Origin of the sequence: Cellulomonas aerilata, assembly GCF_007991755.1 — a bacterium.
GTDB lineage: Bacteria > Actinomycetota > Actinomycetes > Actinomycetales > Cellulomonadaceae > Pengzhenrongella > Pengzhenrongella aerilata.
Map to the genome: position 1 here is coordinate 1 of NZ_BJYY01000015.1, position 189,053 is coordinate 189,053.

A 189,053-nucleotide genomic window follows, 5' to 3' on the forward strand; every position below is an offset into this window, starting at 1 on the left:
CCCGCCGCTGCTGGCCGCCCTCGCCGGAGCGCGCCCGACCGACGGTCCGACCGACGCCGGCCGGCCGCAGGCGCCGGGCGCGGGACGACGGGCCGGGCGTCCGCTGGTCGTGGTCACCGCGACCGGCCGCGACGCCGACGACCTGGCGGGCTCGCTGCGCTGCTACCTGCCCGACGACGACGTCGCCGTCCTGCCGGCATGGGAGACGCTGCCGCACGAGCGGCTGTCCCCGCGCAGCGACACGGTCGCCCGCCGGCTGGCCGTGTTCCGCCGCCTGGCGCACCCGGCAGACGCCGCCGGGCAGTCCGGCCCGATCCGGGTGCTCGTCATGCCGGTGCGCGCCCTGCTGCAGCCGGTCGTCGCCGGCCTGGGTGACCTGGAGCCCGTCGAGCTCAACGTGGGGGACCAGGCGGACCTGGAGGACGTCGCCGACCGGCTGTCCGGCGCCGCCTACGCGCGCGTCGACATGGTCGAGCGCCGCGGGGAGTTCGCCGTCCGCGGCGGCATCCTCGACGTGTTCCCGCCCACCGAGGACCACCCGCTGCGCGTGGAGTTCTGGGGCGACCAGGTGGAGGAGGTCCGCTGGTTCGCCGTCGCGGACCAGCGGTCGCTGGAGGTCGCCACCCACGGCGTCTGGGCACCGCCGTGCCGGGAGATCCTGCTGACCGAGGACGTGCGCGCCCGCGCGGCGGCGCTCGCGCAGGAGCTGCCCGGCGCCGCGGAGATGCTCGAGCGGCTCGCGCAGGGCATCGCCGTGGAGGGCATGGAGTCCCTCGCGCCGGCGCTGGTGGAGTCGATGGTCCCGGTGCTGGACCTCGTGCCGGACGACGCGCTGCTCGTCGTCGCCGACCCCGAGCGGGTCCGCCGGCGCGCGCACGACCTGGTGGCCACCACCGAGGAGTTCCTGGCCGCGGCCTGGACGTCCGCCGCGGCCGGCGGCCGGACCCCGATCGACCTGCGCGCCGCGTCGTTCGCCACGTTCTCCGACCTCCGGCACATCGCGGCCCGCCGGGCGCTGGGCTGGTGGACGCTCAGCGCGTTCGGCATGGCGCCCGCCGACGGCGCGGGCACGGGCGGGGACGACGCCGACGACGCGCTCGCCGTCGTCGGGGACGCCGGTCACGGCGACGACGAGCCCACGACGCTGACGATCGCGGCCCGCGACGTCGAGGGGTACCGCGGGGACGTCGAGCGTGCGGTCACCGACGTCCGGGCGCTGCAGCGCGACGGCTGGCGCCTCGTGCTGACCACCGAGGGGCACGGTCCGGCCCGGCGCATGGCGGAGCAGCTCGTCGCGGCCGACGTGCCGGCGCGGCTGGTGGGGGAGATCCTCACCGAGCCCGAGGGCGGCGTCGTGCTCGTCACCCCGGCCCCGGCCGGCCCCGGCTTCGTGTCCAGCGACCTGCGGATCGCGGTGTTCTCCGAGTCCGACGTCACCGGCCGGGCCGGGTCCTCCACCCGGGACATGCGCAAGATGCCGTCGCGGCGGCGCAACGTCGTCGACCCGCTGCAGCTGCGCACCGGGGACTACGTGGTGCACGAGCAGCACGGCGTCGGCAAGTTCGTCGAGCTCGTGCAGCGCACGCTCGGCTCCGGCGCGAGCGCGGCCACCCGGGAGTACATGGTCATCGAGTACGCCGCGTCCAAGCGGGGCCACCCCGGGGACCGCCTGTTCGTGCCGACCGACCAGCTCGACCAGGTCACCAAGTACTCCGGTGGGGAGTCGCCCGCGCTCAACAAGATGGGCGGCAGCGACTGGGCCAAGACCAAGGGGCGCGCCCGCAAGGCGATCAAGGAGATCGCCGGCGAGCTCATCCGCCTCTACTCGGCCCGCATGGCGACCGCGGGCCACGCGTTCGGCCCGGACACGCCCTGGCAGCGCGAGCTGGAGGACGCGTTCGCCTACGTCGAGACGCCGGACCAGCTGGTCACGATCGACGAGGTCAAGGCCGACATGGAGAAGTCCGTCCCGATGGACCGCCTGGTCTGCGGCGACGTCGGCTACGGCAAGACCGAGATCGCGATCCGGGCGGCGTTCAAGGCGGTGCAGGACGGCAAGCAGGTCGCCGTCCTGGTCCCCACCACGCTGCTGGTCCAGCAGCACCTGGACACCTTCACCGAGCGGTACGCGTCCTTCCCGGTGACGGTGCGCTCGCTGTCGCGCTTCCAGACCGACGCCGAGGCCAAGGAGGTCGTCGCCGGCCTGGCCGACGGCACGGTCGACGTCGTGATCGGCACGCACCGCCTCATCACCGGCGAGGTGCGGTTCAAGGACCTCGGGCTGGTGATCGTGGACGAGGAGCAGCGGTTCGGGGTCGAGCACAAGGAGACGCTCAAGCAGCTGCGCACCAACGTCGACGTGCTCGCGATGAGCGCGACGCCGATCCCGCGCACGCTGGAGATGGCGGTCACCGGGATCCGGGAGATGTCCACGCTGGCGACCCCGCCGGAGGAGCGGCACCCCGTGCTCACCTTCGTCGGCGCGTACGACGAGAAGCAGATCACCGCCGCCGTGCGCCGCGAGCTGCTGCGCGAGGGCCAGGTGTTCTACGTCCACAACAAGGTCGAGTCGATCGAGCGGACCGCCGGCCGGCTCGCCGAGCTGGTGCCCGAGGCCCGCATCGCCGTGGCCCACGGGAAGATGAACGAGCACACGCTGGAGCGGGTCATCCAGGACTTCTGGGAGAAGAAGTTCGACGTGCTGGTCTGCACGACGATCATCGAGACCGGGCTGGACATCTCCAACGCCAACACCCTGATCCTCGAGCGGGCGGACGTGCTGGGCCTGTCCCAGCTGCACCAGCTGCGCGGACGGGTCGGCCGCGGCCGCGAGCGGGCGTACGCCTACTTCCTGTACCCGCCGGAGCGGCCGCTCACCGAGACCGCGCACGACCGGCTGGCGACCATGGCCGCGCACACCGACCTCGGCTCGGGCATCCAGATCGCCATGAAGGACCTGGAGATCCGCGGTGCGGGCAACCTCCTCGGCGGCGAGCAGTCCGGCCACATCGCCGGCGTCGGGTTCGACCTGTACATCCGGATGGTCGGGGAGGCCGTCGCCTCGTTCCGCGGCGACGCCGAGCCGGAGGCGCCCGAGGTCACCATCGAGCTGCCGGTCGACGCCCACATCCCGCACGACTACATCGCCCACGAGCGGCTGCGCCTGGAGGCGTACCGCAAGATCGCGGCGGCCGAGACGCCGGAGGCGATCGCGGCGATCCGCGACGAGCTGGTCGACCGCTACGGCGCGGTGCCCGAGGTGGTGGAGAACCTGTTCGCGGTTGCGGAGTTCCGCAACGCGGTGCGCCGGGCGGGCCTGTCCGACGTGACCGCGCAGGGCAAGTTCGTGCGGTTCGCCCCGGTGGACCTGGCCGAGTCCGCGCAGCTGCGGCTCAAGCGGCTCTACCCGGGCACCGTCCACAAGCCGGCGCTGCGCACGATCCTCGTCCCGTTCCCGACGACGGCGCGGATCGGCGGCAAGCCGCTGCACGGCGGGGAGGTCCTGGCCTGGGCCCGGCAGCTGGTGGACGCCGTCGTCATGGGGGACGTGGCGACGGCGGCCGCGGTGGGGACCGCGGCGGTGGCGTCGCGCTAGGACCGACGCGCGCGTCGGCGTCGCGCCGAGACGGCCGGCGACGTCGTGCTCGGCCGGCCGGGCGCGGCGGCGTCGTGCCGAGACGGCCGGGCGCGGCGGCGCCGTCCGGCCGGGCCGGGGCTCGACCGGGCCCTAGCATGAGCCCCGGTCGACGACGACCGCTGGCACGACGACGTGGAGGTCTGCGGTGACGGTGCGATCCTCGCTGGTCCGGCGCAGGGCGATGGGGCTCACGGTGCTGCTGCTCGGTGCGGCGGCCACGACGGCCTGCTCCCCGGGTGGCGGCGCGGCGGCCGTGGTCGACGGCCGCGCGGTCCCGGTCGCGGACCTGCAGGCCGCGGCGGGCGAGCTCGGCCCGTACCTGGACGGCGCGACACCGTCCAGCCTCCTGCTGGTCCTGGTGGCCGAGCCGACCGTGACGGAGGTCGCCGCGGAGAACGGCGTCGCCGTCTCCGAGCAGGAGGCGGAGCAGCAGCTGGCCGCCGTGGTCGCCGACGACCCCGAGGCGCCGGACTTCGGCCCCGCCGCGGTGACCGTCGCGCGGTTCTCCCTGCTGCAGCAGGAGCTCGGCCAGCTGCCCGACGCCGAGGAGGTGCAGGCCGACATCCTGTCCCGGCTGCGGGACCTCGACATCGACGTGAACCCGCGGTACGGCGAGCTGGACTTCGACCGCGGCGGGATCGCGCCGGTCGAGCACCCGTGGCTGGTCCCCGAGGCGCCGTGACCACCGAGCCGCCGGGCGGGCGCGGCATGACGCGCCTGGTCGCCGTCATGGACACGCTCCGGTCGCCCGGGGGCTGCCCGTGGGACGCGCAGCAGACCCACGAGACCCTCGTGCCGTTCGCGCTGGAGGAGGCGCACGAGCTCGCCGAGGCGATCGAGTCCGGTGACCGGACCGGGATGCGGGAGGAGCTCGGCGACGTGCTGCTCCAGGTCGTGTTCCACGCCCGCCTCGCCCAGGAGCACGAGAGCGACGCGTTCGACCTGGACGACGTCGCCGACGCGATCAGCGCGAAGCTCGTGCGCCGCCACCCGCACGTGTTCACCCCGCCCGCGCCGGCGGGCGGGACGCCCGACGACGCACCGCTCGCGGACGGCACCGTGTCGACCGAGCCGACCGACGTGCACGTGCGCTGGGAGCAGATCAAGAAGGCGGAGAAGGCGCGCACGTCCGTACTCGAGGGCATCGCCCTGGGCCAGGGGTCGCTCGCCCGCGGGGAGAAGATCCTCGCGCGGGCCCGGCGCGGCGGCGTGGACGTCGACGTCGCCCAGGTCGCCGGCCGCCACCGCGACGCGGCGGCGCCCGAGCGGTCCGCGTCCGCGGAGCTCGGCGGGCGGCTGCTCGGCCTGCTCGGTGAGGCCGACGCGGCCGGGCTGGACGCCGAGGCGGCCCTCCGGGCGGCGCTGCGGACGCTGGAGGCGACCGTCCGGGAGGCCGAGGCTGCCGCGTCCGCGTCCGCGTCCGCGTCCGCCTCCCGGCCCGGCACCGGTCCCGAGCCGAGGGCCGAGCCCGGTCCTGGGCCCGAGCCCGAGCCGACGCCGGAGGTCCCGCGCGGCTGACCGCTCGCCCCTCAACCGGCCGCCCCCGCGGCCGATGGGCCCGGGGTAGCCGCGCGCCGCGCGGCCGGTCGAGTCGTGGTGAGGGGTGCGCGTGTTCCGGACGGACCCGGCGGGCGTCGCCTACTCGGTCGCCGGCGTGGTGTTCGTCCTGGTCGCCGCGGTGACCTGGCGCCGGCGCACGCTCAACCCGCCGGTGGCCCGGGCGCTCGTCGCCGTCATGCTGGGCGCGTGCTGGTGGTCCGTGGCCGACGCCGTCGCGGTCGCCGCGGTCGAGCCGCGCGTGGCCGGGGTGGCGTCGCTGGCGATCTTCCCCGGCCTGGGCGTGACGGTGGCGACCTTCGTCTGGCTCGCCGCCACCCTCGCGCGCACCCACGGCTCGCCGCGCCGCCGCCTCCTGGCCGGGCTGCTGGTGGAGCCGGTGCTCATCACGGCGGCGGCCGCGACGAACCCCTGGCACGCCCTGGTCTACACCGGCGCGGGCACGCCGGACCTGACCGGGTCGGCCCTGTGGGGCTTCGGGCCGCTGTTCTGGGTCCACTCCCTGTACTGCTACGCCGTCCTGGCGGTCGGCATCGCCATGGTCGGCCACGCCTGGTGGACGGCGCCCGCCGCCTTCCGCGCGCAGCGGCTGGGTCTGCTGGTCGCCGTGCTGGTGCCGGCGGTCGGCAACGCCCTCAACCTCCTCGGCGCGCTGCCGGTCGACCTCGACCCCACACCGCTCGGCCTCGCGGGCACCGGCGTGGTCATGGCCTACGCGCTGTTCCGCGAGCACCTGTTCACCTTCACGCCCGTCGCCCGCGCGCTCATCATCGAGGGGATCAGCGACGCGATCGTCGCCGTCAGCCCCATGGGCCGCGTCATCGACGTCAACGCCGCCGCCGTCGACCTCGTCCACCGCATCGATCCCGGCGCCACGCAGATCATCGGCGCCCGTGCCGCCGACCTCCTCCCGGCGTCCATGGCCGGCACGGACGAGGCCACCGAGGTGCACGTCGATCTCGACGGGCGACCGGCCGAGCTGCACGTGCGCAGCTCCCGCCTCGTCGGCCGCCGCGGCCGGTCGCTCGGCAGCGTCCTGGTGGCCCGCGACGTCACGGAGGTCGCCGCCCAGCGCCGCCACCTCGCCGAGGCGAACGCCCGGCTCACCGAGCAGGTCGCAACGATCGAGCGGCTACGGTCCGACCTGGCCGAGCTCGCCGGCCGGGACGCGCTCACCGGGCTGCACAACCGCCGTCATCTCGTCACCGAGTTCGCGGCACTGCTCGCCGCCGCGGGCTCCTCCGGGGAGCCGCTGAGCGTCGTCCTGCTGGACGTCGACCGCTTCAAGTCGATCAACGACCGCCACGGCCACCTCACGGGTGACGCGGTGCTCGTGGCCGTGGCCCACCTGCTGGCCGGTGCCGCGCCGGACGGAGCGCTGGTCGCGCGCTGGGGCGGGGAGGAGTTCTTCGTCGCGCTGCCCCGCACGTCCGGCCCCGAGGCCGCGAGCTTCGCCGACGGGGTGCGCGCCCGGCTGGAGCGCGACGGCGTGGCGGTCGCCGGCCGGACGATCCCCTGCACGGTCAGCGGCGGGGTGGCGACGTCGACCGCGGACGGCGCGACCACCGACGCGCTCTTCCACGCGGCCGACGTCCGGCTGCACGCGGCCAAGCGGTCCGGCCGCAACCGGGTCCTGGCCTGCGGCCCGGGCGTCCCACCGCCCGCCGGCCACGCGCCGGCAGCCCTCGTCACGCCCGAGCCGGTGGCGGCCGGGGGCGGCGACGGTCCCCGCCCCCGGCGCGAGAGGGGATCGGCACTAGGCTGAGGTGGCATTTCCCCCCAGCCCAAGGAGCATTCATGGCCAGCATCGAGGCCGTCGGCGCACGCGAGATCCTCGACTCTCGCGGCAACCCCACCGTCGAGGTCGAGGTCGCGCTCGACGACGGCACCATCGCCCGGGCCGCCGTGCCCTCGGGCGCCTCGACCGGTGCCTTCGAGGCCGTCGAGCGCCGCGACGGCGACAAGGCCCGTTACGGGGGCAAGGGCGTCGAGGACGCGGTCAACGCCGTCATCGACGACATCGCGCCCGAGCTCATCGGCTTCGAGGCGACCGAGCAGCGCCTCGTCGACGCCGCCCTGATCGACCTGGACGGCACGCCCAACAAGGGCAAGCTCGGCGCGAACGCCATCCTCGGCGTCTCGCTCGCCGTCGCCAAGGCCGCCGCGGACTCCGCCGACCTGCCGCTGTTCCGCTACGTCGGCGGCCCGAACGCGCACGTGCTGCCGGTCCCGATGATGAACATCCTCAACGGCGGGTCGCACGCCGACTCCAACGTCGACGTCCAGGAGTTCATGGTCTGCCCGATCGGCGCCACGACGTTCCGTGAGGCGCTGCGCACCGGCGCGGAGATCTACCACTCGCTGAAGTCGGTGCTGAAGTCCGAGGGCCTCGCCACGGGTCTCGGCGACGAGGGCGGCTTCGCCCCGAACCTGTCGAGCAACCGTGCGGCCCTCGACCTCATCCTGGTCGCGATCGAGAAGGCCGGCTTCGTGGCCGGTCAGGACGTCGGCCTGGCGCTCGACGTCGCGGCGACGGAGTTCTTCCGCGAGGGTGCCTACCAGTTCGAGGGCCGCCCGCACTCGCCCGAGGAGATGCTCGCGTACTACGAGCAGCTCGTCACCGACTACCCGCTGATCTCCATCGAGGACCCGCTGTCGGAGGACGAGTGGGACAGCTGGGCGCAGCTCGTCTCCACCGTCGGCAACCGGGTGCAGGTCGTCGGCGACGACCTGTTCGTCACCAACCCGACCCGCCTGGCGAAGGGCATCGAGATGCGCGCGGCGAACTCGCTGCTCGTCAAGCTCAACCAGATCGGCACGCTGACCGAGACCCTCGACGCCGTGACCCTCGCCCAGCGCAACGGGTACACCGCGATGATCTCCCACCGGTCCGGCGAGACCGAGGACGTCACGATCGCCGACCTGTCGGTCGCGACCAACGCCGGCCAGATCAAGACCGGTGCGCCGGCCCGCGGCGAGCGGATCAACAAGTACAACCAGCTGCTGCGGATCGAGGAGGAGCTCGACGACGCCGGCCGCTACGCCGGCCGCAGCGCCTTCCCGCGCCACCAGGGCTGAGCCCGTCCGACGGAGCCCGGCGACCCTCGGGGTCGCCGGGCTCCGTCGCGCCCGGCGCCGGGACACGTCGAAGGACGGGGGCTGCGGCTCCCGCCGGGCACGACGGGGCACAATCGGTGCCATGTCCCCGCGTCGCCCGAGCTCCCCGCACCGCGGTGCCCGGGGGACGGGGACCGGGTCGAGCACCCCGGCGCGCGGGGTGCCGAGCGCGCGCGGGTCCGTCCGGCACGGCTCGAGCCGCAGCACCGCCGGGGTCACCCGGACCGGGCGCGGCGCGGCTGCGCGGACGGGTGCCCGGGGCGCGTCGACGCGGCCGGCCTCGCGCACGGTGGCCGGCTCGGGCGGCCGACCCCCGGCCGGGACCGCGGTGGAGCAGCCGCTGCGCGTACCGCGCATGTTCACCGTCCGCGCGATGGTGCTGTTCGTCGTCCTCCTGCTGGCGTTCGTGCTGCTGTTCCCCACCGTGCGTGCCCACCTGGCGCAGCAGGCCGAGAACCGGGCGCTCGCCCAGGAGGTCGCCGACGCCCGGGAGCGCACCGAGGACCTGACCGCGGAGCTCGAGCGCTGGGGGGACGAGGCATACGTGGTGGCCCAGGCGCGTGAGCGGCTCGCGTTCGTCCGCCCGGGCGAGACCGCCTACCGCGTCGTGGACCCCGAGATCGTGCCGGACCCGACGGAGCCGGTCGTCCCGCCGGCCGGCGCCGGGCCGGCGCTCGCGCCCTCGGGCACCACGGACCCGTGGTACAGCACCATCTGGGAGTCGGCCCGCGTGGCGGGGGAGGCGGACGTGCAGGACCCGACGCCGGCCGACGGCGCCGAGTCACCTGCCGTGCCACCCCTCGTGCCGGACCCGGCGACCGACCCCGCGGCGCCGGACCCCGCCGTGCCCGCGGGCGACGGCTCCTCCCTGCCGGACTGACCGGCACCATCTCCGCCCGGCCCCACGGGGCCGACGTCGAACGGACCGCAGTGAACTCAGCCCCGCCCCCGTACGCGACCGGCGAGACGGTCGTCCCGCGCGATCTCGAGACCCTCGCCGAGCAGCTCGGACGGGTCCCGCGCGGTGTGGTCGGCATCGCCGCCCGGTGCGTGTGCGGTCGCCCGCTCGTCGTGCGCACCGCTCCCCGCCTGGACGACGGGACGCCGTTCCCGACGACGTACTACCTCACCTCGCCCGGTGCCGTGGCGGCCGTCAGCACGCTCGAGGCCGGCGGGCTGATGAAGGAGTGGACCGCCCGGCTCGCCGACGACCCCGAGCTCGCCGCGGCCTACGCCCGCGCGCACGAGCACTACCTGACGCAGCGGGAGGAGCTCGGGCACGTCGAGGAGATCGCCGGGATCTCGGCGGGCGGCATGCCGACCCGCGTCAAGTGCCTGCACGTGCTGGTCGGCCACGCGCTCGCGGCCGGCCCCGGCGTCAACCCGCTGGGCGACGAGGCGCTGGAGCTCATCCGCCCGACGTGGCGGCCGGACCGCTGCAGCTGCTGACGCCGGCGCCTGGGAGCCGGGGGCGTGCCGTGGCGGGCGGAGGGTGCGCGGGGGAGATGGCAGGCTGCAGCCCATGACACGCGTGGCCGCCATCGACTGCGGGACCAACTCCATCCGGCTGCTCGTCGCCGACGTCGACCCGGCCGGCGGCGCGCTCACCGACCTGGACCGCCGCATGGAGGTCGTGCGGCTCGGGCAGGGCGTCGACCGCACCGGGCGGCTCGCCCCCGAGGCGCTCGAGCGGACGTTCGCCGCCACGCGCCGCTACGCCGACATCTGCGCCGAGCTCGGCGTCGAGCGCACGCGCTTCGTCGCCACGTCCGCGTCCCGCGACGCCGAGAACCGTCAGGACTTCGTCGACGGCGTCCGCGCGGTGCTCGGGGTCGAGCCCGAGGTCGTCGGCGGGGACGAGGAGGCGACCCTCTCCTTCCGGGGCGCCACGAGCGTGCTCGCCGACCGCCACCCGGCACCCTTCCTGGTCGTCGACATCGGCGGCGGGTCCACCGAGCTCGTCCTGGGGACGACCACCCCGAGCGCGATGCTGTCCATGGACGTCGGCTGCGTCCGGCTGACCGAGCGTCACCTGCACGACGACCCCCCGACCGCCGCCCAGGCGAGCGCCGCCGCGACCGACGTGGGTGCCGCGCTGGACATCGCGACCGGGGTCGTGCCGGTGGGGCGGACCGCGACGCTCGTCGGCGTCGCGGGCTCGGTGACCACCGTGACCGCCCACGTCCTGGGGCTGCCGCGCTACGACCCGGAACGGATCCACGGGGCCACGCTGGGCGTCGACGAGGTGCTGGCCGCGTGCGACGACCTGCTCCGGCGCACCCGCGCCGACCGGGCGGCCCTGCCCTTCATGCACCCGGGGCGCGTCGACGTGATCGGCGCCGGAGCCCTCGTGTGGGCCGAGGTGATCCGCCGGGTCCGCGACGAGGTCGCGACCGCGGGGGGCGAGCTGACGCACGTGGTCACCTCCGAGCACGACATCCTCGACGGCATCGCGCTGAGCGCCGCAGCCCGGACCTGAGGCGCCCCGCGGCCCGGGTGGCTGCTCGCACGCCCCGTGGCCGTGCGGTGTGGCCGCCGTCACGGCCGGTGCGACAGGACCGACGCGCGGGCGGAGATGAAGGACGCCCCCCGGCGAGATACGGTTTCCGACATGTCTACGACTGCCCCCGTCCAGGGCGACGCCACGAAGAGCGCGTCGGCCCCGCGTCCCCGCAAGATCCCCCGGGTCGTCGTGCTCGGCGGTGGCACGGTCGGCCTGTACTCGGCCCGCCGGCTGCACAAGCGCCTGGGCAAGCGCGAGGCGGCGATCGTCGTCGTCGACCCGCGCCCGTACATGACGTACGCGCCGTTCCTGCCCGAGACCGCCGCCGGGTCGATCGACCCGCGCAACGTCGTGGCGCCGCACCGGCGCGCGCTCAAGGGCATCGACGTCCTGCAGGGGCACGTGACGGAGATCCGCCACGCGGACCGCACGGTCCAGGTCCAGCCGGAGGAGGGTGACCCGTACTGGATCACCTACGACCACCTCATCGTGGGACTGGGCTCCGTCGCCCGCACGCTGCCGATCCCCGGCCTGGCGGAGGAGGCGATCGGCTTCAAGAACGTGGAGGAGGCCGTCGCCGTCCGCAACCACGTGCTCAACCGGATCGACGTCGCGGCGTCCACCTGGGACCCCGAGCTGCGCCGCCGGATGCTGACCTTCACCTTCGTGGGCGGCGGGTTCGCCGGGATCGAGGCGATGGCCGAGCTCGAGGACATGGCTCGTGCGGCGGTGAAGTACTACACCTCGATCGAGCAGTCGGACATGCGCTGGGTGCTCGTGGAGGGGTCCACCCGGATCCTGCCCGAGGTCAGCGAAGAGCTCGGCGGCTACACCCTGGAGCAGCTGCGCAAGCGCAACATCGAGGTCCACCTGTCGACGTTCCTCAGCTCGTGCGAGGGCGGGCACGTGGTGCTGTCGAACAAGACGGAGTTCGACTCGGACACCATCGTGTGGACGGCCGGGGTCAAGGCCAACCCCGTGCTGAAGAACTCCGACCTGCCGCTGGACAAGATGGGCCGGGTCGTCTGCCTGCCGACCCTGCAGGTCGCGCAGGAGGACGGGACCGTCGTCGCGGACGCCTGGGCCGCCGGTGACTGCGCCGCCGTGCCGGACCTGATCAACCCGGGCAAGTTCTGCCCGCCCAACGCCCAGCACGCGCTCCGTGAGGGCAACCACATCGGCGACAACCTCGCGCGCGTCCTGCGCAGCGCCGAGCCCACCGAGTACAAGCACAAGAACCTCGGCGCGGTCGCGTCGCTCGGCATGTACAAGGGCGTGGCCCAGCTGTTCGGCCGCGTCAAGCTGCGTGGCTTCCCCGCGTGGGTGATGCACCGCGGCTACCACGTCATGGCGATGCCGACCTTCAACCGCAAGGTGCGCATCGCGTCGGGCTGGATCGGCGCGGCGCTGTTCCGCCGCGAGGTCGTGGCGCTCGGCTCGCTGCACGACCCCCGTGCGGAGTTCCGGGCCGCCTCCGTGCCGCCCAAGGTGAAGCCCGAGCAGGCCGCCGTGGCGCCGGAGTCCGCGACGGACGTCGCCACGTCTCCCGACGCCACGACGAAGCCGGGCCAGCCGGTCCAGAAGGACGCCAGCTCCTGGGACAGGTGAGCCCGGGACGCGCCGGCTGACGCCGGCACGTCGGTCGGACGACCGCCGCACGACCCCGAAGGGCCCCGCCGCACGGCGGGGCCCTTCGCCGTCCGGACCGCCGCACGGCGGGGCTCTTCACCGCCCCCACCCCGGGCGCGAGGACGCCCCGAACGGCTCGCTGACGACCGTCCGGCGGTGGCTGGCAGGATGGGCGCCGCGCGGCATCGCCCCCGTAGCCCAATCGGCAGAGGCAGCCGGCTTAAACCCGGCCCAGTGCAGGTTCGAACCCTGTCGGGGGCACCCTCGTCGCCCCGCCGTGCCTGCCCGACGCCCGCCCGACGCCTCGCCGGGCGCGGGTGAAAACCCGTCCCACCCGGGTGAACGGGGCAGGAACGGCGGGTGACGGCTTCCATACTGGCGGCGAGCTCCGGCGCGGTCGGGGGACCACGGGCGGAGGACTCGCATGGCCATCGATCACGTCACCAGGGCGCGGCGCGTCCGCACCTCCGCGCCAATCCCCGGCGGTGAGCCCGCCTCCCCGCGCGTCCCGCTGGAGCGCCGCGCCGTCTGGGCGCTCGGGCTCCCGACGGTCGCCGTCTTCCTGGCCGCAGCCCTGATGCAGGTCGCGATCACGGTGTCCGGACCGCACCCCTGGCTCCTCGCGACGTTCGGGCTCGACGGCGAGCACAACGTCCCCGCGTTCTGGAACTCCGTCCTGCTGCTGGCGATCGCCGCGGCAGCCCTGCTCCTGTCCGTCCTCACGCCCACCGGACGGACGCCGTCCGCCGGCCTCTGGCGCCTGGCCGCGGTCGCGGCGACCTACCTGTCGATGGACGAGGCGCTGTCCCTGCACGAGAAGCTCGGCAGGCCGGTGAACTGGCTCTCGGAGCGCTGGGGCGTGGACGTGCCCACCTACACGTGGGTGATCCCCGGGGCGGTCATCGTCATGGCGGCGGGGGTCCTGGGCGTGCGCGTCGTCGCGTCCCTGCCGCGGGACGTCCGCCTCGGCCTGGTCGCCGGCGTCGCCACCTACGTCTCGGGTGCGCTGGTGGTGGAGACGGTCAACGGCGCGCTCTTCGCCGCCGGGCGCCACTCCCTGTACGCGCTGTCCACGGGTGTGGAGGAGCTGCTCGAGATGACCGGCTGCCTCGTGGTCGCGTGCGTCCTGCTGCGGCTCGTCGACCTCCACCCCGTGACGCGCGTCATGACGCTGCGCGCTGCCGCGTCGCCGCGGGTGGAGAGCGACGACTCCGCGGACCTCACCACGTCGGACTAGGGCTCCGCCCTCCCCCCCGGCGGACGGCGGGGGCGGGCGTCCGTGGCGACCTCGCGACCTGCCGCCTGCGACCACGTGGTCGCGATGCGCTGCGGCGTCGGCGAGCCCCCTCCCGCGGGCACCAGGTCGGCCGCGGTGAGGCGGGACGTGGACGACGTCGACGCGGGCGTGCACCGGATCGACGGCCGTCCGACCGCCTTCTACTACACCTGGGCCCGCGCCGCGCGACGAGCGCGCGCGGTCCGGCCCTCGGCGCCCCGATGAGGCCGGCACCGGCACCCTGTCGACCCCTCCGTGCCCGCGACCTGCGGTTTTCTCCGGTTGCGGGACCTGGGGGCCTCCATATGCTGGTTCGAGGTCAAGCCACGGCCAGCCGATCCGGTCGCCCGGGTTCCGTCGACGACCGGACCGCACGACGCACCGACGGTGCGGCGGGTGTTCCGGACGGGCGGGGCTCGGCTCCGCCGGCGCCACCGCGGCAGCGCCCCTCCCGCAGCTCACGGCGGGTTGGATCACACGAAGAGGAAGGTGTCTCGCGATGGCAACCGGTGAAACCGGGTTCGACGACGTCAGCTTCGACTTGATCTCCCTGCAGTACCACTCGCTCAAGGCGGGTCACGACTACGGCCAGTACGTGCGGGACGCCCGCAACGCCGGCCGCGAGGACATCGCGACCTTCTTCGAGCAGGTGATGGCCGAGGACTCCAGCCGCGCCCAGCGCTGCCACGAGTTCCTCCGTGAGCTGTCCGGGTCCGGGGAGTCGGGGCCGGCTCTGACCTAGAGCCGGTGCGGGTGTCCCACCCGCATCCTCGGCACCTCGGTGCACAGCGCCCCCACCGGCGGGCGTGGCCGCTGCCAGCAGACCAGCACTCCAGCGAAGGGCAAGATGATGACCGAGAGCTACGACAACACCCGTCCCCCCGGAACCCTGCCGACCTCCGACGAGCTCGGCGACAGCACGCTCCCGCCCTCGTACCCGGCGGGATCGGGCTCCTACGAGACCGGGACCTACGGGACGACGACGTACACCGGCGCCCACGTGGCCGACGACTCGGGCGACACCTCGAAGGTCGACCAGGCCAAGGAGAAGGCCGGCGAGGTCAAGGACCAGGTCAAGGGCGAGGCTCAGAACGTGGCCCAGACGGCCGCCGCAGCGGGGAGCCGCGTGGCCGACACCGCCAAGGAGCAGGCCGCCCAGGTCACCGGCGAGGCCCGCCGGCAGGCCAAGGACATGCTGCAGCAGACCAAGAGCCAGCTGACCTCCCAGGTCGGCGGCGGCCAGCAGAAGCTGGCGACCGCCATCCGCACGGTCGGCACCGAGCTGAGCACGATGGCCGGCGCCTCCGACCAGCCCGGCGTCGCGTCGGACCTGGTCCACCAGGCGTCCGGGGTCGTCGACTCCGTCGCCTCGTGGTTCGAGAACAAGGAGCCGGCCGACGTGCTCGGCGAGGTCACGACCTTCGCCCGTCGTCGGCCCGGAGCCTTCCTCCTCGTGGCCGCGACCGCTGGTCTCGTCGCCGGCCGCCTCGCGCGGAGCCTGAAGGACCAGGCCACCGCCGACCAGGAGGCCGCGCAGCCGAGCTACGTCGGCGGCGACTACGCCACCACGGGCTACGAGACGGCCGCGACGGGGTACACGACCGACACCGGCTACGCCGGTGACGCGTACACCACGCCGACGACGTCCGCGTACGGCACCACGACGTACGGCACCCCGGACGTCCCGGGCACCACGACCGGTGGCTACGGGGGCACGGCATGAGCGCCCCCGACCTGGGCGGCGCCACCGCCATGAGCCCGCCGGCGACCTCGTCGTCGTCGGGCAGTGACTCCCCGTCGATCGGCCAGCTCTTCGGCGAGGTGAGCAAGGACATCTCCACGCTCATGCGCCAGGAGGTCGCGCTCGCGAAGGCGGAGATCACCCAGTCGGCCAAGCAGGCCAGCAAGGGCGCCGCGATGTTCGCCGGCGCCGGCTACGCGGGGCACCTGACCGTGCTCTTCCTGTCGTTCGCGCTGTGGGCCGGCCTGGCCTACCTGCTCGACAACTGGGCCTGGTCGGCGCTGATCGTCGCGGTGATCTGGGGGATCGTCGCCGCCGTGCTCGCACTGCGCGGCAAGAAGGAGATGAAGGAAGTCCAGGGCATGCCGAAGACGGCGGACACCGTCAAGAAGATCCCTGACGCGGTCAAGGGCAACGAGGAGGCAGCACGATGAGCAGCAACGACCCCGAGCAGATCCGCCTGGAGATCGAGCGCACGCGCGCCGAGCTGAGCAGCGACGTGGACGCCCTGACCGACAAGGTCAGCCCGAGCAACATCGCCCACCGCCAGGTCGACAAGGCCAAGGGCGTCGTCGGCAGCGTGCGGGAGAAGGTCTTCGGCGCCGCGTCGCACGTCAAGGAGTCGACGTCGTCGGCCACCTCGTCCGCCGGAGGCGGCCTGTCGTCGGTCGGCGGTGCGGCGCACTCCGCCGCCGGGTCCGTCGCCGGTGCGGCGCACTCCGCCGCCGGCTCCGTGACCGGTGCGGCGCAGTCCGCCGCCGGCACGGTCACCGGTGCGGCGCACTCCGCCGCCGGCACGGTCAGCGGAGCCGCGCACGCGGTCGGCGACCGGGTGTCCTCGCTCGGTGGCGCCGCGGCCGGCGCACCGTCGGCCGCGATCCGCCAGGCGGAGGGCAACCCCCTCGCCGCGGGCCTCATCGCGTTCGGCGTGGGCCTGCTGACGGCCGCCCTCCTGCCCTCCACGCAGAAGGAGCGCGAGGCCGCGCGCACCGTCAAGGAGAAGGCGCAGCCGATCGGCCAGCAGCTCGGTGACGTCGCCAAGGGCGTCGCCGCCGACCTCAAGGAGCCCGCCCAGGAGGCGGTCGCCGCGGTGAAGTCGACCGCGACCGACGCCGCCCAGGCGGTCAAGGACGAGGGCACCTACGCGACGATGGAGGTCAAGGAGGGCGCCCAGGGCGCCGTCCAGAACGTCCGCTCCGAGCAGCAGGGCTGAGCACAGCACGACAGATCGACCCGCCGCCGCGGGCACGGGCAGCCTCCGTGCCCGCGGCGGCCTCGTGTGGCGGTCAGACGCCGCACGACCCCTCGACGCGACAGGACGACCGATGGCAGACACCAAGAAGGCCCAGGCCCCGCACCCGGACGACCCGCGCAAGCCTGACGACCCGTCGGACCTGACCAAGCCGTCGTGGAAGTACATCCTCCGCAAGACGATGCGCGAGTTCGGCAAGGACCAGTGCACCGACCTGGCCGCCGCGCTGACCTACTACGGCGTGCTGGCGCTGTTCCCCGCGATCCTGGCCGTCGTCTCCCTGCTCGGCCTCGTGGGTGACCCGCAGAAGACGGTGGACGCGATGCTCGGCATCGTCTCCGACCTCGGCCAGCAGGACGCCGTCCGCACCCTCGAGCCGACCATCAGCAAGCTCGCCACCGCCCCTGCGGCGGGCCTGGCGTTCGTCACCGGTCTGCTGGGCGCCCTGTGGTCGGCGTCCGGCTACGTCGGCGCGTTCGGCCGGGCGATGAACCGCATGTACGAGGTGCAGGAGGGGCGTCCCTTCTACAAGCTGCGCCCGCTCATGCTGCTCGTCACGCTCGTCGCCGTCACCCTCATGGCGATCATCGGCCTGTCCCTGGTGGTGAGCGGCCCCGTCGCGGAGGCCATCGGCAACGCGGTCGGGCTCGGCGGCACCGCGCTGACGATCTGGAACATCGCCAAGTGGCCGGTCCTGGCCGCCCTCGTCGTGCTCGTGATCGCGATCCTGTACTACGCCACCCCGAACGTGCAGCAGCCGAAGTTCCGCTGGATGAGCATCGGGGCGGGCATCGCGATCGTCGTCGCCCTCGTCGCGTCGGTGCTGTTCGGCTTCTACGTGTCCAACTTCGGCAGCTACAACGAGACCTACGGCTCCCTGGCGGGCGTCATCGTCTTCCTGCTGTGGATCTGGATCATGAACCTCGCGCTCCTGTTCGGCGCGGAGTTCGACGCCGAGGTGGAGCGCGGGCGCGAGCTGCAGGCCGGCATGCCCGCCGAGGCCACGCTGCAGCTCCCGCCGCGGGACACCACGAAGATCGAGAAGGACGAGAAGAAGGAGGCGGAGGACCTCAAGCGTGGCCGAGCCCTGCGCGAGCAGGCCGGCCGCAGCCAGACCCCCGAGTCGGAGCAGCCCGACCGCAAGGGCTGAGCCCGCCCACCTCGCTCCGTCACGAGGCCGTCGCCGTGCTCACCCGAGCCCGGCGGCGGCCTCGCGCTCCTCCACCTCGCGGTTCCAGTCGCGCTTGGCCGCGCGCCAGCCCTCGTCGTCGGCCCCCAGCCGCCAGTAGCCGGAGACCGACAGGTTCTCGACCGGGACACCCCGCTCGATGCGCAGGTGGGCTCGCAGCTCCTTGACGAAGCCCGCCTCGCCGTGGACGAACGCGTGCGGCACGCCGTCGGCCCACCGCAGGCCGCGCACCTCCGCGACGAGCGCCTCGCCCACCGGGCGCCCCGACCGGTGCACCCACCGGACCTGGGCGCCCGCCGGGACGTCGAGCGGCACCTCGTCGGCGGGGCCGTCCACCTCCAGCAGCGCGACCGCCCGGGCTCCGGCGGGGAGCCGCTCGAGCACCACAGCAGCGGCCGGGATCGCGCTCTCGTCCGCAACCAGCAGGTGCCAGTCGGCGTCGGGGGACGGCGAGTACGCCCCACCGGGGCCGAGCAGCAGCAGCGTGTCGCCCGGGCGCGCGCGGGCCGCCCACGGACCGGCCAGCCCGGCGTCGCCGTGCACGACGAAGTCCAGCGTCAGCTCGCCCGCGGCCCCGTCCCACACGCGCACGGTGTAGCTGCGCAGCCGCACGGGCTGGTCGGCGGGCAGCACGTCGCGCAGCGCGTCGAGGTCGACCCGGTCGTCCTGGTCGCGCGGCAGCACGTCCGGCGCGGCCGGGGGGAGGAAGACGGCCTTGACGTAGGAGTCCGCGCTCGACGACGGCGCGTACCCGGCCAGCCCCGGACCGCCGAGCACGACACGCACCATGGCCGGCGCGATGCGCTCGGTGCGGACGACGGTGGCGGTCAGCGCGGAGCGTGGCCGTCGGGTCGGGGTCTGCGGCCGGGTCGGTGCGTCGGTCACGGGTCTCCTCGGGCAGCGGCGGGCCGTACCGCGACGGGGACGGGTCCGTCACGCCGGCAGGTCGGGCGAGGCTAACCTGCGCCGCGGCGCCTGCGGTGCGGCGCCCGTCCGGCGGTCACCGGGCGGGCGGTCACCGGTCGGGCGTCAGCCCGGCCTGACCAGCCCGGACTCGTAGGCGAGGACGACGGCCTGCACCCGGTCGCGCACGTCCAGCTTGGCCAAGATCCGTCCGACGTGGGTCTTGACCGTCGCCTCGGAGAGCACGAACCGGCCCGCGATCTCGGCGTTGGACAGGCCCTCCGCCATCGCGCGCAGGATCTCCAGCTCCCGGGCCGTCAGCAGCCGGAGCCGGGGGTCCAGGGTCGGGGTGCCGGGCTCGGGGTCCCCGGGAGCCGGCAGCGCGCCGGCGAACATCTCCAGCATGCGGCGCGTGACCCGGGGCGAGACGACGGCGTCCCCGGTGGCCACGGCGCGGATCGCGGCGACGAGCTCGGCGGGGCGGGCGTCCTTGAGCAGGAACCCGCTGGCGCCGGCGCGCAGCGCGGCGAACGCGTACTCGTCCAGGTCGAAGGTGGTCAGGATGAGCACCCGGCACCCCGGCACGGCCTCGACCAGCCGCTGCGTCGCCTCGATGCCGTTGACCCCCGGCATGCGCACGTCCATCAGGACGACGTCGGGGCGCAGCGCCTGCGCCTGGCGCACCCCCGACTCGCCGTCCCCGGCCTCCCCGACGACGACGACGTCGTCCTCGGCCTCCAGCACCAGCCGGAACCCCATCCGCAGCAGCGCCTGGTCGTCGACGAGGAGCACCCGGACGGGTCCGGCGTGCTCGGTGTGCCCGGTGCTCCCCGTGGCGGCCGGTGCCGGCGATCGGTCCTGCGTCACCGCTCCTCCTCGTCCGTGCTCATCGGTGCCGGACCCCGTGCCGACCCCCGTGCCGGCTCGCGCGCCATCTCACTCGTCCCAGGTCAGCACGGCGTGCACCCGCCACCCGCCGTCGTGCGGACCGGCGTCCACGCGGCCACCGTAGACGGCGGCCCGTTCCCGCATGCCGATCAGCCCGCGACCGGACCCGTCGGTGGACCCGGCGGAGCCGCGGCCCAGCGCCGCGCCGCTGTCGGTCACGGTGATCTCCACCCGGCTGTCCGTCGAGGCCAGCACGACGTCGACCCGGCCCGTTCCCGGTGCGTGGCGCAGGACGTTGGTCAGTGCCTCCTGGACGATCCGGTACACCGCGAGCTGCAGGCCGGCGTCGGCCGGCAGCGCGGGCCCCGTCCGCGTCCAGCGCACCGGCACCCCGGCCGTGCGGAAGCGGTCGACGAGGTGGTCGAGGTCCACCGACCCGGGCTGCGGGTCCAGCGGCGCCTCGGCGTCCCGCAGCGCTCCCAGCACCCGCCGCATGTCCGCCAGCGCCGCCCGGCCCGTCCCGGACAGCTCGTCGAGCGCCTCGCGGGCCCGGTCCGGGGACCGCTCCATGGCGGCGCCCGCCCCGTCCGCCAGGGCGATCATGACCGACAGGCTGTGCGCGACGACGTCGTGCATCTCCCGGGCGATGCGGGCGCGCTCGGCCGCAGCGGCCAGCTGCGCGCCCTGGTCGCGCTCCACGGCGAGCGCGTTGGCGCGGTCGACGAGCGCGCCCACGTGCAGGCGTCGGTTGCGGACGCTGGTCCCGGCGGCGATGGCCACCAGCCCGAGCAGGGCCAGGGCCGTCACCGACGACCCCCGCATGTCGGCGCCGCCCGCGGGCTGCGTGCCGTCCTCCACGGGGAACGGGCCGGCTGCCAGGTCCACGGGGCTCTCCCACAGCAGGACGCCGCCGGCGGCGGGCAGCACCAGCGCCGCGAGCGTGATCCACGCCGTGCGCGGTCGGTGGGACGCCGCGACCGCGTAGACGACGAAGGCGATCGCCAGGTCGTAGCCGTTGAGCGTGCCGGTCGTGGCGACCGCGGTCACGGCGAGCACGCCGACGGCCACCGCCGTCGGCAGGGGCGCCACCCGCCGCCACACCAGCGCGAGGGCTCCGAGCGCGGTCATCGTCAGCATCGCGGGGACGTCGCGCGGCAGGGAGTCGTCGAACAGGGCGCTCAAGGTGGCCGGCACCGCGAAGATCGCCACCACGAGGGCGTCCATCACCCGGGGATGGCGCAGGAAGTACCGGCGCACCGGCCCGAGGCGCCGGGCGTTGAGCTCGGTGAAGACGGGCTCCTCGGCCGGCCCGCCGGCGGCCCCCGCCGCCTGGGCGCCCGTCACCACCGCCCCGGGGCCGCCGGCGTCGTCGGCTGCGCGTGCCCCTCGCGCGGACGCGCGTCGTGCCGGGCCGGCGCGGAGCCGACCCGGCACGGGGGGCCGGTGGACGCTCAGGCGTCGCGCCGGCGCATGAGGACCGCGGCGACCGCGATCACGACGGCCACCCAGGCGAGCATGACCCCGTAGCCCTGCCACGCGCCCAGCGCATCGGGGTCGGCGAAGGCGAAGTCCGACGGCATCATGACCTGGCTGCCGGCGGTCGCGGGCAAGTAGGGGCTGATCGCCTCGAAGAACCGCAGCGGGATGAGGGCGACGACGTTCTCGATCACCAGCAGCAGCCCCAGGACCGCGGCCAGCGCGCCGGCGGAGTGGCGCAGCAGGGCGCCGAACCCGAGGGCGAGCAGGGCGATCGCGGCGAGGTAGAGCGGGACGCCGACCAGGGCCCGCACCGTGTCGGCGTCACCCAGGTCGATCTCCAGCGACGTGCCCGACACGAACGGCAGGGTCACCCCGTACGACAGCGCGGTGCTGATCGCGCCGACCACGAGCACGGTGACGCCCAGCACGATCGCCTTGGCGGCCAGCGCCGGGAGCCGGGTGGGCACGGCGGCGAACGTCGAGCGGACCATCCCGGTCGTGTACTCGCCGGTGATGATGAGGACGCCGAGCACGGCGACGGCCAGCTGGGCCATCTGCGTCCCCGCGGTCACGGCGATGATCCCCATCCCGGGGGGCGCCGGCTCGTCGCCCTGGGTCATGCCCCAGGCGACCAGGGCCGCGATGCCCACCATGAGCACGACGGTCACGCCGAGGGTCCACCACGTCGAGCGCAGGGTGCGGAGCTTGACCCACTCGGAGGCGACCACGCGCCCGAAGGTGAGCCGCTCGGTGCCCCGGTCGGGGCGGTGCGCCGGCCCGGTGCGCCGGGTGTCGGCGGTCAGGGTGGTCATGTCAGAGCCTTCCGGTGGTGACGGCGGACCCGGCGGAGGCGCCGGCGCGGTGGGGTTCGGGGTCGAGGTGGGTGCCGGCGCCGGTGGAGTGGTACTCCACCTCGTCGGCGGTGAGGGACATGTAGGCGTCCTCGAGCGAGGCGGCCACCGGGGTGAGCTCGTGCAGGGCGAGTCCGGCGGCCGCGGCGACGTCGCCGATCGTCTCGGCCGTGGAGCCGGTGACCTCGATCTGCCCCGGGCCGGACGTGGTGACCGTGACGCCGGGCCCGGCGAGCAGCTCCACGAGCCGCGCGGCGTGCGGGCTGCGGACCTTGACCGTCGTGCCGGTGGCCCGGCCGATGATGTCCGCGACGGGCGCGTCGGCCACGACCCGGCCCCGCCCGACGACGATCAGGTGGTCGGCGGTGAGCGCCATCTCGCTCATGAGGTGCGAGGACAGGAACACCGTGCGCCCCTCGGCGGCCAGGTAGCGCACGAGGTTGCGCACCCACAGCACGCCCTCCGGGTCCAGGCCGTTGACCGGCTCGTCCAGCAGGAGGGTGTGCGGGTCGCCGAGCAGCGCGGACGCGATCCCCAGACGCTGCCCCATGCCGAGGGAGAAGCCGCCGACCCGCTTGCGGGCGACGGGCTCCAGGCCGGTCATCGCGATGACCTCGTCCACCCGGGACCTGCCGATGCCGTGCGTCGTGGCCATCGCGAGCAGGTGGTTGTACGCCGAGCGGCCGGTGTGGACCGCCTTGGCGTCCAGCAGTGCGCCGACCTCGTGCAGGGGGGAGCGGTGCTGGGCGTAGGAGCGGCCGTTGACGGTGACCGACCCGTGCGTCGGCCGGTCGAGGCCGACGACCATCCGCATGGTGGTCGACTTCCCGGCGCCGTTGGGGCCGAGGAAGCCGGTGACCTTGCCGGGCTGCACCGTGAAGGTGACGTCGTCCACCGCGGTCTTGGGTCCGTAGCGCTTGGTCAGGCCGTGGGCCTCGATCATGTCTCGCCGTCCTCGGGTCGTGTCGGTCGGGGCGATGCCCGCACCTCGACGCTAGGGGGCCCGACCCGCCCCACGGGACCACCGCCAGGCGCATCCGGGACGGCGTCCGGCGTACCTCTCGAGGACGACCCGTCGCCCCCGAGGATGACCCCGGCGTGCGGGAACGTGTGGCGCCCTGGCGGCGTTGCGTAGGGTAGGCGGCGGCCCAGCGACCACGCGCTGCCGGCGTGACCACGCCGACCACCGGCCGCCGTGACCAGGAGGAGAGCATGAGCAATCCCGTCTTCAACAACACCGCGGTGTTCCGCGACCCCCGGTCGCGCGGGCGCGGGCAGGGCTCGCAGCGCGGACCGGTGCTGCAGGGCGGCGTCCCGACGGCCGGGTACGACACCCGCTACGACCCGGCCACGCTCGAGGGCATGTACAACGCCCCCACCGCCACCACGGCGCAGACCGGGCGGCTGACCTACGACGACGTCATCGTCAAGGCCGGCGGCCTGCTCGCGGTCGTCGTCGTGGCTGCCGCGGCCACGTGGGCGCTGGTCCCGCAGACCCTGCTGTTCCCCGTCATGATCGTCGGCGCGCTCGTCGGCTTCGTGCTGGGCCTGGTGAACTCGTTCAAGACGAACCCCAGCCCGGCGCTGATCCTGGCCTACGGCGTCGCCGAGGGTGCGTTCATCGGCGGCATCTCGGAGATCTACAGCGGCCTCTACCAGGGCATCGTCCTGCAGGCCGTCCTGGCCACCATGGCGACGTTCGTCGCGTGCCTCGTGCTGTTCCGCTCGGGCAAGGTCCGGGTCACGCCGAAGTTCACGCGCTGGCTGATGGTCGCGATGGTCGGCTACCTGGTGTTCTCGCTCGTCAACGTCCTGCTCATGGTCTTCAACGTGGGCGGCGAGGGCATGTTCGGCCCGCTGCGCGGCGGGTTCCTCGGCGTCCTCGTGGGCCTGTTCGCGGTCGGCCTGGCCGCCGCGATGCTCATCGTCGACTTCGACTCCATCAAGCGCGGCGTCGAGCAGGGTGCCCCGGCGAAGTTCGCGTGGACGGCGGCCTTCGGCCTCGTCGTCACGCTGATCTGGATGTACCTGGAGTTCCTGCGTCTGCTGGCGATCCTGCGCGGCAGCGACTGACCTCCCGCACCACCCGACGAGGGGGCGGCCGCATCGCGGCCGTCCCCTCGTCGCTCGTCGGGGCGCCGTTACGATCGGGTGCCCTCCCGGACGCGCGACGACGCCCCGTCGTCCCGCCCATCAGGCAGCACGTGTCGAACCCCCGTCGAACCTCCAGGAGCACCGGTCCGCGATGAAGTACGCCCAGCACATCTCCGAGCTCGTCGGGAGCACGCCGCTCGTCCAGCTCACCTCCGTCACCCGCGGGCTGTCGGCGACCGTCCTCGCCAAGGTCGAGTACATGAACCCGGGCGGCTCGGTGAAGGACCGCATCGCGCTGAAGATGATCGAGGCGGCCGAGGCCAGCGGTGAGCTGCGGCCCGGCGGCACGATCGTCGAGCCCACCAGCGGCAACACCGGCGTCGGGCTGGCGCTGGTCGCCCAGCGCAAGGGCTACGACTGCGTGTTCGTGTGCCCGGACAAGGTCTCCCAGGACAAGGTCGACGTCCTGCGAGCGTACGGCGCGCGGGTCGTGGTGACGCCGACCGCGGTGGCCCCGGACAGCCCCGAGTCCTACTACTCGGTGTCCGACCGGCTCGTCCGGGAGATCCCGGGCGCCTGGAAGCCGAACCAGTACGCCAACCCCAACGGGCCGGCCAGCCACTACGAGAGCACCGGCCCGGAGATCTGGGACGACACCGACGGCCGCGTCACCCACTTCGTCACGGGCGTCGGCACCGGCGGGACCATCACCGGGACCGGGCGCTACCTGCACGACGTGTCCGCGGACCGCGAGGGCGGCCCCGTCCACGTGGTCGGCGCGGACCCGGCCGGCTCGGTGTACTCCGGCGGCGACGGGCGCCCGTACCTGGTCGAGGGCGTCGGGGAGGACTTCTGGCCGTCCGCGTTCGACCCGTCCGTGCCGGACGAGATCATCGCGGTCAGCGACGCCGACTCGTTCGCGATGACCCGCCGCCTCGCGCGCGAGGAGGGGATGCTGGTTGGGGGCTCGTGCGGGATGGCGGTCGTCGCGGCGCTGCGCCTGGCCGAGCGTCTGGAGGCCGAGGACCCCGCCGCCGCCGCGCAGGCCGTCATCGTCGTCCTGCTGCCCGACGGCGGCCGCGGCTACATGTCGAAGATCTTCAGCGACGCCTGGATGCGCTCGTACGGCTTCCTCGACGACGACGAGGCGGTCACCGCGTCGGACGTGCTGCGCACCAAGTCCGGCAACCTTCCGGACCTGGTCCACACGCACCCGACCGAGACCGTGCACGACGCCATCGAGATCCTGCACAAGTACGGCGTCTCCCAGATGCCCGTGGTCGGCGCCGAGCCGCCGGTCAAGATCGGCGAGGTCGCCGGGTCCGTCAGCGAGCGCGAGCTGCTCGAGCGGCTGTTCGAGGGCACCGCCCACCTGGCCGACCCGGTGAGCAGGCACATGGCGCCGCCGCTGCCGCTGATCGGGTCGGGCGAGGGCCTGGACGCCATCCGGACCGCGCTGCACGACGGCGACGCCCTGATGGTCGTCGACGACGGCTTCCCGGTCGGCGTCCTCACCCGGCACGACCTGCTGGGGTTCCTCGCGCACTGACGGTCCGCGGTGGACCCGTCGGGTCGCGGCCCCCGGCGCGCACGGGGCCGCGGGGACGGGGCAGGATGGTCGGCGTGCCGCTCGGCACGCCGACCCCGCCCTCCGAGGAGAACCACCCATGACCGCACAGCTGCCCACGGCCACCGGATCGTTCGGCGAGAAGCCGCAGCTGACGTTCCCCGAGACGCCCGCCCCCGAGGAGCTCGAGGTCGTCGTGCTGCAGGCCGGCGACGGGCCGCTCGTGGAGGCCGGGGACGACCTGGTCGTCAACTACCTGGGCCAGACGTGGGGCGGCAAGATCTTCGACAACTCCTACGACCGCGGCTCGTCCATCAACTTCCCGATCGGCGTCGGCGCCGTCATCGGTGGGTGGGACGAAGGGCTGGTCGGTCAGTCGATCGGCTCGCGCGTGATGCTGTCCATCCCGCCGCACCTGGGCTACGGCTCGCGCGGCATGCCCCAGGCCGGGATCAAGGGCACCGACACCCTGGTGTTCGTCGTCGACGTCGTCGGCGTGAACTGACCGGACCGGGCACGCCCGAGGACGACAGAGGGCACCTGCTCCCCGTGGGAGCAGGTGCCCTCTGTGTGCGTGAGCGGTCCCGTCAGGTCCCGGACCGGTCGGACCCGGACCCGTCAGACGCCGGTCAGGCCCACCGGGCAGGCGACGCCGGTGCCGCCCAAACCGCAGTAGCCGCCCGGGTTCTTGTCCAGGTACTGCTGGTGGTAGTCCTCGGCGTAGTAGAACGTGCCGGCCTCGGACGCCGGACGGATCTCGGTGGTGATGTCGCCGTACCCGGCACGCGCGAGCTCGGCGGCGTACGCGGCGCGGGTCGCCTCGGTCGCGGCCTCCTGCTCCGGCGTCGTGAAGTAGACCGCCGACCGGTACTGGGTCCCGCGGTCGTTGCCCTGCCGGAAGCCCTGCGTCGGGTCGTGGGACGTCCAGAACGCGCGCAGCAGCGCCTCGTGGGACAGCACCTCGGGGTCGTAGGCGACCATCACCGCCTCGGTGTGGCCGGTCATCCCCGTGCAGGTCTCCTCGTAGGTCGGGTACGGGGTGTACCCGCCCTGGTAGCCGGCGGCCGTGGTGACGACCCCGGGCAGCTGCCACATGGCGCGCTCGGCGCCCCAGAAGCAGCCCATCGCCAGGTAGAGCTGGGCGGTGCCGACCGGCCACGGGCCCTGCAGCGGCGTGCCCAGGACGGTGTGGGTCGCCGGGACGCGGTAGGGGTAGCCCTCGCGGCCCCGCAGCGCACGCGCCGGGTCGACCATCGAGGGACGCAGCATCGATCCGAACATGGGTGAACCTTTCGTCGGCGGTCGCCGTGTGCAACGCGCGGCGCCCTGCCGGGTGTTCCCGCACGTCGGCGCCTAGCCTTGGCTCTGTGAGCACCGCACCCCAGCGCAACCAGCCCGACATGACCGCCGACCGCGACTGGTCGCAGGCCGGCTTCTCGACCCGGGCGATCCACGCCGGTCAGGACGCCGACGCGGCCACCGGCGCGGTCGTGACCCCGATCTACCAGGTCTCCACGTACAAGCAGGACGGCGTCGGGGGCCTGCGCGGCGGGTACGAGTACTCCCGCTCCGGCAACCCGACGCGCACGGCCCTGGAGGAGGCGCTCGCCGCCGTCGAGGGAGGCGCGCAGGGCTTCGCGTTCTCCTCGGGCCTGGCCGCCGAGGACACCCTGCTGCGCGCGGTCCTGCGCCCCGGCGACCACGTCGTGGTGCCCGACGACGCCTACGGCGGCACGTACCGGCTGATCGCGCGCGTCTTCGGGCCGTGGGGGATCGAGCACACCCCGGTCAACCTGTCCGACGCCGACGAGGTCCTCGCCGCCATCCAGCCCGGCCGCACCAAGGTCGTGTGGCTCGAGACGCCGACCAACCCCCTGCTCGGCATCGCCGACATCCAAGCCATCGCGGGCCACGCCCAGGCCCAGGGCGCGGTGCTGGTGGTCGACAACACCTTCGCCACCCCGTACCTGCAGCGGCCGATCGAGCTCGGCGCGGACGTCGTCGTGCACTCGACCACCAAGTACATCGGTGGGCACAGCGACGTCGTCGGCGGGGCCGTCGTGGTGGCGCACGGGGCCCAGCTGCCGGTCGGTCTGCAGGGGCCGACCGGGACGACGTCGCTGGCCGATGCCGTCGGGTTCCACCAGAACGCGTCCGGTGCCATCGCCGGACCGTTCGACGCGTGGCTGACGCTGCGCGGGCTGAAGACCCTCGGGGTGCGGATGGACCGGCACTGCGCCAACGCCGCCGCGGTCGCGGAGTTCCTCGAGCGTCACGACAAGGTGACCCAGGTGATCTACCCGGGCCTGGCGTCGCACGAGCAGCACGCAATCGCGAGCAAGCAGATGAGCGGCGCCGGCGGGATGATCTCGTTCCGCACGGGCAGCGCCGAGACCGCCCTGGCGGTGTGCTCGCGGACCCGGGTGTTCACGCTGGCCGAGTCCCTCGGCGGCGTCGAGTCGCTGATCGAGCACCCCCACCGCATGACGCACGGCTCCGTGGCGGGCACCGCCCTGGAGGTCCCGGACGACCTGGTGCGGATCTCGGTCGGCATCGAGGACGTCGCCGACCTGATCGCCGACCTGGAAGAGGCACTGCGATGACCGACGAGACCACCACCTCCGGACGCCTCGGCACGCGCCAGGCGTCGGCCTCGCCCGCGGGGACGGCGGTGGCCGAGCCGTTCAGGGCACCGGCCGGCGCGACCGCGGTGCCGACCATCGCCCATCCCGAGACGCCCAGCGACCCCGTGCCGCCGTCCGTGCGCGCGGCCGCCTCCTGGTCGTGGCGGTTCCTCCTCATCGCCGCCGGGCTGGCGGGCCTGGGGTGGCTGCTGGCGTACTTCAAGGTGCTGGTGGTGGCCGTGGCCGTCGCGGTGCTGCTGTCGGTGCTGCTGGCCCCCGTGGTGACCTGGCTGCACCGCAAGGCCCGGTTCCCGCACGGCCTGGCGTCGGCGGTCGCCGTGCTGGGCATGCTCGCCGTCGTCGGCGGGATCGTGACGCTCGCGGGCAACTCCATCGTCAACGGGTTCGGCGAGCTGCGCGACGAGGCGCTGGCCGGGTTCCAGCAGACGATCGACTGGCTGTCCGAGGGCCCGTTCGCCCTCACCGCCTCCCAGCTGGACGACTACGCCCAGCAGGTGACCGACCTGGTCAGCACGAACTCCAGCTCGCTGGTCACCGGGGCGCTGTCGGTCACCACGACGGTCGGCCACGTCGTGGCCGGCTCCCTCATCACGCTGTTCTGCACGCTGTTCTTCCTGCACGACGGGCGGCACATCTGGGCCTGGGTCGTCGGCCTCCTGCCGAAGGGGTCGCGCGAGAAGGTGCACCAGGCCGGCCGCCGCGGACTGGTGACGCTGGGCGGGTACACCCGCACCCAGATCCTCGTGGCGCTGGTCGACGCGGCGGGCATCGGCATCGGTGCGGCGATCCTCGGGGTGCCGCTGGCGCTGCCGCTGGCCGCGCTGGTGTTCATCGGCTCGTTCATCCCGATCATCGGCGCCCTGGCGACCGGGGCGATCGCGATCCTCGTGGCGCTGGTGGCCCAGGGGCCCGTGGACGCGCTGATCATGCTGGGGATCGTCCTGCTCGTGCAGCAGATCGAGGGCCACGTCCTGCAGCCGCTGCTCATGGGCCACGCGGTGTCCCTGCACCCGGTCGCGGTCATCCTCGCGGTCGCGGCGGGCTCCTTCGCCGCCGGCATCGTCGGCGCGCTGTTCGCCGTGCCGATCGTCGCGGTGCTCAACACGGTGATCCTCTACCTGCACGGGCACGACAAGTTCCCGAACCTCGGCGCCGACGACCACCTGGAGATGCGCGCCCCGGCGAAGAAGGGCGTGGACACCGCTCCGGAGCGAGCCACCGTGTGAGCGCACCGCCGGACCGCTCGCTGCTGCGCCGGCCGGGGCCGCCGCCGTCGGTCACCGGCGAGGACGTCCGCGCCGCCGCGGAGCTCCTGCGCGGTGTCGTCACGGTCACGCCCGTGGAGGACAGCCGTGCGCTGACCGCGATCGCCGGCGTCCCGGTGCTGCTCAAGTGCGAGAACCTGCAGCGCGCCGGGTCGTTCAAGATCCGCGGGGCGTACGTGCGCATGGCGCGCCTGCCCGACGAGCAGCGGGCGCGCGGGGTGGTGGCCGCCAGCGCGGGGAACCACGCGCAGGGCGTCGCGCTCGCGGCACGGCTGCTCGGCATCGGCGCGGTGGTCTACATGCCGGTGGACGCCGCCCTGCCCAAGATCGCCGCGACCCGGGAGTACGGCGCCGAGGTCCGGCTGCACGGTGCGTCCGTCGACGAGGCGCTGGCCGCGGCGCTGGCCGAGTCCGAGCGGACCGGGGCCGTGCTCATCCACCCGTTCGACCACGCGGACGTCGTGGCGGGCCAGGGGACCCTCGGGCTGGAGATCCTCGAGCAGGTGCCGGACGTCCGGACCATCCTCGTGCCGGTGGGCGGCGGCGGGCTCGCGGCCGGCGTGGTGGCGGCGGTCCGGTCGGCCCGGTCCGACGTGCGCGTCGTGGGGGTGCAGGCGGCCGGTGCGGCGGCGTACCCCGCGTCCCTGGCGGCGGGGCACCCGGTGACCGCGCACGGCCTGGCGACCATGGCGGACGGGATCGCGGTCGGCACCCCGGGCGCGGTCCCGTTCGGGGTCCTGCACGCCGACCGGACCGAGGTCCGCACCGTCACCGAGAACGAGCTGTCCCGCGCGCTGCTGCTGGTCGCCGAGCGCGCGAAGCTGCTGGTGGAGCCGTCCGGTGCGGCCGCGGTGGCGGCGGTCCTCGCGGACCCCGGCGCGTTCGAGGGCCCGGTGGTGGCGATCCTGTCCGGCGGCAACATCGACCCGCTCGTGCTGCTGCGGGTCGTCCGGCACGGGCTCGCGTCCGCGGGGCGCTACCTGCACCTGCGGGTCCGGGTCGACGACACCCCCGGCTCGCTCGCCCGCCTGATGACCCGGCTGGCCGCGAGCGGGGGGAACGTCATGCACGTCGCGCACACCCGGACCGGCTCCGGCCTGGCGCTGCACCAGGCGGAGGTCGACGTCCAGCTCGAGACCAAGGGGCCGGACCACTGCGCCCAGGTCCTGCGGGACCTGCAGGCCGACGGCTACGGCGTCGAGCCGGGCTGACACCGGCACCCGGACCCGCACCCGCACCCGGCCTCGGCCGGGGAGCGCGACGCCCGCGCCGCCGACGCCGACGGCCCGCTGGAGGGCTCCAGCGGGCCGTCGGGTGGTCCGGGTCGTGCGGTGAGCGGCTCGCCCGCCGTCAGCCCACGAAGGGCTTGGCGGAGACGATCTGCACGGCGATCTCGCGGCCGTTCGGCGCGGCGTAGGTGACCTCGTCCCCCGCGGCGTGGCCGCTGATCGCGGCGCCCAGCGGGGACGTGGGGGAGTACACGTCGATGTCCGTGCCGCCGGCGATCTCGCGCGAGCCGAGCAGGAACGTCATCTCGTCGCCGGCCACCACGGCGGTGACCACCATGCCCGGCTCGACGACGCCGTCGTCGGCGGGCGTGCCGATCTGCACGTTGCGCAGCTTCTCGGTCAGCTCGCGGATGCGCGCCTCGAGCTTGCCCTGCTCCTCGCGGGCCGCGTGGTACCCGCCGTTCTCCTTGAGGTCGCCCTCGTCACGGGCGGCGGCGATGCGGGCCGCGATCTCCGTGCGCCGGGGACCCGACATCTCCTGGAGCTCGGCCTTGAGGCGGTCGTGGGCCTCCTGGGTCAGCCAGGTGACGGACGTCGTCTGGGTCATGGTCGCTCCTCGTCGTGTCGGCGTGGCGGGTGCGGGCGTTCGCCCGGCGGGTGTGCCTCCGCCGTGTGCGGTCGCGTCGCCGGTGACGCCCGGCCGCGGTCGGCGTTCTGCCCTGAACGGTCCAGTCTAGCAACCGGCTGTCGGCACCCGGCCGCGCGGCGGCCTCAGGGCTCGACGATCTCGCACCGGTCGACGATGCCGGTCACGGCGAGCTCCTGCGTGGCGACCGTGACGGTCTGCCGCACGGTGGGGGCGTCCGCCGGCCCGACCGTGGCGGTCACGACCCCGACCTCGGCGTAGGCCGCGCTGAGGGCCTGGACGGTGCACCGTGCGGTGTCCGCGGGGTCCTTGACGACCTCGAAGGTCACGTCCACGCGGTCCGGGCCGTGGACGACGTAGCCGACGTCGTCCCAGCTGATCGACCGCGTCCCGGGACGCAGACCCACCCACACGGCCCACGCGACCGCCACCGCGAGCAGCGCCGCGATCGCGACCCGTCCGGCCAGGCGGCGTCGCGGCCCGGGCTCCGGGCCGTAGCGCCCCGCGGGCGGGCGGGGGGTGGCGGTCTCGCTCATGGGGTCCTCTCGGGCAGGTCGAGCCGGTCGTCGCGGGTCGGGCCGGTCGGGACCGTCGCGCGGGCGAGGCGGGTCCGGCCGACCGGGTGGTCGGTGGTCGAGCCGGTCCACGGCCGGGTCAGGACCGGACGGGTGCGGGCCGGGGCCTTGCGGTGTGGACGGGCCGCGGGATGGGCCACCATTGTCCCTCGACGGGCCGACGCCAGTGTGCGGCCGGGTAGGAGGAGTGGTGAGCGCAGGACGGCGTCGACTCATGGCGGTGCACGCGCACCCCGACGACGAGTCGAGCAAGGGCGCGGCCACGACGGCGCGGTATGCCGCGGAGGGCGCGGACGTGCTGGTGGTGACGTGCACGGGCGGGGAGCGCGGCGACCTGCTCAACCCGCACTACCCGCCGGTCGAGCCGGGCCTGGAGGTCATGCGCGAGATCCGCCGGCAGGAGATGGCGGCGGCCGCGCAGGCGCTCGGCGTGCGCCAGCACTGGCTCGGTTTCGTGGACTCGGGCCTGCCGGAGGGCGACCCGCTGCCCCCGCTGCCCGAGGGCTCCTTCGCGACCCAGCCGCTCGAGGTGGCCTCCGCGCCGCTCGTGGAGCTCGTCCGACGGTTCCGCCCGCACGTCATCACCACGTACGACCCGAGCGGCGGGTACCCGCACCCCGACCACATCATGTGCCACCGGGTCGCGTTCGAGGCCTTCCACGCCGCCGGCGACCCCGAGCGGTACCGGGACCTGGGCGACCCGTGGCAGCCGCTGAAGCTGTACTACAACCACGGGTTCTCGCTGGTCCGCATGCGCGGGATCCACGAGGCGATGCTGGCGCGCGGCGAGGAGTCGCCGTTCGGCGACTGGATCGAGTCCCGCGAGGCGCGGGAGATCCCCGAGCGCCCGACCACGACGTCGATCGAGTGCTCCGCGTACTTCCGCATGCGCGACGACGCCCTGCGCGCGCACGCCACGCAGATCGACCCGCACGGGTTCTTCTTCGCCGTCCCGCGCGACCTGGAGGTCGCGTCCTGGCCGACCGAGGAGTACGAGCTCGCGGTCTCGCACGTGCCCACGCAGCTGCCCGAGACGGACCTGTTCGCCGGCATCGACGTCGCCGAGGACGACGTCGTCGACGTGGCGGTCGGGGTCGGTGCGGCCGGCGCCGTCGCATCGGTGGACGCCGCCCCGGCGGAGGACGGCCGGTGAGCGCGCTCGTGCTCGTGCTGCCCGAGGCGCTGGCCGGGCCGGCCGTCGCCGGGACGACCGCGTCGGTCGCGCAGCCGTCGCCGACCCCCGGCGCGCCGGTCGAGGAGCTCCAGGACTTCCAGGTCTCGCCCGGCCTGCTCGGATTCCTGCCGCCGTTCCTCATCGCGGTCGCGTGCGTCGGGCTGTTCCTGTCCCTCACCCGGCACCTGCGCCGCGTCGCCGTCCGGCAGGCGCAGGTCGACGCCGCCGAGGCCGCGGGGCGCGACCCGTGGGACGGTCCGGCGGGCGGCCCCGGTGGCACGGGCGGTCCCGGTGGCACGAGCGGGTCCGGTGGCACGGGCGGCGCCGGCGGCCCGGATGGTGCCGGCGGGGCTCAGGCCGACCGGACCGACCGGCCGTGACGACCCGGTGACGTCCCGGTGACCGCCACGCCCGCACCGACCACGGTGCGCGTCACGCTCGCCCAGCTCGCCGTCCCCGCGGACCGCGAGCGGGCGCGCGAGGACGCCGTCGACGCCGTCCGCACCGGGGCGCGGGACGGCGCGGCCGTCGTGGTCCTGCCCGAGTACGCCTCGGGGTTCGACCCGCGCGGGGTCGGGACGGACCACGCCGAGCCGCTGGTCGGGCCGTTCGTCAGCGCGGTCCGCGCTGCTGCGCGCGCCGAGGGCGTCGCCGTCCTCACCGGGACGACGCTGCCCGGCACCGAGCCGGATCGTGCCGTCAACGCGGTCGTCGCGGTGACCCCGGGCGGCGAGGTCGCCGGCGTCTACCGCAAGGTGCACCTGTACGACGCGTTCGGCCACCGGGAGTCGGACCGGCTCGAGCCGGGCGACCCCGCCGCCGCACCCCTCGTCCTGGACGTCGGCGGCCTGCGGTTCGGTGTGATGACCTGCTACGACCTGCGGTTCCCCGAGTCCGCACGGCGGCTGGTGGACGCGGGCGCGGACGTCCTGGTCGTCCCGGCCGCGTGGGCCGCGGGTGCGGGCAAGGCCGCCCAGTGGCGCGCGCTCGCGGTGGCACGGGCGATCGAGAACACGGCCGTCGTCCTCGGGGCGGGGCAGGCGGGTCGCGGCGTCGTCGGTGGCTCGCTGGCCGTGGCGGCCGACGGCGCGGTGCTCGCCGCCCTGAACTCGCGGCCCGGCACGCTGACCGTCGACGTGGCGGCGGCGGACATCGCCGCGGTGCGTGAGCGCAACCCGTCCTTGGTCAACCGCCGGTACACGGTCGTCCCGCGCGACGGCGGACGTCCGGCCGTCGCGCCCTGAGAGGTCGGGCTCGGGACGCGCCGGAACGGGCTCGGACCGGCCCGGGCGTGCGGTCCCCGCCGTCGGCTCAGGCCGAGCGCAGCGCCGCCGAGGCCACCGCGGCGAAGTGGCACCCGAAGCCGATGACCGTCAGCACGTGGAACACCTCGTGGAAGCCGAACCAGCGCGGGCTCGGGTTCGGCCGCTTGATCCCGTAGACGACCGCGCCGGCGACGTACGCGATGCCGCCGCCGACCACGAGCCAGACGACGCCGGTCCCGCCGCTGCGGGCGAACTGCGGCAGGAAGCCCAGGGCCACGCACCCCAGCGCCACGTAGATCGGCGTGTACAGCCAGCGCGGCGCCCCGAGCCACAGCACGCGCCCGGTCAGGCCCAGGACGGCGCCGACCCACACCACCCACAGCAGCAGGCGGGCGGTCGGCGGGTCGAGGAGCAGCAGGGCGAGCGGCGTGTAGGTGCCCGCGATGATGAGGAAGATGTTCGAGTGGTCCAGGCGCCGCAGCACGCCGGCCACCCGCGGGGACCAGGTGCCGCGGTGGTACACCGCGCTGGTCCCGAACAGCATGACGGAGGTCACGGCGAAGACCGCGGTCGCCCACCGCGCCGTCGTGGTCGGGGAGATCGCGACGAGGACCACGCCGGCGACCAGGGCCACGGGGAACATGCCCAGGTGGATCCACCCGCGCAGCAGCGGCTTGACCGCCGCGGCCAGCTCGGCGACGCCCTCGCGGACCTCGGCGCCGAGGCCGTCGTCCGGCCGGTCGGGAAGGGGTGAGCTCATGGGGGTGATCCTTCTCCGGTCGCCGTCTGGGGGTCGCCGTCCGAGGCTGCGGCTGTCGTGGGGTGGCGGTCGGGTGCCGACCGACGCACCCGTAGGTTACTCAACCGTAGGTTGGGGTGCGGAGGCCGACGGGCGCTGCGGTCGGCGGCCGGTCGGGTGGCCGGTAGCGTGGGAGACCCGCCGTCCTGCCGCCCGTGCCGCGGCCCGTCCGCCCCGTGGAGGAACTCGCGTGCGCCTGCCCCGCGCTGTGTACGGCCTCTACGAGCGCCGTCTCGCCGCGTCGTTGCCGCGCTCGAGCGTGCCGCGCCACGTCGGGGTCATCCTCGACGGCAACCGCCGCTGGGCGGCGTCGTTCGGCGAGCCGGCGTCGACGGGCCACCAGCGGGGCGCCGACAAGATCTTCGAGCTGCTGACGTGGTCCGAGGACGTCGGGGTCGAGGTCGTCACGCTGTGGATGCTGTCCACCGACAACCTCAAGCGCGAGCACGACGAGCTGACCGAGCTCGTCCGCATCATCACCGACGCCGTGTGCGACCTCGCCGCGACCGGGCGCTGGCGGATCCAGGTCATGGGCGACCTGGACCTGCTGCCGCCCGAGGCCGCCCAGAAGCTGCGCGGCGCCCAGCAGCGCACGGCCGCGGTGCGCGGCCTGCACGTCAACGTGGCGATCGGCTACGGCGGACGGCACGAGATCGTCGACGCCGTCCGGTCCCTGCTGCGCGAGCACGTCGAGCGCGGGACGACGCTGGAGCAGCTCGCCGACTCCTTCGACGTCGACCACATCACCGCCAACCTCTACACGCGCGGGCAGCCGGACCCCGACCTCGTGATCCGCACGTCCGGGGAGCAGCGGCTGGGCGGGTTCCTGCTCTGGCAGAGCGCGCACTCGGAGTTCTACTTCTGCGAGGCGTACTGGCCGGACTTCCGCCGGGTCGACTTCCTGCGCGCGCTGCGGTCGTACGCCGAGCGGGAGCGACGGCTCGGTCGCTGACGGCGCCGGCGCGCCGAGGTGGGCGGTCGGCGGGCGACCGGGGACCACCCCTCGGACGGGCGTCGCCGAGCCGGAGGTGCCGGGCGGGTGAACACCGCGGGTCGCCGCGCGTGTCGCGGAGGACGTGTCGGTGGCCCGGCGTAGCGTCCGCGGGGACGGACGGCACGTGTCGTCCTCCGGGAGGCCAGCCCATGGAGCACTCGCTCCGGGAGGAGGGCCGGTCACCGGCCCTGCGCCGGTCGACCGACCCCCACCCAGTCGCCGCCCGCCGGCCGGTCGCCGGTGGGAGGCAGCGAGAACGGCGCTGACATGCGCCCGAGGGAGCCCGCCGTGGTCACGAAGGCACACCACCCGCAGACCGCACGGGTGGACGGGGCCAGCGGCCCCGCCGCCGGTCCGACCGACGCGCCGGGCGCGCGCGTCACCTACGTGCTCGACACCTCCGTCCTGCTCTCCGACCCGAAGGCGCTGTTCCGCTTCGAGGAGCACGACGTCGTCCTGCCCGTGGTGGTGATCAGCGAGCTGGAGGCCAAGCGCGACCACCCCGAGCTCGGGTACTTCGCCCGCTCCGCCCTGCGGATGCTGGACGACCTGCGCGTGGAGCACGGCGGGCTGGACCGGCCCATTCCCGTCGGGGACGTCGGCGGCACCCTGCGCGTCGAGCTGGGGCACACCGGCACCGGCGTGCTGCCCTCCGGCTTCGCGCTCGGCGACAACGACACCCGGATCCTCGCCGTCGCCGCCAACCTCGCCCGCGAGGGGCGGACCGTCACCGTGGTGTCCAAGGACCTGCCGATGCGGGTCAAGGCGTCCGCCGTCGGGCTGCCGGCCGAGGAGTACCGCGCGCAGATGGCGGTCGACTCCGGCTGGACGGGGATGGACACGCTCGACCTCACCGAGCGGCAGATGGCGGACCTGTGGGAGCACGAGACGATCGACCTGGTCGACGTGGACGGCGCCGCGGAGCGCGGGCTGCGCGTCCACACCGGGCTGGTCGTGCACTCGCCCCGGGGCTCGGCGCTCGGTCGGGTCACGGCCGACAAGCGGGTCCGGCTGGTGCGCGGCGACCGCGACGCGTTCGGGGTGCACGGGCGCAGCGCCGAGCAGCGCGTGGCGATCGACCTGCTGCTCGACCCGGAGATCGGGATCGTGTCGCTCGGCGGACGCGCCGGCACCGGCAAGTCGGCGCTCGCGCTGTGCGCCGGCCTGGAGGCGGTCCTGGAGCGCCGCGAGCACCGCAAGGTCATGGTGTTCCGCCCGCTGTACGCCGTCGGCGGTCAGGACCTGGGCTACCTGCCCGGCGGCGAGGCCGAGAAGATGAACCCCTGGGCGCAGGCGGTCTTCGACACCCTGGGCGCGCTCGTCTCCCGCGAGGTGGTCGAGGAGGTCATGGACCGCGACCTGCTCGAGGTCCTGCCGCTGACGCACATCCGCGGCCGGTCCCTGCACGACGCGTTCGTGATCGTCGACGAGGCGCAGTCCCTGGAGCGCAACGTGCTCCTCACCGTCCTGTCCCGGATCGGGCAGAGCTCCCGGGTGGTGCTCACGCACGACGTCGCCCAGCGCGACAACCTGCGGGTCGGCCGGCACGACGGCGTCGCGGCGGTCATCGAGGCGCTCAAGGGGCACCCGCTGTTCGCGCACGTGACGCTGACCCGGTCCGAGCGCTCACCCGTCGCCGCGCTGGTGACGGAGATGCTGGAGAGCATCGAGGTGTGAGCGACGGCCGCCGGGGTGCCGGGGTCGCCCGGGCCCCGGCGGCCGTCACGGGTGCGCCGGGCGGTGCTGGTCGCCGGGCGGCGCGGGGTGCGCTCCGCGGTGCGCGGTGCGCCGGTCGGTGCGCGGGTACGCGCGGCTGTGGTGGCGGACCGGTGGTGGTGCGAGGTGCGACACACCAGCGACCCCTCGCCCTGACGCGTGCGGTGCCGATGTGACGGCGTCCACCGTGGCCGCCGGCCACCACCGTCCACCTGGAGCACCCCATGTCCCCGCGCGCCCCCCGCGGACTTCGCACCAGCCTTCGCGCCCAGCTCGTCACCATGGGAGCGGGCGCCGTCGTGCTCACCGCGGTCCTGCTGACGGCGCTCAGCGGTGTGCAGACCGGCGCCCTCGCCCGCCAGGCCGGCGCCGACGTCGACCACCTGAACTCCGCCGCCATGGACCAGACGTCCGTCCAGGCGCTGGGTCTCGTCTCCACCCAGGTCGCCACCGTCACCGAGCGCATGGAGGCGTCCATCCGCGTGGCGCAGCAGGTGCTCGCCTCGCACGGTCCGCTGGCCCTCGAGGGCGCGGTCCCGTGGACCGTGACCAACCAGGTGACCAAGGCCCAGACGTCGATGGAGCTGCCCCGGGTGACCGTCGGGGGCCGGTGGCTGGGCCAGAACGCCGACATGGCGACGCCCACCCCCGTCGTCGACGACATCGCCGCCCTGCTCGGCACCCCGACGACCCTCTTCCAGCGCACCGGCCCGGAGGGCGACATGCTCCGGGTCGCGACGAGCGTGCCCACGGACACCGGCGCTCGGGCCATCGGCACCGCCATCCCGGCCAGCCAGCCGGACGGGACGCCGACCCCGGTCGTCCAGGCGCTCCTCGCCGGCGAGAGCTTCTTCGGCACCGCGACGGTCGTCGGCAAGCCGTACGTCAGCGCGTACGCCCCGATCGTGGTGGGGGGCGAGGTCATCGGCGCCCTGTTCGTCGGGCTCGCGCAGACCGAGGTCGACGTCCCGCTGCGCGCGGCGCTGGCGGACGTCCGGGTCGGCGGGACCGGCTACATGACGGTGCTCGACGCCGCCGGTACGCACGTCGTCCCGCCGCCCGGCGCGGTGGAGGGGGAGTCCGCGCTCGAAGACGTGGACGCTGCCGGGGACCCGTACGCGCAGCGCCTCCTCGACGCCGCCGCGCAGCTCGAGCCCGGCGGCACCGCGGTCGTGCGGGTCGACACGGTCGCCGGCGGTCCGGCGACGGTGCACCTCACCCGGTTCGCGCCGTGGGGCTGGACGCTCGCCGCGTGGGGCTTCGACAGCGAGCTCCAGGTCGTCCCGGACCGGCTCCAAGCGGGCTCCACCGCGCTGGTGCGCAACGGGCTGCTCGCCGGGCTCGCCGTCACCCTGGCCGCGGGCGCGCTCGTCGTGCTCGTCTCCGGCCGCATCGTCGGCCGGGTGGGCCGGCTGACCCAGGCCCTGCGCCGCGTGGCTGCCCGGGACCTCTCGGTCCAGGTGCACGCGGAGGGCGCCGACGAGATCGGCGTGATGGGCATCGCGCTCGGCGAGGCGATCGACGGGATGCGGGACGCCGTCGGGCGCATGCAGGCGAGCGCGGACTCCGTGCGCGCGACGGCGAGCCACCTCGACGGCTCCAGCGGGACCCTCGGTGAGGTCGCCGGGGCGGCGACGACACGCGCGGACAGCGCCGCACGGAGCGCGTCGGTGGTGAGCTCGGAGGTCCGGGCGGTGACCGCCGCGATGACACAGATGCGGTCGGCGATCAGCTCCATCGCGGAGGGCGTCGCCGCTGCGAGCACCCAGGCGAGCGCCGCGGTGGACATGACCGCGGACGCCGCGGAGGCCGCGACCCGGCTGGGCGGCTCGTCGTCGGAGATCGCCGCCGTCCTCACCACGGTCACGCAGATCGCCGGCCAGACGAACCTGCTGGCGCTGAACGCGACCATCGAGGCGGCGAGGGCCGGCGAGGCCGGGCGCGGGTTCGCCGTCGTCGCCGGTGAGGTCAAGGACCTCGCGCAGCAGACGGCGCACGCGATCGAGACCATCGGTCCGGTGCTGACCGCGGTGTCCCGCGACGCCGGGGACGTCCGCAGCGCCATCGAGCGGATCACGGCGTCCATCGTCGTCGTCGACCAGCACCAGTCCGCGATGGCGGCTGCCGTCGAGGAGCAGACGACGACCACGGGGGAGATCGAGCGCAACCTGGTCACAGCCGCCACCAGCACGACCGACATCGCCGGGACGGTCACCTTCGTCGCCGAGGCCGCGCAGCAGACGTCCGCCGGTGTCGAGGACGTGCGCCGCGCCGTCGCCGACCTCGGCAGCGTGGCCGCCCGGCTCGGGGCCGGGGTGGAGGAGTTCACGCTGGCCCGCTCCTGACCGCACGACCCCTGCACGACGACGAGGGCCCGCTCCGGACCGGCCCGGAGCGGGCCCCGTCGTCCGTCAGGCCCGTGTCACGCCTGGGGCGGGCGGGTCATCGCCATGACGTCGAGGGCGCTGTCCAGCTGGGCCTCGCTCACCTCGCCGCGCTCGACGAACCCGAGTGCCACGACCGCCTCGCGCACCGTGACGCCGTGCTTGACGGCGTGCTTGGCCACCGTGGCCGCGGCCTCGTAGCCGATGACCCGGTTGAGCGGCGTGACGATCGACGGCGACGACTCCGCCAGCGCCCGCGCCCGCTCCACGTTCGCCTCGATGCCGGCGACCGTCTTGTCGGCCAGCACGGTCGAGGCGTTGGCGAGCAGCCGCACCGACTCCAGCACCCCGAGCGCGATGACGGGGATCTGCACGTTGAGCTCGAACGCGCCGCTGGCTCCGGCCCAGGCGACGGTCGCGTCGTTGCCGATGACCCGGGCGGCGACCATGAGGACCGCCTCCGGGATCACCGGGTTGACCTTGCCCGGCATGATGGACGAGCCCGGCTGCAGGTCGGGGATGGTGATCTCGCCGAGGCCCGTGTTGGGTCCCGAGCCCATCCAGCGCAGGTCGTTGCAGATCTTGGTCAGGCTGACGGCGATGGTCCGCAGGGCCCCGGACAGCTCGACGAGCCCGTCGCGGTTGCTCTGCGCCTCGAAGTGGTCGCGGGCCTCGGTCAGGGGCAGGCCGGTGTCCTCCACCAGCAGGGCGATCACCCGCTGCGGGAAGCCGGCCGGGGTGTTGATGCCGGTGCCGACCGCCGTCCCGCCCAGCGGGACCTCGGCCGCTCGGGGCAGGGCCGCCTGCAGCCGCTCCACGCCGTAGCGGACCGCCGCCGCGTACCCGCCGAACTCCTGACCCAGGGTGACCGGCGTCGCGTCCATGAGGTGCGTCCGACCGGACTTCACGACGTCGGCGAACTGCGTGGCCTTCGCCTCCAGCGCCTGCGCGAGGTGCTCCAGCGCGGGGACGAGCTCGTGCACGACGCCCGAGGTCGCAGCCAGGTGCACCGACGTGGGGAACACGTCGTTGGAGGACTGCGAGGCGTTGACGTGGTCGTTCGGGTGGACGGGGCGGCCCAGCCGCTGGGTCGCGAGGGTCGCGAGCACCTCGTTGGTGTTCATGTTCGACGACGTGCCCGACCCGGTCTGGAAGATGTCGATCGGGAAGTGCTCGTCGTGCGCGCCGGCGGCCACCTCGTCCGCCGCGGCGGCGATGGAGTCCGCGACCTCCCGGTCCAGCACGCCGAGCTCGGCGTTGGCCTGGGCCGCCGCCTTCTTGATCCGCGCGAGCGCCTCGATGTGGCTGCGCTCCAGGCGAGTGCCCGAGATGGGGAAGTTCTCCACCGCCCGCTGGGTCTGCGCGCGGTACAGCGCGTGGGCGGGTACGCGGACCTCGCCCATCGTGTCGTGCTCGACGCGGTACTCGGGCTCGGCGGCGGGGGGCTGGGTGGCGGCGGCATCGCTCATGGCGCTCATGGTGCCGCGCGCCCCGGCGCGGGGAAAATCGGCGGCGTCGCGGGGCGAGCAGGGGCCGGCCCCCGACGGCGGGGCAGATCAGACGGGCAGCCACCAGTCCGGGCGCGGCCGACCGGTCACGCCCGGAGCGCCAGGCCCGACGGAGCCGGTCCGGCCCGGTGCACCAGGCCCGGCGCGGCCGACCGGTCAGGCCGCGGGGGCGTCCTCGCCGATGTCGCCCACGACCTCGACCAGGGACACGCGCCCGTCGGCCAGGGTGTACTCCGCGCCCACGATCGCGCAGCGCCCCGCGGCGACGGCCTCGGAGAGGGCCGCGGAGTAGCTCTGCAGCATCTGCACCGTGTGCCGGGTGTGCACCCGGCCCAGGGTGGCGGCGTCGAGGTCGCCCGCGAGCGCCCCGACCGGGCTGCCCAGGCCCACGATGCTCGGGATGACCCGGTCGATGATCGCGCGCACGAACCCGGTGGGCAGCTCGCCGGTCGTCAGCGCCTTGGTGGCCGCCGCGACGGCGCCGCACCGGTCGTGCGCGAGCACGACCACCAGCGGCGTGTGCAGCAGGTCCACGCCGAACTCGATGGACCCGACCACGGTGGTGTCGAGCACGTGCCCGGCGGTGCGGACCACGAACAGGTCCCCGAGGCCCTGGTCGAAGATCAGCTCGGCGGCCACCCGGGAGTCCGCGCAGCCGAAGATGACGGCGAACGGCCGCTGCTCCTCGGCCAGCTCGGTGCGCCGGTCGATGCTCTGCGACGGGTGCTCCATCTCACCGGAGACGAAGCGGGCGTTGCCCGCCTGGAGCTGGGCCCAGGCGGCGGCGGGGGTCGTGGGTCGAGACATGGCGCCATCGTGGCAGGCGTGCGCCCGCTGTCCAGCCGGCGTCCAGCGGCGTCCGACCCCGCGCGGTGCCGCGTCGCTCACGCGGGCGCGGGGGCGCCGCCGTCCACCTCGGCCGCGCGGGGCGGGTCCGCCCCCGGTCGTGAGACCGTCACCGCCGCGATGCGGGCGCACCGCTCGAGCACGGGGACCAGCACCTCGGCACCGACGCCGCCGAGCGCGATGCGGTGCATCGCGCCGAGCAGCCCCGCCGACCACAGCCCGTCGACCAGGCCGGCCATGAAGGAGTCCCCGGCGCCGACGGTGTCGGCGACGTCCACACGCGGCGCGGGCACGTCGACCTCCACGCCGCCGGCCGTGACGGCGAGCGCGCCCTCCCCGCCGCGGGTGACCACCACGAGCGCCGGCCCGCGGGTCGCCCACCGGACCGCCACGTCGTGCGGCCGGGCGCCCGGCTCGAGCCAGGCCAGGTCCTCGTCGCTCACCTTCACGACGTCCGCCAGCGCCACGAGCCGCTCCACGAGGTCGCGCGCCTCGTCGTGGTCGCCGAGCAGGTCGGGCCGGATGTTCGGGTCGTAGGTGATCGTGGCGTCCAGCCGGGACTCGGCCAGGATCCGCAGGACCGCCGGGCCGCCGGGCGCGCGGGCTGCGCCGATGGTGCTGGTGTGGACCACGACGACGTCGGTCAGGTCGGGGACGGCCTCGGCCGGGACCTGCCAGTCCAGGTCGAACGTGTAGGTGGCGGCACCGCTCGCGTCGAGGGTGGCCGTGGCCACGGACGTGTGGTCGGCGCCGTCGCTGCCGGGGGTCAGCCGAACCGCGGACCGCTCCAGGTGCTCCCGGACCGTGCGGCCCCGCTCGTCCGTCCCGATCCACGTCAGGAGGTCGACCGGGCGGTCCAGGCGACCCAGCCCGAGCGCGACGTTGGCCGGGCTGCCCCCGGGGTGCTCCTGGGTCGAGCCGTCCAGGCGCCGGACGACGTCGACCAGCGCCTCGCCGATCACCAGAGCACGTCCCGCAGGCGCCGGGCCGGAGCGCCCGGGCGGGTCGGTCGCGACGCTGCCCGCGGTGTCGGTCACGGTGCAGTCTCCTCGTCCTCGTCGCCGGCGTGCGCAGCCGCCAGCCGCCGTCGGGCGCCGTCCAGCCACTCCTGGCAGCGGGTCGCCAGCGCCTCCCCGCGCTCCCACAGCGCGAGCGACTCCTCGAGCGTCGCCCCGCCCGCCTCGAGCCGGGCCACGACGGCGACCAGGTCGTCGCGGGCCTGCTCGTAGCTCAGCGTGGACACGTCCGGACCGGCGTCCGGGCCGGGCCGGGGGGTGGAGGTCGTCGACACGCTTGCCAGTATCCACGGCGCCCCGGACATCCCGCCGGGCGGCCGGGTCCTGCGGGAGCCGGCGCTCGCGGCCGGTCAGGCGGAGGTGACCGTCGCAGCCAGCTCGCCGTCCGCGAGCCGGACCCGCAGGCGGTCCCCGCCGGCGACGTCGTCGGGACTGCGCACCACGGCGCCGTCCACCCGCTGCACCACCGCGTAGCCGCGCTCGAGCGTCGCCGCGGGGGACAGTGCGCGGACCTGGGCGGCCAGGCGCAGCGTCTCCGCGGTGCCCCGGGCGAGCGCCTGCTCCATCGCGCGACGGCCGGCGTCGCGCCGGGCGAGCACCTCGGCGGCCCGGCCGGTGACCATCACCTCGGGCATCGCCAGGACAGGTCGGGACCGGACGGAGTCCAGGCCCGTCTGCTCCCGCGCGACGAGTTGCGTCACGGCGCCTCGGATCCGCCGGCGCGCCTGCACCAGCCGCGCGCGCTCCTCGGACACGTCCGGCACGATGCGCCTGGCCGCGTCCGTCGGCGTGGAGGCGCGGTAGTCCGCCACCAGGTCGAGCAGCGGGGTGTCGGTCTCGTGCCCGATCGCGCTCACCAGCGGGGTGCGGCAGTCGGCCGCCGCGCGCACGAGCATCTCGTTGCTGAACGGCAGCAGGTCCTCGACCGCGCCCCCGCCGCGCGCGACGACGATGACCTCGACGCGGGGGTCCGCATCGAGCTCGCTGATCGCGGCACTGACCTGCGGCACTGCGCCGGGGCCCTGCACCGCGACCTCGCGGATCTCGAAGGTGACGTCCGGCCAGCGCTCGCGGGCGTTGACGACGACGTCGTGCTCGGCCTTGGACCCGCGCCCGCAGACCAGGCCGATGACGTGCGGCAGGAACGGCAGGGCCACCTTCCGCGAGGCGTCGAACAGCCCCTCCTGGGCGAGCACGCGCTTGAGGTGCTCGATCCGGGCGAGGAGCTCGCCGACCCCGACCGGGCGGAGCTCCTCGGCCTGCAGCTGGAAGGACCCGCGCTTGGTCCAGTAGGTCGGCCGGGCGCGGACGACGACGTGAGATCCCTCACGCACCGTCGCCCCCGTGGCGTCCAGGACCTGGGCGCGCACGGAGACCGGCAGCGACATGTCGACGTCGGTGTCGCGCAGGACGAGGTACGCCGTCGCGCCGGTCGCACGCCTGTTCAGCTGCACGACCTGGCCCTCGACCCACACCGGCGCCATCTTCGAGACGTAGTCGGCGATCTTCGCCGAGAGCAGGCGCACCGGCCACGGACGGTCTGCGGTGGTCTCGAGGGCACGGGCGGGCAGCGGCTGTGGTGCGGTCCCCTCGGTCACCGGCTCAGGGTGCCACGTACCATGGGCAGGTGAGCGAGCAGCGCAAGAGAGTCCTCCTGGCGGCCCCGCGCGGGTACTGCGCCGGCGTCGACCGGGCCGTCGTCGCGGTCGAGAAGGCGCTGGAGCACTACGGCGCACCCGTGTACGTGCGCAAGGAGATCGTCCACAACAAGTTCGTCGTGGAGACCCTCACCGAGCGCGGCGCCGTCTTCGTCGACGAGACCGACGAGGTGCCCGAGGGCGCCCGTGTCGTGTTCTCCGCGCACGGCGTCTCGCCCGCCGTCCACGCCGCGGCCGCCGTCCGCGGCCTGAAGACGATCGACGCCACCTGCCCGCTGGTCACCAAGGTGCACAAGGAGGCCGTGCGGTTCGCGGCCGACGACTACGACATCCTGCTCATCGGTCACGAGGGTCACGAGGAGGTCGAGGGCACCGCGGGTGAGGCGCCCGCGCACATCCAGGTCGTGAACTCCCCCGAGGAGGTGCACAAGGTCACCGTCCGGGACCCGGACAAGGTCATCTGGATCTCGCAGACCACGCTCTCCGTCGACGAGACGATGGAGACGGTCCGGCGCCTGCGGGAGCGGTTCCCGACCCTGCAGGACCCGCCCAGCGACGACATCTGCTACGCCACCCAGAACCGTCAGGTCGCGGTCAAGAAGCTGGCGCCGCACTGCGACGTCGTCATCACCGTGGGGTCGGCGAACTCCTCCAACTCCGTCCGGCTCGTCGAGGTCGCCCTCGACGCCGGCGCACGCGCCTCGTACCGCGTGGACCGCGCGAGCGAGGTCGACCCGGCCTGGTTCGACGGCGCCACCACCGTGGGCGTGACGTCGGGCGCGTCCGTGCCCGAGATCCTCGTGCGCGACGTCCTCGAGCTGCTGGCCGGGCTGGGCTACGACTCGGTGGAGGAGGTGCGGACGGCGACCGAGGACCTCATGTTCTCGCTGCCGCGCGAGCTGCGCACCGACCTCAAGGCCGCGGGCGAGCCGCCGGCCCGTCCGCGCCGCGGCGCCCGCCGCGAGCTCGCCGTCGAACCGGTCTGACCCGCCGCACCGGCCACGCCGGCCCGGCAGCCGCGCGAGGCGCCCGCGGCGGGACCGGTGCCCTACCCGGTGCCCTCCACCGGGCCCCGGCGGTCGATCGGCACCACGCCGTCCAGGCGGTCGCCGACGCAGGTGAGCAGCTCCGGCGCGCTGACGGCGCTCAGCCGCGGGTTGGCGGCCGGCGGCGTCGGCAGGTCGGCGTCCACGACGTCCAGGTCGGCGAACCGGCGCGCCGTGACGAGCACGCGGGTCTCCAGGCTGGACACCGTCTGGTTGTAGGCGCCGGCCGCGCTGTCCAGCGCCCGCCCCAGCCGGGTCACGTGGCCCCCGAGCGTCGCCAGGCGCCCGTGCAGCTCTTTGCCCAGGGTCAGCACCTGCTGGGCGTTCGCGGCCAGCGAGTCCTGCCGCCAGGCGTACGCGACCGTGCGGAGCAGGGCGAGCAGCGTGGTCGGTGTCGCGATGACGACGTCGCGCTCGACGGCGTACTCGAACAGGGTCGGGTCCTGGTCGAGCGCCGCGTGCAGCAAGGCCTCCACCGGCACGAACATGACCACGAACTCCGGCGACGGCTCGAACTGGTCCCAGTAGCGCTTGGCGGCGAGGTCGTCGACGTGCTTGCGCACGTGCCGGACGTGCGCGCTCATCCGGGCGGCCCGCGTCGCCTCGTCGCGCGCCTGGGCGGCCTCGAGGAAGCCCAGGAAGGCCACCTTGGCGTCCACCACGATGCTCTTGCCGCCCGCGAGCCGGACGACCATGTCGGGCCGCAGCGGACCGTCGTCCGTGCGCACCTGGGCCTGCTCGACGAAGTCGACGTGCGCGAGCATCCCGGCCGACTCCACGACGCGGCGCAGCTGCAGCTCGCCCCAGCGTCCCCGCACGTGCGAGGAGCGCAGCGCCGTGACCAGCTCGGCCGTCTCCGTGCGCAGCCCCTCGGACGCCGCACGCATCGCCTGGACCTGCTCGCGCAGCGCGGCCTGACCGGTCAGCCGGCCCTGCTCCGCGGTGGTGAGCTCGGCGCGGACCTGCTCCAGCGTGCGCCCCAGCGGCTCCACGAGGCGGCGCACCGCCTCCTCGCGCTGCGCGAGCTCGACCGCGTGGCTCTGCTGACCAGCGCGCAGCCGCTGGTCCGCCAGGGCCAGGAACTGCTCGTTGTTCTGCGCCAGCGCGTCCGCGGCCAGGGCGCGGAACCGGTCGGTGAGGCGCTCCTGGTCCGCCTCGAGCGTGCGGATCCGCTCGGCGTGCGCCTGCCGCTCGCCGGCGAGCTCGGCGTGCGCGCGGGCCAGTCCGAGCTGCGCCCGGTGGACGGCCGCGGCGGAGCGACGCCCGGCGAGCAGCGCACCGAGGACCGCTCCGAGCACGAGCGCGGCCAGGGCGAGGACGACGTCCAGTGGGTCCATGCCGCCGACCGTGCCAGGTGCCTCCGACATCGGACGGCATCACGGTGAGCACGCGCCGCGTCGGCGTGGCGTGTCGGGGCCGCTGGATAGCCTGACGCCATGACGCACCCCGCTGCGCCCGTCCCCCCGCCGCCCGCCCCCGACCCCGCCCCGGACCCGGACCCGAGCACCCCGGCCCCGGCGCTCGCGCTGCGCGGCCTGTGGAAGCGGTTCGGGGACAAGGTCGCCGTCGCCGGGATCGACCTCGACGTCCCGGCCGGCTCCTTCTTCGGCCTCGTCGGTCCGAACGGCGCAGGCAAGACCACCACGCTGTCCATGGCCACCGGGCTGCTGCGGCCCGACGCGGGCGAGGTGCTCGTCCAGGGTCGGTCCCTGTGGGCGGACCCGACCGCGGCCAAGCGACTCCTCGGGGTGCTGCCGGACGGCGTGCGCCTGTTCGACCGCCTGACCGGGGCCCAGCTCATCACCTACGCCGGCCTGCTGCGGGGCATGGACCGCGACACGGTCGCCGAGCGCACGCAGGACCTGCTCGCGACCCTCGACCTGGCCGCGGACGCCGACACGCTGGTGGTCGACTACTCGGCCGGCATGACCAAGAAGGTGGCCCTCGCGGCGGCCCTGATCCACGCCCCGCGGCTGCTCGTGCTGGACGAGCCGTTCGAGGCGGTCGACCCGGTGTCGGCCGCGAACATCCGCGAGATCCTGCACGCCTACGTCGCGACCGGCGGCACGGTCATCGTGTCCTCGCACGTCATGGACCTCGTCCAGCGCATGTGCGACCACGTCGCGGTGGTCGCCGGGGGCCGGTTGCTCGCGGCGGGCACGGTCGACGACGTCCGCGCCGGCTCGACCCTGGAGGAGCGCTTCGTCGACCTCGTCGGCGGACGCCGGACCGGGGAGGGGCTCGCGTGGTTGCGCACCTCCTGAGGCTCAAGCTGACGCTGCTGCGCAACGGGCTGCGACGCAGCGCCTGGCAGCTCGTGGGCCTGGCGTTCGGGGCCCTGTACGCGGTCGGCGTGCTGCTGATCGCCGTCGGCGGGCTGGTCGCGCTGCGGTTCGTGCCGTCGCCCGACGCCGCGGTGGTGGTGACCCTGGCCGGCTCCGCGCTCGTGCTGGGCTGGTGGGTCGTCCCGCTGGTCGCCACGGGCGTCGACTCGACGCTGGACCCCCAGCGGTTCGCTACCTACGCGGTGCCGCGCCGGCCCCTGCTGACCGGGCTGGCCCTGGCGGGCCTGGTCGGGGTCCCCGGTGCGGTCACGACGGTCCTGGCGCTGGGGACGGTCGTCTCCTGGGCCCGTGGTCCGGCCACCGTGGTCGCCGCCGTCGTCGGGGCGGTCCTCGGCGTGGCGACCTGCGTCGTGGGTGCCCGGGCGACGACGGCCACGCTGGCCGGGGTGGTGGGCTCGCGCCGCTTCCGGGACAGCGCCGCCGTGCTGGTCGTGGTGCCGCTGATGCTCGTCGGCCCGATCCTCACCGCCCTGGGCGGGCTGCTGGCGGCCGGTGTGGACGCCCTGCCCGGTGTCGCGCGGGCGCTGTCCTGGACGCCGCTCGGCGCGGCGTGGGCGCTGCCGGGCGCGGTCGCCGCGGGGGAGTGGGTCGGTGCCCTGGGACGCCTGGTCGTGGCGTGCGCCACCGTCGCCCTCCTGGCCGCGGCCTGGTCGCGCGCCCTCACGCGCGCGCTGGTCCAGCCGCCGTCCTCGGGCCGGTCCGCGTCCCGGTCGCGGGGGCTGGGCGCGTTCGGGCGGGTGCCCGCCGGACCGACGTGGGCGGTCGCCGCCCGGTGCCTGGTCTACTGGCGCCGGGACCCGCGCTACGCCGGCTCGCTGGTGGTCGTCCCCGTGCTGCCGCTCGTGCTCGCGTTCGTGTCGGCCGACGGCTCCCGCGCGCTCATGCTCGTCGCCGCACCCGTCGCCGCGCTGCTCCTGGGCTGGGCGATCTCGGCCGACATCGCCTTCGACAGCACCGCGTTCGCGCTGCACGTGTCCAGCGCGGTGCCCGGGGCCGCGGACCGCGCGGGACGCGCCCTCGCAGCCGGGCTCATCGCCGTGCCGGTGGTCGTCGTGTTCGCGGTCGGGTCGGTCTGGTGGGTCGGGCGCTGGTCGGACCTGGCTCCCGTGCTCGGGGCGAGCCTGGGCATCCTGCTCACCGGCCTCGGGCTGTCCAGCGTGATCTCCACCCGCTTCGTCTACCCGGTCCCGCTGCCCGGGCAGAGCCCGTTCGCGACGCCGTCGGGCTCCCTGGGAGTGAGCATGCTCACCCAGCTCCTCGGCTTCGGCGCGCTCACGGTGCTGGTCCTGCCCGAGGTCGTGCTCGCCACCGTCGCGGTCGTCGGCGGCTCGGTGCTGCTCGGCGTGGTGACCCTGCTCGTCGGGCTCGTGCTGGGCGGCGCGCTGCTGGTCGGGGGGCTGCTGCTGGGCGCCCGGTGGTACGACCGCCGGTCCCCCGAGCTGCTCCAGCAGGTCACGGCGATGGCGTGACCGCCCCGTAGACTCGGGGCCCGTGGCACTCACCATCGGCATCGTCGGCCTGCCCAACGTCGGCAAGTCCACCCTCTTCAACGCCCTGACGCGCGCGCAGGTGCTCGCGGCGAACTACCCGTTCGCGACGATCGAGCCCAACGTCGGCGTGGTCCCGCTGCCCGACCCACGGCTCGACCGGCTCGCCGAGGTGTTCGCCAGCGAGCGGGTCGTCCCGGCGACCGTGTCGTTCGTGGACATCGCCGGGATCGTCAAGGGCGCCAGCGAGGGCGAGGGTCTGGGCAACAAGTTCCTCGCGAACATCCGCGAGGCCGACGCGATCTGCCAGGTCACCCGGGCGTTCGCCGACCCCGACGTCGTGCACGTCGACGGGCGCGTCTCGCCCAAGGACGACATCGAGACGATCAACACCGAGCTGGTCCTGGCCGACCTGCAGACGCTGGAGAAGGCGATCCCCCGGCTCGAGAAGGAGGTCCGCGGCAAGAAGGCGGACCAGGCCCTGCTCGACGCGGCCGTCGGCGCCCAGCGGCTGCTCGAGACCGGCACGACCCTGTTCCAGGGCGCGGCCGCGGCCGGGCTCGACCCCGAGCGCGTCGCCGAGCTGCAGCTCATGACGTCCAAGCCGTTCATCTACGTCTTCAACACCGACGACGACGGCCTCGCCGACACCGCGATGCAGGACGAGCTGCGCGCGTTCGTCGCGCCGGCCGACGCGATCTTCCTGGACGCCAAGTTCGAGTCCGAGCTCGTCGAGCTCGAGCCGGACGAGGCCGCCGAGATGCTGGCGGAGTCCGGTCAGGCCGAGCCGGGCCTCGACCAGCTCGCCCGGGTCGGCTTCCACACCCTGGGCCTCCAGACCTACCTGACCGCCGGGCCGAAGGAGGCCCGCGCCTGGACGATCGGCCAGGGCTGGACCGCTCCGCAGGCGGCCGGCGTCATCCACACGGACTTCCAGCGCGGGTTCATCAAGGCCGAGGTCGTCCACTTCGAGGACCTCGTCGCCGCCGGCTCCGTCGCGGCGGCGCGCGCTGCCGGCAAGGCGCGCATCGAGGGCAAGGACTACGTCATGGCCGACGGCGACGTGGTGGAGTTCCGCTTCAACGTCTGACCGCTCCGCACCGGCTCGTGCCGCCGCCGGGCCCGACGTGTCCCGCCGCGGGTCGCGAGGGTTACCCAGCAGTATCGATCGGGTAACGATCTGTGACCCGGGACACGGTGGTTCGGAATGCGCGATCCGCGTGTATAGCCTCACCCCAACCATCGAGGGCCCCCGCGGCACTCGGTCGCCGGCCGGGCTGTGCCGCCCTGCCGGTGCCTGCTGCCGCGCCGGGACCCCGATCTCTTCCAGGAGGAACAGTGACGATCAGGCGTAGGTATGCCGCGGTGTCCGCGGTCGCCGCAGGGGCGCTCCTGCTGACGGGCTGCGGCTCCGCCGGCGGCGGCGGGGACGACGAGGACGCGGGCGCGGGTGAGGCCACGGCCGAGGAGTTCGCCGACACCATCACCATCGGCATCGAGCAGACCCCGGATGCGTACAACAGCAACACCGCGGACGCCAACAGCGTCTACAACACGTACGTCAACAACATCACGCAGTCCGACTTCGTCAAGGTGCAGCCGGACGGCACCGTGGAGCCGAACGAGGCGCTCGGGACGTATGAGAAGACGTCCGACGACCCGCTGACCGTCGAGTACACCTTTGCCGACGACGCCGTCTGGTCCGACGGCACGCCGATCGACTTCGACGACGCGCTGCTCGCCTGGGCGGCCTACTCCGGGACGCACCCGTCCGGCGAGACCGACGCCGACGGCAACCCGGTCGACCTCTTCAACGCCGCCAGCACCAACGGCTGGGCCGAGGTGGAGATGCCCGAGGGCGAGGCCGGCGACAAGTCCTTCACGATGGTGTTCAAGAACCCCTACGCCGACTGGGAGGTGCTGGGCGCCGGCTTCATGCCGGCCCACATCGCCGCCGAGCAGGGTGGCCTGAGCGTCGAGGACGACGGCGCCGCCCTGGTGGACGCCATCACGAACAACGACACCGCGGCCCTGACGCCGGTCGCCGAGTTCTGGAACACCGGCTGGGCCTACCAGGCGAACCTGCCCGAGCTGCCCGACCCGGCGCTCATCCCGTCGTCCGGCCCGTACAAGCTCGACAACGCCTCCAACGGGACGCTGACCCTGGTGCGCAACGACCAGTGGTTCGGCGAGGAGGCGAAGACGGAGACCATCGTCTTCAAGACCGTCGACGCCAACGAGATGGTCCAGGCGCTGCAGAACGGCGAGATCGACCAGTTCGACCCGTCCAACGCCACCAAGGACATGCTCGACCAGCTCGAGGCCCTCGGCGACACCGTCGAGGTCGAGACCGGTGAGTCCCTGACGTTCAGCCACATCGACCTGGACACCTCGGCCACCGGCGTCTTCAACGACCAGCGCGTGCGGCAGGCGTTCGCCAAGTGCGTCCCGCGCGAGGAGCTCGTCGACAAGTTCGCCCGCCCCGTGTACCCCGAGGCGCAGGTCCTCAAGCTCCACGAGATCCTCCCCGCCCAGGCGGAGTACGAGGAAGCCGTCACGCAGGTCCCGTCGGCCAACGAGTACGACGAGGTCGACCTCGAGGGCGCCAAGGCGCTGCTCGCCGAGGCCGGCGTCACCACCCCACTGACGGTCCGCTTCACGTTCTCCGAGCAGTCCAGCCTGCGCGCCGACCAGGTGGCCCTGGTCAAGGCGTCGTGCGACCAGGCGGGCTTCAACATCGAGGCCAAGCCCGACCCCGACGTCTTCACCTCGCTGGCCTCCGCCCCGGGCACCTGGGACGCTGCGGTGTTCGGCTGGGCCGGCTCGGGCCTGATCGCATCCGGCCAGTCCATCTACATCACCGGTGGCAACCAGAACTACGGCAAGTACACCAACCCGGAGGTCGACCGGATCTGGGGCGAGCTCGTCCAGGTGACGGACCCGGCCGACGCGCTCCCGCTGCAGATCGAGCTCGAGGAGCAGCTCTGGAGCAACCTGTACAACGTCACGCTGTACGCCAACCCGGGCATGTCGGCCTGGAGCTCCTCGCTCGAGGGGCCGGTCTACAACCCGACGCAGTACGGCGGCACGTGGAACGCTGAGACCTGGACCAAGTCGCTCAGCTGACCTCAGGCAGTTCCAGCCGCGGCCGCGGGGGTCACACCGGACCCCCGCGGCCGCGGCGCGAGCGGGGACGTCGCCCGGTGTCGACCACCAGGTCGGCCGGCCTCCCGCGGCTCGTGTCCCCGCTCCGCACCGATCAGGGGGAGACGCATGCGTGTCTTCATCGTGAGGCGAGTCGTCGTCTCCTTCTTCATCGTCCTGGCCTCGACGGCCCTCATGTACGTCCTCGTCGCGCTCTCCGGCAACCCCCTCCAGGACCTGCTCGAGAACAACAGCCCGGGCCGGGAGGCGCGCATCGCCGCGCGCACCCAGGCGCTCAACCTGGACGTGCCGATCCCCGGGCGCTACCTGCTGTGGCTCCAGGACGTCGGCCAGTGCCTCGTGCCCGGAGGTGCCCAGTGCACGCTCGGGCTGGACCGGCAGAACCGGGCCGTGCTGCCCCAGCTCGAGGTCGCGATCGGCTCCACGCTGCGTCTGGTCATCGCAGCGACCGTCCTCGCGCTGCTGCTCGGCGTCGTGACCGGCGTGGTCACCGCGCTGCGGCAGTACAGCTCCTTCGACTACGGCGTCACCTTCGTGGCGTTCCTGTGCTTCTCGCTGCCGGTGTTCTGGGTCTCCACGCTGCTCAAGCAGTACATCGCGATCGACCTGAACACCTGGCTGCGCGACCCCGAGATGACCTACGCGTCGATCGTCCTCATCGGGCTGGTGGTCGGGGCGCTGTGGGCCGTGGTCATCGGGGGTGACCGACGGCGCCGCCTGGTCGTCCTGGCGGTCGCGACGCTGGCCACGGCGGGGACCCTCACGGTCCTGCTCAACAGCGGCTGGTTCCAGCGGCCCACGTTCGGCATCCTCGGCGTCGGCGTCGTCTCCCTCGTGGCGGCGTTCCTGTGGAGCGCGCTGTTCGCCGGGCTGCGCCCGCGCACCCGGCGCGTGCTCTACGCCAACCTGGCCGCTGCGCTGGCCGGCACCGTGCTGGTGGCCGTTGCGCAGCCGTTCATGGCGGACATGTCGTGGCTGACCTTCGCGGTGCTCGCGGTCCTGGTCGTCGCCGTGGCCGTCGCGATCGGGTGGGCGCTCGGGGGCCACACCCGCCGGCTGTCGGCGCAGATCGCCGGGGTCACCGGGGTGACGGTGGTCGTCCTGATGTCGCTGGACCAGCTGCTGCGCTCGTACCCCACGGTGTACCGCAAGACCGGGGGCCGGCCGATCGCCACCACCGGCTCGGAGACGCCCAACCTGAACGGCACGTTCTGGGAGACCAACCTCGACCTCGTGCTGCACCTGCTGCTGCCGACGCTGGCGATCATGCTCATCTCGTTCGCGAGCTACACCCGGTACACGCGCGCCAGCATGCTCGACGTGATGAACCAGGACTACGTGCGCACCGCGCGGGCGAAGGGCCTCAACGAGCGGACCGTCATCGTCCGGCACTCGTTCCGCAACGCGCTCATCCCACTGGCGACGCTGGTCGCGTTCGACTTCGCCGGGGTGCTCGGCGGCGCGGTCGTCACCGAGACCGTGTTCGGCTGGAGCGGCATGGGTCGGCTGTTCACGACCGGCCTGCAGCAGATCGACCCGAACCCCGTGATGGCGTTCTTCCTCATCACCGCGGTCGCCACCGTCCTGTTCAACATGATCGCCGACATCGCCTACGCGTTCCTCGACCCGAGGATCCGGCTGCGATGACCCGCCGACACCGACCCACCCACCCGGGAGGCCTCCGATGAACGACCGCGACCCGCGCTCCACGGAGGCGCCGCGCATCGAGAGCGACATGGCGGGCCTGGTCGCTGCGGACACCGACGTGCTCGAGGCGGCACCGACGGCGCAGCGCTCGGTGGCCGCGCGCAGCTCGGCGCAGACGATCCTGCTGCGCTTCCTGCGGCACCGAGCCGCCATGAGCGGGCTCGTCGTGCTGTCGCTCATCGTCCTGCTGGCGTTCTCGTCGATCGGCTTCGGTCCCGTCCCCGGCTGGTGGGGCCTGGACTTCCGGGTGCCGATGCCGCTGGAGGACGGCGGCCGTCCGACCCTGCAGCTGTGGCCGTTCAGCCTCGGCGCGCACCCGTTCGGTCAGGACAACATCGGCCGCGACTACTTCGCCCTGGCGATGAAGGGCACGCAGCAGTCGCTCATCATCGCGTTCCTCGTCGGGCTGGTCGGCACCGCGGTGGGCACCGTGATCGGCGCATGCGCCGGCTACTTCCGCGGCACCACCGAGTCGGTGCTCATGCGCATGACGGACGTCATCATCACGATCCCGCTGCTGGCGGTCGCGGCGGTCATCGCGCAGATCTCCGGCGGCGTCGGCGGCGTGTGGGGGCTGGGCATCTTCCTCGGCCTGGTCACCTGGACCGGTCTGGCGCGCATCGTGCGCGGGGAGTTCCTGTCGCTGCGCGAGAAGGAGTTCGTCGACGCCGCCCGCTCGGTCGGGGCGTCCAGCGGCCGGATCATCTTCCGGCACATCCTGCCGAACACGATCGGCGTCATCATCGTCGCCGCCACGCTGGCGATGTCGTCCGCCATCCTGCTGGAGTCCGCGCTGAGCTTCCTCGGCTTCGGCGTCCGGCCGCCGGCGACGTCGCTGGGCCAGCTCATCAACAACTACCGGTCCGCCATGGGCCCGCGTCCGTGGCTGTTCTGGTGGCCCGGCCTGTTCATCATCGCGATCGCCCTGGCGGTCAACTTCATCGGCGACGGGCTGCGCGACGCGTTCGACCCGCGCCAGGACCGCGCCAAGGCCTGAGGGGTTCCCCATGACGATCCACACACCCACCACCGCGGGGCGCCGCGTGCGCGAGGACCTCGACCCGGTGCTGGAGGTGTCCGGGCTCGGCGTCGACTTCCGGGTCGAGGGGGAGTGGGTCACCGCCTCCCGCGACGTGAGCTTCAGGATCATGCCGGGCGAGGTGCTCGCCCTCGTCGGGGAGTCCGGGTCCGGCAAGTCCGTGTCGTCCATGGCGATCCTCGGGCTGCTGCCCCGCAACGCCCGGGTCACCGGGTCGGCGAAGGTGCGCGGCAAGGAGCTCATCGGCGCCCGCCCGGCGGCCCTGCGCGCGGTGCGCGGCAACGACGTGGGCCTGATCTTCCAGGAGCCGATGACCGCGCTGAACCCCGTGCTGCCGGTCGGCTTCCAGGTGACCGAGGTGCTGCTCAGCCACCAGAACATCTCCCCTGAGCAGGCCCGGGAGCGGGCGATCGAGCTGTTCCGGCTCGTCGACCTGCCGAACCCCGAGGGGCGCTTCGACGCCTACCCGCACCAGCTGTCCGGCGGCCAGCGCCAGCGCGTGATGATCGCCATGGCGATCGCGTGCGACCCGGTGCTGCTCATCGCGGACGAGCCGACCACCGCGCTGGACGTCACCGTGCAGGCCGAGATCCTCGACCTGCTGCGGGACCTGCACGAGCGCCTGGACTCGGCGATCCTGCTCATCACGCACGACATGGGCGTTGTCGCCGACCTCGCCGACGACCTCGTCGTCATGCGCGACGGCGCCATCGTCGAGTCCGGCCCGATCCGGAAGGTGTTCGGGCACCCCGAGCAGACCTACACCCGCGACCTGCTGTCCGCCGTGCCGCACCTGGGCGCGGAGATCGCCGCCGGCACCCTTCAGGTGAGCGACCGCGCGGAGGAGCCCGCCCCTGCGGTCACCCCGGCGCTGGACCTGCGCAACCTCGTGATCGAGTACCCCGGACGTGGCCGCACGCCGGCCTTCCGCGCGGTCGACGACGTGTCGTTCTCGGTCGCGCCCGGCGAGGTCGTCGGCCTGGTGGGGGAGTCCGGCTCGGGCAAGACGACGATCGGGCGCGCCGTGGTGGGGCTGCTGCCCGTCACCAGCGGCACCGTGTCGATCGCCGGCGCCGACATCGCCGGGCTGTCCAAGCGGGAGCTGAAGCCGCTGCGCCGCCGGTCGGCGATCGTGTTCCAGGACCCGGCCGCGTCGCTCAACCCGCGGATGACCATCGGGGAGTCCATCGGAGAGCCGCTGCTCCTGCACGAGGGGCTGCGCAAGGCCCCGCTGGATCGGCGCGTCGAGGAGCTCCTCGACCGCGTCCGCCTGCCCCACGCCTACCGCAACCGGTACCCGCACGAGCTGTCCGGCGGACAGCGTCAGCGGGTCGGCATCGCACGCGCCCTGTCCCTGGGGCCCGAGCTGCTGGTCGCCGACGAGCCGACCAGCGCGCTGGACGTCTCCGTGCAGGCGCACGTGCTGGAGCTGTTCAAGGAGCTGCAGCGCGAGCAGGGCTTCGCCTGCCTGTTCATCAGCCACGACCTCGCCGTGGTCGAGATCCTCGCGAGCAGGATCGCGGTGCTCCGCAACGGCAAGCTCGTGGAGATCGGCTCGCGCGAGGGCGTGCTGCTCAACCCGACGGACCCGTACACGAAGCGGCTCATCGCCGCGGCGCCGGTGCCGGACCCGGACGAGCAGGAGTCCCGCCGGGCCGCGCGGGCGATCGCCCTGGCGGCAGGGGCCGACGCCGACCACTAGCTGGGCGGCGCCGCCGGGCAGGTCCTCGCCCGGCGGCGTGCGTGCCGGTGGCGGCCGGCGGCGTGCGTGCCGGTGCGGCCGTCGGCGTACGTGCCGGTGGCGGCCGGTGCCGCGGCCGGGGCGGGGGGCCGGGCGTCAGGCGAGGAGCGCCACGACGGTCAGCGCGGCCGAGCCGACGAGCCAGAGGACCGGCCCGCGGGCCGTCCGGTGCACGACACCGCCGCCCGCCCCGGCGCGGGCCGCCGGCGTCGTCCCGGATCCGGCCGACGGAGCACTGGAGCCGGCCGGCGGCGTGCCCGGGCCGCCGTCGCCGGCGTCCGCCAGCGCGCGCCGCCACTCGCGACGCACCCACGCCGCCGCGACGCCGGACGGGCTCGCCGTGGAGGCGCTGGCCGTGAGCGGCTCGTCGTCGTCCCACCCCAGCGCCCGGACGTCCCCGGCCGTGAGTCGCGCGTCCACGTGCCGGCCCGACGCCGGGGCGGCCCAGGCGCGCACCTGCTGACCGTCGAGGGTGTGCAGCGTGAGGGCGAACCGGGTCGACACGCGCTCCAGCGCGGCCCACGGCACGTCGACGTCGCGCAGCACGTTGCGCAGCCGCACGCCGTCGCCGTCCACCATGACCGCGGGCCGGACGAGCACGGCGTAGACCACCGTCGCCGCCAGCACGATCGCCGGCAGCTGCCGCACGAGCCCGGCCGAGCCGCCGTCGCGCACGGCCAGCCAGACCCAGCCGACCGTCACCACCGCCCAGGACACCGCGGCGACGGTTGCGGACGCCGGCCGGAAGGTCGAGGCGGACGGCTCGCGGGAGGGCACGCGCCCGATCCTCGCACGGGCTGTGGACCGGCCCCGTGCGGCTACCAGGCGCGGGTAGGCTCGGCAAGTCGACATGCGTCGTGGGGTGTCCGGGCGGGCCGGCCCACGCGTGTCCCGGCGCGTCCACGGGTGCGACCGTCGCCGTCCGTGTCTCGCATCGTGGGATGTACCATCCAGTATCATTCCGGTAACGATGTCGCACGGCGACGTGCGCACCTCTCGGACGGCAGAACCGGTGTCGGTACTGTCTCCGCCAACCCCTGGCGTCACGAACGGGTGCCCGGCGCGGGTACGAACCTCCGCCGGCACGTGGCGTCCCCCCTCTTGGAGGAACATTGAAGATCAGGCGAATCACCGGCTTCGCCGCCTCGGTGGCCGTCGGAGCGCTCGCGCTCACGGCCTGCAGCGGCGGGGAGCCGGCAGCGACGGAGTCGTCGGCCGAGGGCGGCGGCGGCGGCGCGTCGACCGGCATCGTGACGGTCAACGGCACGGAGCCGCAGAACCCGCTGGTGCCGACGAACACGAACGAGGTCGGTGGCGGCAAGATCCTCGACCTCGTCTTCGCCGGGCTCGTGTACTACGACGCCGAGGGTGCCCCGCACAACGAGGTCGCGGAGTCCATCGAGACCGAGGACGCCCAGAACTACACGATCACGCTGAAGGAGGGCTGGACGTTCACCAACGGTGAGCCCGTCACCGCCCAGAGCTTCGTGGACGCGTGGAACTACGGCGCACTGCTGAGCAACGAGCAGCTCTCCAGCTACTTCTTCTCGGAGATCGAGGGCTACTCCGACGAGACCGACTCGGAGCTGACGGGTCTGGAGGTCGTCGACGACCAGACCTTCACGGTCGCGCTGAGCGCGCCCAAGGCGGACTTCCCGCTGCAGCTCGGGTACTCCGCGTACTTCCCGCTGCCCGAGGCGGCGTTCGAGGACATGGACGCCTTCGGCGAGAACCCGATCGGCAACGGCCCGTACAAGCTCGCCGAGGGCGGCTGGGAGCACAACGTCCAGGCGGAGCTCGTCCCGAACGAGGAGTACGAGGGCGACCGCGCCGCGCAGAACGGCGGCATCACGGTCAAGTTCTACGAGACCCTGGACGCCGCCTACAACGACCTGCTCGCCGAGCAGCTCGACGTGATCGACGAGATCCCGGACAGCGCGTTCACGACGTTCGAGGCCGACCTGGGCGACCGCGCCGTGAACATGCCCTCGGCCATCTTCCAGTCGTTCACCATCCACCAGAACGAGGCGCACTTCTCCGGTGAGGAGGGGGTGCTGCGTCGCCAGGCCATCTCCCGCGCGATCAACCGCGAGGAGATCACCGAGACGATCTTCCAGGGCACCCGCACCCCGGCCAGCGACTTCACGTCGCCGGTCATCGCCGGCTGGTCCGACGAGGTCGAAGGCTCCGAGGTCCTGGAGTACGACGAGGCCGAGGCCAAGGACCTGTGGGCCCAGGCCGACGCCATCTCCCCGTGGGAGGGCACCTTCACGCTCGCCTACAACACCGACGGCGGCCACCAGGCGTGGGTCGACGCCACGACGAACAGCATCAAGAACACGCTGGGCATCGAGGCGCAGGGCAAGCCGTACGCCCTGTTCGCCGACCTGCGGACCGAGGTGACCAACCGCACCATCACCGGCGCCTTCCGCACCGGCTGGCAGGCGGACTACCCGGGTCTGTACAACTTCCTGGCCCCGATCTACGCGACCAACGCGGGCTCGAACGACGGCGACTACTCCAACCCGGAGTTCGACCAGCTGCTCCAGGAGGGCGCGTCGGCCGGCTCGGTCGAGGAGGCCAACGAGAAGTTCCTCCAGGCGCAGGAGATCCTGTTCCAGGACCTCCCGGCGATCCCGCTGTGGTACTCCAACGCGACCGGCGGCTCGGCCCAGACGGTCGACAACGTCGAGTTCGGCTGGAACAGCGTCCCGCTGCTCCACCAGGTCACCAAGAGCTGACCTGAGGACCACGTGACGAGGGGGTGGGGCCCGACCGGGCCCCACCCCCTGCTCATGCCCGCGGCGGATTCGGAGGCGCCGGTACCCGGGTCTACAGTTCCGCGTCGGGCGCGAACCGCCTGACCCACGACCCACACGAGGAGGAGACCTGATGGCCTGGTACATCGGGCGCAGGCTCTTGCAGATGGTCCCGGTCTTCCTGGGCGCCACCCTGCTGATCTACGCGATGGTGTTCGCGCTCCCCGGTGACCCCGTGCTGGCGCTCGGCGGCGACCGCGGGCTCAACCCGGCGGTGGCGGAGCAGATCCGGGCGGAGTTCAACCTCGACAAGCCGTTCATCGTGCAGTACCTGCTGTACCTGCAGGGGATCCTCACCTTCGACTTCGGGACGACGTTCTCCGGTCGCTCCGTGCGCGACGTCATGGCCGAGGCGTTCCCGGTCACCTTCCAGCTCGCCGTCATGGCGCTGGTCTTCGAGGCCGTGCTCGGCGTCGCCGCCGGGCTCGTCGCCGGCCTGCGCAAGGGCAGGCTGTTCGACGCGACCGTCCTGCTCGTCAGCCTGGTCGTCATCGCCGTCCCGACGTTCGTCATCGGGTTCGTGCTGCAGTTCGCCCTGGGCGTGCAGTGGCGGCTCCTGCCGCCGACCGTCGGCGGCGACGTCAGCTTCCGGACCCTGCTGATGCCGGCGCTCGTGCTCGGTGCGGTGTCGCTCGCCTACGTCCTGCGCCTGACCCGGACGTCGGTCGCCGAGAACCTCTCCGCGGACTTCGTCCGGACGGCGACCGCCAAGGGGCTGTCGCGGCCGCGGGTGGTGACCGTGCACGTGCTGCGGAACTCGCTGATCCCTGTCATCACCTTCCTCGGTGCCGATCTGGGGACCCTCATGGGCGGCGCGATCGTCACCGAGGGCATCTTCAACATCAACGGGGTCGGCGGCACCCTCTACCGCGCCATCCAGCAGGGCCAGGCCCCGACGGTGGTGTCGCTGACGACGGTGCTGGTGGTCGTCTACATCGTGGCCAACCTGTTCGTCGACCTGCTCTACGCGGCTCTCGACCCGAGGATCCGATATGCCTGACGCGAACTCCTCCACCCGGCAGCACCAGGAGCACTTCTTCGCCGGGGTGGACCAGGCGCCGCTCGGGGCCGTGGACCTCGTCGACGAGAGCGGCGCTCCCGCCAACCTCTGGACGGACGCCTGGCGCGACCTGCGCAGGCGCCCGCTGTTCTGGGTCGCGGCCACGCTCATCCTGCTGGTGGTCGTGGTGGCGGCCTTCCCCCGGCTGTTCACCTCCCAGGACCCGAGGTTCTGCGAGCTGGGCAACAGCCTCGCCTCGCCGAGCGCGGGCCACCCGTTCGGCTACGACTTCCAGGGGTGCGACATCTACGCGCGCACCATCTACGGAGCCCGCGCGTCGGTCGCGGTCGGGGTGCTGGCCACGATCGCCGTCGTCCTCATCGGCGGGCTCGTCGGCGCGGTGGCCGGCTTCTTCGGCGGCTGGTTCGACGCCGTGCTCTCGCGGATCACCGACATCTTCTTCGCGATCCCGTTCGTGCTGGCCGCCATCGTGATCATGCAGATGTTCCGGGAGAACCGGAACGTCATCACGGTCGTCCTCGTCATCACGACGTTCGGCTGGCCGCAGCTCGCCCGCATCACGCGCGGCGCGGTGATGAGCGTGAAGAACGCGGACTTCATCACCGCCGCCAAGGCGCTCGGTGCCTCCCGCGTGACCACCCTGGCCCGGCACGTGATGCCGAACGCCGCCGCACCGATCATCGTGACGGCCACCGTCGCGCTCGGGACCTTCATCGTCGCCGAGGCGACGCTGTCGTTCCTCGGCATCGGCCTGCCGCCGGAGATCACCTCGTGGGGCGCCGACATCGCCAAGGCGCAGCGCAGCCTGCGCAGCCAGCCCTCCGTGCTGTTCTACCCGGCCGGGGCGCTCGCCCTGACCGTGCTCAGCTTCATCATGATGGGTGACGCCGTGCGCGACGCCCTCGACCCGAAGGCGCGCAAGCGATGAGCCACCCCATCACGGCCACCACGGCGACCGGTGCGCCCGCCCGGTCGCACGGCGACACCCCGCTGCTGCAGATCCGGGACCTGGACGTCGCGTTCACCACCGCCAACGGCACCGTCCCGGCGGTGCGCGGCGCGAACCTCACGGTGTACCCGGGGCAGACGGTCGCCATCGTCGGGGAGTCCGGCTCGGGCAAGTCCACGACGGCGCACGCGATCATCGACCTGCTGCCCGGCACCGGGAAGGTCACCGGCGGGTCCATCGTCTTCGACGGCCAGGACATCACGCACACCGGCCGCCGGGAGATGGTCGCGATCCGCGGCAAGCAGATCGGGCTGGTCCCGCAGGACCCTATGTCCAACCTCAACCCGGTGTGGAAGATCGGCTACCAGGTCAAGGAGGCGCTGAAGGCCAACGGCATCGCCACCGGCTCCGCCGCCGACGCGCGGGTCGCCGAGCTCCTCGCCGAGGCCGGCCTGCCGGACGCCGAGCGCCGGGCCAAGCAGTACCCCCACGAGTTCTCCGGCGGCATGCGCCAGCGCGCGCTGATCGCCATCGGGCTGGCCGCGCGGCCCAAGCTGCTCATCGCCGACGAGCCGACGTCGGCCCTGGACGTCACCGTCCAGCGCACCATCCTCGACCACCTGCAGGGCCTGACCGAGGAGCTCGGCACCGCGGTCCTGTTCATCACGCACGACCTCGGCCTGGCCGCCGAGCGCGCCGAGCACCTCGTGGTCATGTACCGCGGGCAGGTCGTGGAGTCCGGACCCGCGCGCCAGATCCTGTCCGCCCCGCGCCACCCCTACACCCAGCGCCTGGTCGCCTCGGCGCCGTCGCTGGCGTCCCGGCGCATCCAGAGCGCCAAGGAGCGCGGCCTGGAGTCCGCCGAGCTGCTCGCGACCACGCACGGCGACGGCATCAGCCCGACGCGCGACGTGGTCGTCGAGGTCGAGCACCTGACGAAGGTCTTCACGCTGCGTGGCGGTCGCCCCGGGTCGGCCAAGGACTTCAAGGCCGTGGACGACGTGTCGTTCTCCATCAAGCGCGGCACGACCATGGCGCTGGTGGGGGAGTCGGGGTCGGGCAAGTCGACCGTCGCCAACGTCGTGCTGAACCTGCTGGAGCCCACCTCCGGCACGGTCCGCTTCGACGGGACGGACCTGGCCGGCCTGGGCGCCAAGGAGCTCTTCGCGTTCCGCCGCCGGGTGCAGCCGATCTTCCAGAACCCCTACGGGTCGCTGGACCCGATGTACTCCATCTTCCGGACCATCGAGGAGCCGCTGCGCACCCACCGCATCGGCGACCGCCGCTCCCGGGAGAAGAAGGTCCGTGAGCTGCTCGACATGGTCGCGCTGCCCCAGACGACGATGCGGCGCTACCCCAACGAGCTGTCCGGCGGACAGCGCCAGCGCATCGCCATCGCGCGCGCGCTCGCGCTGGAGCCCGAGGTGATCGTCTGCGACGAGGCCGTCTCGGCGCTGGACGTCCTCGTCCAGGCGCAGATCCTCACGCTGCTCAACGACCTGCAGGCCGAGCTGGGGCTGAGCTACCTGTTCATCACGCACGACCTGGCCGTCGTCCGGCAGATCGCGGACGAGGTCTGCGTCATGAGGTCGGGACGCGTCGTGGAGGCGGCGACCACCGACGAGGTGTTCGACGACCCGCGCGAGGCGTACACGCGCGAGCTGCTCGCCGCGATCCCGGGCGCCCACCTCGAGGTCTTCGGGACCCCGGGCGAGGGCCTGAGCGCCTGACCCGCGGCCCGTCGGCCCCCGTCGCACCCGTCCGGTGCGCGGGGGCCGACGTCGTCCTGCCCCCGCGCAGGTGCGAGTGACCCACGTCATCGCGGGGTTCGAGGGCGGCGGGTAGAATCGAGGGCAGTGCGCCCCACCTGACGCGGCGCGGCCTCTCCCCTCTTCCGAAATGAGTCCCCCCATGTCTGTGCGCTCCGACCTGCGCAACGTCGCGATCGTCGCTCACGTCGACCACGGCAAGACCACCCTCGTCGACGCGATGCTGCACCAGTCCGGCGCGTTCGGCTCCCACGCGCACGTCGACGAGCGGGCGATGGACTCCGGTGACCTCGAGCGCGAGAAGGGCATCACGATCCTCGCGAAGAACACCGCGATCCACTACGCGGGTCCCGCTGCCATCGCGGCCGGTGAGCCCGACGGCATCACCATCAACGTCATCGACACCCCCGGCCACGCTGACTTCGGCGGCGAGGTCGAGCGCGGCCTGTCCATGGTCGACGGCGTCGTCCTGCTCGTGGACGCCAGCGAGGGCCCGCTGCCGCAGACCCGCTTCGTGCTGCGCAAGGCGCTCGTCGCCAAGCTGCCGGTGATCCTGGTCGTCAACAAGGTCGACCGCCCCGACTCCCGGATCGAGGAGGTCGTCGCCGAGTCGACCGACCTGCTCCTCGGCCTGGCGAGCGACCTGCACGAGGACGTCCCGGACCTGGACCTCGACGCGATCCTCGACGTCCCGGTCGTCTACGCCGCCGCGAAGGCCGGTCGGGCGTCGGTCAACCAGCCCGCCGACGGCGGCCTGCCCGACAGCGAGGACCTCGAGCCGCTGTTCGCCACGATCCTCGAGAAGATCCCGGCGCCGACGTACGAGGAGGGCGCGCCGCTGCAGGCGCACGTCACCAACCTCGACGCCTCGCCGTTCCTCGGGCGCCTGGCGCTGCTGCGCGTCTTCAACGGCGAGATCCGCAAGGGCCAGACCGTCGCCTGGGCGCGTGCCGACGGCTCGATGCAGAACGTCAAGATCACCGAGCTGCTGGAGACCAAGGCGCTGGACCGCGTCCCCACGGAGTCCGCGGGCCCCGGCGACATCGTCGCCGTCGCCGGCATCGCCGACATCACCATCGGCGAGACCCTGACGGACCCGGACGACCCGCGTCCTCTGCCGCTCATCACCGTCGACGACCCCGCCATCTCCATGACCATCGGGATCAACACCTCCCCGCTGGCCGGCAAGGGCGGCAAGGGTCACAAGGTCACCGCCCGCCAGGTGAAGGACCGCCTGGACAAGGAGCTCATCGGCAACGTGTCGCTGCGCGTCCTGCCGACCGAGCGTCCCGACGCCTGGGAGGTCCAGGGCCGTGGCGAGCTCGCGCTGGCGATCCTCGTCGAGCAGATGCGCCGTGAGGGCTTCGAGCTGACCGTCGGCAAGCCGCAGGTCGTCACGCGGACGATCGACGGCAAGACCCACGAGCCGATGGAGCGCATGACCATCGACGTCCCCGAGGAGTACCTCGGCGCCGTCACCCAGCTGCTGGCCCAGCGCAAGGGCCGCATGGAGACGATGTCGAACCACGGCACCGGCTGGGTCCGCATGGAGTTCATGGTCCCGGCGCGTGGCCTCATCGGCTTCCGCACCCGGTTCCTCACCGACACCCGCGGCACCGGCATCGCGTCGTCCATCGCCGAGGGCTACGAGCCGTGGGCCGGCCCGATCGAGACCCGCGTCAACGGCTCGCTCGTGGCGGACCGCTCGGGCGTCGTGACCCCGTTCGCCATGATCAACCTGCAGGAGCGCGGGTCGTTCTTCGTCGACCCCACGCAGGAGGTCTACGAGGGCATGATCGTCGGCGAGAACTCCCGCAACGAGGACATGGACGTCAACATCACCAAGGAGAAGAAGCTCACGAACATGCGCGCTGCCTCCAGCGACACGTTCGAGAACCTCGTCCCGCCGCGTCACCTCACCCTGGAGGAGTCCCTCGAGTTCGCCCGCGAGGACGAGTGCTGCGAGGTGACCCCCGAGGTCGTCCGCATCCGCAAGGTGGTCCTCGACCAGTCCGAGCGTGCCCGGATGTTCGCCCGCGCCAAGCGCGCCTGACACCACGGGCGCCGACGGGCCACCGCCCGTCCGGTGACCGCCGCACCGCACGACCACGGCAGCCGTCCCTCAGGGGGCGGCTGCCGTCGTCGTCACCGAGGCCGTCGTCGGCCCGGTGGTCACGGTCGGCCCGGGTCGTGGCGCCGCCGGACGGCCCCGGTGCGGCCGGTAGCGTGGGCGCATGGCTTCCAGCGGCACCCGGCGCGTCGGGCGATGGGTCGGCGCGCTCGCGCTGGGCGTCCTGATCGGCACGATCGGCACGGTCCTGCACCGCTCGGCGCCGCCCTGGGGCATGGCGCTGTGCCTCGCGGCGGTGCTCAGCTCGACGGTCCTGGTCCGGGCCTGGGCCGGTCTGCCGGCCGTCGCCTGCTACGCGGTCGGGTGGCTGGTCGCCGTGCAGGTGCTGTCCCTCAGCGGTCCGGGCGGCGACGTGCTGGTCCCGGCGGGGGACCGGCTGGGCTACGTGTGGGGACTGGGCGGGATGGTCGTCGTCGGCGTCGCGGTGTTCCTGCCCACGCGCTGGTTCCGCGACGCCCCGACGCCGGCATGACCGGGCCGTCGCACCCGCTGCCGCTCGCCGACCCGGACGCGTTCCGCGCCGCCATCGGACGCCTGCCGGCGGGCGTCGCGGTCGTCGCGCTGCAGTGGCGGGGCGTCGACCACGCGATGACGGCGAGCGCCGTGGCGTCGGTCTCGCTGGAGCCGCCGCTCGTGCTGTTCTGCGTGCACGAGGACGCCCGGTTCCGCGAGGCGCTGGACCACGTCGACCGGTGGGCGCTGAGCGTCCTGGCGGACACCGCCGCGCCGGTCGCGGACTGGCTCGCCTCGCCCGGCCGGCCCGCGGTCGGCCAGCTCACCCGGGTGCCGCACACCCGGGGGGCCGTCAGCGGGGCGGCGCTGGTCGACGACGCGGCCGCCTGGTTCGAGTGCCGGACGTCGGCGATCCACCGCGCCGGGGACCACGACATCGTCGTCGGAGAGGTGCTCGCCGTGGCGCAGGGCCGGCCCGACGCGGGTGGGGTCGCGCACCTGCGGGGCCGGATGCGTCCCGTCCGCTGAGGGGCGGGCACCCGGACCGGTGCCCGACCCGCGGGGCGCCGGACCGGGCCCAGGGGTGCACCGCCTAGAATCGTCCGGGCGGTGGGTGCCGCTGGGTGCACGAGGGAGACGGCATGGCCGAGATGACACGCCGGGACGATCCGCGCGGACGGGACGACGCCGGCTCGGCCGGCCGGCCCGCGGATGCCTCGGACGTGCGTCCCGCCGGGACCGACGCGACCGTGGTGATGCCGCCGGTCGGCGACGGGCCCCTCGGCAGCCGGACCGGCGAGCCCTCGACGACCGCCGGTGCGCCGTGGGCGCCGACCGGCACGGGCCACGAGCGCACGGCCGAGCAGCCCGGCACCGGCGGCCCGCACGACCCGGACGACCCCGACGCGTCGCCGCTGGCGGTCTTCGAGCCGGACGAGCGCCGCCGCCGGTGGCCCCGCGTCGTGGCGACCGGCGTCGGGGTGCTCGTCGTGCTCGGCGGCGGGTACGTCGGCGCCTCCTGGGCCCTGGCCGACGTCGTGCCCCGCGGCACCACGGTCGCCGGCGTCGACGTCGGCGGGATGGGACGCGACGACGCGCTCGCGGCTCTGGAGTCCGGTCTGAGCTCGCGCGCAGGAGACGACGTCCCGGTCGCGGCCAACGGGCGGACCACCTCCGTCCCGCCGGCCGCCGCCGGGCTCAGCCTGGACGCCGCCGCCACCGTCGACGGGCTCACGGGGTTCGACCTGCAGCCCGGTCGCCTGTGGACGCACCTGGTCGGCAACGGGGAGGTGCGACCCGCCGTCGACGTGGACGACGCCGCACTCACCGCGGCGGTGACCGGTGTCGCGGAGACCCTGGTCTCCCCGCCCGTGGACGGCGGTGTGGTGTTCGCCGACGGCGGCGCGCACGTCACCCCGGCGGCCGAGGGCTCGGCGGTCGACGAGGCCGGTGCGGCCGACGTGCTCCGCGACGACTGGCTGACCGGCGAGCGACCGCTCGAGCTGCCGACCAGCTCGCTCGAGCCCGACATCACCCAGGCCGAGGCCGAGACGGCGCTCACCACGCTCGGGGAGCCGTTCGCGGCGGCCCCGGTCGTCGTCGCGGTGGCCGACCGGACCGTCGAGCTGCCGGTCGACGTGCTCACCTCGCTGGCGAGCTTCGTGCCGCAGGACTCCGAGCTGCGGCTCGCCGTCGACGGCCCGCGCCTCGTGCAGGAGGTCCTCGCACGCACCACGAACCTGCTGACGGCGTCGTCGGACGCCCGCTTCGAGTTCGTGAACGACGCGCCGGTCATCGTCCCGGGGACCCCGGGCACCACGCTGGACCCGACCGCGCTCGCGGACGCCGTCGTGGCCGCGGGCACCGGCCAGGACCGCACCGCGCGCGTCGACCTGGTCACCAGCGACCCGGCGCAGTCGACCCAGAGGCTCGAGTCGCTGGGCGTCAAGGAGGTCGTCTCGGAGTTCTCCACGCCGCTGACAAACGAGCCGGACCGGACGGAGAACCTGCGGGTCGGGGCGTCCAAGGTCACCGGCCGACTGGTCCTGCCCGGCGAGGTCTTCAGCCTGACGGAGGCGCTCGGGCCGGTCACCGCGGAGGCCGGGTTCAACAACGCGACGGTCATCGTCAACGGCGAGCACGTGCCCGGCATCGGCGGCGGCCTCTCGCAGATGGCCACCACCACGTACAACGCCGGCTTCTTCGCGGGCTTCGAGGACGTGGAGCACCAGCCGCACTCGGAGTGGTTCGCGCGGTACCCCGAAGGCCGGGAGTCGACCCTGTACACCGGCGTGATCGACATGAAGTTCAGGAACACCTCGCCGTACGGCGCGCTCCTGCAGTCGTGGGTCGCCGACGGCCGGCTGCACGTGCGGATCTGGGGCACGAAGCACTTCACGGTCGAGACGTCGACCAGCCCCCGGTCGGCCGTCGTGCGGCCGACGACCGTCCACTCCTCCTCGCCCACCTGCATCCCGCAGTCCGCCGGCAACCCCGGCTTCCAGGTCACCGTGACGCGGCGCGTGCTGCTCGCGGGCGTCGAGCAGAGCACCACGTCGGACACGTGGCGCTACAAGCCCCAGAACGCGGTGGTCTGCGACCCGCCGCAGTGACGGACGGCCCGCTCGCGCCCGCCGGGCCGGCTCATCGGGCGGGTCGGCGGGCCGGCGCCGGCGGGACGCGCTTGGTGAGCACGATGTCGTCGGCGTCCACCCGGACCGGCCCGCGGCGGGTCGCCACGAGCATGCCGGTCGCGTCGACCTCGAGCAGGTCGCCCAGGACGTCGCCGAGCCCGCCCTCGGGCAGGGACCGGCGCACCACGACCCGTGCGCCCACCGGCCAGCCGGTCCACACCGGCGCCCGACCCGGCCCACACACGGGACCGCCCCCGGGCCCGGTCACGCCCGGCCCGCGGCGCACTGAGCGTCCCGCAGGCCCGGGGCGCGCCGGCCTGCACGGCCGATCGTGGCCCGGGTCACGTCCGTCCCGGTGGGGGCTTGGCTCACGAGGTGGATACTAGGAGCCGTCGGAGAGGGGCGGCGTCGTCGCCCGGACGGGGCACTGGAGGACTGACCGTGACGTATGTGATCGCCCAGCCTTGCGTGGACGTCAAGGACAAGGCGTGCATCGAGGAGTGCCCCGTGGACTGCATCTACGAGGGCAAGCGGTCGCTGTACATCCACCCCGACGAGTGCGTGGACTGCGGTGCCTGCGAGCCGGTCTGCCCGGTCGAGGCGATCTACTACGAGGACGACGTCCCGTCGCAGTGGTCCGAGTACTACAAGGCGAACGTCGAGTTCTTCGACGACCTGGGCTCCCCGGGCGGCGCCGCGAAGATGGGCGAGATCCCCAAGGACCACCCGATCATCGCGACCCTGCCGCTGCAGGTCGTCACCGACTGACCCGCCCGGGCGCCACCACCGGACATGGGACTGCGTAGCACCGGCCTGCCCGACTTCCCCTGGGACACCCTCACCCCGTACGCGGCGACGGCGCGGGCGCACCCCGCCGGCATCGTCGACCTGTCCGTGGGGACCCCCGTCGACCCGACGCCGGCGCTGCTGCGCGACGCGCTCGCCGGCGCGGCCGACGCCCCGGGCTACCCGACCACCCACGGCACCCCCGCGCTGCGTCAGGCGGTCGTGGACTGGTTCGCCCGCCGGCGCGGCGTGCCAGGGCTCGACCCCGACGCCGTCCTGCCGACGGTCGGCTCCAAGGAGCTCGTCGCCCTGCTGCCGTCCCTGCTGGGGCTGGGGGACGGCGACGTCGTCGTGCACCCCGCCACGGCGTACCCGACCTACGACGTCGGGGCGCGGCTGGCCGGGGCGCGCCCGCTGCCGGCCGACGACCCGGCCGTGTGGGGCGACGCGCCCGTCCGCCTGGTCTGGGTCAACTCGCCCGGCAACCCGGACGGCACGATCCGGTCGGTGGAGCAGCTGCGGGCGGTCGTCGACGCCGCGCGCGCCGTCGGGGCCGTGGTCGCCTCCGACGAGTGCTACGCGGAGCTCCCCTGGGACCGGCCGTGGTCGGCCGACGGCGTCCCGAGCATCCTCGACCCGCGGGTCAGCGGCGGTGACCCCACCGGCCTGCTGGCCGTGTACTCGCTGTCCAAGCAGTCCAACCTCGCCGGGTACCGCGCGGCGTTCGTCGCCGGCGACCCGCGGCTGGTCCGCGCGATGCTCGAGGTGCGCAAGCACGCCGGGATGATCGTCCCGGCCCCGGTGCAGGCCGCCATGACCGTCGCGCTCGGCGACGACGCGCACGTGGACGCCCAGCGCGAGCGGTACCGCGCCCGCCGGGCCGCCCTGCTCGGGGCCGTCGGGCACGCCGGGCTCACCGTCGACGGGTCCCAGGCGGGCCTGTACCTGTGGCTGCGTCCGGCGGGCGCCGACGCGGGCCCGGACGGGGACGCCGGCGGCGACGCACGCCCGGACGGGTGGGCCACGGTCGCCCGGCTCGCCGACCGGGGGATCCTCGTCGCGCCCGGCTCGTTCTACGGCGCCGCGGCCGCCGGGCACGTCCGGATGGCGCTCACCGCCACGGACGACCGGGTCGCCGAGGCGGTGCGCCGCCTGACCGACGGACCGCCCGTCCGGCGGCCGGGGTGACGGGCAGGCGTCGATTCGTCAGGTGCCGTCGGCCACGGGTAGCGTGAGCGCGGGCCGACGACGGCCGCCGGAGCGGACCAGCGTCCGCTGGCGCAGAGAGTCGGGCCCGGGCCGCGACACGGTTCGTGCCTGGGCCCCGTAGGAGGGAACCACATGTCTGACGCCGTCACGGCACCCGTCACGCTCACGGCCGGGGACAAGACCCTCGACCTGCCGGTCATGGGTGCCACGCAGGGCAACGACGGCATCGTCGTCTCGTCCCTGCTCAAGGAGACCGGCCTGGTCACCGTCGACCCGGGGTTCATGAACACCGCGTCGTGCGAGTCCGAGATCACGTACATCGACGGGGACGCGGGCATCCTGCGGTACCGCGGCTACCCCATCGAGCAGCTCGCGGAGAAGTCGAGCTTCCTCGAGGTCGCCTACCTGCTCATCCACGGCGAGCTGCCCGACCAGGGCGAGCTGGACGCGTTCGTCGAGCGGGTCAACCGGCACACGCTCGTGCACGAGGACTTCCGCACGTTCATGGGGACGTTCCCGCGCAACGCGCACCCCATGGCGGTCATGGCGTCGGCCGTGAACGCGCTGTCGACCTTCTACCCGGAGTCGCTCGACCCGTTCAACCCCGAGACGGTCGAGCTGGCCACCGTGCTGATCCTGGCCAAGACCCGGACCATCACCTCCTACCTGCACCGCCGCCGCGTCGGCGAGCCGCTGCTGTACCCGGACTACTCGCGCGGGTACGTCGACGACTTCCTGCGGATGACGTTCGCCGAGCCGTACTCGCAGTACGACGCGGACCCGGTCGTCGTCGAGGCCCTCGACCGGCTGCTCATCCTGCACGCGGACCACGAGCAGAACTGCTCGACCTCGACGGTCCGGATCGTCGGCTCCAGCCACGCCAACCTCTACGCCTCGGTCGCCGCGGGCATCAACGCACTCTCCGGCCCGCTGCACGGCGGCGCCAACGAGTCCGTGCTCAAGATGCTGGGCGAGATCCAGGCGGGTGGCGGTGACGCCACGGAGTTCATGACCCGGGTCAAGAACAAGGAGCAGGGCGTCCGGCTCATGGGCTTCGGGCACCGGGTCTACAAGAGCTACGACCCGCGCGCGGCCATCGTGAAGAAGGACGCCGACGCCGTGCTGCAGCAGCTCGGCAAGAGCGACGAGCTGCTCGACATCGCGCGCAACCTCGAGGAGATCGCGCTCAGCGACGAGTACTTCATCGAGCGCAAGCTCTACCCGAACGTCGACTTCTACACCGGGCTGATCTACCGCGCCATGGGCTTCTCCGAGCCGATGTTCACGCCGCTGTTCGCGCTGGGCCGCATGCCGGGCTGGATCGCGCAGTGGCGGGAGATGATGGCCGACAAGACGACGAAGATCGGCCGTCCGCGCCAGGTGTACACCGGTGCGGTTGAGCGCGACTACGTCGGGATCGACGGCCGCTGACGCGGGCGCCCCTGCGCTCACCGACAGGGTCGGACCCGCACGGGTCCGACCCTGTCGTGCGTCTGGGGGCACTCACGGGCGAGGGGGCGGGTGGTGCGCCCCGGGTGGCTCGCCGTCAGGAGGCGAGGGTCACGCGGACCTCGCCCGCCGGCAGGGCGGCCGTGCCGGACGACGCCCAGCCCTCCTGCCCGCGTGTCCAGGTGCGGTCCTCCACGGTGACCGACCGCACCGACTGCCCGTCCGCCACGGCGACCGACCACTGAGCGACCGCCCAGGCCAGCCGCGCCGGCTCGCCGTCCCCCGCGGGCAGCGCGGTGGCGTCCAGGACGACCGCGCCGTCGTCGGCGACGGTCCCGGGCAGGGCGCCGAAGTCCCGCGCAGCCCGGTCCAGCAGGGCGTCGGGTGAGCCGGGACCCTCCGCCGGGGCCAGCGCGCAGGTGACCGTGGCGGGGGAGTAGCCGGTCAGTCCGGACGCCCACGCCCGGGCCCGCACCTCGTGCTGGGCGTACGCCTCGGGGAACCCCGAGCGCTGCACGCGCTGCGCCGCGTCGGTGATCTCCAGGCCCTCGTACCCGTCGACCTCCGCGAGGACGTCGTAGAACGCGCCGGTCGAGTACACCGGGTCCATGATCTGCTCGACCGTGCCCCAGCCCTGGGACGGTCGCTGCTGGAAGAGCCCGACCGAGTCGCGGTCGCCGTAGTCGATGTTGACGAGCCGCGACTCCTGCAGCGCGGTGGCGATGCCGATCGTCGCCGCCCGCGCCGGCATCCCCCGCCGGACCGTCGCGGCGACCACCAGCGCGGCGTTGTCGCTCTGCGTGGGGCTCAGGTGCCACGGCGTGCCGTCCAGGTCCGCGGTGCACCGCTGCTCGACGACGTCCGGCCCGTCCAGGCGGTCCAGCGCGACGACGACCCCGGTCACCGCGACGCCCAGGGTCACCACCACGGCGACGGCGGCGCGCCCGGCGTGGCGACGGCGTCGGCCCATCGGCGGGTCAGTTGGCGTGCAGCGCGGCGTTGAGCTCGACGCCCGCGCCGCTGCGCGCGACCGCCTCCACGCCGCCGGTGAGCGAGTTGCGCCGGAACAGCACGCCGTCCACCCCCGACAGGTCGCGGGCCTTGACGACCCGCAGCTCGGGGGCGCCGGCCGCGTCACCGGCGGTCGTGGGGCCGACGAGCGTCACCTTGGTGCCCGCGGTCAGGTAGAGCCCGGCCTCCACGACGCAGTCGTCGCCGAGCGGGATGCCGAGCCCGGCGTTGGCGCCGAGAAGGGACCGACGGCCCACGGAGATGACCTCGCGGCCCCCGCCGGACAGGGTCCCCATGATCGACGCGCCGCCGCCGACGTCGCTGCCGTCGCCGACGACGACGCCGGCCGAGATCCGGCCCTCGACCATCGAGGCGCCCAGGGTGCCGGCGTTGAAGTTGACGAAGCCCTCGTGCATCACGGTGGTGCCCGGCGCCAGGTGCGCACCCAGCCGCACCCGGTCCGCGTCGGCGACCCGGACGCCGGACGGCAGCACGTAGTCGACCATGCGCGGGAACTTGTCGACCCCGAGGACGGTGACCGGCGACCCGGTCGCCGCGCGCATGCGCAGGCGGGTGGCCTCGAAGTCGGCCACGGCGCACGGGCCGCGGTCGGTCCACACCACGTTGGCGAGGACCCCGAACAGCCCGTCGAGGTTCTGCCCGTGCGGGGCGACCAGCCGGTGGGAGAGCAGGTGCAGGCGCAGGTAGGCGTCGGCCGCGTCGGCGGGCGGGGCGTCCAGGTCGATCTCGGTGCGCACGACGACGGTGCGCACGCCCCGGGCGTCGTCGTCCCCCTCCAGGGACGCCAGCTCCGCCGGGACGTCGGGGTCAGCGGGCGCCGCACCCAGGGCCGGGGCCGGGTACCAGGCGTCCAGGGTCGACCCGTCCGCCGCCACCGTGGCCAACCCGACGCCCCACGCGCTGCGCTCGTCCATGGCGACCAGGGTAGTCGGCGGCCGGTCGCCGGCCGGGCAGGGCCGTCCGGGCCGGTGCGGCGGTGGGAGGCAGGTGGCAGGCAGGTGGCAGGCCGGTGGTGGATCGGTGGCCGGGTCGCGCCGGACGGTCCGGGGCAGGGGAGGCTCCGGTCCGGAGGGCGCCGTCCGGCGTGGGTAGGGTCGCCGGGTGACCACTGCTGACCTCCCGGCACGCCCGCCGGTGCCCGTCCTGGACCCGGCCGGGGACCTGCTGACCCTGACCCGCGCGCTGTGCGACATCCCGTCCGTCAGCGGCGACGAGGCGGCGATCGCCGACGCCGTCGAGGCCGCGCTCGCCCCGCTGCCGCACCTGGAGGTGCTGCGCGACGGGGACGCGGTGGTCGCCCGCACCCGCCTGGGCCGCGCCCAGCGCGTCGTCGTCGCCGGGCACGTCGACACCGTCCCGATCGCCGGCAACGTGCCGACCTGGCTGGTAGGCGAGGGGGCCGAGGCGCAGCTGTGGGGCCGCGGGACCGTGGACATGAAGGGTGGGGTCGCCATCCAGGTCGCGCTCGCGGCGACGCTGACCGAGCCCACCCGGGACGTCACCTGGGTGTTCTACGACCACGAGGAGGTCGAGGCGTCCCTCAACGGGCTCGGGCGGATCGTGCGGGAGCACCCCGACTGGCTCGCGTGCGACTTCGCCGTCCTGGGCGAGCCCACCGCGGCCGGGGTCGAGGGCGGCTGCAACGGGACGCTGCGGGCCGAGGTCCGGGTCGCCGGGGTGGCCGCGCACTCGGCGCGCTCCTGGATGGGCGTCAACGCGATCCACGGTGCGGGGGAGGTCCTGCGCCGGCTGGAGGAGTACGTCGCCGCGGACGTCGAGGTGGACGGGCTCGTGTACCGCGAGGGCATGAACGCGGTCGGCATCACCGGCGGGGTCGCCGGCAACGTGGTCCCGGACGAGTGCGTCGTGACCGTCAACTACCGGTTCGCGCCGGCGCGCTCGGTCGAGGAGGCGTCGGCGCACGTCCGCGAGCTCTTCGACGGCTACGACGTCACGATCACCGACTCCTCCGGCGGCGCCCGCCCCGGGCTGGACCACCCGGCGGCGGCGGACTTCGCCGCGGCCGCCCTGGCGTTCACCGGTGGGACCCCGGCGCCGAAGCTGGGCTGGACCGACGTCGCCCGCTTCGCCGAGCTGGGCATCCCGGCCGTCAACTTCGGTCCGGGCGACCCCGTGCTCGCCCACAAGGACGACGAGCACTGCCCCGTGGCGCAGCTCACCCTCTGCCACGACGCGCTGCGGGCCTGGCTCACCTCCTAGAGTCGACCGCATGAGCGACGACGGCGTTCCGGTCCCCGGCAACGGCTACCGCAAGGGGCCCGTGCTGCTGCGCCGCGGCCAGGTGCCCACCACGACGACGGACCAGCGGCTGCTGGCCGGGCCGAGCAAGGACACCGACTGGCTGCACGGCGACCCGTGGCGGGTCATGCGGATCCAGAGCGAGTTCGTCGAGGGCTTCGGCGCGCTGGCGGAGATCGGCAAGGCCGTGAGCGTGTTCGGGTCGGCGCGGACCAGCCCGGACCATCCCGACTACGCGCTCGCGGTCGCGGTGGGCCGGGGCCTGGTCGAGGCCGGGTACGCGGTGATCACCGGCGGCGGTCCGGGGATCATGGCCGGCGCGAACCAGGGCGCGAGCCAGGCCGGCGGGCTGTCGGTGGGGCTGGGCATCGAGCTGCCGTTCGAGCAGGGCTTCAACCCGTGGGTCGACCTCGCGGTGAACTTCCGGTACTTCTTCGCCCGCAAGACCATGTTCGTCAAGTACGCCGAGGGCTTCATCGTGCTGCCCGGCGGGTTCGGGACCTTCGACGAGCTGTTCGAGGCGCTGACGCTGGTGCAGACGCACAAGGTCACCGAGTTCCCGGTCGTCCTCGTCGGGTCCGAGTACTGGCAGGGGCTGCTCGACTGGCTGCGGCAGGCGTGCATCCAGCGCGGGATGATCAGCCCGGCCGACCTGGACCTCATCACGCTGGTGGACGACCCCGACGAGGCCGTCGCGCACGTCGTCGAGCGAGGGGCCCAGCTGCGCGCCGCGGAGGAGGCCGCCGTCCGGGAGGCCGCCGCGGCCGAGGCCCAGGCCGCTGCCGAGACCGGCACCCGCGGCACGGTCCGAGGGCCGCGGACCCCGTCCGGGGCGTGAGCGCCGGGGTCCCGGCGGCCGGAGCCGTGCTGCGGCTGCGCAACCGGACGTTCGGCCCCGACCGCCCCGTGGTCATGGCGATCGTCAACCGCACGTCGGACTCCTTCTACCGCCCCGCGCGGCACGACGACGACGCGGCGGCGCTGGACGCGGTGGCCCGGGCGGCCGAGGAGGGCGCGGACCTCGTCGACATCGGCGGGGTGCGAGCGGGCCGTGGGCGGGAGGTGGACGCGGAGGAGGAGGTCCGCCGCGTCGTCCCGCTCGTGGCCCGGGTCCGGGAGCGGCACCCCGACCTGCTGATCAGCGTGGACACGTGGCGCGCGGAGGTCGCCCGGGAGGTCGCGCGCGCCGGGGCGGACCTGCTCAACGACACCTGGGCGGGCCACGACCCGGCGCTCGTCGAGGTCGCGGCCGAGCACGGGCTGGGGGTCGTCTGCTCGCACACCGGCGGGGCGCTGCCCCGCACCGACCCGTTCCGGGTCCTCTACCGTGCCGACCCGCGTGGCGACCTGCGGCCCGACCACCGTGCCGACCTGCGGCCCGAACACCGTGCCGACCTGCGGCCGGACCCCCGGGACGACGACGGTGCGCCGTCCGACCCGCGCGACGGCGTCCTGACCGACGTCCTGCGCACGCTGTCCACCGCCGCCGACCGGGCGGTGCGGCTGGGGGTCGACCCGGCCTCGGTGCTCGTCGACCCCACCCACGACTTCGGCAAGAACACCTGGCACTCGCTGCACCTGGTGCGGCGGACGCAGGCGCTGGTCGCCCTCGGGTACCCGGTCCTCATGGCGCTGTCCCGCAAGGACTTCGTCGGCGAGACCCTGGACCTCACCGTCGACGAGCGGCTCGAGGGGACCCTGGCGGCGACGGCCGTCGCCGCGTGGCTCGGCGCGCGCGTGTTCCGCACGCACGACGTGCGCGCCACCCGCCGGACGCTCGACATGGTCGCCGCGATCCGTGGGGACGCGCCGCCCGCGCGCGCGGTCCGCGGGCTGGCGTGACGGCGGACGCGTTGCACGTGCCGGCCGGCCCCTCCGTCCCCGCGGGCCGCCGCCGGCCGGGCCGACCCCGGCCCGGGCCGGCCCGACGCGACGCGAACCGACGTGGCCCGGCCCGACCCGGCCCCATCCGACCCGCCCTGACCCGGCCCCGCCGGTGGCCGTGGTGGCTGCAGGTGCTGGCCGTCTGGGCGGTGGCTCGGGCGTGGAGCGCCGTCGTGCTCCTGGTGGTCGCGCGGGAGCAGGTCGAGGTGCTGTGGGTGCCGCAGGATCCGTCGTACGTGCAGTACACGGGCCTGATGTGGGACGCCGACTGGTACCGCGGGATCGCGACAGAGGGCTACCCGGACAGCCTGCCCACCGGACCCGACGGCCGGGTGCTGCAGAACCCGTGGGCGTTCTACCCGCTCTACCCGCTGCTCACGCGCGGCGTCATGGCGCTGACCGGGGCGTCGTGGGCCCTGGCCGCGCCGACCCTCGCGCTGGTCCTGGGCGCGGGCGCGGCGCTGTGCGTGCACGCGGTGGTCCGGCGGGGCGCTCCGCGGGCGGTCGCGGCGGTCCCCGGCCTGCCGCTCGCGACGGTGGCGCTCGTCGGGTGCTTCCCCGCCGGTCCGGTGCTGCAGGTGGCCTACACCGAGTCCCTCGCGCTGCTCCTGGTCGCCGGGTCGCTGCTGCTCCTCCTCCAGCGCCGGTACGGCTGGGCCGCGGTGACCGTCGTCGCCCTGGGGTTCACCCGGGCCGTCGCCCTGCCGATGGCCGTCGTCGTGCTCGTGCACGCGGCGGTGCGCCTGCGCGCCGCCCGCCATGCCGCCCGCCATGCCACCCGGGACGGCGGGCGGGGACCCGACCGGCTGGGGCCGCGCGACGGCGCGGGACTCCTGGCGCTGCTCGCCGCGGCCGTGGTGTCCGGGGTGGCCTGGCCGCTGATCTGCGGGTGGGCGACCGGCGTGCCGGACGGCTACCTGCGGACGCAGGCCGCCTGGCGCGGCCGGCCCGAGGTCGTGCCGATGGTGCCGTGGCTCGACGTCGCGCGGTGGCTCTGGGGCCCGGCAGGCCCGTGGCTGCTCGTCCCCGCCGGCGCCCTGGTCGTGGCCGTGCTGCTCAGCCCACCGGCGCGCCGGCTCGGGGCCGAGCTGCAGGCGTGGACCGCGGCCTACCTCGCCTACCTGGTCGGCGTCGTCGAGCCCGGGACGAGCCTGGTCCGGTTCTCCCTGCTGGCCTTCCCCCTCGGCGCCGTCGCCGCCGGTGCGGTGCGCGGGCCGGCGTGGGCCCGGCGGCTGTGGCTGGGCGCCCTGCTGGTCGCCGGCGCCGCGCTCCAGCTCGCCTGGACGTGGGGCCTGTGGCGGCTCACCCCCCCATCCGGGTGGCCTCCGTGATCCGGAACGGTGCAGGTCAGCGCAACCACTAGACTGGACGACGGACATCCCGACCACTGCCACCCCCTCCTGCGATCGGGAGGGGCGTGTCCCGGGCGGGGCAGGTACGAACGAAGGAGAGCCATCGATGGCTGCCATGAAGCCGCGCACCGGTGACGGTCCGCTCGAGGTCACCAAGGAGGGCCGCGGCATCGTCATGCGGGTCCCGCTCGAGGGTGGCGGCCGGCTCGTCGTCGAGCTCAACGCCACCGAGGCGCGGGAGCTCGGCGAGGCACTGACCTCCGTCGTCAGCTGACGCACTTGGCCGGCCGTGGCACGAGGGCACCGGGCGCGAGCCCGGTGTCCGCACGCACTCTCCCCGAGGTCGTCGTCGAGCGCGGCGGCCTCTCGTCGGCGTCCCCGCTCGCGGGCGGCGTCGCGGCCCTCGCCGTGCCGGTCGCACCCGCCGTCGAGGGGGAGACCGAGCTGCAGCCGCGCTCCGGGACGGCGGACGCCGCCGCCCTGTACGGCGTCGACCTGGCCGAGGTCGCCGAGCGCGCCGGCGTGACCGGCGCCGCGGGTGACGCCTGGACGCTGCACCTGCCGCGCCGGCTCGTCGCGACGGCTCCGGCGTTCCCCTGGCAGGACCTCCCCGAGCGGCTCGTCCTGGTCGGCGTGGGGAGCGGGTCCACCGACGACCTGCGCCGGGCCGGCGCCGCGCTCGCCCGGGCGACCCGGGGGCTGGGGAGGGTCGTCACCACCCTCGGCTCCGAGGGCGGACCGCAGGGCCCCGACGGCGTGCGCGCCCTCGTCGAGGGGTACCTCCTCGGGTCCTACCGGATCCCCACGCAGGCCACCGGCTCGCCCGCGCCCGGGCCCGCCGAGCGGCTCGTGCTGCTGCGGACGCACGGCGACGACGTCGCGGCGGCCGTCCGGTCCGCCCAGGTCGCGGCGCGCGCCACGTGGCTCGTGCGGGACCTGGCCAACACGCCGTCGAACACGAAGAACCCGGCGTGGATGGCCGAGCAGGCCCAGGAGCTCGCGGCGCAGCACGGCCTCGAGGTGCGCGTCCTGGACGTGGAGGGCCTGACCGAGGAGGGCTTCGGCGGCATTCTCGCCGTCGGCCGCGGCTCGGCGAGCGAGCCCCGCCTCGTCACGGTCGGCTACACCCCGGCCGACGGTCGCGCCGGACGGCACGTCGTCGTCGTCGGCAAGGGCATCACGTTCGACACCGGCGGCCTGTCGATCAAGCCCCGCGAGCCCATGGTGCCGATGAAGACCGACATGGCCGGTGCCGCGGTCGCGCTCGCGACCGTCCTGGGAGCCGCCGAGGCCGGTGTGGGCCACCGCGTCACCGCTGTCCTGCCGCTCGCCGAGAACCACGTGGGGGCGGAGTCCTACCGACCCGGGGACGTCCTGACGCTGCGGGGCGGACGGACCGTGGAGATCGCGAACACCGACGCCGAGGGCCGCCTGGTGCTCGGGGACGCCCTGGCGTACGCCCACGAGGAGCTGGACCCGGACGTCCTCATCGACGTCGCGACCCTGACCGGGGCCGCCACGATGGGCCTGGGCAAGCAGCACGCCGCGCTGTACTCCGCCGACCCCGCGCTGGTGGCCGGGCTGGAGTCGGCCGGCACGGTCACCGGCGAGCGGGTCTGGAACATGCCCCTCGTCGAGGAGTACGCGGACGCCGTGCGGTCCGACGTCGCCGAGCTGCGCCACGTGCCCCTCGACCCGCCCGGTGGCGGCTCCATCACCGCCGCGCTCTTCCTGCGCGAGTTCACCGGCGGCCGCCGGTGGGCGCACCTGGACATCGCCGGCCCGGCCCGGGCCGGCAAGGACAGCCACGAGGTGACCGAGGGGGCCACCGGGTTCGGCGCGCGGCTCCTGCTGCGCTACCTGGAGACGCTGGTCTGACGGACCCGGCCGCCCGCGCCGACCACGGCGGGGAGCGACGGCCTCACGGCACGAGGGCCCGGCAGCACGCGCTGCCGGGCCCTCCTGCGTGACGAGCGTCGGCGGGCATCGTCCGCCGGCGGGGCATCTCAGCGGCGCACGGCCAGCAGCAGCCCGTCGCCGGTGGGGAGCATCGCCGGCAGCACGCGCTCGTCGTCGCGCAGCGTGCGGCCGACCTCCCGGATGACGGTGGTGGTCTCGTCCCGGCGGGCGGGGTCCGCGACGCGGTCGTGCCAGAGCGCGTTGTCGACGGCCAGGACGCCCCCCGGGCGCAGCAGGCGCAGCGCCTGCTCGACGTACGCCGGGTAGCCCTCCTTGTCGGCGTCGACGAAGACCATGTCGTAGGCGCCGTCGGTCAGGCGCGGCAGCACGTCCAGCGCGCGGCCCGAGATCGCCCGCGTACGGGTCGGCTTCAGCCCGGCCTCGGCGAACGCCTGCTTGGCGGCACGCTGGTGCTCCACCTCGACGTCGATCGTCGTCAGCACGCCGTCCTGCGGCATGCCGCGCAGCAGGTACAGCGACCCCACGCCCGCGCCGGTCCCGACCTCCACGACCGCCCGGGCGCCGAGCGTGGCGGCCAGGACCCCCAGCACCGCGCCGCTGCCGGGGGAGACCGGGACGCAGCCGAGCTGGCCGGCGCGTTCCCGGGCGCGCAGCAGGACGTCGTCCTCCGGCACGAACTCCTCGGCGTAGACCCAGCTCTGCGTCTTGTCGGTGGAGATGGCGGCCTCCCGGCGGTGCGTGCGGCGTGCGTGCGTGGGTCGGATGCGGCCTGACGGTCGCCCCGACCGGCGATGCTACCGCCGGGGTCCTGCCGCGGGCCGTGCACCGCACCGCGCTTTCACCCCGCCCACCGACCGTCGCGGCCGCCGTGCGCGGAACGTCCCCGGCCCGTGCGGCGTTGCTCCTCACAGGGATCGCCCAGGAACCTCTGGGACGATCGTCAGCCGGACGTCCGACCGCCGGACCGTCCCGACGAGGAGTGATGAACGATGGCCGTGGCCCCGCCGGACCGCGCGCAGGGTGCCGCCCCCGTGCTGGGTGGTCCCGCGCTGCCGGGTGGGCCGACGTCCCCCGCCGGCTCGGCTCCCTCCGTGGACCCCGCGACGTCCGTGGGGGACGAGGTGCCGGTCTCCGCGGCGTGGGTCCCGCCCACGTGGGAGGACATCGTCCGGGACCACTCCGCGCGCGTGTACCGGCTGGCCTTCCGCCTCACGGGCAACAAGCACGACGCCGAGGACCTGACCCAGGAGGTCTTCATCCGGGTGTTCCGCTCCCTGTCGACCTACGCGCCGGGGACGTTCGAGGGCTGGCTGCACCGGATCACGACCAACCTGTTCCTCGACGGCGTGCGCCGCAAGCAGCGCATCCGCATCGACGCGATCGGCGACGACTCCGAGCGGCACCCCGCCACGGGGGACCTGCACAACCCGGAGCGGCGATTCGAGCACGCGAACCTGGACCTGGACATCCAGCGGGCGCTCGGCGACCTGTCCCCGGAGTACCGTGCGGCCGTCGTGCTGTGCGACATCGAGGGGCTGTCCTACGAGGAGATCGCCGTGACGCTCGGCATCAAGCTGGGCACGGTCCGCTCCCGCATCCACCGGGCGCGCGCGCAGCTGCGCCGGTCGCTGGCGCACCGGGCTCCGCAGGCGCTGCTCGCCGGGGACCTCGCCGACGGCGACCCGCTCGCCGGGCTCCGGGTGGCGCAGCCATGAGCCACCACCTGGGCAGCCTGATCAGCGCGCTGGTGGACGGGCAGCTGTCGCCGGCGGACGCCGAGCGCGCGCTCGCGCACGTCGCCGCGTGCAGCCCGTGCGCCGACGAGCTCGCCGCCGCGCGCCAGGCGCGGCGGGCGCTGTCCGCCGCCGACGACGTCGCGCCGGCCCCCGAGCTCACCGCGCGGCTGCTGGCGCTGGGGTCGTGCCACGACCTCGGCACGCCGGGGGTGGCCGGGGTGGCTGCCGGGATGGCCGCCGGGCGCGACCGCCGGCGTCCGGTCGTGCCGCTGGGGGAGTCCGCCTTCGCGGTGCCCGCCAAGGCGCTCAGCGGTGACCTGGTGCGCCGGCGCCGCTTCGACCCGCGGGCGGTGATCGGCGTGGTCACCGGCGCGGGGGTCGTCATGACGGCCCTGCTGCTGCTCGGCGAGGAGCCGCGCGTGGCGCCGTCCACGCACCGGGCCGACGCGCTCACCGCGCTGAGCCGGGCGCCGCAGGAGTGGGCGGTCGGCTCGGGGTCGGCCGAGCGGCAGATCCACGCGACCCTCGCGGCGGTCGCGCCGCTCGGCGCGGGGTCGGACCCGGCGGCCGTGCAGCGGCTCACCGACTCCGCGGTGCTGGACTGGGTCCGCGGGGAGGGATGGACGGGTCCGGACCGGCTGCCCGACGGGTACGTCGTCACGGACGTCCGCATCACGGGGGACGACGCCGAGATGCTCGAGGTGGACCTCGCCGGTCCCGACGGCCGGGTCGTCCTCACCGAGCAGCACGGGTGGCTGGACGTCACCTCGCTGGGACCGGTCGAGGAGCGCACAATCGACGGACGCACGCTCTACGTCGTGTCACGCCACCCGTGGCACGCCGTGTGGCAGGCCGACGACACGGTCGTGTCGATCGTGTCGGAGGCGCCCGAGGACCGGGTGGCCGACGTGGTGGACGCGTTCCCCGTGGCGGGGTACGACGACGGGATCCCGGCGCGCCTGACGCGCGGCTGGGACACGGTGACAGGAGCCTTGGTCAACCCATGACGACGCCTCAGCACGACGGCTTCCAGCCCGACGTGCCACAGCCCGGTGCGCCGCAGCCCGAGATGGCGCAGCCCGAGGTGGCGCAGCCAGAGGCGGTGCAGCCCGAGGTGGCGCAGCCGGCGGCGGTGCAGCCCGAGGTGGCGCAGCCGAACCCGTTCGCGCCGCCGTCGACGAGCTACCACGCGGCGCCCCCGGCGGGTGCGGCCCCGCGCGCGCCATGGCCGGCCACGCACGGCGGGTCGCCGTCGTCCGCACCGCCGTCGTCCGCACCGCCGTCGTCCGCGCCGCAGCAGGCGGGTCCGCCGGCCTTCGCGCGTCCGCACGTCGCGCCGCGCGAGCCGTTCGGCCAGCCGCACGCCGGCCCGGCGCCGTACGGCCGGCCCGACGCAGGGGCCAACCCGTACGTCCGCCAGGACCGCCAGGACGAGAGCGGCCCGAGCCCGTTCGTCCGACGCGACGAGAGCGGGCCGAGCCCGTACGCCCGCCCGCACGAGAGCGGGCCGAGCCCGTACGCCCGCCCGCACGAGAGCGGGGCGAGCCCGTACGCCCGCCCCGACACCACCGCGCCGGCCGGGTACGAGCGTCCGTCGCCCTACGCGGGGCCGGGGACCGACCGCGTCGCGGCCGACAACCCGGCGCCGACCGTCGAGGGCGCCCGGTCGTCCGACTCCTGGTGGAACGCGACCACGCCCTGGCCGCCGCCGGGCCTGGAGCCCGACCCCGCGCCTGCCCGCCCGCCGCGCCGACGGCGCTCGCTGAGCGTCGCCTGGGTCGTCCCGCTCGTGCTGGTGTCCCTGCTGGCCGGCGCCCTGGGTGGCGTGCTGGCCGACGGGGTCCGCGACGAGGGCCGGCCGGCGGACGCGGCCCTGCCCGTGTCCGTCAGCCCCGACTCCGAGCCGCGGTCGGCGACGAGCGTGGCCGGCCTCGCGGCGTCCGTGCTGCCCAGCGTGGTGTCGATCGAGGTCACCACGTCGACCGGGGCCGCCACCGGGTCCGGGTTCGTGCTGCGCGACGACGGCTACCTGCTCACCAACAACCACGTCATCGCCGGCGGGGTGGAGCCGGGCTCGCGGATCGCCGTGACGTTCTCCGACGGCAGCGAGGAGGACGCCACGATCGTCGGCCGGACTGGCGACTACGACCTCGCGGTGCTCAAGGTCGAGCGCACCGGGCTCGCCCCGCTGGCCCTCGCCGACTCCGACGAGGTCGCCGTCGGCGACCCGGTCGTGGCCATCGGGGCGCCGCTGGGCCTGGTGGGCACGGTGACGACAGGGATCGTCAGCGCCCGCAACCGCCCCGTCGCGGCCGGCCAGGCGAGCGAGACGGCGTTCATCAACGCCATCCAGACCGACGCGGCGATCAACCCGGGGAACTCCGGCGGCCCGCTGGTGAACGCCGCGGCGGAGGTCGTCGGCATCAACTCCGCCATCGCCCAGCCGCCCGGTGGCCAGGGCGCGTCCGGCAGCATCGGGCTGGGTTTCGCCATCCCGGCGAACCAGGCCCGGCGCACCGCCGAGCAGCTGATCGAGACCGGCACGGCGACCTACCCGATCATCGGCGTGCTCCTCGAGCAGGGCTACCAGGGCGAGGGCGTCCAGGTCGCGCTCGCGGCGCAGAACGGCACGCCGGCGGTCACCGAGGGCGGTCCGGCGGCCAACGCCGGCATCCGCCCCGGGGACGTCATCGTCGCGATCGACGGCCGTCCGGTGACGGACCCGGACGAGCTCATCGTCTCCATCCGCGCCAAGGCCCCCGGCGACGCCACCGTGCTGCGGGTCCGCTCCGGCGACGACGAGGCGGACGAGCGGGACGTCCGGGTCGTCCTCGACGAGGCCACCAGCGACTAGAGCCGCTCCCGGCTGGATAGGGTTGGCCACGTGCTGGGCATCAACGGTGGCGAGTTCCTGCTGCTGATCGTCGTGGCGCTCGTGGTGGTCGGGCCCGAGCGTCTGCCCCGCTATGCCGAGCAGCTGGGCGCCTGGGTGCGCACGGCCCGCCAGTTCGCGCTGCAGGCGAAGAGCCGCGTCAGCGAGGAGCTCGGCGAGGACGTCGCCGACGTCGACTGGGCCGCCCTGGACCCGCGGCGCTACGACCCGCGGCGCATCGTGCGCGAGGCGCTGATGGACGACCCGTCGCCGGCCCCGGTCCGGGGGGCGACGGCCGGGGCGGCCGCGGGGGCGACGGCACGGGGGGCGGGCGCGTCCCCCCGCACGAGCCCGTACCGCGCGGGGCCGCCGCGGACGCCGGCCGGTGCGACGGCTACGAGCGCCGCGGGCTCCGCGGGCTCCGACGCCCCGGGCGCCGCGGGGGTGACGGCCACGGGTGCCGCGACGGTCGGCGCCGTGACCACGGGCGCCGCGACCGGCGAGGCCGTGAGCCCGGCCGCCGAGCCGCCCCCCGCCCCGTTCGACGACGAGGCCACGTAGCCGCCGCCGTCGGCCGTCACCGCCCCGCGCACCGTGCGGCGCACCGTGACGGACCTGCGAGAATGGGCGCATGTCCGCCTCGGTCCCCGACCTGGTCCCGTCCGCCCGCCCCCGGATCTTCTCGGGGATGCAGCCCACCTCGGACTCGCTCCACCTGGGCAACTACCTCGGCGCGCTGACCCAGTGGGTGGCCCTGCAGGACGACCACGACGCGCTGTACTGCGTGGTCGACCTGCACGCCCTGACCGTGAACCCGGACCCGGCCGTGCTGCGTGAGCGCACGCGCCGCACCGCCGCCCAGTACCTCGCCGGTGGGGTGGACCCGGCGCGGTCCATCCTGTTCGTGCAGTCGCACGTGGCGGAGCACGCCGAGCTCGCCTGGGTCCTGTCGTGCCAGACGGGGTTCGGCGAGGCGGGCCGGATGACCCAGTTCAAGGACAAGTCGGCCAAGCAGGGCGCCGAGGGCACCACGGTGGGCCTGTTCACCTACCCGGTGCTGATGGCCGCGGACATCCTGCTCTACGACACCCACGTCGTCCCGGTCGGGGAGGACCAGCGCCAGCACCTCGAGCTGTCCCGCAACCTCGCCCAGCGGCTCAACGCGCGCTTCGGCGCGGGGACCGCGGTCGTCCCCGAGCCGTACATCGTCAAGGAGACGGCGAAGATCTACGACCTGCAGGAGCCGACCGCCAAGATGAGCAAGTCGGCGGTCAGCCCCCAGGGCATCATCGAGCTGCTCGACGCCCCGAAGGTCATCGGCAAGCGGATCCGGTCCGCCGTGACCGACGCGGGCCGGGAGATCCGCTACGAGCCCGCCACCAAGCCCGGCGTCTCCAACCTGCTGGCGATCCACTCCGCGCTGAGCGGCCGGTCGCTGACGGACCTGGAGGAGTCCTACGAGGGCAAGGGCTACGGCGACCTCAAGGTGGAGGTCGCGGAGGTGGTCCTCGAGGCGCTGCGGCCGTTCCAGGAGCGGTTCGCCGAGTACGTCGGCGACCCGGCCGAGCTCGACCGGGTCCTCGCCGACGGGGCGGACCGCGCCCGCGCGATCGCCGGGACGGTCCTGGAGCGCGTGTACGAGCGGGTCGGCCTGGTCCGCCCGCGCCGCCCGTGAGGTTGCCGCAGCGGTCCGGCGACCAGATCCGGATCGGCGTCGCGATCCCCGTCCCGGACCCGTTCGCCGCCGGGCTGCAGGGCGCGCGCGCCCGGTTCGGGGACCCGCTGGCCGACGCGATCCCGCCGCACGTGACGCTGCTCGGACCCACCGTGGTGGAGCCCGGCGACATGGCGGCCGTCTCCGCGCACCTGGAGCGGGTCGCGGCGGACGCCGACCCGTTCACGCTGCATCTGCGCGGCACGGGCTCCTTCCGTCCGGTGTCCCCGGTCGTCTTCGTCCAGGTCGCCCAGGGCATCGCGCACTGCGAGCGGCTCGAGCGCGCGGTCAGGTCCGGCCCGCTGGAGCAGCCGCTGCGGTTCAACTACCACCCGCACGTGACGGTGGCGCACGAGGTGCCGGACGAGGCCCTCGACCGGGCGTACGACGAGCTCGCGCACTACGAGGCGAGGTTCGCGGTACCGAGCTTCCAGGTCTACGAGCACGGCGACGACGGCGTGTGGCGCCCGGTCCGGGACTTCCCGCTCGACGGCGGCGCGCCGGCCGCCGTGCTGGCGGCGACCGCGGATGCCCGCCCGGTGGACGCCTCGTAGCGTCGCCGCATGACGGTGCCGGGCGCGTGACCAGCACGAACGGTGCTGGCGGACGCCCTGGGCAGGAGAGGACCGTCCCCCTCGGGTGGGGGACGACGTCGACCCCGGCGTCGACCCCGGCGTCGATCGCGACGCCGGCCCCGACCGGCAGCGCCCCGGCAGGCAGCTCCCCGAGGACGACGACGCCGCCTCCCTGGTCCCGTCCGTCGTGAGCGCCGACCCGGCGACGCACGCCGGCGACGTCGTCCGGCGGCGCCGGGCCCGACGGTGGGCGGCCGCCTGGGTGCCGCGGGGAGCGGGTGCGGCCCAGGCCGTCGCGCTGGCCACCGAGGCCGAGCGGCTGGCCGCGCCGGTGCCGCGGCCCGGCCTGTGGACCCGCCTGGTCCGGGGAGCGCTGCCGCTGTGGGCCCGGTACCAGCGCAGCCGCGCCGGCCGCGCGTACGCCCGGTTCGGGGCGGTCGGCGGCGGCGAGCTTGCCCGGGGGAGCTCGAAGGAACGCGCTCGGTGGGTGGGAGGCGGGCGACTGCGACCTTCCGGACCGAAGAAGTCCCAGGAACGGTCCAATACGTCGCACTCGGCGAGGCGGGCAGGGAGGCCGGTGGGTGAGTGCGACCTCCCGGACCGAAGGGGTGGCCGGAAGGGTCCGGAACGTCGCACTCGGCGGGTGGGGTGGACGGCGCGGGCGGGGTGGGCACGGTGACCGACCGGGATGGGGCGGCGGGGCCGGGACGGACGACGGCCCGGTCCCCGCGGGTGCGGGAGCCGGGCCGTCGTCGTGGAGCGGTGCGGGTCAGAACGCGCGGGTGATCATCGCGCGCTTGACCTCCTTGATCGCCTTGGTGATCTCGATGCCGCGGGGGCAGGCCTCGGAGCAGTTGAAGATCGTGCGGCAGCGCCACACGCCTTCCTTGTCGTTGAGGATCTCCAGGCGCTGGGCGGCGCCGTCGTCCCGGCTGTCGAAGATGAACCGGTGAGCGTTGACGATGGCGGCCGGGCCGAAGTACTGGCCGTCGGTCCAGAACACCGGGCAGGACGACGTGCACGCGGCGCACAGGATGCACTTGGTCGTGTCGTCGAAGCGCTCGCGCTGCTCGGCCGACTGCAGCCGCTCGCGGGTCGGCTCGTTCCCGCCCGTGATGAGGAACGGCATGATCTCGCGGTAGGAGGCGAAGAACGGCTCCATGTCCACGACGAGGTCCTTCTTCACCGGCAGGCCCTTGAGCGGCTCGACCAAGATCGGCTTGTCGGGGTTGAGGTCCTTCAGCAGGACCTTGCACGCGAGCCGGTTGCGCCCGTTGATGCGCATCGCGTCCGAGCCGCACACGCCGTGCGCGCAGGAGCGGCGGAAGGTCAGCGACCCGTCGACGTCCCACTTCACCTTGTGCAGCGCGTCCAGCAGGCGGTCGGTGCCGTAGGCGGTGACCGTGAACTCCTGCCAGTACGCCTCGTCGCCGTGGGTCTCGGGGGAGTAGCGGCGGATCCGCAGCGTGACGTCGAACGAGGGGATCTCGCCCATGCCGCCGCCGGTCTCCGCGCCCGTCTCCGGGCCGGGGGAGGAGGTGGTGTTCTCCATGAGGGTGGACATCAGTACTTACGCTCCATCGGCTCGTACCGCGTCATGACGACGGGCTTGTAACCCAGGACGACGTCGAACGCCCCGGGTGCGGAGGTGCCGGGGCCGGACGGGCTCTGCCCGGCAGCGGCGGTGGCGGCGGACGGGCGCCGGTACGCCATGGTGTGCTGCATGTAGTTCGCGTCGTCGCGCTTGGGGAAGTCCTCGCGGAAGTGCCCGCCGCGCGACTCCTGACGGTTGAGGGCGCCGACGACGACGACCTCGGAGATGTCGAGCAGGAAGCCCAGCTCGAGCGCCTCGAGCAGGTCGAGGTTGTAGACCTTGCCCTTGTCCTGCACGCTCACGTGCCGGTAGCGCTCCTGCAGGGCCCGGATGTCGGCGAGTGCCTGGCGCAGCGACTCCTCGGTCCGGAACACCTGGGCGTTGGCGTCCATCGTGTTCTGCAGGTCCTGGCGCACGTGCGCGAGACGCTCCCCGGACGGCAGGGTCCGCATGCGCTCGAGCTCGGCGACCACGCCGACCTCGGGCTCCTCGGGCATCTCGACCCAGTCCGCGCCGAGCGCGTACTCCGCCGCCGCGATGCCGGACCGCTTGCCGAACACGTTGATGTCCAGCAGCGAGTTGGTGCCCAGCCGGTTCGAGCCGTGCACCGACACGCACGCGACCTCACCGGCGGCGTACAGCCCCCGCACGGTGTCGGTGTTGTTGCGCAGCACCTCGCCGAGGATGTTCGTGGGGATGCCGCCCATCGCGTAGTGCGCGGTGGGGTAGACGGGCACGGGCTCGGTGTACGGCTCGATGCCGAGGTACGTGCGGGCGAACTCGGTGATGTCCGGCAGCTTGGCGTCGATGTGCGCCGGCTCCAGGTGCGTCAGGTCCAGCAGCACGTAGTCCTTGTTCGGGCCGGCGCCGCGGCCCTCGCGCACCTCGTTGGCCATCGACCGGGCGACGATGTCACGGGGCGCGAGGTCCTTGATGGTGGGGGCGTAGCGCTCCATGAAGCGCTCCCCGTCGCTGTTGCGCAGGATGCCGCCCTCACCGCGCGCCGCCTCGGAGAGCAGGATGCCGAGGCCGGCCAGACCGGTCGGGTGGAACTGGAAGAACTCCATGTCCTCCAGCGGGATGCCGCGGCGGAACGCCAGCGCCATGCCGTCCCCGGTGAGGGTCTGCGCGTTGGACGTCGTCTTGTAGATCTTGCCCGCGCCGCCCGTGGCGAACACGACGGACTTCGCGCGGAACAGGTGGATCTCGCCGGTCGCGAGCTCGTAGGCGACGACGCCGGAGACGGCGACCTCCTGGCCGTCCGGGACGGTGCCGGACGTCAGGTCGTGGCTGAGCAGGACGTCCAGCACGTAGAACTCGTTGAAGAACTGCACGTCGTTCTTCACGCACTGCTGGTAGAGCGTCTGCAGGATCATGTGGCCCGTGCGGTCCGCGGCGTAGCAGGACCGGCGCACGGCGGCCTCGCCGTGGTTGCGGGTGTGCCCGCCGAAGCGGCGCTGGTCGATCTTGCCCTCGGGCGTGCGGTTGAACGGCAGGCCCATCTTCTCCAGGTCGAGGACCGCGTCGATGGCCTCCTTGGCCATCACCTCGGCGGCGTCCTGGTCGACGAGGTAGTCACCACCCTTGACGGTGTCGAAGGTGTGCCACTCCCAGTTGTCCTCCTCGACGTTCGCCAGGGCGGCGCACATCCCGCCCTGCGCGGCGCCGGTGTGCGAGCGCGTGGGGTACAGCTTGGAGATGACGGCGGTGCGCGTGCGCTTGGAGGACTCCAGCGCCGCACGCATCCCGGCGCCACCGGCACCGACGATGACGACGTCGTACTGATGGGTCTGCATCGGTGTCGATGACTCCTTCAGGAGGTGAACGGGGCGTGGGGGCGCCCGGGGACGGCGGCGTGCGCCTGGGTCAGGCGGTGCAGAACGACGGCAGCAGGTTCGCCGGTGCGTCGGCCGGGCACGGGTCGAAGGTGAAGATGACCAGCGTGCCCAGGACCGTCACCACGACGAACGCGGTGTAGAGGGCGATCTTCAGCCACATCCGCAGGCCGTCGCGCTCGGCGTAGTCGTTCACGATCGTCCGCATGCCGTTGGTGCCGTGCAGCATCGCCAGCCACAGCATGACCAGGTCGATCACCTGCCAGAACGGCGACGCCCACTTGCCGGCGACGAAGCCGAAGTCGATGGCGGTGATGCCCTCGCCGGCGACCAGGTTGACGAACAGGTGCACGAAGATCAGCACGAGCAGGACGACGCCGGACGCCCGCATGAACACCCAGCTGTAGAGCTCGAAGTTGCCGCGGGTGGTCTTGCGTCGCTTGTACGCCTCGCCCGGGTTCTCGATGGGGAGCTGGGCCGCGGCCTGCGTCTGCGTGGTGGTCATCACTCGCCTCCGAACACGTGCATGAGGTGCCGCGGCAGGAAGCCCGCCATCGTCACGACGAACAGGCCCATGACGACCCACAGCATGACGCGGTGGTACCGGGTGCCCTTGGACCAGAAGTCCACGAGCATCAGCCGGATGCCGTTGAACGCGTGGAACACGATGGCGGCCACCAGGCCGGCCTCGCCCAGACCCATGATCGGGTTCTTGTAGGTGCCGATCACCGCGTTGTAGGCCTCCGGGGAGACCCGCACCAGCGAGGTGTCGAGCACGTGGACGAGGAGGAAGAAGAAGATGAGCACGCCGGTCACGCGGTGCGCGACCCACGACCACATGCCTTCACGGCCGCGGTAGAGCGTGCCTGCGGGTGCGCTGGGCACTTCGGCCTCCAGGCTGACGAGTGCGGATGATCGGTGGACGACGGCGTCCGGTGACGGAGACCCACTGTAATGACCCCTCGGTGCGCGGCGCGCCGCGAAGGGGCCTCTGGAGGGCCTGTGCGGGCCCTTTGTGACCAACCAGACAAGGTGCAGGTCACAGGGCTCCTCACCGGGCGGCGCGCCCGGCGCCGGGCGGCCGGTGATGCACGTGGCGCCTTCATTACGGTGAGCCCATGACGCCTCCCCGCAGCGGCCCGATCCCCGGCTTCCACGCCGTCATCCCCGCCGGTGGCGCCGGCACCCGGCTGTGGCCGCTGTCCAGGTCGGGTGCGCCCAAGTTCCTGCACGACCTGACCGGCTCGGGCCGCAGCCTGCTGCAGGCCACCGTGGACCGCCTGGCCCCGGTGACCGGGCCCGGGTGCGTGCTCGTGGTCACCGGTGCGCGGCACGTGGAGGCCGTGCGGCGGCAGCTGCCCACGCTGGACGACGGCGCCGTGCTGGCCGAGCCCTCGCCGCGCGACTCCATGGCGGCGATCGGCCTGGCCGCCGCGGTGCTCGCCGAGCGCCACGGCGACGTCGTGCTCGGGTCGTTCGCGGCCGACCAGGTCATCCAGGGGGCGGCCGCGTTCGCCCGCGCCGTGCGGCACGGCGTGGAGGCGGCCCGGGCGGGGTACGTGGTGACGGTGGGGATCGCCGCCTCGCACCCGTCGACAGCGTTCGGGTACGTGCGCTCGGGTGAGTCGCTGGGGCTGGCCGACGCGCCCAGCGCGCTGCACGCCGTCGGCTTCACCGAGAAGCCGGACGTCGCGACCGCCACCGCCTACCTCGCGACCGGCGACTACCGCTGGAACGCCGGCATGTTCCTCACCCGCGCAGGCGTCCTGCTCGACCACCTGGCCGAGCAGCGGCCGGAGCTGCACGCCGGTCTGCGCACGCTCGGCGCCGCGTGGGACACCGCGGACCGGGAGCGGGTGCTCGCCGAGGTGTGGCCCGGCCTGGAGAAGATCGCCATCGACCACGCCATCGCCGAGCCGGTGGCCGCCGCCGGGGGGGTCGCGGTCGTGCCCGGCGACTTCGGCTGGGACGACGTCGGCGACTTCGCCTCGCTGGCCACCCTGCTGCCGCCCACCCCGGGCGCGGTGGACGACGGCGCCCGGGTGCTCGGGGACGACGCCTCCGTGGTCCGGCTGGACTCGCTGGGGTCGGTCGTCGTGGCCGGCTCCGACCGGCTGGTCGCGGTGCTCGGGATCGACGACGTCGTCGTCGTCGACACCCCCGACGCGCTGCTGGTCACCACGCGGGCCCGCGCGCAGCAGGTCAAGAACATCGTCGACGCCGTGCGGGCGCGGGGGGCCACCGAGCTGCTGTGACCCGCCGTGCCCGGTGCCGGCCCGCTGCCGGCCGGGCGCGGTGCCGGCCGGGCGCGGTGCCGGCCGGGCGCTCCGGCCAGCCCTCGTTAGGCTCGGGTCCGTGCCTGCCGACGTCGAGACCCGCCTGACCGACCTGGTCGACTCCCTGACCGACGAGCTCGTGGGCGTCCGCCGCGACCTGCACGCGCACCCCGAGCTGGCGCGCACCGAGCAGCGCACGACCGCCCTGGTGGCCGACCGGCTCCGGGCGGCAGGGCTCGAGCCCCGGATGCTGCCGGGCAGCGGGCTGGTCTGCGACATCGGCCCCGGACCGGCCGTCTCCGGACGCCGGCGCATCGCCCTGCGCGCGGACATCGACGCCCTGCCGCTGCCGGACACGTGCGGGCAGCCGTGGCAGTCCACCGTGCACGGCGTCGCGCACGCCTGCGGTCACGACGTGCACACCGCGGCGGTGCTCGGCGCCGGGCTGGCGCTGGCGGACCTGGCGGCGGCCGGGCAGGTGCCCACGGGGGTCCGGCTGATCTTCCAGGCGGCCGAGGAGGTCCAGCCCGGTGGCGCGCTGGACGCGATGGCGGCCGGCGTGCTGGACGGCGTCGGGCAGGTCTTCGCGGTGCACTGCGACCCCCGGGTGGACGTGGGCCGGGTCGGCACCCGCATCGGGCCCATCACGTCCGCGTCGGACGAGGTGACCGTGGTGCTCAGCAGCGGGGGCGGCCACACCTCCCGCCCGCACCTGACCGGCGACGTCGTGTTCGCCCTCGGCCAGGTCATCACGCAGGTGCCCGCGGTGCTGGGCCGCCGGCTCGACCCGCGCTGGGGCGTCAACCTGACCTGGGGCGCCGTGCAGTCCGGCAACGCGCACAACGCGATCCCGGCGTCCGGGTCGGTCCGCGGGACGCTGCGGTGCCTGGACGTGCGTGCCTGGGAGCGGGCCGCGCAGGTGTTCACCAGCGCCGTGGAGCAGGTGCTCGTCCCCTACGGGGTCGAGGTCGAGGTCCGGCACGCCCGCGGGGTGCCACCGGTGGAGAACGACGCCCGGGCGACCGCCGTCCTGGAGGCGGCCGCGCGCGACGTGCTCGGACCGGACTCCGTCGTGCTGACCGAGCAGTCCCTGGGCGGGGAGGACTTCGCCTGGTACCTGACCAAGGTGCCCGGTGCGATGGCCCGGCTGGGCACCCGGACCCCCGGCGGGCGCACCTACGACATCCATCAGGGTGACTTCCGGGTGGACGAGCGGGCGATCCCCGCCGGCGCCCGCGTCCTGGCCCGCGCAGCCCTCCTGGCCAGCACGTTCCCTGCGCACGGCGACCCCTCGACGGACGGTGTCGGCAACGTTCCGAATGCATAACGAAGGCACCTGGCTACGCCTCGGTAACTTGGGCGTCATCGCGGCACGGATAGGGTGCGAGCACATCCGCCGACCGGTCCTGCCGGCGGCACGCGACGGAGCCAGGCGCGGTGGTCACCCTCCGACCCGCCCGGCGTCACGACCCACAGGAGTACTGACGTGAACAGAGTCACGCGAGTCACCGGTCTCGCCGCAGCGGCCGCCCTGGCGCTTGCCGCCTGTGGCGCGGCCCCCGAGGAGGCACCCGAGGCCTCGGCCGGTGCCGGCGGCGACGCCGAGGCCTCGGACTTCACCGCCTGCATCGTGTCGGACGCCGGCGGCTTCGACGACAAGAGCTTCAACCAGCTGAGCTTCGAGGGCGCGAAGAAGGCCGCCGACGAGCTCGGCGCCGGGTTCAACGACGTGCAGTCCGACACCGCGACGGACTACCAGGGCAACATCGAGTCCCTCGTCGGCGAGGGCTGCAACTCCATCGTGACCGTCGGCTTCGCCCTCTCGGCCGACACCGTGGCCGCCGCGACCGCCAACCCGGACATCGACTTCATCCTGGTCGACGACGCCGCGGACAACGACTTCGACGGCCAGAAGGACGCGGAGAACATCAAGCCGCTGCTCTACGACACGGCCCAGGCCGCGTTCCTCGCGGGCTACCTCGCTGCCGGCTACTCCGAGGCGGGCAAGGTCGGCACGTTCGGCGGCCAGCCGTTCCCGACCGTGACGATCTTCATGGACGGCTTCAAGCAGGGCGTCGACTACTACAACAGCCAGAAGGGCACCAACGTCGAGGTCGTCGGCTACCAGGGCGGCGACCAGGGCTCGTTCACCGGTGGCTTCGAGGCCAACGACACCGCCAAGGGCGTCGCTGCCGGGATCATCGACCAGGGCGTCGACGTGCTCCTGCCGGTCGGCGGTCCGATCTACCAGTCCGCGATGGACGCCATGGCCGACTCCGGTCGCGAGATCGCGCTGATCGGTGCCGACGCGGACATCTTCGAGACCGACCCGACCACCCAGGACGTCGTCCTGACCTCGATCCTCAAGCGGATGGACGTCTCCACCTACGAGGCCGTGAAGTCCGCGGGCGAGGGCAGCTTCGACGCCGAGGCGTACGTCGGCACGCTGGAGAACGACGGCGTCGGCATCGCGCCGCTGCACAACTTCGAGAGCAAGGTCGACCCGGCGCTCGTGGCCGAGGTCGAGGCGCTGCGCGAGTCGATCGTCTCCGGCGAGGTCGAGGTCACCTCGTACCTCGCCGCCGAGTGACGCTCGGGACGCACGCGTGACCGCCGGGTGACACCGGCGCCGCCGGGGAGGTCGCCACGCGCGACCTCCCCGGCAGCGTGTCGTCGTCCGACAGACTGAGCCCACCAGTACCGCCCGTCCGGCGCGAGGAGCACGCAGTGACGCTGGAGCTTCGAGGCATCACCAAGCGCTTCGGCGCGCTGGTCGCCAACGACCACATCGACCTCACCGTCCGGGCGGGGGAGATCCACTGCCTCCTCGGGGAGAACGGGGCCGGCAAGTCGACCCTGATGAACGTCCTGTACGGCCTGTACACCGCCGACGAGGGCGAGGTGCTGATCGACGGCGTCGTCCAGCGCTTCTCCGGCCCCGGTGACGCCATGGCCGCCGGCATCGGGATGGTCCACCAGCACTTCATGCTCATCCCGGTCTTCACCGTCGCCGAGAACGTCATGCTCGGGCACGAGGAGACCCTCTCCGGCGGCCGTCTGGACCTGCCGGCGGCGCGCGCGAAGGTGCGCGAGATCGCGACCCGGTTCGGCTTCCACGTGGACCCCGACGCCGTCGTGGAGGACCTGCCGGTCGGCGTCCAGCAGCGGGTGGAGATCATCAAGGCGCTGTCGCGCGACGCCCGGGTCATCGTGTTCGACGAGCCGACCGCCGTGCTCACCCCGCAGGAGACCGACGAGCTCATGGCGATCATGCGCCAGCTCAAGGACTCCGGCGCAGCCATCGTCTTCATCACCCACAAGCTCCGCGAGGTCCGCGAGGTCGCCGACCGGATCACGGTGGTGCGCCGCGGCGCCGTGGTGGGCGAGGCGGAGCCCGGTGCGAGCGACGCCGAGCTCGCCGCGCTCATGGTGGGGCGCCCGGTGGAGCTCACGGTCCGCAAGGACGCCCCGGTCCGCCGCGACACGGGTCTGCAGGTGCAGGACCTCGTGGTGACCGACGAGCGCGGGACGGTCGTGGTCGACGGCGCGAGCTTCGCCGTGGACGGCGGCGAGGTGCTCGTCATCGCGGGGGTGCAGGGCAACGGCCAGACCGAGCTCGCCGAGGCGCTCGTCGGCCTGCAGCGTGCGCGGTCCGGCAGCATCCGCCTGGACGGGCGCGAGCTCGTCGGGCTGTCGGTGCGCCGCATCCTGGAGGCGGGGGTCGGGTTCGTCCCCGAGGACCGCAACGTCGACGGTCTGGTCGGGGACTTCTCCGTCGCGGAGAACCTCGTCCTCAACCGCCTCGACGGCCCGCCGTTCGCGCGCCGCGGCATGCTGCAGCTGGGCACCCGCGACGAGTTCGCCCGGACCAAGGTCGACGAGTTCGACATCCGCACCCAGGGCATCGAGACGCCGGTCGGGCGGCTGTCCGGCGGCAACCAGCAGAAGGTGGTCCTGGCCCGCGAGCTCTCGCGCGACCTGCGGCTGTTCGTGGCCGCGCAGCCGACCCGTGGGGTGGACGTCGGCTCGATCGAGTTCATCCACAAGCGGATCGTCGCCACGCGCGACGCCGGCGTGCCGGTCGTGGTGCTGTCCACCGAGCTCGACGAGGCCGTGGCGCTCGGTGACCGGATCCTGGTGATGTACCGCGGCCGGGTGGTCGGCATCGTCCCGTCCACGACGCCCCGCGACGTGCTCGGGCTGATGATGGCCGGCATCGCGCCGGAGAGGACGGGAGCGGCATGAGCCACGCGGCACCGCAGGACCCCCGCGGCGGCCAGGCCGCCGCCACCGACGCCACCCCGGGCGCACCGGGCGACGTGGTCGCCGACGCCGAGGTCCCGCTGACCGACACGGACGTCGTCCACAGCCGGCACGGCGGGACCGGCCCGGCCGACCCCCGCTGGAGCGAGGCCTTCACCCGCATCGTCTCCGGCGGGTGGGCCGTCTCCCTCGGAGCCGTGCTGCTGGCCGTGCTGGGCGGGTCGATCATGATCGCCGTCACCGACGAGGCGGTCCGGACCGCGTCGGGCTACTTCTTCTCCCGGCCGAGCGACACCCTCGGCGCGGTCGGCTCCGCCGTCGGCAACTCCTACGCGGCGCTGTTCCGCGGCGCCGTCTGGGACTACCGGGCCGACGACGTGGCCACCGCGATCCGGCCCCTGACGTCCTCGCTGACCTTCGCCACCCCGCTGATCGCCGCCGGCCTCGGCGTCGCGCTGGCGTTCCGCGCGGGCCTGTTCAACATCGGTGGGCAGGGGCAGATCCTCGTCGCCGCGGCGGCGGCCGGGTGGGTCGGCTTCGGCGCCGACCTGCCGTGGCCCCTGCACATGCTGCTCGCGATGGCGGTCGGGATCGCGGCCGGTGCGCTGTGGGCCGGGATCGCCGGGCTGCTCAAGGCGACCACCGGGGCGCACGAGGTGATCGTCACGATCATGCTCAACTACGTCGCCTTCTACCTGCTGTCCTGGCTGCTGGCGACGCCCGGGCTGCTGCAGGCGCCCGGTTCGGCGAACCCCAAGACGCCGCCGACGGCGCAGTCGGCTCTCATGCCCGACCTGCTGGGCCCCCGGTACAACCTGCACCTGGGGTTCGTCTTCGCGCTGCTCGCCGTCGCCGGGGTGTGGTGGCTGCTCCACCGCTCGACCCTGGGCTTCACGTTCCGGGCCGTGGGGGAGAACCCGTCCGCCGCCCGCGTGGCCGGGGTCGACGTCGGGCGCACCACCGTGTCGGCGATGCTGGTCGCGGGCGGGCTGCTCGGGCTCGCCGGGACCAGCCAGGTGCTCGGTCAGGTGACCACCGGCTTCGGCTCGGACATCGACGCCGGCATCGGCTTCGACGCGATCACCGTCGCGCTGCTCGGGCGGTCGTCCCCGCTCGGCGTGCTCGCCGCCAGCATCCTGTTCGGCGCGTTCAAGGCCGGCGGCTCGGCGATGCAGGCGTCGCAGGGCGTGCCGATCGAGATCGTGCTCGTCGTGCAGTCCCTCATCGTCCTGTTCATCGCCGCTCCGCCGCTCGTCCGCGCGGTGTTCCGGCTGCCGCAGCCCGGACGGCGCCGTCCCCCGCGCTCCCGATCGCGCCGTGACCGCAAGGCGGTGACCGCATGACCACCCTGGCTCCCGTGCCGGCGTCCGACCCCATGACGGAGGGCGCCCGTCAGGTCACCGTCGTCAGCCGCAAGGCGCCGATCGCCTTCGCCGCCGTCACCGCGCTGGTGGCTCTCCTGCTCCTCGTCGCCCCGCGCGACGGCAGCACGAGGTTCCGCTTCTCCGACGAGGGCGACCTGCTGCGGCTGCCCGACGTCGCCGTGCCGGGCATGGTCACCGCGTGGGTCGGCGTCGCGGTCGCCGCCGCGGTCGTGGCGGCCGGCGCGGTGCTGGCGGCGCGCCGCCGCCGGGTGCCGGTGGTGCTCACCCTGGTGCTGGTGCTCGCCCTGCTGGTCGCCTTCCTCGCGTGGGCCGGCGCGGGCAGCAGCCGCGACTTCTCCGTCGCGCGCCTCATCGGCGGGTCGATCCTGCTGGCGGTCCCGATCGTGTTCGGTGCGCTGGGCGGCGTCATCGGCGAGCGGGTCGGCGTCGTCAACATCGCGATCGAGGGTCAGCTGCTCGCCGGTGCGTTCTGCGCGGCCGTGGCCGCGTCGCTGAGCGGCAGCGCGGTCGTGGGCGTGGTCGCCGCGGTGCTGGCCGGCGCGCTGGTCGCGCTGGTGCTCGGCGTCTTCACGATCACCTACCGGGTCAACCAGGTCATCGTCGGGGTGGTCCTCAACGTCCTGGTCGTGGGGCTGACGAGCTTCCTGTACTCCCAGGTGCTCGTCCCGGGTGCGGAGCGCCTCAACGAGACCGACCGGTTCGCGCCCGTCGCGATCCCCGGGCTGTCCAGCATCCCGATCGTCGGCCCGGCCCTGTTCGAGCAGTCCGTGCTCGTCTACGTCATGTACCTCGCCGTGCCCGCCGTGTGGTTCGCGATGTTCCGCACCCGGTGGGGGCTGCGCCTGCGCGCGGTCGGCGAGCACCCCAAGGCCGCCGACACGGTCGGCATCAAGGTCGAGCGCACGCGGTACCGCGCGCTGCTCGTCGCGGGCGGCATCGTCGGCATCGGCGGGGCGTTCTACACCGTGGTGTCCGTGTCGTCGTTCGGCAAGGAGATGACCGCGGGCGCGGGCTTCATCGCCCTGGCCGCGGTGATCTTCGGCAAGTGGGACCCGGTCCGCGCCGCCCTGGCCGCGCTGCTGTTCGGCTTCGCGTCCAACCTCGAGGGGGCCCTGAGCGTCGTCGGCGCCCCCGTGCCCAGCCAGTTCATGCTCATGCTCCCGTACGTGGTGACCATCCTCGCGGTGGCCGGCCTCGTCGGGCGGTCCCGCGCACCCGCGGCGTCCGGCGAGCCGTACACCAAGGAGTGACCGTGCTGACCGATCCCCATCCCCAGCAGGACCAGGCCCGACCGGCCGCGGTCGACTGGGACGCCCTGCGCGCGGCCGCGACCGAGGTCATGCACCGCGCCTACGTGCCGTACTCCCGGTTCCCGGTCGGCGTCGCCGCGCTCGTCGACGACGGCCGCGTCGTGGTCGGCTGCAACGTGGAGAACGCGTCCTACGGGCTGACGCTGTGCGCGGAGTGCGCGCTGGTGTCCGGGCTGCACGTCTCCGGTGGCGGCCGGCTGGTCGCGTTCGCGTGCGTGGACGCCCACGGCAACGCGCTGATGCCGTGCGGGCGCTGCCGGCAGCTGCTGTGGGAGCACGGCGGTCCGGACCTGCTCGTGGACACCGTCAGCGGCATCCGCCCGATGCGCGAGGTGCTGCCCGACGCCTTCGGTCCCGAGGACCTCGTCGAGCGGGGGACCGGCGCATGAGCGGCACGACCGAGCCCTTCGACGCCGTCGACGTCATCCGCACCAAGCGCGACCGCGGGCGGCTGTCCGACGCGCAGATCGACTGGGTGATCGACGCCTACACGCGCGGCGCGGTCGCCGAGGAGCAGATGTCGGCGCTGAACATGGCGATCCTCCTCAACGGGATGGACCGCGCCGAGATCTCCCGCTGGACGGCGGCGATGATCGCGTCCGGGGAGCGGATGGACTTCTCCGGGCTGTCCCGCCCGACCGCCGACAAGCACTCGACCGGCGGCGTGGGCGACAAGATCACCCTCCCGCTCGCGCCGCTCGTGGCGGTCTACGGGGTCGCCGTCCCGCAGCTCTCCGGCCGCGGGCTGGGCCACACCGGCGGCACCCTCGACAAGCTCGAGTCCGTCCCCGGCTGGCGCGCCGCGCTGACCAACGAGGAGATGCTGGCCCAGCTGGAGGACGTCGGCGCGGTCATCTGCCAGGCCGGGTCCGGGCTGGCCCCGGCCGACCGCAAGCTGTACGCGCTGCGGGACGTCACCGGGACGGTCGAGGCGATCCCGCTCATCGCGTCGTCGATCATGAGCAAGAAGATCGCCGAGGGCACCGGCTCGCTGGTGCTGGACGTCAAGGTCGGCTCCGGCGCGTTCATGAAGGACCTGGAGCAGGCCCGCGAGCTCGCGCGCACCATGGTCGACCTCGGGACGGACGCCGGCGTGCGGACGGTCGCGCTGCTCACCGACATGTCCACGCCGCTGGGGCTGACCGCCGGCAACGCGCTCGAGGTCCGCGAGTCGGTGGAGGTGCTCGCCGGCGGCGGGCCGGCCGACGTCGTGGAGCTCACGGTCGCCCTGGCCCGCGAGATGCTCGGGGCCGCCGGCGTCACCGGGGTCGACCCCGCCGAGGCCCTCGCGGACGGGCGCGCCATGGACGTGTGGCGTCGCATGATCGCCGCCCAGGGCGGCGACCCGGACGCCGCGCTCCCGGTGGCCGCCGAGACCGAGACCGTCCTGGCGCCGGCCGACGGCGTCGTGGTGGCGCTCGACGCGCTGGCCGTCGGGGTCGCCGCGTGGCGGCTGGGCGCCGGGCGCGCGCGCAAGGAGGACCCGGTGCAGGCCGGGGCCGGCGTCGTCCTGCACGCCAAGCCCGGTGCGCTCGTGCGCGCCGGGGAGCCGCTGATGACGCTGCACACCGACACCCCCGAGCGCTTCGCCCGGGCGCAGGAGGCGCTCGACGGCGCGGTCGTCATCGCCCCCGACGGCTCGCGTCCGGCGGGACCGCTGCTGATCGACCGGATCGCCGCGGGCTGACGCCGTGGGCGGCGGGCCGGGTCGGCGGCAGGCCGGCGGGCAGGGCGGTGGGCACGGCGGTGGGCAGGGCGGTGGTCTGGGGCGGCTGCAGGCCACCACGGTTGCGCACCGGCTGCTGCGGCTGCTGGGGAGCGGGCCGGGCGACGACGGCAGGGCGGTGAGGGTCGCCGGTCCGGCGGCGTCCCCGCGCGTGCCCGAGCCGGTCGTGCTCCCGGACCCCCTGCTCCAGGACGCCCTGCTCGGGGACGCCCTGCCCCCGGACGCGCCGCTCCTGGACACCCGGCTGCTGGACGTCCTGCCCCCGGACGTCCTGCACCGGGCCTGGCTCGCGAGCCGGTCGTGGGACGCGGTCGCCGGTCTGGCGGAGGTCTGGGGCGCGCTGGGTGCGCCGGAGCGGGACGCCGTCGCCCGACCGCTCGGCCACGGGCACGCCGGACCGCTGCGGCTGGGCGGGCACGCGGCCCGGCAGACCGACGCGACGACCTGCGGGTCGGCCGTGCTGACGATGCTGGCGGCAGCCGGGGACCCGTTCCTCGCGCTCTGGCTGGTCACCGGGCGCCTCGTGCCGGACGGCTCGGGCGGCCACCACCGGCCGCCCGAGCTGCGCGGCGCCGGCCCGGCCGACCTCGCCCACCTCGCGCCGGCGACGCCCGTCGACCGGTTCGGCGCCGTCCAGCGGGCGGTCAAGCACGCGTCGACCCGCGGTGCGCTCGGCCCGCTGCCGTGGCCCGGCGCGCTGGGCACCCCGCCGTGGACCGCGGCGCGGACCGCGCGGTACCCGGGGGCCGCCTACGCCTCCGTCCTGGTCGACGACACCGACACGGGCCACCTCACCGCGGTCCTGGACCGGGTGGACGCCGCGCTCGCCCGCGGGTTCCCGGTGCCGCTGTACACCGGCGGGGACCTGTCCCGCGGGGTCGTCACCGCCGTGCCGCGCCACGTGGTGCTGCTCGTCCCGCCCGGCGCTGACGGACCTCCGGGCGGCTCCCCGGGTGCGCGCCCGGCGACATCAACGGGGGCCCGCGCGTACGCGGTGTACGAGCCGGCGGGCGGGCGGGTGCACCGGCTCACGCGTGCGGAGGTGCTGGCGCCGGCCGGCCCGCGGGCGGCGCTGGGCGGCTGGTCGCACGTGTGCTGGGCGGTCCTGCCGGCGCACGGAGGTCCGGTGACGGGCTGACGGCAGGCGGGTAGCGGGCGTGGAGCGGGCGGGTCACGATGGGCGTCCCAGCAGTCCCGCGAGCACCGAGGACCCCACCTGGAGGAGCCCATGAGCACCCTTCCCGGACCCGAGACGTGGCGTGACGCCGGCCTGAGCCAGGTCGACCCCGGGGGCGACGTCGAGATCACGCCGGACGTCCCGCGCGGGCGGGACGCCGCCGTGCCGGTCGGCTCCGTCGCCGCCGACGCGGACCCTGCCGACGTCGCCGAGCAGGCGCAGACGGTCGCCCCCGACACCGACCCCGGAGGGCCGCTCGGCGTCGTCGACGTCCTCGCCGAGGCGAACCCCGCCGACCTCGCCGAGCAGGCCCGGTCCGTCCCGCCGGACGAGCGCGACGAGTACCCCTGACCCGACCCGCCGGTGGTGCCCTCGCCCCGCGGGCACCACCGGCACGCTCGCACCGCCCGGCCCGCGTGCCGGCCCCGTTCGGCCCGGCCTGAGCCCGGCGGATAGGTTGGGCCGCATGACGATCGACGAGTCCGCCATCCGCGCCCTCCCGAAGGTGGTGCTGCACGACCACCTCGACGGGGGACTGCGGCCGGCCACCATCGTGGAGCTGGCTGCGCAGATCGGCCACACGCTGCCCACGACCGACCCCGCCGAGCTCGGTGCCTGGTTCGTGCAGGCCGCCAGCTCCGGCACCCTCGAGCTCTACCTGGAGACGTTCGACCACACCGTCGCGGTGATGCAGACCGAGGAGGGCCTGCGCCGCGTCGCCCGCGAGTCGGTGCTCGACCTCGCCGCGGACGGCGTCGTGTACGCCGAGCAGCGCTACGCCCCGGAGCAGCACGTGCAGCGGGGCCTGTCCCTGCAGCAGGTCGTCGACGCGGTCCAGGCCGGCTTCGCAGAGGGCGTCGCCGCGGCCGCCGCGCAGGGTCGCACCATCCGCATCGGCACCCTCATCACCGCGATGCGGCACGCCGACCGCGGCGACGAGATCGCGGCCCTGGCACTGGCGAACCGGGGCGACGGCGTCGTCGGGTTCGACATCGCCGGGGCGGAGAACGGGTTTCTGCCGTCCCGGCACGCGTCGGCGTTCCGGACCCTGGCCCAGGCGTTCTTCCCCGCGACGGTGCACGCCGGCGAGGCGGCCGGCGTGGACTCCATCGCCGAGGCGGTGCACGTCGCCGGCGCCACGCGGCTGGGTCACGGCGTGCGCATCGTCGAGGACATCGACATCCTCGACGCGGACGGCGAGACGCTGCAGGCGCGCCTGGGCGACCTCGCGCACTGGGTCCGGGACCACCAGATCCCGCTCGAGCTGTGCCCCAGCTCGAACGTGCAGACCGCCGCCGCCGCGTCGATCGCCGAGCACCCGATCACGCTGCTCAAGGAGCTGGGCTTCGCGGTGACGGTGAACACCGACAACCGCCTGCAGTCCGGCACGACGCTCACCCGCGAGATGAGCCTGCTCCACACCGAGGTCGGCTGGACGCTGGACGACCTGCGCGACGCGACGCTCACGGCGGCGTGGAACGCGTTCATCCACCACGACGAGCGCGAGCGTCTGGTCGACGAGCTGATCCTGCCGGGGTTCCGGCAGGGCGGGAACGGACGGCACCGCGCATGAGCGCCGACACCTCGCAGCCGGACCGGGCCGGCCTCGCCCGGCTCGTGGACCACACGCTGCTCAAGCCGGAGGCCACCGCCGACGACGTCGCCGCGCTGGTCGCCGAGGGCGTCGCGCTCGGCGTGTACTCCGTGTGCGTCTCGCCGTCGATGCTGCCGCTGGACGCCGGCGGGCTGAAGGTCGCGACCGTGTGCGGGTTCCCGTCCGGCAAGCACCACAGCGACGTCAAGGCCGCCGAGGCCGCGCGGTCCGTGGCGGACGGCGCCGACGAGGTCGACATGGTGATCGACGTCGGCGCGGCGCGCGCCGGCCGGTTCGCGGACGTCCAGGCCGACATCGCCGCCGTTCGCGCCGCCGTCCCGGCGCCGCTCGTGCTCAAGGTGATCATCGAGTCGGCCGCTCTGGACGACGACCAGGTCGTCGCGGTGTGCCGGGCCGCGGAGGCCGCCGGTGCCGACTTCGTCAAGACGTCGACCGGCTTCCACCCCGCGGGCGGGGCCAGCGTGCACGCCGTGGAGCTGATGGCCCGCACCGTCGGCGGGCGGCTGGGGGTCAAGGCGTCGGGGGGCGTCCGCACGACCGCGGACGCCCTGGCCATGGTCCGGGCCGGTGCGACCCGGCTGGGCCTGTCCGGCACCGCCGCCGTGCTGTCCGGGCTCGGGGGCGACGCCGGGTCGTCCGACGCCGCCCCGCCCGTGCCGCCCGTGGCGGGTGCCGGCTACTGACCCCCCGGCGTGGCGCCGGGACCTGGCGCCGACAGCCCGCGACCGCCCGCCGGTACCTCCGGCGGGCGGTCGTGTCGTCCGGGGCCCGGCTCCCGCGAGCCGCCCGGTCAGCGCCCGCTCAGGCCCAGCGCCGCCCGCAGGTCGTCGGCGATCCGGTTCAGGCGGGTGCGCGCCTGCGCCCGGGCCCGGGTGACCGTGTCGTGGTCGGCGTCCTCGGCCAGCGGGACGACGACCTCGAGGTAGCACTTCACCTTGGGCTCCGTGCCGCTGGGCCGGACGACCACCCGCGAGCCGTCCTCGGCGAGCAGGCGCAGCCCGTCCGTCGGCGGCAGACCGTCGACGCCGTCGGCCAGGTCGGCGACCTCGGTGACGGGTGAGCCGGCGAGCGTGGCGGGCGGGCTCTGCCGCACGCGCGCCATCGTGGCGGGGATCTGGCCGAGGTCGGTGAAGCGTGCGGACAGCTGGTCGGTCAGGTGCAGCCCGTGCCGGCGGGCCAGGTCGTCCAGTGCGTCCACGAGCGTGCGGCCGGACGCCTTGAGCTCGGCGGCGAGCTCGGCGACGAGCAGCGCCGCGCTGATGCCGTCCTTGTCCCGCACGTGCCCGGGGTCCACGCAGTACCCCAGGGCCTCCTCGTAGCCGTACACGAGCCCCTCGGTCCGGGCGATCCACTTGAACCCGGTCAGCGTGACCACGTGGCGCAGCCCGTGCGCCGCGGCGATCCGGCCGAGCAGCCGCGAGGACACCACCGAGCTCGCCAGCACCCCGCCGTCCGCGGCCGTGATGCCGGCCGAGCCGGTCGTCCCGGCACCGCTCCCGGCACCGGCGCCGGCGGCGGTGCGCCGCTGCGCGAGGCGCCCGGCGACGTAGTCCCCGAGCAGCGCGCCGAGCTCGTCGCCGTGCAGCGGACGCCACCCCTCGGCCGCAGCGGACCCCGGGCCGTGGTGGGTGCGTGCCCGGGGGTCGACCACGGCGACCGCGCACCGGTCGGCGTCCGGGTCGTTGGCGATGACGAGGTCGGCCTCGACGTTCTGCGCCAGCCCGAGCGCGAGGTCCATCGCGCCGGGCTCCTCCGGGTTCGGGAACGCGACCGTGGGGAACCGGGGGTCCGGCTCGGCCTGCTCTTCGACGACCTCCAGGTCGTCGAACCCCGCGGTGCGCAGCACCCGGTCGACCACCGCGCCGCCCACCCCGTGCAGCGGGGTGAGCACGATCCGCACGTCGCGCGGTCCGCCGGCCTGCGCCCGGGCCGCGACCGACGCCACGTAGTCGTCCAGGACCCGCTCGGGCAGCACCGTCCAGCCCGAGGCCGCCCGCGGGACCGACGCGACCGACTCCACGGCGGCGATGCGCGCGGCGATCTGGGCGTCGGCCGGCGGGACGATCTGGGCACCCTGACCGGGGCCGGTGACCGCCCGGCCACCGAGGTAGACCTTGTAGCCGTTGTCCTGCGCCGGGTTGTGGCTGGCGGTGACCATCACCCCGGCGTCGGCGCCCAGGTGCCGGACGGCGTACGCCAGGACGGGCGTGGGCAGCGCGCCGGGCAGCACGGACGCCCGCACGCCCGCGGCCTCCATGACGGCGGCGGTGTCCCGGGCGAACACGTCCGACAGGTTCCGGGCGTCGTACCCGATGACCACCGTGGGCGCGCCGGCCTCGGCGCCGGCGCCGGTGCCGACGGTGTCGGTGAGGTACCGGGCGAGTCCGGCAGCCGCGCGGATCACCACGGCCCGGTTCATCCGGTGCGGTCCGGCGCCGAGCGCCCCCCGCAGCCCCGCGGTGCCGAACTGCAGCGGCCCGCTGAACCGGTCGGCGATCGCGCGCCGGGCGTCCAGGACGTCCATGCGCTCGATCCGGTCCGCCGGCGAGTCGCCGTCGGGCAGGGAGCGGTCGGCGCGCTCGAGCAGCATCTCGAGCTCGGCGGCAGTCGTGGGGTCCGGGTCGTCGGAGATCCACCGCCGGACCTGCTCCACCAGGCCCGGACCGGACGAGGCGCTGGTTCCGGACGAGGCGCTGGTCCCGGACGACGTGCTGGTCCCGGACGTGCTGCCGGCCTGCGACATGGTCAGATCCTCCGGGTGATCTCGGCGAGCAGTGCGCTGATCCGCGGGCCGGCGGCCCGGCCGGCCTCCAGCACCTCCTCGTGGGACAGCGGGGTCGGGCTGATCCCCGCGGCGAGGTTGGTCACCAGCGAGATCCCGAGCACCTCCAGGCCGGCGTGCCGGGCGGCGATCGCCTCGAGCGTCGTCGACATCCCCACCAGGTCCCCGCCCATCCGACCCGCCATCCGCACCTCGGCCGGCGTCTCGTAGTGCGGCCCCCGGAACTGCACGTACACGCCCTCGTCGAGGCCGGCGTCGACCTCGCGCGCGAGCGCGCGCAGCCGAGGGGAGTACAGGTCGGTCAGGTCGACGAACGTCGCGCCCTCCAGCGGGGACGTCGCGGTGAGGTTGATGTGGTCGCTGAGGAGGACCGGCGTCCCGGCACCCCAGGCGGGGTTCAGACCGCCGCAGCCGTTGGTCAGCACCACCGACGTCGCCCCGGCCGCGGCCGCCGTGCGCACGCCGTGCACGACGCGGCGCACGCCCTTGCCCTCGTAGAGGTGCGTGCGCGAGCCGAGGACCAGCGCGTACCGGTCCGTGCCGGCGATGCGGACCGACCGGGTGGTCCCGACGTGGCCGGCCACGGCGGGTGCGGAGAAGCCGGGGATCTCGTGGCTCGGGATCTCCGCCACCGTCTCGCCGAGCAGCTCGGCGGCGGCGCCCCAGCCGGACCCGAGCACGAGGGCGACGTGGTGCCGCTCGATCCCGGTGACCTGGGCCAGGTGGTGGGCCGCGGACCGCGCGACGTCGAACGGGTCGGTGGTCGGGTCGTCGAGGTGGCCGGTGTCGTGGTCGGTCGTCGCGCTCATGGCAGGAGGCTATCGGCGCCGGTGCACCGGGGTGCGGCACGGGTCCGGCCCGTGTGGTGCGCGGCTCACCCGCGTCGACGCGACGCACGGGGGCGTACGGGCACAATGGTCGCCGTGAGCAACGAGTCCCAGGACCTGCAGAGCACCCGTGTCGTGATCATCGGCGGTGGCCCCGGGGGCTACGAGGCCGCCCTGGTCGCCAAGCGCTTCGGCGCCGAGGTGACCGTCATCGAGCGGCAGGGCCTGGGCGGGTCCGCGGTGCTCACCGACGTCGTCCCGTCCAAGACCCTCATCGCCACCGCGGACTTCATGGCCCGCATGGACAGCGCGTCGGAGCTCGGCATCCGCGCGGCCGGCGAGGTGGTCGAGGTGGTCGAGGACGTCGAGGGGGTCGTGGACCTGCACCACGTCGACCTCCAGGCCGTCAACAGCCGGGTCCGGGCGCTGGCGACGGCGCAGTCGGCCGACATCCGCGCCCGCGTCGAGCGCGAGGGCGCCCGCGTCGTCATCGGCACGGCGCGCCTCGACGGGCCGCAGCGTGTCCTCGTGCGCGCCGCCGGCACCTCCGACGACGAGCCGGAGGAGGCCCTGGACGCCGACGTCGTGCTGGTCGCGACCGGCTCCCGGCCGCGCGAGCTGCCCGAGGCCAGGCCCGACGGCGAGCGCATCCTCACCTGGACCCAGCTGTACGGCCTCGACGCGATGCCCGAGAAGCTCATCGTGGTCGGGTCGGGCGTCACCGGGGCGGAGTTCGCCGGGGCGTACAACGCGCTGGGCGGCGAGGTCGTGCTGGTGTCCAGCCGCGACCGCGTCCTGCCGGGCGAGGACCAGGACGCCGCGGAGGTCATCGAGGAGGTCTTCAAGCACCGCGGGATGACGGTCATGTCCCGGTCGCGCGCCGAGTCCGCCGTCCGCACGGCCGACGGGGTCCTGGTCACGCTCGCGGACGGCCGGCAGGTCGAGGGCTCGCACGTGCTGCTCGCGGTCGGGGCGGTCCCCAACACGGCGGGCCTCGGGCTGGAGGAGGCCGGTGTGAGGCTCGGCCCCGGCGGGCACGTCGTCGTGGACAAGGTGTCCCGGACGTCGGCGCGCGGGGTCTACGCCGCGGGTGACTGCACCGGGGTCATGCCGCTCGCGTCGGTCGCGGCGACCCAGGGGCGCATCGCGATGGCGCACGCGCTGGGCGACGCCGTCGCCCCGCTGAACCTCGTCCACGTGTCGGCGAACATCTTCACCAACCCGGAGATCGCCACGGTCGGCTACACCGAGGAGCAGCTCAAGGCCATCGGCACCGCGTACGTCGTCAGCACGCTGCCGCTGAGCCGGAACCCGCGGGCCAAGATGACCGGGGCGCGGATCGGCTTCATCAAGCTGTACGCGCACTCGGTCACCGGGATCATCCTCGGCGGGGTCGTGGTGGCGGCGCGCGCCAGCGAGCTGATCTTCCCGATCACGCTGGCGATCTCCAACCGGCTCACCGTGGACCAGATGGCCGAGACCTCGACGGTGTACCCGTCGATGTCCGGGTCCATGGCCGAGGTCGCGCGGCTGCTGCACCAGCACCGCGTCTGATCCGCGCGCGTCGGGCGCGGGCCGGTCGGCGCACCCGGCGGCGTCCTGCGGGCGAGGTCCCGGGTGGTGTCAGGCCGGCGGGACGTTCTGGTTGAGGTGGAACACGTTCTCGGGGTCGTAGCGGCGCTTGAGCGCCGCCAGCCGGTCCCACGTCCCCCCGGGGTAGGCGGCGCGCACGCCGTCCGGCCCCTCGTCGCCCAGGAAGGCGACGTAGGCGCCGGGGCGACCCTGGCGCAGGCGGTCGGCCATCGCGGTGACGGCGACGTGTACCGCGGCCCGGTCGCCGGGGTCGGTGTACATCGAGGCGACGTTGAGCATCATCGGGGCGTCCCGGTGGGCGTACGCGGTCGCGTCCGGCGGCACGTCGGCGACCGCACCGCCGAGGACCCGGACCTGCACCACCCGCATCGGCCCCGGTGAGGCGGCGATCCAGTCCAGGACCTGCCCGGCCGTGGCCTCGTCCACGGAGTCCCGCAGCAGCGTGCGGCCCAGCGCCGACGGGGCTGGATCAGGGGGCGCGGGCATCTGGGGGAACAGCGCGGCGTAGGGCTGCGGGGCGACCAGGTCCGCCACCGGGGTCCCCAGCGCGCGCAGGCCGTCGACGACCCGCCGACCCTCGTCCGGGTCGCCCGCCCACGCGACCGTCGCCAGCACCACGGGCCGGCCGTGCGCCTCGGGCGGCAGGAACGGCATGGGCGGGCAGGGCATGACGCTGGCGATGACGGTCAGCTCGCGCGGGGCTCGGAGGGCGAGGTCCACGACGCCGGCGACGACGGGCGCCGTCGCGGGGAGCACGAGCAGGCCGCCCAGGAAGCTCCGGACGTCGTGCAGGCGCAGCTGCAGGCGGGTGACCACGCCGAGGTTGCCGCCGCCACCGCGCAGGCCCCAGAACAGGTCGGGGTGGTGCTCGGCGTCGACCGTCAGCACCCGGCCGTCGGCGGTGACCACCTCGGCGGCCAGCAGCGAGTCGATCGTCAGGCCGTGCTTGCGGGCCAGCAGCCCGACGCCGCCGCTGAGGGTGATGCCGGACAGCCCCACGGTCCCCATGTCGCCGAACCCGGTGGCGAGCCCGTGCGGTGCGACGGCGGCGGTGTACTCGCCGGTCGTGACGCCGGCGCCCGCCCAGGCCACCCGGCGCACCGGGTCGACCTCCAGACCGGTCAGCCCCCGGACGTCGACCACGAGCCCGCCGGCGCTCGTGCCGTACCCGACGGAGCTGTGACCGCCGGAGCGCACGGCGACCTCCAGCCCGGTCTCGCGGGCGAACGCGAGGGCGGCCCGGACGTCGTCCGCGTCGCGCACGCGCACGATGACGGCCGGACGCGGGTCCAGACCGCCGTACGCGAGGCGGCGGGCGTCGTCGTAGCCGTCGTCGTCCGGGGTGAGCACGTCGCCGGTGACCTGCTCCCGCAGGTGGGCCAGATCCAGGGTGGGCGTGTGCTGGATGGTCATGGTCGTCAGCCTCCGCAGGGCGTCGGGACGCACCGGAGCCGTCACGTCCGGTGCCCGCGGGGCAGACCTGCCGGGGCCCGCGGACTCATCGCCCCGGACGAGCGCCGCCCCGGACGGGCGTCGCGCCGGACGAGCGCGCCCCGCCGCCGGACGCTACTGCGCGACGCGGTACGGCAGGTCGAGCTCGTCGCCCGGGAGCCCCCGGATCGCCCAGTCGTGCCGCGGCGTCTCGATCAGCGTGACCTCCAGGTCCAGCGGCTCGATCCCGAGCTCGGCCGCGAAGCCCTCGATCAGCAGCGCGTAGAACCGCTTCTTGGTGGCCACGCTGCGCCCGGCGAAGAGCACGACCTCCAGCACCGTGTAGCGCTCCGTGCGTCCCGCCGGGGTCGGGAAGTCGTCGGCGGTCATGGGGAAGAACCGGTGGAACCGCTTGTCGGCCGGCAGGCCCAGGGCCTCGACCGCAGCCGCGTGCACCACGTCGGACAGGCGGGCGCGCAGCGGCTCCAGGACGCCGGCGCGTCCGTAGACCTTGACCTGTGCCACGGGTGCCCCTCTCCGGCGCGAGCGGTCAGAGGTCGACGCGGTGCGCGGCGGTGGCGTCGACCTCGAGCACGCCGTCGACGAGAACCACCCCGGTGAGGATCAGCCCACGCGCGCGCTTGTCCAGCACGCGCTGGACGTCCACGACGAGTCGCGGCTCACCGCCGGGGCCGCGCTCGACGTCCAGCAGGCCGGGCGGCAGGCCGCGCGACCGCAGGGCCGAGTTGGCGATCCCGGTCAGCAGGCCCAGCACGCGGTGCACGGGGACCGGTCCCGCCTGGACGGTGAGGTCGGCCCGGACCTTGCCGTCGGTGAAGCCGACCAGCGTCCCGCCGAGCCGGACGACCGGGACCGCGCGGGCGACCATGGCGACGGCCTTGGGCGCCGTCGGGCCCGCCGCCAGCGCCCGCAGGTCGACCGACGCGTGGACGGTCGACCCGGTGCAGCCGACGTCGCGCAGGACGGACGGCAGGGCCTTGCCGCGCAGGGCGAGGTCCAGCATCTCGGTGAAGGGCAGCCGCAGGTGCACTCAGGGCTCCGGGGTGTCGGTGGGGGACTCGAGCAGGCGCCGCAGCCGCGGCCAGGCCTCGCCGAACGCGGGCAGCAGGGGTAGGTCCGCGACCTCGTCGACCGGGACCCAGGCGACCTCGAGGCTCTCCGCGTCGGTCGCGGACGGCTCGAACGGCGTCAGCGTCTCGCCCAGGACGGTGGTGTAGCTCCAGGTCCCGTGGTCCAGGACGACCGAGCCGAGCACATGCACCGCGGACAGCGGGATGCCGGCCTCCTCGGCGGACTCCCGCAGCGCGCCCTGCTCCGCGGACTCGTGCGGGCCGATCGCCCCGCCGGGCACGCCCCACGTCCCGCCCTGGTCGCTCCACAGGGCCCGGTGCTGCAGGACGACGGCGTCCACCGCGCCGTCGGGGCCGCGGCGGGCGAGCAGCAGACCCGCGGCGCCGTGCAGGCCCCAGTGGCGGGACCCGCAGTCGCACTGCACCCACCCGTCGCCCGGGTGGCGGGTGGGTGACGGGCCGGGGCGGGCGGTCAACCGACGATCTCGCAGATGGCCGTCCCGGCGCTGACGCTCGCGCCGACGCCGGCCGCGAGCCCGGTGATCCGGCCGGCGCGGTGGGCCACGAGCGGCTGCTCCATCTTCATCGCCTCGAGGACGACGACGAGGTCACCCTCGGCGACCTCCGCGCCGTCGGCCACCGCGACCTTGACGATGGTGCCCTGCATGGGCGAGGCGAGCGTGGTGCCCGACGCGGTGGCGACGGAGCGGGTCGGGGTGCGGCGCACCGGTCGGCGGGCGCCGGCACGGCCCCGGCCACCCGCGAGGTTGAAGCCGGCCGGCAGGACGACCTCGAGCCGCTTGCCGCCGACCTCGACGACGACGCGCTCGGACGCCGAGGGCTCGGCCGGCTCGTCGGTATCCGCGGGCGGCGGCACCGGCGACCCGAGGCCGGCGAGGCGGTCGGCGAACGCCGTCTCGATCCACCGGGTGTGGACGGTGAAGGGCTGCTGCGGGTCGGCGGGGACGAACGCCGGCTCGTCGAGCACCGCGCGGTGGAACGGCACGACGGTCGGGATGCCCACGACCTCGAGCTCGGCCAGGGCGCGGCGGGCCCGCTGGACGGCCTGGGTGCGGGTGGCGCCGGTGACGACGAGCTTGGCGATCATGGAGTCGAACGCGCCGGACACGGTGTCCCCCTCGACCACGCCGGAGTCGACGCGCACCCCCGGTCCGGTGGGCAGGCGCAGGGTGGTGATCTTCCCGGGGGCCGGCAGGAAGCCGGCGGCGGGGTCCTCGCCGTTGATTCGGAACTCCAGGGAGTGCCCGCGGACGGCGACCGTGTCGTAGCCCAGCGGCTCCCCGGCGGCGATCCGCAGCTGCTCGCGGACGAGGTCGATGCCGGTGACCTCCTCGGTGACGGGGTGCTCGACCTGCAGGCGGGTGTTGACCTCCAGGAACGAGATCGTGCCGTCCGTGCCGACGAGGAACTCGCAGGTCCCCGCGCCGACGTACCCGGCCTCGCGCAGGATCGCCTGGGACGCCCGGACCAGCTGGGCGTTCTGCGCGTCGGACAGGAACGGCGCGGGCGCCTCCTCCACCAGCTTCTGGTGGCGGCGCTGCAGCGAGCAGTCGCGCGTGCTGACGACCACGACCGTGCCGTGGGCGTCCGCCAGGCACTGGGTCTCGACGTGCCGCGGGCTGTCCAGGTAGCGCTCGACGAAGCACTCGCCGCGGCCGAAGGCGGCGACGGCCTCGCGGACCGCGGAGTCGAACAACTCGTCGATCTCGTCGGCGGTGCGCGCGACCTTCAGGCCGCGGCCGCCACCGCCGAACGCCGCCTTGATCGCGAGCGGCAGGCCGTGCTCGCGGGCGAAGGCATGCACCTCCGAGGCGTCGGCGACCGGGTCCGGGGTGCCGGCGACCAGCGGCGCACCCGCGCGCTGGGCGATGTGCCGGGCGCTGACCTTGTCCCCGAGGGAGTCGATCGCCGACGGCGGCGGACCGATCCAGGTCAGGCCGGCGTCGATGACGGCGCGCGCGAAGTCGGCGTTCTCGGAGAGGAAGCCGTAGCCGGGGTGGATCGCGTCGGCCCCGGAGCGCCGGGCGACGTCGATGAGCTTGCCGGCGTCCAGGTAGGTCTCCGCGGCCCGGACGCCGCCGAGGGCGAACGCCTCGTCGGCGAGGCGGACGTGCAGCGCCTCGCGGTCGGAGTCGGCGTAGACGGCGACGGAGGCGATCCCGGCGTCCCGGCAGGCCCGGGCGATGCGGACGGCGATCTCGCCTCGGTTGGCGACCAGGACCTTGGTGATGGCGGGCACGGCTCACCGTAACGCCGGTCCCTCGGGCCGCTCACCCGGCACGCGACGGCGTGGCAGATTTGCCGGAACACCCCAAGCGGCGCGGGGCACCTTTGTCGTCATCGGCCGATGACGACGCGCGGGACCCGCGGGCCGTCAGCCGGCGTTGTGCCCTGTCGACAACGACCACAGGTCCGGCACGCTCACCCCGACCTGCCCGAGCAGCTCGCGCAGCAGCGGCAGGCTCACCCCGACGACGCCGTGGTGGTCCCCCTCCAGGCCGGTCACGAACGCCCCGCCGAGCCCGTCGACGGTGAAGGAGCCGGCCACGGCCAGGGGCTCGCCGGTGGCGACGTAGGCGTCGATCTCGGCGTCGGACAGGTCGGCGAAGTGCACCACGGTCGACGACGTCGCCCCCAGCGTTCCGCCCGTGCCACCGGCCTCCGGGTCGCGCTCGTCGATGAGCCAGTGCCCGGTGTGCAGCACGCCGGAACGCCCGCGCATGGCGTGCCACCGCGCGGTCGCCTGGGCCGCGTCGGCCGGCTTGCCGTGGATCTCCCCGTCGATCTCCAGCATGGAGTCGCAGCCCAGCACGAGGAGGTCGTCGAGCTCGTGGTCGTCGTCGTGACCGGGGTCCCGGGCGCCGTCGTGGTCGGGGTCGACGTCGGTGGTGCCCTCCCGCAGGGCGCGGGCGACCTGCTCGGCCTTCGCCTGGGCGAGGACCAGCACGGCGTCGGCGGGCTCCAGCCCGCCGAACCGCTCGGTGGCCGCCGCCAGGACAGCGTCCTCGTCCACGCCGGAGACGCGCACGAGCGGGGTGATCCCGGCGGAGGTCAGCGTCGCGCGCCGCGCCGGGGAGGCGGACGCGAGCAGCAGCCGGGTCACAGCAGCGCGCCGCGGAGCGCGTCGAGTCCCAGGGCGCCGAGGCCCAGGGCTCGGGCGTGGAACGCGGTGATGTCGAACTCGTCCCCGCGGGCGACGGCGGCGTCAGCGCTCTCGTCCCGGATCTGCTCCCACAGGCGCTGGCCGATCTTGTAGGACGGCGCCTGACCGGGCCAGCCGAGGTAGCGGTTGAGCTCGAACCGCAGGAACGCCTCGGGCATGTTGACGTTCGCGACGAGGAACCGCCACGCCTTGTCGGCGTCCCACGTCCCGCCGCCCCACTCGGGCGGCGCCTCGAGCCCCAGGTGCACGCCGAGGTCGACGACGACCCGCGCGGCCCGCATGCGCTGCCCGTCGAGCATGCCCAGGCGGTCGCCCGGGTCGTCGAGGAACCCCAGGTCGGCCATGAGGCGCTCGGCGTACAACGCCCAGCCCTCGCCGTGGCCGGAGACCCACAGCGCGAGCCGGCGCCACCGGTTGAGCGTCTCTCGCGCGTAGACCGCCCACCCGACCTGCAGGTGATGCCCGGGCACGCCCTCGTGGTAGACGGTCGTCTTCTCGCGCCAGGTGTTGAACTCGGTCACGCCGGGCGGCACGGACCACCACATGCGTCCCGGGCGGGAGAAGTCGTCGCTGGGGCCGGTGTAGTAGATGCCGCCCGACTGGGTGGGCGCGATCCGGCACTCCAGCCGCAGCAGCGGCTCGGGGATCGCGAAGTGCGTGCCGGCGAGGGCGGTGACGGCGGCGTCCGACGTCGTCTGCATCCACTCGCGCAGCTCGGCGGTGCCGTGCAGCTTGCGGTCCGGGTCGGCGTCCAGCACGGCGACCGCCTGCCGCACCAGGTCCTCGCCCTCCACGGCGTCGTCGCCGAGGATCTGCCGGGCGACCGCCTCCTGCTCGGCGACCACGCGGGCCAGCTCCTCCAGACCCCAGGCGTAGGTCTCCTCCAGGTCCACCGCGGCGCCGAGGAAGTAGCGCGACCACAGCGTGTAGCGCTCGCGGCCGACGGCGTCCTCCTGCGGCGCCTGCGGTGCCAGCTCGTCCCGCAGGAAGCGGGCGAGGTCGGCGTAGGCGTCCCGGGCGGCGCGCGCGCCGTGCTCGAGCTCCTGCCGGACGAGGGAGCAGGCGGTCGAGTCGTCCAGGACGGCGTCCACGGCCGGCCCGGCGACCAGGGCGGTGAAGAAGGAGCCCGAGGAGTCGGCCAGCTCGTCGCACTGGGCGGCGACCTCGGTCACCTGCCGCGCCGCGGGGACGCGGCCTCGTGTCGCCGCGAGGCGCAGCGACTCGACGTACCCCGCGACGCCGTCCGGGATGGCGTTCAGCCGGGCGGCGACATCCTGCCAGCCCTCGACGCTGTCGGTCGCCATGAGGTCGAACACCTCGCGCATCGTCTGCGCCGGGGAGGCGATGACGTTGAGCTCGCCCAGCAGCTCGTCCGCGGCGTCGAGCTCCAGGTGCAGCCCGATCCGCTCGCGCATCACCGCGATCGTGACCTCGTCGACGTCGTCGGCGGGCGTCTGGGTGTCGAGCTCGGCGAGCACCGCCCGCGCGGCGTCGGCCCGCGCTGCGTGGCCGGCCGGGGAGTAGTCGGTCATCTCGTGGTCGTGGCCCGAGATGCCCATGAACGTCGCCGCGAGCGGGTCGAGGGTCGCGATGGTGTCGACGAACCGGTCGGCGATCGCGTCGACGGCGCTGGGTGAGCGGTGCTGCGGCGTGCCGGGGGAGGTGGTGCTCATGGCGGAAGACCCTAGTCGGGGGTGGGGGAGGGGTGGAGTGGGGGGCGTGCGGCGCGTGCCGGATCAATCGTCCTGCTCGGGTGTGCCGGCGGGGTTAGGCGCCGGGTGCACGTCGCGCCCGCGATCGCGTTGGGCAGATCCGTCGGATCGCCACCATGTCGTCGTGACCGACCCGCTGGTCGTCCAGCGAATGCGCGCCGTCATTCTCGCGTCGTCCGACGGGGGCGACACATGGGTTCGAAGCCGTCCACAGGTCGGTCCGGCGCGCAATCGTCCCCAGGTGTCGCGGGCGCCCCCTGGGAATGTCGGTGGTCCGCCTTAGAATGAGACCGACGACGAATCGTACGAGCGTGCAGGAGTCCTGGAGGGAAGGAGGTGACCGTCGTGGCCGACGACATTCCGCCCGACGTCTCCCTTCCGCGTTCCGGTCAGCGCGATCTGTCCCACCTGCCGGCGGGAGTCGCCCGTGCCCTGGCCGATCTGCGCGCAGCCTTGGAGGCCGTCGGGTCCCTGACCGCGACGGCGACCGAGCTGGACGGTCGCCAGGCGGAGGCGGTCGCCGTCGAGCTGGCGGACGTGATGAGCCGCGCCGGCGTGACGCAGGCGCGGATGCTCGCGGTCGTGGAGGCGGACGGGATCTGGTCGGTCGAGTCCCGGTCGCTGGTGCGGTGGGCCGCACGCCGCCTGGACGTCAGCGTCCGCACCGCCCAGGCCCAGGTGCGGCTGGGCCGGGCGCTGCGTGACGACCTGCCGCTGACCGCTGCCGCGGCCGCGCGCGGGGAGATCGGGGTGGAGCACGCCCACGTGCTGGCGGCCCTGGCACCGACCAGCGAGCGCCGCCGCACTGTGCTGAGCTGCCCGGACGTCGAGTGCGACGAGGCGTGGCTGGTCCGGCAGGCCGAGCTCAACACCGTCGACGACCTGCGCACCATCGTCCGGCACTGGGCCGCGGCAGCCGACACCGACGCGGACGACCGCGGGTACGTCCAGGCGTGCGAACGTCAGCACCTGCAGGTCTCCCCGACCCTGGGCGGTTACCACGTGCAGGGGTTCCTCACCGTGGACGTCGGGCAGGCGCTGGTCACCGCACTCGAAGCCGTCACCCCCGTTCCGGCTGCTGGGGACACCTCGACCGCGGACCAGCGGCGGGCGCAGGCGGTCGGGGTGCTGGCGAACCTGGTGCTGGACAAGGGCCTCGCCGGTGAGGGGCGCGCGTCGCGGCCGCGGCTGAACGTGCTGGTGTCCTACGAGACGCTGCAGGCCGTCACCGCGTGGGCGGTCGCCCGCCAGGACGGGTTCACGTTGCTCGCAGCAGCGCCGGAAGTGACGGCGGACAGCGTGCTGCACGGTCCGCAGTTCGAGGACGGCACTCCGATCCCGCGCATTCTGCTGGACCGGCTTGCCTGTGACGGGGAGCTGAACCGGGTGATATTCGGACCACAATCCGAGATTCTCGACGTGGGCCGGGCGGAACGGACCTTCACCCGGGCCAGGCGAAATGCGATCATCGCCCGCGACCGGCATTGCCGGTTTCCCGGGTGCAGCGCACCACCGACACTGTCCGAATGTCACCACGTCCGACACTGGGCGCGCGATCACGGCAGCACGAGCGTGGACAACGGGATCTTGCTGTGCTGGCACCACCACGGCTACGTGCATGCGCGTGGGATCGAGATCCACCGCCAGGGAGCGCGGTGGGTGTTCACCGACGCGGCCGGGCGCGAGCTCCTGGACCCTCACCTGGGTGACGGGGACGACTGCGCCTGAGCCGGCCCGCAGCCCCGTCAGCTCCGCAGGCTCCAGCGCCACGCATCGGGCCCGGGCCGCGCGGCCGACGACGGTCCACGCATCCCGTGCGCCCGGTCCCTCCACGCGCTGCGCGGGGTCTCGGGCGCGGGGTCGTCGGTGACCTGCCCGGCCGCCGCGAGACCGGCGACCAGGGCCGCGAGCTCGACGTCGTCCGGCTCACCACGCACCACGTGGACGTGCGGGAGGCCCTGCGGCTCGTCGGTCACTCGTCGTCCTCGTCGTCGTCGAAGCCCTCGAAGTCGGCCGGCTCGCCGCGCGAGGTCGCCCACTCCACGACCTCGAACCCGGCCTCGACCAGCCGGGTGACGAGCTCCTCCCCGCCGGAGTCCAGCAGGTCCAGGACGGAGTCCATCGACAGGTCGGAGGCGCCGGACGGTGGACCGACCACGAAGCCGAGGTGGAACGCCTCCGCGGTGCCCGGCTCGTGCGGCGCCCCGGACGCGTCGTCGTCGTCCCCGGTGTCGCCGTCCCACGCGAGGGTGGTGAGGTCGGCGTGCATGCCGAGCGCGGCGTGGACCCGGTCGTACAGCTCGGCGTTCATCGTGCTGATCCGTGACTCCAGGGCCAGGACACGCGGGTCCTCGTCCGCCTCCGTCGCCCCGAACTCCGAGCGCACCCCCACCGCCGTGTCGACGTAGGTGTGCAGCGCCTGTGCGAGGCGGTCGACCGCGTCGTGCAGGTCGGCGGGGTCGACGGGACCGAGCGGGTGGTCGGAGTGCTCGTGCCCGTGGGAGGTCTGGTCGCTCACAGCGGGATGTTCCCGTGCTTCTTCGGCGGCAGGCTCGCGCGCTTGGTCCGCAGCAGCCGCAGCGCGCGGGAGATCTGCAGCCGCGTCTGCGACGGCTCGATGACGGCGTCGACGTACCCGCGCTCGGCGGCGTCCCACGGGTTGACGATCGCGTCCTCGTACTCACGGGTCAGGCGGGACCGCTCCGCCTCGACGTCGCCGCCGGCGTCGGCCACCTTCTTCAGCGCCCCCCGCTGCAGGATGTTGACGGCCCCGCCGGCGCCCATCACCGCGATCTGCGCCGTCGGCCACGCGAGGTTGACGTCGGCCCCGAGCTGCTTGGAGCCCATGACGATGTACGCCCCGCCGTAGGCCTTGCGCGTGATGACCGTGACCAGCGGGACGGTGGCCTCGGCGTACGCGTAGATCAGCTTGGCGCCACGGCGGATGATGCCGTTCCACTCCTGGTCGGTGCCCGGCAGGAACCCCGGGACGTCGACGAACGTCAGCACCGGGATGTTGAAGGCGTCGCAGGTCCGGACGAACCGTGCCGCCTTCTCGGCGGCGTTGATGTCCAGCGTCCCGGCCATCTGCAGGGGCTGGTTCGCGACGACCCCGACCGGGTGCCCCTCGACGTGGCCGAAGCCGATCAGCACGTTGCGTGCGTACAGCGGCTGCACCTCCAGCAGGACGCCCTCGTCCAGCACGTGCTCCACGACGGTCCGCATGTCGTACGGCTGGTTGTCCGAGTCGGGCACCAGGGCGTCGAGCGCCAGGTCCGCGTCGGTGACCTCCAGCGGCAGCGGCTCGCCGTGGTGCCAGATCGGCGGGTCGGTGAGGTTGTTGGCCGGCAGGTACGCGAGCAGCTGCTTGACGTACTCGAAGGCGTCGTCCTCGTCGGCGGCCAGGTGGTGCGCGACGCCGGACCGCTCGTTGTGCGTCTGCGCGCCGCCGAGCTCCTCGAAGCCGACGTCCTCGCCGGTGACCGCCCGGATGACGTCCGGCCCGGTGATGAACATGTTGGAGGTCTGGTCGGCCATGACGATGAAGTCCGTCAGCGCGGGCGAGTAGACCGCGCCACCCGCGCTCGGGCCGAGGATCAGCGAGATCTGCGGGATGACGCCCGACGCCGCGACGTTGCGCCGGAAGATCTCCGCGAACTGCGTCAGGCCCGCGACGCCCTCCTGGATGCGCGCGCCGCCGCCGTCGAGGATCCCGACCAGCGGGACGCCCGTGCGCAGCGCCAGGTCCATCACCTTGGTGATCTTCTGCCCGTGCACCTCGCCGAGCGAGCCCCCGAACACCGTGAAGTCCTGCGAGTACACCGCGACCGGCCGGCCGTCGACGGTCCCGTGCCCGACGACGACGCCGTCCCCGGCGATGCGCTTCTTCTCCAGGCCGAAGTTCACCGACCGGTGCTTGGCGAAGGCGTCCAGCTCGACGAACGAGCCCTCGTCCAGCAGCGCGTCGATCCGCTCACGTGCGGTCTTCTTGCCCCGGGCGTGCTGCTTCTCGGCGGCGAGCGCCTCGGGGGTGACGGTCGCGGCCTCGTGCCGCGCCCGGAAGTCGTCCAGCCGGCTCCGGGTGGTCGCCGTCGAGCCCGCCTCCGCCGCCGGGGCTCCGCCGGCGCCGGGGGTACCGGCGGCACCGGGGGCACCGCCGGCACCTGGGGCGCTGCCTGTTCCGGCGGGCGCGACCGACCCGTCGAAGGCGGGAGGAGCCGGGGTGCCGGGGGAGGACTCGCCGTCGGCTGGGGCGACGTCCTGCGTGCGGGGCGTGGAGGCGGCATGGGTCACCGTTCGAGACTAGTTGCGCCCGCCCCGGCGGGCCGGTGGAGGGCGCGGACGGCGTTCGCGCCACCACCTCGTCGGGACCCGACAACGATCGGCGGGCCGTCCGCGCACCATCATGGGGAGCATGACGGCGGATGACGGCGCGGCGCAGGACACCCGGGAGCCCCTGCGGCCGGACGCGCTCCGGGAACGGCTGGTGACCCCGGCCGGGCCGGTGCACCGGCTCGAGGTGGTCGAGCGGACCGGGTCCACCAACACCGACCTCGCGGACGCCCTGCGAGCGGACCCGGCGGCCTGGGGCGACGTCGGCGTCCTCGTCACCGAGCACCAGGTGGACGGCCGGGGGCGGTCGGGCCGCAGCTGGCAGACGCCGGCCGCGGCGGCGCTGACCTTCTCGATCGCGCTGCGCCCGCCCGCACCGGCGCAGTCCGTGGGGTGGCTGCCGCTGCTCGCCGGGCTCGCGGTGGTCCGGGCCGTGCGGCCCCTGACCGACGTCCCGGTGAGCCTGAAGTGGCCCAACGACCTCCTGGTGGACGCACCCGGCGCGGCCGAGCTCGACGGCTGGGGCACGCACCGCAAGGTCGGCGGCATCCTCGCCGAGCTCGTCCCGGCGACGGCCAGCCCGGTGGTCGTGGTGGGGATCGGCCTCAACGTGTCCCAGACCGCGGCCGAGCTGCCCGTGCCGTCCGCGCTGTCGCTGGCCGGCGCCGGCGCGTCGGGGGCGGCCCTGGACCGGGGCGGGCTCCTCGTGGCGATCGTGGGCGAGCTCGCGGGCCTGGTGGAGCGCTGGCAGCGGTCGGGCGGTGACGTCCGGGCGGCGGGGCTGGCCGACGACGTCGCGGCGGTGTGCACGACGCTGGGGCTGCCGGTGCGCGTGGAGCTGCCGGGCGACCAGGAGCTGCGGGGGACGGCGGTGGAGCTGGCGCCGGACGGCGCCCTGCTCGTCCGGGACGAGCAGGGCCAGGTGCACCCGGTGCGTGCCGGGGACGTGCGGCACGTGCGCACCGGCGGCGGCCCGGGCTGACGGCTCGTCGGTGCGCGGGCGGCGTCCGACGAGTGCGCGAGCGGCGTCCGACGGGTGCGCGACCCGCGTCCGACAGGCGCGCGACCGGCGTCCGACGGGCGCGTGGAGCCCGTCGGCCGGACGGGTGAGCGGCGCGGTCGGGGTCGGGGACGGACCGGCCGGGCGGGGCCCGGTGAACTAGCCTGACGGAGTGCCTGACGACGTTCGCGCTGACCAGGACCGTCCCCGGAGGTCGTCGACGGTGCACGACCTCGAGGCGTCGCTGCTCGGTGGCGACCGTGACCTGACGCTGCGGGACCTCGCCGATCGAGCAGGTCCCGGCGTCCGCCCCGAGGACGTCCAGCTGTTCTGGCGGACGCTCGGACTGCCGTACGCGGACACCGACGAGCGGCTGTTCACCGACGACGACGCGCAGGCGGTGGCCCGGATCGCGGACCTGGAGCGCTCGGGCCGCATCGACCGGCGGACCGCCGTGACGCTCACCCGCGCGCTGGGGCACCAGTCGGAGCGCCTGGTGCTGTGGCAGGTGGAGGCCCTCGTCGAGGACGTCGCCCAGCGGCGTCACCTGGACGACATCAGCGCCCGCCTCGTGGTCCTGGACCGGCTCACGGAGCTCGCACCCGTGCTCGAGGCGCAGCTCGTGCACTCCTTCCGGCGCCACCTCGCCGCGATCGCCGGGCGCTTCGCCGCGGAGTTCGCCGAGGCGCGCACGACCGAGCAGGCGGACCCCTCGGCCCTGCCGCTGGCCCGGGCGGTCGGCTTCGCCGACATGGTCTCGTTCACGCGTCGCACGGCCGGGCTCGGGTCGACCGACCTGTCGGCCTTCGTCCAGCGGTTCGAGACGGCAGCCCGTGACATCGTCGCGAACGCAGGTGGCCGCGTCGTGAAGACGATCGGGGACGCCGTCCTGTTCATCGCCGACGACGTCGTGACCGGGGCGCGCGTGGCCGTCGGACTCGCGGGCGAGCTCGGCGGGGAGCTCGAGGTGCAGGCCCGGTCCGAGGAGGGCGGGCTGACCGAGGGGCACCGCGGCGTGACGCCGGTTCGCGTCGGGTTCGTGCAGGGCCGGGTGCTGTCCCGGTTCGGGGACGTGTTCGGGGCGTCGGTCAACGTCGCCGCCCGGCTCACCGACATCGCCGAGCCGAGCACCGTGCTGACCGACCCGTCGACCGCCGAGCTGCTCGCCGGCGACTCCCGCTTCGTCCTCGAGCCGCAGCCGCCGCGCGAGCTGCAGGGGCTGGGGTCCATCGCCCCGGTGCTGGTGCGCCAGGCCTGACGCCGGGGCGACGCCCGACGCCGACCGACGCCCGACGTCGCCCCAGCCGGCCGACGCCCGACGCCGGGCCCCCGACGACGGCGCGCCGGCGCCCGCCGGCTCAGGCCGGGTCGACTGGCAGGATCAGCTCGGGCCCGTCGTTGCGGACCGCGTTGACCGCGGTGGAGACCGGGGTCGCCGTCAGGGACGGCTGGGTGGAGGACAGCAGCTCGACGGCGCCGTCCGACCCGACCGCCGGGTCGAGCCAGGCGTCCCACGCGTCGGGCAGCAGCATGATCGGCTGCCGGTCGTGGATGTGGCCCATCTCGTCCACGGCGGTCGTGGTGATGACGGTCGCGCTGACCAGCCAGCGGTCCGGGTCGTCGTCCGGCTTGGACGGGTCCTTCCAGAACTCGTACAGCCCCGCCAGGGCCAGCGGCGAGCCGTCGGAGGTGTGGATGTAGAACGGCTGCTTCGTCTTCTTCGCCGCCCCCTGCGGTGCGGGCTGCCACTCGTAGTAGCCGTCCGCGGGCAGCAGCGCCCGGCGCACCGCCATCGCCCGGGCGAAGGCCGGCTTGGTGGCCACCGTCTCGGCGCGGGCGTTGATCATCCGCGAGCCGATCGAGGGGTCCTTCGCCCACGACGGCACGAGGCCCCACCGGGCGGTCCGCATGCTGCGCTCGAGGGCTCCCTGGCTGCCGTCCTCGAGGCGCTCGGGGCGCTCGACGACCATGCGCACGCCGTCCGTGGGGGCGACGTTCCACGACGGCGGGAGCAGCCGCGCGTCGTCGGCCACGGAGGCCAGGGCGAAGGCGTCGGCGAGGTCCTGGGCCTCCCGGAAGGAGGCGTAGCGGCCGCACATGAGCCCAGCCTGCCGTATGCCGCCGACAGACGGCGGGTGCCGGGGTCGGGCGGTGGGCCGGTCGATGTCGTATCGATTCGACCCATCGGCCCACCGGTGGGAGGATGGCCGTGATGAGTGACGTCGTCGAGACCCGCCCCACCTACCGACCCAACGCCAAGTACGTCCTGATGCTCGGGTCGATGACCGCTCTCCCGGCGATCACGACCGACATCTACCTGCCGTCGCTGCCCGAGGTCGCGCGCGACCTGGGCACCACGGCGACCGCCGTCCAGCTGACGATGACGGCGACGCTGATCGGCGGCGCCTTCGGCCAGCTGGTGATCGGCCCGCTGTCCGACCGGTGGGGCCGGCGCCGCCCGGTGCTCATCGGCGTGACGCTGCACGTCGTCATGTCCCTGGTGTGCGCCGTCGCGCCGAACATCGAGGCGCTCATCGGCGCCCGCGTGGTCCAGGGCTTCTTCAACGCGTCCGCGACGGTGGTCGCGATGGCGGTCATCCGGGACCGGTTCGTCGGGTCGGACGCGTCCGCGGTGATCTCCCGGCTCATGCTCGTCATCGGCGTCGCGCCCCTGTTCGCGCCCAGCGTGGGCGGGCTCATCGCGGGCGAGGTCGGCTGGCGCGGGGTGTTCGTCGCGCTCGCGCTGTTCGGCGTCGGTCTGTGGCTGGTGGTGTGGCTCCGGCTGCCCGAGACCCTGCCGCCTGAGCGCCGTCGGGAGGGCGGTCTGCGCACCGCGCTCAGCGGGTTCCGGACGCTGCTGCGCGACGGGCACTTCGTGGCGCTCGCGGTCCTGCCGGGCCTGGCGATGGCGACCCTGTTCGCCTACGTCGTCGGGTCCCCCTTCGTGCTGCGCGAGCAGTTCGACCTGTCCGCGCACGAGTTCGCGCTGCTGTTCGCCATGAACGGCGTGGGGCTCGTCGCGGGTGCTCAGGTGAACGCGTACCTGGTCAAGCGGATGGCGCCGATCCGCCTCCTGCGGCTGGCGCAGCCCGCGGTGCTCGCCCTGGCCGTGACGCTCGGGATCGTGGTCTTCACGGGCGCCGGAGGACTGGGCGGGCTGCTCGCGGTCCTCTTCGTGCTGCTCTCGCTGATCAACTTCATCGCCCCGAACGCCTCCGCACTGGCCCTGAGCCGGCACGGCGAGATCGCCGGTACGGCGGCGGCGTTCATCGGCTGCATGCAGGCCGGTGTGGCCGGGGTGGTCAGCCCGCTGGTCGGGGTGCTCGGTGGGGACGCCCGTGCGATGGCGCTGGTGATGAGCGGGACCGCGGCGATCGCGCTCCTGGTGCTCGCCCTGGCGACGCCGGCCTACCGCCGCGGGGGCTGGCACCAGCGCTGAGCACGCCGCTCGGCTGAGACCGCGGGCTCCGCCGAGCTCTGCCGTGCTCTGACGTGCTCTGCCGTGGCCTGCCCTGCTGCGGGGTCAGCCGAGACCGGCGGCGCCGGCCAGGCCCCCGACCATCACGAGCCCGAGCGACAGCCACGCCGCGACGACCCACCAGCGGTCGGTGGGCTCGTCCTGCGTCCGGTGTGCGTCGGGGTGGGCCATACCTCGACCATCGGCCGGTCGACGGTCGACCGCCAGGATCCCGGCGGGTGAGGTCGGCGGGCGGACGGGTGAATCTCTCGGAGGCCGACCGCGTCGCCGACACCGGCCACCGCGCCCCCTGCCGCGGTGCGGTCACCGGTCCAGTTGCGACCGCGGTCCGGTTCCGGCACCGGTCCGGTCACCCTGCCTGCTGCAGCCGCCCGCTGAGGTCGTCGATCGCGTCGGACAGCGTGCTGAGGGCCTCGGCCGCTCCGGCGTCCACTGAGCCGGCCGCCTCGTCCAGCTGGGCCTGCGCCTCCTGCAGCGCCTGCTCGGCCTCCGCGCGGGCGGCCTCCGGGTCCGATGCCGACTCCTCCAGCGCCGTGGTCGCCTCGTCGATCGCGTCCGTGGACGTCCGGACGGCGTCCTCGACGGCGGCGCGGGCGTCCGGGTCGATCCCCTCGAGGTCGGCGCGCACGTCGTCGATCGCCGAACGGGCGTCGTCGACGGCGGCGCGCGCGTCGTCGAGCGCGCCGCGTGCGTCGTCCGCCGCGGACCCGACGGACTCGCGCAGGTCGCCGAGGTCACCGCCGTCGGAGGAGCAGCCGGCCAGCACCAGGAGCGCCGCGAGGCCCAGCGACGCCGCACGTGGGTCGCGCATGTCCGTCTCCTCGCGCTCGGTCGGTCGGTCGGATGGTCGGTCGGGTGGTGCGTCGGTGGCCAGGGCGGCCCCTCCCATCTTCCCCCGCGCCCGCGCCCATGCCCACGGCTTCCCCTGCCGACGGCCCGGGTCCCGCGCGATCAGGCGGTGCCGGTGACGGTCAGCACGATGAGCGCCGCGTTGAGCGCGATGATCAGTGCCGCGATCGACCAGCAGGCGACCCGCAGCGCCGGACCGTCCACGTGGACGCCCATGACCGTGCGGTCGCCGGTGAGCCGGATCAGCGGGATCAGCGCGAACGGGATGCCGAAGCTCAGCAGCACCTGGCTGAGGACGAGCGCCCGGGTCGGCTCCAGCCCGGCGCCCAGGACGAGCAGGGCCGGGATCAGCGTGACGACGCGCCGGGCCAGCAACGGGAGTCGCAGCCGCAGGAGCCCGCCCATGATCGTGGCGCCGGCGTAGCAGCCGACCGAGGTGGACGCGAAACCCGACGCGAGCAGCCCGATCGCGAAGACCACCGCGACCACGGGTCCGAGGGCGTCGGCGATGGCCGCGTGGGCACCCTCGATGGTGTCCGTCCCCTCCCGACCCGGCAGGCTCGAGGCCGCCAGCAGGAGCATCGCGATGTTGACCGCCCCGGCGAAGAGGAGCGCGCCGACGACGTCGAGGCGGGTGACCCGGACGAGGCGCGCCAGGGTGGCGGGGTCCGTCTGGTGGCCGTGCCGGTCGCGCACCAGGGCCGAGTGCAGGTAGATCGCGTGCGGCATGACGGTCGCGCCGATCATGCTCGCGGCCAGCAGCACGGTGCCGGTGTCCTCCAGCCGCGGGACGAGGCCGGACAGGGCCGCGCCGGCGTCCGGCGGGTTGACGAACAGGCCGGTGAGGAAGCCGCCGGCGATCACCGCGAGCAGCGCCACGACCGCACCCTCGAACGGACGCTGACCACGGCTGGACTGCACGGCCAGCAGCAGCATGGAGGCGGCGCCGACCAGGACCCCGCCCGCCAGCAGCGGCAGACCGAACAGCAGGTGCAGGGCGACCGCGCCGCCGATGACCTCGGCGAGGTCGGTCGCCGCGGCCACCGCCTCGGCCTGCACCCAGTAGAGGCGCCGGGGTCGGGTGCGCATCCGGTGCCCGAGCAGCTCCGGCAGGCTGCGGCCCGTCACCAGCCCGAGCTTGGCGGACTGGTACTGCACGACGACCGCCATGGCGTTGGCCAGCACCAGGACCCACACGAGCCCGTAGCCGTACCGGGCGCCTGCCGTGAGGTTGGCGGCGACGTTGCCCGGGTCGACGTAGGCGACCGCCGCGACGAACGCCGGACCCAGCAGGACGAGTCGCGAGCGCGCGCCGGACCGGGCGCGAGGCAGGGGACGGCTGGGCGGGGGGGACTCGTCCACGCGGGTCACGTCGGCCTCCTCGATGCGGCGCCGCGCCGGAAGTTCGGACAGCCGAACTCTAGCGGTCGGGGGTCGCGCCGGGCAGCCGTCGGAGAGCCGTCGGGGCGGCGTGTCGGATCCGGGCCGGCTCCGGGGCGAGGGTCTTGCCCGAACCTTCCCGCGGTCCGCGCCCGGCGGTGATGATGGGTGCACGCCCGCCGGACGGGCGCCGTGCGGGACGGGGGGCGACGGTGCGCGGACGGAGCAGGGCACGTGACCCGTGGGTGAGCGCGCCGCCCGGTATCGAACGGGTGCGCCAGCTCGACCCACGACGCAAGCTCGCGGCGATCGGCCTCGGGGCGGCGGTCATCCCGCTGGCACTCATGGGGACGGCGCTCGCCTCGTTGGAGACGGTCAACGACGCCCACGCGGAGGCGGACCGCATCACCTCGGCCCAGGTGGACTTCATCCTCGCCGACATGGCCCACGACGCCATCCGCGGGGACGTCCTCGCCGTGCAGCAGGCTGACGGGCGCGAGCTCGCCCTCGCCCGGGAGGCGCTGGACCGGGACGTCACCACGTTCCGCAGCCTGCTGGCCAAGGTGGACGCCGCGGACCTTCCCCGGGAGGTCCGCGAGCCGCTGCGCGAGGTGCGCCCGATGCAGGAGGAGTACGCCGAGCACGCCCTGGAGTTCAACCGGGTGGCCGCCGTCGACCCGCCCGGCGCAGCGCGGCTGGCCGACGGTCTGGACGCCGAGTTCGCCGCCCTCACCGGACCGCAGGCTCTCGTCACCCAGGCGATGAGCAGCGAGGCGAACGCGGAGCAGCGCGAGGCCAGGCAGGCGGAGCGCACGGTGCGCACCGGCACCGTCGCCTCCGCGGCGGCCGCCTTCCTCGCCACCCTGGTGCTGGCCCTGATGCTGAACCGCCTCGGCGGACGGGTCGCTGCCGCGCTCGCCCGCGAGCGCGGCGCCGCGGAGCTGCTGCAGCACAGCCTCCTGCCCGACAGCCTCCCGGACGTGCCGGGGGTCGGGCTCGCCGCGCGCTACGTCCCGGCGTCCGTGGGCACCGAGGTGGGCGGGGACTGGTACGACGTCATCCACCTGCCCAGCGGCGAGGTGGGACTGGTCATGGGGGACGTCGTCGGGCACGACCTCGACGCGGCCGCGAGCATGGGCCAGCTGCGCGCCGGGCTGCGCGCGTGCGCGGCCGAGGGTGACGACCCGGGCTCCGTCCTGGAGCGGCTGAACCGGCTGTGCATGCACCAGGGTCTGGGCGGCATGGCGACCGTCATGTACGCCGTCCTGGACCCCGTGACCGCCGAGCTGCGGGTCGCCAGCGCGGGCCACTACCCGCCGCTGCTCGTCGGCGGCCACCACGGCGAGCTCGCCAGCCGGTACCTGGAGACCGAGCCGTGCCCCCCGGTCGGCGCCCTGCGCGAGGTGCGCTACCCCACCACGCGGTACCACCTGACCGCGGGCAGCGTGCTGGTCCTCTACACCGACGGCCTGGTCGAGCGCCGGGACGAGGCCGTCGACGCCGGGCTGGCCCTGCTGGAGCGGACGGTCGCCGACGTCGGGACGCAGGGGGACCTCGAGGTGCTGTGCGACCGGGTCCTGGCCGGGATGCTCGGGGGGCGTCCCGCCGCGGACGACGTCGCGCTGCTCGTCGTGTCCGCCCAGCGGGTGCTGGGCCCGCACCTGGACTTCATGCTGCCCGCGCAGGCGGAGCAGCTCTCCACCCTGCGGGCCGGCCTGGAGCGCTGGTTGACCGAGTCGGGGGCCACCGAGGAGGAGGTGTACGAGATCACGGTCGCCGTCTCGGAGGCCGCCACCAATGCGATCGAGCACGCCTACGGCCCGGGCCGGGCCGACATCCAGGTGGTCGCCGACCGCGACGACGGCGTGGTGGAGCTGGTGGTGCGGGACTGGGGCCGGTGGCGGGCGGCACGCGGGCGGGACCGCGGTCGCGGCATCTACCTCATGCGGGAGCTGATGGACGACGTGCAGGTCGCGCACGGCGACCGCGGGACCCAGGTCGTGCTGCGGCGACGGCTCGCCGCGCCGGTGCCGGAGGGCCGGGCGGCCGAGCCCGTCGCGGTGGAGGTGGGCACGGTGGAGGTGGGGACGTCCGGGCCGAGCGCCTGACGGGGGACCGGCGGCAGGCCCGGCGCGGGCCGACCCGCCGTCAGTCGTCCGGCCGCTCGTCGGCCGGCGTCGCGTAGCCCGGACACCCGGGTCGGCTCGACGTCGTCCACGGTGCCGCGTCGGTTGTGGCCCTGGTGGCCCGGGCCTCGGCGACCTCGGCCTCGGTGATCTCGGCCTCGGTGACGCGGACCCCGGTGACGCGGAGCTCGGTGAGGACGGCGCCGATGTCGCGCAGACCGGCGAGCACGCCGTGGAGCTGCGCCTGGTCCGCCACGGCGACGGTGAGGGTCGTGGTGCCGTCCACCTCCCGGGTCAGGTCCGGCTCCCCGAGCCGGCTGGACCAGTGGTCGTCGAGGTGGCCGTCGACGCGGATCGTGTACGTCGTCGGACCGGCCCCCACCCGGGTGCCCGCGTCGACCACGCCGGTCACCGGCCGGCGAGCGGTGCGTCGACCCGCGCGGCGGCCGACGCGCCGGTCGGCACGGCCCCGGCCACGACGTCCCGGACCACGGCCGGTACGGCGTCGCCCGCCACCGCTGCTGCGCGCTGGTCCCGCCACAGGCCCAGGCCGAGGCCCACGAGCGCGACGCCGGTCGGCACCGCGAACGGCCGGTTGAACGACTCGGGCAGCACCGACAGGGCGAGGGCGGAGGTGGTGCCGTACGCGAGCAGGAGGGACGCCCAGCGAGCCGCCACGCCGGCGCGGAAGAGCGCGACCCCGAAGAGCAGACCGCCCAGCGCGTAGCCGACCCCGGAGACGAGGAGGAGCTCCTGCATCGCGCCGATGTCGCCGCTCGGGCTGCCGCCGACGGCGACGTCGAGGACGTCCTGGACGTACCCGGGGTCCGACCGGGCGACCGTCGGCAGGACGTAGGCGACGATGCACTGGACGGCGAACAGGGCGAGGTAGCCGACCGTCAGCACCACGAAGCCGGTCAGCCCGACGACGCCCAGACGATCGCGGTGGCGCAGGAGCAGACCGGTGAGGCCGACCAGCGCCAGCGCGGCCATCAGCGCCTTCGCGGTCTCGCGGACCAGCATCTCGGTGCTGACGAGGTGGGCGACGTCGGCCGGCGGGTGGTCGACCTGCACGCCGATGAAGATGACGCCGGCGGCTGCGGCGCACAGGCCGGCGACCGCGGTGAGGCGGCGGCTCGTGAGGGTCATGGCGGGCTCCTGGTGCTCGGTGCCGGACGGGGTGCCCGGCGACGTCCCGGACGCTAGGGACGGACCTGGTGAGGCCGCGTCACCACCTGTGGTGACCGGGGTGGTGATCCCGGCCGGTGGTCCGGGCCTGTGCACCACCGGTGCCACTCCCGCTGGTGGTCCGGGCGTCACAGCAGCCCGAGGTCCTCCGCCCGGCGCACCGCGGCCCGCCGGGTGCTCACGCCGAGCTTGGTGAACACGTGCCGGGTGTGCGTGCGCAGCGTGTTCACCGAGACGAACAGCTGCCGCGCGATCTCCGGCCCGGTGAGCTCGGTCGCCAGCAGGCGCAGCACCTCCCGCTCCCGCTCGCTGAGCCCCTCGGGGGCCACGGTCGCGGCACCGCCGCCGGGACCGACCGGACCGACCGGTCCGACCGGACCGGCGGGTCCGGACGCCGCGGGTCGCCGACCGACGGCCAGCACGTGTCGGGCGTGCGTCCGGACGTCCGCCGCCGCCACGGCGGCGACCTGCTCGAGCAGCTCGACCACCGGCTGACCCTCGTCGAGGAACAGGCGGCGATGACCCGTCGGCACGCCGAGGGTCAGCGCCGCCGCGAGGTCGGCGCCGGCCGCGTGCGCGTCGCCGTGGGCGCGGTGGGCGAGCGCGCGCACCAGCAGCGCCTCGACCACGCTGCCGCCGCGCGTGGCTGCGCGAGCCGCGGCCAGCACCCGGTCGACCAGGTCCAGCGCGGGTCCCGCCTGGCGCTCGGCGACGAGCAGGCGGGCCAGCGTCAGCGCGTCGTGCTCGCCCAGGTACGTCACCGGGTCGTGGGGCGTGACGCCGCGCTCGACTGCCCACGCCCGGGCGTCCGCAGTCCGGCCCTGGGCCAGGCGCACCCGCGCCCGGGTCGCGGCGATCGGCCGCACGTCGGGGAAGTACCCGGGCAGGTAGAGCGGCTCGGCCCGGTCCAGCATCGCGACGGCGCCGTCCAGGTCGCCCGTGGCCCGCAGCAGCGCGGCCGTCGCGGTGTACCAGCGGTGCCGGTTCTCCGGCAGCGACGCGGCGTCGCCCAGCCGTCGGGCCGCCTCCAGGTGTCGCGCGGCCGCCTCCAGGTCGCCCTGCTCGCGCAGCACGTCGGCGAGGCCGACGTGCAGGTCGCCCGTGGTGGGCAGGACCGGTCCGGGGTGCGTCTGCGCTGCCGCGAGCGCACGCTCGTACCGCCGCCGAGCCTCGTCCGGGCGTCCCCGCGCGAGCCACAGGGTGGCCAGCACGACGGTCGCGCCCAGCTCGTCCGCCACCATGCCGGCCGCGCCGAGGCCGGCCACGGCCTGGCCGAAGGTGTCCACGGCGGTGTCGAGGTCCCCCGCGGCCCAGGCGGCGAGTCCGACGAAGCCCGCGGCGGCGGCGCGAGGGAAGTGGTCCTCCGGTCCGGCCAGCCCCAGCGCCCGACGGGCGTGACCGACCGTGCCGTCGACGTCGCCACGGGCCTGGGCCACGGAGGCGCGGTAGACGGCGATCATCGCGGGGAGGGAGCGGATCTCGTCGTCGCGGTCGTGGGCAGCCCGGGCGAGCGGGCCGGTGGCCGGGACGGACGACGGCGGCGCGGCCCCCAGGCCGGTCTCGGCGGCGTCGAGCCACGCCTCCACCGCGTCGACGTCGCCCGCGGCGAGCCGGCTCCACGCCACGAAGGTGCAGAGCAGCGGCCGGCGCCGGACGACGTCCTCGGGCAGCGCGCCCAGCCAGGCGCGCAGGGTCCGGTCCTGACGGCGCCGGCGCAGGTCGGGCACGGTCAGCTCGACCAGGTCGGCGGCGTGCTCGTGGTCACCGCTCGCGATCGCGTGGTGGACGGCGTCGACGGCGAACCCGTTCGCGGCGAGCCACCGGGCAGCGGCGGCATGGAGGCGGGGAGCCGGGTCGCCGTGCGTGGCGGCCAGACGCGCGCGCAGCGCGTCCGCGAACAGGTGGTGGTACCGGTACCACCGGCGCTCGTCGTCGAGCGGGACGAGGAACAGGTTCTCCCGCTCGAGCACCTCCAGGGCCGCCCGGCCGTCGGACCGGCCGGTCACCGCGTCGCAGAGGTCGCCGGTCAGCGCGTCGAGGACGCAGGTGTCGAGCAGGAACGCGCGCACGTCGTCCGGCTGCCGGTCCAGGACCTCCTCGACGAGGTAGTCCAGGACGAAGCGGTGGCTCCCGGAGAAGGCGTGGACGAAGCCCGCGACGTCCCCGGTCCCGTCGACGGCACGTGTCCGGGCGGACAGCGCCGCGAGCTGGAGCCCGGCCGCCCAGCCCTCGGTCCGGGCCTCCAGCGCCGCCACGAGCGGGGGCTCCAGCCGCAGACCCATCACGTCGGCGAGGAAGGTCCCCGCCTCGTCGGACGTGAACCTCAGGTCCGCGGCACGGACCTCCACCAGCTCGCCGCGCGCGCGCAGTCGCGCCAGCGGCAACGCCGGGTCGGCCCGCGTGGTCATCGCCAGCGTCACCTGCGGCGGCAGGTTGTCCACGAGGAAGGCCAGCGCCCGGTGGACGTCGGCGTCGTCGATCACGTGGTAGTCGTCCAGCGCCACCACCGTGGGGCCGGGGAGCAGGTCGAGGTCGTCGACCAGGCTGACCAGGACGGCCTCCACCGGTGCGGGTCCACCGGTCGCCAGCAGCGCGAGCGCGTCGCTCCCGACCCCGGGAGCCGCCACCTGGATCGCGGCGACGAGGTGGCTGAGGAAAGGGCGGGGGTCGGAGTCCGCGGCGTCCAGCGCGAGCCACGCCACGCGCGCGGGCGACCCCGCCAGCCACTGCGTCAGCAGCGTGGTCTTGCCGAAGCCGGCCGGTGCGGCGACGAGGACCAGCCGAGGCATCGGTCCGTCCTCGGTGGGCAGCCGCTCGACCAGCCGCGGGCGCTCGACCAGCCGGCGACGGGGCGCGGGCAGGTGCAGCTTGGTGCCCAGAGCCGGCATCGGCCCAGCGTAGGGCCGCCGACGAGGTCTCCACGGCGCGGGACGGCGGGCATGTCGGTGGCGGGGTGGAGGGTGTGAGCGTCACAGAGGACCCGCAGCCTGCGCCACGGAGGAGCCATGCCTGAGCACCTGATGTGCACGGACCGTGCGGTGATTTCCGCGTACGGCGCCGCCGACGACGCCTACGTCACCTGGCTGGACGACGTCACCGACCAGCTCCGTGACCTGGGGGCCGACCCCGCCGCGGTGCGCGCGTTCTACTCCCACGACGGCTACACCACCATCGAGGTGCCGGTGATCGACCCGGCGCCCGTCGGGTGGATGGTGCACCCGGGCGGTACGGAGATGTGCCCGCTGCCAGGCGCCGCGGGACAGGGGGCACGCGAGTGGCTGGACCGCTGGGAGACCCACCCGGAGCCGATCCGCGTCCTGGTGGCCCACGGCCTGCCGCCGCTGGCGTACACGCCTGGGGACGCCGGGCGTCCCGGAGCCTTCGCCCGCCCGATCGAGGTGGTCTTCGACGACGTCGTGCTGGTGACCACCGGCGTGGCCGACCGGTTCCAGGGCCGCGTCGGGCCCGCATGGAGCCCGATCCCCGGGGCGCTGCTGGACGCGATCCTCGTCGAGCACGGGGAGGCGCCCACCGTGGCCGCCTGACGCCGGCGCCGAGCGTCCGGTCGGCCCGTCGGTCGGTCGGCCCGTCGGTCGGTCGTCCGGCCCGTCGGTCGGCCGGCCCGGTCGGCCCCTCAGCGGCCGGCCTGCCGTCGGCCCCTCGGCCATACTGCGCGCATGCCCCCTGGTCAGCGTCCGGGCGTCGCGGCGGCCGCCGCGGCGACCCTGCTCCTCGTCGCGGGATGCGCCGGGTCGGTGGAGGACCAGGCCCGGCGCGAGCTCGAGGCTGCCGCGCGGGAGGTGCACGGGGCGGCGGTCCTCTGGGTGGCGTCCTCGCCCGACCTGTCCGCCCGGGTGACGCTGGAGGAGCTGCAGTCGTCCGGCGACCTGACCGGCGGCGGCCGGGTCGAGCGGGCGGACGGCGGGGTGCTCGTCGTGACCCGCCCGATCGGCGTCCAGGTGGAGCGCGGGGGTGGCCTGCTCGCCGAGGACGCCAGTGCCGGCGCCTGCCTGCGGGTGACCATGTCGGGCCCGGACGGCGACGACCTCGGCCGGGTGCGCACCGAGGCGGTCCCGTGCCCGGACGGCCTCGTGCCGACGACGGGGGCCGGCGGCCAGGCCGACGTCGTCGACCTGGACCTCGGCGTGCTCGACGACGTCGTCGACGACGGGGACCGGCAACCCGGCACCTGCTTCGGCACGACCGGTGACTGCGCCGGGGGATGAGCGGCGCGCAGGTCGTACGACCAAGGTCTCGTTGATCCGTCGAGCGGACCGGGGCGACAGTCGAGAGGACACCGGCGCAGCACGGAGGGACGGATGAACATGAGCGACATCGTCCGGGACCCGACCGACGAGCTCGTCGTGTTCGCCGTGCCCCAGGAGGCGATGCAGCTCCGGCCGGACCTGCGGGACGACTACTGCTACTGGCCGATGGTGTCCACCATCGCGGCCCAGAGCCCGTTGCCGCTCCTCGGGCCGGTCCACGAGCCGACCTACCAGTACATGACCCGTCCGGACGACCTGCACGGGATCGAGCTGCGGCACCCCTGCGCCCGGTGCCGCGCCTCGGTCGAGCGTGCGGCGCAGGCGCTCGCCGGCGTGGAGCCCGGGACCCTGGGCATCTGCGTGGCGCAGTGCGTCGTCGTCTACCTGCGGGACATCCAGACCCTCGACGGCCGCTTCTCGCCGATCATGCGGCTCGCCGACACGGTGTAGCCGGCGGCAGCCCGGTCAGCTCGGCGCCTGCGGCACCCGCTCCAGCCGGGTCCACCGTGCCCAGCCACGCTCCCGCAGGAGGTCCCGCAGCCGCTGCGTCCGGGGGTCGGTCTCGACGGCCAGCGCGTCCAGGAGGTCGAAGGGCAGGTCGTCCAGGCCCTCCTCGCCCAGGTCGACCGCGCCGGCCGCCTCTGCCTCGTCGGCGAGATCGGCCATGAGGTCGGCCGCCTCCTGCAGGCGCGGGTCGTCGTGGGCGTCGCCCTCGAAGATCGCCGACAGGACGAGGTACAGCCGGACCACCCGCGGGTCGTCGAGCTGCGCGAGCTTCTCGGGCAGCCACTCGTGGATCGCCTCGGGCCAGCGCGCCGCGACGAGGATCCAGCCGTCCCGCTCACCCTCGACCATCCGCTCCGACACGCCGAGCTCCCGGAGCCGGTCGAGGTACCGGAGCGCGTCGGGGGGCAGCGCCAGGCTGTCCCCGGCGGCGAGCTGCGCGATGTGCTTGCGGCTGGTCTCCAGACGCTCGATCTCCGCCAGCAGGCGGGCGTCGATGCTCTCGACGGCCGCGGCGAAGCCCGACGCGTCCGCCTCGAGCATGGCGCCGATCTGGGAGAGCGGGACGCCGGCGTCCGCGAGGGTCCGGACCTTGATCAGCGCCACGACCGCCGTCGCGCCGTACCGCCGGTAGCCCGACGCGTCCCGCTCCGGCTCGGCCAGCAGCCCGATCTGGTGGTAGTGCCGCACCGCCCGCACGGTGACGCCGGCGTACGCCGCCAGTTGACCGATCGTCAGCATGACCCGATCCTGCCCGGACTCGCCCTGGCGCTGTCGAGGCCGGTCAGGCGATCCGGCGCCGGTAGGCCAGGTCGGCGAGCACGTAGGCGACGACCAGGATGCCCACGCACCAGGCGAGCGCGGTCCAGATGCCGGTGCCGACCGGTTGCCCGGTGAGCAGGTCGCGGATCGCGTCGACGATCGCGGTCACCGGCTGGTGCTCGGCGAACCAGCGCACCGGCCCCGGCATGGTGGCCGTGGGGACGAACGCGGAGCTGATGAACGGCAGGAGGATGAGCGGGTAGGAGAACACGCTCGCGCCGTCCACGCTCGTCGCCGTGAGCCCGGGGATGACGGCGATCCAGGTCAGCGCCACCGTGAACAGGGCCAGGATGCCGGTCACGGCCAGCCAGCCCGACACCCCCGCGCCCGAGCGGAAGCCCATGAGGAGGGCGACGCCGACGACGACCACGAGCGAGATTAGGTTGGCGACCAGCGAGGTCAGCACGTGCGCCCACAGGACCGAGGAGCGGGCGATGGGCATGGCGTGGAATCGCTCGAAGATGCCGCTCGTCGTGTCGAGGAAGAGCCGGTACGCGGTGTACGAGATTCCCGACGCGACGGTGATCAGCAGGATCCCGGGCAGCAGGTAGGTGACGTAGGAGTCGGTCCCGGTCTCGATCGCGCCACCGAGGACGTAGACGAACAGCAGCATGAAGGCGATCGGCATGACGACGGTCGTGATGATCGTGTCCGGGCTGCGAGCGATGTGGCGGAGGGACCGCCCCAGGAGGGCGGCGGTGTCCTGGACGACGTGCGTGGTCACGGTCGCTCCCCGGGGGTCGTGAGGTCGTCGGACGTGCGGGTGCCGGGGTCGTCTCGGTGGGCGTGGCCGCTCGCGTCGGCTCCGACGACAGCGAGGAAGACGTCCTCGAGGGTCGGCTGCTTCTCGACGTACTCCACCTCGGCGGGCGGCAGCAGCCTCCGGAGCTCGGCCAGCGTGCCGTTCACCGTGATCCGGCCCTCGTGGAGGATCGCGATCCGGTCGGCGAGCTGCTCGGCCTCGTCGAGGTGCTGGGTGGTGAGCAGCACGGTGGTGCCGCCCCGGGCGAGCTCGCTGACCGCACGCCACACCTCGATGCGCGCCTGGGGGTCGAGCCCGGTGGTCGGCTCGTCGAGGAAGATCACCGGTGGGTCCCCGACGAGGCTCATCGCGAGGTCCAGGCGGCGGCGCATGCCGCCGGAGTACGTGGCCACCCGCCGGGTGCCCGCCTCCGCCAGCGAGAACCGCCGGAGCAGGTCGTCGGCGACGACCCCGGGGTCGGTGACGTGGCGCAGCCTCGCCATGAGGACGAGGTTCTCGCGCCCGGTGAGGATCTCGTCGACGGCTGCGAACTGCCCGGTGAGGCTGATCGACCCGCGGACCTCGGCCCCCTGGGTCGCGACGTCGAAGCCGTTCACCCGGGCGGTCCCCCCGTCGGCCCTCAGGAGCGTGCTCAGGATCTTGATGACCGTGGTCTTCCCTGCCCCGTTCGAGCCGAGGAGGGCGACGATGCTGCCGCGTGCCACGTCGAGGTCCACGCCCCGGAGCACGGTCAGGTCTCGGTACGACTTGGTCAGCCCACGCAGGAGGACGGCGGGCTCGTGCACCCCGTGGGGTGTCGGTGCGGTGCTCATGGCAGCCAGCGTGGAGGGTTGACGCTGCGTCAGGGTCAAGGCCGCTCTCGACCTGATCTTCCGCGCGCAGGCTCGCCGGATGCCGGTGCCGGTGCCGGTGCCGGTGCCGGTGCTGACGGCGCCGTGGCGCTGCACCGTCCGGGCTCGACCACAAGGACTAGGCCGCACGTCCAGTAGGCGACGAGCGGCCGCACGACCAGGGTGGACGCTGCCAGGGCTTCCTGGCCCTCAGCCCGTCCTGGAGATCACATGCTCACGTCCCAACGCTGGCGGCGATGTGTCGCCTTCGTCTGCGCCGCCCTCATCGCCCCGCTGGCCGTCGTCGGCCTGGCCGGCCCCGCACAGGCCAAGAAGGGCGGCGCGTGCGACGGCGCCGGGTGGTCGATCGTCAACCTCGCGACCGGGTCGACCGTCGTGGCGGGCACGGACGTCGAGCGCACCGTGTCCGCCGACCTCCTCGGCCCGGGCACGTTCGGGGTCCGTGGCCGGTACGTGGGCTACGACGTCCGGCTGACCGACTTCGCCGTCCTGGACTATGGCTTCACCGGGGCTGCGAGCCGCGCGGACATGACCGGCGGCCGGCCGACGCCCGTCTTCGCGAGCAAGGTGCCGGACCACCGCGGCCTGTCGCTCTCGAGCGCGGTCGAGATCACGCTCGACGACGAGGTCCTCGAGCTGGGCCGCAGCGGCAGCGGGCTCTCGATGAAGATCCAGTCCAAGGACTGCGCCCAGGGTGGGATTTTCCAGATGGAGCCCGAGCGTGGTGACGGGACCGCGACGCGGATCACGCACACGCTGGCGACGTCCGCCGACCCCGCGCTCCAGCCCTTCTACTTCGACAACCCGAGGTTCCGGGCCCGGGTCGGGGAGTTCCTCGGCTCGGCGTGCACGAGCGCCCTCACCGGCCCGCCCAGCCAGTTCTGCGTCCAGGTCAGCACGCGCGTCAACATCGCGAACGACTTCTCGCCCGCCTTCGTGGCGCGGGACAGCGCCCAGGTCGCGGACCGCGTCCCGCAGCCGGAGTGCACCACCGCGGTCCCGGTGGAGCCGAGCGTGCAGCACTGCGGCGGGGTGTCCGTGTGGGACGTCGCCAGCGGCGGCCGCATGGGCTTCGTCTCCGGCGAGGACGCCGTCGAGGTCGCCAACCCGCCGACGGAGTGCGTGTCCGACTGCCAGGCGCAGAACCAGGTGCGGGGCCGGCTCGCGGTCCTCGGGTTCCCCTTCCCGGTCCCGGACGGCAGCAGGCTCGTGCCCCGCACGGCCAGCGCTGCGCTGCCGCCGCTCGTGCCGTAGCCCGACCCGCACGACGACGGCCCACGCCCGCCCGGTCCTCCCGGGCGGGTGTGGGCCGTCGGCACGTCACAGCCCGGTGGTGCCGCGGCGCGTGTCCGCGTCGCCCCCGAGCTCGATCTGCTCCTTGCGGACGTCCTCGGTGACCGTCTCGGTCTCCGTGACGACGTCGGTGTCGAGGCGCACGCGCTCGACCGGGACGGTCTCCTTGTCGACGACGGGGCGCTCCTCGGTGAGGACCACCTCGTGCTCCTCCTCGCTGATCGCCGGGCCGGAGAGGGCGTCGCCGACGTTCGCGTCGGTGATCGGCTCGCGCTCGAGCCGCACCTCCTCCCGGCTGACCGGGACGGTGACGGTCTCCTGCTCGGTGACGACGTACTTGCGCAGCCGCGCCCGCCCGGTCGCCACCCGCTCGGTCCCGACGTGCAGCCGCTCCTCCGAGCGCGTCATCGCGCTGTCGGTGGTCGGGCCCGACGTGTCGTGGCCGACCGTCCCGTGCTGGTTGACGGCCGTGGCGTCGCCGTAGCCCGCGGTCCCGGTCCCGGTCGAGGTCGTGCCGTGACGGGTGTCGTCGGCGTCCACCCCTCCCGTGTCGTCGAGGCCGTAGTACCGGTAGAGCTCGGCCTCCTCGGCCTCGGACAGGTGACCGCTGGAGTCGGCGACGCGGGGAGCGCCCTTGACGGTCGACTTGTCGTAGGGCACGACGACCTCGTCCCCGCGGACCGAGGCCTGACCGAGCGGGACGAACGACTCCCCGGTCCCGAACAGTCCGGTGGTGACGGTGACCCACTCCGGGTCGCCGGTCCGGTCGTCCAGGAAGACCTGGCTGACCTTGCCGATCGAGGCCCCGTCGTCCCCGACGACGGTGCCGCCGGACGTGAGCAGGTTCTGGATCTCGCTGGTGCTGATCATGGTGCCTCTCCGCTGTGGTCCCGGTGCGTGGCGAGCCCTGCCCGCCCTCGTCCACGAAGACCCCTCGGCGTCTCGGGCATGACGACGGGCCGGGGCGGCAGCCGGGCACCGTCCCGCGCCGGCGTGCTGGTCACGGCGCCGACGAGCACGTCGAGGTGCCGTCCGCCTCGCGTCATGCCCGCAGCGCCTAGGCGTCGGCCGGCCCCCATGCGTGCCGGGGCACCGGTCCGGGTCGCGCCCGGACCTGCGGGGTGCCCGCGCCACCGGCCACGACGAGGCGGGAGCAGACACCGCAAGTCCTCGCCGGTGCTGCCGATGGGCCCGGCATGAGCGGAGCGGTGCCCGTGCGGCCAGAGGGCGGAGCCATGTCCCGGCGACCCCTCGCCGCCGTGGCGGTCGGGGTCGGCGCGGCGTTCGGCGTCCTCCTCGTGCTGCTCGAGGCGGTCGCCGTGCCGCGAGCGCTCGTCCTGGCCGTCGACGACGGCGCCCAGCTGGCGGCGGTCGCCGGGGCGGCGCTCGCGTGCGCCCGCGCCGCACGCCGCGAGGGGCAGCCACGGCGCCGGGAGTGGCTGCTGCTGGCGGCGGGACTGGGCTGCTGGACCGCGGGGCAGGTCCTGTGGACCATCGAGGAGGTCGTGCTCGGCCGTGAGGTGCCGTTCCCGTCGTGGCCGGACGCCGGCTTCCTCGGCTTCACGTGCCTGGCCTCCATCGGGCTGTTCGGCTGGCTCCGCGGCGGGCACCGGGCCGCCGCGCGGTGGCGGGACATCCTCGACGGCGCCGTCATCGCCACCTCGCTGCTGGCGGTCTCGTGGGTGACGGTCCTCTCCGCCGGCACCGCCGGCGCCGACGACCTCTTCACGCTCGCGCTCTCCCTCGCGTACCCGGTGGGCGACGTCGTCATGGCGACCCTGGTGCTGCTCACCCTGTCCCGGGTGGCCCCGGTCGAGCGAGCCACCCTGGTCCTGCTCGCCACCGGCCTCGGCGGACTGGCCCTGGCCGACAGCGCGTACGTGTACCTCGTGATCACGGGCCGGTACGGGTCCGGCGACCTCCTCAGCGCCGGCTGGGTCACCGGGTTCCTGCTCATCGCCGCTGCTGCCCGGTGCACCAGCGACGCGGACCAGGGGCCCACGGCCGCCCCACCCGCGACCGCGGTCGGCATGCAGTCCGGGGCCCTTCTCGCACTGCCCTACGTCCCCCTGGCCGTGGCCGGGGTGGTCGTCGTCCACGAGCAGGTGGACGTGCCGGGTGCGGCGTCGGCCGAGCTCGGCCTGGGCATCCTCCTCGTGCTGCTGGTCCTCGGTCGCCAGCTCGTGGCCCTCGGCGAGAACCGGAGCCTCGTCGCGGCGCTGCAGCGGGCGCACGACGACGTCCGGCGTCAGTCCATGCACGACTCGCTCACGGGACTGGCGAACCGGGTGCTGTTCAACGATCGACTCGAGCACGCGCTCGCGGTTGAGCGGGACGCACCGGCCGGGAGCCCGCAGAACGGTCCCGGCGCCGGCGCCACGGTGAGCGTCCTGTACTGCGATCTCGACGGCTTCAAGGCGGTCAACGACGAGCACGGCCACGACCTCGGCGACGAGCTGCTCCGTCAGGTCGCCGCCCGGCTGCTGGCCCAGCTGGGCCCGGGCGACACGGTCGCCCGGCTGGGCGGCGACGAGTTCGCCGTCCTCCTGGAGGCCTCGACGGACCCGCTCTTCGTCGCGGAGCGACTCGTCGACGCGGTGCGTCGCCCGTTCCAGCTCGCCGGACGGCGCGCCGTGGTGTCGCTGAGCGTCGGTGTGGCGTCGGTGACCGCCTCGGACGGGCTCACGAGTACCCCGTCCCTCCCGGTGTCCCGCCAGCTGCTGCGGGACGCCGACCGTGCGATGTACGCGGCGAAGTCGGCGGGCAAGGGGAGGGCCATGGTCGCCGAGCACGTCCGACCGGCCGTCGCCGGCAGCTGACGGGGACGTCCGGCCACGCGACCGGCGCGAGCACCTGCGGACGTGCGGGGAACCCCGCACGCGACCGTGCCGGCCCTGTCTCCGGCGGACGGGCCCGCCTACGGTGGCGCCGTGGGTACCGCGCTGATCACCGGGGCGGGTGCCGGGCTGGGGCTCGAGTTCGCCTGGCAGCTCGCCACCGCCCGTCACGACCTCGTGCTCGTCGACCGGGACGCCGAGCGGCTCGACCGGCTGGCCGGTCGGCTGCGCGCCGCTGCGGGCGTCCACGTCGAGGTCCTCCTCGCGGACCTGTCGGTGCGTGACGACGTCGACCGGGTCGCGGAGCGGCTCCGGTCGACCGAGCGACCGGTGGGACTGCTGGTCAACAACGCCGGCGCCGCTGCGGGACAGCGGTTCGTGAGTGGCGACCTCTCGCGGGAGGAGGCGCTGCTGGACGTCATGGTCCGCTGCGTGCTGGTGCTCTCGCACGCCGCGGTCGAGCAGATGACGCTGCGGGGGCGAGGCGCCGTCCTCAACGTCGCGTCGGTGGCCGCGCTGATCACCCTGGGCACGTACTCCGCGCACAAGGCATGGGTCCGGACGTTCACCGAGGGGCTGGCGGTGGAGCTGCGGGGCATGGGGGTCACCGCGACCGTCGTGTGCCCCGGGTTCGTCCGCACCGAGTTCCACGACCGCGCGGGCATCGACATGGCGTGGCTGCCGGAGGTCGGCTGGCTGCGCGCCGACGACGTCGTCGCCGCGGCCCTCGCGGCCGTGCGGCGCGGCGCGGTCATCTCCACGCCGAGCCTGAGGTACCGGCTGGGGTCCGGCGCGGCGCGGGTGATGCCCCGGTCGGTGGTGCGCGCGATGGGGTCGCCGCGGTCGCGGACGTCGGGTGCCGCCGCGCGCACCCGTCGGCCGGCGTGACCCGGGCGCCGGCCGGTCAGCTCGGACGCTGCGGGAGCGACGCCTCGATGAGGTCGACGATCTGCGGGTCCCGCGGTTCGACGCCCGAGCGGAAACGGTGCACGGCGCCGTCCGGGGTCACGAGGAACTTCTCGAAGTTCCAGCGGACGTCCCCGGCCTCGCCGTCGGCGTCGGGCACCCGGGTCAGCTCGTCGAACAGGGGGTGCCGGGCAGCGCCGTTGACCGCGACCTTGTCGAACATCGGGAAGGTGACCCCGTACGTCGTCGAGCAGAAGGTCTCGATCTCCTCGCGGGTCCCCAGCTCCTGCTGGAAGTCGTCGGACGGGAAGCCGAGCACCGCGAAGCCGCGCGGGCCGTACGTGCGCTGCAGGTCCTCCAGCTGGGCGTACTGCGGCGTCAGGCCGCACCGCGAGGCGGTGTTGACGATGAGCGTGACCGTGTCGCGGTAGTCCGCCAGGGAGACCTGGTCGCCGCGGATCGTGGTCAGCGTGCTGTCGTGAAGGGTCATGTCGCGAGCAACGCCCGCGGCACCGTCGAATAGTCCGGAGTGCGGGGCGGCGTGCCTGTGCTCGCAGCGACGAGGGCACGGCCTGATGCCACCGTCGCTCCCGGCCGGAGGGGTCCATGGTGCGTGCGGGGCGGGTGCTGGTCGTGGCGCTGCTGCTGGCGGGCTGCACCGGGCCGAGGGCCGAGGAGGCCGTCGGCCCCTGCACCGTGTACGGCGCCGACGCAGGTGGCGGCGGCTACACCGTCGGCGACGCCGGGGAGGTCCTGGTGTACCTCGAGCGCGGGGAGCTCAGGCTCGTGCACATCCGCCCGGCCCCGGGATGGGAGTCCGAGCTCGTCACGGAGGCGGACGGCGAGATCGAGGACGCGTTCTCCCGGGGCGGCGACCGCGTCACCTTCGGGGCGGTGGTGGACGACGACGTCCTCGCCGCGCACTGGTGCCCCTGAGGCAGCGAACGGCACGTCGGCGCTGCTCACGCAGGAGCGCCTCAGGCGCCGCTGCCCAGCAGCACCGCGACGCAGACCACGACCACGGCGGCACCGGCGCCGCCGGCCACGAGTCGACTGCGGAGCGCGACCGGCCACCGCGTGGACGCCGCGAAGAGGAGCACGACCACCACCAGCACCGCCGGGATCGCGAACTGGGCCGTCCAGCCGATCGTCTCCGCCGCCCCGCCGCGGTTCGGTGTGGTGCCGTACTCCGCCGTCAGGGAGTACGCCGCCAGTGCCACGAAGGCCGTCGCGGCGGCGGCGAGTCCCGCGGCGACGATCAGCACGACGGTGCGCACGGCAGCACCGTCGCACCCGCGTGGACCGGCGGACAAGGCCCGGTGCCGGCGCAGGGTCGCCCGGCTCCGCGGCGACGTGCTCGTCGCGATGGTCGCCGGCCTGCCGGCCGCCGAGGGCAGCGAGCTGACGCACCGGACTGCGGCATGACGGCGCGTCGGATCGAGAACCATGCCAGTGGAAGGACGCGCCGGCTGAGCCGGGGCTCGTGCCGGGTGGCATGGTGAGGTGGTGCTGCGACCGACCGTCTCGCCGACTGACTACCGCACCGGCGGCGAGCCGTCTCGGCAGCTGCACGAGCGCGACCTGGCGGGGACCGGCGAGCACCGCTTCGTCGACCGGCACGACCCGCTGCTGCCCGGCTTCGTCCTGCGGTGAGGTACCTGGACGCGGCCACGGTCCTCGCGCTCGGCCCCGCTGGAGCCGTTGGGGCGGTCGTCGACGCGCTGCGCGGCGGGCTGGACCCGTCCCTGGACCCGGCACGCTCCGCGGTCGAGGTGTCCCACGGGCAGCTGCTGCTCATGCCGTCGCAGGGCACCACAGCCGTGGGGATCAAGGTCGCCACCGTGGCGCCGGACAACCCCGGTCGCGGTCTGCCGCGGATCCAGGCGACCTACCTCATGTTCGACCCCCTCACCCTGACGCTGCGGGCGGCCCTCGACGGCACCGCACTGACGACGCTGCGGACCCCGGCCGTCTCGGTCGCCGCCGTGCTGGCGGTCCTCCCCGATCGGCCGCTCCACCTGACCGTGGTCGGCGCCGGGCCGCAGGCCCTGGCGCACGTGCGGACCCTTGCCGCCCTTCGTCCACTGGCCACCGTCACCCACCTGCTGCGCGACCCGTCCAGGGCCACGCTGCACGCGGTGCGCCTCGACTCGCCCGAGGCCGACGCGGCCCTGGGTGCGGCGGACGTCGTGGTGTGTGCGACCTCGGCTCGCACCCCGCTGTTCGACTCCAGGGTCCTGGGCGACCGAGCCGTCGTCATCGCCATCGGCTCCCACGAGCCGACCGCCCGCGAGCTGGACGGGGCGCTGCTGGGTCGTGCGACGGTCGTCGTCGAGGACGTCGCGACCGCCCTGCGAGAGGCCGGGGATGTCGTGCTGGCCGTCGACGAAGGGCAGTTGCGGATCGCCGATCTGGTTCCCCTGCGCGACGTCGTGCGTGGGGCGTCCGCACCGCCGTCCGACCGACCACTGGTCTTCAAGGGCGTCGGCATGTCATGGCAGGACCTCGTCGTCGCCGAGGCCGTCGTCGCGCGCCAGGCCGAGCGCTGAGGAGCGGATGCTCATGGGTTCGTCAGCTGCCGGTGCCCGTGCGTGCGGCGTCACCGTCGTGCCCGCGAACGAGGCGCCCTGCGCTCATCTGCAGGCGATCTTCGGTGCGCGCGGGAGCGCGGCCCGGTGTCGGTGCCAGCGGTACCGGTTGTCGCCGGGCGAGTCCTTCGCCAGCACGGACGTCGCAGACCGCGCCCACCGACTGCGCCAGCAGACCGCCTGCGGTGATCCTCACGCCGACGGGACGTCGGGCCTTCTCGCCTACCTGGACGGCGAGCCGGTCGGTTGGTGCGCCGTCGAGCCGCGGGTGGCGTACGGCGGCCTCGTACGGAACGGCAACCGTGCCGCATGGGCCGGCCGGACCGAGGACCGCACCGACCCAGGCGTTTGGGCGGTGACGTGCTTCGTGACCCGGACGGGCTTCCGTCGTCGCGGTGTCGCCACTGCTCTGACCAGAGCCGCCGTGGCCTACGCCCGGGACCGCGGGGCGCGCGCGCTCGAGGGCTACCCGATGACGACCACCGAGGCGATCGACGAGGAGCTCCACGTGGGAACGGCCCGGATGTTCGCCGATGCCGGCTTCCAGCTGGTGGCGCAGCCGAGCCCACGACGCGTCGTCATGCGGATCGAGCTCTGAGCCGCTCCTCCGCGCGCTCCATGACACGAGATCGCCACCCTCCGGCCACGCCGCTGCACGCCGACGCCGCATGGCGTCGGCCGTCGCAGCGACGGCCGGCTCGGCGTTCCGGCGTCGAGCGTGCCAGCATCGCGTGCATGGCCGAGGAGACCGGGACGGGATCGCCCGTGCGGTCGCGCGGTGGTCGACCACGCGTGAGGCGCCCGCACGCGGCTGCGTCATGACGGGGCGGTCGCTGGGCGTGTGCTTCGCTCATCCCGACGACGAGGCGTATGCGGTCTTCGGGTCGGTGGCGCTGCACCGCGACGACCCGGACCTGCGTGTCGTCGCGCTCCATGCGACCGACGGTGGGGCAGGGCAGATCGCTCCCGGCGTCGAGGTGGGCGCCGAGGGCCTCGGATCGGTCCGTCGTGCAGAGGATGACCGCGCCTGGCGGGCGGTGGGGCACAGCCTCGACCGTCATGACTGGCTCGGGTATCCCGACGGAGAGCTCGCCGACGTCCCGCTCGGCGAGCTGGTCGATCAGGTGGCCTCCTTCCTCGACCAGGAGCGACCCGACGTCGTGGCCACCTTCGGCTCGGACGGGGTGACCGGCCACCCGGACCACATCGCCATCGGAGCAGCCACCGACGCCGCGTTCCACCGGGTGCGCCGCGAGGGGGGGCCGGGACTGAAGCGCCTGCTGCACGGAGCGATCCCACGGACGTGGTTCGAACGCCACCAGGCGTATCGGACCGCCCACGGGTTCCAGACGTGGCAACCCGAGCTGACCTACCACCTGCGACCGGTACCCGACAGCGAGATCGGCGTCCATGTGCGCATCCACACCGTGGCTGATCTGGTCGTCGCCGGCCTGCGCGAGCACCGCAGCCAGCGCATGGTCCTCATGCCCACCGAAGTCGACGAGGCCACCTTCCGACAGGGGCTCCGCCACGAGTGGCACACGATCGCCTGGCCGCCGCGGAGCAGTGCCGCCGCCGTGCTGGACGACATCTTCGACGCCATCGACGACGACTGAGCGACGACGTGCCCGCACGAATGCGCATCGCGGCGCCGGGAGCCGCGTCCCGGGGCGGCCACGAGCACCGATCCCCGCCGGACGGGCTGTCCGCGCCCGTGTCGGGGACACTGGGTGATCGCAGAACCGAGCTCGAGGAGTCAACAGTGCCGCAGGGGACCGTCCGCTGGTTCGACGCCGAGCGAGGGTTCGGCTTCATCGCCCTCGAGGACGGGGCCGAGGACCTGTTCGTGCATGCCACCGAGGTCGTCGGGGACGACGGGACGCGGCTGCTCCGCGAGGGGCAGGTGGTCGAGTTCGAGGTGGGCGAGGGGGACCGGGGCCCGCAGGCACGCCGCGTCCGCGTCACGGGCGACCTGGCCGCCGACGCGCCCGTGGGCGTGCTGGGCACCGTCACCTGGTACGAGCCGAGCAAGGGGTACGGCTTCATCACGCCCGACGGCCACGGCGCCGAGATCTTCGTGCACAGCTCGGCCATCGTCGGGGGCGGCGTGATCACCGAGGGGCAGCGGGTGGCGTTCCTCGTCGTCGAGGGGGAGAAGGGGCCGCAGGCCGACCACCTGCTGCCGCTGGGGGCCGAGGCCGCCCAGCAGGCCGCTGCGTCCGACGGGGCGGACGGCACGGTGTCCTGGTACGACCCGGACAAGGGCTTCGGGTTCGTCGCTCCGGAGTCCGGTGGCGAGGACGTCTTCGTCCACGTCCGGGCACTGGCCGGCGGACTGACCGAGCTGTCCGAGGGCGATCGCGTGACGTACGACGTCGCCGAGAGCGAGAAGGGGCCACAGGCCCGCGACGTGCGGCTCGTGCGCGGCTCGGCGCCTCGCGGCGCGCCCGCGCCGTCGGCCCACGGTCGGCCGGGGCGCCCGACCGGGTCCGGTGCGCCGGTGCGCGGCGGCGAGGGCGTGGTCGCGCGGTACGACGCGGAGCGCGGTTTCGGCTTCATCACCCCGGACGCGGGAGGTGCGGACCTGTTCGTGCACGTGTCGGTCCTGCGGGGCGCGGAGGCGCTGCACGAGGGAGACCGGGTCCGGTACAAGGTGCGTCAGGGCGAACGGGGACCGCAGGCGGACCGCGTCGAGCTGGTGTGACGCGAGCGGCCCATCAGCTCGCCGCCTCGGTGAGGGCCCCATGACCTCCGGCCACGTCATCGTCGCCCCGGACAAGTTCAAGGGCAGCCTGACCGCGGTGGAGGTCGCCCGGCACGTCGCCGCCGGCCTCCCCGTCGAGGCCACCATCGCGGTGCGCGACGACGTCGCGCTCGTCGAGCTCGCGCAGGCGTCGGGCCTCGCGCTGATGCCCGCCGGCCGCCTGGACCCGCTCGGTGCGACCAGCGCGGGCACCGGCGAGATGGTCCGGGCAGCGCTCGACGCCGGCTGCCGGCGTCTCGTGCTCGGCCTGGGCGGCAGCGCGTGCACCGACGGTGGCGCCGGCATGGCCGCCGCCCTCGGGATGCACCTGCTGGACCGGGCCGGCCGGCCGCTGGCACCCGGCGGAGGCGCACTGGTGGACCTCGACCGCGTCGTGCTGGACGACTGGGACGAGCGTCTCGCGGGCGTCGTCGTCGAGGTGGCGAGCGACGTGGACAACCCGCTGCTCGGACCGACCGGCGCAGCCTCCGTCTACGCCCGACAGAAGGGCGCCTCGGCCGACCAGGTGGTGCGCCTGGAGGCCGGGCTGGCCCGCTGGGCCGCCGTGCTCGGCGAGCAGCTCGGCACCGACCACACGACGCGTGCGGGAGCCGGAGCGGCCGGGGGTGTCGGCTTCGCCGCCATGGCGCTGCTCGGCGCCACCGTGCGGCCCGGCATCGACGTCGTCCTCGAGGTCGCCGGCTTCGCGCGCTGCTCCCGGGTGCCGCACTGGTGATCACCGGTGAGGGGTCGCTCGACGCCCAGAGCCTGCACGGCAAGGCACCGGTCGGCGTCGCCCACGCCGCCGCACGCGCCGGCGTGCCGACAGTCGCCGTCTGCGGCAGGCGCAGCCTGACCTCCGCCCAGCTCGACCGTGCCGGTCTGGCCGCGGCCTACGCGCTGACCGACCTCGAGCCGGACGTCGCGCGATGCCTGAGCGACGCCGGGCGGCTCCTCGAGGACGTCGGCGCCGCGGTCGCCCGCGACTGGCTCCACCCCACCCCCGACCGCCCTTCCCCCGCACACCCGCAAGGAGACTGATGACCACCATCGGCTTCAGCGGACTCGGCATGATGGGCGGCCCGATGGCCGCCGACCTCGTGAAGGCGGGACACACGGTCGTCGGCCACCACCGCAGCCGGCGCGGCTGGAGATCGCACGCTCGCTGGGGGCCGATGCCGTCGTCCACGCCCCCGGCGAGCGGGTCGTCGACGTCGTGCGGGACCGCGCCGCAGGGCGCGGCGCCGACCTGGTGGTCGAGGCTGCGGGGTACGACGCCCTGCGCGCGGACGCCGTGGAGATGGTCCGCAGCCAGGGCGTCGTCGGCTCTTTCGGGTTCCCCGAGCGGTACGGCGCGGACGCGTTCCCGATGTTCGCCGCCTACCGCAGGTCGGTCCGCATCCGGCTCGCGTCGGGCACCCAGGGCGAACCCGGGCTGCGGGCCTTCCGTGACGCCGTCGACCACGTCCGGCTCGGCGCGGTGAGCGTCGACCACTGCCTGCGCGACAGGTGCACGCTCGAGCAGGTGCCGCAGGCGCTGGCGCTCGCCCGCGACCACCGGCAGCTCGGCGTCGAGGTCGTCATCGACGTCGCGGACCTGGACGGTCGAGGCTCTGCCTCGACGTGCGCACGAGCGCAGTGTCCCGAGCGGGAGGCACCCCAGGGCGCCGACGCGATCGCTCTCGTGACCCAGCAGCACCGAGCTGCTGGTCAGACTGTGCCCGCGAAAGGACTCGAACCTTCGACCTTCTGCTCCGGAGGCAGACGCTCTATCCACTGAGCTACGCGGGCGGGCGCCGCAGCGCGGCACGGGCACCGACACTACCGCACGCGGCGAGCCGTTGGTGCGCCCGGTCGCCGGGCGCCCGCGCGCCGCGATCGGGCTACCCTCGGGCGCGGCTCGCACCGACCGGACCTGCCGGACCGGCACGCGGGCGACCCGCCACCCCCGTCAGGAATCGGTGCCCATGCGCGCGTCCACTCCCGCCAAGTCGTGGCGCGGGCGGTGGCTGGTGCTCGCCGGCATCGTGCTGGTGGCGCTCAACCTGCGGATCGCGGTCGCGGCGGTGTCGCCGATCCTCGACGTCGTCCGCACCGACGTCGCGCTGACCGACACCCTCGCCGGCGTCCTGGGCGCCATCCCGCTCGCGTCGTTCGCGGTGTTCGGGTCGCTCGCGCCTCTGGTCGCCCGGCGCGCCGGGCTGGAGCCGACGCTCATCGTCGCGATGGTCCTGTCCGCGGTGGGCGAGGTGGTCCGGTCCACGACGTCGTCGCCGGGTCCCTTCCTCGGCTGGACGGTGATCGCGCTCGCGGGGATGGGGATGGGCAACGTCCTGCTCCCGCCGCTGGTCAAGCGCTACTTCCCGGACCGCATTGGCCCGGTCACCGCGGTCTACTCCATGGCGATGGCCTTCAGCACGACGGCGCCGGCGGTGCTCGCGGCGCCGCTCGCGCGGCAGCTGGGGTGGCGGGTCGCGATCGCCTCGTGGGCGACCATCGGCGTCGTCGCGGTGGTGCCGTGGTGCATCGTCGTCGCCCGGTCCAGCGCCGTCCGCGCGCACCTGCGCACCATCCTGGCCCGCGCACCGCGCGACACCCCGGGTCTGGCGGCCCGGGACCGGGCCGGCGGCCGGGTCTGGCGGACGCCGCTGGGGTGGGGGATGGCGCTCGCCTTCGGCATGAACTCGCTCAACACCTACGCGATGTTCGCCTGGCTGCCCCAGATCCTGGTCGACGCCGGGCTGCCGCCGGAGGCCGGCGGACGCTGGCTGGGCCTGTTCGCGATCCTCGGCCTGCCGTTCTCCTTCGCCGGGCCGATGCTCGCCGCGCGCATGCGCAACCCGTACCCGGTCGCCCTCGTGCTGGCCGCCTGCTTCGTCGCTGGCTACCTCGGCCTGCTGCTCTCCCCGGCGGACGGGACGGCGCTCTGGATGCTCCTGCTGGGCATCGCCCCCGGCGTGTTCCCCATGCTGCTGGCGCTCATCAACCTGCGGACCCGCACGTCCGCCGGCGCGACGTCCCTGTCCGGGTTCGTGCAGGGCGTCGGCTACGGGATCTCGGTGCCCGGACCGGTGCTGGTCGGTGTGCTCTACGAGCGCACCGGCGGCTGGACCGCCGTGTTCGTGCTGCTGATCGCGACCGTCGTCGTGCTGGCGGTCGCGGCCGCGGTCGCGTGCCGGCCGCAGATCCTCGAGGACCGGTGGGGGCCGGCGGTCCCCGAGCCGCCCGCCACCCCCTGACGCCCGGACGAGGTCACACCGCGCCGCCGCCGCACCCGCCGCCCCCACCCGCCCGCCGCCCCCGGCCGCGACGTCGTCGTCCGTGGGCACTCGGTACCCTCGGGGGGTGACCCCTGCCGAGCTCTCCGAGGCCCTCCACGCTGCCCTGACCGCCGCCGTCGACGACGGCACGTTCGCCCTGGACGCGTCGGCGGTCCCGTCCACCGTGCACGTGGAGCGGCCCCGCCAGCGCGAGCACGGGGACTGGGCGACGAACGTGGCGATGCAGCTGGGCAAGAAGGCCGGCACGAACCCGCGCGCCTTCGCCGAGGAGCTGGCGCGCCGGCTGACCGGGGTCCCCGGCATCGGCGCCGTCGACGTCGCCGGCCCCGGGTTCCTCAACATCACGCTGGACACGGCCGCCGCCGGGGGACTGGCCCGGGCGGTCGTCGAGGCCGGCGCCGCGTACGGCCGCACCGAGGCGCTCGCCGGGCAGAACATCAACCTCGAGTTCGTCTCCGCCAACCCCACCGGGCCGATCCACATCGGCGGCGTGCGGTGGGCCGCCGTGGGCGACTCGCTGGCCCGCGTGCTGCAGGCGGCCGGGGCCCGGGTGACCCGCGAGTACTACTTCAACGACCACGGGTCGCAGATCGACCGGTTCGCGCGGTCCCTCCTGGCCCGGGCGAAGGGCGACCCCGCGCCCGAGGACGGCTACGGCGGCCAGTACATCTCCGACATCGCCGACGCGATCACGGCCGGGCGGGCCCAGGCGGGGGAGCCGGACCCGTTGACCCTGCCGGACGACGAGGCCCAGGAGGTCTTCCGCGCAGCCGGCGTCGAGCTGATGTTCGCCGAGATCAAGGCGAAGCTGCACGACTTCCGCGTCGAGTTCGACGTCTACTTCCACGAGGACCACCTGCACGAGTCCGGGGCCGTGGAGCGTGCGGTCGCCCGGCTGCGCGACCTCGGCCACATCTTCGAGGCCGACGGCGCCGTGTGGCTGCGCACCACCGAGTTCGGTGACGACAAGGACCGGGTGATCGTCAAGTCCGACGGTCAGCCGGCCTACATCTCCGGTGACCTGGCCTACTACCTCGACAAGCGCGAGCGCGGGTTCGACCGCGTCATCATCATGCTCGGCGCCGACCACCACGGGTACATCGGCCGGATGATGGCGATGTGCGCCGCGTTCGGCGACACCCCCGGCGTCAACCTCGAGATCCTCATCGGCCAGCTCGTCAACCTGGTGAAGGACGGCCAGCCGGTCCGGATGTCCAAGCGGGCCGGGACGATCGTCACCCTCGACGACCTGGTCGACGCCGTCGGGGTGGACGCCGCGCGCTACGCGCTGGCTCGGTCGGCCGCGAACTCCAGCCTGGACATCGACCTGGACCTCCTGACGACGGCGACCAATGAGAACCCGGTCTTCTACGTGCAGTACGCCCACGCCCGCACCGTCAACGTCGCACGCAACGCCGCGGACTCGGGCGTCGACCGCGCGGCCGGGTTCGACGGGGCTGTGCTCGACCACCCGAGCGAGACGGTGCTGCTGGGCTCCATCGCCGAGTTCCCGCGCGTCGTCGCCCAGGCGGCCGAGCTGCGCGAGCCGCACCGGGTCGCCCGCTACCTCGAGGAGCTCGCCGCGGCGTACCACAAGTGGTACGACCAGCGCCGCGTGACCCCGTTCGGCGACGAGGAGGTCACGGACGTGCACCGCACCCGCCTGTGGCTCAACGACGCCACCCGTCAGGTGCTCGCCAACGGGCTGGGCCTGCTGGGCGTCGGCGCGCCGGAGCGGATGTGACCCGGGCCGGGCAGACCGGTCCGGCCGGCACGGACGTCGCCGGGGGCACCGTCGGCACGGACGTCCCCGACGCCGCGGGCCCGCACGTCACCGAGGGCGTCTCCGTCTCCGTGCCCGACGGCGTCGCCCCCGGCCAGGCGGCCGGCCTCGACCCGCAGGTGTGGTCCTCGGGCGTCACGCGCGGGCCGGACGGCGCCCTGCGCGTGGCGGGAGCGGACGTCCGGGACATCGCGCGCGAGCACGGCACCCCCGCCTACGTCCTGGACGAGGCGGACTTCCGGCGCCGCGCACGCACCTACCGGGAGGCCTTCACCCGCGCCTTCGCCACCATCGGGACCGGGGTCGACGTCTACTACGCCGGCAAGGCGTTCCTGTCCGTCGCGGTCGCCCGGTGGGCGCACGAGGAGGGGCTGCGGGTCGACACCGCGACCGGCGGTGAGCTCGCCGTCGCGCTGCGGGCCGGCGTGCCCGGCGCGGACATCGGCCTGCACGGCAACAACAAGTCCGACGCCGAGATCGCCCGGGCGCTGGACGCGGGGGTCGGACGGCTCATCGTGGACTCGCTCGCCGAGGTCGACCGCGTGGCGGACGCCGCCGCGCGCACCGGCCGGCGGGCGCCGGTCATGGTCCGGGTCACCACCGGCATCCACGCCGGCGGGCACGAGTACATCTCGACGGCGCACGAGGACCAGAAGTTCGGCCTGTCGGTCGCCGGGGGTCAGGCGCTCGAGGCGCTGCACGCGGTCCTTGCCCGGCCCGAGCTCGAGCTGCTCGGGCTCCACTCGCACATCGGCTCGCAGATCCTGGACGCCGCGGGCTTCGAGGAGGCGGCCCGGACGCTGCTGCGCCTGCGCGCCGACCTGCACGAGGGCACCGGGTACCTCCTCGGCGAGGTCGACCTCGGCGGCGGGTACGGCGTCGCCTACCTGCCGGGGGAGACCCCGGTCGACCCGGTCGAGGTCGCCGGCCGGCTGGCGGCGACCGTCGGGGCCGTGTGCACCGAGCTGGGCACCCCGGTGCCGCGCATCTCGATCGAGCCCGGGCGGGCGATCGTCGGGCCGACCACGTTCACGCTCTACACGGTGGGGACCGTCAAGCCGGTCACGGTCGAGGGCGACGACGGCGCGTTCACCCGGACCTACGTCTCGGTCGACGGCGGCATGAGCGACAACCTGCGTCCGGCGCTCTACGGCGCGCAGTACACCGCGACGGTGGCCTCGCGCGCGGCCGCGACGGACACGGCACGGTCGCGCGTGGTCGGCAAGCACTGCGAGAGCGGGGACATCGTCGTGCACGACGTCCGGCTGGCGGCCGACGTGCGCCCCGGTGACCTGCTCGCGGTGCCGGTCACCGGCGCGTACGGCCGCTCGATGGCGTCCAACTACAACCACGTGCCACGCCCGCCGGTGCTCGCCGTGACCGACGGCGTCGTGCGGGTGCTGGTGCGCCGGGAGACCGAGGACGACCTGCTCGCGCTCGACCTGGGCTGAGCGCGCCCGGCGCCGCGGGGCGGCCGGCGCCGGGACGGCGCACCCGTATGGTGAGACGCCGTGCCCGGGGGCGCCGGGTGCGGCGAGGATCGGCGCGCGTCCGACGTCAGCGGTCGGTGGACGACGTGTCCGCCGCCGGTGGACACCGAGGTGCGACGAGCGACATGGAGGGTGGCGAGGTGACGGCTGTGGACGGCGTCCGTCCGGACGACGGGACCAGGGGCGCGGCCCCGACGCCGCTGCGGGTCGCCCTGCTCGGCTGCGGGGTGGTCGGCTCGCAGGTCGCACGCCTGCTGCGCGAGCAGCACGACGACCTGGCGGCGCGCGTCGGTGCCCCCCTGGACCTGGTCGGCATCGCGGTCCGGGACGTCGACGTCCCGCGCGAGGGCGTCGACCCGGCGCTGCTCACCACGGACGCCGAGGGTCTCGTCGCGCGCGCCGACATCGTCGTGGAGGTCATCGGCGGGCTGGAGCCGGCGCGCTCGCTGCTCCTGCGGGCGATCGGGTGCGGTGCCTCGGTGGTGACCGCGAACAAGGCGCTGCTCGCCGAGGACGGCCCGACCCTGTACGCCGCCGCCGACGCCGCGGGGGTGGACGTCTACTTCGAGGCCGCCGTCGCCGGTGCCATCCCGATCGTCCGGCCGGTGCGCGAGTCCCTGGCCGGCGACCGGGTGCGGCGCATCGTGGGCATCGTCAACGGCACCACCAACTACGTGCTCGACCAGATGGCGACCGAGCGCCTGGACCTCGACGCCGCCGTGGCGCAGGCGCAGGCGCTCGGCTACGCCGAGGCCGACCCGACGGCTGACGTCGAGGGCTACGACGCCGCCGCGAAGGCCGCGATCCTCGCGTCGCTGGCGTTCCACATGCGGGTCCCGCTCGAGGACGTCCACCGCGAGGGGATCACCGCGATCACCGCCGAGGACGTCACCTGGGCGGCCAGCACCGGGCACGTCGTCAAGCTGCTCGCGATCGCCGAGCGCACCGACGACGGCGTCTCGGTCCGCGTGCACCCCGCGCTGGTCCCCACGACCCACCCGCTGTCCGGCGTCCGGGGGGCGTTCAACGCGGTGTTCGTCGAGGCCGAGTCGGCCGGCGAGCTCATGTTCTACGGGCGCGGGGCCGGCGGGGCGCCCACCGCGTCGGCCGTGCTCGGCGACGTCGTGTCGGCCGCACGCAACCGGGTGCTCGGCGGCCGCGGGCCGGTCGAGTCCAGCTATGCCGACCTGCCCGTGCTGCCGGCCTCGGCAGCGCTGACGCGCTACCAGGTGCGGATCGACGTCGTCGACCGTCCCGGCGTGCTCGCCCAGGTCGCGGCGGCGCTCGCCGACCACGGGGTGTCCATCGAGGCCGTGCGGCAGTCGCTCGCCGCCGGACCCGGGGACGCCGAGGTCGCCCACCTGGTCATGACCACGCACTCCGCGACCGACGCCGCGCTCGCGGCGACGGTCGAGGCGGTCGCGGGGCTGGACGCCGTCCTGGCGGTCCGGTCCGTGCTTCGAGTCGAGGGGAACTGATGGCGCACCTGTGGCGCGGGGTCATCGCGGAGTACGCCGACCGGCTGCCGGCGCACCTGAGCGAGAAGGTGGTCACGCTCGGTGAGGGCGGCACGCCGCTCGTCGCGGCGCCGGTGCTCTCGGAGCGGACCGGCGCGGAGGTGCTGCTGAAGGTCGAGGGCATGAACCCGACCGGCTCTTTCAAGGACCGCGGGATGACGACGGCGATCTCGGCCGCCGCCGCGCGCGGCGCCAAGGTCGTGGTGTGCGCGTCGACGGGCAACACCTCGGCGTCCGCCGCCGCGTACGCGACGGCCGCGGGGATGCTGTGCGCGGTGCTCGTGCCGGACGGCAAGATCGCGATGGGCAAGCTCAGCCAGGCGATCGCGCACGGCGCGCGCCTGCTGCAGGTCGACGGCAACTTCGACGACTGCCTGGTCGCCGCCCGCAAGCTCGCCGACGCGTACGCCGTCGAGCTGGTCAACTCCGTCAACCCCGACCGCATCCAGGGGCAGAAGACGGCGGCCTTCGAGGTGGTCGACGCGCTCGGGGACGCCCCCGACATCCACGCGCTGCCGGTCGGCAACGCCGGGAACATCACCGCGTACTGGAAGGGCTACACCGAGTACGCGGCCGACGGCACCGCCTCGCGGACCCCGGCCATGTGGGGCTTCCAGGCCGCGGGCGCCGCGCCCATCGTCGCGGGCCACCCCGTCACGCACCCGGAGACGATCGCGACGGCGATCAGGATCGGCAACCCGGCGTCGTGGGCGCAGGCCGAGGACGCGCGGGACACCTCCGGCGGGCTCATCGAGGCGGTCACCGACGACCAGATCCTCGCTGCGCACCGCGTGCTGTCCAGCGAGGTGGGCGTCTTCGTCGAGCCCGCCTCCGCCGCGGGCGTCGCGGGCGTCCTCGCCCTGGCGGAGCAGGGCCGGGTCCCCGCCGGTGCGCGCATCGTCGTGACGGTGACCGGGCACGGCCTGAAGGACCCGCAGTGGGCGCTGCGGACGGCGGACGGCAGCGAGGTCGTCCCCGTCCGGGTCAGCGCCGACGTCGTGTCCATCGCCGACGCGCTCGAGCTCGCCTGACCGCCGTGCGCGTCCTGACCGGCCGCCCCCGCACGGGACCCCGGACGTGAGGCTCGGCGCCGACCGGGTCCGGGTCCGGGTGCCGGCCACCAGCGCGAACCTCGGCCCGGGCTTCGACGCGCTGGGCCTGGCGCTGGGCGTCCACGACGACCTCGAGTTCCGGGCGCTGGGCACGGCGGACGTCGTCATCAAGGTGCACGGCGAGGGTGCCGGTGAGGTGCCGGACGGCGAGGCGCACCTGGTCGTCCGTGCGCTGCGGCACGCGCTGGACCACGTGAGCGCCCCGCAGGTCGGGGTGCACCTGGAGTGCACGAACCGCATCCCGCACGGCCGCGGGATGGGCTCCTCCGCGGCGGCGGTCGTCGCGGGGCTGCTCGCCGCGCGCGGCCTGGTCGCGGACCCCGACGCCCTCGGCGACGACGTCGTCCTGCGCCTGGCGACCGAGCTCGAGGGTCACCCGGACAACGCGGCCCCGGCCATCCTCGGCGGCGCGACCGTCGCCTGGTGCGAGCCGGACGGCGCCCGGGCGGTCCGCATCGGCACGCACGCCGACCTCGCCCCGCTCGTCCTGGTCCCCGACGTGCGGCTGGCGACCAGGACCGCGCGCGGGCTGCTGCCGGCCACCGTGCCGCACGCCGACGCGGCGCTCGCCGCCGGCCGGGCCGCGCTGCTGGTCCATGCCCTGGGCCACCGCCCGGACCTGCTGCACGCCGCGACCGAGGACCGCCTGCACCAGCGGTACCGGGCGCCGGCGATGCCCGACAGCCTGGCGCTCGTCGACGCCCTTCGCGCTCGCGGGGTGGCGGCCGTGGTGTCCGGCGCCGGACCGACCGTGGTGGCGCTGGCCTGCGCCACCGGCCCGGGCACCACCGACGCCGACGAGGCGGTGCGCGACGTGTGCGGCGCTGCGAGGGGTGACTGGCAGGTCCTGGTGCCCGGCATCGACACCGGCGGCGCCACCGTGGAGCGCCCGGCGGGCTGACCGGCCGAGGGGCGGGCGGACCGGCCCCCGACCCGTGCAGGACCCGCGCCGGCCCGCGCCGACTCGAGCGGGACCCGAGCGGGACCCACCCGGGTGAACCGCGCGAGGCGGGCATGGGAGACCGGTCGCCGGTGTTAGAGTGAAAGGGCTCCCACAACCTCGGTTCGGACGGCAGCGCAGGGGCGCGCCGACGAGGACCGGGAGCTCCAACCCGCAACGTCTGGCGTCGTCGTACGTCGGACGTCCGGCGTACGACGACCCGGCCATCTGGTGCCGAGATCGACACCTGCGGCCCGCCTCATGCGAGAGCCGCCGACGAGGGGGAAGGATCCTTCGTGACCGACACCATCGACGCCACCATGAGCAGCGCCGCGCCCGACGCGGCAGCAGCTGGTGGCTCCACCCGGGGCGCTGGCGCGATCTCCGCGATGCGCCTGCCCGAGCTGCAGGCGCTCGCGTCGCAGCTCGGCGTCACCGGGACGTCCAAGATGCGCAAGAGCGACCTCGTGGACGCCATCCGGACCAAGCGCGGCGGCGGGGACGTCCGCACGGCGAGCACCGCGAGCGACGACGCCCCGGCCGCTCCGCAGCGCACCTCGCGCCGGGCCACCCGCCCGGCACGCGCCGCCGACGACGCCGCGACCGCCCCGACCGCAGCCGCGGCAAGCTCGTCCGCCAGCGAGCCCACCGTCGGGTCGACCGGCCGTTCGACCGGCCGTTCGACCGGCCGTTCGACCGGCACGGCTCCGGCCACCCCCGTGCTGACGCTCCCCGCCCCGCTCCCCGCGGAGGCGCCCACCGCGCCGTCCCGCCAGCAGCGCGACGTACAGGACGAGCGCCTGCCGCACATCGACATCGAGCTCCCGCTGCCCGCCGACGAGCGCCGTGACGAGCGCCGTGACGAGCGCCGTGACGACCGCGCCGCCCGGGCCGCCGAGGCCGTCGGCGCCGTGACCGGCGAGCGTCCCGAGCGCGGGTCGCGCCGGTCCGGCCGCGGTGGCGGCACGCCCCGCACGGACGGCGACCTCCTCGACGGCGGCGGCGACCAGGGCGACGACGCCGACGGCCGTCAGCGCGGCCAGTCCACCGGTGGCCCGGCCACGGGCGGGCAGTCCAACGGGCAGTCCAACGGGCAGTCGGCCGGTGGCCAGCCGCAGGGCGACGGCAGCCGGCCGACCCGCCAGGCCGGTCCCGTGACGACCGCCGACGCGGACGACGACGAGCGCGGCGGTCGCCGCCGCCGCAACCGCGACCGCTACCGCGACCGTGACCGCACCAAGCGCGGCGGACGCGGCGTGCGCCCGGGCGGTCCGGAGATCGGCGGCCTCGACGACGTCGAGCTGCTCGACGACGACGTCCTGCTGCCGGTCGCCGGCATCCTGGACATCAAGGACAACTACGCGTTCGTCCGCACGACCGGCTACCTGCCCGGCGACAGCGACGTCTACGTCACGATGGGTCAGGTCAAGAAGGCCGGCCTGCGCAAGGGGGACGCCGTCACCGGCGCCGTCCGGCAGCCGCGTGAGGGCGACCAGCCCAACCTCACCCAGGGCCGCAACAGCAAGTTCAACGCGCTGGTCCGTCTGGACACGGTCAACGGGACGAGCCCCGAGCAGGCGCGTCAGCGCCCGGACTTCGGCAAGCTCACCCCGCTGTACCCGCAGGAGCGCCTGCGCCTGGAGACCGAGCACAACGTCCTGACGACCCGGGTCATCGACCTCGTCGCGCCGATCGGCAAGGGGCAGCGCGGCCTGATCGTCTCCCCGCCGAAGGCCGGCAAGACGCTCGTGCTGCAGGCGATCGCCAACGCGATCACCACGAACAACCCCGAGGTCCACCTCATGGTCGTGCTCGTCGACGAGCGCCCCGAGGAGGTCACGGACATGCAGCGGACCGTGAAGGGCGAGGTCATCGCCTCGACCTTCGACCGTCCGGCCGACGACCACACCACGGTCGCCGAGCTCGCGATCGAGCGCGCGAAGCGCCTGGTCGAGCTCGGGCAGGACGTCGTCGTGCTGCTGGACTCCATCACCCGCCTGGGCCGCGCGTACAACATCGCGGCACCGGCGTCCGGGCGGATCCTGTCCGGTGGTGTCGACTCCAGCGCGCTCTACCCGCCCAAGCGGTTCTTCGGCGCGGCGCGCAACATCGAGAACGGCGGCTCGCTGACCATCCTCGCCACCGCGCTGGTGGAGACGGGGTCCAAGGCCGACGAGGTCATCTTCGAGGAGTTCAAGGGGACCGGGAACATGGAGCTCAAGCTCTCCCGGAACCTGGCCGACAAGCGCATCTTCCCCGCGGTGGACGTCGACGCGTCCGGCACGCGCCGCGAGGAGATCCTCATCCCGGCCGACGAGCTCAAGATCACCTGGAAGCTGCGCCGGGTGATGAGCGCGCTCGACCAGCAGCAGGCCATCGAGCTGCTGCTGTCCAAGCTGCGCGAGACGCACTCCAACGTGGAGTTCCTGCTGCAGGTGCAGAAGACGACACCGAGCGCGTCCGGCCACAACGACTGACCCCGTCGCCCCGGGTGCCGCACGTCACGTCCGGCACCCGGGGCGGACGCGGCGCGCCGGGATGATTTCGGCGCCACCCCGCGTTCTGGCACACTGTTCGGCTGGTCTCCGGTTCACGTGGCTCACGACCGTGATCGCGACCCGGAGACGAACCCCAAGGAGAAGCACCGTGAAGAAGGACATCCACCCGAGCTACGTGGACACGACCGTGACCTGCACCTGCGGGAACACGTTCACCACGCGCTCGACCCAGCCCTCCGGCGAGATCCGCACCGACGTGTGCAGCGCCTGCCACCCGTTCTACACGGGCAAGCAGAAGATCCTCGACACCGGTGGTCGCGTCGCCCGCTTCGAGGCGCGCTACGGCAAGAAGGCCGCCGCCCCGGCCGCGACCGAGACGGCCGCCAACTAGCGACCCCGACGCCGGTGGTCCCAGCAGTCGCCCTCCATGGCGGCGCTGGTGACCACCGGCGTTCGTCGTTCCCGGCCCCCGAGCCGCCCGGCCCGCGCGTCCAGCGGGTCCGTACATGGCTGCCTGCCGGCCACCCCACCCGAGAGGTCCTGCGATGAGCGAGGCGTTCGCGTCCGTCGAGCCGCTGCTGGCCGAGCACGCCGAGATCGAGCGCCGTCTCGCCGACCCCTCGGTGCACGCCGACGCCGGCCGCGCCCGCACGCTGGGCCGCCGGTACGCCGAGCTCGGGCAGGTGGTGGGGGCGTACCGCGCCTGGCGCCAGGCCGCGGACGACCTGGCCGACGTGCTCGAGATCGCCGAGGGTGACGACACCTTCGTCGCGGAGATCGCACCGCTGCGCGCCACCGAGGAGGCCGCCGCCGAGCGGCTGCGCCGCGTGCTCGTCCCGCGTGACCCCGACGACGGGCGCGACGTCATCCTCGAGGTCAAGGCGGGGGAGGGCGGCGAGGAGTCCGCGCTGTTCGCCGGCGACCTGCTGCGCATGTACCTGCGCTACGCCGAGCGCCGCGGCTGGAAGACCGAGCTCATCGAGTCGACCGAGTCGGACCTCGGCGGCTACAAGGACGTCCAGGTCGCGATCAAGGTCAAGGGATCCCTGCAGGACCCGTCCGACGGCGTCTGGGCCAGCCTGAAGTACGAGGCCGGCGTCCACCGCGTCCAGCGCGTCCCGGTCACCGAGTCGCAGGGCCGCATCCACACCTCCGCCGCCGGCGTGCTCGTGCTGCCCGAGGTCGACGACCCGGGCGAGGTGGCGATCGACCCCAACGACCTGCGCATCGACGTCTACCGGTCCTCCGGGCCGGGCGGGCAGTCGGTCAACACGACGGACTCCGCGGTCCGCATCACGCACCTGCCCAGCGGCATCGTCGTGTCGATGCAGAACGAGAAGTCGCAGCTGCAGAACCGCGAGCAGGCGATGCGCGTGCTGCGGGCCCGCCTGCTCGCCGCCCAGGCCGAGGCCGCGTCCGCCGCCGCGTCCGAGGCGCGCCGCTCCCAGGTCCGCACCGTGGACCGCTCCGAGCGGATCCGCACGTACAACTACCCGGAGAACCGGATCGCGGACCACCGCACGGGCTACAAGGCCTACAACCTCGACGCGGTGCTCGACGGCGACCTCGACCCCGTCGTGCGCTCCGCGATCGAGGCCGACGAGGCCGCACGCCTGGCCGCCGCCGGGACCTGACGTGACCACGGCCGCGCTCGGGCCCGCGCTGCGCGAGGCGACGCGCGTGCTCGCCGACGCCGGCGTCCCCTCCCCGCGGGCGGACGCCGAGCTGCTCGCCGCGCACCTGCTCGGCATGACCCGCGGCGAGCTGGGTGCGGCCGTGGTGCTGGGCCGCGCCGCACCGGACGGGCTGGACGAGCTGGTCCGCCGACGCGCCTCCCGGGTGCCGCTGCAGCACCTGGTCGGCACCGCCCCGTTCCGCGGCCTGGAGCTGGCGGTCGGTCCCGGCGTCTTCGTGCCGCGCCCGGAGACGGAGCAGGTCGCCCAGGTCGCGGTCGACGCCGCTGCGCAGACCGTCGCCCGGACCGGCGCCGCGCTCGTCGTCGACCTGTGCACCGGGTCCGGCGCGATCGCGCTCGCCGTCGCGCACGAGGTCCCCCAGGCGCGGGTGCACGCGGTCGAGCTCGACGTGCAGGCGCACGCGTGGGCGGCCCGCAACCTCGCCCGGTCACCCGGCGGTGCGCGCGTCGTGCTGCGGCGCGGCGACGCCCGCACCGCGCTGCGCGAGCTCGACGGGAGCGTCGACGTCGTCGTCTCGAACCCGCCGTACGTCCCGCCGGGCGCGGTGCCCGTGGATCCCGAGGTCGCCGACCACGACCCCGCCGTGGCGCTGTACGGCCTGGGCGCGGACGGGCTGGAGGTGCCGCGCGGGGTGGTGCGCGCCGCGGCGCGGCTGCTGCGTCCCGGCGGGCTGCTCGTCATGGAGCACGCCGAGGTCCAGGCGGTGGCGGCCCGCGAGGTGGTGGACGCCACCGGCGCCTTCACGCCCGCGTGGACCGAGCCGGACCTGACCGGCCGTCCCCGCATGGTCGTCGCCCGCCGCGCCGGGTCGGCCCCCGCCGACGACCGGCACACCGACCCGGGTGCGCGGGCCGACGTGGAACACTCGCCGTCGTGACCCAGCACGACCGAACCCGTGACGTCAGCGACCCGGCCCTGTGGGGCCCCGGCATCGACGAGGCCGTGAACGTCGTCTCCCGGGGCGGTCTGCTCGTGCTCCCGACCGACACCGTCTACGGCATCGGCTGCGACGCGTTCACCCCGCCCGCGGTCGCCGCGCTGCTCGCCGCGAAGGGACGCGGGCGCCAGGCGCCGCCGCCGGTGCTGGTCCCCGACGTCCGGACCCTCGACGGCCTGGCCACGGACGTGCCCGACGTCGTGCGGACGCTGGTGGACGCGTTCTGGCCCGGCGGGCTCACCGTGATCCTGCGGTCGCAGCCGTCGCTCGCGTGGGACCTCGGTGAGACGCACGGGACGGTGGCGCTGCGGATGCCGGACCACCCCGCGGCGCTCGCGCTGCTGCGCCGCACCGGCCCCCTGGCGGTGTCCAGCGCCAACCTCACCGGCCGGCCCGCCGCGCTGACCGCGCAGTCCGCGCTGGAGCAGCTCGGCACGAGCGTGCAGCTCTACCTGGACGCCGGCCCGGTGCCCGGCGGTGTCGCGTCCACGATCGTCGACGCCACCGGGGACACGCTGCGGCTGGTCCGGCTCGGCGCGGTGGGCCTGGACGAGCTGCGCGAGGTGGCGGCCGTCGTCGACCCGGGTGACGACGGGTGAGGGTCTACCTGCTGGTCCTGCTCGTCTCGGCGGCCGTCACCTACCTGCTGACCCCGGTCGCCCGGTGGGCGGCCCTGCGCACCGGAGCCATCACCGCGCTGCGGGACCGCGACGTGCACGCCGTGCCGACGCCACGGCTCGGCGGGGTGGCGATGCTCGGCGGGCTCGCCGTCGCGATGGCGATCGCCAGCCAGATCCCGTTCCTCGAGGGCGTGTTCGAGGACACCCGCCGCGCGTGGGGGATCGTCGTGGCCGCCGCGATGGTGTGCCTGCTCGGCGTGGCCGACGACATCTGGGACCTCGACTGGATGACCAAGCTGGCCGGGCAGTCCCTGGCCGGGGTCTTCCTCGCGTTCCAGGGGGTGCAGCTCTACCAGCTGCCGCTCGGCGGCACCCTGCTGATCGGGTCCGGCCGGCTCTCCCTGTTCCTCACGGTCCTGGCGGTGGTCGTCGCTATGAACGCGGTCAACTTCGTCGACGGGCTGGACGGCCTGGCGGCCGGGGTGATCGCCATCGGCGGGACGGGGTTCTTCGTCTACACCTACCTGCTGTCGCGCGAGGCGAGCCCGACCGACGTCTCCAACCTGGCGACCGTCGTCGTCGCCGCCCTGGTCGGGGCGTGCCTGGGCTTCCTGCCGCACAACTTCTACCCGGCCCGCATCTTCATGGGCGACTCGGGCTCGATGCTCATCGGGCTCGTGATCGCCGCGGCCGCGATCATCGTCACCGGCCAGATCGACCTGGAGCTGGCGCCGAACCGCCAGACGATCCCGGCGTTCCTGCCGATCCTGCTGCCCATCGCGGTGCTGCTGCTGCCGCTGCTGGACATGGGCCTGGCGGTCATCCGCCGGGTGGTCGCCGGGCGCTCCCCGTTCCACCCCGACCGACTGCACCTGCACCACCGGCTGCTCGAGCTCGGTCACTCCCACCGCCGTGCGGTGGTCATCATGTACGTGTGGACCGCGGTGTTCGCGTTCGGGACGGCGGCACTGGTCACCCTCCCGACGACCACCGTGCTGTGGGTGCTCGCCGGTGCGAGCGTCGTGGCCGCGCTGCTCACCCTCGGGCCGCTGCGCGGACGCGTGCGTCCCGCGGACACGCCCGCCGACCGCCCTGCCGACCGCCTCGCCGACCTGCCGACCGACCTCCCCGAAGGGACCCGTCCGTGACCGACACCCCGCCCGTCCCCGAGCTCGGCCGAGAGCCGGTCCCGGCCCCCGGCCACGACGCAGGGCCCGGCCGGTCGCACGACGCCGTCACGTCGGTGTTCCGCACCGCGCTGCGCGACATGCTCGTGCTCCTCGGTGCCCTGGCCGTGCTCGGCATCGGGCTGGGCTACGCGGTCGCCGGGATGCCCGGGGTGTGGGGCGCCCTGATCGGCATCGGGCTCGCGCTGCTCTTCTCCGGCACGACGGTCGCGTCCATGCTGCTCACCGCCCGGGCCCCGGCGACGACGATGGCCGCCGTCGTCATGGGCGCCTGGCTCGCCAAGGTCGTCGTCCTCATCGCGGTGCTCGCCCTCATCCGGGACGAGGACTTCTACCACCGCGGCGTGCTCGCGGCCGTGCTGTTCGCCGGGGTGATCGGCTCGGCGCTGCTGGACTACCGGGCCGTGCGGGTGGGGCGCGTCCCGTACGTCACCCCCTCCGGCGACGCGGCCACGGGCGGCGTCCGGGAGGGCTGAGCAGGGCGGGAGCAGTGGCCCGCATGCGTTACGCTCTCCCCGATCCATGAAGGCAGGCCCGACGGCGCGCGTGCGCGCATGCGACCGTCCCGGAGCCACGACCACCGGGAGCACCCCCTGTCCAGCCTTGCGACGATCCTGCCGTTCGCCACGAGCGAGGGCGAGGGTTTCCACGCCCCCACGATCGCCGACTTCTTCCCGGCTCCTGTCCTGTTCGAGGGATCGTTCCTCGAGGTCAACCGCCTGCAGATCGTCCGCCTGATCGCCGCGCTCGCCCTCGTGATCTTCATGGTCCTCGTGGCGCGCCGTGCCCGCCTCGTCCCCGGACGCAGCCAGAACGTCGTGGAGCTCCTGCTCGACTTCGTCCGGGTGAACGTGGCCCAGGAGATCCTCGGCAAGGAGCGGGCGCGCAAGTACGTGCCGCTGCTGACGACGCTGTTCTTCGCGATCCTCGCGTTCAACCTGACCGGCGTCGTCCCGCTGCTGAACATCGCGGGGACGTCGCTGATCGGGCTGCCGCTGATGCTGGCCCTGTGGGTCTACGTGATGTACCTCGGCGCCGGGATCCGCGCGCAGGGCCTGGGCGGGTTCCTCAGGTCGAACCTGTTCCCGCCCGGCGTCCCGGTGTTCATGTACGTCCTGCTGACGCCGATCGAGTTCCTCACCGTGTTCGTGCTGCGGCCGGCCACGCTGGCGCTGCGACTCATGGCCAACATGGTCGCCGGCCACCTCATGCTCGTGCTGACCTTCTCCGCCACGCAGTTCTTCCTCCTCGAGGCCAGCGGCGCCATGAAGGTGTTCGGCGCGCTGACCCTCGTCAGCGGCATCGCCCTGACGCTCTTCGAGGTCTTCGTGGCAGCGCTCCAGGCGTACATCTTCGTGGTCCTGACCGCGGTGTACCTCAACCTCTCCGTCGAAGCGGAGCACTGACCCAGCACACGGGAGCACCGGGCCTCATCGGCCTGTGCTCGCACGAGACGCCCGGCCGGTCTGGCCGGGCGCCCTACGGAAGGAACGAGAGATCGTGGACACCACCATTCTGGCCGAGGTCAACGGCAACGTCGCGACCATCGGCTACGGCCTCGCCGTGATCGGCCCGGGTATCGGTCTGGGCATCCTCATCGGCAAGACCATCGAGGGCATCGCGCGCCAGCCCGAGGTGGCCGGCCAGCTGCGCACCACGATGTTCATCGGTATCGGCTTCGTCGAGGTGCTCGGTCTGCTCGGTCTGATCACCGGCTTCCTGTTCTCATGAGCACGGCGGTCGCGGCCGCCCTCGTGGCGGCCGTCGAGGAGGACCACGCCGAGGCGGCCGAGGGCATCGACCTGCTGATCCCGGCGATCTACGACATCGTCTGGTCGATCGTCGTGCTGGCGATCATCGCCTTCGCGTTCTACCGGTTCGTGCTGCCCAAGTTCCGTGCGGTGCTCGACGAGCGCACCGACCTGATCCAGGGCGGCATCAAGAAGGCCGAGAGCGCGCAGGCGGAGGCGCAGGCGGCGCTCGAGCGCAACCACGCCGAGCTGGCCGAGGCCCGCGCCGAGGCGGCCCGCATCCGCGAGGAGGCGCGCACCGAGGGTGCGGCCATCGTCGCGGAGCACCGTCAGCGGGCGACCGTCGAGGCCGAGCGCATCCTCGACACCGCGCACAAGCAGATCGAGGCCGAGCGTCAGCAGGCGTCGGTCCAGCTGCGCGCCGAGGTGGGCACGCTGGCCACCGAGCTGGCGTCCCGGATCGTCGGCGAGTCGCTGCAGGACGAGGCCCGCCAGTCCCGGGTCGTGGACCGCTTCCTCGACGAGCTCGCCGCGGAGCCCAGCAGGGCGAACGCCGGCACGGTGCAGTGATGCGCGGGACGAGTCGCGGGTCGCTGCAGGGCGTCGCGGACCGGTTCGAGCCGGTGCTGGTGGCAGCCGGCACGGACGCCGCCGGGCTGGGGGAGGAGATGTTCTCCTTCGTCGACGCGCTCGAGAGCTCCGGCTCGCTGCGGCGCACGCTGACGGACCCGTCCCTCCCGGGCGAGGCGAAGGCCGGTCTGGTGCGCAGCCTCTTGCGGGGGGCGCGTGGGCCCGTGGCCGACGTCGTCGCGGACCTCGTCTCGCAGCGCTGGTCGTCCGAGCACGACCTCACCGAGGGCATCGAGGAGCTTGGCCTCTGGGCGCTGCTCGCGTCGGCGGACGCCGCCGGCGAGCTCGAGCGCGTCGAGGAGGAGCTCTTCCAGCTCACCCGCGCCCTGGTCAGCGAGCGGGCCGTGCGTCAGGCCCTCGCGGACACCACCGCGTCGTCGGAGCGGCGGGCCGCCCTCGTCGACCAGATCCTGGGCGCCGGTGCGGCCGACGGGACGCGCCGCGTGGCCCGCCGGGCCGCGGTGTCCGACCGTCGCCGCTTCGTCGAGACGCTGACCCACGTCGGCGACCTCGCCGCGGCGCGTCGTCGTCGCCTGGTGGCGTCGGTGACCTCGCGCACCGAGCTGACCCCCGCTCAGCGCGACCGCCTCGCGTCGATCCTGGAGGGGGCGTACGGCACGCAGGTCCAGGTCAACGTGTCCGTGGACCCGGCGGTGCTCGGCGGTCTGCGGGTGCAGGTGGGCGCCGACGTCGTGGACGCGACCGTGCTGTCCCGGCTGGACGACGCCCGCCGTCGTCTCGCCGGCTAGACCAGCCGGTCACGGCCCTCCCGGCCGGTGGACGACCGGCCGGCGACCCTCCGGGCCGCCCGCGGTCGGCCGCACCCAGCACCGCACCGCATCATTGGACGTGAACGACCGCACACCGAACGTGCAGTCACGACAGGAGACAAGCAATGGCTGAGCTGACGATCCGCTCCGAGGACATCAGGGCCGCCCTCGACAGCTTCGTGAGGTCCTACGAGCCCAAGGGCGCGGTGACCGAGGAGATCGGTCGCGTCGTCCTGGCGGGCGACGGCATCGCGCAGGTCGAGGGCCTCCCGGGCGCGATGGCCAACGAGCTGCTGCGCTTCGAGGACGGCACGCTCGGCCTGGCGCTGAGCCTGGACGTGCGCACGATCGGTGTCGTGGTGCTCGGCGAGTTCACCGGCATCGAGGAGGGCCAGGAGGTCCGCCGGACCGGCGAGGTGCTGTCCGTCCCGGTCGGCGACGGCTACCTGGGCCGCGTCGTGGACCCGCTGGGCGAGCCGATCGACGGCCTCGGCGAGGTCGCCACGTCAGGACGTCGTGCCCTGGAGCTCCAGGCCCCCGGCGTCATGATGCGCAAGAGCGTGCACGAGCCGCTGCAGACCGGCCTGAAGGCCATCGACGCGATGATCCCGATCGGTCGCGGCCAGCGCCAGCTCCTGATCGGTGACCGCCAGACCGGCAAGACGGCGATCGTGATCGACACGATCATCAACCAGAAGGCGAACTGGGAGTCCGGCGACCCCAACAAGCAGGTCCGCTGCATCTACGTCGCGATCGGTCAGAAGGGCTCGACCATCGCCGCCGTCCGCAGCGCCCTGGAGAGCGCGGGCGCTCTGGAGTACACGACGATCGTCGCGGCCCCCGCCTCGGACCCGGCCGGGTTCAAGTACCTCGCGCCGTACACCGGCTCGGCCATCGGCCAGCAGTGGATGTACGAGGGCAAGCACGTCCTGATCGTCTTCGACGACCTGTCGAAGCAGGCCGAGGCCTACCGCGCCGTGTCGCTGCTGCTGCGGCGTCCGCCGGGCCGTGAGGCCTACCCGGGTGACGTCTTCTACCTGCACTCCCGCCTGCTCGAGCGCTGTGCGAAGCTCTCTGACGAGCTGGGCGGCGGCTCGATGACCGGCCTGCCGATGATCGAGACCAAGGCCAACGACGTCTCGGCCTACATCCCGACCAACGTCATCTCCATCACCGACGGGCAGATCTTCCTGCAGTCGGACCTGTTCAACGCGAACCAGCGTCCCGCGGTCGACGTCGGCATCTCGGTGTCCCGCGTCGGTGGCTCGGCGCAGGTCAAGGCGATGAAGGCGGTCTCCGGCACGCTGAAGCTCGACCTGGCGCAGTTCCGGTCGCTCGAGGCGTTCGCGATGTTCGCCTCCGACCTGGACCCGGCCTCGCGTGCCCAGCTGACCCGGGGCGCCCGCCTGATGGAGCTGCTCAAGCAGCCGCAGTACACGCCGTACCCGGTCGAGGACCAGGTCGCGTCCATCTGGGCCGGCACGAAGGGCAAGCTGGACGACGTCCCGCTGGAGGACGTGAGCCGGTTCGAGCGCGAGCTGCTGGACCACCTGCGCCGCCACACCGAGGTCCTGACGACGATCGCCTCCTCCGGCAAGCTGGAGAAGGAGACCGAGCAGGCCCTGGAGGCGGCGGTCGAGCAGTTCCGTCGCGGCTTCCTGGTGGGCGACGGCTCGCCGCTCATCGGCGGGACCGACGCGGAGGCCGTCCCGGTCGAGCAGGAGCAGATCGTCCGGCAGAAGCGAGGCTGACGCGTGGCGGTCTCCCAGCGCGTCTACCGGCAGCGGATCCGGTCGACCCAGTCGCTCAAGAAGATCTTCCGCGCGATGGAGCTCATCGCGGCGTCGCGCATCGCGAAGGCACGCGGGCGGGTGACGGCGGCGACGCCGTACACCGCTGCGCTGACCCGCGCGGTGTCGGCCGTGGCCACGCACTCGGACGTGTCGCACCCGCTCACCACCGAGCGGACCGACACGAACCGGGTCGCGGTCCTGGTGGCGACCGCCGACCGCGGCATGGCCGGCGCCTACTCGGCCGGTGTGCTGCGGGCGGGGGAGCGGCTGATCGAGGACCTGCGCGCCGAGGGCAAGGACGTCGTCCTGTACGCGGTCGGCCGCCGGGCCGTGTCGTACTACGCGTTCCGTGGCCGGGAGGTCGCGGGCAGCTGGACCGGCGGCTCGGACGCGCCGACCTACGAGGTCGCGACCGAGATCGCCGACACGCTGCTGGACGCCTTCGGGGCCCCGGTCGAGGCCGGTGGCGTCGCCGAGCTGCACGTGGTCTACACGCAGTTCGTCAGCATGGTCAGCCAGGTGCCGCGGGTCATCCGGATGCTGCCGCTCGAGGTCGTCGAGGGCGTGGCACCCGCCGAGGGCACCCGGGCGCAGCCGCTGTACGAGTTCGAGCCGTCCCCCGAGGCCGTCCTGGACGCGATGCTCCCGCAGTACATCCGCAGCCGGATCTACACCTGCCTGCTGCAGGCGGCGGCCTCCGAGCTCGCCGCCCGCCAGCGCGCCATGCAGACGGCGACCGACAACGCCGAGGAGCTGATCCGCACCTACACGCGGCAGGCCAACCAGGCGCGCCAGGCCGAGATCACCCAGGAGATCAGCGAGATCGTCTCCGGCGCCGACGCGCTGGCCTCCTGACACCGCTGCGCAGCCGCGACGGGGCCACCCCGCAGCAGCCACCTCAGCTTTTTCCGCACACACCGACGGGGCCTGACGGGTCCAGCGAAGCGAGAGATCAATGACTGCCACCGTTACCGACACCGCCACCTCCTCGGCGGGCCAGCCCGCCGTGGGCCGGGTCGCCCGGGTCATCGGCCCCGTCGTGGACATCGAGTTCCCGGCGGACGCCATCCCGGAGATCTACAACGCGCTCACGGTCGACATCGACCTGGCCACGCGCGGCGAGGGCCAGGGCACGCTGACCATGACGCTCGAGGTCGCCCAGCACCTCGGCGACTCCCTCGTCCGCGCGGTGGCCCTCAAGCCGACCGACGGCCTGGTGCGCGGCGCGATCGTCACCGACACCGGCAAGCCGATCAGCGTCCCGGTCGGCGACATCACCAAGGGCCACGTCTTCGACGTGACCGGTGAGGTGCTCAACCTCAAGGAGGGTGAGCGCTTCGAGGTGACCGAGCGCTGGCCCATCCACCGCAAGGCCCCGAACTTCGACCAGCTCGAGGCCAAGACGGAGATGTTCGAGACCGGCATCAAGGTCATCGACCTGCTGACGCCGTACGTCCAGGGCGGGAAGATCGGTCTGTTCGGTGGTGCCGGCGTCGGCAAGACCGTCCTGATCCAGGAGATGATCTACCGCGTCGCCAACAACCACAACGGTGTGTCGGTGTTCGCCGGCGTCGGCGAGCGCACCCGTGAGGGCAACGACCTCATCGAGGAGATGACCGAGTCCGGCGTCATCAACCAGACGGCCCTGGTCTTCGGCCAGATGGACGAGCCGCCGGGCACCCGCCTGCGCGTGGCGCTGTCCGCCCTGACGATGGCGGAGTACTTCCGCGACGTGCAGAAGCAGGACGTGCTGCTCTTCATCGACAACATCTTCCGGTTCACGCAGGCCGGGTCCGAGGTCTCCACGCTGCTCGGCCGCATGCCGTCCGCGGTCGGCTACCAGCCGAACCTCGCCGACGAGATGGGCCAGCTGCAGGAGCGCATCACCTCCACGCGTGGTCACTCGATCACGTCGCTGCAGGCGATCTACGTCCCGGCCGACGACTACACCGACCCGGCGCCCGCGACGACGTTCGCGCACCTGGACGCGACGACCGAGCTCTCCCGCGAGATCGCCTCGCGCGGTCTGTACCCGGCCGTCGACCCGCTGGCGTCGACGTCGCGCATCCTCGACCCGCGCTACGTGGGCCAGGCGCACTACGACACGGCGACCCGCGTGAAGGGGATCCTGCAGCGCAACAAGGAGCTCCAGGACATCATCGCGATCCTCGGTGTCGACGAGCTGTCCGAGGAGGACAAGACCGTCGTCGGCCGTGCCCGTCGCATCCAGCAGTTCCTCTCGCAGAACACCTACATGGCCGAGCAGTTCACCTCGGTCCCCGGCTCCACGGTCCCGATGTCGGAGACCGTCGAGGCGTTCTCCAAGATCGCGGACGGCGAGTTCGACCACATCTCGGAGCAGGCGTTCTTCAACATCGGCGGGCTCGAGGACCTCGAGCGCAACTGGGCGCGGATCCAGAAGGAGTACGGGCTCTGAGGCCCGGCGCCCGCGCCCGTCCCTGATCGACCGCACCGCAACGCACGCAAGGAGCACCCGTGGCACACCTGGATGTCGACGTCGTCGCCGCCGACCGCACGATCTGGTCGGGCGAGGCGCGCATGGTCAGCGCCCCCTCCGTCGAGGGCGACGTCGGCATCCTGCCCGGCCACACGCCGATGCTGGCGGTGCTGCGGCCCGGGACGGTGCGCATCACCCCGGCGTCCGGCGGCGAGGTGGTCCGTGCGACCGTCGAGGCCGGGTTCCTCTCCGTCGACGGCGACCGCGTCACGGTCGTGACGGACTCGGCGCCGACCGGTGACCGGGCCGCCACGCCGGCCGGCACCGGACCCGCCGGGCACTGACGCACGCGGCACGGGGGCAGGGCCTGGGGTGAGCGGGACCGTGGTCGCCGCCGCGCTCGGCGCGGTCGTGGCTGTGTTCGTCGTCGTCGTGCTGCTCGGGGCGTCCCGGCTGCGGACGCTGTCCGGGCGGGTCGGGTCCTTCCTGTGCTCGGGCCGCCGCGCCCAGCCCGGTGCCCCGTGGAACGCCGGGATCGCGCACTACGGGGCGGGGCGGATCGACTGGTGGCGCTCGTGGTCGCTCGCGCCCCGGCCGGCCCGCAGCTGGCGGCGCGAGGACATCGAGGTCGTCAGCCGGGCGCCCGTGGCCGGGTCGACGGACCCGGACCTGGTGCTCGTGCGGTGCCGTCACCGGGGCACGGACTACGAGGTGACGATGTCCCGCGACGCCCTGGCAGGCCTGACGGCCTGGCTCGAGGCCGCCCCGCCGACCGACTTCTCCCGGGTCATCTGACCCGACCCCCGGTCCGCCGGTCGCCCCCGTGCCCGCGGCCTCCCAGTCCCGACCCGTCGCCGTCGTGCGTGCCACGACGTGGAAGGACCCCCCGCCCGTGCGCCTCGTGATCGCCCGCTGCTCGGCCGACTACTCCGGGCGGCTCAACGCGCACCTGCCGCTGGCGACCCGGCTGGTGCTCGTCAAGGCCGACGGCAGCGTCCTGCTGCACTCAGACGGCGGGTCCTACAAGCCGCTGAACTGGATGAGCCCGCCGTGCACGCTCGCGGTCACCGAGCCGGACGACGAGGCGCGCGGCCGCGGCGTCGAGGAGGTCTGGTCCGTCCAGCACGCCAAGAGCGACGACCGTCTCGTCATCGAGCTGCACGAGGTGCTGCACGACAGCGCGCACGAGCTCGGCGTGGACCCCGGGCTCGTCAAGGACGGCGTCGAGGCGCACCTGCAGGTCATGCTGGCGGCGCAGATCGAGCTGCTGGGGACGGGGCACTCGCTCGTGCGGCGGGAGTTCCCGACGGCCATCGGCCCGGTGGACATCCTGGCGCGGGACGCGTCCGGCGGGACCGTCGCCGTGGAGATCAAGCGGCGGGGGGACATCGACGGCGTCGAGCAGCTGACCCGGTACCTCGAGCTGCTCAACCGCGACCCGCACCTGGCGCCCGTGCGCGGCATCTTCGCCGCCCAGGAGATCAAGCCGCAGGCCCGGGTGCTCGCCCAGGACCGCGGGATCGCGTGCCTCGTCCTGGACTACGACGCAATGCGCGGCCACGACGACGTGGGCTCCCGCCTGTTCTGAGGCGGTCCAGCCGGCGGCACGGTCGGGCGGGGAGCGGCGCGGCACCGACCGTGCCCGGGCGACGTCCGCCCAGCGGCCATGATGGGCGCATGACCACCCCCCCGACCCCCTCGGTCTCCCCGGCCACCCTCGTCCTGCGTGGGCGCGTGGTGACGCCCGACGGCGTGCTGCCCGACGGCGCGGTCGTCGTCGAGGGTGACCGGCTGACCTGGGTCGGGCCGGTCGAGACGGCCACGGCTCCGCCGGCTCTGGCGGCGGCGGTCCGCGCGGCGCCCGTCCCGCCGCCGGGCACGACCCTGCTGCCGGGGCTGGTGGACCTGCACAACCACGGCGGAGGCGGCGCGTCGTTCCCCGACGCGGCCACGGCCGACGACGCCCGCCGTGCGATCGCCGAGCACCTGGCGCACGGGACCACCTCCTTGGTCGCCTCCCTGGTCACCGCCGACCGCGACACCCTGCTGTCCCGGACCGCGGTGCTCGCGGGCCTCGCCGACGCCGGTGAGCTGGCCGGCATCCACCTGGAGGGCCCGTTCCTGTCGCCGGCCCGCTGCGGGGCGCAGAACCCGGGCGACATGCTCGCCGGCGACCCGGACCTCGTCCGCGCCGTCGCGGACGCGGCCCGCGGGCACCTGGTCACGATGACCGTCGCCCCGGAGATCGCCGGTGTCGCGGGCGCGGGCGGCGTGATCGAGGCCCTCGCGGCAGCGGGTGCGGTCCCGTCGATCGGTCACACCGACGCGTCCGCGCCCGTGGTGGACGACGCCGTCCGCGTCGCCCGCGCGGCGCTGGCCCGTCCGGGCGCCCGGTCCGCCCGACCGACCGCCACCCACCTGTTCAACGGCATGCGGCCGCTGCACCACCGTGACCCGGGGCCGGTCGCGGCGTGCCTGGCCGCCGCGGCGCGCGGGGAGCTCGTCGTGGAGCTGATCGCCGACGGCACGCACCTGGACGGCGGGACCGTCGCCGCGGTGTTCGACCTCGTCGGCCCGGACGCGATCGCCCTGGTTACCGACGCGATGGCCGCCGCCGGCATGCCGGACGGCACCTACGACCTCGGGCCCATGCGGGTGCGGGTCGCGGCCGGCGTCGCCCGGCTCGCCGACGGCGACGCGATCGCCGGGGGGACCGGGCACCTGCTCGACGTCGTGGCGTCCGCGGTCCGTGCCGGCGTGCCGCTCGCGGCGGCGGTGCGCGCGGCGAGCCGGACGCCCGCACGGGTGCTCGGCCGGCCGGACCTCGGTGCCCTGGAGGCCGGGCGCCGCGCCGACGTCGTCGTCACCGACGGCGCCCTGGCCCCGCTCGGGGTCTTGCGCGCCGGGGAGTGGGTGGTCCCGCTCAGCGCCTGACGGCCCGCAGACCGTCCCGCACGGCGACCGCCAGGCCGGGCGACAGCGGGAGGGCCGGCAGCAGCGCCGCCTGGAAGGCGTGGTAGAGGTCCGGCTTGCCGGCCCACACCGTCGCGGTGGGGCTGTTCGACGGGTCGAGCTCGTGGTGCCAGGAGCCGTTCACGTGGTCCAGGAGGTGCTCGGCCGCGTAGTCCCACCAGCGCTCGTAGTCCTCGGCGTAGCCGTGGTCCCCGGTCGCCTGGTGCAGCGCGGCCGCGGCACCGATGGCCTCGGCGGTGACCCAGTGCATGCGGGTGCGCACCACCGGGGTGCCGTCCCAGTCGGTCGTGTAGACGAAGCCGGGCTCGCCGTCGGCGGCCCAGCCGTCCCGCACCGCGCGGTCGTACAGCGCCGCCGCGGCAGCGACGAGGTCAGGGTCGCCCGGCGCGGCGTCCGTCCCGGTGCCGCCGCCCGCGGTCGTGCCCGCTGTCGCGTCGGGAGCCGCACCGGCGAGCGTCGCATCGACCTGCAGCAGCAGGCGCGACCACTCCAGCCCGTGCCCCGGCGTCGCGCCGTAGGGCTTGAACTGGTCGTCGGGGCGGTCGCGGTTCAGCTCGGGCTGCGGCGCCCAGGCGGCGTCGAAGTGCTCCGGGATCCGCCAGTCGCCGTCGCGCGCCCACCGCACGACCCGCCCGGCGATGGTGGCCGCGCGGTGCGCCCACCGCGGGTCCCCGGTGGCGTCGGTGGCCGCGAGCAGCGCCTCGACGGAGTGCATGTTGGCGTTGACCCCGCGGTAGGGGTCCTTGCGGGTCCAGGCGCCGTCCCACTCGTCGGCGTGCATCCCGGCGTCGGGCTCCCAGAACCGCTCGGACAGCACGGCCAGCGCGTCGGCCAGCAGCTCGGGCGCGCCGTCGAGCGCGGCCACCGTCCCGGTCGAGGCCGCCAGCACGACGAAGGCGTGCGCGTACGCGCTCTTCGTCGTGTCCGGCGTGCCGTCGGGGCCCACGGAGGCGTACCAGCCGCCGTGGTCGTCGTCGTGCAGGCGGGTGCGCAGGGCGGTGATCGCCCGCTGGGCCGGCGGCCTCGTGCCCGGCACGCCGAGCAGGGCCCCGAGCGCGAAGACGTGGGCGCTGCGCCCGGTGAGCCAGGTGAAGACGGGCTGGGAGGCGTCCACCGACCCGTCGTCGGCGAGCCACCGCCCGCCGGACTCGTCCGGCACGGTGCCGCGTCCGAACTCGAGGAGCCCGCGCGCGTGCGCCTCCAGCCAGTGCAGGTGGGTGGGGCGGTCGGTCCAGGGGATCACGCCGGTGCCTTCCGTCGTCGGGCGGCCGGCAGGCGGGCGCCTCGTCCGGTCCCCGGGAGGCTCGGCAGGCGCCGCAGCCGGTGTGTCGGCCCACCGTAGCGAGCGGGTGTCGGCGCGCGCACCGGACCGGCGTCCGGGGTCGGGCCCTACGGTGGGACCGGTCCGGGGGCCCCCGCCGCCCGGACCCTCCGTTCCCGCCGACGCGAAGGATCCCGTACCGATGAGCAGCCCCCGCACGTTCCCCGCCGACTTCCTGTGGGGGTCGGCCACGGCGTCCTACCAGATCGAGGGAGGTGCGACCGAGGGCGGCCGCGGGCCGTCGATCTGGGACACGTTCAGCCACACACCGGGCAGGACCCTCAACGGCGACACCGGCGACGTCGCCGCGGACCACTACCACCGCGTCCGCGAGGACGTCGCGATGATGAAGGACCTGGGCCTGCAGGCGTACCGGTTCTCGATCTCGTGGTCGCGCGTGCAGCCGGGCGGCTCGGGCGAGTTCAACCCGGAGGGCATCGCCTTCTACTCGGGTCTGGTCGACGCGCTGGTCGAGGCGGGGATCGCACCGGTCGTCACGCTGTACCACTGGGACCTCCCGCAGGAGCTCGAGGACGCCGGGGGCTGGGGCAACCGCGAGACCGCGTACCGGTTCGCCGAGTACGCCGAGCGCATGGCCCGCGAGCTGGGGGACCGCATCACCGTGTGGACCACGCTCAACGAGCCGTGGTGCTCGGCGTACCTGGGCTACGGCTCCGGCGTGCACGCGCCCGGACGGACCGAGCCGGCCACCGCACTGGCGGCCGTCCACCACCTCAACCTGGCCCACGGCCTGGCCGGACGGGCGATCCGCGGCGTGCTGGGCGACGACGCGCGGCTGTCCATCACGCTCAACCTGCACGTGATCCGCCCGGACGACCCGCAGTCGGCGGCCGACCGCGACTCGGTCCGCAGGATCGACGCGCTCGCCAACCGCGCGTTCCTCGGCCCGATCCTGGACGGGGAGTACCCCGCCGACCTGCTCGCGGACACCGCGCACGTGACCGACTGGGGGTTCGTCCAGGACGGCGACCTGGAGCTGACCCGCGTCCCGCTGGACGTGCTCGGCGTCAACTACTACTCCACCGTGCGGGTGCGGCACTACGACGGCACGGGGGAGCGCGCGGAGAACGACGGTCACGGGGCGTCGTCGGCCAGCCCGTGGATCGGCGTGACCGACGTGGAGTTCGTCCAGCAGCCCGGGCCGTACACCGCGATGGGCTGGAACATCGAGCCGTCCGGGATGCTCGAGCTGCTGCAGTCCGTGCACGCGGCCTACCCGGACCAGCCGCTGATGATCACCGAGAACGGCGCCGCCTTCGACGACGAGGTCAGCCCGGACGGGCGCGTCCACGACGAGCGGCGCGTGTCCTACCTGCACGACCACATCGACGCCGTCGGCCAGGCGCGCGACGCCGGGGTGGACGTCCGCGGGTACTTCGTGTGGTCCCTCATGGACAACTTCGAGTGGGGCTACGGCTACGACCGCCGGTTCGGCATCGTCCGGATCGACTACGGGACGCTCGAGCGGATCTGGAAGGACTCGGCGTACTGGTACCGCGAGCTGGCCACCACCGGGACCCTGCCCCCGGTGGAGCGGGCGGCACAGCTGTCCTGACAGCGGGCTCCCGCCCCCGGGCGCGCGACCCGTCGCACGCCCGGGGGAGGATGACCCCATGCCGAGCAGCCGGAGGTCGAGTCGCCGCCCGTGGGGTCAGGAGCACCCCGAGCTCGACGTCCAGCGGGCGACCGGGGGCCGGCGCAGCGAGTCCGGACCGGACGGCACGTGGACCGTCCAGCGGGTCGTCGGCTCGGCGAAGTCCTACCGGTGCCCCGGGTGCCAGCAGCTGGTCCCGCCGGGTACCGCCCACGTGGTGGCCTGGGCCGACGACGGCCTGTTCGGGCCCGAGTCGGCGGTGGCCGACCGCCGGCACTGGCACCACGCCTGCTGGGACGCGCGCGCCCGTCGTCGTCCCCGCTGACGCCACACGTCGGGCCCCGCACCGCGCCATCGCCCGGTCGTCGTTAGGCTCGCGCACGATGAGCACCCAGACGCCCGACGCCGCCCCGACGGACGCCGCCGAGATCCGCTCCCTGAGCGTCCTGCCCGCGCGGCGTGAGGACGTCGAGCTGCACACCGCGGACGGCCTGACGCTCGTCGGGGAGCTCTCGCTGCCGCTCGACCGGGACCCGGTGGCCACCCTGGTCACGCTGCACCCGCTGCCGACGCACGGCGGGTACATGGACTCGCACGTGCTGCGCAAGGCCGCCTGGCGGCTGCCGGCGCTCGCCGACGTCGCCGTGCTGCGGTTCAACACCCGCGGCACGAGCTCGCCGCGCGGCACGAGCGAGGGCGCCTTCGACGGCGGTCAGGGCGAGCGGTTCGACGTGCATGCCGCGATCGAGCTCGTCGAGTTCCGTGACCTGCCGCGGCCGTGGCTGGTGGGCTGGTCGTTCGGCACCGAGCTCGCGCTCATGCACGGCCACGACCCGGCCGTCGAGGGCGCGATCCTGCTGTCCCCGCCGCTGCACCGGGCCACCGACGCCGACCTCGACGCCTGGGACGCCTTCGGCCGTCCGCTCGTCGTCCTGGTCCCCGAGCTCGACGACTACCTGCGTCCCGACGCCGCCCGCGAGCGCTTCGCGCGCGTGCACCAGGCCGAGGTCATCGGGGTCGACGGCGCCAAGCACCTGTGGGTGGGGGAGGCTGCCGTCCGGCGCGTGCTGGACGAGATCGTCGCGCACGTCGTCCCCGGCCACCCGGTGCCGCTGCCCACCACCTGGTCGGGCCCCAGCCGGCTCGCCACCGACGACGACCAGACCCGCTGACGGTGCGCCACGTGACCACCGACGGCCCCCTCGCCGCGCACACCCTGGCCCGGGGCGACGGCACGCCGCTCGTCCTGCTCCCGGGCTTCCCGATCGACGCCCGCGTGTGGGTCGACGTGGTGCGGCACCTGCCCGTCGGCCGCACCGTGATCGCCGTCGACCCCCCGGGCCTGGGACGGTCCCCGGACGGGGAGGCCGTCGCGCACGCGCTCGGGGCCGGTCCGGAGCCGTCGCTGGAGACCTCGGCGGACGCCGTCGCGGCGACCGTGCGGGCCGCCGGGCTCGACCGCGTGGTGGTGGCCGGCCTGTCGATGGGCGGCTACGTCGCGATGGCGCTCGTCGAGCGGCACCCGGACCTGGTCGCCGGGCTCGCGCTCGTGGACACCCGGTCCACCCCGGACGACGACCCCGGCCGGGCGAACCGCCTGCGCGTCGCCGACGCCGTGCTCGCGTCCGGGGACCTCACCGAGCTGGCCGGGACGCCGGCGATGCAGCTGAGCCCGGTGAGCATCGACACGCGCCCCGAGCTGGTCGAGCAGGTCCTCGCCTGGATCGGCGACCAGCGCCCGAGCGGCGTCGCGTGGTCGCAGCGCGCCATGGGCGCCCGCCCGGACCGCACCCGGGTGCTGGCCGGGTTCCGGGCCCCGGCCGTGGTGGTCGTCGGGGACCAGGACCGGATCACCCCGGTGCCCACCGCCGAGCACATGATGGACGTCCTGCCCGACGCGGAGCTCGTCGTCGTCCCGGGTGCCGGCCACCTGGCCGTCATCGAGGACCCCGGCACGGTCGCCGGGGCGCTGCAGCGCCTGCTCGAGCGGGTCGACCGGGGGACGGCCGCCTGACGGTCCGGGGCCCGGGCCGCCGGCGGCGGTGGCGCTACCCCTTCCACGAGGTCCGGCGCGCGACCGCTCAGTCGCCGCCGGCGAGCACGCGGGCCAGGGCGTCGGCCAGGTCGATCGACTCGCCGTCCCGGCCACCCTTGCCCAGGATCAGCGGCGGATCGCTCGGTGCCGGTGTCACGCCGGTCAGCCGTGCCCGCAGGCTCCCCGGGGCGGTCAGCACGTAGAACTCGCCGTCCGTGCCGATCGCCACGCTCTGGTTGCGCCGCAGGTACCAGCCACGCAGCGGCGTCCGGTAGCGCCAGCGCCCGTCGTAGCTGCGTGCCGCGAGCGGCTCGGGGGCGACGCCGCGGGCGGTCACCTCGCGGACGAAGTCGGCGACGAGAGCACGAGCCTGCTGCGTCTCGGCGCGCTGCTGCCGTTCCAGGGCCTCGGCATGCAGGGCCGCGGCCTCACGCCGACGGCTCTGCCACGAGGCGTCGTCCGCGGCGCCACCGGGCCGCTCGCCGGGCGTGCTCATCGGCCGTCGGCGTCCGGACCGGTGGTGGCCGGCTGCTCGCCGGTCGGGGCGTCCGTCGGGGTGCCCGCCCGCTCGTCGCTCCACCCGTCCGCCGCCTCGCGCCCGGCGTCGTCCGACCGGGCCAGGCCGGGGGCGACGTCGTCGGCGGGGCTGTCGTCGGGCACCGCGTGCGCGTCGGCGACGTCGCCGCTCGCGTCCGTCACATCCAGCGGCTCGTCGGGGAACTCGCCCTCGCGGACCGTGACGACGTCGCCGTGACCCGGGTTCGATCCGGGGGCAGGAGCCGGGAACGCGTCCGCGGTCGGCGGCGGCACGACCCGCGGCCGCACCTGGCCGGCGCGCTCCAGGGTGGCCAGGCTCGGCACCGGGTCGGCGGCGAGCAGGGTGCGCAGCTCGTCGAGGTAGGACGTGATCGACTCGCGCTGGCGGCCCAGGTCCTCGACCTGCCGCTGGGCGGTGGTGCGCTCGCGCTCGGACTCCGTCAGCGCGTCGCCGACCATGCGGTCGGCGTGCTCGCGCGCCTCCGCGACGAGCCCGTCGGCGGTGAGCCGTGCCCCGGTGAGCAGCTCCCTGGCGTGCGCGTCCGCGTCCCGGCGGACCCGCTCGGCGTGCTCCAGGGCCTGCACGACGCGCTGCTCGGCGTCCGCGGCGTGGGACTCGGCGTCGTCGACGAGCCGTGCCGTCTCCGCGCGGGCCGCCTCGTGCCGCTCCGCGTCGGCCCGCTCGGCCGCCTCCCGCCGTGCCGCGATGTCGACCTGGGCGTCCGCCAGCGACCGGCGCGCCTGCTCGAGCAGGGCGTCGGCCTCTGCCCGGGCCGCGGCGACCGTCTCGGCGGCGGCGCGCTGGGCGTCGGTGCGCACCTGCTGCGACTCCAGCCGCGCCCCGTCACGCAGCTCGGCCGACTCGCGGGCCGCCGCCTCGCGCTGCTCGCCGGCCTCGCGTGCCGTCAGGTCGGTCAGCTCCGCCAGCTCGCGCTCGGCGGTCGCCCGGCGGTGGCCCAGCTCCCGCTCGACGGTGGCGCGCAGCTCGCTGGTCTCGCGCTCGGCGACGGCACGGAGGTTCGACGCGTACTGCTCGGCCTCGCTGCGCAGCGCGGCGGCCTCCGCCGCCGCCTGCTGCCGCAGGGTGGTGGCCTCCCGCTCGGCGGCGGTCCGGACGGCGTCGACGTGCGCCAGCCCCTGCGCCCGGGCCTGAGCCACCTCGGCCTCGACCCGCTCGCGCAGTGCGGCGGTCTCCACGTCGGCGGCGGAACGCACCTCGGCGGCGTACCGCTCGGCGCCGCTGCGCAGCTCGGCGACCTCGACCTGGACGTGGTGGCGGAGCGTCGTGGTGTCGACGTCGGCGCTGGTGCGCAGGTCCTGCGCGTCGCGCTCGGCCTCCTCGCGCCACACGGTGATCTCGGCGTGCGCGGTGCCGCGGAGGTCGGCGACCTCGTGCTCGGCCGTCACGCGCAGCTCGGTGAGCTCGCGCTCCACCGTCGCCCGGATCGAGCCGAGCTCCCGCTCCAGGCCGGTCCGCCGCTCGGCCTCCTCCGTGGTGGTGGCGCTGAGGATCCGGGTGCCCTCGCGCTCCGCGGAGCCGACGAGCTCCTCGGCGCGCCGCTGGGCGTCGGAGAGCGTCCCGTTCGCCTCCGCCACGGCGGTGGAGCGCACCTCCTCCGCCTCCCGGCGCGCGGTGGCGATCATCTCCGCCGCCTCGTGCTCGGCCCGGGCGCGCAGCTGCTCGGCGGCGAGCCGGGCGCGCGCCAGGGCGTCCGTCGCCTGCGCGTTCGCGCGGGCGACGACGTCGGAGGACTGCTCCTCGGCCGACCGCAGCAGCTGCTCGACGCGCGACCCGAGGCCCGAGTACGTCGGCCGCTCGGCCTCGCGGAGCAGCCGCTGCGCCTCGGAGAGCTCACCCGCGTGCTGCATCACCCGGGCGTCCAGCGCCTCGACCTGGGCGCGCGCGTCGCTGAGCGCCTGCTCGAGCTGCTGCACACGGGCGTCGACCGGACCCCGGTCGTACCCGCGGAAGCTCACCACGGGGAAGGACGGACGCTCGTCGGGCACGGGGACCTCCAGGCAGGGGCCCGGGCTGCGGGCCGGTGTTCGACGCCGGACCGCTGTGGCCGGGCATGCGGCGCGGGCCGGCGAACAGGTCAGAGGTCCCCAGGGTATCGGGCAGCCCGCCGGTGCACCGTGGTGAGCCCGGCCCGACGGCTGCCTGCTGACGCCGTTCGGCCCGGTGCCGGGTGCGCACCTATCCTGAGTCGTCACCTTTCGGAAGGGTTCGTGCGTGCTGCAACGACTCATCGCCGCTGTGCTGGGCGTGCTCGGCCTGGCTGCGATCGCCCTGGGCATCGCCTCGGCGACCGCCTGGCGGGGCGACGACACGCTCACCGCCGACGCCGTCGCGGCCGACGGCACGACGCTGGTCACCACCGCGCCCGGCGTGCTCGAGCTCGAGGACGCGCCGGTGACCGTGCGCGCCTCGGCCGAGGGCGCGGCCAAGGTGGTCGTCGCGGTCGGGCGGGACACCGACGTCGAGGGGTGGGTCGGCGCCGACGCGCACACGGTCGTGACGGGGCTGTCCGACTGGCACTCGCTCACCACCGACGACGTGCCCGCGACGCCGACCGCACCGGCCGACGGCACCGCCCCCGTGGAGGGAGCGCCGACGGCGCCCGGGCCGGACCCGGACGGCAGCGACCTCTGGGTCGTCCAGGCGACCGGCGAGGGGGCGGCCGAGCTGACGTGGACGCCGCAGGAGGGCCGCTGGACGGTCCTCGTCGCGAGCACCGGGGACGGTGCCGCCCCGCCGGCGGTGGAGCTGTCGTGGCCGCGGACCGTCACGACGCCGTGGCTCCTGCCCGGCGTGCTCGGCGGCGCCGTCCTCGTGGTGGTGGCCCTCCTGCTCGCCCTGCGGTCGTGGCGCACCGCGCGGGACCCGCGCGCCGGCTGGCACCCGGTCGTCACCGGCGCCACCCCGGTCGTGGGACCGGGCGGCCGGCCCGACGACTCGCCGACGGTCGTGCTCTCCCGGCGGGAGATGCGCGAGGCCGCGGCGGCGGCAGCGGCAGCAGCGGCTGCCGCGCGCACCGCACCCTCGGTGGCGTCCCGGCTGCGCTCCCGGGCGACCGGTGAGAACCCGACGGTCACGGTGCCGCACGCGGGGGGCTCGACCGCCATGGGAGTCGCGGGCGACCGGGACCCCGACGCCGCAGCACCCGTCACCGAGGCGGCGGTGGCCTCCGGCGCCCCGGACCGGCCCGCGGCCGCGGGCCCGGCGGCGGTCCCGGTCGGCACGCCGGAGGCGACCCCCGCACCGGGCGCGTCGGCGACGACCGCGACCTCGGGTGCCCCGGCGGCGACCGGCCGAGCACCGGACGGTCCGGCGGTGGGCGCTGCCCGGACCGTTCCCGGCGCCCCGGCGCGACCCGCCGGTCCCGGTCGGGCGGTCACGACGCCGACCGGCGCGCCACGTGCCCCTGCCTCGAGCGCCGGCTCCGCGCCGACGCCGACCGGCAGCGCGGCACCCACCGCGGGGCCGCGGCCCGCTCCCGCCGGACCGAGCTCGCGTCCGGCCACCACGCCGGGCACCACCACGCCGGGCACCACCACGCCGGGCACCACCACGCCGGGCACCACCCCGACGGCGGCCCGTCCCGACGCTGCCGTCCGGGACGTCCCGGACGTCCCTGCCGCGACGCCGTCCGCCACCGGCGTGTCGCGCGCCGACGCCTGGCGCCGAGCCTGGGGCTTCCCCGGGACCACACCCCCTGCCGCAGGGGAGAGCGGGACCGGGACCGATGACGACGTCCGCCGTGCGGCCGACAAGGAGGAGGACCGGTGATGCGCCCCGTGCGCCGGGTCAGGACCACGCGGGCGACCGGCGTCGCCCTGGCGCTCGTGGCCGCGCTCGGTCTGACCGGCTGCTCACCCGAGCTGCCGGTGCCGGTCCCGGCGGCCGCCCCGGCCGTGCCGCCGCCCGTCACCACCATCGAGCAGACCGACCGCATCCTGCAGGACGTCGGCGCGGTGCTCACGGCCGGTGACGCCGCCCTGTCGGCCGCGGACCTCCCGAGGAGGCTGTCCGGTCCGGCTCTGGCCGTCCGGACCGCGGAGTACGCGGTCGCGTCCGCGACGGGCGGTGCCCGACCGGTCACCGCCGTGCCGGTCGCGGCGCAGACCCTCGTCGTCCCGAGCACGACGCAGTGGCCGCGGACCCAGATCGTCGTGACCGAGCAGCCGGACGACCTCACCAGCCCGCGGCTGCTGGTGCTGCGTCAGGACACACCGCGTGCGGCGTACACCCTCTGGGGCTGGGCGCGGCTGCTTCCCGGCGCCCAGATGCCGCCGACGGCGACGCCCGCGGTGGGCAGCGCGCCGCTGGCGGCGGACGAGCCCGGGCTCGTGGCGACGCCGACCGACGTCGTCGCGCAGTACGCGGACGTCCTGAGCAACGGGGACGCGTCGGCCTTCGCCGCCGGCTTCGCGGCGCCCGACCCCTACCGGCAGCAGATCGAGGCGGGGCGCGCGCGCTACCAGGGCGTGGTGGCCGAGGGCACGGGGACGTTCACCGAGACGTACGCGCCGGTCCCCGACCAGCTCTTCGCCCACGCCACCGCCGACGGGGGAGCCCTTGTGGTGGCGGGGATGACGACCTCGTCGACCCTGGCGGTGACCGGCTCGTCGCTCGCCGTGCCGCCGGAGCTCGCGGCGGTGTCGGGAGGCGCGCTCCCGGCGGGTGCCGTCCTGCGCAACAACCTCGCCTTCACCTACACCGACGTCGTCGTCTTCTACGTGCCGCCGGCCGGGGCGGGCACTCCCGTCCGGGTCCTCGGCGCCGAGCACTTCTTCACGTCCGCCTCCGGCTCCTGAGCCGGCCTTGCAAGGGGAATCCATCCGATGAGCCAGCCCATGAACGCCCAGCCCCGCCTCGACGTGCGCGGAGCGGTGGACCTGTCCGCACTCGCCCGCCCGGCCGCGCCCGCCGGCGAGGCGGGTGGCCCGCCGCCCGCCGGGCCGTACACCGTCGACATCACCGAGGCGACGTTCCCCGAGCTGGTCCAGAGCTCGACGCAGTACCCGGTCGTCGTGCTGCTGTGGTCCGGCCGAAGCCCGGCGAGCATCGACCTCGCGGCTGACCTCGGTGGCCTGGCCGCGCGGTACGCCGGGCGCTTCCAGCTCGCCCGCATCGACGTCGACACCAACCGGCAGGTCGCCGCGGCCTTCCAGCTGCAGTCCGTGCCGTCGGTCGTGGCAGTGCTCGCGGGCCAGCCCGTGCCGCTGTTCGAGGGTGCGTACCCGGCCGAGCAGGTCGCCGCGGTGCTCGACCAGCTGCTCGCCGCGGCCGCGGCGAACGGCGTGACCGGTACCGCGCCGCGCGGCGACGGGTCGCCGGAGGAGGCGGAGCCGGCCGTCGCCGAGGAGCCGCCGCTGCCGCCGCTGCACCAGGAGGCGTACGACGCCATCGACCGGGGTGACCTGGCCGGTGCGATCGACGCGTACAGCCGGGCACTGCGCGAGAACCCCCGCGACGCCATGGCGCGGGCGGGGCTCGCCCAGGTCGGTCTGCTCGAGCGCACGCAGGGCGCCGACCTCGTCGCAGCGCGGGAGGCCGCCGCCCGCGATCCTCAGGACGTCGACGCGCAGCTCCTGGTCGCCGACCTCGACGTGCTCGGCGGTGACGTGCAGGACGCCTTCGACCGCCTGGTCGACCTCGTCCGCCGGACCGCCGGCGACGATCGCGAGCGGATCCGTGTGCGACTGGTGGACCTGTTCGAGGTGGTCGGGTCGGACGACCCGCGCGTCGGCCCGGCACGTCGGGCGCTCGCCAGCGCGCTGTACTGACCGGACCGCCGGCGCCTGGCGCCTGACGAGCGTCACGGCGGCCCTGGCGGGCTGCGGCGCCGGGTGCTCTGCGTGGTGTTTCGGGACGCGTCC

At 74.6% G+C, this 189,053-nt stretch carries 172 protein-coding genes, 2 tRNA genes and 3 pseudogenes; 124 read left to right on the forward strand and 53 right to left on the reverse strand.

What is annotated here, in order from left to right:
* The 17 genes from mfd to CAE01nite_RS11940 form a co-directional block, all read left to right on the forward strand.
* Positions 1 to 3,595: transcription-repair coupling factor (gene mfd, locus CAE01nite_RS11865; RefSeq protein WP_146904656.1), on the forward strand; the 3,595-nt coding region annotated here is incomplete at its 5' end.
* Positions 3,596 to 3,782: 187 nt separating this feature from the next.
* Positions 3,783 to 4,319, forward strand: a complete 537-nt coding sequence (locus tag CAE01nite_RS11870) for a hypothetical protein (RefSeq protein ID WP_146904659.1) — start codon at positions 3,783 to 3,785, stop codon at positions 4,317 to 4,319.
* Complete coding sequence (locus CAE01nite_RS11875; protein WP_246131172.1) at positions 4,316 to 5,155, forward strand: MazG nucleotide pyrophosphohydrolase domain-containing protein; 840 nt, start codon at positions 4,316 to 4,318, stop codon at positions 5,153 to 5,155. Before CAE01nite_RS11870 ends, CAE01nite_RS11875 begins: the two co-directional genes overlap by 4 nt.
* A gap of 91 nt (positions 5,156 to 5,246) precedes the next feature.
* Positions 5,247 to 6,959 (forward strand): histidine kinase N-terminal 7TM domain-containing diguanylate cyclase, encoded by a 1,713-nt coding sequence (locus CAE01nite_RS11880; protein WP_186816566.1) that lies wholly within the window; start codon positions 5,247 to 5,249, stop codon positions 6,957 to 6,959.
* Between the two features lie 32 nt (positions 6,960 to 6,991).
* Positions 6,992 to 8,272 (forward strand): phosphopyruvate hydratase, encoded by a 1,281-nt coding sequence (gene eno / locus CAE01nite_RS11885; protein WP_146904665.1) that lies wholly within the window; start codon positions 6,992 to 6,994, stop codon positions 8,270 to 8,272.
* A gap of 121 nt (positions 8,273 to 8,393) precedes the next feature.
* Positions 8,394 to 9,191 (forward strand): FtsB family cell division protein, encoded by a 798-nt coding sequence (locus tag CAE01nite_RS11890; RefSeq protein ID WP_246131173.1) that lies wholly within the window; start codon positions 8,394 to 8,396, stop codon positions 9,189 to 9,191.
* Between the two features lie 50 nt (positions 9,192 to 9,241).
* Complete coding sequence (locus CAE01nite_RS11895) at positions 9,242 to 9,760, forward strand: DUF501 domain-containing protein (RefSeq protein ID WP_146904668.1); 519 nt, start codon at positions 9,242 to 9,244, stop codon at positions 9,758 to 9,760.
* A 73-nt stretch (positions 9,761 to 9,833) separates the two neighbouring features.
* The gene (locus CAE01nite_RS11900; protein WP_146904671.1) at positions 9,834 to 10,790 is read left to right on the forward strand and encodes a Ppx/GppA phosphatase family protein; all 957 of its coding nucleotides are present in this window, start codon (positions 9,834 to 9,836) and stop codon (positions 10,788 to 10,790) included.
* A 132-nt stretch (positions 10,791 to 10,922) separates the two neighbouring features.
* Entirely contained in the window at positions 10,923 to 12,422 is a 1,500-nt protein-coding gene (locus CAE01nite_RS11905) for an NAD(P)/FAD-dependent oxidoreductase (RefSeq protein WP_186816567.1), read from the forward strand.
* 208 nt (positions 12,423 to 12,630) lie between these two features.
* Positions 12,631 to 12,704: transfer RNA gene (locus tag CAE01nite_RS11910), tRNA-Leu, on the forward strand.
* A 163-nt stretch (positions 12,705 to 12,867) separates the two neighbouring features.
* On the forward strand, positions 12,868 to 13,680 hold the full coding sequence (locus CAE01nite_RS11915) for a DUF8692 domain-containing protein (RefSeq protein ID WP_146904677.1): 813 nt from the start codon (positions 12,868 to 12,870) through the stop codon (positions 13,678 to 13,680).
* A gap of 135 nt (positions 13,681 to 13,815) precedes the next feature.
* Positions 13,816 to 13,944: a hypothetical protein gene (locus tag CAE01nite_RS18780; RefSeq protein ID WP_281285599.1), complete on the forward strand. Its 129-nt coding sequence runs from the start codon at positions 13,816 to 13,818 to the stop codon at positions 13,942 to 13,944.
* Between the two features lie 274 nt (positions 13,945 to 14,218).
* On the forward strand, positions 14,219 to 14,461 hold the full coding sequence (locus CAE01nite_RS11920) for an acyl carrier protein (RefSeq protein WP_146904680.1): 243 nt from the start codon (positions 14,219 to 14,221) through the stop codon (positions 14,459 to 14,461).
* Positions 14,462 to 14,566: 105 nt separating this feature from the next.
* Positions 14,567 to 15,442 carry an ATP synthase subunit B family protein gene (locus CAE01nite_RS11925; RefSeq protein ID WP_146904683.1) on the forward strand — a complete coding sequence of 292 codons (876 nt, stop codon included), beginning with the start codon at positions 14,567 to 14,569 and terminating at the stop codon, positions 15,440 to 15,442.
* Entirely contained in the window at positions 15,439 to 15,894 is a 456-nt protein-coding gene (locus tag CAE01nite_RS11930) for a phage holin family protein (RefSeq protein WP_307724998.1), read from the forward strand. Before CAE01nite_RS11925 ends, CAE01nite_RS11930 begins: the two co-directional genes overlap by 4 nt.
* Complete coding sequence (locus CAE01nite_RS11935; RefSeq protein WP_146904686.1) at positions 15,891 to 16,673, forward strand: DUF3618 domain-containing protein; 783 nt, start codon at positions 15,891 to 15,893, stop codon at positions 16,671 to 16,673. Before CAE01nite_RS11930 ends, CAE01nite_RS11935 begins: the two co-directional genes overlap by 4 nt.
* Before the next feature lie 112 nt (positions 16,674 to 16,785).
* The gene (locus CAE01nite_RS11940; protein ID WP_222595915.1) at positions 16,786 to 17,862 is read left to right on the forward strand and encodes a YihY/virulence factor BrkB family protein; all 1,077 of its coding nucleotides are present in this window, start codon (positions 16,786 to 16,788) and stop codon (positions 17,860 to 17,862) included.
* 39 nt (positions 17,863 to 17,901) lie between these two features.
* Here CAE01nite_RS11940 and CAE01nite_RS11945 read toward each other — a convergent pair whose 3' ends face one another.
* From CAE01nite_RS11945 to CAE01nite_RS11965, 5 genes are all read right to left on the reverse strand, one after another.
* A complete protein-coding gene (locus CAE01nite_RS11945; protein ID WP_146904689.1) occupies positions 17,902 to 18,786 on the reverse strand; it encodes a siderophore-interacting protein in 885 nt (294 codons plus the stop codon).
* A 144-nt stretch (positions 18,787 to 18,930) separates the two neighbouring features.
* The gene (locus tag CAE01nite_RS11950) at positions 18,931 to 19,596 is read right to left on the reverse strand and encodes a response regulator (RefSeq protein WP_281285601.1); all 666 of its coding nucleotides are present in this window, start codon (positions 19,594 to 19,596) and stop codon (positions 18,931 to 18,933) included.
* A gap of 144 nt (positions 19,597 to 19,740) precedes the next feature.
* Positions 19,741 to 21,036 carry a sensor histidine kinase gene (locus CAE01nite_RS11955; protein WP_146904691.1) on the reverse strand — a complete coding sequence of 432 codons (1,296 nt, stop codon included), beginning with the start codon at positions 21,034 to 21,036 and terminating at the stop codon, positions 19,741 to 19,743.
* A 107-nt stretch (positions 21,037 to 21,143) separates the two neighbouring features.
* The gene (locus CAE01nite_RS11960) at positions 21,144 to 21,983 is read right to left on the reverse strand and encodes an ABC transporter permease subunit (RefSeq protein WP_146904694.1); all 840 of its coding nucleotides are present in this window, start codon (positions 21,981 to 21,983) and stop codon (positions 21,144 to 21,146) included.
* 1 nt (position 21,984) lies between these two features.
* Positions 21,985 to 22,965, reverse strand: coding sequence for an ABC transporter ATP-binding protein (locus tag CAE01nite_RS11965; protein WP_146904697.1), 981 nt, complete (start codon positions 22,963 to 22,965; stop codon positions 21,985 to 21,987).
* A gap of 269 nt (positions 22,966 to 23,234) precedes the next feature.
* Between CAE01nite_RS11965 and CAE01nite_RS11970 the strand changes: the two genes are divergently transcribed.
* The 3 genes from CAE01nite_RS11970 to CAE01nite_RS11980 all read left to right on the forward strand — a co-directional run bounded on the left by CAE01nite_RS11970 (position 23,235) and on the right by CAE01nite_RS11980 (position 26,188).
* Complete coding sequence (locus CAE01nite_RS11970) at positions 23,235 to 24,095, forward strand: Bax inhibitor-1/YccA family protein (RefSeq protein ID WP_146904700.1); 861 nt, start codon at positions 23,235 to 23,237, stop codon at positions 24,093 to 24,095.
* Between the two features lie 172 nt (positions 24,096 to 24,267).
* Complete coding sequence (locus CAE01nite_RS11975) at positions 24,268 to 25,665, forward strand: cystathionine beta-synthase (protein ID WP_146904703.1); 1,398 nt, start codon at positions 24,268 to 24,270, stop codon at positions 25,663 to 25,665.
* A gap of 118 nt (positions 25,666 to 25,783) precedes the next feature.
* On the forward strand, positions 25,784 to 26,188 hold the full coding sequence (locus CAE01nite_RS11980) for an FKBP-type peptidyl-prolyl cis-trans isomerase (RefSeq protein WP_146904706.1): 405 nt from the start codon (positions 25,784 to 25,786) through the stop codon (positions 26,186 to 26,188).
* 113 nt (positions 26,189 to 26,301) lie between these two features.
* Here CAE01nite_RS11980 and msrA read toward each other — a convergent pair whose 3' ends face one another.
* Positions 26,302 to 26,964 carry a peptide-methionine (S)-S-oxide reductase MsrA gene (msrA, locus tag CAE01nite_RS11985; protein ID WP_186816569.1) on the reverse strand — a complete coding sequence of 221 codons (663 nt, stop codon included), beginning with the start codon at positions 26,962 to 26,964 and terminating at the stop codon, positions 26,302 to 26,304.
* A gap of 119 nt (positions 26,965 to 27,083) precedes the next feature.
* On the opposite strand from msrA, the gene CAE01nite_RS11990 reads away from it, so the two are divergent.
* From CAE01nite_RS11990 to ilvA, 3 genes are read left to right on the forward strand one after another with little or no spacing between them, the layout of a single operon-like run.
* Positions 27,084 to 28,286, forward strand: coding sequence for a cystathionine gamma-synthase (locus CAE01nite_RS11990; protein WP_146905077.1), 1,203 nt, complete (start codon positions 27,084 to 27,086; stop codon positions 28,284 to 28,286).
* On the forward strand, positions 28,283 to 29,554 hold the full coding sequence (locus tag CAE01nite_RS11995; protein ID WP_146904709.1) for an AI-2E family transporter: 1,272 nt from the start codon (positions 28,283 to 28,285) through the stop codon (positions 29,552 to 29,554). The genes CAE01nite_RS11990 and CAE01nite_RS11995 overlap by 4 nt, the downstream gene beginning before the upstream one ends.
* Before the next feature lie 23 nt (positions 29,555 to 29,577).
* A complete protein-coding gene (gene ilvA / locus CAE01nite_RS12000; protein ID WP_146905080.1) occupies positions 29,578 to 30,804 on the forward strand; it encodes a threonine ammonia-lyase in 1,227 nt (408 codons plus the stop codon).
* Positions 30,805 to 30,943: 139 nt separating this feature from the next.
* Here ilvA and greA read toward each other — a convergent pair whose 3' ends face one another.
* Both greA and CAE01nite_RS12010 read right to left on the reverse strand, forming a co-directional pair.
* Positions 30,944 to 31,429, reverse strand: coding sequence for a transcription elongation factor GreA (greA, locus tag CAE01nite_RS12005; protein WP_146904711.1), 486 nt, complete (start codon positions 31,427 to 31,429; stop codon positions 30,944 to 30,946).
* A gap of 164 nt (positions 31,430 to 31,593) precedes the next feature.
* Complete coding sequence (locus CAE01nite_RS12010; RefSeq protein ID WP_146904714.1) at positions 31,594 to 32,004, reverse strand: DUF4307 domain-containing protein; 411 nt, start codon at positions 32,002 to 32,004, stop codon at positions 31,594 to 31,596.
* 253 nt (positions 32,005 to 32,257) lie between these two features.
* On the opposite strand from CAE01nite_RS12010, the gene mca reads away from it, so the two are divergent.
* Genes mca through CAE01nite_RS12025 form a run of 3 tightly spaced genes read left to right on the forward strand, consistent with a single transcriptional unit; the run spans position 32,258 to position 34,461 of the window.
* The gene (gene mca / locus CAE01nite_RS12015; RefSeq protein ID WP_146905083.1) at positions 32,258 to 33,196 is read left to right on the forward strand and encodes a mycothiol conjugate amidase Mca; all 939 of its coding nucleotides are present in this window, start codon (positions 32,258 to 32,260) and stop codon (positions 33,194 to 33,196) included.
* Positions 33,193 to 33,597, forward strand: coding sequence for a hypothetical protein (locus tag CAE01nite_RS12020; protein ID WP_146904718.1), 405 nt, complete (start codon positions 33,193 to 33,195; stop codon positions 33,595 to 33,597). Before mca ends, CAE01nite_RS12020 begins: the two co-directional genes overlap by 4 nt.
* A gap of 18 nt (positions 33,598 to 33,615) precedes the next feature.
* The gene (locus CAE01nite_RS12025) at positions 33,616 to 34,461 is read left to right on the forward strand and encodes a nitrilase-related carbon-nitrogen hydrolase (protein WP_146904721.1); all 846 of its coding nucleotides are present in this window, start codon (positions 33,616 to 33,618) and stop codon (positions 34,459 to 34,461) included.
* Between the two features lie 67 nt (positions 34,462 to 34,528).
* Here the strand turns inward: CAE01nite_RS12025 and trhA are convergent, their stop codons facing one another.
* Entirely contained in the window at positions 34,529 to 35,242 is a 714-nt protein-coding gene (gene trhA, locus CAE01nite_RS12030) for a PAQR family membrane homeostasis protein TrhA (RefSeq protein ID WP_146904724.1), read from the reverse strand.
* A 229-nt stretch (positions 35,243 to 35,471) separates the two neighbouring features.
* Here trhA and CAE01nite_RS12035 point away from each other — a divergent pair, with 229 nt between their 5' ends.
* From CAE01nite_RS12035 to CAE01nite_RS12045, 3 genes are all read left to right on the forward strand, one after another.
* The gene (locus CAE01nite_RS12035) at positions 35,472 to 36,233 is read left to right on the forward strand and encodes an isoprenyl transferase (RefSeq protein WP_146904727.1); all 762 of its coding nucleotides are present in this window, start codon (positions 35,472 to 35,474) and stop codon (positions 36,231 to 36,233) included.
* Between the two features lie 330 nt (positions 36,234 to 36,563).
* Complete coding sequence (gene phoH2 / locus CAE01nite_RS12040; RefSeq protein ID WP_246131174.1) at positions 36,564 to 37,952, forward strand: RNA 5'-3' helicase PhoH2; 1,389 nt, start codon at positions 36,564 to 36,566, stop codon at positions 37,950 to 37,952.
* Positions 37,953 to 38,215: 263 nt separating this feature from the next.
* Positions 38,216 to 40,336 carry a methyl-accepting chemotaxis protein gene (locus tag CAE01nite_RS12045; RefSeq protein WP_146904733.1) on the forward strand — a complete coding sequence of 707 codons (2,121 nt, stop codon included), beginning with the start codon at positions 38,216 to 38,218 and terminating at the stop codon, positions 40,334 to 40,336.
* Between the two features lie 77 nt (positions 40,337 to 40,413).
* On the opposite strand, the gene CAE01nite_RS12050 is transcribed toward CAE01nite_RS12045, so the two are convergent.
* The 5 genes from CAE01nite_RS12050 to xseA all read right to left on the reverse strand — a co-directional run bounded on the left by CAE01nite_RS12050 (position 40,414) and on the right by xseA (position 45,343).
* Entirely contained in the window at positions 40,414 to 41,844 is a 1,431-nt protein-coding gene (locus tag CAE01nite_RS12050) for a class II fumarate hydratase (protein ID WP_146904736.1), read from the reverse strand.
* Between the two features lie 195 nt (positions 41,845 to 42,039).
* Complete coding sequence (locus CAE01nite_RS12055) at positions 42,040 to 42,690, reverse strand: carbonic anhydrase (RefSeq protein ID WP_146904739.1); 651 nt, start codon at positions 42,688 to 42,690, stop codon at positions 42,040 to 42,042.
* Positions 42,691 to 42,767: 77 nt separating this feature from the next.
* Positions 42,768 to 43,766: a carbohydrate kinase family protein gene (locus CAE01nite_RS12060; RefSeq protein ID WP_146904741.1), complete on the reverse strand. Its 999-nt coding sequence runs from the start codon at positions 43,764 to 43,766 to the stop codon at positions 42,768 to 42,770.
* A complete protein-coding gene (locus CAE01nite_RS12065) occupies positions 43,763 to 44,020 on the reverse strand; it encodes an exodeoxyribonuclease VII small subunit (RefSeq protein WP_246131175.1) in 258 nt (85 codons plus the stop codon). The genes CAE01nite_RS12060 and CAE01nite_RS12065 overlap by 4 nt, the downstream gene beginning before the upstream one ends.
* Before the next feature lie 75 nt (positions 44,021 to 44,095).
* Positions 44,096 to 45,343: an exodeoxyribonuclease VII large subunit gene (gene xseA / locus CAE01nite_RS12070; protein ID WP_146904747.1), complete on the reverse strand. Its 1,248-nt coding sequence runs from the start codon at positions 45,341 to 45,343 to the stop codon at positions 44,096 to 44,098.
* 29 nt (positions 45,344 to 45,372) lie between these two features.
* Between xseA and CAE01nite_RS12075 the strand changes: the two genes are divergently transcribed.
* Positions 45,373 to 46,389, forward strand: coding sequence for a 4-hydroxy-3-methylbut-2-enyl diphosphate reductase (locus tag CAE01nite_RS12075; protein WP_246131176.1), 1,017 nt, complete (start codon positions 45,373 to 45,375; stop codon positions 46,387 to 46,389).
* 62 nt (positions 46,390 to 46,451) lie between these two features.
* Here the strand turns inward: CAE01nite_RS12075 and CAE01nite_RS12080 are convergent, their stop codons facing one another.
* Positions 46,452 to 47,786, reverse strand: a complete 1,335-nt coding sequence (locus CAE01nite_RS12080; RefSeq protein WP_146904750.1) for a DNA recombination protein RmuC — start codon at positions 47,784 to 47,786, stop codon at positions 46,452 to 46,454.
* A 99-nt stretch (positions 47,787 to 47,885) separates the two neighbouring features.
* Here CAE01nite_RS12080 and CAE01nite_RS12085 point away from each other — a divergent pair, with 99 nt between their 5' ends.
* The 7 genes from CAE01nite_RS12085 (at position 47,886) to CAE01nite_RS12115 (ending at position 57,894) form a co-directional block, all read left to right on the forward strand.
* Complete coding sequence (locus CAE01nite_RS12085) at positions 47,886 to 48,713, forward strand: ABC transporter ATP-binding protein (protein WP_146904753.1); 828 nt, start codon at positions 47,886 to 47,888, stop codon at positions 48,711 to 48,713.
* Positions 48,695 to 50,263: a hypothetical protein gene (locus CAE01nite_RS12090; protein WP_146904756.1), complete on the forward strand. Its 1,569-nt coding sequence runs from the start codon at positions 48,695 to 48,697 to the stop codon at positions 50,261 to 50,263. Before CAE01nite_RS12085 ends, CAE01nite_RS12090 begins: the two co-directional genes overlap by 19 nt.
* A 22-nt stretch (positions 50,264 to 50,285) precedes the next feature.
* The gene (gene ychF, locus CAE01nite_RS12095) at positions 50,286 to 51,371 is read left to right on the forward strand and encodes a redox-regulated ATPase YchF (protein WP_146904757.1); all 1,086 of its coding nucleotides are present in this window, start codon (positions 50,286 to 50,288) and stop codon (positions 51,369 to 51,371) included.
* A gap of 248 nt (positions 51,372 to 51,619) precedes the next feature.
* On the forward strand, positions 51,620 to 53,407 hold the full coding sequence (locus CAE01nite_RS12100; protein WP_186816572.1) for an ABC transporter family substrate-binding protein: 1,788 nt from the start codon (positions 51,620 to 51,622) through the stop codon (positions 53,405 to 53,407).
* Positions 53,408 to 53,554: 147 nt separating this feature from the next.
* Complete coding sequence (locus tag CAE01nite_RS12105; protein WP_146904763.1) at positions 53,555 to 55,093, forward strand: ABC transporter permease; 1,539 nt, start codon at positions 53,555 to 53,557, stop codon at positions 55,091 to 55,093.
* 37 nt (positions 55,094 to 55,130) lie between these two features.
* Positions 55,131 to 56,150 carry an ABC transporter permease gene (locus CAE01nite_RS12110; RefSeq protein WP_146904765.1) on the forward strand — a complete coding sequence of 340 codons (1,020 nt, stop codon included), beginning with the start codon at positions 55,131 to 55,133 and terminating at the stop codon, positions 56,148 to 56,150.
* A 10-nt stretch (positions 56,151 to 56,160) separates the two neighbouring features.
* A complete protein-coding gene (locus tag CAE01nite_RS12115; protein WP_146904768.1) occupies positions 56,161 to 57,894 on the forward strand; it encodes an ABC transporter ATP-binding protein in 1,734 nt (577 codons plus the stop codon).
* A gap of 135 nt (positions 57,895 to 58,029) precedes the next feature.
* Here CAE01nite_RS12115 and CAE01nite_RS18355 read toward each other — a convergent pair whose 3' ends face one another.
* The gene (locus tag CAE01nite_RS18355; RefSeq protein WP_246131177.1) at positions 58,030 to 58,710 is read right to left on the reverse strand and encodes a PH domain-containing protein; all 681 of its coding nucleotides are present in this window, start codon (positions 58,708 to 58,710) and stop codon (positions 58,030 to 58,032) included.
* 335 nt (positions 58,711 to 59,045) lie between these two features.
* Between CAE01nite_RS18355 and CAE01nite_RS12125 the strand changes: the two genes are divergently transcribed.
* The 8 genes from CAE01nite_RS12125 to CAE01nite_RS12160 all read left to right on the forward strand — a co-directional run bounded on the left by CAE01nite_RS12125 (position 59,046) and on the right by CAE01nite_RS12160 (position 69,687).
* Complete coding sequence (locus tag CAE01nite_RS12125; protein WP_146904771.1) at positions 59,046 to 60,674, forward strand: peptide ABC transporter substrate-binding protein; 1,629 nt, start codon at positions 59,046 to 59,048, stop codon at positions 60,672 to 60,674.
* 151 nt (positions 60,675 to 60,825) lie between these two features.
* A complete protein-coding gene (locus CAE01nite_RS12130; protein WP_146904774.1) occupies positions 60,826 to 61,752 on the forward strand; it encodes an ABC transporter permease in 927 nt (308 codons plus the stop codon).
* Positions 61,745 to 62,701 carry an ABC transporter permease gene (locus CAE01nite_RS12135; RefSeq protein ID WP_146904777.1) on the forward strand — a complete coding sequence of 319 codons (957 nt, stop codon included), beginning with the start codon at positions 61,745 to 61,747 and terminating at the stop codon, positions 62,699 to 62,701. The genes CAE01nite_RS12130 and CAE01nite_RS12135 overlap by 8 nt, the downstream gene beginning before the upstream one ends.
* Complete coding sequence (locus tag CAE01nite_RS12140; protein WP_146904780.1) at positions 62,698 to 64,452, forward strand: ABC transporter ATP-binding protein; 1,755 nt, start codon at positions 62,698 to 62,700, stop codon at positions 64,450 to 64,452. The genes CAE01nite_RS12135 and CAE01nite_RS12140 overlap by 4 nt, the downstream gene beginning before the upstream one ends.
* Positions 64,453 to 64,633: 181 nt before the next feature.
* The gene (gene typA, locus CAE01nite_RS12145) at positions 64,634 to 66,544 is read left to right on the forward strand and encodes a translational GTPase TypA (RefSeq protein ID WP_146904783.1); all 1,911 of its coding nucleotides are present in this window, start codon (positions 64,634 to 64,636) and stop codon (positions 66,542 to 66,544) included.
* Between the two features lie 181 nt (positions 66,545 to 66,725).
* Positions 66,726 to 67,094, forward strand: coding sequence for a DUF6113 family protein (locus CAE01nite_RS12150; protein ID WP_146904786.1), 369 nt, complete (start codon positions 66,726 to 66,728; stop codon positions 67,092 to 67,094).
* Positions 67,091 to 67,603 carry a flavin reductase family protein gene (locus CAE01nite_RS12155; RefSeq protein ID WP_146904789.1) on the forward strand — a complete coding sequence of 171 codons (513 nt, stop codon included), beginning with the start codon at positions 67,091 to 67,093 and terminating at the stop codon, positions 67,601 to 67,603. Before CAE01nite_RS12150 ends, CAE01nite_RS12155 begins: the two co-directional genes overlap by 4 nt.
* 113 nt (positions 67,604 to 67,716) lie before the next feature.
* A complete protein-coding gene (locus tag CAE01nite_RS12160) occupies positions 67,717 to 69,687 on the forward strand; it encodes a VanW family protein (protein WP_146904792.1) in 1,971 nt (656 codons plus the stop codon).
* Positions 69,688 to 69,718: 31 nt separating this feature from the next.
* Here CAE01nite_RS12160 and CAE01nite_RS12165 read toward each other — a convergent pair whose 3' ends face one another.
* Positions 69,719 to 69,910, reverse strand: coding sequence for a putative acetyltransferase (locus tag CAE01nite_RS12165; RefSeq protein ID WP_246131178.1), 192 nt, complete (start codon positions 69,908 to 69,910; stop codon positions 69,719 to 69,721).
* A gap of 239 nt (positions 69,911 to 70,149) precedes the next feature.
* Between CAE01nite_RS12165 and fdxA the strand changes: the two genes are divergently transcribed.
* The 3 genes from fdxA to CAE01nite_RS12180 all read left to right on the forward strand — a co-directional run bounded on the left by fdxA (position 70,150) and on the right by CAE01nite_RS12180 (position 73,134).
* Positions 70,150 to 70,476: a ferredoxin gene (gene fdxA, locus CAE01nite_RS12170; protein WP_146904797.1), complete on the forward strand. Its 327-nt coding sequence runs from the start codon at positions 70,150 to 70,152 to the stop codon at positions 70,474 to 70,476.
* 24 nt (positions 70,477 to 70,500) lie between these two features.
* Positions 70,501 to 71,682, forward strand: a complete 1,182-nt coding sequence (dapC, locus tag CAE01nite_RS12175; RefSeq protein WP_146904800.1) for a succinyldiaminopimelate transaminase — start codon at positions 70,501 to 70,503, stop codon at positions 71,680 to 71,682.
* 153 nt (positions 71,683 to 71,835) lie between these two features.
* Positions 71,836 to 73,134, forward strand: coding sequence for a citrate synthase (locus CAE01nite_RS12180; RefSeq protein WP_146904803.1), 1,299 nt, complete (start codon positions 71,836 to 71,838; stop codon positions 73,132 to 73,134).
* A gap of 115 nt (positions 73,135 to 73,249) precedes the next feature.
* Here the strand turns inward: CAE01nite_RS12180 and CAE01nite_RS12185 are convergent, their stop codons facing one another.
* Positions 73,250 to 74,122, reverse strand: a complete 873-nt coding sequence (locus CAE01nite_RS12185) for a hypothetical protein (protein WP_146904806.1) — start codon at positions 74,120 to 74,122, stop codon at positions 73,250 to 73,252.
* A 7-nt stretch (positions 74,123 to 74,129) separates the two neighbouring features.
* The gene (dapD, locus tag CAE01nite_RS12190) at positions 74,130 to 75,098 is read right to left on the reverse strand and encodes a 2,3,4,5-tetrahydropyridine-2,6-dicarboxylate N-succinyltransferase (RefSeq protein ID WP_146904809.1); all 969 of its coding nucleotides are present in this window, start codon (positions 75,096 to 75,098) and stop codon (positions 74,130 to 74,132) included.
* A 187-nt stretch (positions 75,099 to 75,285) separates the two neighbouring features.
* Between dapD and dapE the strand changes: the two genes are divergently transcribed.
* From dapE to CAE01nite_RS12220, 6 genes are all read left to right on the forward strand, one after another.
* The gene (gene dapE, locus CAE01nite_RS12195) at positions 75,286 to 76,404 is read left to right on the forward strand and encodes a succinyl-diaminopimelate desuccinylase (RefSeq protein WP_246131179.1); all 1,119 of its coding nucleotides are present in this window, start codon (positions 75,286 to 75,288) and stop codon (positions 76,402 to 76,404) included.
* A 10-nt stretch (positions 76,405 to 76,414) separates the two neighbouring features.
* Positions 76,415 to 77,281, forward strand: a complete 867-nt coding sequence (locus CAE01nite_RS12200) for an LOG family protein (RefSeq protein ID WP_146904812.1) — start codon at positions 76,415 to 76,417, stop codon at positions 77,279 to 77,281.
* On the forward strand, positions 77,278 to 78,285 hold the full coding sequence (locus CAE01nite_RS12205) for a dihydropteroate synthase (protein WP_186816573.1): 1,008 nt from the start codon (positions 77,278 to 77,280) through the stop codon (positions 78,283 to 78,285). Before CAE01nite_RS12200 ends, CAE01nite_RS12205 begins: the two co-directional genes overlap by 4 nt.
* Positions 78,286 to 78,458: 173 nt before the next feature.
* Positions 78,459 to 79,658, forward strand: a complete 1,200-nt coding sequence (locus CAE01nite_RS18785) for a putative hexosyltransferase (RefSeq protein WP_146904815.1) — start codon at positions 78,459 to 78,461, stop codon at positions 79,656 to 79,658.
* Between the two features lie 127 nt (positions 79,659 to 79,785).
* The gene (locus CAE01nite_RS12215) at positions 79,786 to 79,953 is read left to right on the forward strand and encodes a DUF3117 domain-containing protein (RefSeq protein WP_081784823.1); all 168 of its coding nucleotides are present in this window, start codon (positions 79,786 to 79,788) and stop codon (positions 79,951 to 79,953) included.
* 44 nt (positions 79,954 to 79,997) lie between these two features.
* Positions 79,998 to 81,557, forward strand: coding sequence for a leucyl aminopeptidase family protein (locus CAE01nite_RS12220; RefSeq protein WP_146904818.1), 1,560 nt, complete (start codon positions 79,998 to 80,000; stop codon positions 81,555 to 81,557).
* A gap of 128 nt (positions 81,558 to 81,685) precedes the next feature.
* Here the strand turns inward: CAE01nite_RS12220 and CAE01nite_RS12225 are convergent, their stop codons facing one another.
* Positions 81,686 to 82,318, reverse strand: coding sequence for an O-methyltransferase (locus tag CAE01nite_RS12225; protein WP_146904821.1), 633 nt, complete (start codon positions 82,316 to 82,318; stop codon positions 81,686 to 81,688).
* A gap of 270 nt (positions 82,319 to 82,588) precedes the next feature.
* On the opposite strand from CAE01nite_RS12225, the gene sigE reads away from it, so the two are divergent.
* The 6 genes from sigE (at position 82,589) to CAE01nite_RS12255 (ending at position 88,475) form a co-directional block, all read left to right on the forward strand.
* Positions 82,589 to 83,314, forward strand: coding sequence for an RNA polymerase sigma factor SigE (gene sigE, locus CAE01nite_RS12230; protein WP_146904824.1), 726 nt, complete (start codon positions 82,589 to 82,591; stop codon positions 83,312 to 83,314).
* Positions 83,311 to 84,342, forward strand: coding sequence for an anti-sigma factor (locus CAE01nite_RS12235; protein WP_146904827.1), 1,032 nt, complete (start codon positions 83,311 to 83,313; stop codon positions 84,340 to 84,342). The genes sigE and CAE01nite_RS12235 overlap by 4 nt, the downstream gene beginning before the upstream one ends.
* Complete coding sequence (locus tag CAE01nite_RS12240; RefSeq protein WP_246131180.1) at positions 84,339 to 86,189, forward strand: trypsin-like peptidase domain-containing protein; 1,851 nt, start codon at positions 84,339 to 84,341, stop codon at positions 86,187 to 86,189. The genes CAE01nite_RS12235 and CAE01nite_RS12240 overlap by 4 nt, the downstream gene beginning before the upstream one ends.
* A 30-nt stretch (positions 86,190 to 86,219) precedes the next feature.
* Complete coding sequence (locus CAE01nite_RS18195; protein ID WP_222595918.1) at positions 86,220 to 86,768, forward strand: twin-arginine translocase TatA/TatE family subunit; 549 nt, start codon at positions 86,220 to 86,222, stop codon at positions 86,766 to 86,768.
* Between the two features lie 70 nt (positions 86,769 to 86,838).
* Positions 86,839 to 87,882 carry a tryptophan--tRNA ligase gene (trpS, locus tag CAE01nite_RS12250; RefSeq protein WP_146904830.1) on the forward strand — a complete coding sequence of 348 codons (1,044 nt, stop codon included), beginning with the start codon at positions 86,839 to 86,841 and terminating at the stop codon, positions 87,880 to 87,882.
* Positions 87,879 to 88,475, forward strand: coding sequence for a 2'-5' RNA ligase family protein (locus tag CAE01nite_RS12255; RefSeq protein ID WP_146904833.1), 597 nt, complete (start codon positions 87,879 to 87,881; stop codon positions 88,473 to 88,475). Before trpS ends, CAE01nite_RS12255 begins: the two co-directional genes overlap by 4 nt.
* Positions 88,476 to 89,265: 790 nt before the next feature.
* Here CAE01nite_RS12255 and CAE01nite_RS12260 read toward each other — a convergent pair.
* From CAE01nite_RS12260 to sdhC, 4 genes are all read right to left on the reverse strand, one after another.
* Positions 89,266 to 90,048 carry a succinate dehydrogenase iron-sulfur subunit gene (locus CAE01nite_RS12260; RefSeq protein ID WP_146905098.1) on the reverse strand — a complete coding sequence of 261 codons (783 nt, stop codon included), beginning with the start codon at positions 90,046 to 90,048 and terminating at the stop codon, positions 89,266 to 89,268.
* 11 nt (positions 90,049 to 90,059) lie between these two features.
* Positions 90,060 to 91,886, reverse strand: a complete 1,827-nt coding sequence (sdhA, locus tag CAE01nite_RS12265; RefSeq protein WP_146904835.1) for a succinate dehydrogenase flavoprotein subunit — start codon at positions 91,884 to 91,886, stop codon at positions 90,060 to 90,062.
* Between the two features lie 70 nt (positions 91,887 to 91,956).
* On the reverse strand, positions 91,957 to 92,430 hold the full coding sequence (gene sdhD / locus CAE01nite_RS12270) for a succinate dehydrogenase, hydrophobic membrane anchor protein (protein WP_146904838.1): 474 nt from the start codon (positions 92,428 to 92,430) through the stop codon (positions 91,957 to 91,959).
* Positions 92,430 to 92,810 carry a succinate dehydrogenase, cytochrome b556 subunit gene (gene sdhC, locus CAE01nite_RS12275; protein WP_146904841.1) on the reverse strand — a complete coding sequence of 127 codons (381 nt, stop codon included), beginning with the start codon at positions 92,808 to 92,810 and terminating at the stop codon, positions 92,430 to 92,432. The genes sdhD and sdhC overlap by 1 nt, the downstream gene beginning before the upstream one ends.
* 233 nt (positions 92,811 to 93,043) lie before the next feature.
* On the opposite strand from sdhC, the gene CAE01nite_RS12280 reads away from it, so the two are divergent.
* The 12 genes from CAE01nite_RS12280 to deoC all read left to right on the forward strand — a co-directional run bounded on the left by CAE01nite_RS12280 (position 93,044) and on the right by deoC (position 106,360).
* On the forward strand, positions 93,044 to 94,180 hold the full coding sequence (locus tag CAE01nite_RS12280) for a mannose-1-phosphate guanylyltransferase (RefSeq protein ID WP_146904844.1): 1,137 nt from the start codon (positions 93,044 to 93,046) through the stop codon (positions 94,178 to 94,180).
* 100 nt (positions 94,181 to 94,280) lie between these two features.
* Positions 94,281 to 95,528: an amidohydrolase gene (locus tag CAE01nite_RS12285; RefSeq protein ID WP_246131181.1), complete on the forward strand. Its 1,248-nt coding sequence runs from the start codon at positions 94,281 to 94,283 to the stop codon at positions 95,526 to 95,528.
* A gap of 159 nt (positions 95,529 to 95,687) precedes the next feature.
* Complete coding sequence (locus CAE01nite_RS12290; protein WP_146904847.1) at positions 95,688 to 96,791, forward strand: BMP family lipoprotein; 1,104 nt, start codon at positions 95,688 to 95,690, stop codon at positions 96,789 to 96,791.
* A gap of 137 nt (positions 96,792 to 96,928) precedes the next feature.
* Positions 96,929 to 98,446: an ABC transporter ATP-binding protein gene (locus tag CAE01nite_RS12295; RefSeq protein ID WP_146904850.1), complete on the forward strand. Its 1,518-nt coding sequence runs from the start codon at positions 96,929 to 96,931 to the stop codon at positions 98,444 to 98,446.
* Positions 98,443 to 99,807, forward strand: a complete 1,365-nt coding sequence (locus CAE01nite_RS12300) for an ABC transporter permease (protein ID WP_146904853.1) — start codon at positions 98,443 to 98,445, stop codon at positions 99,805 to 99,807. The genes CAE01nite_RS12295 and CAE01nite_RS12300 overlap by 4 nt, the downstream gene beginning before the upstream one ends.
* Positions 99,804 to 101,099 (forward strand): ABC transporter permease, encoded by a 1,296-nt coding sequence (locus CAE01nite_RS12305; protein WP_146904856.1) that lies wholly within the window; start codon positions 99,804 to 99,806, stop codon positions 101,097 to 101,099. The genes CAE01nite_RS12300 and CAE01nite_RS12305 overlap by 4 nt, the downstream gene beginning before the upstream one ends.
* 2 nt (positions 101,100 to 101,101) lie before the next feature.
* A complete protein-coding gene (locus tag CAE01nite_RS12310; RefSeq protein ID WP_371862899.1) occupies positions 101,102 to 101,548 on the forward strand; it encodes a cytidine deaminase in 447 nt (148 codons plus the stop codon).
* On the forward strand, positions 101,545 to 102,846 hold the full coding sequence (locus tag CAE01nite_RS12315) for a thymidine phosphorylase (RefSeq protein WP_146904858.1): 1,302 nt from the start codon (positions 101,545 to 101,547) through the stop codon (positions 102,844 to 102,846). Before CAE01nite_RS12310 ends, CAE01nite_RS12315 begins: the two co-directional genes overlap by 4 nt.
* A 4-nt stretch (positions 102,847 to 102,850) precedes the next feature.
* Complete coding sequence (locus CAE01nite_RS12320) at positions 102,851 to 104,023, forward strand: hypothetical protein (protein WP_146904861.1); 1,173 nt, start codon at positions 102,851 to 102,853, stop codon at positions 104,021 to 104,023.
* A gap of 90 nt (positions 104,024 to 104,113) precedes the next feature.
* Positions 104,114 to 104,413 carry an Rv3202a family protein gene (locus CAE01nite_RS12325; RefSeq protein WP_146904864.1) on the forward strand — a complete coding sequence of 100 codons (300 nt, stop codon included), beginning with the start codon at positions 104,114 to 104,116 and terminating at the stop codon, positions 104,411 to 104,413.
* A 115-nt stretch (positions 104,414 to 104,528) separates the two neighbouring features.
* Positions 104,529 to 105,635: an adenosine deaminase gene (locus CAE01nite_RS12330; protein ID WP_146904867.1), complete on the forward strand. Its 1,107-nt coding sequence runs from the start codon at positions 104,529 to 104,531 to the stop codon at positions 105,633 to 105,635.
* On the forward strand, positions 105,632 to 106,360 hold the full coding sequence (deoC, locus tag CAE01nite_RS12335) for a deoxyribose-phosphate aldolase (protein ID WP_146904870.1): 729 nt from the start codon (positions 105,632 to 105,634) through the stop codon (positions 106,358 to 106,360). The genes CAE01nite_RS12330 and deoC overlap by 4 nt, the downstream gene beginning before the upstream one ends.
* A 107-nt stretch (positions 106,361 to 106,467) precedes the next feature.
* Here the strand turns inward: deoC and CAE01nite_RS12340 are convergent, their stop codons facing one another.
* Both CAE01nite_RS12340 and CAE01nite_RS12345 read right to left on the reverse strand, forming a co-directional pair.
* Positions 106,468 to 108,420 (reverse strand): phospho-sugar mutase, encoded by a 1,953-nt coding sequence (locus CAE01nite_RS12340; RefSeq protein ID WP_146904873.1) that lies wholly within the window; start codon positions 108,418 to 108,420, stop codon positions 106,468 to 106,470.
* 2 nt (positions 108,421 to 108,422) lie between these two features.
* On the reverse strand, positions 108,423 to 109,268 hold the full coding sequence (locus tag CAE01nite_RS12345; protein ID WP_146904875.1) for a purine-nucleoside phosphorylase: 846 nt from the start codon (positions 109,266 to 109,268) through the stop codon (positions 108,423 to 108,425).
* 105 nt (positions 109,269 to 109,373) lie between these two features.
* Between CAE01nite_RS12345 and CAE01nite_RS12350 the strand changes: the two genes are divergently transcribed.
* Positions 109,374 to 110,840, forward strand: coding sequence for an NAD(P)H-quinone dehydrogenase (locus CAE01nite_RS12350; RefSeq protein ID WP_146904878.1), 1,467 nt, complete (start codon positions 109,374 to 109,376; stop codon positions 110,838 to 110,840).
* A gap of 69 nt (positions 110,841 to 110,909) precedes the next feature.
* On the opposite strand, the gene CAE01nite_RS12355 is transcribed toward CAE01nite_RS12350, so the two are convergent.
* The 7 genes from CAE01nite_RS12355 to CAE01nite_RS12385 all read right to left on the reverse strand — a co-directional run bounded on the left by CAE01nite_RS12355 (position 110,910) and on the right by CAE01nite_RS12385 (position 118,258).
* On the reverse strand, positions 110,910 to 112,292 hold the full coding sequence (locus CAE01nite_RS12355) for an FAD-binding oxidoreductase (protein WP_146904881.1): 1,383 nt from the start codon (positions 112,290 to 112,292) through the stop codon (positions 110,910 to 110,912).
* A gap of 153 nt (positions 112,293 to 112,445) precedes the next feature.
* Positions 112,446 to 112,835 (reverse strand): tautomerase family protein, encoded by a 390-nt coding sequence (locus tag CAE01nite_RS12360; protein WP_146904884.1) that lies wholly within the window; start codon positions 112,833 to 112,835, stop codon positions 112,446 to 112,448.
* Positions 112,836 to 112,860: 25 nt separating this feature from the next.
* Positions 112,861 to 113,361: a hypothetical protein gene (locus CAE01nite_RS12365; protein WP_146904887.1), complete on the reverse strand. Its 501-nt coding sequence runs from the start codon at positions 113,359 to 113,361 to the stop codon at positions 112,861 to 112,863.
* Positions 113,362 to 113,877, reverse strand: a complete 516-nt coding sequence (locus tag CAE01nite_RS12370) for an NUDIX hydrolase (RefSeq protein WP_186816575.1) — start codon at positions 113,875 to 113,877, stop codon at positions 113,362 to 113,364.
* Positions 113,874 to 115,661, reverse strand: a complete 1,788-nt coding sequence (locus tag CAE01nite_RS12375; RefSeq protein WP_146904893.1) for an ATP-binding protein — start codon at positions 115,659 to 115,661, stop codon at positions 113,874 to 113,876. Before CAE01nite_RS12375 ends, CAE01nite_RS12370 begins: the two co-directional genes overlap by 4 nt.
* Positions 115,662 to 115,796: 135 nt before the next feature.
* Positions 115,797 to 116,525 (reverse strand): Maf family protein, encoded by a 729-nt coding sequence (locus tag CAE01nite_RS12380; protein WP_146904896.1) that lies wholly within the window; start codon positions 116,523 to 116,525, stop codon positions 115,797 to 115,799.
* Entirely contained in the window at positions 116,522 to 118,258 is a 1,737-nt protein-coding gene (locus tag CAE01nite_RS12385; protein WP_146904899.1) for a DUF885 domain-containing protein, read from the reverse strand. The genes CAE01nite_RS12380 and CAE01nite_RS12385 overlap by 4 nt, the downstream gene beginning before the upstream one ends.
* A gap of 384 nt (positions 118,259 to 118,642) precedes the next feature.
* Between CAE01nite_RS12385 and CAE01nite_RS12390 the strand changes: the two genes are divergently transcribed.
* Positions 118,643 to 120,025, forward strand: a complete 1,383-nt coding sequence (locus CAE01nite_RS12390; protein WP_146904901.1) for an HNH endonuclease signature motif containing protein — start codon at positions 118,643 to 118,645, stop codon at positions 120,023 to 120,025.
* A gap of 17 nt (positions 120,026 to 120,042) precedes the next feature.
* Here CAE01nite_RS12390 and CAE01nite_RS12395 read toward each other — a convergent pair whose 3' ends face one another.
* The 3 genes from CAE01nite_RS12395 to CAE01nite_RS12405 are packed head-to-tail and all read right to left on the reverse strand — an operon-like array spanning position 120,043 to position 122,368.
* Complete coding sequence (locus tag CAE01nite_RS12395) at positions 120,043 to 120,273, reverse strand: acyl-CoA carboxylase epsilon subunit (protein WP_146904904.1); 231 nt, start codon at positions 120,271 to 120,273, stop codon at positions 120,043 to 120,045.
* Positions 120,270 to 120,815, reverse strand: a complete 546-nt coding sequence (locus CAE01nite_RS12400; protein ID WP_146904907.1) for a hypothetical protein — start codon at positions 120,813 to 120,815, stop codon at positions 120,270 to 120,272. Before CAE01nite_RS12400 ends, CAE01nite_RS12395 begins: the two co-directional genes overlap by 4 nt.
* Positions 120,812 to 122,368 carry an acyl-CoA carboxylase subunit beta gene (locus tag CAE01nite_RS12405; protein ID WP_146905105.1) on the reverse strand — a complete coding sequence of 519 codons (1,557 nt, stop codon included), beginning with the start codon at positions 122,366 to 122,368 and terminating at the stop codon, positions 120,812 to 120,814. The genes CAE01nite_RS12400 and CAE01nite_RS12405 overlap by 4 nt, the downstream gene beginning before the upstream one ends.
* Before the next feature lie 343 nt (positions 122,369 to 122,711).
* On the opposite strand from CAE01nite_RS12405, the gene CAE01nite_RS12410 reads away from it, so the two are divergent.
* Positions 122,712 to 123,611: a biotin--[acetyl-CoA-carboxylase] ligase gene (locus CAE01nite_RS12410; RefSeq protein WP_146904911.1), complete on the forward strand. Its 900-nt coding sequence runs from the start codon at positions 122,712 to 122,714 to the stop codon at positions 123,609 to 123,611.
* Positions 123,612 to 123,852: 241 nt separating this feature from the next.
* Positions 123,853 to 124,887: an adenylate/guanylate cyclase domain-containing protein gene (locus CAE01nite_RS12415; protein ID WP_246131182.1), complete on the forward strand. Its 1,035-nt coding sequence runs from the start codon at positions 123,853 to 123,855 to the stop codon at positions 124,885 to 124,887.
* Between the two features lie 100 nt (positions 124,888 to 124,987).
* On the opposite strand, the gene CAE01nite_RS12420 is transcribed toward CAE01nite_RS12415, so the two are convergent.
* Positions 124,988 to 125,728: an SOS response-associated peptidase gene (locus CAE01nite_RS12420; protein ID WP_146904917.1), complete on the reverse strand. Its 741-nt coding sequence runs from the start codon at positions 125,726 to 125,728 to the stop codon at positions 124,988 to 124,990.
* Between the two features lie 113 nt (positions 125,729 to 125,841).
* On the opposite strand from CAE01nite_RS12420, the gene CAE01nite_RS12425 reads away from it, so the two are divergent.
* Complete coding sequence (locus tag CAE01nite_RS12425; RefSeq protein ID WP_246131183.1) at positions 125,842 to 127,068, forward strand: multidrug effflux MFS transporter; 1,227 nt, start codon at positions 125,842 to 125,844, stop codon at positions 127,066 to 127,068.
* An 84-nt stretch (positions 127,069 to 127,152) separates the two neighbouring features.
* Here the strand turns inward: CAE01nite_RS12425 and CAE01nite_RS18790 are convergent, their stop codons facing one another.
* The 3 genes from CAE01nite_RS18790 to CAE01nite_RS12435 all read right to left on the reverse strand — a co-directional run bounded on the left by CAE01nite_RS18790 (position 127,153) and on the right by CAE01nite_RS12435 (position 129,288).
* The gene (locus tag CAE01nite_RS18790; RefSeq protein WP_281285600.1) at positions 127,153 to 127,278 is read right to left on the reverse strand and encodes a hypothetical protein; all 126 of its coding nucleotides are present in this window, start codon (positions 127,276 to 127,278) and stop codon (positions 127,153 to 127,155) included.
* A 178-nt stretch (positions 127,279 to 127,456) separates the two neighbouring features.
* Positions 127,457 to 127,918 carry a hypothetical protein gene (locus CAE01nite_RS12430; protein WP_146904923.1) on the reverse strand — a complete coding sequence of 154 codons (462 nt, stop codon included), beginning with the start codon at positions 127,916 to 127,918 and terminating at the stop codon, positions 127,457 to 127,459.
* 140 nt (positions 127,919 to 128,058) lie between these two features.
* A complete protein-coding gene (locus tag CAE01nite_RS12435) occupies positions 128,059 to 129,288 on the reverse strand; it encodes an Nramp family divalent metal transporter (RefSeq protein WP_146905108.1) in 1,230 nt (409 codons plus the stop codon).
* Between the two features lie 293 nt (positions 129,289 to 129,581).
* Between CAE01nite_RS12435 and CAE01nite_RS12440 the strand changes: the two genes are divergently transcribed.
* Entirely contained in the window at positions 129,582 to 131,444 is a 1,863-nt protein-coding gene (locus CAE01nite_RS12440) for an ATP-binding SpoIIE family protein phosphatase (RefSeq protein ID WP_186816576.1), read from the forward strand.
* Between the two features lie 40 nt (positions 131,445 to 131,484).
* Here the strand turns inward: CAE01nite_RS12440 and CAE01nite_RS18200 are convergent, their stop codons facing one another.
* The 3 genes from CAE01nite_RS18200 to CAE01nite_RS12455 all read right to left on the reverse strand — a co-directional run bounded on the left by CAE01nite_RS18200 (position 131,485) and on the right by CAE01nite_RS12455 (position 135,538).
* Positions 131,485 to 131,865, reverse strand: a complete 381-nt coding sequence (locus CAE01nite_RS18200; protein WP_186816577.1) for a DUF8691 family protein — start codon at positions 131,863 to 131,865, stop codon at positions 131,485 to 131,487.
* 5 nt (positions 131,866 to 131,870) lie between these two features.
* Entirely contained in the window at positions 131,871 to 132,611 is a 741-nt protein-coding gene (locus CAE01nite_RS12450) for a hypothetical protein (protein WP_186816578.1), read from the reverse strand.
* Positions 132,612 to 132,778: 167 nt separating this feature from the next.
* Positions 132,779 to 135,538 carry a winged helix-turn-helix domain-containing protein gene (locus CAE01nite_RS12455; protein WP_146904929.1) on the reverse strand — a complete coding sequence of 920 codons (2,760 nt, stop codon included), beginning with the start codon at positions 135,536 to 135,538 and terminating at the stop codon, positions 132,779 to 132,781.
* Between the two features lie 117 nt (positions 135,539 to 135,655).
* On the opposite strand from CAE01nite_RS12455, the gene CAE01nite_RS12460 reads away from it, so the two are divergent.
* The 3 genes from CAE01nite_RS12460 to CAE01nite_RS12470 all read left to right on the forward strand — a co-directional run bounded on the left by CAE01nite_RS12460 (position 135,656) and on the right by CAE01nite_RS12470 (position 137,368).
* On the forward strand, positions 135,656 to 136,195 hold the full coding sequence (locus CAE01nite_RS12460; protein WP_146904932.1) for a hypothetical protein: 540 nt from the start codon (positions 135,656 to 135,658) through the stop codon (positions 136,193 to 136,195).
* A 132-nt stretch (positions 136,196 to 136,327) separates the two neighbouring features.
* Positions 136,328 to 136,876, forward strand: a complete 549-nt coding sequence (locus CAE01nite_RS12465; protein WP_146904935.1) for a hypothetical protein — start codon at positions 136,328 to 136,330, stop codon at positions 136,874 to 136,876.
* A 99-nt stretch (positions 136,877 to 136,975) separates the two neighbouring features.
* On the forward strand, positions 136,976 to 137,368 hold the full coding sequence (locus tag CAE01nite_RS12470) for a hypothetical protein (protein WP_146904938.1): 393 nt from the start codon (positions 136,976 to 136,978) through the stop codon (positions 137,366 to 137,368).
* Between the two features lie 15 nt (positions 137,369 to 137,383).
* Here the strand turns inward: CAE01nite_RS12470 and CAE01nite_RS12475 are convergent, their stop codons facing one another.
* The 3 genes from CAE01nite_RS12475 to CAE01nite_RS12485 are packed head-to-tail and all read right to left on the reverse strand — an operon-like array spanning position 137,384 to position 139,819.
* Positions 137,384 to 138,163, reverse strand: coding sequence for a MerR family transcriptional regulator (locus CAE01nite_RS12475; protein WP_146904940.1), 780 nt, complete (start codon positions 138,161 to 138,163; stop codon positions 137,384 to 137,386).
* A gap of 43 nt (positions 138,164 to 138,206) precedes the next feature.
* Positions 138,207 to 138,968, reverse strand: coding sequence for an ABC transporter permease (locus CAE01nite_RS12480; protein ID WP_146904942.1), 762 nt, complete (start codon positions 138,966 to 138,968; stop codon positions 138,207 to 138,209).
* Positions 138,965 to 139,819: an ABC transporter ATP-binding protein gene (locus CAE01nite_RS12485; RefSeq protein ID WP_146904945.1), complete on the reverse strand. Its 855-nt coding sequence runs from the start codon at positions 139,817 to 139,819 to the stop codon at positions 138,965 to 138,967. The genes CAE01nite_RS12480 and CAE01nite_RS12485 overlap by 4 nt, the downstream gene beginning before the upstream one ends.
* A gap of 249 nt (positions 139,820 to 140,068) precedes the next feature.
* Between CAE01nite_RS12485 and CAE01nite_RS12490 the strand changes: the two genes are divergently transcribed.
* Complete coding sequence (locus tag CAE01nite_RS12490; protein ID WP_222595919.1) at positions 140,069 to 141,112, forward strand: hypothetical protein; 1,044 nt, start codon at positions 140,069 to 140,071, stop codon at positions 141,110 to 141,112.
* Positions 141,113 to 141,178: 66 nt separating this feature from the next.
* On the opposite strand, the gene CAE01nite_RS12495 is transcribed toward CAE01nite_RS12490, so the two are convergent.
* The gene (locus CAE01nite_RS12495) at positions 141,179 to 142,021 is read right to left on the reverse strand and encodes a DUF2382 domain-containing protein (RefSeq protein WP_146904951.1); all 843 of its coding nucleotides are present in this window, start codon (positions 142,019 to 142,021) and stop codon (positions 141,179 to 141,181) included.
* A 365-nt stretch (positions 142,022 to 142,386) separates the two neighbouring features.
* On the opposite strand from CAE01nite_RS12495, the gene CAE01nite_RS12500 reads away from it, so the two are divergent.
* Positions 142,387 to 143,970, forward strand: coding sequence for a GGDEF domain-containing protein (locus CAE01nite_RS12500; protein WP_146904954.1), 1,584 nt, complete (start codon positions 142,387 to 142,389; stop codon positions 143,968 to 143,970).
* A gap of 111 nt (positions 143,971 to 144,081) precedes the next feature.
* Positions 144,082 to 144,876: an SDR family NAD(P)-dependent oxidoreductase gene (locus CAE01nite_RS12505; RefSeq protein ID WP_146904957.1), complete on the forward strand. Its 795-nt coding sequence runs from the start codon at positions 144,082 to 144,084 to the stop codon at positions 144,874 to 144,876.
* A 16-nt stretch (positions 144,877 to 144,892) separates the two neighbouring features.
* Here the strand turns inward: CAE01nite_RS12505 and CAE01nite_RS12510 are convergent, their stop codons facing one another.
* Positions 144,893 to 145,384: a glutathione peroxidase gene (locus CAE01nite_RS12510; protein WP_146904960.1), complete on the reverse strand. Its 492-nt coding sequence runs from the start codon at positions 145,382 to 145,384 to the stop codon at positions 144,893 to 144,895.
* 116 nt (positions 145,385 to 145,500) lie between these two features.
* On the opposite strand from CAE01nite_RS12510, the gene CAE01nite_RS12515 reads away from it, so the two are divergent.
* Positions 145,501 to 145,830 (forward strand): hypothetical protein, encoded by a 330-nt coding sequence (locus tag CAE01nite_RS12515; RefSeq protein ID WP_146904963.1) that lies wholly within the window; start codon positions 145,501 to 145,503, stop codon positions 145,828 to 145,830.
* 41 nt (positions 145,831 to 145,871) lie between these two features.
* Here the strand turns inward: CAE01nite_RS12515 and CAE01nite_RS12520 are convergent, their stop codons facing one another.
* Positions 145,872 to 146,171 (reverse strand): hypothetical protein, encoded by a 300-nt coding sequence (locus tag CAE01nite_RS12520; RefSeq protein ID WP_146904966.1) that lies wholly within the window; start codon positions 146,169 to 146,171, stop codon positions 145,872 to 145,874.
* 229 nt (positions 146,172 to 146,400) lie between these two features.
* Here CAE01nite_RS12520 and CAE01nite_RS18205 point away from each other — a divergent pair, with 229 nt between their 5' ends.
* From CAE01nite_RS18205 to CAE01nite_RS18965, 8 genes and pseudogenes are all read left to right on the forward strand, one after another.
* On the forward strand, positions 146,401 to 146,547 hold the full coding sequence (locus CAE01nite_RS18205; RefSeq protein WP_186816579.1) for a hypothetical protein: 147 nt from the start codon (positions 146,401 to 146,403) through the stop codon (positions 146,545 to 146,547).
* Positions 146,544 to 147,443 (forward strand): ornithine cyclodeaminase family protein, encoded by a 900-nt coding sequence (locus CAE01nite_RS12525; RefSeq protein ID WP_146904969.1) that lies wholly within the window; start codon positions 146,544 to 146,546, stop codon positions 147,441 to 147,443. The genes CAE01nite_RS18205 and CAE01nite_RS12525 overlap by 4 nt, the downstream gene beginning before the upstream one ends.
* A 13-nt stretch (positions 147,444 to 147,456) precedes the next feature.
* Positions 147,457 to 148,080 (forward strand): GNAT family N-acetyltransferase, encoded by a 624-nt coding sequence (locus CAE01nite_RS12530; protein WP_146904972.1) that lies wholly within the window; start codon positions 147,457 to 147,459, stop codon positions 148,078 to 148,080.
* Between the two features lie 220 nt (positions 148,081 to 148,300).
* Positions 148,301 to 149,098, forward strand: coding sequence for a PIG-L deacetylase family protein (locus CAE01nite_RS12535; protein ID WP_146905111.1), 798 nt, complete (start codon positions 148,301 to 148,303; stop codon positions 149,096 to 149,098).
* Positions 149,099 to 149,244: 146 nt separating this feature from the next.
* On the forward strand, positions 149,245 to 150,186 hold the full coding sequence (locus CAE01nite_RS18865) for a cold-shock protein (RefSeq protein WP_146904975.1): 942 nt from the start codon (positions 149,245 to 149,247) through the stop codon (positions 150,184 to 150,186).
* A 40-nt stretch (positions 150,187 to 150,226) separates the two neighbouring features.
* A pseudogene (locus CAE01nite_RS12545) lies at positions 150,227 to 151,266 on the forward strand (glycerate kinase).
* Positions 151,266 to 151,325 (forward strand): annotated as a pseudogene (locus CAE01nite_RS18990) (hypothetical protein); the annotation flags it as partial. The pseudogenes CAE01nite_RS12545 and CAE01nite_RS18990, both read left to right, overlap by 1 nt.
* Positions 151,299 to 151,576: pseudogene (locus CAE01nite_RS18965) on the forward strand (zinc-binding dehydrogenase); the annotation flags it as partial. The pseudogenes CAE01nite_RS18990 and CAE01nite_RS18965, both read left to right, overlap by 27 nt.
* Positions 151,577 to 151,943: 367 nt before the next feature.
* Here CAE01nite_RS18965 and CAE01nite_RS12560 read toward each other — a convergent pair.
* A tRNA-Arg gene (locus CAE01nite_RS12560) sits at positions 151,944 to 152,016 on the reverse strand.
* Between the two features lie 176 nt (positions 152,017 to 152,192).
* Between CAE01nite_RS12560 and CAE01nite_RS12565 the strand changes: the two genes are divergently transcribed.
* From CAE01nite_RS12565 to CAE01nite_RS12680, 24 genes are all read left to right on the forward strand, one after another.
* The gene (locus tag CAE01nite_RS12565) at positions 152,193 to 153,464 is read left to right on the forward strand and encodes an MFS transporter (protein ID WP_146904977.1); all 1,272 of its coding nucleotides are present in this window, start codon (positions 152,193 to 152,195) and stop codon (positions 153,462 to 153,464) included.
* A 106-nt stretch (positions 153,465 to 153,570) separates the two neighbouring features.
* Entirely contained in the window at positions 153,571 to 155,250 is a 1,680-nt protein-coding gene (gene argS, locus CAE01nite_RS12570) for an arginine--tRNA ligase (protein WP_146904980.1), read from the forward strand.
* Positions 155,251 to 155,360: 110 nt separating this feature from the next.
* Positions 155,361 to 156,740: a diaminopimelate decarboxylase gene (gene lysA, locus CAE01nite_RS12575; protein WP_146905113.1), complete on the forward strand. Its 1,380-nt coding sequence runs from the start codon at positions 155,361 to 155,363 to the stop codon at positions 156,738 to 156,740.
* 179 nt (positions 156,741 to 156,919) lie between these two features.
* The gene (locus CAE01nite_RS12580; protein WP_246131185.1) at positions 156,920 to 158,257 is read left to right on the forward strand and encodes a homoserine dehydrogenase; all 1,338 of its coding nucleotides are present in this window, start codon (positions 156,920 to 156,922) and stop codon (positions 158,255 to 158,257) included.
* Positions 158,257 to 159,327, forward strand: coding sequence for a threonine synthase (gene thrC, locus CAE01nite_RS12585; RefSeq protein ID WP_146904985.1), 1,071 nt, complete (start codon positions 158,257 to 158,259; stop codon positions 159,325 to 159,327). The genes CAE01nite_RS12580 and thrC overlap by 1 nt, the downstream gene beginning before the upstream one ends.
* Positions 159,328 to 159,373: 46 nt before the next feature.
* Entirely contained in the window at positions 159,374 to 160,309 is a 936-nt protein-coding gene (thrB, locus tag CAE01nite_RS12590; RefSeq protein ID WP_146904988.1) for a homoserine kinase, read from the forward strand.
* Positions 160,310 to 160,644: 335 nt separating this feature from the next.
* On the forward strand, positions 160,645 to 162,825 hold the full coding sequence (gene rho, locus CAE01nite_RS12595; protein ID WP_371862900.1) for a transcription termination factor Rho: 2,181 nt from the start codon (positions 160,645 to 160,647) through the stop codon (positions 162,823 to 162,825).
* 169 nt (positions 162,826 to 162,994) lie between these two features.
* Complete coding sequence (gene rpmE / locus CAE01nite_RS12600) at positions 162,995 to 163,237, forward strand: 50S ribosomal protein L31 (protein ID WP_146904991.1); 243 nt, start codon at positions 162,995 to 162,997, stop codon at positions 163,235 to 163,237.
* A 154-nt stretch (positions 163,238 to 163,391) separates the two neighbouring features.
* Positions 163,392 to 164,480 carry a peptide chain release factor 1 gene (prfA, locus tag CAE01nite_RS12605; RefSeq protein WP_146904994.1) on the forward strand — a complete coding sequence of 363 codons (1,089 nt, stop codon included), beginning with the start codon at positions 163,392 to 163,394 and terminating at the stop codon, positions 164,478 to 164,480.
* Between the two features lies 1 nt (position 164,481).
* Positions 164,482 to 165,420: a peptide chain release factor N(5)-glutamine methyltransferase gene (prmC, locus tag CAE01nite_RS12610; RefSeq protein WP_146904997.1), complete on the forward strand. Its 939-nt coding sequence runs from the start codon at positions 164,482 to 164,484 to the stop codon at positions 165,418 to 165,420.
* Entirely contained in the window at positions 165,417 to 166,079 is a 663-nt protein-coding gene (locus CAE01nite_RS12615; RefSeq protein WP_146905000.1) for an L-threonylcarbamoyladenylate synthase, read from the forward strand. Before prmC ends, CAE01nite_RS12615 begins: the two co-directional genes overlap by 4 nt.
* Positions 166,076 to 167,248 carry an MraY family glycosyltransferase gene (locus CAE01nite_RS12620; protein ID WP_146905003.1) on the forward strand — a complete coding sequence of 391 codons (1,173 nt, stop codon included), beginning with the start codon at positions 166,076 to 166,078 and terminating at the stop codon, positions 167,246 to 167,248. The genes CAE01nite_RS12615 and CAE01nite_RS12620 overlap by 4 nt, the downstream gene beginning before the upstream one ends.
* On the forward strand, positions 167,245 to 167,763 hold the full coding sequence (locus CAE01nite_RS12625) for a Cg1360 family ATP-synthase-associated protein (protein WP_307725000.1): 519 nt from the start codon (positions 167,245 to 167,247) through the stop codon (positions 167,761 to 167,763). Before CAE01nite_RS12620 ends, CAE01nite_RS12625 begins: the two co-directional genes overlap by 4 nt.
* A gap of 78 nt (positions 167,764 to 167,841) precedes the next feature.
* Positions 167,842 to 168,693: a F0F1 ATP synthase subunit A gene (gene atpB, locus CAE01nite_RS12630; protein ID WP_146905006.1), complete on the forward strand. Its 852-nt coding sequence runs from the start codon at positions 167,842 to 167,844 to the stop codon at positions 168,691 to 168,693.
* A gap of 94 nt (positions 168,694 to 168,787) precedes the next feature.
* Positions 168,788 to 169,018 (forward strand): ATP synthase F0 subunit C, encoded by a 231-nt coding sequence (gene atpE / locus CAE01nite_RS12635; RefSeq protein WP_146905009.1) that lies wholly within the window; start codon positions 168,788 to 168,790, stop codon positions 169,016 to 169,018.
* On the forward strand, positions 169,015 to 169,608 hold the full coding sequence (locus CAE01nite_RS12640; RefSeq protein WP_146905012.1) for a F0F1 ATP synthase subunit B: 594 nt from the start codon (positions 169,015 to 169,017) through the stop codon (positions 169,606 to 169,608). Before atpE ends, CAE01nite_RS12640 begins: the two co-directional genes overlap by 4 nt.
* A complete protein-coding gene (locus CAE01nite_RS12645; RefSeq protein WP_146905015.1) occupies positions 169,608 to 170,417 on the forward strand; it encodes a F0F1 ATP synthase subunit delta in 810 nt (269 codons plus the stop codon). The genes CAE01nite_RS12640 and CAE01nite_RS12645 overlap by 1 nt, the downstream gene beginning before the upstream one ends.
* A 146-nt stretch (positions 170,418 to 170,563) precedes the next feature.
* Complete coding sequence (gene atpA / locus CAE01nite_RS12650; RefSeq protein ID WP_146905018.1) at positions 170,564 to 172,189, forward strand: F0F1 ATP synthase subunit alpha; 1,626 nt, start codon at positions 170,564 to 170,566, stop codon at positions 172,187 to 172,189.
* 3 nt (positions 172,190 to 172,192) lie between these two features.
* The gene (locus CAE01nite_RS12655) at positions 172,193 to 173,086 is read left to right on the forward strand and encodes a F0F1 ATP synthase subunit gamma (protein ID WP_146905021.1); all 894 of its coding nucleotides are present in this window, start codon (positions 172,193 to 172,195) and stop codon (positions 173,084 to 173,086) included.
* Between the two features lie 100 nt (positions 173,087 to 173,186).
* A complete protein-coding gene (atpD, locus tag CAE01nite_RS12660; protein ID WP_146905024.1) occupies positions 173,187 to 174,668 on the forward strand; it encodes a F0F1 ATP synthase subunit beta in 1,482 nt (493 codons plus the stop codon).
* A gap of 59 nt (positions 174,669 to 174,727) precedes the next feature.
* The gene (locus CAE01nite_RS12665; RefSeq protein WP_146905027.1) at positions 174,728 to 175,033 is read left to right on the forward strand and encodes a F0F1 ATP synthase subunit epsilon; all 306 of its coding nucleotides are present in this window, start codon (positions 174,728 to 174,730) and stop codon (positions 175,031 to 175,033) included.
* A gap of 28 nt (positions 175,034 to 175,061) precedes the next feature.
* On the forward strand, positions 175,062 to 175,484 hold the full coding sequence (locus CAE01nite_RS12670; RefSeq protein ID WP_246131186.1) for a DUF2550 domain-containing protein: 423 nt from the start codon (positions 175,062 to 175,064) through the stop codon (positions 175,482 to 175,484).
* A 97-nt stretch (positions 175,485 to 175,581) separates the two neighbouring features.
* Positions 175,582 to 176,277, forward strand: a complete 696-nt coding sequence (nucS, locus tag CAE01nite_RS12675; protein WP_146905031.1) for an endonuclease NucS — start codon at positions 175,582 to 175,584, stop codon at positions 176,275 to 176,277.
* A gap of 89 nt (positions 176,278 to 176,366) precedes the next feature.
* The gene (locus CAE01nite_RS12680; protein WP_146905034.1) at positions 176,367 to 177,623 is read left to right on the forward strand and encodes an N-acetylglucosamine-6-phosphate deacetylase; all 1,257 of its coding nucleotides are present in this window, start codon (positions 176,367 to 176,369) and stop codon (positions 177,621 to 177,623) included.
* Here the strand turns inward: CAE01nite_RS12680 and CAE01nite_RS12685 are convergent.
* The gene (locus tag CAE01nite_RS12685) at positions 177,613 to 178,905 is read right to left on the reverse strand and encodes an AGE family epimerase/isomerase (RefSeq protein WP_146905037.1); all 1,293 of its coding nucleotides are present in this window, start codon (positions 178,903 to 178,905) and stop codon (positions 177,613 to 177,615) included. The genes CAE01nite_RS12680 and CAE01nite_RS12685 overlap by 11 nt on opposite strands.
* Before the next feature lie 220 nt (positions 178,906 to 179,125).
* Between CAE01nite_RS12685 and CAE01nite_RS12690 the strand changes: the two genes are divergently transcribed.
* The 4 genes from CAE01nite_RS12690 to CAE01nite_RS12705 are packed head-to-tail and all read left to right on the forward strand — an operon-like array spanning position 179,126 to position 182,612.
* Entirely contained in the window at positions 179,126 to 180,559 is a 1,434-nt protein-coding gene (locus CAE01nite_RS12690) for a GH1 family beta-glucosidase (protein ID WP_146905041.1), read from the forward strand.
* 58 nt (positions 180,560 to 180,617) lie between these two features.
* On the forward strand, positions 180,618 to 180,923 hold the full coding sequence (locus tag CAE01nite_RS12695) for an Rv1322 family protein (RefSeq protein ID WP_146905044.1): 306 nt from the start codon (positions 180,618 to 180,620) through the stop codon (positions 180,921 to 180,923).
* Positions 180,924 to 180,981: 58 nt separating this feature from the next.
* Complete coding sequence (locus CAE01nite_RS12700; protein WP_146905047.1) at positions 180,982 to 181,770, forward strand: alpha/beta hydrolase; 789 nt, start codon at positions 180,982 to 180,984, stop codon at positions 181,768 to 181,770.
* An 11-nt stretch (positions 181,771 to 181,781) separates the two neighbouring features.
* A complete protein-coding gene (locus CAE01nite_RS12705) occupies positions 181,782 to 182,612 on the forward strand; it encodes an alpha/beta fold hydrolase (protein ID WP_146905050.1) in 831 nt (276 codons plus the stop codon).
* A gap of 67 nt (positions 182,613 to 182,679) precedes the next feature.
* Here CAE01nite_RS12705 and CAE01nite_RS12710 read toward each other — a convergent pair whose 3' ends face one another.
* Positions 182,680 to 183,129: a hypothetical protein gene (locus tag CAE01nite_RS12710; protein WP_146905052.1), complete on the reverse strand. Its 450-nt coding sequence runs from the start codon at positions 183,127 to 183,129 to the stop codon at positions 182,680 to 182,682.
* Complete coding sequence (locus CAE01nite_RS12715) at positions 183,126 to 185,177, reverse strand: coiled-coil domain-containing protein (protein WP_146905055.1); 2,052 nt, start codon at positions 185,175 to 185,177, stop codon at positions 183,126 to 183,128. The genes CAE01nite_RS12710 and CAE01nite_RS12715 overlap by 4 nt, the downstream gene beginning before the upstream one ends.
* A gap of 226 nt (positions 185,178 to 185,403) precedes the next feature.
* Between CAE01nite_RS12715 and CAE01nite_RS12720 the strand changes: the two genes are divergently transcribed.
* The 3 genes from CAE01nite_RS12720 to CAE01nite_RS12730 are packed head-to-tail and all read left to right on the forward strand — an operon-like array spanning position 185,404 to position 188,960.
* Positions 185,404 to 186,960, forward strand: coding sequence for a hypothetical protein (locus tag CAE01nite_RS12720; protein WP_146905058.1), 1,557 nt, complete (start codon positions 185,404 to 185,406; stop codon positions 186,958 to 186,960).
* On the forward strand, positions 186,960 to 187,988 hold the full coding sequence (locus CAE01nite_RS12725; protein ID WP_146905125.1) for a DUF8094 domain-containing protein: 1,029 nt from the start codon (positions 186,960 to 186,962) through the stop codon (positions 187,986 to 187,988). The genes CAE01nite_RS12720 and CAE01nite_RS12725 overlap by 1 nt, the downstream gene beginning before the upstream one ends.
* Positions 187,989 to 188,015: 27 nt before the next feature.
* Positions 188,016 to 188,960 carry a tetratricopeptide repeat protein gene (locus tag CAE01nite_RS12730; protein WP_146905061.1) on the forward strand — a complete coding sequence of 315 codons (945 nt, stop codon included), beginning with the start codon at positions 188,016 to 188,018 and terminating at the stop codon, positions 188,958 to 188,960.
* The last annotated feature ends 93 nt before the right edge of the window (positions 188,961 to 189,053 follow it).

Coding starts and splice junctions, on each gene's coding strand:
- CAE01nite_RS12240 (WP_246131180.1), top strand. CDS start 84,339: ATGACGACGCCTCAGCACGACGGCTTCCAGCCCGACGTGCCACAGCCC.
- CAE01nite_RS12045 (WP_146904733.1), top strand. CDS start 38,216: ATGTCCCCGCGCGCCCCCCGCGGACTTCGCACCAGCCTTCGCGCCCAG.
- CAE01nite_RS12105 (WP_146904763.1), top strand. CDS start 53,555: ATGCGTGTCTTCATCGTGAGGCGAGTCGTCGTCTCCTTCTTCATCGTC.
- CAE01nite_RS12510 (WP_146904960.1), bottom strand. CDS start 145,384: ATGACCCTTCACGACAGCACGCTGACCACGATCCGCGGCGACCAGGTC.
- CAE01nite_RS12350 (WP_146904878.1), top strand. CDS start 109,374: ATGGTCGCCGTGAGCAACGAGTCCCAGGACCTGCAGAGCACCCGTGTC.
- CAE01nite_RS12355 (WP_146904881.1), bottom strand. CDS start 112,292: ATGACCATCCAGCACACGCCCACCCTGGATCTGGCCCACCTGCGGGAG.
- CAE01nite_RS12460 (WP_146904932.1), top strand. CDS start 135,656: ATGCCTGAGCACCTGATGTGCACGGACCGTGCGGTGATTTCCGCGTAC.
- CAE01nite_RS12695 (WP_146905044.1), top strand. CDS start 180,618: ATGCCGAGCAGCCGGAGGTCGAGTCGCCGCCCGTGGGGTCAGGAGCAC.
- CAE01nite_RS12115 (WP_146904768.1), top strand. CDS start 56,161: ATGACGATCCACACACCCACCACCGCGGGGCGCCGCGTGCGCGAGGAC.
- CAE01nite_RS11930 (WP_307724998.1), top strand. CDS start 15,439: ATGAGCGCCCCCGACCTGGGCGGCGCCACCGCCATGAGCCCGCCGGCG.
- CAE01nite_RS12140 (WP_146904780.1), top strand. CDS start 62,698: ATGAGCCACCCCATCACGGCCACCACGGCGACCGGTGCGCCCGCCCGG.
- CAE01nite_RS11925 (WP_146904683.1), top strand. CDS start 14,567: ATGATGACCGAGAGCTACGACAACACCCGTCCCCCCGGAACCCTGCCG.
- CAE01nite_RS11990 (WP_146905077.1), top strand. CDS start 27,084: ATGACCGCCGACCGCGACTGGTCGCAGGCCGGCTTCTCGACCCGGGCG.
- sigE (WP_146904824.1), top strand. CDS start 82,589: ATGGCCGTGGCCCCGCCGGACCGCGCGCAGGGTGCCGCCCCCGTGCTG.
- CAE01nite_RS12465 (WP_146904935.1), top strand. CDS start 136,328: ATGCCCCCTGGTCAGCGTCCGGGCGTCGCGGCGGCCGCCGCGGCGACC.
- msrA (WP_186816569.1), bottom strand. CDS start 26,964: ATGTTCGGATCGATGCTGCGTCCCTCGATGGTCGACCCGGCGCGTGCG.
- CAE01nite_RS12640 (WP_146905012.1), top strand. CDS start 169,015: ATGAGCACGGCGGTCGCGGCCGCCCTCGTGGCGGCCGTCGAGGAGGAC.
- atpA (WP_146905018.1), top strand. CDS start 170,564: ATGGCTGAGCTGACGATCCGCTCCGAGGACATCAGGGCCGCCCTCGAC.
- CAE01nite_RS12340 (WP_146904873.1), bottom strand. CDS start 108,420: ATGTCGCAGGCCGGCAGCACGTCCGGGACCAGCACGTCGTCCGGGACC.
- CAE01nite_RS12645 (WP_146905015.1), top strand. CDS start 169,608: ATGCGCGGGACGAGTCGCGGGTCGCTGCAGGGCGTCGCGGACCGGTTC.
- CAE01nite_RS12155 (WP_146904789.1), top strand. CDS start 67,091: ATGACCGGGCCGTCGCACCCGCTGCCGCTCGCCGACCCGGACGCGTTC.
- CAE01nite_RS12160 (WP_146904792.1), top strand. CDS start 67,717: ATGGCCGAGATGACACGCCGGGACGATCCGCGCGGACGGGACGACGCC.
- CAE01nite_RS12530 (WP_146904972.1), top strand. CDS start 147,457: ATGGGTTCGTCAGCTGCCGGTGCCCGTGCGTGCGGCGTCACCGTCGTG.
- CAE01nite_RS12345 (WP_146904875.1), bottom strand. CDS start 109,268: ATGAGCGCGACGACCGACCACGACACCGGCCACCTCGACGACCCGACC.
- CAE01nite_RS12080 (WP_146904750.1), bottom strand. CDS start 47,786: ATGGACCCACTGGACGTCGTCCTCGCCCTGGCCGCGCTCGTGCTCGGA.
- CAE01nite_RS12110 (WP_146904765.1), top strand. CDS start 55,131: ATGAACGACCGCGACCCGCGCTCCACGGAGGCGCCGCGCATCGAGAGC.
- CAE01nite_RS12280 (WP_146904844.1), top strand. CDS start 93,044: ATGACGCCTCCCCGCAGCGGCCCGATCCCCGGCTTCCACGCCGTCATC.
- CAE01nite_RS12315 (WP_146904858.1), top strand. CDS start 101,545: ATGAGCGGCACGACCGAGCCCTTCGACGCCGTCGACGTCATCCGCACC.
- CAE01nite_RS12260 (WP_146905098.1), bottom strand. CDS start 90,048: ATGGAGAACACCACCTCCTCCCCCGGCCCGGAGACGGGCGCGGAGACC.
- CAE01nite_RS11920 (WP_146904680.1), top strand. CDS start 14,219: ATGGCAACCGGTGAAACCGGGTTCGACGACGTCAGCTTCGACTTGATC.
- CAE01nite_RS12185 (WP_146904806.1), bottom strand. CDS start 74,122: ATGGGCCGACGCCGTCGCCACGCCGGGCGCGCCGCCGTCGCCGTGGTG.
- CAE01nite_RS11905 (WP_186816567.1), top strand. CDS start 10,923: ATGTCTACGACTGCCCCCGTCCAGGGCGACGCCACGAAGAGCGCGTCG.
- CAE01nite_RS12680 (WP_146905034.1), top strand. CDS start 176,367: ATGACCACCCCCCCGACCCCCTCGGTCTCCCCGGCCACCCTCGTCCTG.
- CAE01nite_RS12410 (WP_146904911.1), top strand. CDS start 122,712: ATGACGGCGGATGACGGCGCGGCGCAGGACACCCGGGAGCCCCTGCGG.
- CAE01nite_RS12500 (WP_146904954.1), top strand. CDS start 142,387: ATGTCCCGGCGACCCCTCGCCGCCGTGGCGGTCGGGGTCGGCGCGGCG.
- CAE01nite_RS12330 (WP_146904867.1), top strand. CDS start 104,529: ATGACGATCGACGAGTCCGCCATCCGCGCCCTCCCGAAGGTGGTGCTG.
- eno (WP_146904665.1), top strand. CDS start 6,992: ATGGCCAGCATCGAGGCCGTCGGCGCACGCGAGATCCTCGACTCTCGC.
- CAE01nite_RS12180 (WP_146904803.1), top strand. CDS start 71,836: ATGTCTGACGCCGTCACGGCACCCGTCACGCTCACGGCCGGGGACAAG.
- CAE01nite_RS11975 (WP_146904703.1), top strand. CDS start 24,268: ATGAAGTACGCCCAGCACATCTCCGAGCTCGTCGGGAGCACGCCGCTC.
- CAE01nite_RS12710 (WP_146905052.1), bottom strand. CDS start 183,129: ATGAGCACGCCCGGCGAGCGGCCCGGTGGCGCCGCGGACGACGCCTCG.
- CAE01nite_RS12305 (WP_146904856.1), top strand. CDS start 99,804: ATGACCACCCTGGCTCCCGTGCCGGCGTCCGACCCCATGACGGAGGGC.
- CAE01nite_RS12565 (WP_146904977.1), top strand. CDS start 152,193: ATGCGCGCGTCCACTCCCGCCAAGTCGTGGCGCGGGCGGTGGCTGGTG.
- CAE01nite_RS12200 (WP_146904812.1), top strand. CDS start 76,415: ATGAGCGACGACGGCGTTCCGGTCCCCGGCAACGGCTACCGCAAGGGG.
- trpS (WP_146904830.1), top strand. CDS start 86,839: ATGTCCGCCTCGGTCCCCGACCTGGTCCCGTCCGCCCGCCCCCGGATC.
- CAE01nite_RS11960 (WP_146904694.1), bottom strand. CDS start 21,983: ATGACCACCCTGACCGCCGACACCCGGCGCACCGGGCCGGCGCACCGC.
- CAE01nite_RS12430 (WP_146904923.1), bottom strand. CDS start 127,918: ATGCGCGACCCACGTGCGGCGTCGCTGGGCCTCGCGGCGCTCCTGGTG.
- CAE01nite_RS12455 (WP_146904929.1), bottom strand. CDS start 135,538: ATGCCGGCTCTGGGCACCAAGCTGCACCTGCCCGCGCCCCGTCGCCGG.
- CAE01nite_RS12425 (WP_246131183.1), top strand. CDS start 125,842: ATGAGTGACGTCGTCGAGACCCGCCCCACCTACCGACCCAACGCCAAG.
- mca (WP_146905083.1), top strand. CDS start 32,258: ATGGCGGTGCACGCGCACCCCGACGACGAGTCGAGCAAGGGCGCGGCC.
- CAE01nite_RS12130 (WP_146904774.1), top strand. CDS start 60,826: ATGGCCTGGTACATCGGGCGCAGGCTCTTGCAGATGGTCCCGGTCTTC.
- prfA (WP_146904994.1), top strand. CDS start 163,392: ATGAGCGAGGCGTTCGCGTCCGTCGAGCCGCTGCTGGCCGAGCACGCC.
- CAE01nite_RS12150 (WP_146904786.1), top strand. CDS start 66,726: ATGGCTTCCAGCGGCACCCGGCGCGTCGGGCGATGGGTCGGCGCGCTC.
- thrC (WP_146904985.1), top strand. CDS start 158,257: ATGGCGCACCTGTGGCGCGGGGTCATCGCGGAGTACGCCGACCGGCTG.
- CAE01nite_RS12135 (WP_146904777.1), top strand. CDS start 61,745: ATGCCTGACGCGAACTCCTCCACCCGGCAGCACCAGGAGCACTTCTTC.
- CAE01nite_RS12010 (WP_146904714.1), bottom strand. CDS start 32,004: ATGAGCGAGACCGCCACCCCCCGCCCGCCCGCGGGGCGCTACGGCCCG.
- CAE01nite_RS12050 (WP_146904736.1), bottom strand. CDS start 41,844: ATGAGCGATGCCGCCGCCACCCAGCCCCCCGCCGCCGAGCCCGAGTAC.
- CAE01nite_RS18790 (WP_281285600.1), bottom strand. CDS start 127,278: ATGGCCCACCCCGACGCACACCGGACGCAGGACGAGCCCACCGACCGC.
- CAE01nite_RS12535 (WP_146905111.1), top strand. CDS start 148,301: ATGACGGGGCGGTCGCTGGGCGTGTGCTTCGCTCATCCCGACGACGAG.
- CAE01nite_RS12420 (WP_146904917.1), bottom strand. CDS start 125,728: ATGTGCGGCCGCTACGCCTCCTTCCGGGAGGCCCAGGACCTCGCCGAC.
- CAE01nite_RS12450 (WP_186816578.1), bottom strand. CDS start 132,611: ATGACCCTCACGAGCCGCCGCCTCACCGCGGTCGCCGGCCTGTGCGCC.
- CAE01nite_RS11970 (WP_146904700.1), top strand. CDS start 23,235: ATGAGCAATCCCGTCTTCAACAACACCGCGGTGTTCCGCGACCCCCGG.
- dapC (WP_146904800.1), top strand. CDS start 70,501: ATGGGACTGCGTAGCACCGGCCTGCCCGACTTCCCCTGGGACACCCTC.
- CAE01nite_RS12725 (WP_146905125.1), top strand. CDS start 186,960: ATGCGCCCCGTGCGCCGGGTCAGGACCACGCGGGCGACCGGCGTCGCC.
- dapD (WP_146904809.1), bottom strand. CDS start 75,098: ATGGACGAGCGCAGCGCGTGGGGCGTCGGGTTGGCCACGGTGGCGGCG.
- CAE01nite_RS12325 (WP_146904864.1), top strand. CDS start 104,114: ATGAGCACCCTTCCCGGACCCGAGACGTGGCGTGACGCCGGCCTGAGC.
- atpB (WP_146905006.1), top strand. CDS start 167,842: ATGCGACCGTCCCGGAGCCACGACCACCGGGAGCACCCCCTGTCCAGC.
- CAE01nite_RS12730 (WP_146905061.1), top strand. CDS start 188,016: ATGAGCCAGCCCATGAACGCCCAGCCCCGCCTCGACGTGCGCGGAGCG.
- trhA (WP_146904724.1), bottom strand. CDS start 35,242: ATGAGCTCACCCCTTCCCGACCGGCCGGACGACGGCCTCGGCGCCGAG.
- CAE01nite_RS12055 (WP_146904739.1), bottom strand. CDS start 42,690: ATGTCTCGACCCACGACCCCCGCCGCCGCCTGGGCCCAGCTCCAGGCG.
- CAE01nite_RS12470 (WP_146904938.1), top strand. CDS start 136,976: ATGAGCGACATCGTCCGGGACCCGACCGACGAGCTCGTCGTGTTCGCC.
- atpD (WP_146905024.1), top strand. CDS start 173,187: ATGACTGCCACCGTTACCGACACCGCCACCTCCTCGGCGGGCCAGCCC.
- deoC (WP_146904870.1), top strand. CDS start 105,632: ATGAGCGCCGACACCTCGCAGCCGGACCGGGCCGGCCTCGCCCGGCTC.
- CAE01nite_RS12300 (WP_146904853.1), top strand. CDS start 98,443: ATGAGCCACGCGGCACCGCAGGACCCCCGCGGCGGCCAGGCCGCCGCC.
- CAE01nite_RS11965 (WP_146904697.1), bottom strand. CDS start 22,965: ATGATCGAGGCCCACGGCCTGACCAAGCGCTACGGACCCAAGACCGCG.
- CAE01nite_RS11995 (WP_146904709.1), top strand. CDS start 28,283: ATGACCGACGAGACCACCACCTCCGGACGCCTCGGCACGCGCCAGGCG.
- CAE01nite_RS11940 (WP_222595915.1), top strand. CDS start 16,786: ATGGCAGACACCAAGAAGGCCCAGGCCCCGCACCCGGACGACCCGCGC.
- CAE01nite_RS12235 (WP_146904827.1), top strand. CDS start 83,311: ATGAGCCACCACCTGGGCAGCCTGATCAGCGCGCTGGTGGACGGGCAG.
- CAE01nite_RS12515 (WP_146904963.1), top strand. CDS start 145,501: ATGGTGCGTGCGGGGCGGGTGCTGGTCGTGGCGCTGCTGCTGGCGGGC.
- CAE01nite_RS11915 (WP_146904677.1), top strand. CDS start 12,868: ATGGCCATCGATCACGTCACCAGGGCGCGGCGCGTCCGCACCTCCGCG.
- CAE01nite_RS11900 (WP_146904671.1), top strand. CDS start 9,834: ATGACACGCGTGGCCGCCATCGACTGCGGGACCAACTCCATCCGGCTG.
- CAE01nite_RS12485 (WP_146904945.1), bottom strand. CDS start 139,819: ATGAGCACCGCACCGACACCCCACGGGGTGCACGAGCCCGCCGTCCTC.
- CAE01nite_RS11890 (WP_246131173.1), top strand. CDS start 8,394: ATGTCCCCGCGTCGCCCGAGCTCCCCGCACCGCGGTGCCCGGGGGACG.
- CAE01nite_RS11980 (WP_146904706.1), top strand. CDS start 25,784: ATGACCGCACAGCTGCCCACGGCCACCGGATCGTTCGGCGAGAAGCCG.
- greA (WP_146904711.1), bottom strand. CDS start 31,429: ATGACCCAGACGACGTCCGTCACCTGGCTGACCCAGGAGGCCCACGAC.
- CAE01nite_RS12475 (WP_146904940.1), bottom strand. CDS start 138,163: ATGCTGACGATCGGTCAACTGGCGGCGTACGCCGGCGTCACCGTGCGG.
- sdhA (WP_146904835.1), bottom strand. CDS start 91,886: ATGCAGACCCATCAGTACGACGTCGTCATCGTCGGTGCCGGTGGCGCC.
- CAE01nite_RS12690 (WP_146905041.1), top strand. CDS start 179,126: ATGAGCAGCCCCCGCACGTTCCCCGCCGACTTCCTGTGGGGGTCGGCC.
- CAE01nite_RS12385 (WP_146904899.1), bottom strand. CDS start 118,258: ATGAGCACCACCTCCCCCGGCACGCCGCAGCACCGCTCACCCAGCGCC.
- CAE01nite_RS11935 (WP_146904686.1), top strand. CDS start 15,891: ATGAGCAGCAACGACCCCGAGCAGATCCGCCTGGAGATCGAGCGCACG.
- CAE01nite_RS12700 (WP_146905047.1), top strand. CDS start 180,982: ATGAGCACCCAGACGCCCGACGCCGCCCCGACGGACGCCGCCGAGATC.
- sdhD (WP_146904838.1), bottom strand. CDS start 92,430: ATGACCACCACGCAGACGCAGGCCGCGGCCCAGCTCCCCATCGAGAAC.
- typA (WP_146904783.1), top strand. CDS start 64,634: ATGTCTGTGCGCTCCGACCTGCGCAACGTCGCGATCGTCGCTCACGTC.
- CAE01nite_RS12215 (WP_081784823.1), top strand. CDS start 79,786: ATGGCTGCCATGAAGCCGCGCACCGGTGACGGTCCGCTCGAGGTCACC.
- CAE01nite_RS12495 (WP_146904951.1), bottom strand. CDS start 142,021: ATGATCAGCACCAGCGAGATCCAGAACCTGCTCACGTCCGGCGGCACC.
- CAE01nite_RS12085 (WP_146904753.1), top strand. CDS start 47,886: ATGACGCACCCCGCTGCGCCCGTCCCCCCGCCGCCCGCCCCCGACCCC.
- CAE01nite_RS12490 (WP_222595919.1), top strand. CDS start 140,069: ATGCTCACGTCCCAACGCTGGCGGCGATGTGTCGCCTTCGTCTGCGCC.